The sequence below is a fragment of the Mycolicibacterium mageritense genome (assembly GCF_010727475.1).
In the GTDB taxonomy this organism is placed as follows: Bacteria; Actinomycetota; Actinomycetes; order Mycobacteriales; family Mycobacteriaceae; genus Mycobacterium; species Mycobacterium mageritense.
Map to the genome: position 1 here is coordinate 7,609,247 of NZ_AP022567.1, position 230,686 is coordinate 7,839,932.

Below are 230,686 nucleotides of genomic sequence, written 5' to 3' on the forward strand. Positions count from 1 at the left end.
CACCAACAGGTTTCCTCGCTATCACCGAGCGGTGTGGACACATGCAACATTACCTATGACTTCCGCTTCGTGCGGGCCAGTTCGAGAAAAAACTTCCATCTGGAACTGTTATGTCTGGATGCTCCGCCCGCTTGACGCTGCGTCCAGGGCGCAAAAGTGCGAGAAACCCACACCCTCATTGCAGAGTCAACACCGGGAGCCGTGCACACCCACCCGCCCCCGCGAGGCGGTGCGGTAGCTTCACGCGAGACCTGACGGCAAACGAGGAGCCGGTTTCTTGTGAACGATCTCAAGCCGTTCATCCCCTCGATCGACTGGGGCGCCGAAGCGCTGCATTCACTGTGGTGGCTCGCGCAGGCATGGACCATCGCCGCGGTGTGCACGCTCGCGGTGCTGACACTGCTGGCCCGTTACACCACGTGGGGCCGGCAGTTCTGGGCCGTGACGGGTGCGTATTTCACCGGCGCGCACAGCGTCAAGGTCTGGGCGGTGCTGGGCGCGATGCTGCTTTCGGTGATCATCGGTGTGCGCCTTTCGGTGCTGTTCAGCTATCAGAGCAACGATCTGTACTCGGCGGCCCAGATCGCGGTGCAGGGCTTCGCGACCGGCAACGACACAGTGAAAGAATCTGGGATACACGGCTTTTGGGTGTCGCTGCTGACCTTCTGCCTGCTCGCGGCCATCTTGGTGACGCGAGTGCTGGTCGACCTGTTCATGACGCAGCGCTTCATGCTGGCCTGGCGGACGTGGCTCACCGATCGGCTCACGGGCGACTGGCTCGACGGCCGCGCCTACTACCGGAACCGGTTCATCGACCAGACCATCGACAACCCGGATCAGCGCATCCAGTCCGACATCGACGTGTTCACCGCGCTGTCCGGGCCGCAGCCGAACACGCCACACCAAACCAGCAACGGCACACTGCCTTTCGGTGCGATCTCGGCGATCGTGTCGGTGATCTCGTTCACGTCGATCCTGTGGAACCTCTCGGGGGAGTTGAGCGTGTTCGGCATCGACATCCCGCGTGCCCTTTTCTGGTCGGTGTTCGTCTACGTCGCGTTCGCGACCGTGATCGCGTTCGCGCTCGGCCGCCCGCTCATCCGGTTGTCGTTCAACAACGAGAAATTCAACGCCGCGTTCCGGTATGCCTTGGTACGGCTGCGCGACGCCGCCGAGTCGATCGCGCTGTACCGCGGCGAAAAGGCCGAACGCGGTCAGCTGCGGCAACGGTTCGCCTCGGTCGTCGCCAACTACAAGCGCTTCGTCAACCGGACCCTGGTGTTCACCGGGTGGAACCTGTCGATGAACCACATCATCATTCCGTTGCCCTGGCTTCTGCAGGCACCGCGGCTGTTCGCCGGCCAGATCCAACTGGGCGCGGTCACGCAGTCGGTGACGGCGTTCGGCGCGATCCAGGACGCGTTGTCGTTCTTCCGCAACTCCTACGACACGTTCGCCGGTTACCGCGCGTCGATCATGCGCCTGCACGGCCTGGTCACCGCCGACACACAGAGCCGAGCTCTGCCCCAGCTCGCCATCGCCGAAAGCCTGGGCAGCGTGGTCGAACTCGACCGCGTCGAGGTGCGCAACCCGGCAGGCGAACAGTTGATCCGCGACCTGAGTCTGAGTCTCGGCACCGGCGAGGCGATGATCATCACGGGCGAATCGGGAACAGGGAAAACCACATTGCTGCGCAGTATGGCCCAGCTGTGGCCCTACACGTCGGGCACCATGCGCTGCCCGCTGGGCGACAACGAGACGCTGTTCCTGTCCCAGCTGCCCTACGTTCCGCTCGGCGACCTGCGCACCGTGGTGTCGTATCCGCACCAACCCGGCGACCTTCCCGACCGCGTGCTGCGCGATGCGCTGCTCGCCGTGGCGCTGCCCCGCTACGTCGACCGGCTCGACGAAGTCGACGACTGGGCCAAGGTGCTGTCCCCCGGCGAGCAGCAACGCGTCGCGTTCGCCCGCGTGCTGTTGACGAAACCCAAGGCGGTGTTTCTCGACGAAGCCACGTCGGCATTGGACGAACCATTGGAGTTCATGATCTACGCGCTGGTCCGGCGCGAACTTCCCGACACGGTGTTCATCAGCGTCACCCACCGCAGCACGGTCAACCGCCACCACGAGCAACGGCTCGAACTGCTCGGTGACGGGCGGTGGCGACTCGGCCGAATCGACGACACAGAGCCGGTTTCCGTGTAGCCGGGCCATATGTCCGACAAGATGGCTGCCATGGACCACATCACCTTCATCCCCACCGTCGAGCAGCTGCACTACACGTTCGGCGGCGCCGAGCCTGTCATGCGCATCCGGCCGGGAACCGTTTTGACGTTGTGGGCCGAGGACGCCTACGGCGGCCGCATCACGAGCGTCGACTCCGTCGCGACCGTCGCGCTGGACACCGAAGATCTCAATCCGCAGACCGGACCGTTCTGGATCGAGGGCGCCGAGCCGGGCGACACCCTGGCAATCCACTTCGTCGACCTGACCCCTGCGCGCAGCTGGGGCGCGTCGACCACCATTCCGTTCTTCGGCGGGCTCACCAGCACGCCGGCCAGCCCCACGCTGCAGAATCCGCTCACGGAGCGCACGTGGATCTACGAATACGACTCGGCCGCACGCACAGTCGGATTCTCCGCGCGCGGCAGCAACTTCGAGGTGGCGCTGCCCGCCAATCCGATGCTCGGCACCGTCGGTGTTGCTCCGGCCCGGCGCGAGGTGCGCAGCTCGCTGGTGCCCGAGGCATTCGGCGGCAACATGGACACGCCCGAGATGGTGGCGGGCGCCACCTGTTATCTGCGGGTCAACGTGGAAGGCGCGCTCTTCTCGCTGGGCGACGGCCATTACCGGCAGGGTGAGGGCGAGTCGTGCGGCACCGCGGTGGAAGGCGCGATGAATGTCACCGCGATCGTCGAACTCATCAAGGGCGGTGGCCCGGCCTGGCCGCGGCTGGAGAACGACACGCACCTGATGACCATCGGCTCGGGGCGCCCGCTGGAGGAGGCGTGGCGCGCGGGTCAGGTCGAGATGATCACGTGGCTCGGCGAGCTGTACGGCCTGGACCGCCTCGACGCCTACCAACTGCTCACCCAGATCTCCCTGGCACCGCTCGCCAACGTCGTCGACACCAACTACAGCTCGGTCACCAAGATCGACAAACGGCTGCTGCCCGCGGCCCCCGCGTACGGCGGCGTCCACGACGAGTTGCGCAGCGCCGCGCGCGCCCTCGGCTCGATCTCCTACTGACCGGAAAGGCACATCATGGATCTCGGATTGACGGGCAAACGCTTCGCGGTCACCGGCGGCACACGCGGGATCGGCCGGGCCGTGGTCGAAGGCCTGCTGGCCGAGGGCGCGGCGGTGGCCTACTGCGCCCGCACCCCTGACGCGGTCGCCGAAACCCAGACCGAGCTGGCCGCAGGCGGCGCGACCGTCGTCGGCAGCGCGGTCGACGTGAGCGACGCGGCCGCCGTGGCCGGGTGGGTGTCGCGGACCGCTGAAGAGTTCGGCGGTCTGGACGGTGTCGTCGCGAACGTCAGCGCGCTGGCCATCCCCGAGAGCACCGAGGCGTGGCGGACGAGCTTCGAGGTCGACCTCATGGGCACGGTCAGCCTGGTCGACGCGGCGCTGCCGCATCTGCTGGACAGCGGCGCCGGTTCCATCGTGACGATCTCGAGCGTTTCGGGCCGCGAGATCGACTTCGCGTCGGGGCCGTATGGGACGTTCAAGGCCGCCATCATCCACTACACGCAGGGCCTGGCCTACAACTACGCGGGTAAGGGAGTCCGAGCGAACTCGGTCAGCCCGGGAAACACCTACTTCCCTGGCGGCGTCTGGCCCACGATCGAGGAGAAAAACCCCGAGTTGTTCGCGGCGGCCCTGGCCCTCAACCCCACCGGCCGCATGGCCACACCCCAGGAGGTGGCCAACGCCGTGGTGTTCTTGAGCAGTTCGGCTGCCAGCTTCATCACCGGAACGAATCTCCTGGTCGACGGCGCGCTGACGCGCGGCGTGCAGTTCTGAGTGGGTGGGCGTCACCGAGGCTGGCGCCCCGCACGTCAGTCCCGTCTGGTAAGACGGTGGCACGACGAGCGGCACTGCATGACTGCGGCATCGCGATCCACCGACCGACCACCAAGGGTTCCTGATGGCCGATTCCAACGATGTCCCCGCGACCGCCAAGCGCTCGGGGATTGCTCGGTGGATCCGCCGCTACGCGATCCTGGTGATCATCGGCTGGATCGCGCTGATCGGCGTGCTCAACGCCACCGTGCCGCAGCTCGAGGTCGTGGGCCAGATGCGTTCGGTGTCGATGAGCCCGTCCGATGCGCCGTCGGTCATTGCGATGAAGCGCGTCGGCAAGGTTTTCGACGAGTTCCACTCCGACAGCTCGGCGATGATCGTGCTGGAGGGCGACAAGCCACTCGGCGACGACGCGCACCTGTTCTACAACGACATGGTCGACAAGCTCGAAGCCGACACCAAGCACGTCGAGCACGTCCAGGATTTCTGGGGCGATCCGCTCACCGAGGCCGGGGCGCAGAGCAATGACGGCCAGGCCGCGTATGTACAGGTGTATCTCGCGGGCAACATGGGCGAGGCACTGGCCAACGAATCCGTTGAGTCGGTCCAGAACCTCGTCAAAGGGCTGAGCCCGCCGCCAGGCGTCAAAGTCTTCGTGACCGGCCCGACAGCGCTCGCCGCCGATCAGCAGATCGCGGGCGACCGCAGCGTGCAGATCATCGAGATGGTCACGTTCGCGGTCATCATCACGATGCTGCTGCTGGTGTACCGGTCGATCATCACCGTGATCATCGTGCTCGTCATGGTGGTCATGCAGCTCTCGGCGGCCCGCGGCGTGGTGGCATTCCTGGGTTACCACAACCTCATCGGGCTCTCGACGTTCGCGACGCAGCTGCTGGTCACCCTCGCGATAGCCGCGGCCACCGATTACGCGATCTTCCTCATCGGCCGATACCAGGAGGCCCGCGGCAACGGCGAGGACCGAGAACAGGCGTACTACACGATGTTCGGCGGCACCGCGCATGTGGTGCTGGGTTCCGGCATGACGATCGCCGGTGCGACGTTCTGCCTGCACTTCACGCGACTGCCCTATTTCCAGTCGCTCGGCATCCCGATGGCCGTGGGCATGGTGGTCGCGGTGTTCGCCGCGCTCACGCTCGGGCCGGCCCTGATCACCGTCGCGAGCCGGTTCGGCAAAGTGCTTGAGCCCAAACGCGCCATGCGGATCCGCGGTTGGCGCCGGCTCGGGGCGTTCGTGGTCCGCTGGCCCGGGCCCGTGCTGCTGTCGACCATCCTGCTGTCACTGGTCGGCTTGCTGACCCTGCCGGGCTACCGCACCAACTACAACGACCGCAACTATCTGCCTCCCGACCTGCCCGCCAACGCGGGCTACGCCGCCGCCGAACGGCACTTCTCCCCCGCCCGCATGAATCCCGAGCTGCTGCTCATCGAAACCGACCACGACATCCGTAATTCGGCCGACTTCCTGGTGATCGACAAGATCGCCAAGGCCGTGTTCCGCGTGCCCGGCATCGGCAGCGTTCAGGCCATCACCCGGCCGCAGGGCGAGCCGCTGGAGTTCAGCACCATCCCGGCGCAGATGAGCATGGGCGGGGTCATGCAGACCATGAACCGCAAGTACCTCACCGACCGCGCGGACGACATGCTGCTGCAGGCCGACGACATGCAGACCACCATCGACACGATGGACCGGATGATCGCGCTGATGCAGGAGATGAGCTCGATCACGCACAGCATGGTCGGCAAGATGGACGTGATGGTGGCCGACGTCAAAGAACTGCGGGACCACATCTCCGATTTCGACGACTTCCTGCGTCCGCTGCGCAACTACCTGTACTGGGAGCCGCACTGCTTCGACATCCCGGTGTGCCAGTCGATGCGGTCGGTGTTCGACGGGCTCGACGGTGTCGACACCATGACCGAGAGCATCGAGCAGCTGATGCCCGACATGCACCGGCTCGACGAGCTGATGCCGCAGATGGCGGCATTGATGGGTCCGCAGATCGAAACCATGCGGAGCATGAAGACGATGATGCTGACCATGTACCAGACCCAGAAGGGTCTGCAGGACCAGATGGCGGCGATGCAGGACGGCCAGACGGCCATGGGTGAGGCGTTCAACGATTCGAAGAACGACGACACGTTCTACCTGCCGCCCGAGATCTTCAACAACGCCGACTTCAAACGCGGCATGAAGAGCTTCATCTCGCCGGACGGAAAAGCCGTGCGGTTCATCATTTCCCACGATGGTGACCCGCTGACGCCCGAGGGCATCAAGCTGATCGACGGCATCAAACTGGCCGCCAAGGAGGCCATGAAGAACACCCCGTGGGAGGGCTCCAAGATCTACGTCGGCGGCACCGCGGCGGCCTTCAAGGACATGCAGGAAGGCAACAACTACGACCTGATCATCGCCGGGATCTCGGCGCTGTCACTGATTTTCATCATCATGCTGATCATCACGCGCAGCCTGGTGGCCGCGGCCGTGATCGTCGGGACGGTGCTGGTGTCGCTCGGCACGTCGTTCGGGCTGTCGGTCCTGGTGTGGCAGCACCTGCTCGGCATCGAGTTGCACTTCATGGTGATGGCCATGGCGGTGATCGTGCTGCTCGCGGTGGGCGCGGACTACAACCTGCTGTTGGTCGCTCGACTCAAAGAGGAACTGCCGGCGGGCATCAACACCGGCATCATCCGGGCCATGGGCGGCAGCGGGTCGGTGGTGACCGCGGCCGGTCTGGTGTTCGCGTTCACCATGATGTCGATGGTGGTCAGTGAGATGACCGTGGTCGCCCAGGTGGGTTCGACGATCGGCCTCGGCCTGCTGTTCGACACCCTGGTGATCCGGTCGTTCATGACGCCGTCGATCGCGGCGCTCATGGGCCGGTGGTTCTGGTGGCCACAGCTGGTTCGGACCCGGCCCGCGCGCGGTGTCGTCGCCCGCGCCTTGGAGCGGTCGCGCTCCTAGGCTCGTGAGGTTCTCACCACCGCGTCGATCAGGAGTTCGGCAGCCGCGTCGACGCGCGCCCGGTCCCGTGTGACCAGCACGTCCTGGCACAGCCCGCGCAGCCCCGACACGACCAGCGTCGCGCGCGCCCTCGCGTCGTCAGCGGAAAAGCCCACGGCTCCCAGTGATTCCGCGATCGGGTCGATCATGACCTCGACCGCGTCCCTGGCCGATGCCCCATAGGTCTCGGGATCGGTGACCGCCAGGCTGAGGACTTGCAGCAGTAGCCGCACGTTGCGGCGCTCACCCCCGCGAGTCAGTTCGCGCCACATCGTGTGTGCCGCGTCGGCGAACTGGTCCGGGGTGGTGACACTGCTGAACATCTCACCCAACTCGGGTCGGCTGGCGTCGAGGGCCTGCGCCAGCAATTCGGCGCGGTCGCCGAAGTAATACAGCAGCATGCGCTTGCTGGTGCCGAGCGCCTGCGCCATCGGCGCCAACGACATGTCGCCGATGCCGTGCTGTTCGAGATAGGCCACGACCGCCTTGAGCAACTCTTCTCGTTTGGCGGGATCTGCAGTGCGGGCCACGCCTTGACCGTACCGATCGGTACGCTTATAGTCAAAATTGTATCGATCGGTACGCTTATTGCGATGGAAGGAGAAGGATTCATGACCGGTCTGCGGGTTGCCGTCGTCGGCGCCGGAATCGGCGGGTTGACCGCCGCCATCGCGCTGCGCGCCAACGGCATCGAAGCCACCGTCTACGAACAGGCCCACGAGCTCAAGGCGCTCGGCGCCGGAGTCGCCATCGCGACCAACGGTTCGCGGATCCTGACCCGGCTCGGCCTCGGGGACGCGGTCGCCGCGGTTGCCGGGCCGGTGACCCACTATCAGTTCCGTACTTGGCAGGCTCAGCCGATCGCCGGTGAACCGTCGACCCTGTCGTTCGGCGATCCGGCCAGGACGTGGTTCCTGCACCGCGGTGATTTCCAGAAGGTGCTTGCCGAGGCGCTGCCGGCCGACGCCCTGCAGTTGGGCCGCTCGTGCGTCGACGCCGTCGAGCACCGTGCCGGGGTTCGGGTCCAATTCGCCGACGGCACAACGACCGACACCGACCTCGTGGTCGGCGCCGACGGTATTCACTCCCGTCTGCAGGGCAAGGTGACCAGCCCCGCCGAACCCGTCAGCGAAGGAATCATGGCCTACCGTGGCCTGATCCCGGCCGAGCGGGTGAGCGCGACCATCGACATGCACGCCAGCTCGATGTGGCTGGGCCCGCGACAGAGCTTCCTGGCCTATCCCGTGTCGGCCGGCCGGCTGCTCAACATCGTCGCGTTCGTCCCCACCAACCTGACCGTTGCCGAATCCTGGACCGCGCCGGGCGATGTCGCCGAACTCGCGGCCGCCTATCGCGGCTGGGATCCGACGATTTCAGCGGTCATCGACGCGATGGATTCCACCTTCCGGTGGGGCATCTACGACCGCGAACCCTTGGATCGGTGGTCCACCGATCGAATCACGCTGCTCGGCGACAGCGCCCACGCCGTGACGCCGCACCTCGGTCAAGGCGCCAACCAGGCAATCGAAGACGCGATGACGCTCGCGGTGCTCCTGCGCGATGCGCGGCCCGCCGACCTCCCGGCCCGGCTGCGCCGCTACGAGCAGCTTCGCATGGGCCGCACCGGTCATGTCCGCAGCCAGGCCCGCGCCGCAGGGCGAATCTACCGGTCGACCGGGCTGACCCCGGTCGATCAGGCCGGGCAACTGCAGAGCATCCTCGACAGCGTCGCCATCAACACCCACGACGCCGAGCAGGTGGCCGAGACCGCGATCGCGGCCTGAGCATCAAGCCAATTCGAACACCGGGATCACCCGGTCGGTCCGCGTCTCGTACTCCGCGAAACCGGGGGCGCGCTGCGTGATCACCTCGTAGACCCGGTCGCGCTCGTCGCGTGGAAGTTCACGCGCAGTCACGGATCTGGGTGCGTCGGCACCGATCTCCACGGTGACCTCGGGATGCGCCCGAAGGTTGTAGGCCCAGGCCGGATCCCGGTCGCGACCCGCCGACGAGCCGACCACGTAGATCTTCCCGTCGATGTCGAAATACGCCACGGGATTGACGCGCTGCGCGCCGCTCTTGGCGCCCTTGGACGTGAGCAGCAGCAACGGGAAGCCTTCGAACTGGCCACCGACCTTGCCCCCGTTGGCCCGGAACTCCTCGATGTTGCGTTCGTTGAACTCGCGCTCGGCTCGATCAGTCATGGCTTCATGGTGCCCTTCGTAACCGTCACGGTGCACACTGGATCTTTGTCCGACCTGGACCAGGGGGAAAGTACGTTGGCTACAGATCGCGATTCCGCACGCATGGTGCCCTCCGCACCCGCGGGGTACGAGTACGCGGGTGCTTGGATCCGATTGTTCGGCACGCTGATCGACAGCGTGATCGGGATCGTGCCGATAATGCTCGTGCTCGGGCTGGTCGTCGTCGCCCACGGCGGTGGCGTTGACTATTTCGACTACCTGTCGGATCCAGGCAGATCCGGGTGGGTGACCGGCGTCTTCGTGTACCTGCTCACGAGCGGTGTGATGATTGCGTGGCTCGCACTGTGGCAGGCCAAGGCCGGAGCATCACCCGGCATGATGTTGCTGAGGCTTCGGGTGCGCGCATCCGATGCGCTTGGTCCGCCCTCCATAGCCTCCGCAGCCATCCGCAACCTCATCACGGTCATGGCCGTCATGAATTCGGTCACCGGGCAAGAGTGGGTCGACAACCTGCTGAGCCTCGTCGGGCTGGTCGCCTACGCCGCCATCGGTATCTCCATCGCGAAAAGCCCCACTCACCAAGGCTTTCACGATCGACTCGCCGGCGGCACCTACGTCTTGCGCCGTGTCCACTGACAGACCGAGCGGTTACCCGGAACGACGGGCTACCGGTCGAGGAGCGCCGCTTCCTCGGGTGTCACCAGGCGCTCCTCGTTCTCCGGATAACGCCGGCTCTTGATGGGGCGGCGGATCAGCAGAAGGGCGATCCGCGCGGTTCGCGTGTCGAACGTCCGGCTCATGTTCACGGTTGTCACTCCATTCTTCTGATCGTCCGATGTCGGATACACGACGCCCGAGGGCGCCAAGTTCACGGCAACCCGGGAAGCATCGGGTAGGGGTCTGTGACGGTGGGGGCACTGTTGGTCGCCGGCAGCCCCGTCTGCGCGCCGTGGCCTCCGGTCAGCAATGACAGGAGAGACGCGTAGTCGTTGATGGCATTGATCAAGGCTCCGGGGTCGAACGGCACTGCGGGCGCCGGGTCGTCAGCGGCGAGCGGTGCGCGAGGCGCGCCCGCGGCCAGTCCGGTGCCCAGCGTCAGAACCGCCACCGCGCCTGCGACACCCAGCGCGGTGTACCCGACCATCCGGCCGATGGTGGCGTATGCGGACATGTCGTTGCTCCCCGATCTGACATAGGGCGCCTGAATGCACCCAAATCACTCTGGAAACACTGGACCACTACTGTCACATTTGGAACACGACTCTGTCACAACTCGCTCCCTATGGCGTGGCTGAGTCCATTCCAGCAGGCGGCTGTGAGAGGCTGCCGCGCTTCGGATCTGGGCGTCCCGGCCCGCGATGCAGGAGCCGCCGCTTGTTGCGCAGGGAAACAGCACCCGTTGCTCGCGTCAATTTCGCCCGGAATTTGCTGATCACGTTGGTACGGTGCGGCCAGACGAACGGGGACGCTCATGATGCACCACTCCAAGACCTTCCTCTTTGCCGCGATGGCGATCAGCCTGGCCGCGTCGGGCTGCAGTTCGACCACCGACACGGCGAGCGCGACGACCACCACAGCCGCACCGGCGTCGTCGTCGACCGCACCGGCGAGCCCTGACGCCTTGGTGACACTGCTGCCTGCGCCGGCCGACACCCAGCAGACCAACGGCCCCGACACCATTCCCGACGGCGGCATCCACATGCACTATCAGATCACCGGATCACCGAACGACGTGATGGCCGCGTACAAGTCCGCTCTCGAAGGCAAGGGTTGGGCGGTCACCACCATCGTCACGTCGGGTGGCGGCAGCGGAGGCGGCGGTGCGACATACACCGGCACCCACGGCAGCGCGTACGGCGTGTTCGACGGCGGCGGGTATCAGGACACCACCTACATCGACGTGTGCACGTGGGCCGCGAAGCCGGCCAACCCCAACTGCACGCGCGGGGATCGCTGACGGCGCGCCGCCGGACGGTTTGCGACAGGTCCGCGAATATTATTGCCGCAAACGGGTATTCGCCTGACGACCCGACGCTGCAACCGTCGGGCGGCACGCCGGCCGTCAGCCTGGCAGTGCCGAGATGGCAACGCGCCCAACGTGTCGCGGGCGATCTGCGCACGGTGAGATCGGCCAGGCCCTACTCTTGATGCATGTCCGATCCGCGCCCGCGGTCCAGGGCTACGGTTGCCAAGCTGGCCATGCACTGTGTGCTGGCCGGTTTGCTTGTGGCAGTGTTGCTTTTTCCCGCGGTCGGCGGCGCCGGGATGTTGACGGGGCGGCTGTCCGACACGGTGGCCCAGGACTCCGCGCAAGTCCTGGGCGGCGAGGCGCCGCTCGTCACGACGATGGTCGATGCCTCGGGCACGCCCATCGCGTGGCTGTACGAGCAGCGCCGCTGGGTCGTGCCCAGCGATCGGATCGCCAACACCATGAAGCTCGCGATCGTCTCGATCGAGGACAAACGCTTCACCGAACACAACGGAGTGGACCTACAGGGGACACTCAACGGGCTTTTCGGCTATCTGCGGGGTATCGACAACGTACGCGGGGGGTCGACCCTCGAGCAGCAGTACGTCAAGAACTACAACCTTCTGGTCAAGGCGAAGACCGACGCGGAGCGTCGGGCCGCGGTCGAGGTCTCCCCCGCCCGCAAGCTCCGCGAGATCCGGATAGCCCTGGCCCTGGACAAGGCACTGCCCAAAGAGGAGATCTTGACCCGGTACCTGAACCTGGTGTCGTTCGGCAACGGCGCCTACGGAGTTCAGGACGCCGCGCGCACCTACTTCGGCGTCGATGCCGCAGACCTCACCTGGCCGCAGGCCGCCCTGTTGGCCGGCCTGGTCCGGTCCACCAGCGCACTCGACCCGTACACCAACCCGGACGGCGCGCTTGCCCGACGCAACATCGTCCTCGACACCCTGATCGACTACCTGCCCGACCTGGCCGACGAACTGACCGCCGCCAAGGCCACTCCGCTGGGCGTGCTCCCGGCGGCCGACCCGCTGCCGCAGGGCTGCATCGCCGCCGGTGACCGCGCGTTCTTCTGCGAGTACGTCCTGCAATACCTGGCGCGTGCGGGGCTGACCATCGAAGACGTCGCGCGTAACGGTTACCTGATCCGCACCACACTCGACCCGAAGGTGCAGGACAGCGTCAAGTCCGCGATCGACAAGCGAGCGGACCCTGGCGCCGCCGGGGTCGCAAGCGTGATGAGTGTGATCGCACCGGGCAAGGACGCACACCGGGTGCTGGCAATGGCCGACAGCCGCGTCTACGGACTCGACCTCGATGCCAACCAGACCGTGCGCCCCCAACCCTTCTCCCTCGTCGGCGACGGCGCAGGCTCGATATTCAAGATCTTCACGACCGCCGCCGCGCTCGACATGGGGATGGGGATCAGCACCCGACTCGATGTGCCATCGACATTTCTGGGCAAGGGCCTCGGCAGCAGCGACACACCGGGATGCCCGAAGGAGACCTGGTGTGTGAAGAACGCGAGGCCCTACAGCAGTCCGTTGAGTGTCACCGATGCGTTGGCCCAGTCCCCCAACACCGCGTTCGCCAAACTGATCTCACAGATCGGGGTGTCGAACGCGGTGGACATGGCGGTCCGGCTGGGCCTGAGATCCTATGCCGAACCGGGCAGCGCAGTCGCCTACAGCTCCGAGCCCAACGAGAGCATCGCCGATTACGTCAAGCGGCAGAACATCGGATCCTTCACACTCGGCCCGCTCGAGCTCAACCCGCTCGAGCTGTCGAACGTGGGCGCCACCCTGGCCTCCGGCGGCACGTGGTGCCCACCGAGCCCGATCGACAAGATCTTCGACCGCAACGGCCGTGAGGTGAACGTGGAATCCGCCCCGTGCGAACAGGCCGTGCCCGAAGGCCTCGCCAACACGTTGGCCAATGCGCTCAGCAAGGACCACACGAACGGAACCGCCGCCGGCGCAGCCAGTTCGGTGGGCTGGACGCTGCCGATGTCGGGTAAGACCGGCACCACCGAATCCCACCGGTCATCGGCTTTCCTCGGCTTCACCAACCGATACGCCGCGGCCAACTACATCTTCGACGATTCCCCGAACCCGTCGGGGCTGTGCTCGTACCCGCTGCGCAAGTGCGGTGACGGCGACCTGTTCGGCGGTACCGAGCCAGCCCTGACCTGGTATGCGGCGATGAAACCGCTGGCCGACGCCTTCGGTCCCGTGGCCCTGCCGCCGACCGACCCACGCTATGTCGACGGCGGCCCGGGCGGCCAGGTACCCGTCGTGACCGGCATGAAATTCGACGAAGCGCGTAAACGCCTGCAGGACGCCGGTTTCCGAGTCGCCGACAAGCCGACGCCGGTGAACAGCGAAGCCACCAAGGGCTCGATCGTCGGGACCACCCCGAGCGGAAAGACCATCCCCGGCTCGATCATCACGATCAACACAAGCACCGGCTACGTCCCACCGCCGGTCTACATTCCACCGCCGTCGGCCCCGCCGCCCCCGCCAGGCGAGCTGCAGCCGCCGCCACCGCCCAACGTCATCATGATCCCCGGGCTGCCGCCGATCACCATCGGACCGCCGCCACCGCCTCCGCCACCGCCACCGGGCGAGCCCGGGTTCTGACCGCGGCCGGTCCCGGCTAAGGCCGTGCCGATGGGGGTGCGTCGACGCGTGCCGAGATCTGCTTGGCGATCACGACAGCCGAGTCCGCGGGGTTTGCGCTGCAGGTGTTGACGTCGACCACGACGTTATTGTTCGCGGTCAGTGCCCGGCCGCAGGCCCACCCACCCGCTTGAGCGTTGGACTGCGTGGTGATGGTGCTCAGCACACCGTCCTTGTCGGAAATGGGACCGACGTCCCACAGTGATCCGGACTGCGTGTGGGTGTAGTGCTTGCAGGCCTGCCATTGCCGAACTGAAGCATCGTAGAAGGCCTTGGCCTGTTCGGCGTCGGTGTACAGGACGACCGCCTGGCGTGCGTAGTGGACGAAATTCTCGGTTTCGCTGAGCGTGACGTCGTGTTCGTCGGTGAACCCGCTGCCGGCATAGACGGGTGCCTGCACGGCGCCATCGATGGCGAGGCACTCCTGAGGCTCCATCGTCGCGCTGTCGTCGGGCATTTCGGAGCCGGTGGCAGTCACCACCATTTCCCCGGCGGCCATCGCAGCGTTGATCTCTTCTGGTGACAACAACAATTGCGGCAAGATCTTCGGCGTCAGCGGCACCGGCGCGAACGAGGTGATCATCGGGCCGGTCGGGGTCGGCTGGGCCGCCGGTGGTGCCGATTCGCCGCAACCCGCGGCCAGGGCGCAGGTAGCGGCAACGGCGATCATGGTTGTCGCAAAACGCATTCGTCATTCCCCATTTCTGCGCCGACGGATCCGAATGGCGGTGGTTTGCCCCACCACGACACATCCAGGGAAACAACCAAGTCGTTATCGACGAAGAACATCTGTCCGAAGGTATGAAGACTTGTCGAAACCGTTACCCAACCACCATCAGGCATCCGGTCAGGTCCGGTCCGCCGCGGTGATGTCGTAGTCAAGGACAGGTTTGGAACTGACGGAACGGGCAATTCCTCCTCGCGACAGCTACTCCGTCGCTACCTAGAGGATCGGACTGACCATGATCGTGCTCGGCATCATTCTTCTGTTGATCGGCTACTTCACCGGCCTGTCGATTCTCTACACGATCGGCGGCATCCTCGTGGTGATCGGCGTCATCCTGTGGATTCTCGGCGCCGTCGGCCGCCCCGTCGGCGGACGAAAAGTCTGGTACTAGACGGGCCGCGCGCCCGCGGCCGCGATGAAACTTGCGGTCGCGGGCGGTCAGTATCGGCATGGCTGAAGAAACCATGGCCGCGACCACCGTCGTCAACGCGTCAGCGGAAGCCGTCTTCGACGTGCTGGCCGACCCGTCGAGCCACGCGGCGATCGACGGCACCGGATGGGTGCGGCAAGCCGTCGACACCACGCGCCTGACCAAACCCGGCCAGCTCTTCCGGATGGGGATGTATCACGAGAATCACCCCTGCAAGCTCTACGAGATGACCAACCGGATCGAGCAACTGGACCGACCGCGCGTCATCTCCTGGATGCCCGGAGCGCAACCCCGCTACATTCCCGGACGCCAAGGCGCCGACGACGACGCCGTCGAGTACGGCGGGTGGATCTGGCGCTACGACCTCAAATCGGTTGGCGCCGGCCAGACCGAAGTCACGCTGACCTACGACTGGTCACGTGTTCGGCAGCCTCGGCCGTTCGAGTTCCCGCCGTTTCCGCGCGAGCATCTCGTCAAATCGCTGGAGCATCTGGCGAGTTTGGTGAGGATCTGACCGGTTCCATCGGCGGATTCTGAACTCTGGTCTACAGGCCATCGCGGCGCACGAGGTCGTCGCCTGCCGTCAGGTCGGTGGCAAGTTGCTGCTGAATCTCCGTAGGAACACGCACACCCCGCACGCGCAGTTCTCCGATGAAGCGAGCGGCAAGCGGGTCGGGCGCCGAGGGGGTGATCGCCACGAGTTGGCGGAACCAGCGGGGTGAGAAGGACCGTACGGCTCCGGGAAAACCCTCGCCGACAGCGCTGATCGGCGTGATGGCGACGCCGAGCCCCGTAGCGGCAAGTTGGGGTGCGGATGCTGTCACCGCAGTCCTCATCACCGGATCCGGACGGACGCCGGCCTCGGCGAGCGAATAATCGAGCCAGGAGACCAGACCATTCTCCGGCGCGAAGTGAACGATGGGGACGCCATCGAGTTGATCGAGTCGCACCGCGGACTGTTTGGACAGGAAATGATCCTGCGCCGTTGTCAGGACGATTTCTTCGGTCGCCACCGGCGTGACGGTGAACCGGTCAGGAACGGAAGTCGGGGCGGCTACGAATGTCACATCGACCTCGTCGTCGTCGAGCACTTGCAGTAACACGTCCATCGAGGTCGATTCCCGGAGCGTGAACTTCACGGTGCTGTCGCGTTGGAGCCATCGTTGGATCGCTGGGGCAAGGAATGTGACCGTGAGACTCTGCGCGCAGGCGAGCCGTAACGATCCGCTGGCGCCTTCCCCCACCGCGCGCGCTGAGCGCACCGCCGCCGCTGCGGCATCGAGTGCCCGCCGCGCATCCGAGAGCGCCGCCCGACCGGCGGGCGTCAGTCTCACCCCACGTCCTTCGCGTAGAAACAGCTGCGTGTGTGTCTCACGTTCGAGTGCGGCGAGCTGTTGAGACACCGCGGGCTGCGACGAATGCAGCGCTTCCGCAGCGCGGGTGATCGATCCGTGGTCAGCCACTGCCACCAGGGACTCCAGCGCCCGCAATGACACCATCTCCGCAGGCTACCTGTTCGGAACCTCATTTCGACGGCGTGCCGTCAGGGCTCCGTGCGCCGTGTGATGATGATGTGCGAGAGTGTCGACCCCGAAATCTCCCGTTGGATCCCGCCAGACCGCGTGAACGTGGTTGGCGCGGCGTTGGGTGTTGTCATACTCGATCAAGATTCCCGGGCCCTGGATGCGGTAATAGTGCGGTTCGCCGGCTTTCACGGCGCCGGCCCACGCGACATGCAGTGCGTCCAACTGGTCATCTGCCTGGTATCGAACCCGATACGACTCGGCGATCGGTTCGGCCGCCCGGGTGAAGTACAAGTCGAGCAGGATCCGAAGTGCATCCCGCTGCTTCGCTGTCATGGCTGCCGCCGGCAGGCCTTTCGGCACCCCGGTCAACGCAACTTGGGCGTCGTCCTCGGCCGAGTAACCAGAGCCCGACTGCATCGCTTCGTTGACCTGGTCGAGCTGGCGTGCCACCTGGCTGTCGGTGAACCTTCCCCGGAACACATCCGGCAAAGGAAGTCGCTGGTTGCCCTCAGATACCAGGGATCGGTTTGCCCCAACGAGATCCGAGACTGCCCGTGGATGAATCAGCGCACGTGTCCGCTGGTCGCGATCGAAAGATCGCATCAAACCAAGGGCGACGTCCTGCACGCTGGCCAGCGGTTGCAGAACCCCGCCGATCAACGGCGCAGCGGCCGGATCGGCGCCCAGGAACAGCGGGGTGGTGGACACGACGCATCCGTCGGCGATCAGTTGATTGACCGAGACGTGATGACCGCCGAATCGCCAGCCCCACAGTCGATCACCAGGAGATCCGAACACGCTCACGTAATACATGCCGGGGTCTCGGCCCCGCTCTCGCTCGAAGGTCATCGACCACCCCTCCAAGCGGTCGAGTACGTTCTCCATGCCCATGACCGTGACCAGGGTGACGTACCCGGCCTCTGAGAGTCCGGCCGCAAGAATCTGCATTGCCAGCCTATGCTGCGCCGGGCGTTGGTCGACCAATGGGAGGCCGCCATGGTCGGTCGGGGTGTAGAACCACAGCAGTCGCTCATTCTCCGATTTGCCGGGAGGCGCGAAGGTGGCGCGTGTGCGCTGCTCGCTGGACAAACTGTCAAGCCAGTCCGCAACTTTTTCGGCCAGCTCGACGGCCAGTGGCCGCGTCGCATCGAGCGCACTGACCTCCGCGGCCGTGCGGGGTGGCCGAAAGGTAAACGTATCGAATGTCATTGCTGCTTCAGTGGTTTCAGTCTGACCTGCCGTACAGGTAGTCGATAAGGCCGTCGACCGGCTCGTCGGCCTTCAGCAAGGCATCGAATCCGATCTCCGACGACGCGATCTGCTCTGCGCGCTCAAGGACAGCGTGGATGAGATCACGAGGGATGCAACAAATCCCGGTCTCGTCGGCGGCGATGAGATCGCCGGCCGTGACCCGGATGTCGGACAACCGGATTGTTCCGTTCACCTCGGTGGTGATGCTGCGCCACTTTCCGGTGACTGGAGTGTGGTCGCGCGACCACACAGGGAACCGCAAAGAGCGCGATCTTCCCAGATCCCGGACGCCGCCGTCGACTATCGCGCCCGCCACGCCCTGCCGCTTGGCCACCGACGCCATCAAGCCGCCCATGTTCGATATCCCGGCAAGGCCTTCGATGACCAGGATGTCCCCAGGGCCCGCAGTCCTCAGGGCGAGGATTTCGGCCATGCGCCAATCCTTGTCGGACACCGCCGCAAACGCTGACCGCGACTGGGCCACATTTCGCACCGTCGTGGCGTTTCCGACGATTCGTTCCTTCGGCATAGACGGACCGAGACGTGACGTCGGGATCGCACCGCTGACACCCAACTCGTCAAGCACATCGGATACGGTGCTGGACAGGTCGTCGAGGGCGAGGAAGCGCTGAATCGTCGTTTTGTCGGTCGGCGGCAACGGATCGTGAATAGTCACCCAGTCGAACCTCACATCGACAGATCCCGCGCGCATTCGGTCAGTCACTCAGCTCTCCTCGCCAGAACACGTTGTGATGCAATCGGTTCCGCCGCGAAGAACGCGCGGACCGCCCAACTACTCAACCGTATCCGAGGCGGGGTCGCCGTGCCCTTCGATCTTTGAATGGCAGTCATTCGCCATTCTTTTAAACCATGGTCACCGAAGTAATGGCAGAACTGTCCGATATCGCCATACTTGCCAAATTGAGCCAAATCACTTACTTTTCAACATGACTCGTTGACCACACACGAGATCCGATATCCGCCATTCCCCGCGACGCTATCGAAATGACACACTTCAAAGGAGAAGTACATGGACTACCTGCTTTCAGGAAAGACGGCGATCGTCACCGGCGGGGCGTCGGGCATCGGGCTCGAGACAGCGAATCAATTGCTTGCCGAAGGCGTCAACGTCCTGGCGGTGGACCTTGACGTCGCCCCGCTGACTTCCCGGCAGGGACCACAGCTCCGGTCGTTTCAGTGTGACCTTACAGATTCGGACTCGGCGTCGGCCGTGGCCGCCGCAGCGCTGGAGGCCTTCGGCTCGATCGATGTTCTGATCTCGTGTGCCGGGATCGCGCCAGTGCGGAGCAGCTCACTCGAAGGAACCGACGCCGATTGGCGGCGAACGCTCGATGTCAACTTTCTGAGCATCGTGCGGATGTGCCGCGAAGTGGTCCCCCACATGAAAGCCGCCAGCGGGGGATCGATCATCAGTGTTGCTTCCGATGCAGGCCGAATGCCCGACCCCTTCTTCGCCGAGTACAACGTCTCCAAGGCGGCGATCCTCATGTTCATGAAGGCACTGTCGATTGAATTCGGTGGCGCGGGAATCCGCGCCAACACCGTCAGCCCGGGCCCTGTGCGCACACCGATGTGGGACCGGCCAGGTGGATTCGGTGATTCTGTCGCTGAGTCTTTCGGGATGGAGAAGGAAGCTGCGATCGAACACTTCGCTGTCAATGTTCGCAAGCTTCCTCTTGCCCGCCTCGGTACGGTGGCGGAAGTGGCCGCGGTCATCATCTTCCTCGCGAGCCCGCTCGCATCATTCGTCACGGGTGCCGAATACACGGTGAACGGTGGCAGCATTCCGACCGTTTGATGTAAAAGCTGTTGCGTACCAACTAGATAAAATATCGCCAGGCCCGATCGCCATCTGCGTTACACAATGTCGCCGGCGACAGCATTGGAATTGGATGTACATGTGATGACCAAATCTATCCCTACCGCAACCAATATCGACCATGTCGGTTGGTCGGTCCAAGACCTGGATGCCGCCGTGTCATTCTGCGTCAACGTCCTCGGGGGTCAGGAGATCCTCCGGGCCGGACCTTTCTCCGATCCCTCCGGCGACTGGATGTCTACACATTTCGACGTCGATGCTCGGGCCTCGGCAAATCTTGCGCTCGTCAGACTCGGGGCGACTCAGGTTGTGGAGTTCATCGAATGGAACACCGCGAATCGAGAAGTGGTGTGGCCGTTCAACAGTGACGTCGGGGCGTCACACCTAGCGATTCACGTGCGCGACATCGACCAAGCGATGCGACACCTGCAAGAACACGGATGTAGCGCATGCGGCGACCCGATCCCACTGGAGAATGTGCCTCACGCCGGCCTGACGATCCTGTATGTCCGAACGCCTATCGGGCTGCTGTTGGAGTTGGTGTCCCGTCCCGGCCACGACCTCCCGTACGAGGTCACCACCGATGCTCGACTACTGGCGCCGACGCAGGAGTGGAACAACGGACAAGCTGTGCCTCGAGAGGAAAGGCCATGAGTGTGGAAGCTGTTGCCGGCCCGGACGTCGTCCCGCTTCCTCGAGAGATCATCAAGGACGCTCGAATGATGATCATCGGGTACCGGCCGGCGGATCGAGCCGCGGTGCGGCGGGCCCTCCCGAGCCGGTTGGAACCCCACCCGGAAGGAGTCGTGCTACTAAATCTCTGGGCCGCAGAGGATCCCGGGCGTTCGTCAGGGATGGGGACGTACGGGCGCCTATCGTGCGGCTACATCGCTCCGGAAGTCAGCGGATACGACACCCAGACAAGCGATGGCAATGCGACTGGGCATGGCCGCTTCTTCGCACATCACTGGTTGGAGTCCGACGGCATGCGGTCGTTTGCCTTGGCATCATGTGGGAACCGCGCGGACGTCGGATGGGTCAAGCAAACCGAGCCCCGCCCCGGCGAACTGGTCCAGGAGCTTTACGTGCACGACAAGGTTGTCGTGAGAACGACCTCGTCTGTCGGTACCGACCGGTTGACAACGATCGGCGGACACTTGAACTACTTCACGCGCTTGGAACACCCACACGATCGCGAACAGATTGCACGGGTGGCGGTACCGTTCGTCGCTGACGTAAAGGACGCGCAGGTCAAGTCGATCGAATGGCTCTTCGACCCCGATCACCCCGCGGCGGCGCTCGCGCCCGGCTCAGACCCGGACGTGGCCAGCGTCCTCTATGGTGACGTCACGTGGGCGCCGTTCACGGTGGCCGAAGTACTGTGAGCCGTCGGTGGCATCAGTCCAGCTCCCCGACCGACGCAGCGCACCACCTGGCATTCAACATAACTCGTTGATCACCACGCGGGATCCGGAGTCCACCATTCCTCGGGACACTGTCGCGACGGCGGGTTCCGCCGACTGACCGAAGCAGTTCAGGTTATTGAGAATTCACGTTGGTTACGTACGTCGAGAGGTAGAGAACGATGGCTTATGACCTTCATCCAGAGGCCCGAGCGCTCATCGAGTCACGCCCGTGTGCCCATCTGGTAACCATGCGGCCCAACGGCCGCCCGCATGTGTCCTTCATCTGGATCGACGTGACTGATGACGGACGCATCCAATTCGGAACACCTCCGTGGCGGGTCAAGGGTAAGAACCTGGCACACGATCCGAAATGCATCCTCTCAATCCAGGACAATCAGAAGCTCGAAAGCGGGTTGACCCGACATCTCCTCATCGATGGCATCGCGTCGATCGACAACGATCCCGAACGCGGACAGAAATTCATGGACCAGCTGTTCCACAAGTACACAGGCGCGCCCCGTTTCGGGCTCAACGAAGATGGACATCTCCTCGTCACTGTTGACATCACGCGCGTTTCCGGCGTCGGCCCGTGGCACACCGGTAAGACGACATCCTATGGAACGCCTATCTGAGCTAGCGCGGGTTCTCCGTGAATTGCCGCATGAAGAGCGAGAGTCCCTGTCCTGCAAGGAGTTAATGAAACCCTCGGACGGGAGGAGAGTTTCCGCTGACGGTCGTGGAGCCATGTCGCGTGCCGGGTTGAGCCTGCCGAGCTCGCCGACCTGGTTATCGGCCTAGGTCACCGATACGGGCCGGTACCACGGGTCTCAAGACGAGCCCCTCTGCCGTCATAGCCCATCACGGTTTGCTCGGCACGGGCTCGGTCGCCGCCCACAGCAGAAGTTACGAAGTAGCCGCGCAGAAGCACAATCAGGTACCCCGTTTGGCACTCGCGAACAGCGCCGCCATCTTCATGCTGGAGACTCTGCTGGTCCAGTGATCTAGTCCTCGAACGACGTTGGACAGTGGGATGTCAACTAAACGCAGTTACCGCCAGCGGCGTAGTGGTTCCGGTTTCGCGGATTTCGACGGTGTGGATTTCTGAGACCGGGATGACGGTAGCCGCCGCGAGGTTTGACGCGTGATCACCGGCCGGACTCCAGGTCGCGACGGCCTGCTGTTTACCGTCCCTTGTCGTGACGATCAAGTCATAGCTTGCCACTGCGGTCGCCCAATCTTTGGTGTACTGGCAGTTCCAGTCCAGCCGGGTGCCCCAGTCCTCGGCTGATACGGCCAACGATGCTGTGACCCCGGCTCGCTCGCCAGGTGCCATCGCTTGCAGCGATACTCCGGGCGGGGCATTTCGCGGGATGGCGGTATATCCAACGATCCCTCCGACGACAAGCAACGCCGCGGCCGACGCGACCGCTGTGGCAACGCGGGTGCGCCGGGATCGTGCGCGGCGCTTTTCGGCCGCGACAGCAAGCGACGTAACCGTACTCGATCCGTCATCGGTCGTTGGCGTTTCTGCATCGAAGCCGATCAGTGCCAACGCCTCGTCGCGGGGCAAGATGTCGAGGATGGCAGGGATGTCTGCATAGTCGGTCAGCGCCGCGGCGTGCGCCGGCTTGGCTGCCAAGAATTCCTCGTACTGGGCGGTCTCTTCTGGGCTGAGGGCACCGAGAAGGTAGGCGGCGTCCCAGTCGGCTGGGTTGTCATCCGAAGTCATCGGACTACCCCCTTTTCTTCCAATGCGATCCGTAGCGCACGAAGCGCATAGTGCAACCGAGACTTGACGGTCCCAGTCGGGATCTGTTCGTGCTGTGCGATCTCTGCCGTGGTCTGGCCGAGATAGTGCGCCCGGACAAGCACATTGCGGTGTTCCGGGCTAAGGGAACGCAGCGCCTCAGACACGACCCACTTGTCGATCGCAGGACCGATGGTGTCGGATGCACGCTGTTCGGGGACGGTGTCGGTTTGTAGTTCTCGCTTGAAGCGCGCGCTACGGCGGTCGTCGATCACCAAGTTCTTGGAGACGGTATGCAACCAGGCCCGGGCAGATTCACTGGAATACGTCGTGAGAATCCCGGGCCGCTGCCATAGCCGCAACAGCGACTCCTGCACCACATCCTCGGCGAACTCTCGGTCACCTCGCGTCAACCGCAGAACATACCGCTGCAGTGCAGGCGCATGTTCGTCATGGATCGCACGAAAGAGGTCGGCTTCGCCGGCGACCGGGTGCCGCGGTTCTGGATCAGGGTCTGTCATGTCGGGCCATTTCCTTTCCCAACTCCACGTGCCGGATCCTGCCCCTGCCGACGCAGTCACGCTCCGCATGGAGCGGCAGGTTTACGGACAAAAGGCCCCTGAGCTATCGCCAACATCTCGCGCCAGCGAGTCTAGCGCCCTACGGCCAAAATGCCTCCGAGGACAGCCGATCTAGGTCGGCAACAGCGCCACTGTGAGGGGACTTCGCGGCGTCACGTCGGCGAAACTTCATCTGTCTATCTCGGTGGTCCGTGAAGTGCATTGCGTCGACCCGATAGCGAGAACCGATAGTGAACTGGGCGGTGGCCCCGCGACCGAACGCGGCGGTATATGGCTCTGCTTGTGTCGACGTCCGCGGCGGCCTCGGTCAGCTCGCTTTCGCTTTCGGTTTCGGCGGCATACGGCACGGCAACCCCGACGAACTGATAGCCGCGACCTCGAACCGTACGAATGTAGCGCTGCGATGCGCCATCGTCGCCGAGTGCACGGCGAACGGCCTTGATCCGGCTTGTCAGGGCAGACTCGCTGACGAACCTGCCGCCCCAGACCGCATCGAGGAGTTCATGTTTGGTGACAACGCGCCGGTGGTTACTCACCAGCACGGTCAGAACGTCAAACACCTGAGGCTCCATCTGGATCGCAATTCCATTGCGACGCAATTCGTATCGAGGAAGATCCAGGCTGAACGCATCAAAACGCCACGTTGCAGACCCAGTCGCCAACACCGGCGCTGGGAACGACGAGAGCATGGTCACGAGCTGCCCCTAACTGTCAATCACGCCCCTGTCTGGGAGCTGTCAGCCGGAACGACGGGCGGGTATGAGCGAAGGTTCAGTCCCGTGGAAGAAAAAATTCCCTTTCTACTGGCGGCGTTCCCGTGAGACCGAACCGACCGGGCCTCAGACGCCGCCTCGGCCGGTATCGGATCCTCTACGAATTCGGCGGCTCACCGCATCGCAGTTCTTGCTGCACCGCTGTCTCCGCAGCGGAAAGGAACCGCCAGTGGAGCCTGTGCGGCGCGTGAAACACTCTCAATGGACAAAGTTGCCAGGCAGCGCGTCGTCCGAGACCTATAGTTTGCCGACTCGCGCCGTGGGCCTAGACCGGCGCACGCGCCGGACACATCGCGCACGCTTGCAAACCGTTGGGCGGTGGTAGCGCTGTTTTACGCCGTTAGGGTCTCTTTGCGTCCCAACTTGGCCGAGTTGGCGCCCCATACTCGCAGGGCGTCCACCTTGAGGTATGGGGTGCGGCTACAGGAGTCCGAGCAGGTCACCGACCCTCGTACCTCTTCCTCCCACTCCATGAGGGCCTCGAATGACGCAAACTCCGGCCCTTCGGTGGCATTGAGCTTTCGACGCAACGTCGGGCAGTGGACAAATGGTACGAAATTACCGCTCCGGGAGAACGTAATCTCCATGTAGTGCTTCAGCGTTTGGCAGCGGCTGTCAGTATTGGCCGGCTGAACAAATGCGGTTTCAGCCGGAGTCGCATCCTCGTCGCCAGCGTAATGGCTGACACCGGCCCGATAGAGACGCTGAAAGTCGGAAAACGCGTTCAACCGAGGCGATGAGGTCTCATCGTAGAATTCGGCGACGACAGGTAGGTCGTCCGTCTCCAACAATATGCGTTCCAATTGGCCGCTCGTACGAACAGCCAAAAGATTCTCCCGCTCACTCGCCGGGCGGTAACCATTCTGTATTTGATCGGCAAAGAAAGACACCCGCGAGTCCATCGGCATGAAATGGTGCGTGCACCCGATAGCCTCTGTCATCGCGAACAGATCAGCAAGGTGCGGCAGGTTCAGCTTGGACACCGTAGTGTCGACGTGGACGATGTGATCGCTGAAGCGCTCCAAATTGGTCTTGACCAGGTCAAAGGTGCGCCCACGCCGGATCTTTCGGTAGAGCTCTTCGGTGTGGGCGTCGAGGGACGTAAAGAACCGCACGTTGTCGGAGAAGGTCAAGTCACCGTCCGAACCCCACGTCATGTTGGTGTACGCGCTGAGGCATACCGTCGAGTCCTGGTGCTGAAAAAAGTCCAATACTCCGCCGTGCAGAAATGGCTCCCCACCAATGACCATCAAACGGTCGAAAGAGGCACAATTGGTCTCAACATATTCAACCATTTCGGCGAACCGATCAGACAACGCGGCATCGTCCCACGTCGGCGGTCGGTCAATCATCCAACACGGACAGGAGGTGCATTTTAGATTGCACATATCCCCCATGAATACGTCAAGCTGCATCAACGACGAATGAAAGCTCATAAGTTCCCCCGAACCGATGTGAATCAAGCTATATCCGAAAGCTAGCACCCGACAAGCGCACTGGCAAGGCAAGTCAGCTACTCGCTACGAACCTGCCCGCTACTATCCGCTTACACGCCGCCGATCACCGAAACCTGTGGTTTCGTAGCAACCATGCGATCAGAAACCCTCGACAAACTCGCAGCGGTCGCAGCCGGGCTCACCGTGCTGCTGTGGTCGTCCGCGTTCGTGGTGATCCGCGCTGTCGGCACGGTCTTCTCACCGGGCTCGCTGACCTTCATCCGCCTCGTAGTGGGTTTGCTGTGCCTGCTGGTGCTCGCTGCGTTCTATCGCCAGCCGCTGCCCCGCGGCCGAACACTCGCCTTGGTGGCCGGCTACGGTTTGCTGTGGTTTGCCGGCTACAACATCACTCTTAACTGGGCCGAGCGCCACCTCGACGCGGGCACTGCCGCCCTTCTGGTCAACTTCGCCCCCATACTCGTCGCCATCTTCGCGGGCCTGTTTCTCGGCGAGGGTTTCCCACGGCAACTCGTGGTCGGAATCGCCGTCGCGTTCGGGGGTGTGGCCCTGATCTCGCTGGCAACGGCTGGTGACGGCAATGCGGACGTCATCGGCGTTGCCCTCGGGTTGGTCACCGCCCTGTTTTACGCCGCAAGCGTGCTACTGCAGAAAGTAGCCTTGCGCACTGTCGACCCGCTGACCGCGACCTGGGTCGCCTGCGCCGCTGGAATGCTCGCCACCACGCCCTTCGCACCCGTCACACTCTCCGAACTCACACACGCATCACCAACCGCCATCACAGGAGCCATCTACCTCGGCGTCGCTCCGACCGCCATCGCCTTCACCACCTGGGCGTTCGCCCTCAGCCGGATGAACGCAGGAGCGGCATCAGCCACCACCCTGGCCATCCCGGCAATCGCCATCGTGCTCTCATGGCTCACGCTGCAAGAGACACCGTCGGCACTCGCAATGTGCGGCGGTGCCATAGCACTCGCCGGGGTCGCGCTCACACGGCGAAGCCCCAAACCCGCTGCTGCCTCAGCCGCGCCAACCAATAAAGCCAACCAAATAGATCCGTGCCACGATTGAATCTCCATGACCACACGCCGCACAGCCGACCACGTCGCCATCTGGCACGACGTCCAAGGCACAACAACCCGCCTATTGAGCGACCTCGGCCCTATTGACGGCACCGCCAACCTGACCGTCACCCCACGTCACTGCCCCGGTCGGGGCCAGTGCACGCGCATCGGAGCACCGCTCGGACGCCAACTCCTGCTCAGCCGAGCCCTCATTGCCGACCTGCTCAAGCGGGGAGCCTCGCAGAAAACGATCCAGGACACTGACTACCTCACCATCCACGTTGACCACGTCGCAGGATCCGGCAAGCCGGCAACAGCCACCTACCAACTGATCGCCGCACGATGGAAGAACTGTGACAGCGATAGCGACAACGACTCTGGCCTCATGATCGGCATCTGGCCCGACTGAATGGCTACGGCCGCTGATGCTGGTGCACGTCGTACGCCCACGGCGACGGAGATCGCGTATTGGGCGGCCACGACATCAGCGCTCAAGCGGTTCATTCTCGGTCGAGGTTTGAGAAAGGCTGACACGACGTCATACAGCGTGAAAGTGGGGCTGTTGAGAGTCGGTTGATGGTTGACGGATCTGTTTCGGTTGATCCTTGACACTCTGGTGTTGTGGTTTAGGCCTGTGCGCCGGTGCGGAAGGCCCGTTTGTTTCGTACCTCGCCGGTGCTGGTGCGGGCAGCGGTTTTGACGAGTTGGTCGCCGACCCAGAACCGCAGCAGCCCACCGTCGACGTGCACATCGCAGCGTGCCCCCGCGTAATGCCGGCCCACGCTGACCTGCTGCCAGGACACGCAGACCACCCCGTTGGTGGTCACCGTCCGTGACACCCAGTCCTGGCCACCGCGCTCGTCAGGGGCAGCGGGTGTCCTGACCGCTGGGCTGACACGAGCACCGGCAGTGAATCGTTCGGCCGGGGTGGCCATCTTCAACGACTGATGCGGCCGAACGGTGTTGTACTCGCACACCCATGCATCCAACGCCGCCTGGGCGGTCCTCAGGTTGGCGAAAGGCGCTGCGGTGCGGAGGAACTCGGCTCGCAGGCTGCGGTGAAACCGCTCGATCTTGCCGGTCGTGGTCGGCGTGCGTGGCTGGGTCAGCAGATGCTCGATGCCATGCTCGCGGCAGATCGCATCGAAGAGCACCTCCACCGGAGGATGGTTAAACCGGCCGGTGAACACCTTGCCGTTATCGGTCAAGATCTGCTCAGGAGCGCCGTAGGTCGCCAACGCCTCGCGCAGCCCGTCGCACACCGCGCGGGTGCGCTCCCGGACCATCAACCGAGCACACACGCACATCCGGGAGTGATCGTCGATCCCGGTCAACGCCTTGGCACTGGTCCCATTGGCCAGGGGGAATCCGCCCACCACATCCATCTGCCACAACTCCATCGGGGTAGCGCGTTCCCAACGTTTCCACTTGCGAGCGCGTCGATCCCGCAGCCTCGGATCAATCAACCCGGCCCGCAGCAACGCCCGATACACCGCTGAGGCCGACGGCAGCGGTGCCACCTTGCGTTTGGCCAGTTCGAACACCAACCGCCGCGGCCCCCAGTACGGGCGCGAGCGCCGCAGCTCCAGCACCGTCGCTTCCACCTCGGCCGGCATCTGATGCGGACACCACGCCGGCCGATGCGACCGATCCGCCAACCCATCCAGACCCTCGGCCTCATAGCGGGCCAACCAAGCATGCAGCGTCTGCCGCGACACCCCGACCTTGCTGGCCACCTGCGTTATCGACAAACCATCACTGATCACCGCCAACACGGCCTGATACCTCTGCTCGACCACGCTCAACTCCCTCACGCCGTGTCGAGGATCAACCGAAACAGATGTAAGGCATCAGCCGAAACACTGTCGCCCATCAACCGGAGACAAAACGTCAAGCCTCACCCGACGTCATACAGCGTGAAAGTGGGGCGGGCGGGGCTCGAACCCGCGACCAATGGATTATGAGTCCACGGCTCTAACCGACTGAGCTACCGCCCCGAGGCGCATCTGCGCGGCACCTATGCTCCCACATCCGCGACGCACGGTGGCCAGGGGCATGAGTGATACGACCGCCCCGCCGCTGCCGTGACGGCGACCGTCAGCCGCCGGTGGAATCATGGCGAGCGTGCCGTCACCGTCTTATGCCTTCGCCTCCGACAACGCCGCCCCCGCGCATCCCAAGGTCATCGCCGCGATCGCCGCGGCCAACGACGGCGCCGCTCCCTCTTATGGCGACGACGCGACGACGCAACGTGCGGCGGAGGCCATCAAAGCCGCGTTCGACTCCCCCGACGCCGAGGTGTTGTTCGCGCTCACCGGCACGGGCGCCAACATCATCGCGTTGGCGTCGGCCGTGCGGCCGTGGCAGGAGATCCTCTGCAGCGACGTCTCCCACTCCCTGATCGACGAGGCAGGTGGTCCGGTCCGGCTCTCGGGCGCGCAGCTCGCGGTGCTGCCCAGTGATGACGGGCTGATCGACCCGGCCGAACTCGACCGAGCAGTTGTGCGCCGCGGGCCCGTCCACCATTCGCAACCGCGCATCGTCACCATCACGCAATCCACGGAGAACGGCCGGATCTGGACTCCGCAGGCCATCAAAGACTTCATCGACCACGCCCACGATCTCGACCTGCTGGTGCACGTCGACGGCTCCCGGCTCGGCAACGCGATCGCAGCCCTGGACGTCGCACCCCGGGAGGCGATCGCCGATGCTGACATCGTCACCGTCGGCGGCACCAAGAACGGCATCCTGCTGGGCGACGCGATCCTGGTGCGTCGGCCCGAGCGGTTCGACGGAATTCACTTCGTGCAAAAGCAGATCGGCCATCTGGCCAGCAAGCACCGGTTCATCGGCGCCCAGTTCGAGGCGTTGCTGAACGACGACCTGTGGTTGCACAACGCGGCACACGCCAACGCCATGGCGGCGCGGCTCAGCACCGGGCTTGAGCGCCTTGGCTTGCGGCTGGCCTGCCCCACCGACGCCAACGAGGTGTTCGTCGACCTCGCATCCGACACCTTGCAGAAGCTGTCGGCGCACTATGCGGTGCACCAACCCGATCCGCTGAAGCCGGCCGTGCGATTCGTGTGCTCGTGGGCGACGACGGAGGCGGAAGTCGACGACGCTCTGCAGATCCTCGCGTCGATTTTGCCGCCAGGGTCGTGACTGCTGCGAAAACACAACCCTCACGGCGAAAACGGCGTAACACCTAAGCGATGAGGGTGACGCGGTTGGCACAGGCGGCCCTGCTCGCGCTCGCGGCGTGCGCGACCCCGGCTGAACCGTCGGCGCTCAACCAGATCGACCCCGCCAACTTCCAAACCGCGATCGAGACCGCCGCCGAGAACCTCCAGGCGCCGGGCGCGCTGGTGCTGTTGCAGACCCCGCAGGGCACGTTCACCGCGAAGGTTGGCACCACCGAGCTGGGCACGCAGTCGCCGCCGCAGCCCGACACCCACTTCCGCATCGCGTCGAACACCAAGCCGATGACAGCCGCATTGATCGTGCTGCTGGCCCAGGACGGGAAGCTCACACTGGACGACCCGATCTCGGCCTACGTCCCCGAGGTGCCCCACGGAGACAACATCACGCTCGCGGACCTGCTCCTGATGCGCAGCGGGCTGTACTGCTACACCAGCGCACCGGAACTCTCGGCTCAGCTCGACGCCGACCCGGCGAAGCCCTGGACCCCGCAGCAGGTGCTGGCCATCGCGTTCGCACATCCACCGAATGCACCGCCCGACAGCGAATACGAGTACTGCAACACCAACTATGCGTTGCTCGGCCTCGTCGTCGAGAAGGTCGGCGCCGCGCCTCTGGCCCGCCAATTCGAAGATCGGCTGTTCAGGCCGCTCGGCATGAACAACACGGTGCTGCCGGCGACCGATGACACAGCGATGCCTCAGCCGTATTCGCATGGGTACATGTACGGAAAGACGTTGTACGCCATGGTCGACGAGGATTATCCGCCGGACATGGCGGCCGCGGCGAAGGCCGGCACGTTGCAACCGGTCGACTACACGCACCAGAACGCGTCGTACGCCACGGCCGCCGGTGGCGCCATCTCGACCGCCGACGATCTGGCCACCTGGATCCGAGCACTGGTCACCGGCAAGGTCTTCGACGCCGAACGCCAGCAGCAGTGGCTGCACAGCCTGCGCCCCGAAGTTCCCGACCACCCGGAGGGGCAGCAGTACGGCTATGGCATCAGCTATCAACGGTTCGGCCCGAACGCCGCGATGTACTACCACGGCGGCGAGATGCCCGGCTTCAACTCGTTCATGGGGTTCGACCCGGACAACGATGTGGCACTGGTCATCTGGACCAACCTGACGCTGTCAGCGGACGGCCGGACCACGGCGAACGCACTGCTGCCGACCGTGCTCGACGAGGTTTACAGCGGCCTGCACCTCGGCTGATCTCAGCTGTAGATCGGTTGCCCGTCGTCACCGATCCGGTACTGCTCGGTGCCCTCGCTGACGCGGGCACCGTCGACGCCGAGCGAGACCGCCACCTTGTTGCACGCATTGCGCATGACGTCCAGGGTCAGCTCGATCGCCTCGTCCCGCGAGAAATGTTGCAGCAGATCGTCTCCGGAGACCTGTGACGGGTTCCAGATCAGCGCATCGGTGTAGCGCAGCGCAGCCTTGTGCCGATCGGAGAGCCCGGAATCTTCATAGTGATCGATCTCGTCGTACACCGACTCGGTGGCACCGGCCTCCAACGCCGCGGCTTCCCGCAACGACCTGCACAACCGGCAGTTGTGCTGGCGCGCACCACGCAGTCGCACGAGCTCCGAGGTGACCGGGTCCAATGCCCGCATCTTGCCGACCGAGGGAACGAATACGTCCAGCACATAGTCCGACGGATTCGTGTCGTGGTCCCAGCTGGCGGGTTCGAGCGGCAGGTGCACCCCGATCGAGCACAGGCCGGCGTTCACCCGAGGCACGAAGTCGGCGATGTAGATCAGCGTCGCGACGCCGAACACGTCAGGGCCCAGCAGGTCCGCGAAGGCGGCCCGTTGCGCGGCGCTGATCCCGGTCACGTCGATGCTGAACTGTTCGGCGAACTCGGTGACCATGGGGTCGACGGCGCCGCCCGAGGTTTCGGCCGGCAGCGGCGGCAAGGCAACGGTCGCCGCGCACGCCTCACGGATGTCGGCGTTGACGTCGGCTAGCTTCGGCGGCGACAACGCCACCAGGCGCGTCAACTCACTCAACACACCCGCAGTATCCAACACCGGCGGCCTCGACGCGCCGTATTACCGCGCCCGGCGCGGCCGGACCATCGCATCCAAACCCGATGCGTAGCTCTCTTTCACCACGTCGAGATGCACCCAGCTGTCGACGACACCGACCCCGGGCAGGGCCCGCACGGCGTCGAGGATCTCGACGAGCTGCGCCGCCGAGAACGCCCGGACCGTGGCCAACAGATCGAAGCGGCCGAGCGTGCGGGCCAGGAAGATGACCGATCGCATGCCCGCCAACGCCGTCACCACGTCGTCGCCGGTTCCGGTGAGCCTGATGCCCAAGCCGAGTGCACTCTGCCGGTCCTGTCCCGAATGACGGACCACCGCACCGATGCGCACCACCTGTGACTCGATCAGCCGTACCACGCGTCGCCGCGCACCGGCGGGTGAAAGTCCCACTGCCTGTGCGAGATCCACGTACGACGCGCGGCCATCGCGCTGCAACGCCCGCAGCAGCGCGAGATCCACCTCGTCGACTTCGACGTCGACATCGCCGACCGGGCCGACGACGTCACGCAGCACCTCGATGTAGGTGAGCGTGTCGACGCCCACGACGCCGCTCATCGCACGCAGCTCGGTGATCACTCCGTCGACGTCGCGCATCGACCCGACCCGCACCTCGGCGATGAGCGCGTACACACCGCTGGTCAGCGACAGGAACGCGACGTCGACGCGCTGTGCCAGCGCTGTCGCGATCGGAGCGGCGGATCCGTCGACCATCACACTGACGTGCGCCACCGCCCCACGCCCCAGCACGGCCGGGTGCACGACGCCGCGCACCACGACCTGCCCGCTGGCGATCAGCCGCTGCATGCGAGCCGCGGCAGCGGAACGCGACAGGCCCACCCGGTGTGCGACATCGCGATGGGTCAGCCGGCCGTCACTTTCCAGCAGGCCGACGATTGCCTCATCCACCTCGTCCATTGGGGCACCCACTCGAAAATCGGTCGAAGATTTTTTCCTCACCACGCTAGCGGCAGAAAGATCACATATCCCGCCGATTCTCGCGGCTTATGAGCGAAGTGTTGGAAGATTCCGGCCTATCGATACTCGTTACGCCAGCTTTACGATCGAATCGATTGCAGCGTTTGACCTGGCGGTTTACTGTAACGCGCATCACAATCCACCCTCCACTTCGCGCAAGGATCGTCATGGCAGCCAGCGAAACTCCCACGATCACGCCCAAGGCCACCGAAGTGGAGATGCACGGCGTCGAACCCATCCCCGACGCCGAGCGCACCGCGGGCCCGCTCGACCTGTTCCGTCTGATCTTCGGCGGCGCCAACACGATCGCCACCGTGGTGCTCGGCACCTTCCCCATCATCTTCGGGCTGTCGTTCCGTGACGCGCTGTTCGCGACCCTGGCCGGCCTGGTGCTCGGCTCGTTGATCCTGGCGCCGATGTCGCTGTTCGGTCCACGTAACGGCACCAACAACGCGGTGTCGTCGTCGGCGCATCTCGGAGTGCACGGCCGGGTGGTCGGCTCGTTCCTATCCCTGCTGACCGCCGTCGCGTTCTTCTCGATCTCGGTGTGGACTTCCGGCGACGTCCTGGTGGGCGGCGCCAACAGGGCGATCGGGCTGCCGCAGAACGATCTGGCGGTCGGCGTGGCGTACGGCATCTTTGCGCTGCTGGTGCTCGTCGTGTGCATCTACGGCTTCCGATTCATGTTGCTGGTCAACAAGATCGCCGTCATCGCGGCCACGTTGTTGTTCCTGGCCGGCATCGTGGCCTTCGGCGGCATGTTCGACCCGGGATACAGCGGCACGCTCACCCTCGGCGATCCCCTGTACTGGCCGTCGTTCGTCGGCGCCGCGCTGATCGTGATGTCGAATCCGGTGTCGTTCGGTGCATTCCTCGGAGACTGGGCCCGTTACATCCCCCGCGAGACGCTCGGCTGGAAGACCATGGTGGCCACCATCGCCGCGCAGCTGTCCACGCTGGTGCCGTTCCTGTTCGGTCTTGTCACCGCGACGGTGATCGCCACGCGCGCACCGGAGAACTTCGCCGCGGGCGACTACGTCGGTGGGCTGCTGACCGTTTCACCGGCCTGGTACTTCATCCCGGTGTGCCTGATCGCGCTGATCGGTGGCATGTCGACCGGCACCACCGCGCTGTACGGCACCGGCCTCGACTTCTCCAGCGTGTTCCCCCGCTTCAGCCGCGTCCAGGCGACCATCTTCATCGGCTCGATCGCCATCGTGTTCATCTTCATCGGGCGCTTCGCTTTCAATGTGGTGCAGAGCATCTCGACGTTCGCGGTGCTGATCGTCACGTGCACCGCGCCGTGGATGGTGGTCATGATGGTCGGCTGGTTCACGCGCCGCGGCTGGTACGACTCCGACGCGCTGCAGGTGTTCAACCGCAGGCAGCGCGGCGGGCGGTACTGGTTCACCCATGGCTGGAACTGGCGCGGTCTGGGCGCCTGGCTGGTGTCGGCCGCACTGTCGATCTGCTTCGTCAATCTGCCCGACCAGTTCGTGGGACCGCTGGGCAACCTCGCCGGCGGTATCGACCTGTCCATCCCGGTCGGCCTCGGCCTGGCCGCCGTGCTCTACCCCGCGCTGCTGTGGGCGTTCCCCGAACCGCGTGACGCCTTCGGACCCGACGGCCCGCGGGGGATCCCGGCAGGCGCGCCCGCCGACATCCCGATCGTCTCGGAGGACACCGAAAGCACGTCTCCGACAGCGGAAGCCGTCGCCTGACCTACTGCGCCTGACTCACCGACGACATGTGGAAGTCGGGGATCCGCAGCGTCGGCATCGCCGCGCGGGTCGCCCAATCCCCCCACTCGCGCGGCAACGTCACCTCGCTGATCCCGGCCTCGGTGGCCCTCCGCAGCAGGCCCAGCGGACTCTCGTTGAACCGGAAGTTGTTGACGGCCGCAGTCACCTCGCCGTCCTCGATGAGGTACACGCCGTCGCGGGTCAGCCCGGTCAACAACAGCACGGTCGGATCCACCTCGCGGATGTACCACAGTGTGGTCAGCAGCAGACCGCGCTCGGTACCGGCGATCATGTCCGCCAGCTCGGTCGAACCGCCGGTCATCAGCAGGTTGTCCGCGGGCACCGCGACGGGAGTGCCGTACTCGGCGGCAACGGCCCGCGGGTACGCCAAGGCGTTGACGACGCCGTCGCGGATCCAGTCGACGCGGTTGATGCCCATGCCGTTGTCGAAGATCGACACCCGCTCCGACGAGCTCGGCACCGCGACAAACGGCTGGCAGGCCAGGGTTTCGGCGTGTGGGTCGGAGTAGAGGGTCAGCCCGAGATCCGTGAGCTTCTCCCCCACCCGCGTACCGCCGGGCGCCGACAACGCGGTGCGGCCCTCCTGCGCACCGCGACCGTCCATCGACCAGTTGAGGAAGATCATCATGTCCGCGACCGTGGACGGCGGCATGAGCGTCTCGTACCGCCCGGCCGGCAGTTCGACGGTCCGCTCTGCCCAGCCCAGCCGCAGCGACAGATCGGCCAGCATCGAATCGACCGGCACGTCAACGAAATCCGGTGTGCTCACGCCCGCCCAAGCACTCGCCCCGTTCCGCTTGGCGTTGACCTCCACCGAGCCGGTCGGCTGCGTGTAGCGCCGCCGCAAGCCCGTCGAGGTCGCCACGAACGTCGTCTCGAGCACGTGCCGGGCGTAGCCGTACAGCTGATCACCGCCGCCGAACCCGCGCGCCAATTCGCGTGCGATGCCCGAAAACGCCTGCGCGCCGGTCTGCGGCACGGCCGCGTCCCAGTCGGCAGGCACTCCGTCGGGTGGCAATGCCGGTGCGGCGTCGCGGGCTTCCGGTGCCGACCTGGCCGCCTGCTCGGCGGCGGCCACCAGGTCCGGGATGATCGCCGGATCGACCTCGCTGGAGCGCACCGAACCGACGTGCGCCTTGTCTCCTTTGCGCACAACGGAAATCACCGTGGTAGTGCGGCTGACCGCCTCGCCGTTGGTGGTCATCGAGTTGCCGGCCCAACGCAATGAGGCGTCGGCCCGGTCGGTGACCAGCACCGTCGTCTCCACGCCCGGATCCGCCGCGCCCAGTGCGATGTCGACGACCTGCTGCGCGCCGATCATCGGCCGCCCTCCGTCCTGGTGTTGAGCACGTTGATGCCACGGAACAACGCGCTGGGGCAACCGTGACTGACCGGGGCCACCTGGCCGGGCTGCGCCTTGCCGCAGTTGAACGCGCCGCCCAGCCGCCAGGTCGAGGGGCCGCCGACGGCTTCCATGGCTCCCCAGAAGTCGGTGGTGGTGGACTGGTAGGCGACGTCACGCACCTGACCGTCCAACCGGCCGTCGCGGATCCGGTAGAACCGCTGCCCGGTGAACTGGAAGTTGTAGCGCTGCATGTCGATCGACCAGGACTTGTCGCCGACGATGTACAGGCCGTCGGACACGCGGGAAATCAGATCGTCGGTGCTGAGATCCTCGCGTCCCGGCTGCAATGACACGTTGGCCATCCGCTGGATCGGGACGTGGTGCGGCGAGTCGGCGTACGAGCAGCCGTTGGAACGCGACTCGCCCAGCCGCGGGGCGAACACTCGATCCAATTGATAGCCGACGAAGATTCCGTCGCGCACCAGATCCCAGCTCTGCGCGCGCACTCCTTCGTCGTCGAAACCGACCGTGGCCAAACCGAATTCCACGGTGCGGTCGGCGGTCACGTTCATCACGCCGGATCCGTAGCGCATGGTGCCGAGCTTGTCCGGCGTCGCGAACGACGTTCCGGCGTAGGCCGCTTCGTAGCCGACCGCACGGTCGTATTCGGTCGCGTGGCCGATCGACTCGTGGATGGTCAACCACAAGTTCGACGGATCGATCACCAAGTCGGTGGGGCCGGCAATCACCGAAGGCGCCTTGGTCTTCTCGGCCAGCAGCGTCGGCAACTCGGCGAGCTCGGCCGACCAGTTCCAGATCTCGTCACCGGCGACCGCCTCCCAGCCGCGCGCCGCAGGCGGCGCCAACGTGCGCATGGTTTCGAAGCTGCCCGCCGCGGAGTCGACCGCGACCGCCTCCAGCGTCGGCAACACCCTCACCCGCTGCTGCGTGATCGAGGATCCGAACGTGTCCGCGTAGAACGTCTGTTCCTTGACCGCGTGAACGCCCGCCGACACATGGTCGACGCCGTCGGCCGCCAGCAACCGTCCCGAGTATTCGTCGAGCACGCCGATCTTGTCGGCAGCCGGAACACTGAACGGGTCGATGTCGTAAGCCGACACCCATGTCGCGTCGGCATAGACCGGTTCGGGGGCCAGTTCGATGCGTTCGGCGTTCAACGGCGCCAGCGTCGTAGCCACCTGGACGGCACGCCGCGCGGTCTCTGCCGCCACGCCCGGCGCGAGTTCGGCGTTCGACGCGAATCCCCACGTCCCGTCCACGATCACCCGCACCGCGAGCCCGATCTCGCGGTTGACCACCGACGTCTCCAACTCGCCGTCGCGCAACTGGATGATCTCCGTGGTGATGCGGTGAATTCGCAGGTCGGCGTAGCTCGCTCCGGCCGCGACGGCGGCGGACAACGCCGCTTGAGCCAACTCGAACCGGGGCAGCTCCAGAAAGTCGGTGTCGACACGTCGTTGAGCTGTCACGATTCCCCACACTAAACGGTGCTCTCAGATTGGGCCCATACGCTGACGCCATGGCAGAGCTCAGTCGACGGGCAGTTCTCGGTGGCACGGCGATCGCCGCGGGGGTCGCGGCCGTGGGACTCGGTGGCTGTGAATTGATGCGCACGCCTGCGCACGAGGCCGGCCGCCGACCCAACATTCTGGTCATCCTCGTCGACCAGATGCGGGCGCCGCAGTGGTTCCCCAGCATGCGGCAACTCGGCCCGCTGCTGCCCCGGCTGACCGGTCTGCAGCAGCGCAGTGTCTCCTTCACGTCGCACTACAGCGCGTCGAACATGTGCACGCCGTCGCGCGGTGTGCTGACCACCGGGCTGTACTCGCACCAGACCGGATGCCTGTTCACCGGCGAGGGCCCCACCGAGTCGACGCTGGCAGCGCGGTTCCCGACCTGGGGCACGATGCTGCGCGACGCGGGGTACCGGACATGGTGGTGGGGCAAGTGGCATCTGGGTCATGCCGCCGACAACACTCCCGACGGTCTGGAAGCCCACGGGTTCTCTGGCGGCACGTATCCGTCACCGAACGGCGCACCGAATCAGGGGCTGCAGCAGGATCCGTCGATCGTCGACCAGTTCGGCGAGTGGTTCGATGCGCATGCGGGTGACGGGCCGTGGTGTACGACGGTGTCACTGGTCAATCCGCACGACATCTGCTGGTGGCCCAAAAACCCGCTGCCGGAAGATGTTCCACACTGGTTTGACGCGAAGCCGGCCAACTTCGAGACGGCCGACGATCTGCGGCGCCGCGGCAAGCCGCAGTTGCAGATCGACTACATGAACTTCATGTCGCCGCTGATGACCGGTGCGATGTCGGCAGACCCGGCGCAGTGGGCCCGCTGCCTCGACATGTATCTGTGGTTGCACCAGCAGGTCGACGTCCAGATCGGCCGTGTGCTCGACACCCTGGCGTCGCGCCCGGACGTCGACCGCAATACCGTCGTCGTCTTCACGTCCGATCACGGCGAATACGCCGGATCGCACGGACTGCGCGGCAAAGGCGCCGCCGTATACGAGGAGAGCATCCGGGTGCCGCTCTTCATCCGCGACCCGTCAGGTCACCTGACACCCGTTGCCGGCGACACCCGCGCCCAGCTGACCTCCAGCGCCGACCTGGCACCGCTGCTGATGACCATCGGGCACAGCGGCGCGAGCTGGCGTTCGGATTCCCGCTACTCATATCTGGCGAGCCGTGCCGACATCGCCGGGATCGCCGCCGAGGCGACGACCCCGGGCCGGCCGTGGATCGCGCACGCCACTGACGACATGTCGGTCGAGGAGATGGCGGCGCTACTGAAATCCCCGATCGCACAGAAGATTTTCGGCGCGGCCGGCCCGCCGACGGACATCCCCACCTCGGCGCCCAGCCACATCGTGGCAGTGCGCACCCCCGACGCCAAACTCGGCATGTACACCTACTGGAAGCCCGGCAGCATGGAGATCGACACGTCGCGGCCCATCCATCACGAGTTGTACGACTACGCAACCGCTTCGGGCGCCGCCGAGATCGACAACCAGGCCGGCCGCAGCCCCAAGCAGGCCGCGCTGCAGGAACTGCTCGAGCACGCGGTGCTGCCGGAACTGCGGGCACCGCTGCCGGAGTTCCTCGGCGAGGCGCAGGAGCAAGGCCTGGCGAACATGAAAGAGCTTGCTGCCTTGCGCGGTGGGTGAGACTGCGCAATTCGCTTCCCCGCAGCGCCCGACGTACTAGCTTGACGCCATGCGCGTTTTGGTCACCGGCGGTACCGGGTTCGTGGGCGGTTGGAGCGCGAAAGCAATTGCCGACGCCGGCCACAGCGTTCGGTTCCTGGTGCGCAAACCCGACCGGCTGCACACGAGCGTCGAAAAGCTCGGTGTCGACGTCTCCGACTACGCGGTCGGCGACATCACCGATCGCGACTCGGTCATGCGCGCGCTGGACGGCTGCGATGCCGTCCTGCACAGTGCGGCGCTGGTCGCCACGGATCCGAGCCAGACGGCGAAGATGCTCAGCACGAACATGGCTGGTGCGCAGAATGTCCTCGGCGGCGCCGCAGAACTCGGCCTCGATCCGATCATTCACGTGTCGAGCATCACCGCGCTGTTCAACCCCGACGTGGAGACCCTGACGGCGGACCTGCCGGTGTTCGGCGGGACCGACGGCTACGGCCGCTCCAAGGCCCAGGTCGAGATCTACGCGCGCGGCATGCAGGATGCCGGCGCGCCCGTGAACATCACCTATCCCGGCATGGTCATGGGCCCGCCGGTCGGCAACCAGTTCGGCGAAGCCGGCGAAGGTGTGGCCGCCGCACTGCAACTCGGCGCGATTCCGGGCCGCAGCGCGGCCTGGACGATCGTCGACGGCCGCGACCTGGCCGCCCTGCATGCCGCGTTACTCGAACCCGGTCGTGGGCCCCGGCGGTACATGGCCGGCGGTCATCGCATTCCGGTGGACGAGCTGGCGAAGCTGTTCACCGAGGTGTGCGGCAGGACCGTGCTCGCCGTCCCGGTTCCCGACACCATGCTGCGGGTTGCCGGGCAGGTGATGGACCGGCTCGGCCCGTACCTGCCGTTCGAAACGCCCTTCACCGAAGCGGGCATGCAGTACTACACCCAGATGCCGGGATCCGACGACACGCCCAGCGAACGTGACCTCGGCATCACCTACCGAGATCCGCGAATCACCCTGGCCGACACGGTTGCCGGGCTGCGTCAGCTGGAGCGCTGAAAAACCAACGGCCGGAAGCGGTCCGATGAGGACTCACTTCCGGCCGGGGGCCGGTCTTGTTCAGTTGGCGGGCGCGTCCGCCTGGCCGGCGGTCTGCACCACGGTCGCGGACGGAGCGGTCACACCCAGCTGGCGGGCGACGAAATCAGCTGCCTGCACTGCCATTCCGTTGTCCTTGTAGGAGCTGTGTGCGGCACGGTCAAGACCACCCGGGAAGCAGATCGGGTCGCCCGTCGCGCACAGCTGGATGGTCTTGGCCACGTAGGGCTGGCCGATGGTGATGGGCGGCGCACTGCGGTCGGCCAGGCCCAGCACGAAGCTGTCGGGCGTCCCGAACAGGGCCACGGCGGCGACGTGGGAGGCAACCGACGCGGGCATCGGACCACTGATCCCGGCGGGCAGGACGAAGCCGGCGGGCACCGAGCTGGTGGTGGTGTAGCCGGCCACCGCGGCGCCCTGCGAGTACCCGCCCAGCACGATCTTGGTCGCCGGGCAATTGGCAGCCACCGACTGGATCCGGTTGCTCGCGTCGGCGATGCCGTCGGCTGCCTGACCGAAGTCCAGCGAGGCCGGGTAGTTCACGCCGTACACGTCGACGGTCTTGCCGGGCAGCGCGGCGGTCAGCGCGTCGACGAATGCCTGACCCGTCGCGCCGACGCCGGGCGCCTCATTGGTGCCGCGGGCGAAGACCACCTCGACGTCGGCACACGCATCGTCGGCGGCATTGGCCGATGCGATCGGGCCGGCCAACGAGCCGAAGACGACCGCCGCCAAGGCGAGCACCACGAAGATCGTGGACTGTGCCACCTTGCTGATCGAAGCGCCCGTCCGGGCGTGCTGCCTTGTGCTCATGTCTGTGTCCCCAGTCCCTATAGCGGCGATTACCTGCTACAAGTGGAACGAAGCACGTCCGATTCCGGCGGCGTCAAGTGATGTACGCCACATGAGCAAAGTGCGGTCATCGGGATTGCTGGAGCGGCTTCAGGCGTTGGCTTGTCGGCCTTCGCGTCGACGACTGGCTCACCGGGGCTAATTCTGTTGTCCGCCTGCGGCCCGATGCCTAACGTCGAGACATGCCAGCCGACGTACCGACCATCTTGGCCACCAGCGGAGGCATCGGTGCGGGTCACCGCACCCGGTTTTCCTTCACCCCGCTGACCGACTTCGCGGTAGACCTGTCCGGCGTCGCAGGCAGAGCACCGCGCATGTGTCTGCTGGCCACGGCCATGGGCGACGACAAGGCCATCCTGCACCACCTCACCGAAGCGGCACAGGAACGCGGATTCACGGCATCGCACCTCTCGCTGTTCCCGATGCCCAACATCGAGGACGTCACAGCCCACCTGCTCGACCAGGACGTGGTGTGGGTCTTCGGAGGCAGCGTGGCAGGCCTGCTGGCGATGTGGCGTCTGCACGGTATCGACGCCGCGCTGCGCACGGCGTGGCAGGCAGGTGTGGTCCTGACCGGCATTTCCGCAGGCTCGATCTGCTGGCACGCGGGCGGTACGACCGACTCGTTCGGCCCTGAACTCCGAGCCGTGACCAACGGGTTGGGATTCGTCCCGTACGCCAACGGTGTGCACTTCGACTCCGAAGACCAGCGCCGCCCCCTGTTGCGCTCATTGGTCGGCGAGGGTGCGTTGCCTGCCGCTTACGCGACCGACGATGGAGCGGGGGTGCTGTATCGCGGCACGGGGTTTTCGGAAGCCGTGTGTGAAACAGACTGTGCGGGAGTCTATTTCATCGAAAGACGGGACGGCGCCGGCGTCGAGACCGCACTCGATGTGCGGCGGTTGTAGGGCATGGCGACCATCGGGTTCCGACCGGCCACCAAAGCCGATTTCGAGTTCATCTTCGATTTGCACAAGCAGACGCTCGGTCCGTACGTCGACCTGGTCTGGGGATGGGATGACGAGGTTCAGCGGGCGTATCTCGAACGCACGCTGGACCTCGACTCGACCGAGATCATCGTGGTCGACGGGGCCGACGTCGGACGGCTCAATATCGAGCACCGCGACGGCGAACTGTTTCTCGGGCTCATCGAGATCACGCCTGACCACCAGGGTCGAGGAATCGGCGCACACATTGTTCAGGCACTGCTCGACACGGCATTCGCGGACGCAAAGCCCGTGCGCCTCAACGTGCTCAGGGTGAATTCACGCGCATACCAGCTGTACCGACGGCTGGGCTTCCATGAAGTTCCTCCAGAAGGCGTCGATCCGCACATCCGGATGACCTTGCGGGCACACCCACCGGGCCAGGGCTGAAGATGACTTGTTCACAATAGTTTTCGTGCCTGGCGCCGGCACTCGTCGGCGAGCCGTTGCTCCCGGCCGAACAACAGACCGAAGGTGAAGCCGTTCTCACCGGCAGTCGTCCCGCCGGCCAGAGCCATGCGACGCAACACGGTACGCGCGACAACGGTGTCCTGATGATCGCCAAGGATCGACTGAAATCGCTTGTAATGCTTGACTGTTCGCTTCGTCTGCTTCGAACCGCCGACATCCTGGCACAGCTCGGCGGCGTATCGGGCGCGTTTGGCTGCCTTGCGTGCGCGATGCAGCATCGCGTCGTCACCGGCATCCTCGCCGAGCGCTGCGGTGAGCCGTCGATCGGCTTTTCGCTGAGCCTTCCACGCCCGCTTGACCAGTCTCGTGGTGCTCGTCTCGGGGTCCACGGGTGGAACTGTGCGCCACGTGCGCAGCACCGCCATGATCGCCAGGTAGCGCGGCGAGTCCATCGCGTCGGTGACTTGGGCGCGTGCGGGCAGCTCGACAGCTTGCAGGTCGTTGCGTACGCGGGAACGCACGGGGCCCAGGATCAGATCCTCGGGCACCTCGTCGAGAGCTTTCATGAATCTCCGGTGTTGAACCTGGCAATCGCGGACGTCGCCGAGTATCCCCGCGAACCATCGCAGCTCGTCATCGAGATCACCGGCCGCCGACTGGTCCAGCACTCGCCCGAACACCCGCAATGTGCTCCGCAGCCGTCGGATCGCCACGCGAGTGTCGTGAATCGGATCCTGGCCGCGTCGCAACCCGATGTCACCCACCACGATCTGGTCGATCTGAGTGTTCACATACCGAAGCAACGCCCTTGCCGCCGGCGAGGCAGCCTCCGCTGCCGGAAGCGGCGGCAAGATGTGGGCGAGCTTGGACGGATAGCGCGAAGGGCGAGCGCCGCCAGCCGCCAGCCGCTTGGCGAGGCGTTTGGGAACCGACGGCGTACGAGGCCCCAGTTCGACCTCGATCTCGCGCCACGCCAGCAGACGTTCGTCAGCCCACGCACGCACGCAGTCGTCGTCGATCTCCGCGTAGCGGTCACCGACCCCCGGCATGCGGATCCGGTAGCGATTCCGGACGGTGTGGATCGTCGCGACACCGGACAGTTCTTTGCCCAAAGTGATCCCCTTGAGTAGCGCCTTCACGGAGTCGGGCAGCACCTCGGTCGACGGCCAGTGCAGTTCCGCCCGACCGTCGTCCGCGGGGATCTTCAACTGCCACCCCGTGTCGTCGTCGCCGGTGCGATGCCGCAGCAGTACGCCGTGCGCCTGCAGATCACGCTCCGGGGTGTCGTAGTACTCACTGGACAAGTCGACACTGTCATGCTCCACCTCGGCCCCGGTGACGACATCGTCGAGGCGTGGCATCTCAAACAGCTCGTCGACGTCCCACTTGTCTTCACGTTCGAGAACCTCGCGCATACAAGAAGCAGTTCCCCGACACCTGGCGGCCAAACCAAAACCGCCCATCAGCAGCGCAGAGGCGGGACCGATATCGACAGCGCACCCACCGTGTTGTGCAGCACCCGCCAACCGCTTTAATGGCCGAATGGCCACTTCGCGGGTCCGGACGGCAACCCTGGGGTACGCGCTTGTCGCGCCCAGCCTGTTCGGAGTCGTCACGTTCCTGCTGCTGCCCATGCTGGTGGTGGTCTGGCTCAGCCTGCACCGGTGGGATCTCTTGGGCCCGATCACCTATGTGGGCCTGGACAATTGGACGTCGGTGCTCACCGACTCGTCGTTCGCGACCTCGCTCGTGGTGACGCTGCTGTTCGTGCTGCTGGTGGTGCCGGCGCAGACTGTGCTCGGCTTGATCGCCGCAACCCTGCTGGCGCGTGGGCTGCCCGGCAGCGGCTTCTTCCGCACGGTGTACGTGCTGCCGTGGATCTGTGCGCCGTTGGCCATCGCGGTGCTGTGGCGCTGGATCCTTGCCCCGACCGACGGGGCGGTCAGCACCGTGCTCGGCCGGCGCATCGAATGGCTCACCGACCCGGGACTGGCGCTGCCCGTGGTCTCGGCCGTGGTGATCTGGACCAACGTCGGCTACGTCACGTTGTTCTTCCTCGCCGGCATCCTCAACATCCCCGAAGACGTGCACAACGCGGCGCGGACCGACGGCGCGACGTCCTGGCAGCGGTTCCGCCACATCACGTTGCCGATGCTGCGGCCGACCCTGTTCTTCGTTCTGGTCACCGGAATCGTCAGCGCCGCCCAGGTATTCGACACGGTGTACGCGTTGACGGGCGGCGGGCCGCAGGGCCGTACAGATCTGGTGGCGCACCGCATCTACGCCGAGGCGTTCGGAGCCGCCGCAGTCGGGCGGGCAGCCGTGATGGCGATCGTGCTGTTCGTGATCCTTGTCGGCATCACCGTGGTCCAGCACCTCTACTTCCGCCGCAGGATCAGCTATGACCTCACGTAACGCGCTGATCTACGTGGGCCTGCTCATCGGCGCGGTGATCACGCTGGTGCCGTTCGGCCTGGGACTGCTGACATCGTTCACCTCGGCCACGCAATTCAACACCGATTCGCCGCTGTCGCTGCCGAAGCCGCCGACCCTGGAGAACTACCTCGGGCTGGCCGACGCCGGATTCGGCCGGGCCATTGTGGTGACCGCCCTGATGACCGCGGTGATCCTGCTGGGCCAGCTGGTGTTCTCGGTGCTGGCCGCCTATGCCTTCGCCCGCTTACAGTTTCCCGGCCGTGACGTGCTGTTCTGGGTGTACGTCGCGACGCTGATGGTGCCCGCCACCGTGACGGTGGTGCCGTTGTATCTGATGATGGCCGAGGCCGGCCTGCGGAACACGTTCTGGGCCTTGGTCCTGCCGTTCCTGTTCGGATCTCCGTACGCGATCTTCCTGCTCCGCGAGCATTTCCGGTCCATCCCCGGCGATCTGATCAACGCGGCCCGGCTCGACGGCGCCAACACCCTCGACGTCATCACCCATGTGGTGGTGCCGGCCAGCCGGTCGATCCTGGTGACACTCGCGCTGATCACCGTGGTGAGCCAATGGAACAGCTTCCTGTGGCCTCTGGTGATCACCAGCGGGAGCAAATGGCAGGTGCTGACGGTCGCGACGGCCGGGCTGCAGTCGCAGTACAACGCGCAGTGGACCTTGGTGATGGCTGCGACGACCGTCGCGATCGTGCCGCTGCTCGTGTTGTTCGTCGCGTTGTCACGCAACATCGTCCGCTCGATCGTCGTCACGGGGATCAAGTGATCGTCCAATTCGACACAACTGTCGTGAAATCAGCGCGGCGACGACGTTTTCGTCGAGTTCGCAGGAGGGGGCCGGCATGAGGCGCTCCACGCTGTGGGCCCTGGGTCTGAGCCTCACCATGGTGGTCCTGCTGGCCGCGGCCATGCTGCTGGGGCGTTCCACCGAACCTTCAGGTAAGACCGTGGTGACGGTGCGGCTGTGGGATCCGCAGGTCGCCGCGGCGTATCGCGCATCGTTCGACGCGTTCAGCCAGGAGCATCCCGGCATCGAGGTCCGGGTCAACACGGTGTCGTATGCGAACTACTTCGACACGCTGCGCACCGACGTGGCCGGCGGCAGTGCCGACGACATCTTCTGGCTCTCCAACGCGTACTTCGCGGGCTACGCCGACAGCGGCCGACTGCTCGACATCGGTCAGACCCTCGGCCCCGATGCCGCCAGGGCCTGGGAGCCCGCGGTGGTCGACCAGTTCACCCGCAACGACACCTTGTGGGGCGTACCGCAATTGACCGATGCGGGTATCGCGGTGTACTTCAACGCCGAATTGCTCAGTGCCGCAGGCGTCGACCTGACCGAGCTGCTGACGCTGCGGTGGTCCGACGGTCCCGATGACACGTTGCGCCCGCTGCTCGCACGGCTCACCGTGGATGCCGATGGACGTACCGCGGCGACGCCGGGTTTCGACGCCGGCCGGATCCGGCAGTGGGGCTACAACGCCGCCAACGATCTGCAGGGCATCTATCTCAACTACATCGGGTCAGCGGGCGGCACCTTCAGCGTCGACGACCGGTTCACGTTCGACAACCCGCAGGCCGTGCAGGCGTTCAGCTATCTGGTGAAACTCATCAACGACGACCACGTCGCGCCGCCCGCATCCGACACCAACGACAACGGCGACTTTTCCCGCAACGCGTTCCTGCAGGGCCGCATGGCGCTGTTCCAGTCCGGTACCTACAACCTCGCGGCCATCGCCAATCAGGTTCCGTTCCACTGGGGTGTGGTGATGCTGCCAGAAGGCCCGCGCGGCCGCGTCAGCGTCACCAACGGCATTGCCGCCGCGGCCAATTCCGCGACCAAGCACCCCGATGCGGTCCGCGAGGTGCTGGCCTGGATGGGCAGCAAGACCGGCAACGAGTTCCTGGGCCGCAGCGGCGTCGCGATCCCGGCCGTACTCGCCGCCCAACCGGTTTACCACGACTACTGGTCGGCACGCGGAGTCGATCTCAGCCCGTTCTTCCGCGTGCTCGACGGCCCACGCATGACGGCCCCCGGCGGCGCCGGCTTCCCCGCGGGATTCCAGGCCATCAAGCCATATTTCGACGAGATGTTCCTGGGCCGGGCGGATGTCGCCACCACGCTGGCGGATGCGCAGTGGGCCGCCAACAGCGCGGCGCAGCGTTAAGCACCGCCGGGAAGGAGGGGCAACGCAGTGCAGGCATTGACGGTGCGGGCTGAAGGTTCGGTCGATCTCCACGTCGGGCTCACCGGTGAAGGACCGGACGTTGTCGTGCTGTCCGGTGGACCCGGCTGCGTGAACTACCTGGAGAGCGATGCGCTGGCGCCCCGCGGTGCGCGCGCGTGGTTTCCCGAACCACGGGGAGTCGGCCGCTCCGGTGGTGGCCCACATGACCTCGCCCAGGCCGTCGCCGATCTCGAAACCATCCGAAACGCAATGGGTGTCGAATCCTGGATCGTCGTCGGCCACTCGTTCGGATCGGATCTCGCCATTCGCTACGCTCTCGACCACCCAGAACGGGTCCGTGCGGTGGTCGGGGTCGCCGGGCACGGACTACACAAAGATCGCACCTGGTCGGCGATCTACACCGCGGCCCGGCACACCGAGGACGAGTTCCAGATCCACTGGGAACCGGCCGTACACGAGTCGCTCAACGCGTCCTTTGTCGACTGGATCCACGAGCCGGAGCTGTTCCGGCGGCTGGCCGACACCGACGTACCCATGACATTTCTGGCACCGGAACAAGACATTCGCCCCGACTGGCCACTTCGCCAGCTCGCGGCACTGGTCCCCCGGGGTCAGTTCCGTGAACTGGCCGGCGTCGCACACAACTTCTGGAGCACACACCCGGCCGAGTGGTGTCAGGTCATCTCATCGCTGTGCCGCGACGCGATGTGAGCCATCTCCTCGGCCCAGGCCATATGTCCTTCGAAGCCAAGCGAATCCGCCGATCTACCGTAGCGATCGACCAACTCTTGGTACGCCACATCGCCGCGGGCCCCGGCCACCGCCGCCCGCCAGCGTTGCACGAGGATGTCGAACACCACGAATCCAGGCTCTGCGGGCAGCGTCTCCAGCCGATCGATCACGTTCACCGCCTCGTCGAGATCGCGGTTCGATCCGCGCGCCACCAACTGCTCGACCAGCGCCGAAGCCGCCACGGCGCGCCCCAACCATTGCCCGGACCCGAACTGGATTTCGACGATGTCGCGCAATGCCTCGATGGCGCTGTCCCGGTCCCCGGTTCGCACCCGCTCCATCGCCAAGGCGACATCGATGGGCACCAGGGCCGGCATGGTGAACCGCTCGCCGATGATCGCGTCGCGCGCCAACTCCAGCAGTTCCACGGCGTGCTCCTGGTCGGCGCCCGCTGTCAGCAGCGCCAGGCCGCGCACGCATCGTGCGGCGACCAGCGCATAGTCGTCCCCGAGTTGTTCGGCCAACGCCAACGTTTCGGCCGTCTCCTGCAGCATCATCGCGTCGACCGGCAACGCCCCGATGGGGCCGCCGATGGTGCCGCAGTACATCAGCAGCACGGCCCGCGCAGCCGGATTGATCTCGCGCAGCAGCTCCAGCGTCGCGTCGACGTCACGCTGCCATCCGGCTTGCCCCAGACAGGCTCGTGCCGTGGCCTGCAGCGTCATCGCGATCAGCAAGGGCGATTCCGTCAGGATGCTGCCTTTGCGCGGATCGCCCTCCGTCAGATCGATCACCCGCTGGGCCAGCTTCACCACATCGGCCATCTCGCCGAGCGCGTACTTGGCGCTCAACGTGGTGTGCAGCAGCGCGACAGTCAGATCCGGATCGTTGATGGCGTCGAGCAGGTCGACGAGTTCGGACGACAGATCCGCGGCCTCGCGGTAGCGGCCGTGGACGGCGAGCGCGCCCACCTGCCCGGCCATACCGATCGCCAGTGACCGCATGTCGCCGGCTTCGACCGCCAACCTGCGCAACTCTTCGAATCCGGTTTCTGCCATGGACCCACCGGATCGAAAACTGGTGCCGGAGATCAGCGCGCGAGGTGCGACCCGCATCGTCGGACGCCGAGGGTCGTCGACCGGCAATCTGTCGGCGACGCCGCATGCTCGCCGCCAGCTGATCCGCGCAGCACGAACGTCCCGGAACCGCGCCCAGTTCCCGGCTCGCATATGCCAGTCGTACGCGTCGGCCAGTTCACCGCCCGCCTCCAGGTGTTCGGCGATCAGGGCGGCATTCTCGTCGCTCGGTTCGATCGCGCCCGCGACGCGCCGATGATGTTCTGCGCGGGTCGATCTCAACTGCGAGCGGTACACCACCGACCGGATCATCGGATGCCGGAACGCGTATTCGGCGCGCGGCGTGAACGCGACCTGATCGACGAGTTCGGCCCTGACGAGCCGGGGCAGGTGATCCGTATCGGCGATCTGGCCCAACAGGTTTCCGTCGAAGCGGTCGCCGATCACCGCTGCCGCGTTGAGCGTGTGCTTGGCTGCCGTGTCGAGCCGGTCGACGCGGGCCGAGATGGCCGCCTGCAGCGTCGCGGGCACGGCGACCTCTTCGGTGTCGCCGGGACAGATATAGCAGCCCCGGCCTCCGGCGAGAACCCCGCGGTCGGCGAGGTCGCGCACGATCTCCAACGCGAAGAAGGGGTTTCCTGCCGCGCGCTCGGCGATCTGGCCCGCCAGGGGTGTCACCGTCCTGTCCCGGCCGAGCAGGTCTGTGATCAACGTGACGGTCTGCTCGTCGTCGAGCGGGGCCAGCGCGATGGTCTGCGAGCCGGGACGGCCGGCCAGCGCACCTTCGTACTCGGGCCGGTAGGTGACGAGAACCAGGGCGGACGACGTGAGGGCCGGCAGCAGCCCATCGAGCACCGCCTCGCTGATCGGGTCGATCCAGTGGGCATCCTCGACGACGTACACGCGCGGTCCTGATCGTGCGGTCGCGACCCCGTCGAACAGCGTGGACAGCCGACGGCGCCGGGCGTCCGGACCGATATCCGGGGCTCGTGACGCCGGATCTCGGATGCTCAGCGCGTCGTCGAGAAGCGCCAGGTCGACCGCCTCGGCATCGGGAAACTGGTGGCGCAGGATCTGGCGTGCCGCAACATCATCGGTCAACCCGTCGACCCCGAACACCGTGCGCATCAATCGCCCGAGCGCGTAAAACGGCACTTCAGCGGCATGCGACTCGCAGGACGTGGAGAACACCGGAACCCCACGGTTCACCGCGACCGCCACCGCCTCGGCGACCAGCCGGCTCTTGCCGATTCCTGGCGGCCCGACCACGCCGACGACGCCGCCGCAGCCACCCGCTGCACGGTCCAACATCCCGGTCAGCGCTGCCAGTTCCCAGTCCCGCCCGACGAGCTTGGCCTCGCCGCGACGGATGCGGGCCTGCTGATGCGCGGCGATACCGATCAGCCTGCGGGTCAACACCGGCTCCTCGGCGCCCTTGATGCATGCCGGCTGAGGCGCGTCCAGTACGACGGTGTGTTCGACGAGTCGCGCGGTCGATTCGCTGAGCATGACGCCGCCTGCCGGGGCTACCGATTCCATGCGCTGCGCCAGCCCGACCTGTTCGCCGACCGCCGTGTAACCCAGCAGCCCCGAGCCGATGCCGCCGGCGATCACCTCACCGGAGTTGAGCCCGATGCGCAGCTGCAACGTCAGGCCGTCGTGGCGGCCGACCTCCACGGCCAGCTTCTGTGTCTCCTGCTGAATCTCCAATGCAGCCAGGCAGGCGCGGAAAGCGTGGTCTTCCAACGCAACCGGAGCGCCGAACAGGGCCATCACACCGTCGCCCGTGAATTTGTCGACCGTACCGCCGTATCGCTGCACCACCGCAGTGCAGTGCTCGACGAGATCGGCCATGATCTCGCGCAGCCGCTCGGCGCCCACCGCGGCGGCGATGCCCATGGACCTGACCACATCCGCGAACAGCACGGTGACCTGCTTGTACTCGGCGGCCGCAGATACCGACACGATCGGAGCGCCGCAGGCATCGCAGAATCGGGCGTCGTCGCGCGCCACCCGACCACACTGCCGGCACGTGATCGCTGTGGTCATCCGATCCCTCTGCCACCGGTCCCCCTCGGCCAGGATAGGACGATGCCACGACTGGGCACGCGTGTTTGGCTTTACATTGAGCACATGCAGAAGCACGCCGGTCGTCGCGTCACCGTGGCAGTTCTCGCCACGGCCCTGTTGAGCGTGGCTCCGGCCTGCGCAGGCGGGCACTCCCCCAGTTCGACGGCGCCGCAAGCCACACAAGCCGATTCAGGGTTCGCCCCGGCGGCACCCGCGCCGAAAGAAGCTCCGGTGCCGACCGAGGCCAACCGCGATGTCGTCAAGACCGCGTCGCTTTCGATCACCGCGCGCGAGCCGGTGGCCGCGGCCGACAAAGCCGCAACGATCACCACCGATGCCGGCGGCCGGATCGACAGCAGATCCGAGGACGCCGGGTCGTCGTCAGGCCGGGCCCATGTCGCGATGGTGCTGCGGGTGCCGGTCGCCAAGCTCGACAAGACCATCGACGGCCTCAAGGGGCTGGGGACCGCCGAGACGGTCGAGGTCCGATCCGAAGACGTGACCGCCACCCGCGTGGACCTCGATGCCCGCATCACGGCGCTGCAGACGTCGGTCGACCGGCTCCTGGGCATCATGCGCGACGCCAAAGACCCCGAGGCACTGATCAAAGCCGAGGAGGCCCTTTCGCAGCGGCAGGCGGACCTCGACAGCTTGCGGGCCCAGCGCAAGCAGCTGGGCGAGCAGATCGACTACAGCACGGTCAATCTGGACATCACGGCCGAGCAGGTGGGTGGCCCGTCCCCGCAGCGCTATCACGGGTTCTTCGGTCAGGTCGAACGCGGCTGGGACGCGCTCGTGGCGTTCGCCTCGGGGGCAGTGATGTTGTTCGGCCTGTTCCTGCCGTGGCTCGCGGTGCTGCTGGTGTTCATCGGGGTGCTGCTCGGTATCGCGCGACTGCTCAAACCGCGCGTTCGCGAATCAGCGCCGCGGGAGACTGGTCCCGAGGATGGTGAGCTCTAACGCGAGCGCCGTCCCGCACACCACGACCAGGATCGCAGAGGCCACCCAGTCCCGCTTCTCAGGGCGTGACGGCGCGGCGGAGATCTGGCCGGCACCGCCGCGGGCCGTGATGGCATCACCCATCTCGTCAGCACGGCGCAGGGCCGCGGTGATCGCGGCGGCGAGCAGATCGATCATGTCGGCCACCCTCTGCCGCCGCCGCGCCCGGAATGTCTCGGCGCGCTCTTTCGGGCGCAGGCGCCGCGCCGCGTACAAAGTCCGGAACTCGTCGATCAGCATCGGAAATGCGCGCAGCGCCAACGCGATGGTCACGGCCCAGTCGTCGACCGGGATCCGCAGCATCCGCAGCGGACGGCCCAAGGTGGCGACGGCCGGCGCGATATCGGACACATTGGTGGTCCACGACACCATGGCGCCGAGGCCCAGCAGGACGATCGACAGCGCCGTGACGCGCAGGAAGTTGAACAGCCCGCCCAGGCCGATCTGCATCGAGCCGACGTCGATCACGGGCGTGCCGCCGGCGAAGGTCGCCGTCAACGCGCCCAGCGCCAACAGAATCCAGAGCCACACCGGGATCGACGGCAGCGTCCCACGCGGTATGTGGGCGAGCCGGGCCACCACGAGCACCAACACCGCGACGAACGCGATGGGCACCCAACCGGGATAGAACGTCAGCAGCACCCCGATCCCGGCGACCGCGAGAAGCTTGGTGCCTGCCCACAATTCGTGGATCACGCTGGTGCCCGGCACGGGACGCAACAGCACCACGGGTTTGCGTTGGGTTCTGGTCGGCGCCGTCACAGCGCACCTCCTGCGGCCGTCGGGGCGAGCGCGAGCTCGCCCGCATGCAGATGCAGGGTGCGCGGACACAGCTCCTCCAGGCCGGAGAAGTCGTGGGAGATGACGACGACCGTGAGGCCCGTATTCCGTCGCAGGTCTTCCAACAGCCGGACCAGCCCGCGCTGACTAGCCGCGTCGAGACCGGCAAGCGGCTCGTCGAGGATGAGTGCCCGCGGTTTCCGCGCGAGCAGCCCGGCCAGCACCACGCGGCGCATCTGCCCGCCCGACAGTTGGTCGATGCGGCGTTTCCCCAGCGCCGGATCCAGCCCGACGGTGCTGAGCGCGGAAGCCACCCGATCGGTGTCGTCGGCCGAGAACCCGCCCGCGGAGGCCAGCTCGCGTTCGACGCTGCTGCGCATCAGCTGTAGCCGCGCGGCCTGGAACGAAAGCGCCACTGCGCCCACCTGCTCCGACACAGGGGCACCGTCGAGCAGGCATTCGCCGTAGGTGGGCACCGCGAGCCCCGCCATGATCCACGCGAGCGTCGACTTGCCGGAACCGTTGAGGCCGTGGATCAGAATGCCGTCGCCCTCGTTGACGGTGACCGAGATGTCGCGCAAAGCCGTTTTCGCCCAAGGGGTTCCGCTGGCGTACTCGTGGCCGACGTTGCGAAGTTCGAGCACCGGTCGACCACTGGGATTTCCAGCGTGGTGACCTGCGGCGTGCACGGCGGCAGTGGGCACCATGTCCGTGTTGTCCGCGGCCCCGCCGTTGCCACTGAGGTCGATGGTGCGGTCGGCGGACGCGGCCTCGGTGTTGTAGTGCGTGATGTGGACCAGCGACATCCGGTGGTGTTGGGTGAGGCCGGACAACACGTTCATCAAGGTATCGCGGCCGTGCTGATCGACCATGCTGGTGACCTCGTCGGCGATCAGCAGTGACGGTTCATGCGCCAGTGCACCGGCCACCGCCAACCGCTGCAGCTCGCCGCCGGACAGGCCCCCGGTGTCACGGTCGCCGAACCCGCCGAGGCCGACCTCGGCCAGCAGCCGGTCGACATCCACGGTGGCGCCGGGCGGCAGCCCCCACACCACATCGTCGGCCACCCGGGTACCCAGCACCTGGCTCTCGGGGTGCTGCATGATCACCGCGGTGCCGCCGATGCGGCCCAGCCCGACACTTCCGGCCCGCGTCACGGTGCCGGAAGACGGCTCCCTGCCCGCGAGAATCAGCATCAAGGTGGTCTTGCCCGAGCCGTTGGCACCCGTCACCGCGACGTGCTCACCGGGTTGCAGTTCCATGGACAACGGCCCGAGCGCGTCGTGGTCGATGCCCGGGTAGCGGAACCGGACGTCGACCAGGCGTGCGGGCACGGGGGCGATGGGTTCGGTTTCAGCCGCGGCGTCGAGCTTGTGCACGTCGGGGATTCCGGCCAGCCGAGTCAGCACCCGGGACAATGCCCACCACCCGATCAGGCTCACGAACGTGATGCTCCAGATGCCCAACACCAGGAACAGCAGGGGCCACCAGTCGAGCAGTGTCGCGAAGCCGTTCTTGAACGGCTCGGCGAACCCGTCGAGAACCGGGATGCGGGCCATCACCGCGGCAAGGCCGTCGATATTGGCGGTCATCGAATCGAAGATCAGGTTGCGCAGCCGCGACAGCACGGTCAGGGCGAGCACGGTCATCGAGCCGAAGATCGCACCGGCGATCACCGCCCACACGAGAACCGTGGGAGTGCCCCTCCCGCGGCGTTTGACGATGCCCGTGAGACCGCCGATGTAGGCGCAGTCGAGCACCGTCATCATCCCGCCCATGCCGGCGATCAGGAACGCGATGGTGGCACCGGCCACGGTCGCCGCGAGCAGGACGCGCAACCGGTAGCGGTAGGCGAGCAATCCCATCGGCACAGTGCCCAACAGCGACAGCCCCGCGGCGAACGGCACCACCACGGCGATGATCGCGGTCGCCGCGCTCAGGGCCGCCATCACCGACGCCTGCGCGAGCTCTCCCGGGGTCAGCGAGCCCGCACGTCTCGGTGGGCTGGCTGATCCGGTCGCAGTCATTTCTCGATTCTGCCAGCCGGTATCGCCGCTGCTGGTGGGCCGTGGTGTGACAGCCCCCACCCCACCGCGGGTCGACTGCATAGGGAAACTATGTAAGTATGGACGTATGCCGACTCCAACCGCCGAGCATGCCCCGGCGACACCGAAAGCCGAACTCGGCGCAGATCTGCTCGCGGTCGTCGCGCGGCTGAACCGGCTGGCAAACCAACGTACCCAATTGCCCCTGCCCTGGGCGCAGGCCCGGCTGCTGTCGACCATCGAGGACCAGGGTGAGGCCCGGATTTCCGACCTCGCCTACCTCGACCACTGCTCGCAACCCACCATGACCACCCAGGTGCGTCGTCTCGAAGACGCAGGCATGGTGTCGCGGACCGCGGACCCGGGCGACGCGCGCGCGGTCCTGATCCGCATCACCGACAAGGGCCGACAAACCCTGAACCAGGCGCGGATTGACCGCGCCGCCGCGATCAATCCGCGGCTGGAGCGGCTCGCACCCGAGGACCGCCAGACACTGGCGGCCGCCGTGGACGTCATCCGGCGGATTCTCGAGGACCGCGACGAACCCGCGTTGCCGACCGAAATCCAGAGATAGGAGTTCTGCCTTTATGTGGCGCCAACCCAAAGCAGTTTGGGCCGTAGCCTTTGCGTCCGTCGTGGCGTTCATGGGGATCGGGCTTGTGGATCCCATCCTCAAACCGATCGCCGACAACCTCAACGCCTCGCCGTCACAGGTGTCGCTGCTGTTCACCAGCTACATGGCGGTGATGGGCGTGGCGATGCTGATCACCGGCGTGGTGTCGAGCCGGATCGGACCCAAGCGCACCCTGCTGCTCGGTCTCGTGGTGATCATCGCCGGCGCAGGTCTGGCCGGGATGAGCGACACCGTCATGGAGATCGTCGGATGGCGCGCACTGTGGGGGCTGGGCAACGCCCTGTTCATCGCGACCGCACTGGCCACCATCGTCAACTCCGCCAAGGGCTCTGTCGCGCAGGCGATCATCCTGTACGAAGCCGCGTTGGGCCTTGGCATCGCCGTCGGGCCCCTGGTCGGCGGCGTGCTCGGTTCGATCTCGTGGCGCGGACCGTTCTTCGGGGTTTCGGCGCTGATGGCCTTCGCTCTGGTGATCACGGCGTTCCTGCTCCCCGCGACACCGCGCGCCGAACGCGCCACCACGCTGGCCGACCCGTTCCGCGCCCTGCGCCACCGCGGTCTGCTCGGTGTCGCGATCACCGCGCTGCTCTACAACTTCGGCTTCTTCACGCTGCTGGCCTTCACGCCCTTCCCGCTCGACATGACCGCCCATCAGATCGGCCTGATCTTCTTCGGCTGGGGCGTGGCGCTCGCCTTCACCTCCGTGGTGGTCGCGCCGCGGCTGCAGCATCGGTTCGGCACCGTGCGAGTGCTCATCCTCAACCTGCTGGCGTTCACCGCGGTGCTGGTCGTCATGGCGGTGTGGACAGATGCCAAGGCGGTGCTGGCGTCCGGCGTCGTGGTAGCCGGACTCTTCATCGGCATCAACAACACGCTGATCACCGAGACCGTGATGAAGGCAGCGCCCGTCGAACGCGGCGTCGCCTCGGCGGCATACAGCTTCCTGCGCTTCAGCGGGGCCGCCGTCGCACCATGGTTGGCCGGCGTGCTCGGCGAGCAGGTCAACGTGCACCTGCCGTACTGGGTCGGCGCGGGCGCGGTGCTCCTCGGCGCGGGCGTCCTGTTGCTGACGCGCCCGCATCTGCTGGGCATCGACGTCGAAGAGGACGAACTCGACGAGCTCACCGACGAGGCCACCGCCGTCACCATCGGCAGCGACAGCTAGGTTTGCTCCACCGACCCCGAGTTCGACGTAAATGTCGTAATTCTGCGCATCCAGCGACATTTACGTCGGATTCGGCGCGCAACGCCTACATCGCGAACAGCACGAACTGCGTGGTCTGCGTCGGCGAGAAGTTGTCGTCACTCACCAGGATCACGCTCTGGCGCCCGTCGACGAGCCTGGGCCCCAAGGTGATTCCCTCGATGTTGTCGAGCGGGCTGAGCCCGGGCGTGGTGGTCAGATCCGCCAGTAAGGTCTTCGACAGCTCCGACGATCCCGCGATTACACCGGCCCGGTAGATGCGAACGGCCGTGTGGGTGCCGTAGCCCCGCTCGATCACCAGGAACGTCGCGTCGTCGAGGGCCACCAGATCCGAGAGGCCGTTGTCGCCACCCGGTCCAGCACTGACCGGGTCCAGCGGGTAGCGGTATTCGGCATCGGCGACACCCGTGTCGACGTCGTAGCGCGTGATGCGGGTCGATGCACCGTGCTGCTCGTCGGGCGAAGCACCGTCCTCAAAGATCGGGCCTTCCATCGCCGCCCACAGGTGGCGACCATCTGGGGTGAGGGAAAGGCCTTCCAGGGCACTGTTCTGGCGTGCGCCGTGCTCGCTGTCCGACATCCGCAGCTGCGGCGGCAGATCGAACTCCCCCAGATACCCGCCGTCCAGTCCGGCGATCCGCACCCAGGGATCCAGCCGGGTGCCGTCGTCACGGCGCTCCCCCTCACTGGTCCAGTACAGCCGTTGCCTGCGTGCGTCGAACGCGATGCCTTCGGGGTCGGGCGGCACAACCGGTGGTTGCGCTGCGGTGTCCAACGGCGCGAACGGTCGCCCGTCCCGATCCAGCCATGGCCGCGTGCTGACGAACTGGACGTCGTCGATGCCGTTGTCCGACAGGGCGATCCGCGCGGTGTAGAACCGAGCGGGATTCTTCGCCGATCGGTCGTCGCTGACGAGGTAATACAGCCCGGTGGCCGCGTCGTAACTGATCCCCGACAGCCCGCCGATCACCGTGCCGTCGAACATCGCTGCGTGCGGCACCTGGCGCTGTCCGAGGTATGCGAAATCCGGTGCCGCCTGTGCAGATCCACATGCCGACAGGGTCAGGGCACCGGCGAGCAGTATTCGACGCAGCATCAAGTGGTGACGGTACCGATCAGGGTGCCGACCGCATAGGTCGCGGCGATCGCGATCGCGCCGAACAGCAACTGGCGCCCGGCGGCAATGGCCACCGGTTTGCGCGTGAAGCGGGCCGCCAGCCCGCCCGCGATCAGCAGTCCGACGCCGCCACAGGCCAGGCCGGCCCACAACGACTCGAAACCGAGCAGGTACGGGATCAGCGGAATGATCGCGCCGATCGCGAACATCACGAACGACGACACCGCGGCGATGCGCGCCGACGGCTTCTCGCCTGGATTGACGCCGAGCTCCTGCACGAGATGAAAGTTCACCGCGCGGTGCTCGTCCTGATGGATCTCCTCGGTGGCCTTGGCGGCCGTCGCCTCCGACATGCCCATCTTCATCAACATCGCCACCAGCTCGGCCTGCTCGGCCTCCGGCTGCTTGCTGAACGAGCGCCGTTCCACGAGCACCTCGGAGTCGATCTGCTCGTTGGCCGTCGTCACCGACGTGTACTCCCCCAACGCCATGGAGAACGCGCCGGCCAGCAATCCGGCGACACCGCTGAGTACCACGGTCTGCGCACTCGCGCTGGCGGCCACACCCGCGATCAGTGCGGTGTTGCTGACGAGCCCGTCCATGGCGCCGAACGTCGCGGCGCGCAGCCACCCGCCGGTCACGTCAGCGTGTTTGTGGTCGATCACATGGGGCAGGCCGGTGGGCGACAGCGGCTCGGGCCGATCGGTCATGTGCTCGATTCAACGCCCGTCCGATTCGACCGTTCTACTCAGGTTCACCTGCGTAGGGCCGGCCACAGGTTACGGTCGGGTATGACCACCACTGCCGAGCATCTTCGCAACACGCTGGACGGTCGTTGGCGCGACGCCAAGAACGCCATGCGGGCCGAACTGTCCAACGAGATCTTCCGGCCGCACTACACCCCGAACACCGTCATCGCGCGCGCCAAAGTGGCTGAGCAACTCAAGATCATGGCCGCGGCGGGCGCGGCCGAGGACGGATTCCGCAAAGAGCACGGCGGCAACGGCGACGTCGGGGCAGCCGTCACCCGCATCGAGATGCTCGCGATGAGCGACCTGTCGCTCATGGTGAAGGCCGGTGTGCAGTGGGGCCTGTTCGGCGGCGCGATCGAGAACCTCGGGACCGAACGCCACCACAAGGCCTACGTGCGCCGGCTGATCGACCTCGACCTGCTGGGCTGTTTCGCGATGACCGAGACCGGTCACGGCAGCGACGTGCAGTCCCTGGAGACCACCGCGACCTACGATCCCGAGGCGCAAGAGTTCGTGATCCACTCCCCGACCCCGACCGCCCGCAAGGACTACATCGGTGGAGCTGCCGAAACCGCCAGGGTCGCAGCGGTTTTCGCCCAGCTGATCACCCCGGACGGCGAAGGCCACGGCGTGCACTGCTTCGTGGTGCCGATCCGTGACGACATGGGCAACGACATGCCCGGCGTGACGACGTCGGACTGCCACTACAAGGGCGGACTGCCCGGCGTCGACAACGGCCGCATCGTGTTCGACAACGTGCGGGTTCCGCGGGAGAACCTGCTCAACCGCTATGCCGACGTGGCGCCGGACGGCACCTACAGTTCACCGATCGAGAACCCGGGCCGACGCTTCTTCACGATGCTGGGCACGTTGATCCGCGGCCGCGTCACAGTCGGTGGCAGCGCCGCGGCCGCCGCGCGGGTGGCCCTCGACATCGCCACGCGATATGCGTTGGAACGCAGGCAGTTCGAGGTGCCCAAGAGCCACGACGAGGTGCTGATCATGGACTACCTGGTGCATCAGCGCCGGCTGCTGCCGTTGATCGCAAAGTCCTACGCCCTGCAGTTCGCGCAGAACGAGCTGGTGGCCAAATGCCACGAATTGCAGACGTCGGACAATCCCGACGCCGAAGAGCAACGCGAGTTGGAGGCGCGTGCCGCGGGGCTCAAGGCCGCCAACACCTGGCACGCCAGCCGTGCCATCCAGGAGGCCCGCGAAGCCTGCGGAGGCGCGGGCTACCTCGCGGAGAACCGGTTGATCGCGTTGCGCGCCGACACCGACGTGTTCACCACGTTCGAGGGTGACAACCACGTGCTGACCCAGCTCGTGGCCAAGGAACTGCTCACGGCCTACGCCGACGACGTCAAGAGCATGAGCCCCGTGGACTGGGTGCGCTTCGCGGCCAACTTCGCCGGGGAACGCGTGCTGAAACGCACTGCCGCCGAGACGATCATGCAGACCATCCTCGACTCCCGCCAGGACAACGAGGAGGAGGGCAGCCTGTTCAACCGCGGTACCCAGGTCAAGATGTTCGAGGACCGCGAGGAGTACATGCTGGCCTCGGTGGCCCGGCGGCTGCAGGGCAAGGCCAAGGAGATGTCAGCGTTCGACGCGTTCAACGCGGTTCAGGATCACGTGCTGCATGCCGCAAGGGCCCACATCGACCGGATCATCCTGGAAGCGTTCGTCGCGGGCATCGACGCCTGCGAGGACGACACGGCCCGCGGACTTCTCGAAGACGTCTGCGACCTGTATGCGCTGTCGGTGATCGAGGAGGACAAGGCCTGGTTCATCGAGCATCGGTTCCTGTCCACCGAACGCGCGAAGGCGGTCACCCGGGGCATCAACGAGCGCTGCCGCTCGTTGCGGCCGCACGCCGAGACACTCGTCGACGGATTCGGCATTCCCGAGCAGTTGCGTTACGCCGCGATGCTCGACCCCGCCGAACTGGTCAACGGTTAGGGGCGGGGATGGGGTCGACGGCAACGAGCTTGCCGTCGTCCCCGACCCGGAACCGCACCGTCGCGATACCCGTGGGGCAGCACGGCGGATCCTGGCCCTGCTGCCACTGATAGTTGACGACGACGGTGTCGTCGGCGTTGGTCACCACGTTGATGTAGGGCCGCGGCTCCGGGGTGGCGGGGCCCAGCGGGGTCTGCCGATCGAAGAACAGCAACTGTCCCTCGCTGTTCGGTTGCGGATTGGTCTGGGCGACCTGAACCCAGTACAACCGGCAATTGCTCGTGTGCCCGTCCTTGACCTGCTTCCACTCACCTTGCTTCGGAGCGGGCAGCTTGGCGATCTGCTGCGCCACCGTATCGGCGCTGGGCCCGTCGCTCGGCGCGCACGTGTCCGCCTTCGGCGGTGGTGCGGACGGAGGGCTCCAGCCGCAGCCCGCTGCAACGAGCCCGACGAATGCGACAGAGGCGATCAGCCGAGGGTGCACGCTCTCGAGCCTAGCGAATTCCGCCGCGAACCCGGGCGCCACGCGCGGATCCCGTCACCGCGCGTCGCGCATCGATCAATCGTTATTTCGAGAATCGCAATTCGTATTTCTCATCGGGGCTCGCAACGCCCGAAACGGTGAGTTCACCCCGCGCGTCCGCATAATTTCCGGTGCCGCCGGTAATTGCCATGGTAAAGGGCGCCAGGGTGTGCGGACTCAGACTGCGGGCGAAGACCTGCCCCTCGTCGAGGTGAATGGTCAATTCACAGTAGGTCATCGGATTGTCGGGCGTGACGTTGGTGAAGAAGCAGGCCCCGCCGTCATAGCCGACCTGTTTGCCGTTCACCGAGAGAATGTCCGAAAAGACGTCCATATCACCCACATCCATGCCCGGCTTGCCAAAGTCGTGCTTGGCCACCTGATCGTTTTTGACCTCGAGGGTCAACGTCTCGGGTTCGGGCCTGGCCTCGGTGTCCGGCGCCTTGGCGACGAGCCACGCACCGATCCCGGCCACCGCAAGTACCGCGACTGTCGATCCGGCGATAACCGTTGTCTTCGATAGGGCTGCCACGCGTTCCTCCCGGAAATACGAATAAAAGTCGTGCCCTTTCTGGCACACGAATAACAATGCGTCAGACCGCACGGGAGTGTCCAACATCGAAATATGCTGACTGTTATCATTTTCGGTTATGGAACTGCGGCAGCTGGAATACTTTGTGGCAGTCGCAGAAGAGGGAAGCTTCACCAAGGCAGCGGCCCGCATGCACATCGCGCAATCCGGGGTGAGCGCCCAGATCCTGCAATTGGAACGCGAACTCGGCCAGCGCCTGTTCGACCGGACCCGGCGTTCGGTTCAGCTCACCGACGTGGGAACCGCCGTGCTGTCCCACGCGCGGGCGGCCCTGGCCGCCGCGGCGGGGGCGCGACAGGTCGCCGACGAATACCGGGACGTGCTGCGTGGTCATGTCAGTGTCGGGCTGGCGGCGTCGTCATCGTTTGCCTTCGACCTCACCGACATGCTGGCGAAGTTTCACCGCGACCATCCGCTGGTCGAGATCTCGCTGCTGGAGGCGGCCACCGACATACTGATCGCGGGACTGCTCGACGGCAGTCACGACGCAGCGGTCATCGCGCCACCGCTCGACCCACCACCCGAACTCGGCCTGGAGCTGGTCGCCGACGAAGCCTTGGTGGCAGCGGTGCGTCCGGACGACCCACTGGCGGCCAACGATGCGGTCACCCTCGACGATCTCGCCGGCCGGCCGCTCATCACGTTCTCGCCGATGATCGGAACCCGCAGCACCATCGACGCGGCGTTCGCCGCCGCGGGGGTGGAAGCCCGCATCGGCATCGAGGCCAGCGATCCCAGCGTGCTGGCCGAGCTGGCCGCGGGCGGCCTCGGCGTCGCGCTGGTGCCCGAACCGTATGCACGCGCCCGGGAGTCGACGTTGCGCACCTTGCCGATCGTCGGCGTCGAACTTCGCGGATCCCTTGCGCTGGCGTGGAATAGCGCCCGGCGGCCGAGCCCGAGCGCACGGCGGCTCGTGGAGTATGCACGCGAGTCGCTGCGGTCCAAATACAGCCGCTCCGACTGACCCGCGGGCGATACAGTGACTGCGCTGCCACCGATCGAAGGAGATGCTGATGGCGTGGTTCCTGGCCATGGAAGGCCCGGCCAACAAGGCGGTTCTCTACCAACTGCAAGAGACGGTTGATGTGGACAAGATCGCCGAAGAGATGGTCAGCTCGGCCACCCTGGACCGTGCCGTCGCCGTACCGGCGGTGCTGCAGAACAACAACCATCAGCAGGTGACGGTTTACGTCCGGCCCGCAGCGTGGGGAATGTGGACGTTCTATCAGCTCACCGAGGAGGAGCGGAAAGCACTGGCCTCGGCCACCAATCCACTCGTGGAGGCGCTGGCCCAAGCAGCCCGCCAGAAACAGGCGAAGAAGTAAGAAGAGGTAACCGGCACGGCCGTCAGGCTTCGCTCCTGGCCGCCGTCTTCGGTGGCCACCAGCGCGGTCGGGTCTGCCGAGCAGTGCGGGTCGGCTGACTACGACCCGCTTCTGCTCCCCCGGCTGGACTCGAACCAGCAACCCTTCGGTTAACAGCCGAATGCTCTGCCAATTGAGCTACAGGGGACTGCCTTGGCGCGGATCTCCTCCGCGGCCGAGCGTTGACTCTAGCGTACGGACCGCCGTGCCCGCCAATGCACTCCCGGACGGGCGAGTCGGACCGTCGGTGAGGCAGGATGGAGCCACACATTCGTTGGCTGGGAGGAACGCTTTGATCCGCTATGCCGCCGTGATCGCCGTCGGCTACGTGCTGGGCGCGAAGGCAGGTCGACGACGCTACGAACAGATCGCCAGCACCTACCGTGCGGTGACCGCCAACCCCGCGACCAAGGCGGTGCTCGACGCCGGTCGCCGCAAGATCGCCAAGCGGGTGTCACCGGACCCGCACTTCACGACGTTGACACCCATAGACGCAGAAACGTCGGTGTACTCCACGCAGGAGCGCACCGACGCTTCGAAGAAACGCGACTGGGGCGTCGGCTAGCCGATGCCCTGATTGATGGTCGTGCCCGGCAGCAGCGGCCCGGTGTACACACCGCCGCCCGACGGCCCGTAGCCGAACGCCGGGGTTCCGATGTTGGTAGGCGCGCCGTTGGAGTACGACAGGCACTTGCCGTCCTCCTTGTTGCCGAACCACGCCAGGCAGGCCGGGCCGGCGTTGACCTCGGTACCAGCCTGCGGAGCCGTGGCCGCGAAGATGGCCGGGGCCGCTGCGGCCGTCACCGCAAAAGCGCCAATCGCGGCGAATCGCCGCATCCGGGTGCTGATCAATGTCACCGGCTTGCCTCTTTCATATCTGTCCGTGGGTCCGACCGCGGCTCCACCATATCGTGATGTGAGCTGCTACGCAGTGAGGTCGTCGCCGCTGGCCTGCTCCAGCAGACTGCGGCGATACGACTCCATGGCCACCAGGTCGCCGAACAACGCGTGATATTCGTCGCTGTTTTCCACCGGCGACATGCGCTGCAGCTTGGATTTGACCTCGGCGATCTGCCGGCCGACCCACACCTCCTGCAGGCGGGCCAGCACGCTGGCGATGTAGCGCGGCAGGTGCTCGTCGTTCTCGACGTTGATGGCCTCGACCCCGAGCTCGTTGACCAGGCTGGCCGCCGCGGGTGAGGACGTCTGGGCGCGGACGGCCTCGATCCACTCCGCGCCGGAGATCCCCGCGGCAGTGCCCCCCGCCGCTTCCATCGCGGCGCGCACCGCTGCGTAGCCGGGGTGGGTGAAGCTGTCCACGGTCAGCGTGTCGAACACCGGCCCCGCGAACGCCGGGTACTGCAGACCGGCTTTGAGCGCCTCACGCTGCGGCCACAGCGTGGGATCGGCCGGGTTGGGGCGTTGCACCGGAGGGGCCTTGGGGCGCGCCTGCGGCTCGGCGGGCGCGCGTCGCCCGTCACGGCGACCGCCGCCCTTGGTGGCTTCCTCACGGACCCGGTTGATCACCTGCCCGACGTCATCCCAGCCCACCCAGCCGGCGAGCTGCCGGGCGTATTCGTCGCGCAGTGTCGGATCCTTGATCCGGGCCAGCATCGGCACGCACCGGCGCAGCGCGGACACTCGCCCCTCGGCGTTGTCCAGGTCGTGTTCGGCCAGGGCGCTGCGAATCACGAACTCGAACAACGGGGTTCGCCGCGCCACCAGGTCACGCAGTGCACTGTCGCCGGAACGCAGCCGCAGATCACAAGGATCCATACCGTCGGCCGCCACCGCCACGAAGGACTGCCCCGCGAGGTTCTGCTCGCCCTCGAAGGCCTTGACCGCGGCAGCCCGGCCCGCGGCGTCGCCGTCGAACACGTAGATCAGTTCACCGCGAAAGAAGTTGTCGTCCATCATGAGTCGGCGCAGCATCGACAGGTGCTGCTCACCGAATGCGGTGCCGCACGACGCCACCGCGGTGGTCACGCCGGCCAGGTGCATGGCCATGACGTCGGTGTACCCCTCCACCACGACGGCCTGATGCCCCTTGGCGATGTCACGTTTGGCCCGGTCCAGGCCGAACAGCACCTGCGACTTCTTGTACAGCACGGTTTCGGGTGTGTTGACGTATTTGGCCTGGTTCTGGTCGTCGTCGAACAGGCGGCGGGCGCCGAAGCCGATGGTCTCCCCCGACGACACCCGGATGGGCCACAGCAGCCGGCGGTGGAACCGGTCCATCGGGCCGCGTTTGCCTTCGCGGCTCAACCCGGCCGCTTCCAACTCCTTGAACTCAAAACCCTTGCGCAGCAGGTGCTTTGTCAGCTTGTCCCAGCCCGACGGCGCGAATCCGCAGCCGAACTGGGCGGCCGCGGCCGCGTCGAAGTTGCGCTCGGTGAGGTATTTGCGCGCTTCCGCGGCCTCGTCGGACTTCAGCTCCTCGGCGTAGAACTCCTGGGCCGCGGCGTTGGCGGCCAGCAACCGGCTGCGGCTGCCGCGGTCGCGCTGCACGTTCGTGGTCGACGCGCCGGTGTAGGTGACGGTGTAGCCGATCCGGTCCGCGAGCAGCTCGACGGCCTCGACGAAGTTGACGTGCTCGATCTTCTGGACGAAGGCGTAGACGTCGCCGCCCTCACCACAGCCGAAGCAGTGGAAGTGGCCATGGTTGGGCCGCACGTGGAACGACGGCGACTTCTCGTCGTGGAACGGGCACAGGCCCTTGAGCGAGTCCGCCCCGGCCCGGCGCAACTGGACATAGTCGCCGACCACGTCCTCGATGCGGATCTTTTCACGGATGGCCGCGATATCGCGATCAGGAATCCGGCCGGCCACCGGCTTAGTCTATGCGGGCGCGAAAGACGCGTTGAACGGGTTTGCCTGAGGGGGCGTCGGTGAGCTTTGGCGGATATGGCGGTTCTTCAGCGGACCCGTTCGGCGGGCAACCGTCCGGCGGTGGATGGTCCGGTCCGCCTACCTATCAGGCACCACCTCCTTCGCCTCCGTCACAGCAGACCAATCCGCTGGCGACGCTGTCGATCGTCTTCGCGTTCCTGTTCGCACCCGCGGGCGTCGTCCTGGGCCACGTGGCGTTGTCCCAGATCAAGCGTCTGCATCAAAAGGGGCGGGATCGGGCGATCATCGGGCTGGTGCTCTCGTATTTCATGATCGTCGTCGTCGTAGCCGCACTGGTGGTGGGGGCTGCTCTGCCCACAGACGAGCCGACGTCGGCCGTCGCCGACGCCACGACGAGCGCCGCTCCTGTCAACGGAGCCACGACAACCGAGGCGGCAGTACCGGTAACCGGCGCCAACTTGACCGACGTATTGCTCAATGGCGGCGAACTAGCAGCATTGCTGGGTCAGAGGTTCAAGCCATCCGCCGATCATCGACTAGTGGGAGCGCTCGACGCCATGCCCAATGCATTCCCCGACGAAGCCACCGCGTCACCCCACGAGTGCATCGGCGCCACCCATGTCACCCAGCGCAGCACCTACGAAAGCAGCAGCGTCCAAAATTTCGCATTCGAGGACTGGTGGACTTCGGATATCGGACCGGTGCTCGCGGTGACAGAAGCCGTCGTGGTCCTCTCGTCCCGAGCCGAGGCAGAAGCTGCGTTCGACAAGTTCGCCCAGCAATGGCAAGCGTGCGAGGGTCGCACCGTGACACTTCTGGCCGCGCCTACGTCAGCGAGCGGCGGCCACTACGTCGTTACCGCCAACGCTGTGCAGGTCGCTGATCACGTCCTCTCAGCCGTACTGGCCAGCGACCACAGCGACGGCGGATCGGCCAGGGCAAGCGCACGCACGCTCGGGGTCAAAGGAAACTGCGTCGTCGAAGTCGAAGTGTCTATGTCCGGCGTCGCACCGGGGAAGGATCCGATGTCAGGTCGCGACACCTCGGGAATCGATGTAGCCAGGGCTATCCTCGCCCGCATCGCCTGACCAGGGAATGTTGGTGACCGCAGCTCGCAGGTCACGGGCGGTTTCGCGTACGCGATATGGTCACGCGCATGAGTCTCGGGGCCCGACAAGATTCATTCGTCGCTCGCCCCGGCGGGCGGCGCGTGGCCTACACCGCCTACGGCCCCGACTCCGGGGCTCCGGCGCTGTTCATGGCCGGTGCGGGTTGCGGGCGACGAATGTCGTTCGGCCACAAACATCTCGACGACTACGGCATTCGGCTGATCTCCGTCGACCGCCCCGGTCTGGGCCTGTCCGACCCGGATCCGAACAAGACCTTCGACAGTGTCGCCGCGGACTTCGCCGCGGTGATCGACACAATCGTCGGCCAACCGGTTCCCGTGGTCGCCAACTCGCAGGGCGCGCCGTTCGGCCTCGCACTGGCTGCCACCGGCCGGGCATCCAGCGTCGTGCTGGTGTCCCCGATCGACGACCTCAGTTATCCCGCGGTGGCCACACAATTGCCGGCAGCACACCGCGAATTCGTCCACGCGATCGCTGCGGACCCGGACGGTGCGATGCAGGATCTGTCGGCATACACCGCCACCGCACTCTTCGACATGATCATGGCGGACTACCCACCGTCTGACCGCATCGTCTACGACGATCCAGAGTTCCGGGCGATGTTGCGTGCCGCGCTCGCCGACGGTTTCCTGCAGGGATCGGCTGGATACGCCCGCGACACCGTGCTGGCCACAACTCCCTGGCCGACCTACCTCATGACGCCCGGGGCGGACGTGCACGTGTTGTTCGGCGCCGACGACCGCGTGCACTCACCCGATCTCGGCGCCACCTTGACCGGGCGGATCGCCGGGGCGACGCGCACCACTGTCGAGGGCGTGGGTGGCGCGTTGCTGTGGGCGCGCGCAGACATGGTGTTGAGCAGGCTCCGCTAGCGCTCGAATGTTGGCTTGTGTTCGAGTTTTCGCTGGAAATTCGCACGCAAGCCAACGCTCCGGCGCGGGGCTATCCCAACGGGCGCGGCGACCGGGCCTCGTGAACCCGCTCCAGCCTGCTCTCGGTGTAGGAAGCGATCTGGTCGATCACCACCCGCAGGCGCGCGCCGTCGTCGGCGGCCGCGGCGAAGTCGGGCGCGAACTGCGGGTCCAGGCTGCTGGGCGCCTGTGCCCACAACGTCAGCGCGACCTCGTGCACGCGGGTGCGCTGATCGGCCTGGACCTGCAGATGCTGGTGGTCGGACATGATGAACTGCAGCGCCAGCATCTTGAGCACCGCGACCTCGGCGCGCACCAGGTTGGGCACGGCCAGATCGGTGTCGAACCGCCGCAGCGGACGGTTCCCGGCGACGGCTCGCGTCTCGGTGATCGCCGCGTTGGCGAAGCGGCCGACGAGCTCACTGGTCAGCTGTTTGAGCGCGACCGACGCAGCGACGGTGCCGTCGTACTTTCCGACCGCGGCGACCACGGGCACCTGGGACAGCCGCTGCGCGGCCTCCAGCAGCTCGTCGTGGGTCACCGTCGGGAAGACGCCCACCCCGAGCCGGGCCAGCGAATTGGCCGCATCGGCGTCGGCGAGCACCCGCAGATCGATCCGCCCGGAGATCACGCCGTCCTCGACATCGTGGACCGAGTATGCGACGTCGTCGGCCCAGTCCATCACCTGCGCTTCCAGACACAGCCGCTCACTGGGCGCACCGAGGCGCACCCAGTCCGCGGCCGGGGCGTCGTCGTCGTAAAAACCGAATTTCTTGCGGCCGTCGGATCGCTGCCACGGGTATTTGGTGACGGCGTCCAGCGCGGCCCTGGTCAGGTTCAGGCCAGCCGAATGCCCCTCGGCATCAATGACTTTGGGTTCGAGTCGGGTGAGGATGCGGAAGTTCTGCGCATTGCCCTCGAAACCCCCGAACGCAGCAGCGATCTCGTTGAGCGCGCGCTCCCCGTTGTGCCCGTAGGGCGGATGGCCGATGTCGTGAGCCAGCCCGGCCAGGTCGACGAGGTCGGAATCGCACCCGAGCCCGATCGCCATGCCGCGACCGATCTGCGCGACTTCCAGCGAATGCGTCAGCCGGGTGCGGGGCGTATCCCCCTCGCGGGGCCCGACCACCTGCGTCTTGTCCGCCAGCCTGCGGAACGCCGCGCTGTGCAGAACCCTGGCCCGATCCCGCGCGAAGTCGGTGCGGTGCACGTTCTCGGTGCCGGGCAGGGCGGCAACCTTCGGCGACTCGACCACCAGGCGTTGCCGGTCGAAGTCGTCGTAGAGGTCGTGCTGCTCCGCGTTCACCGAGGCACAGTCTGCCAGGACACGCCGCTCCGACCGTGCAGCACATTAGATTGACCGTCATGCGCATCGCCCGTCTGCTGCCCATGCTGCTCGCGATTCTGATGGCCGCACTGCTCGTTGCCCCCAGCGCCGCGGCCGAACCGCCGCTGCGGCTGGCGACCCAACTGACCGACAACGCCGGCGTGCTGTCAGCGCCCCAGCGCGCAAATGTCCAGCGTGCCCTCGATCAGCTCTACGAGAGCAAGCGCATCCAGCTGTGGGTGGTGTTCGTCGACGACTTCTCGGGCCAGAACTACGAGGATTGGGCACAGAACACGATTCGTGTCAGCGATCTCGGCGACGACGACGCCCTGCTCGCGGTGGCGACCCAGGATCGCGCATTGTCGTTCCAGGTGCCCGACACCGTGCCCGGCGGCAACTCCCGCGCCGGCGACATCCGGCGCGACAGCATCGAACCGGCACTGCACCGCGACGACTGGGCCGGCGCGGCGATCGCGGCCGCCAACGGGCTCAAAGCCGATCCTCCTGCGAGCCCGGGCATGTCGTGGCCCGCGCTGGTGATATCCCTCGGCGTGTTGCTCGTGCTGGCCGGGCTGTTCTGGTGGTGGATGCGGCGGCGGCGCGCGAAGCGTCGCAAGGCCGAATTCGAGGCCGCCAAACGAGTGGATCCCACTGATCCCAATGCCCTGGCCGGCGTGCCACTCGATGCGCTCGACGAGTTGTCGCGCTCGATCGTGGTCGACGTCGACAATGCGGTGCGCACCAGCGCGGCCGAACTCGAACTGGCCGTCGAGGAATTCGGCCCGAAGCAGACCGAGCCGTTCAGCCGCGCGGTGACCAACGCGAAAACCACGCTGGCGCAGGCGTTCAACGTGCGGCAGATCCTCGACGACGCGGCGCCGGAGACCCCGCTGCAGCGGCGCGATCTGCTGACCCGCGTGGTGGTTTCGGCGGCCAAGGCCGACCGGGAACTGGAAACCCAGAGCACGGCGTTCGAGCAACTGCGTGATCTGTTGATCAACGCGCCGACGCGGCTGGACACCATGACGCAGCAGATGGTCGACCTCACGGCGCGCATCGAACCGTCGCAGCGGACCCTCGACGACCTGCACAAGCAGTTCGACGCCACCGCACTGGGCTCGGTGGCGGGCAACGTCGACGCGGCCAAGGAGCGGCTGGCGTTCGCCGACCGCAACATCACCACAGCGCGCAACCTGGTCGCGCGGCCCGCAGGAGACCAGACCGGGCTCGTGGATGCCGTGCGGGCCGCAGAATCGGCACTGGGTCAAGCGCGCACGCTGCTCGACGCGGTGGACAGCGCGGCGACCGACATCAATCGAGCCGTCGCGGGCCTGCCCGCCGCGATCACCGACATACAAGCCGGCATCGATCAAGCGAATTCGCTTATGGGACAGCCGGATACGCCACAGGACGAGGCACTGACCACGGCGCGAGACGCCGCGGCCGAGGCTGTCGCCGAGGCGCGCGCCAAGGGAAACGCCGACCCGCTCGGCACCTTCACCCGGTTGACCAAGGCAGACGCGGATCTGGACCAACTGCTGGCCACCGTCCACGAACAGCGGGAGGCCGCCGAACGCCTGGCCCGCAGCCTCGACCAGGCCATCGTGACCGCGCAGTCACGGATCAAGGCGGTGTCGGACTTCATCGACACCCGGCGGGGCAGCATCGGCCCGGAGGCGCGCACCCGGCTGGCCGAGGCCGCGCGCCAGCTCGAAGCCGCCGAGGCCAAGAGGTCCAGCAACCCCACCGAGGCCGTCGCGCACGCCAACGGCGCGTCGACGCTGGCCGCGCAGGCTCAGGGGCTGGCCAACGACGATGTCCGGGCCGCGCAACGGTCGTACACGTCGCAGAGCTCCGGCGGATCGGACATGGGCGCAGTGCTCGGCGGAATCATCATCGGCAACATCCTCAACGGAGGCTTCAGCGGAGGATTCGGCGGCGGCTACGGCGGCGGGTTCGGTGGTGGCCGCAGCATGGGCCGGCCGACGTCCTACGGCGGCGCGTCACGTTCGTCGGGCCGCAGCTACAGCGGTGGCGGCGGCCGGTTCTGACGCCGCACTGGGCCGGGCCTGCGCCAACTCGGCGAGGTGCTTGAGTGAGTTGTCCAGGTGCTGCGGATCGAACGGCGGAAACTGAATGTTGTCGCGAATGGCCTGCGGCACCGCCGACCAGTCGTACGTCAGGGTGATCTCCGTGCGGTCGGCGCCGAGCGGCTTGAGGTCGTAGCGCCAGATCCAGCCGCCGAAGTCGAGGTTCGCGTCGTCGTCGCCTTGGCCCGGGAGCCACGCGATGGCGTGCGGCGGCTCGAAGACCTCGACCCGGTTGGCCATTTCGTAGTGCATACCCCCGTAGTTGTCGTGGTACATCGCCATCCGGAAGACCTGACCGGCTTCGGTCAGCGGCGTTCCGTCGAGCGACTCCCGCACCCAACCGGTGCCGTCGATCGCCTGATGGGTGGTCGGGTCGGCCAGCACCGCGAACACGGTTTCGGCCGACACGTCGATGGTGCGTGCTGTGCTCAAGGATTCGTCCGTCATGCATGTACCGACCGAAGGCGTCTCTGAAACTCATCGGAGACGCGACTCAACTCCTGGGCTGATCGACCAGCGCTACCTCGGGCGTCGGTACCGTCGTGCCGTCCTTGCGGCGGAAGCCGATGCCGACCGGGTCACCGGTGTCCGCCTCGACGAATCGGTAGTCACTGCTGTAGCTGCGGGCCAGGTGGACGTGACCCCACTGTCCGATCGCCGCAAGGACGGGAATCAGATCGTGCCCGGCATCGGTCAGCACGTAGCGGCTGCGGGTGCGGTCGCCGGGCTCCTGATAATCGACGATCTCGAGGATTCCGGCCGCCACGAGTTCGGACAGCCGGGCGCTGAGCACGTCGGACGCCACGCCGAGGCGTTCGCGGAACTCCGAGAATCGCGACCTTCCCAGCAGTGCTTCGCGAATGATCAGCACAGTCCAGCGCTGCCCGAGCACCGACATGGTGCGGGCGATCGGGCAGGCATCGTCGGACCACGAGGCAGTGCGCATGCTCACATTCTATCTGAGTTGGGAATCCAAACTCAGCCTGCTAGCTTGACGTGAGTGACGTTCGCGCGGCCAACCGGCCGCGTCCCGCCACGGATAGTCGAACCAGTTCGAAGGAGAATCGAATGTCACAGCAGATCGAGGGCGCAACGGCGGTGGTGACCGGCGGCCAGCGAGGCCTGGGCAAGGCGATCGTGGACGAACTCCTCGCCCGCGGTGCCGCCAAGGTCTATGCGACGAGCCGGCGCCCCGAGCCCAGTACCGACCCGCGGGTGGTCGTCGTCGAAGCCGAAGTCACCGACGGCGATTCGGTCGCCAGGCTGGCCGAACTCGCGAGCGACGCCACGATCGTGGTCAACAACGCAGGAGTCACGGGCGGCAAGGCGCTGCTGACCGACGACCTCGACGAAATCCGCTCGGTGATCGAAACCAACCTCTTCGGCCCGCTGCGGGTGACGCGCGCGTTCGCCCCGCAATTGGCCGGGGGCACCCTCGTCAACATCGCATCGGTGCTGTCGTGGCTGCCGGGCTTCGGCGCCTACGGCATCTCGAAAGCCGCCCTGTGGTCGGCGAACAACTCGCTGCGCCAGGAGCTCGCAGCCCAAGGCACCGACGTGGTCGGCGCGTACCTCGGCTACACCGACACGTCGATGGTGGCAGATCTCGACGTCCCCAAGAACGATCCCGCCGACGTCGCCCGTCAGATCGTCGACGGGATCGAATCCGGTGCCGCCGAAGTGCTGGCCGACGAGCTCACCCGGCAGGTGCGCGCCGGCGTGTTCGCCTGAGCGCGAGGAAAGTACAGATGTCGACCTATCGGGCTTATCAGGTCACCGGTCAACGCGATTTCGCCCTCGTCGAGCGTGAACTCACACCACCCGCACCCGGTCACGTCCGGGTGCGGGTGCTCAGCTGCGGCGTCTGCCACAGCGATGTCTTGGCAGTCGAAGGGCTCCGCCCCGCCCCGGAACAGCCGGTCGTACCCGGTCACGAGATCGTGGGCATCGTCGACGCGGTCGGCGACGGCGTGACCAGCTGGACCCCGGGCGACCGCGTCGGTCTGGGGTTCCTCGGCGGCCAGTGCAACGAGTGCGAGTCCTGCCGTCGAGGCGATTTCGTCAATTGCACCGACCAGCCGCAGCCGGGAACCACCGAGGACGGCGGCTATGCGGAGATCGTGTACGCCCGCGCGACCGGCCTGGTCCGCATTCCCGACCAACTGGACGCCAACACCGCCGCGCCCCTGCTGTGTGCGGGCATCACCACGTTCAACGCGCTGCGCGCGACGGCGGCAGCACCGGGAGCCTTGGTCGCGATCCAGGGCATCGGCGGCCTGGGACACCTCGGCGTGCAGTACGCCAAGAAACTCGGCTACCGCGTGGCGGCCATCGCGCGCGGACCGGAAAAAGCAGAGCTGGCAACCACTCTCGGCGCAGACCACTACATCGACAGTTCAGCCGAGGATCCGGGCGCGGCGTTGACCGCGCTGGGTGGCGCGGCAGCCGTCATCGCCACCGCGGCGAGCGGCGCCTCGATGAGCCCGCTGATCTCCGGTCTACGTCCACACGGGCAACTCGTCGTCGTCGGGGCGGCGCCGGATCCGATCGAGGTCAACACCGCCGACCTGATCTTCGGCGGGCGCAGCATCATCGGCAGCCTCACGGGGTCGGCCATCGAGAACGAGGACAACCTGGCGTTCAGCGCAGCAACCGGCGTCACCCCGATGGTCGAGGTGATGCCGTTCGACGAGGCACCAAAAGCCTACGACCGCATGATGTCCGGGCAGGCACGTTTCCGGGTCGTCCTCGACGTGGCAGGGTCACGGCGGTGACGCGCCGCAGTTCGGTCGTCGAGCACCTGAACCGACGGCTTCAGATCGCGCTGCCCGACGACTACGACCGGGCCCGGAGCCGCTACGAGACACTGGTTCCCGTGGTCGACCTTGCCGCCTACGGCGCCGCATCGGACTGGGACGAGGTGATCACTTTGGCGAAACACCTAGCCCCGCACGGTTTCATGCGTTACTTCAGCACCGACGTCACGACTGCGATGACGCACTCCGGTTCGGCATGGCGTGCCTGCGAGTACCTGATGGGCAATCACACCATTGCCGAACGCATGTACCGTCACGACCCGGCGGTCATGCTGCACGCCCCGTTGCGCACCCTGCTCTACGCCGGGCCGCACGGGACCGTGCTGGCAGTCGACCAGCCCAGCCTGCTGTTCGACAGCTACCACAACCCGGAGATCGCAGCTGTCGGCCGCGAACTCGACGGGTTGCTGGCGACGCTGATCGAACTGCTCGACGGCGACGTCCCGGCTCAGCTGCGTTAGTGGCGTTCAGGGTTTCCGCACCGCACCGAGGAGATACTGGTCGAGCGGTGCTAGCGGGTCGTTGGCCGCAGGCACCGTCGGCATCGGGGTGAAACCGGCCCTGGCGAACTCGCTGCGCCACTCGTCACGGGTCAGCAGGATCCGGTCGGTGCCTGCGCGCACGTCGGTCAGGCCGACCTGCAGCTGACCGGCCCGTGGTGACATCAGGAAGTACACCGACGTCATCAAACAGCAGTGGGCCGTGCAGAGCTCGATCAGGAACACCGCGCCGCCGGGCCTGAGGATGCCGTGGATATCGCCGAGCGCACGTCCGATGTCTCGGGCGTTGTGCACGACGTTGGCCGCCACCACGATGTCGCACGGCGGCTGCTGCCCCAGATCGGTGTTGAGGTCGACGATTCCGAACGTCATCCAGGGCCGGTCGGCGAAGCGCTGTTGCGCGGCATTGAGGAAGAAGCTCGAGACATCGGTGAAGTGATACTCGACCGGCAGACCCGTGAGACCGCTGACGATCTCGTTGGTCATGCCGCCAACACCCGCACCGAGCTCCAGGATACGGACGGGAGACCGCTCGCCCATCAGCCGGCGCACGTGGCCTGAAACGGCCTCACGCACCCGCTGATTGAGGTGGCGGCTGATGACGTTGTCGCGGTAAAACGCGTCCGCGGTCGCGGTCGAGCCGTCCGGGAACAGCAGCTCCTGCACGCTGAGCCGGTCGGCGACAAGGTCGCTCAGCCGCTCGTTGGCCGCGGTGAGGAATTCCCCGAACAGACGCGGATAGCCGAGGTCCGTGCACACCGACACCAGATCGGGGCGAGTGGGCGCCGAGGGTGGCCGTAACCGGCGGTACCCGTCGGCTTCCCGGCCGACGTGACCGCGGGTGACCAATTCGTGCAACCACTGCCGCAGAATCCAGCGGTGGCGCTGGGCAATCTTGAGCCGATCGGCGATCTCCGCCGTGCCGTGCACATCACCGTCCCCCAGTACCGGATCGAGCATGCGCCATACCGCAGCCAGCCCGAACAGATCCAGATCGGCCCGTGCCGAGGGGATTCCGTCCAGGTCGAGCTCGGCCTGGGTGGCTGTCACCGCACGCGCAGGTTCAGCCGGTACGACCGTCGCCGGATCGACTCCAGCCGCCACCCAGCCCATCACGTCGTCAAGCGTCGCCCCACCGAGGAGCTCGGAAACTGCTACTTCACAGCGGAATTCGGTCTTGATGCGGCGCCGCAGCTGCAGCGCGTTCAGCGAGTCCAGGCCGACCGCCACGAGCGGCTCGGTGCTGTCCAACGCCTGCGGATCATCGATCCCGATCACCTCGGCGAACATCTGCAGGAGCCGCTCCCGCGTGCCCGACACGTCGTGGGCCGCTGCCTGTTCTGCCGGCTCCGCCAGGACCGACAGGGTAGGTCCGTAGCCGAGCAGGCCGAATGCGGACCGGGCCCGATCGACATCGAACGCCGCGACGGCGGCGGTGGCCGGCAGCCGGCTCAGCCCGAGTTCGATGGCAGCGTCCGAAGACATTGCGCGGTAGCCGATCTCGGCCAGGTTGGCGAGCTCGGCGTGATCACGCCCCTCGAACACCGCCCACTGCCCCCACTGCACCGATACGCAGTCTCGTCCCTCGGCGCGCAGAAGTTGAGCGGACGCGTCCAACAGCCGGTTCGCCGCGGCATACACGATCTTTCCCCGGCCGCCCAGCACCGACGCCATGGACGAGCACAGCAGTATCCGTGCCTCGCCGGACAACGGAAGGGCTTCCAGGACGCGGGAAAACCCGACCGCCTTGCCGCGCAATCCCCGTGTGATCTGCTCGACGGACAAGCCGGCCAGGTCGGTGTCGCCCGTGCCATCGGCGTCCATCACCGCGTGCACCAGCAGATCGACCGGATTGTCACGAAGATCGCAGGCCAGCCGGGCTACCGCGTCGGCATCGGTCACATCGCAGGCGATCACCTGCACATCAACGGATTTGGGCAGCCGCCGGAGGCGTTCACCGATCACGGCCGAGTTTCCGGAGCGGCTGACCAACGTGATGCGACCTGCGCCGGCCCGGGCTGTGTACTCGGCGAACTCCATTCCCACCGCGCCGGTGCCACCGGTGATGAGGACGTGCCGTTCTGTCAGCGGGATGTCTGCCGGAGTGGGCGCGAGTTCGGCGATCCGCTTGGCGTAGAGGCTGCCGTCACGCATCGCGAGTTCGGGCTCGTCCGCGGTGTGCAACGCGGCGACGATCGCCGACGCATCCGCGCTTGTCGGGAGGTCCAGGTGCCGGAACGCGATGTCGGGATACTCACCGCCGATGCACCGGAACCCGGCCGCGAGCGCGGCGCCCACAGGATCCGGTGGTCCGTCGTCGGCCCGGACATGTTCACCGCCGACGGTGACCAACCAGTAGTCCTTGAGCCCAGCGTGCGGCGGGAACCACCAAGACCGGCCGGCGAAGAACTCGCAGACCTGCGCGACTGCGGCATCGGCGCTCAGCCGCTCGTACGCCGGCTGCAGCACGACGAGAGAATCGACGCCTTCGGCATCCGCCGGGTCGGTGATCAGCCGTGCCGAAAGCTCCTGCTGCTCGGCATGAGCCTGCAGCGCTGCGGCCAGGTCCGCGCACGCACCCGTGTGATCGACGATGCCGAGGCTGCGAGGCGCGACCATCGACCGCCGGCCCAACACCTGCCATTGTTCGACGAGCACCTGTGCCCGTACGTCCGGCACGCGTTGGGCTCGCGGCGCCGGAGCGGCCTGCGGCGCCGCGAAGCCGTCGTGGGGCAACCACAGTGGCAGCTCGTTCATCTGGGTGTTGGGAAAGTCAAGCAGCGGAAGCGGCATGGCCGCATTCGATTCCGTGCGCAATGCGTCCCAGCGGTAGTCGATGTCGCCGACCGCGAGCGTGGCGAGGTTGCGGGTGAACTCCGTCAGATCCTGCGCGTCGCGCTCAGATGTGCCGACCACAGCGGCTTGCGCCAGCAGCGCACCGAGATTCTCCTCGATCGCGAGTTGCAGTGTCGGGTGCTCGGCAAGTTCGACGAAGACATCGGCTCCGCGCGTGACGGCCGCGGCGATCGCCCGGTCGAACCGGACGGTGTTGCGCAGATTCCAGAACCAGTAGTCGGCGACCGCGACATCGGACGTCACCCGGTCCCCCAGCGTCGCACCGATGAGTTCGATACTGCTGTCGAGGAATTCGCGGTGGTGCAGGCGCCCGCGGACGGCTCCGACGACTTCGTCGTGTAGCCGGCTGACGGCGTTGGTGTGTGCCGGGTAACTCACCGGGATCACGCGCGTGAACATACCGCGCCCGGTGAGGGTGTCAACGGCAGCCTGAACGGTGTCGCGCTCGCCCGAGATACCCACCATGTGGGGAGAATTCACCACCGACACCTGTGCCCAGCCGGCCTGGCGGGCCAGCACCGCTTCACACTCGTCGCGGTCGGTGGCCGCGACAGCCATCGCATAGGCATCCGAGGCGATCGTCTCGGCCGCGCGGGCACGGGTGCCGAGAACAAGCGCTGCGTCCTCAAGGGTCATCTTCCCCGCCAGGTACGCCGCCGCGATCTCACCCTGGCTGTGCCCCACCGCGACATCGGCGTCGACGCCGAACGAACGCCACATCGCGCCGAGCGAGATCATCTGCATGAACAGCGCGGACTGCACCACAGTGGTGTCGCCGGTCTCGGTCGTGCCGAGCAGATAGTCCAATGCCGATTCATCGAACAGCTCTCGGAATACCCGGTCACAGCGCTCTGCTTCGGCTCGATAGGCCGGAACACGGTGGTAGAACAGGGCGCCCATGCCGGGGCGCTGGCTGCCTTGCCCGGGCAACACGTAGGCGACGCGGCGGGCCGCCGCGGGGCCGTCCGAACGCACCACCGCGGGGTGGGTGCGGCCGTCGACAATCGCCCGAAGGGCGTCGAGGAGATCGTGGTGGCCCGTGACCATCGACAAGGCACGGTAGCGCCGCGGCAGCCGGGTTCGAAACAGCATGTCGGCCACGCGTTGCGGCGGCGCGGCGGGATGGTCGTGCAGATACGACGTCAACGCGGCCGCCTCGGCGCGGAGCAGACCAGACGTGTCGGCCGACAGCAGAACCGGAATGCTCCCGTCAGGGAGTCGGTGCTCAGAAATCGTCCCGCTCCTCTCGTACCGGCATGCCGATGACGGTGTGTGCGTTGACCCCGCCTGCGCCGTACGACGACACGGCCCCGTACCTGTTGCCGTTCCTGGGTTCCCACGGCTGCAACCCCGTGGCCAGCCTCAGGCTGGATCGCTCCCAATCCACCTGCGTCGTGGGGTTTTCGGTGAACAGCGACGCGGGGATCTGGCCGTGCCAGCCTGCGAGCAGCACCTTGATCACGCCGAGCATTCCTGCCGCGGCCTGGGCATGGCCGATGTTCGATTTCGACGATCCGACGTAGGCTTTCGATCCGGCAGCACCGTAAGTGCTTGCCAGCGCCGTGAGTTCGGCCCGATCACCGGCGCGGGTCGCGGTCCCGTGCCCTTCGATCATGCCGACGTCTGCGGCATCGATGCCCGCAGCCTCGACCACCCGGCGGATCAGTGCGGCCTGGGCGTCTGCGCGCGGTGTCAGGATCGCCTTCCCTTTGCCGTTGTGGTTGTAGTGGCTGGCGAGGATGCGGCCGAAGACCCGGTGCCCCTGGCGCCGGGCCCGCGACTCACGCTCGACCACGACGAGCCCCGCGCCCTCGCCCCACAGCGTGCCGGTGGCGTCGTCGGCATACGCGCGGCAATGCCCGTCGGCGGCAAGGGCATTGTGTTTGGCGAAGTCGTAGATGATGGCGGGTGAGCCCATGACGCACACTCCGCCGGCCAGCGCCCAATCACACTCGTCGTTGCGGACCGATGCCGCTGCCAGGTGCAGCGCGGTCAGCGACGACGCGCACGCGGTGTTGATCGTCACCGACGGACCGGCCAGGCCGAGGGCATGCGATACCCGACCGGCGATACTGTCGGTGACCAGACCGACTGTGCGATACCCGCTGTACTCGTCGGCCCGCGACGCGAACGGCCCGTACTCCGTCGGGTACGCGCCCACGAAGCAACCGGCTTCCTCCCCGTCGAGCGCGGCGGCGTTGATGCCGGTGTTCTCCACCGCCTTCCACGCCATCTTCATCGCAAGGCGGATCTGCGGGCTGGTGACACTGGCTTCGACCTGGCCGATGTTGAAGAACGCCGGGTCGAACGCGCCGGGGTCGTCGAGAAAGCCACCGGCGTCACAGATGTCGGCCCAGCCCTCGATTCGCGACAGCGACATCATGTCGTCGAGCGGCCAGCCTCGGTCGCGGGGCAACGGGCCGATCAGTTCCCGGGATTGACTCAACGCGGACCAGTAATCCGCCGGGGTGTCGACACCGCCCGGCGCGGCGACCGACATGCCCGACACGACGATGTGGTCGGTGTCTTCTGGTGCGGCCACGGCCCTCATCGTCGAACCTCGTTCTCCGACAAGAGTTCCCGGATCGCCTCGATCTCGTCGGTGAGGAAGAAGTGCCCGCCGTCGAACATCGTGACCTCGACGTCGTCGCTGTGTTCGCGCCAGCCGTGCAGGTCGGCCATCGTGACGATCGGATCCTGGGCACCACCGAGGACACGGATAGCAGCGGACACCCGGGTTGCCGGAGCACACCGATATGACTCCGCGGCACGATGATCGGCTCGCAGGACCGGGAAAGACATCTTGACGATCTCCGGATCGGCAACGACGTCGGCGTTGGTGCCGCCGAGGAACTTCACGTGCTCCAACAGGCCGTCGTCGTCGGTCGGGGCCGGGGGCTTGTCGGCCAACCGATGTGGCGCGACGGCGGCGACCACGGTCAACTGGCGGACCTTGACTCCGGTAGACTCGGCAATCCGGGCGAACTCGAACGAGATGTGCGCACCCATGCTGTGGCCGAAGGTCATCACGGGCACACCGCAGTTGTATTCGGACACTTCGAATTCCGCGAAGGCGCCGGCTGCGATGTCGGGCAGTGTCGTCAGCGGCGGTTCACTCGCACGATCCTGTCTGCCCGGATACTGGAACGCGATGACGTCGAAGTGCGTGCTCAGTGCTTTCGACAACTGGCGATACCACGACGCTCCCGCGCCGGCATGCGGAAAGATCAGCAGCGGTTGCCGTGCGACCGTGTCGGAGTTGTGGAACTTCCTTATCCATCCTTGTTTTTGCCGCACGATAGTCCCCCACTCTCGTATGGATGTGTGCGCGCACGCCCAACCCGATGCGCTGTCAGCTCAGGGTCACAAAATGGCGCGTATGATGAATTATGTTGCGATACAGCTAATTTGGCTGACGTGACGTCAAGGTGGAGAGCATCCGGTGCGACCGTCACCGGCCGGGAACCCCGGCACCACTGGCGCGAAGTGTCGAGGCGTTGGTCTTGTTCGAACTTTCGCCACGTTGAATCAGGCTAGCCTAACCTTCGCTTTCGTGTAGCCCTTCCCTCAAATGTCGTACACACCGAATGCAAATGAAACGGTCCCCGACCGTGTCGGGGACCGTTTCGTCAGCTGTGCGGAGGACCGAGGTCAGCAGCCCTTGAGCCGGACCGCCAGATAGTCGGAGACCTTGTCGATCGCGACGCGCTCCTGCGTCATGGCGTCGCGCTCACGGATCGTGGCAGCGCCGTCCTCCAACGAATCGAAGTCGACCGTCACGCAGAACGGCGTACCGATCTCGTCCTGGCGACGGTAGCGGCGGCCGATCGCCCCGGCGTCGTCGAACTCGACGTTCCAGCTCTTGCGCAACTCGGCCGCCAGGTCGCGGGCCTTCGGCGACAGGTCGGCATGCCGCGACAGCGGCAACACCGCGGCCTTGACCGGGGCCAGCCTCGGATCGAGTTTGAGCACGGTGCGCTTGTCCACCCCGCCCTTGGCGTTGGGCGCCTCGTCCTCCGTGTAGGAATCGACCAGGAACGCCATCAGCGAGCGGGTCAGCCCGGCCGCCGGCTCGATGACGTACGGCACGTAACGGGTGTCACTGGCCTGGTCGTAGAAGGACAGGTCGACGCCGGAATGCTTTGCGTGCGTGGACAAGTCGAAGTCGGTGCGGTTGGCGATGCCTTCAAGCTCACCCCACGGGTTGCCGGCGAAGCCGAACTTGTACTCGATATCGGTGGTACCGGCGCTGTAGTGCGACAGCTTCTCCAGCGGGTGTTCGAAGAGCCGGAGGTTATCCGGGTCGATGCCCAGGTCGATGTACCACTGCAGCCGCGTGTCGATCCAGTACTTGTGCCACTCGGGCGCGGTCGAGGGCTCGACGAAGAACTCCATCTCCATCTGCTCGAACTCGCGCGTACGGAAGATGAAGTTGCCCGGCGTGATCTCGTTGCGGAAGCTCTTGCCGATCTGACCGATGCCGAACGGCGGCTTCTTGCGCGCGGTGGTCACCACGTTGGCGAAGTTGACGAAGATGCCCTGCGCGGTCTCGGGCCGCAGGTAGTGCAGACCTTCCTCGCTCTCGATCGGGCCGAGGTAGGTCTTGAGCATCATGTTGAAGTCACGCGGCTCGGTCCACTGGCCCTTGGTGCCGCAGTCGGGGCAGACGATCTCGTCCATCGGCACCGCATCGGGGTCATCGAGACCCTTCTTCGCCGCGTACGCCTCCTGCATGTGGTCCTGCCGGTGACGCTTGTGGCAGTTCAGGCACTCCACGAGCGGGTCGTTGAACACGTCGACGTGACCGGAGGCCACCCACACCTGCCGCGGCAGGATGATGGCGCTGTCCAGGCCGACCACATCGTCACGGCCGGTGACCACCGAACGCCACCACTGGCGCTTGATGTTCTCCTTGAGCTCGACACCGAGTGGCCCGTAATCCCACGCCGACTTCGTGCCGCCGTAGATTTCGCCGGACTGATAGACCAGACCACGGCGTTTGGCCAGGTTCGCAACGGTGTCGATGATGGATGCCACGGTGCAACAGAGTAGCGACCGAGGACCGGGCACTGATAATCCGGCGCATGGGCCACAACAGTTGACATGCAATATTGCGCATGTATTCTGACGGCATAATGAAAACGATTTCCAGTTTAGCCGACGAGCAGCACGACGACGCACACCAGCACGCGAGCGCTCCGGCTCCGGAACTGCCGCCGCGCGAGATTCTGGACACCGCCGGCGAACTGCTGCGCGCGCTGGCAGCGCCCCTGCGGATCGCGATCGTGCTGCAACTCCAACAGTCCGGTCGATGCGTGCACGAGCTCGTCGACGCGCTCGGCGTGCCCCAGCCGCTGGTCAGCCAGCACCTGCGCATTCTCAAGCAGGCCGGCGTGGTGTCCAGTGAACGGGCCGGACGCGAGGTGCTCTACCAACTCGTCGACCACCACCTGGTCCACATCGTCGTCGACGCCGTCGCCCATGCCAGCGAGGACAGGCGGTGACGGGCGCGGTCCGGTCCACCCGCCAGCGCGCGGCCATCGCCGACCTGCTGGGCGAGATCGAAGAGTTCCGCTCCGCGCAGGAACTGCACGACGAGCTGCGCCGCCGAGGCCAGGGCATCGGCCTGACCACGGTGTACCGCACCCTGCAGGCCATGGCGAACTCTGGCGTGGTGGACACGCTGCGGACCGACACCGGCGAATCGGTGTACCGACGCTGCTCCGAGCACCATCACCACCATCTGGTGTGCCGGTCCTGCGGCTCGACCGTCGAGGTGGACGGGGGTGCTGCGGAGGTGTGGGCCGATCAGGTCGCGGCCGAGCACGGCTTCTCTGACGTCAGCCACACCATCGAGATCTTCGGGGTGTGCGGCGAATGCGAGGGGTCAGCCGGCTAGATCCCGCGCCAACGCCAGCACGGTGTGCCCGGTCAGCGGCGCCAGCTCGATGTCACCGGGCGCGTGCGCGTCGATCCACGTCATCTCCTCGATCTCGGCGGCCGGGTGTGGTTCCCCGTCGAGGTCGACCAGGTAGAGCTGCGCATCGACGACGTGGCCGGGCTCGTTGGCCGCGACGGCACGGTGATGCCCGAGCGGGCGCACCGTCGACACGTCGAAACCGGTGCCGAGTTCCTCGGCCACCTCACGGGCCAGCGCCTGCAGCGGCTCCTCGCCCGGCTCGATCTTGCCGCCCGGCTGCATGAACGACGTCGTGCCGCGTTTGCGGACCACCAGCACATGGTTGCGCTCGTCGAGCACGACAGCCGCCACGATGCGGAGCACCTGCGCGGTCACGACATCAGATCCCGACGCACGTCGGCACCCGTGGCCAGCACCATGAGGATCAGTGTGCGCAGCGCATCGTCGGTGAGCCCGGCAGCCGGGAAGTTGTACCGCAGCATCACGTCGGCAACCTTCTTCGCCGGCCGCTTGCGTGCCGCGTTCTTGGGCGTGGCACCGTTGGTCGGCGTCTCGACCAGTTTCTCCACCAGCACGACCGTGCCCAGCATGGTCTTACTGGCATGGGCCGAAACCCGCTCACGGATCTTGCTGTTGAGCGGCAGATCCCACGCCAGCGGCTGCGTCAGCGACACCATCTCCAGACCTTCGGCGATGGCGACCACCCGCACGGAGGCCACCGAGCCGTCGACCGTGACCGTCAGTGCGCCGTCGTCCTCCTCGACGACCGACATCACCTCACCGAGCGCCGCGGACAACCGCTGCAGCAGATTGGTCATCAGGCCCGTCCGAAGCGACGGTTGCGGTTCACGTATTCCTCGCACGCCGCCCACAGGTCACGCCGGTCGTAATCCGGCCAGAGCTTGTCCTGGAACACGAACTCGGCGTACGCGGCCTGCCACAACAGGAAGTTGCTCGCCCGCTGCTCACCGGACGTCCGGATGAACAGATCCACGTCCGGGATGTCGGGCCGGTGCAGATGCTTGGCGAACGAGGCCTCGCTGATACGGCTGGGATTGAGCTTGCCTTCGGCCGCTTCTTCGGCGAGGGCGCGCGCGGCCTCCACGATCTCGGTGCGGCCACCGTAGTTCACGCAGTAGTTGACCGTGATGACGTCGTTGCCGACGGTCATCTGCTCGGCGATGTCGAATTCCTTGATGACGCTGCGCCACATCCGGGGCCGTGACCCGACCCAGCGCATGTTGACGCCCATGGCGTCGAGGTTCTCGCGGCGGCGCCGCACCACCTCACGGTTGAAGCCCATGAGGAACCGGACCTCTTCGGTGCTGCGCTTCCAGTTCTCGGTGGAGAACGCGTACACGCTCAGGTGCTTGATGCCGAGTTCGATGGCGCCGCAGGTGATGTCGATGAGCACGGCCTCGCCCATCTTGTGCCCCTCGGTGCGGCCTAGCCCCCGTTGGGTGGCCCAGCGGCCGTTGCCGTCCATCACCACCGCGACGTGGTTGGGCACCTGGTCGGCCGGGATCTCCGGCGGCACGGCCTTCGACGTGTGCTGCGGCGGCCGGGAGAATCTGCCGTTGGTGTTCGGCGGCAGCTCGGGAAAGACGACCGGCCAGGTCGACTTGTCCGGGAACGTCGGATAGTCGTCAGGCGCCGGGGGCAGCTGCGGGTAAGTGGTCTGCTTGTCCCGTTTTAATGCCATGTGCCATATCCTGCCTGACCAGCGCAGCCCGCTGATCGGCGACCGTCCGATCGATCCGGTACGCCCGCTCCACCAGAGGCAACGTGCGCAACTGACGTTCCAGGTGCCATTGCAGATGGGCGGCGATGAGCCCGCTGGCCTGACTGCGGTGCCCCGCCGCCGTCGACTCGGCGTACTCCCAGTCGCCGTCGTGCAATGCCGTCATGAGGTCGAGCACCACCTGCGGCGGGGTGCTGGAGCCGCTGGGCCTGCAGTGCACACAGACGCTGCCGCCCGCCGCGACGTGAAAGGCCCGGTGCGGGCCGGGCGCGGCGCACTTGGCGCACTCGGTCAGTGCGGGCGCCCACCCGGCGACCCCCATGGCCCGCAACAAATAGGAGTCGAGCACGAGTTCCCGGGCCCGACGGCCGTCTGCCACTGCGCGCAGCGCGGCCACCGTGAGCTTGTGCAGCGCGGGCATGGGCGCCCGCTCCTCGCCCGCCAGCCGCTCGGCGGTCTCCAACATCGCGCACGCACTGGTGTAGCGCCCGTAGTCGCTGACGATGTCGGCCGCAAACGCGTCGATGGCCTGCACCTGCGTGACGATGTCGAGATTGCGGCCCGGGTGCAGCTGGACGTCGATGTGGGCAAAAGGCTCCAGCCGGGCGCCGAACTTACTGCGGGTACGCCGCACTCCCTTGGCCACCGCGCGCACCAAACCGTGGTCGCGGGTGAGCAAGGTGACGATCCGGTCGGCCTCGCCGAGCTTGTGCTGGCGCAGCACCACCGCCCGGTCCCGGTACAGCCGCATCTGAACAGTCTCGCACCGCACCGTGACAGATGCCGGTAGCGCACCGCCGATATCCTCGGAAGTGATGGGCAAATCTACGGCGTTCCACTCGGCATTTCCCACTTTCCCCACCCTGACCAATCAGCTGTACCAACTTGCCAGTGGCACCGTCACCTCCGAGGAACTGGTTCGCCGGTCCTTGGACGCCATCGCCGCCAGCCAGTCGACCCTCAACGCGTTTCGCGTGGTGCTCACCGAGCAGGCGCTGGCCGACGCCGTCCGGGCCGACCGGGCCCGGGCCGCCGGCAAGCAACTTCCCCTGCTGGGGATCCCCATCGCCGTCAAGGACGACGTCGACGTCGCGGGCGTGCCCACCCGATTCGGGACCGACGCCGGCGTTCCGCCTGCCACCGCCGATGCCGAAGTGGTGCGCCGACTGCGCGCAGCGGGCGCGATCATCGTCGGCAAGACCAATACGTGCGAGCTCGGGCAGTGGCCGTTCACCGGCGGGCCGCAGTTCGGTCACACCCGCAATCCGTGGTCACGCAAGCACAGCCCCGGCGGCTCTTCGGGCGGCAGCGCGGCCGCTGTCGCCGCGGGCCTGGTGGCCGCGACCATCGGTTCCGACGGCGCGGGCAGCGTCCGGATCCCGGCAGCATGGACCCACCTGGTCGGCATCAAACCGCAGCGCGGCCGCATCTCGACCTGGCCGCTGCCGGAGGCGTTCAACGGGATCACGGTCAACGGCGTCCTGGCCCGGACCGTCATGGATGCGGCCCTGGTGCTCGACGCGGCCTCCGGCAACGTCGAAGGAGACCTCCACAAACCGCCGCCGATCCAAGCTGCCGAGTGCGTCGGGCGGGCACCCGGCGCCCTGCGCGTGGCCATGTCGACGAAGTTTCCGTTCACGGGCTTCCGGGTGAAACTGCATCCGGAGATCAAGACCGCCCTACAGACCGTTGCCACGCAGCTCGGCGAGCTCGGCCACACCGTGGTGGCCAAGGATCCCAATTACAGCCTGCGGATGTCGTGGAACTTCTTGTCGCGGTCCACCGCGGGCCTTTTGGACTGGGCGGAGCGGCTGGGCGAGCCCGGCTATGACGGACATGTCGGTGTCGACTACGACGAACGCACCGTGACCAACATGCGCATCGGCCGGTTGCTGTCCGAGAACGTGCTGCGCAAAGCCCGCGTCCAGGAAGCCGAAATCCAGCGGCGGATCGGATGGATCTTCAACCTCGTCGACGTGATCATCGCGCCGACCACAGCCCAACCGCCCCCGCTCACACACGAATTCGACCGTCGCGGTTGGTACGCCACCGAGCGCAGCGCGATTCGGTACTGCCCCGTCACGTGGCCGTGGAATCTGCTGGGCTGGCCGTCGATCAGCGTGCCCGCGGGGTTCACGTCCGACGGCCTGCCCATCGGTGTCCAGCTGATGGGCCCGGCCAACAGTGAGCCGCTGTTGATCTCGCTGGCCGCCGAATTGGAGGCCGTCACCGGCTGGGCCGCGCATCAACCCGAAGCCTGGTGGGGCACCGGCCATGCGGCGCTTCCCCTCGAGCTGACCAACGGCGAGTGCACCGACGACGTAGCACGAGCGGCCGCGGCAGTTAATACCCGACAGGGCACCTGAAAGGGCCGGGAATCACCAAACCTCCGGGCACATCATCCCCAGCAAACGGGATCGGGTAGTCAGGTACTCTATCCGGCCCGCCCGCGGCTTCTTAGCGTTGAGGCACAGGCGGTGCGGGCTGTCGGGCCGCCTTCAAATTCACCTGGAGGCTCGCATGGCAACCAAGAATCCTGCACGGCTCGCATCGGCCGCAGCCGTCCTGGCGACGGCCATCGTCATACCGACGCCAGCTCAGGCCGACCCGCTCCCGTACGGTCCTGACACCTGCATCCAGGGCTATGTGTGGCGCGAAGCGAGGACGGGCGACACCGTGTGCGTCACCCCGGACATCCGCGCGACGGTCAAGCAGCAGAACGCGAACCCCGGCGCGAACAAGGATCCCAACGGCGCATACGGACCACAGAGCTGCGCACAGGGTTTCGTCTGGCGTGAGGCGTTCGACGGCGACACGATCTGCGTCACACCGGATTTCCGTCAGCAGATGTTCGACGACAACGCCGCGGCGGCGTCCCGTAAGGCAGCCAATGCTCCCAAGCCGACGCCCCAAGCAAGCCAGTCGACGATCGTGCTGGAGGTAACCGGGGCCGGGGAGGTGTACTCGATCTGGTCGATTCCGTTCAACCAGGTGGCGGGCGACCACACCAAGATCCCGTTCAGCAAGAGCTATCCGCTCCCCGCAGACGAGGATTACGTTTCGCTCACCTGGACCAGCCGCGACGACCAGCAGAAGGGCTGCCGGATCACCGTGGACGGCAAGGTCGTGGTCGAGAAACCGGTGGGCACCGCGGACACCTGCGTGTTCACCCGGTGAGGATCAGAAACCCAGACGTCCCAGCTGCTTTGGGTCACGCTGCCAGTTCTTGGCGATCTTGACCCGCAGGTCGAGATAAACCTTTGTGCCGAGCAGCTTTTCGATCTGGGTGCGGGCGGCGGTGCCCACCTCGCGCAACCGGGCACCGCCCTTGCCTATCACGATGCCCTTCTGACTGTCGCGCTCGACGTAGAGAATCGCATGGACGTCGATGAGGTCGTCCCGGCCCTCGCGCGGCTCGACCTCTTCGATCACCACGGCCAGGGAGTGCGGTAGTTCATCACGCACGCCTTCGAGCGCGGCCTCGCGGATGAGTTCGGCCATCAGCACTTCTTCGGGCTCGTCGGTGAGTTCGCCGTCGGGGTAATAAGCCGGGCCCGGAGGAAGTTTGGCGACCAGCACGTCGGTGAGCACGTCGAGCTGCTCCCCCGCCGTGGCCGACACGGGCACGATGTCGGTGTCCGGGCCCACCAACTCACTGACCGCGAGCAGCTGTGCGGCGACCCGGTCTTTGGGCACCTTGTCGATCTTCGTCACGATCGCGATCAGGGTGGTCTTCGGTGCGACCGCGCGGATCTGTTGGTAGATCCACCGGTCGCCCGGGCCGATGCCCTCGTCGGCCGGAATGCACAACCCGATGACGTCGACCTCGGAATACGTGTCCTTGACCAGATCGTTGAGCCGTTGCCCCAGCAAGGTTCTCGGCCGGTGCAGGCCTGGCGTGTCGACCAGGATGATCTGGAAGTCCTCGCGGTGCACGATTCCGCGGATCGTGTGCCGGGTGGTCTGCGGACGGTTCGACGTGATGGCCACCTTGGAGCCCACCAGCGCGTTGGTCAGTGTCGACTTTCCGGTGTTGGGCCGGCCGACGAAACACACGAAGCCCGACCGGAATTCGGTCATACCGGGTTCCCCGCCCGGTCGGTCACGATCACGGCCGCGTCGGCAGACAGTTCCCGCACGGCCGCCACACCCGCGTCGTCGGCCGAGCCGCCGACGAGGACCGCGGCCTCGAGCCCGGTCGCACCACTGGACACCGCCGCGGCGACGGCGGCCTGCAACGCCGTCAACTGCAATGCTTGCAGGGACACCGGGGCGCCCGCATACGTGCGGCCGTCCTGATCCCGCACGGCGGCGCCGGAGCCGGCTTCGGCCCGGCCCATCGCGCCCCTGGCCAGCACCACCAGCTTGTTGTCCTCGGCATCGAGCTCAGTCGTCACTATCTGGGGTCTCCTGTTTCTCGGGTTCGGTCGGGCTGACGAGCACCGTGCCGATGCGCACCCTGCCACGGTGGTCGGGGCCACCCTCGGCGCGCAACTGCAGCCCGTCCCACGTCACCTGGGCGCCCGGCAGCGGTACGCGGCCGAGTTCATGAGCCACCAACCCACCGACGGTGTCGACGTCGAGATCCTCGTCGAGTTCCAGGCCGTACAGCTCGCCGAGATCTTCGATCGGAAGTCGCGCCGACACGCGAAACCGCCGCTCGCCCAGATCCTGCACGGGGACCACCTCGCCGGCGTCGTATTCGTCGACGATCTCGCCGACGATCTCCTCGAGCACGTCCTCGATGGTCACCAGACCGGCGATGGCCCCGTATTCGTCGACCAGCAGGGCCATGTGGTTGCGGTCTCGTTGCATCTCGTTGAGCAGCTCGTCGAGCGGTTTGGAGTCGGGTACGAACACCGCCGGTCGCATCACCTGCGCAACCGTGGTGTCGCGGCCGCCGTTCACCGAGTAGTACGTCTGCTGCACAAGATCTTTGAGATAGACGACACCCACGATGTCGTCGACGTTCTCCCCGACCACCGGTATGCGTGAATGCCCGCTGCGGACCGCCAACGACGTGGCCTGGCCCGCGGTCTTGTCGCTTTCGATCCAGACCATCTCGGTGCGGGGCACCATGACCTCGCGAGCCGGGGTGTCGCCGAGTTCGAACACCGACTGGATCATGCGGCGTTCCTCGTCGGCGACGACGCCGCGCTGCTGCGCCAGGTCGACGACCTCACGCAGCTCGATCTCAGAAGCGAACGGGCCGTTGCGGAATCCGCGGCCGGGGGTGAGTGCGTTACCGATCAACACCAGCAGCCGGCTGATCGGGGTGAGCAGCACCGAAATCGCCTGTAGCGGAAGCGCAGAGAACAACGCGATGGTGTAGGCGTTCTGCCTGCCGACGGTCCGCGGGCCGACCCCGATGGCCACGAAACTGGTCACCACCATGATCACCGCGGCGGTCACCAGTCCCCAGCTGACCCCGAGCCGTCCATCGAGGTAGGCCACCAACAACACGGTCGCGCTCACCTCGCACGTGATACGCAGGAGCACGACCAGGTTGATGTAGCGGGGCCGCTCCGCGACGACCCGCGCCAGCCGAGCGGCACCGGGACGTTCGTCGCGGACCATCTCGTCGATGCGCGCGATCGAGACCGTCGACAGTGCGGCATCGATGGCCGCGAACAACCCACCGAATGCGACCAGCACGATCGCGCCGATGAGCGGAGCGAGTCCGGTCACGGTTGGTCGAAGTATCGGGACTTGTCCAGCAGGCGCCGGTCCTGTTCGCTCTGCCGGTCGGCGTGATAGGCCTGCACCTGGTCGGCGACCCATTCCTCCAGCAGCTGGCGCTGCAGGGCGAACATCTCTTTCTCCTCGTCAGGTTCGGCGTGGTCGTAGCCCAGCAGGTGCAGCACCCCGTGCACCGTCAACAGCGCGAGCTCCTGCCCGAGCGAGTGGCCTGCCTTGGCGGCCTGCTGCTCGGCGAACTCCGGACACAGCACGATGTCGCCCAGCATCGCCGGCCCCGGCTCGGGTGAATCGGGCCTGCCGCCGGGCTCCAACTCGTCCATCGGGAAACTCATGACGTCGGTGGGGCCGGGCAGATCCATCCACCGCATGTGCAGATCGGCCATGGCCGCGCTGTCGACCAACACCATCGAAAGTTCGGCTGCCGGATGCACATCCATCTTTTCGATGACAAACCGGGCCACGCTGATCAGTTCGGTCTCCGAGACGTCGATACCCGACTCGTTGGACACCTCGATGCTCATGCGGTTCCCTCGCAGGCTCGGATCCCGCATGCCGTCTGTTGATTCGCTCCGCAAGCGTCGCTCATCGCCTGGGCCTCCCGGTCGACGAACGGCGCTGGGCCCGGTTGAGCAATGCCGGCTCCTCGTGTCGGGCGTAGGCGTCGACGATCTCGGACACCAGGCGGTGCCGCACCACGTCGGCGCTGGTGAGTTCGGAGAAATGGATGTCGTCGATGCCGTCGAGAATCTGCATGGCCGCGCGAAGGCCCGACGTCGCGCCACCCGGCAGGTCCACCTGCGTGACATCGCCCGTGACAACGACTTTCGAGCCGAACCCGAGCCGCGTGAGGAACATCTTCATCTGCTCGGCAGTGGTGTTCTGCGCCTCGTCGAGGATGATGAAGGCGTCATTGAGGGTGTTGTGCGTGAGCAGGAAATCCTCGGTGACATAGAGCGAGTCCTCGGCGGCGACGCTGATGCACACGGCTTCCTCGGTACCCGCAGGTTCGATTCGGTCGATGAACCGCATCGGCCGACCGCCACCCGTCTCGTCGTACTTCGCCACTTTGCGCGCCAACCGGAAGGGAGCAACTCCTGAGGGAAGGCGAATGTCGAGGATGTGCGCATTGCGCCCCTCGGCCTTGCGCGTACGCAGGTGGACGACACCGCCGAGCGATTCGACGAGAAAGATCACGTTGTCGCGCAGTTGATCGGACGCGGTCGTGTACTGGACCCGACAGGTTCGTCCCTGCTGCGTGACCGGCCCTCCACCGGTGTCGAGGAGGCCCTGCAGTACACCGAGCCGCACATCTGCCGTGTTGTAGAGATAGTCCGCGGGGATGAACTTGGATGCGGACAGTCCGAGTGCGTACGGGTCCATGGGCACGGGCCGCGATTCGAAGGCCACCGGCCCGTTCAGCATCGGCAGTTCGTACCGATGCTGGTGTGCACTGCGGAGATTGCCGATCATCTCCTTGGTCTCCAGAATCCGAGCCGGTTTGTTCCGGCGCCGGTCGGAAGCCGTGTACACCGCCCACAGGTGGTCACCGGACGCGAGCGTCGATGCGCCATCCTGGGTGTAGACGCGGTAGATCTCCTTGAAGCCTTGCGGGTACACGCCGGTCACCTCGGTGGGTGATCCGTCAGAGCCGATCACCAAATCGCCGACCTTGAGTTCGCCGATCGGGCGGAACCCACCGGGGGTCAGCACATTGGTGAACAGTGGTTGCGCTCGGCCACGCATGAAAGCCAGGGGCGCTACCTCGATCACCCCGGCGCTCAACAGGTTTGGGATGGCCTCGGGATCCATCATGTCGTGCAGCGCGTCGTAGAGCGGACGCAGGTACGGGTCGATCTTCTCGATCAGCGTGCCGGGCAGAAAGCCAAGCCGCTCACCGGCTTCCACCGCGGGCCGGGTCAGGATGATGCGGTTGACCTGTTTGGTCTGCAGCGCGTTGACGGCCTTGGCCATGGCCAGATACGTCTTGCCGGTGCCTGCCGGACCGATGCCGAACACGATGGTGTGCGCGTCGATCGCGTCGACGTAGCGCTTCTGGTTGAGCGTCTTGGGCCGGATGGTCTTGCCGCGGCGGCTCAGGATGTCGAGCGTGAGCACCTCGGCGGGCGACTCGTCGCCGCTGCCGTTGAGGATCGCGACACTGTGCCGGATCGCGTCAGGGGTGAGCGTCTGGCCGCTGGAGGCCACGGCCACCAACTCGGCGACGGCACGTTCGGCCAGTGCCACGTCGGCAGGCTCACCGGAAAAAGTGATTTCGTTGCCGCGCACATGGATGTCGGCGGCCAGGAGGCGTTCGAGGGCCCGCAGATTCCCATCAGCCGAGCCGAGCAGGCCCACGATGATGTCGGGCGGAACTGTGATGCTGCTGCGGACCGTTCCGGAGGGGGCCGACGAGTCAGCTGTCGTCTCGCGGGGCGTCACGTGGGGTTTCTTGCCTGCTTTCCGTGTTCTGGTTATGTGGTTCAGTTCAGTTTACCGCTGGTCAGCGACACGTCCCAATGGTTAAGCCCGCCATCACGGCAAAGGGCACCCCACGCCGGGGTGCCCTTTGCCGGTGCGATCGGATGATCAGTGGCTCTGGTGAACCGTGGTGTCCACGTGCGGGACGCTCACCTGCGGCCCGATCTGGTCGAGCCAGGTGTGGTGGTCGACGCCGGCCTGTGCCGGTGCCGCCAGGCCGACGACTGCAGCTGCGAAACCGCTGGCGATCATCGACGCAATTCCGAACTTCTTCATGGCGCTGCCCTCTTCTCCTATGTGCCCGGTGTGGTGTTTCGCGCCGGTCTACCGGGTTAAACACACAGGTCAGAGGGTTAATTCCGATGGCAGTGATTGATCGCCGGATGGCAGAAAGTTGCCGCCCTCGCGCGGATCAGCCCCGGGACGCGACGTCGAATTCGTCCTCGGCGGCCATCGGATCCGGGTCTTCCAACGGCGGCACCGCCTCGCCGTCGAGCACCTTGCGCATGCGCTCCTTGTCGAGCTGACCTTCCCAGTTGGCCACCACAAGGGTCGCCACGCAGTTGCCCAGCAGGTTCACCGAAACCCGCATCGAGTCCATGATGCGGTCGGCACCCAGCAACAGGGCCACCGCGGCCACCGGAATGGCGCCGTGGCCGATGGCGGCGACGGTCGCCGACAACGCGAGAAACGACGACCCCGGCACGCCCGCCATCCCTTTCGAGGTGAGCATGAGCACCAGAACGGCGGTGATCTGCTCCCCGAGGCTCAAGTCGACGCCGAGCGCCTGTGCCAGGAACAGCACGCAGATCGACAGGTAGAGCGTGGCGCCGTCCAGGTTGAACGAGTAACCGGTCGGCACCACCAGACCGGTTGTGGTGCGCGAGCATCCGGCATTTGTGAGCTTGGCCATGATCCGGGGCAGCACCACCTCGGTCGAGGCCGTGCCGAGCGCGAGGAACATCTCGTCCTTGATGTAGACGAGAAACTTCCAGAGATTCACCCCGGCGAACAGCCGCGCGATCGCGGCGAGGATCACGATGAACAACAGCGCCGCGGCGTAACAGGCCGCGATGAGCTTGCCGTAGCTGCCGAGTGAGCCGATGCCGTACTGACCGATGATGTAGGCCATCGCACCGAACGCGCCGATCGGAGCGAGCCGCATGATCCAGCCGATGATCGTGAAGAAGATGTGGCTCAGGTGATCGATGAACTCCATCACCACCGGTGGGCCGTGTTCCCCGAACTTCGCCAGCGCCAGGCCGAACAGCACCGCGAAGAACAGCACCTGCAGCAGGGCGTTCTCGGCGAACGCCGATATCACCGAGCTCGGGATGATGCCCAGCAGGAACTCGACCGTGTGCGGCAACTCACCGTCGTTGGTCTTCTTCGCAACCGCCTCGGCACCGGACGCCAGCGTCTGCGGGTCGATGCTGAAGCCGGCACCGGGCTTGACGAGGTTGCCGACCAGAAGCCCGAACAGCAACGCGAATGTCGTGACGGCCTCGAAATAGATCAGGGCTTTGACCCCGATCCGCCCGACCGACTTGAGATCCCCGACGTGGGCGATGCCGAGCACCACGGTGCAGAAGATGATGGGCGCGATCAGCATCTTGATCAGCTTGATGAAGCCGTCGGCCAGCGGTTTGAGGCTGCCGCCGACGTCGGGCCAGAGCCAGCCGACCGCGATGCCCGCCACGATCGCGACCAGCAGCTGGACGAACAGCGACGTGTACCAGGGGGGTTTGTTGGCCAGCCGGACCAGTTCGCTGTCGGGCGGATCGATGGCCGTTGTTGCGCTCATGCGCGGCAACGTAACTAGCGCTGTGTCACCGCACGGTGAGCGCGCTGTTTCGTCGAGGAAACGGCCGAAAATATATCCGCGGCCTCACCGGGCCCAGCGCGTCGTCAGCACACCGAGTGCGCCCAGCGCGACCGCGGCCGCAGTCGAGGTCCGCAGCACCGTGGGCCCGAGCCGCACGGCCCGCGCGCCGGCACCGGTCAAGGCGGCGACCTCCTCGTCGGCGATGCCGCCTTCGGGCCCGACGATCAGGATCACCGAATCCGTCTGCCCCACAGGCAGTTCCGCCATCGGTACGGTGGCCGATTCATGCAGCGCCAGCACGACTGCCCCACCCGCAACCGCGTCGGCGACACGACGCACCAGCTCCGCGGTCGTGACCACGCCGTCGACCACGGGAACGTAGGGCCGACGGGACTGCCGTGCGGCCGATCGGGCCACCGCGGCCCACCGCCGCAGGCCCTTGTCGACCTTCGGGCCGTCCCAGCGCGCCACGCACCGGGCGGCCTGCCAGGCGACGAACGCGTCGGCGCCGGCCTCGGTCGCGAGCTCGACCGCCAGCTCGGAACGGTCCGACTTCGGCAGCGCCTGCACCACGGTGACCGACGGCGTAGGGGCGGCGACGGCAATCCTCTCGCGCACGCGCGCCGACAACCGGCCTTTTGCGGTGTCCTCGACGACGCAGTGCGCGAGCGCGCCGGCACCGTCGCTCAGATCGATCTCCTCGCCGACCCGGATGCGCCGGACGTTGGCCGCGTGGAAGCCTTCGTCGCCGTCGACCACCACAGCCGCACCGGCGCCGGGCAGCGCGTCGACGTAGAAAAGCGCCGCGCTCACGAGCTCAGCGGCCGGTGAACGTCTCGCGCAACCGGCTGAACAGGCCCCCGCCCGTGGCGGCCGACGCCTGCGTCGACCGCACCTCGGCGGTGTCGCGGGCGCGGTTCTCCTTGAGCTTGCGCAGCAGTTCGATGTCGGTGTGGTCCAGTCGCGCCGGCACCACGACATCGATGTGAGCATGCAGATCGCCGCGGACGCCGGACCGCAGGTGCGGCATCCCGTGCCCGCGCAGCGTTGTCACGGCGCCGGGCTGGGTACCCGCGGGGACGGTGATGTCGACGACGCCGTCGAGGATGTCCTCGACGGGCACGGTGACACCGAGTGCGGCGTCGACCATCGGGACCGAAACCGTGCAGTGCAGGTCGTCGCCGTCACGCACGAACGTCGCGTGCTGCTTCTCGTGTACCTCGACGTACAGATCGCCGGCGGGGCCGCCACCCGGGCCGACCTCGCCCTGCGCGGCCAGCCGCACGCGCATGCCGTCGCCGACACCGGCCGGGATCTTGACGCTGATCTCGCGCCGCGACCGCACCCGTCCGTCGCCGCCGCACCGGCTGCACGGGTCGGGGATGACCTCGCCGACGCCGCCGCACACGGGACAGGGGCGGGCCGTCATGACCTGGCCGAGCAGGGACCGTTGCACGGTCTGGATCTCCCCGCGGCCGCCGCACGTGTCGCAGGTCACCGGAGTGGAGTTGCCGTTGGTCCCCTTGCCGTGGCATAGGTCGCAGAGCACGGCCGTGTCGACCGTCACCTGCTTGGTCACACCGGTAGCGCATTCCTCCAGGTCGAGCCGCATCCGCAGCAGCGAATCCGCACCTGGCCGCACGCGGCCGATCGGACCGCGGGACGTGGTGCCGCCGCCGAAGAACGCCTCGAAGACGTCTCCGAGCCCGCCGAACCCACCGAACCCGTTCGGCGAACCGCCGACCGACTCCATCGGATCGCCGCCCATGTCGACGATGCGCCGCTTCTCCGGATCGCTGAGCACCTCGTAGGCGACCTGGATCTCGGTGAACCGGGCCTGAGCCTCTTCGTCGGGGTTGACGTCGGGATGCAGCTCACGCGCCAATCGCCGATAGGCGCGTTTGATCTCCGAATCACTCGCACCCTTGCTCACTCCGAGCAGGCCGTAATAATCGCGTGCCACGCCAGACCTTTCACATGCTGCCGCTCAGCGGCTGCCTAAGACTTCACCTATGTAGAGAGCAACCGCAGCGACATTAGCGATAGTTCCCGGATAGTCCATCCGGGTGGGGCCCACCACACCCATGCCGCCGTACACCTTGCCCGAGCTGCCGTACGCGGTGCTCACCACGGACGTGCCCACCATCTGCTCGGCCTCGGTCTCGTGACCGATGCGCACCGTGACTTTGCCGGCCTCCTGCTGGGCCGCCAGCAGCCGCAGCACCACCACCTGCTCCTCCAGGGCTTCGAGCACCGATCGCAGCGAGCCGCCGAAGTCGGCCGTGTTGCGGGTCAGGTTCGCGGTCCCGCCCAGCAGCAGGCGTTCCTCGGTGTGCTCCACCAAAGTCTCCACCAGGACCGTGGCGGCTCGGCCGACGGCATTGCTCAGTGCGTTCGACATCCCGCTGCCGCCGTTGAGATGCGTGGCCAGATCCGAAACCGCCACCGAAGCCGTTGCCAGCGGCTTGCCTTCGAGTGCCTGGCCGAGCAGCTCACGCAGTTTGCCCAGCTCGTGCTCGTCGATCGCGTCGCCGAGTTCGACGATGCGTTGATCCACCCGGCCCGAGTCGGTGATCACCACGAGCAGCAATCGCGCCGGTGTGAGCGCCACCACCTCGAGATGGCGCACGGTCGACGTGGACAGGGTCGGGTACTGCACGATGGCCACCTGCCGCGTCAGCTGAGCCAGCAGCCGCACCGCGCGGCGGAGCACGTCGTCGAGGTCGACACCGGTCTCCAGGAAGTTGAGGATCGCGCTGCGCTCCGACGCCGACAGCGGTTTGACGTTGTCGATGCGGTCGACGAACTCGCGATAGCCCTTCTCCGTGGGCACCCGGCCCGAACTGGTGTGGGGCTGGGTGATGTAGCCCTCGGCCTCCAACACGGCCATGTCGTTGCGGACCGTGGCGCTGGAAACGCCGAGATTGTGCCGCTCGACCAGCGTCTTGGAGCCGATGGGCTCTTTGGTGGAGACGAAGTCGGCGACGATGGCACGCAGCACCTCGAAGCGACGGTCGTCGGCACTACCCACGTGTTCACCTGCCCTTCAGAACCACGAAGCGTCCATTTTGCCTGCTCCATTTTACTTATCGAGCAGGACGTTTACCGACCGCGTATTTCGCGGGTCCGCGGCCCGGGCCTCCGGTGCCATCGGGCGCTGCGCGTGCCGTCCCGAAAGCTACTGCTGGCAATCTGCGCTTTCGGTACTAGCCTTTGCAACTATGCCGATGGCAAAACCTCTTACAGGTCACCCGGAGGCGGGCCACCGATGATCTTCAAAGGCGTCATCGAGGGCAAGCCCTATCCGGAACACGGACTCACCTACCGGGACTGGTCGCGTATCCCACCCCGGCAGCTGCGGCTCGACGAGCTGGTCACCACGACCACGGTGCTCGCCCTGGACCGGCTGCTCTCGGAGGATTCGACGTTCTACGGCGACCTGTTCCCGCACGCCGTGAAATGGCGGGGCGACATCTATCTGGAGGACGGGCTGCACCGTGCGGTCCGGGCGGCGCTGCGAAACCGCACGATCCTGCATGCCCGGCTGTTCGACATGGACGCACTGTCGCCCCAGCAGGCGTGATCGTCGGCGTTACCCCGCCATCGCGTCGCGAAGGCTCTTGGGACGCAGGTCCGTCCAGTGCTCCTCGACATAGGCCACGCACTCGGCACGGGTGGCCGCTCCGAACACCACTCGCCAATCGGCGGGCACGTCGGCGAACGCGGGCCACAGGCTGTGCTGATCCTCGGCGTTCACGAGCACGAAGAACGTGCCGTTTTCGTCATCGAACGGATTGGTGCTCATCGGTACTCCTGATCGAACGGTCGGTGGTCACGGTCGGGCCGATTCCGAGGTCGGCGCCCAGTACGCGGTCGGACAGCAGTCCGAGGCAGCTCAGGTTGGGAAAGCCCGGGCCCTGGTTCAACCCGGCGAGCCCGGGCAGGAACAGCTTGGGCGTCACGCCGGTGACCGCGAGGTCATAGCCGATCGACTCCTGCAGGGTGTCCCCCGTCAACGGCGACCCGAGCCCGAGTTCCAGCATGTCCAACGCATCCTGGGCCAGCAGCGGCACGAACCACAGCGCGTCGGCGCCCGATCCGTCGATCACCAGGTCGAAACCGTGCACGGTCTCCAGCCGTTCGCTGCCCCGCTCGGTTTGCAGCGTCAGCCGGATCTTCTCGTCACGCGCGACCGCATGCGCGACCCGACCGCGCAGGTGACGGATGCGGTCGTCGGCGAGCAGGGCCTCCTGGACGCGGGCCGAGAACACCCCGCGGTCGGTGCGGTTCATGGCGTCGCGCCGCTCCGAGAGCGTCAAACCCGACCAGTGCGTGGGATCGGAGTAGAGCACGTTCTCGAAGAAGCCCTCACCGCGAGTGAACAAGGTGACCTGCGGCGAGATCACCGTGATGGTCGAAACCCGGTGGCGGAAAAGCTCATTGAGCATCGTGGCGGCCGTTTCGCCGCCACCGACCACGGCCACCCGTTCGGCCGAGATCAGCTCCTTGGCGGCTGCCCGGTGCCAGAACTGCGCGATGGACAGCACGCGCGGGTTGCCCGGCAGGATCGCCCGTTCCGCCTGGCCCGGTCCCGTAACCATGACGGCGTCGGCGGTGACGGTGGACTCGTCGGTGCGCAGCACCCACGAATCCTGGTCGTCGTCGACACCGATCTCGGTGACCTCGCCGGACACCACGGTCATTCCGATGTTCTCGGCGACCCAGTTCAGGTACTGACTCCACCGGCGATGGGTCGGCGCCGGCCGGCCGCGGTCGATCCACTCGGCGAAGTGGCCGATGTCGATCAGGTACGACTGCCAGCTGTGCCGCACCATGCGTTCGTCGAGTTCGGCATTGCGGCGCGGCACCAGTGACGAACGGTACGGGAAGCCGACGTCCTTCTCAGGGCTCGTACCGAGCCGGTGCTGCCCGTCGGTCCAGCCGCCGACGGCCTGCCAGTTGGCGGCGACGCCCGCGCGTTCGACGACGACGACGTCAGGCGCGGGTACGCCCATCGCACGCAGTTCGGCAGCCTTGGCCGCCACCGCGATGCCTTTGGGGCCGGCACCGATGACCGCCAGGGTTGGGGTACTCACTTCGTCACCTCTCGCAACGCGTCCAGCCACATCGCCTGCAATGTGGCGATGTCGTCGGCGGACAGAATGTCGGGCAGCGTTCGCCACTGCGCACCCAGCACGGCCGACCCGTCACGGTCGATCACCGCGGCCATGATCGTGAGTTCGTGGCGCACAGCCACGTCGGGTTCGGGCACCGGCGAGACACTCGCCAGCAGCGCCCGGTCCTGCAGCAGCGCATGGTCGGCCGAATCGAGTTCGATGCGGCCCAGGTAGTTCAGCAGGATCTGCGGGTCGCGGTGGGCACCAAGCCGTTCGGCGGTGTCGTCCCGCAGATGGCGCAGCAGGCCGTAGTCGATCGGGTCACCCGGGATGGCAGCGAGCTGGTCCGCGACGCCGCGCGCGTCGGCGGCGGACACCCGTAGCGGGTAGATCATGCTGAGCAGACCCACCGTGTCACCGGTGTCGACCTCGAAGGAATCGTCGAGCCCCGCCGACAGTACGCCGTCCGAGCGCCCGTAGGTCTCCAGCGCGAGCAACGGAGCCGGGGTCGGTTGGCCACGGTGGGCACGCCACTTCGTGAGCGCACGCGCCGTGGCCGCCGCCAGCACCTCGGTCACCGGCACCGGCCCGTTGAGCAGCCGGGCGGTGAGATCCGGCTCGGCAAAGCACATCTCGACCACGACGTCGCGCATCCGGTCGGTCGCCGGATCGACGCGCCGGGCCCCGAGATCCGGGTCGCCACCGTCGAACTGGCGATGCCAGAAGTCGCACGTGTCGAGCCCGTGCGCGCGCTCCGCCAGGAGCCGTGACCATTGCCGCAGTGACGTGTGTTCCCGGACCGGCGTGGGTTCGCGACCGGAGGCCAGGGCGTGCCAGGCGGTCTCGAGTTCACCGACCATGATCCGCCAGGAGGCGGGATCTAACGCAAGCACGTGCGCCGTCAGGATCAGTACGCCCGCGCCGGCGTCGGGGTGATGCAGCCACACGGCGTCGAGCATCGAACCCTGTTGCGGATCCATACGTTCCACCGAGCGGCGGGCCTGCTCGGACACCGCCGCCGTCAGATCGCCCGATGCCGTCACCTCGCTGAGAACATCGCCGGCCGGATGTGCGACGAGTGTCAGCGTGGCGCGGTCCAGCCGGGACCGCAGTACCTCGTGCCCGTCGACCACGTTGCGCAACAACGCTTGCAGCTGCTCACGCGTGATGCCGTCGGGCAGCCGGAACGCCTCGGTCTGCGCCAGCCGACGCGGCTCACCGTACTGGTAGAGCCAGCGGCCGTTGGGCAGCAACGGGATCGGACCCGTGTCCTGCTCGACATCGCGGTCCCGAACCTCGTCGTTGTCGATTGCCGCGGCGAGTTCGCGCACCGTCGAACAGTCCAGCATGAGCCGGGCCCGCAGGACCAGACCGCGACGTCGCACCGCCTGCACCACCGAGAGCGCGACGATGCTGTCCAGGCCGAGGTCGAGGAAGTCGGCGGTGACGTCCACGTCGCCTGCGTCGAGCACGTCGGCCAGCACCTCGGCGACGACCTTCTCGGTCTCGGTCGCGGGCGCCTCGAACCGATCGGACTGCCGCTCGGCGTCGACGGCCGCCAGCGCCGCATCGTCGACCTTGCCGTTGGTGGTCAGCGGGATCTCGCCGACCGCGAGAATATGGTGTGGCACCAGGTATCTCGGCAGCGTCGCAGTCAACATGCGGCGCAGGTCGTCCACCGGGGTCTCCGACACCACGTACGCCGTCAACCGCGGTCCGCTGCGATGCCTGCGCACGGCCACGTGCGCGTGCCGGACCCCGGGATGGCGGTGCAGCGCGGCGGCGACTTCACCCGGTTCCACGCGGAAGCCGCGGATCTTGACCTGATCGTCGGTGCGGCCGAGAAACTGGATCGAGCCGTCGGGAAGACGCCGGACCACGTCGCCCGTGCGGTACATCCGGGCGCCCGGTGTGAACGGATCGGCGACGAACCGGCTCGCCGTCTCCCCCGGCCTGCCCAGGTAGCCGCGCGTGAGTTGCCCACCGGCCAGGTACAACTCGCCGGCGACACCGTCGGGAACCGGGCGCAGCCAGCCGTCGAGCACGTACGCCACGGTCGTGTCGGTGGGTTTGCCGATGCACGGCTGGGCATGGTCGGCGATCGCCGCGACGACTGCCTCGACAGTCGTCTCGGTCGGGCCGTAACAGTTGTGCGCCGACATCCAGGTGCGTTCGCACTCGGCCTGGATCGCCTGCCAGGCCGCGGTGTCGATGGCTTCGCCACCGAGGGCCAGCACCGCCAGCGGCACCGTGGAAAGCAGCCCGGCCGCACGCAGCTGGGTGAACATCGAGGGCGTGGTGTCGATCATGTCGATCGCGAAGCGCCCGATGGTCTCGACCACGGCCTCAGCGTCGCGCTGCACGTCGTCGCCGACGATGTGCACGGTGTGTCCGTCGAGCAGCGCCACGAGCGGTTGCCACGCCGCGTCGAACGTGAACGACCACGCGTGCGCGACCCGTAGTGGGCGGCCGAGGCGTTCGGCCGCGGGTTGCAGCACGTGGCGCGAGTGGTCCGCGGCGTAGGCCAGCAGGGCCTGATGAGTTCCGATGACGCCCTTGGGTTTTCCGGTGGTGCCGGACGTGAACACGATGTAGGCGCCCTGACCCGGGCTCACGTCCGCAGGCCGGAAATCCAGCGGGGGTTCGCCGCCGACGCCGGCCATCAGCGCATCGTCGACGATGAGGCGTGCGCCCGTCTGGCCGACGATCTCGGCGACCCGCTCGTCGGGCATCGCCGGGTCGAGCGGCACGATCAGCCCACCGGCCTTGAGTACCGCGAGCATCGCTACGACGTAGTCGGGACCACGGCGCAGCAGGATCGGCACCGGCGTCTCGGCACCGACACCGCGCCGGTTGAGTTCGGCGGCCAGCCGGTCGGCGGCCTCGTCGAGCTCGCGGTAGCTGAGTTCTCCTCCGTCCCAACTCAATGCGACGGAACCGAGACGCTGCGCAGCGGCCGCGGTGAACGCGGTGTGGAAGCCACCCCGGTGGTCGGTCGCCTCGCGCGGACCCGCGTGGCGCAGGTCGTCGTCGAGCGTCACGGCGACGTCGCGCAACGGGCGGTCCCACGCGGCCAGCAGCCGCTGGACCACGGTGAGAACACGTTGTCCGAGGGCGTGCGGGTCGAGCGCTCCCAATGCGCCGTCGAGGATTTCGACGAGAACCGTGAGCCGGCCGTGCGTGGGGTGAGCCGCGATGGTGACCGGGAAATGCGACAGACTCTCCAGCGCCGACGGGCGCAACACCGCCGCGCCGAGCGCGAACTCGTCGCTGCCGACCAGACCGCCGGGCGGGAAGTTCTCGTACACCAGCAGGCTGTCGTAGAGCTCGCCGATCCCGCCGATGGACCGGAGTTCGGTATGGCTGAGGTAGCTGTGGTCGCGCAATTCGGCGGCCTCGCGCTGCAGCGCCAGGCACTGCCGGCCGACCGATTGCGACGGGTCGACCCGCACCCGCAACGGCACGGTGTTGATGAACAGGCCCACCATCGATTCGACCCCGGACAGCTCGTCGGGGCGTCCGGACACCGTGATGCCGTACACCACGTCGGTCCGATCGGTGAACGCGGCAAGGATTGTCGCCCAGGCCATCTGGAAGAGCGTGTTGACCGTGACGCCACGGGCCCGGGCACCGTCGAGGATCTCGGCGGTCTGCTGCTCGTCGAGCATGACCTCGGTCCGCTGCGGCAACCCCGGCTGGGCTTCCCGGCCGGTGAGCGCGGGCGACAGCAGCGTCGGGCCGTCCAGCCCGTCGAGGTGGGTCCGCCAGCGCCTGCGGCTGGCGTCCTGGTCGCGTCCAGCCAGCCAACCAATGTAGTCCCGGTACGGGCGCGGCGGCGCGGGCAGCGCAGTCGCGTCGCCCCCGGACCCGTACAGCCCGAGGAGCTCACCGACGAACACCGGCAACGACCAGCCGTCGATCGTGATGTGGTGGGCGACCACGACGAGCCGCCACTGCAGCTCGGGCTTCTCGACGAGCAGGAACCGGATCAGCGGGCCGCGACCGAGATCGAAAGGCCTGCTTCGTTCTTCGGCCTCGATGGCGTCGGCGTCGGCCGCAGACGCCCTGACATGTCGCCACGGTAGGTCGACCGCCGACGGGACGACGGCGACAGGCCGGCTGAGGTTGCCCTGGAAGAAGCTCGCGCGCAGGTTGGGATGGCGCACCAGCATCGCCTCGGCACTGTCGCGCAACAACGCGGCGTCGAGTGGTCCGTCGATGTCCGCGGCCATCGCGATGATGTACGGATCGGCCGCGGCGTCGGCGTCCTCGTCGGCGCGGGCCAAACCGGCCAACGAGTACAGGCCCTGCTGCAGCGGGCTCAGCGCCAGGACGTCTTCGACGCCGGGCGGCGCTCCGGTGGAGGTCACGTCGACGTCCCCCCGTCCTGGCCCCACGCAGCGGTCAGCGATGCGAGCTCGTCGGATGAGAGCCCGGAGGCCGCCATGGGCGCGTGGTGCGTGTCGGAGGGTTCCGCAGCCGCGCCGTCGGCGGCGTCGACAGCCTGTGCGAGGTCGGCGAGCGCGGGGTGTTCGAACACCATCCGCGCGGTCAACGCCAGCCCGGCGTCGCGGGCCCGCGCGGCGAGCTGCACCGCGAGGATGCTGTCGCCGCCGAGGGTGAAGAACTCGTCGAATCGGCCGACCTCGGTGAGGTCGAGCAATTCGACGAGCAGGCCGGCCAACGCCTGTTCGGTCGGCGTCTCCGGCGGCGCAACCGATCCCGTCGATGCGGTCACGCTGACCCGCGGACGGAACAACCGGTGCGGCGCCAGGTCGTCGACCACGGTGATGACAGCAGGCGTGACGTCGGCGGGCAGATCATCGGGCAGCGCGTCCCACACCGCGGCGATGAAGGCCTGCGGGTCTTCGACCGGATGGTCGGCGACGACGTACCCGGCGAGCAGCGGCGCACCCCGCGTCTCCCAACTCCTGGTCGCCGCGGCCGCGACGCCGTCGACCGCCTCCAGTGCGGCCTGCAGCCGCGGCTCCCCGAAGGCGATCGGCTCGAGGTGGCCGTCCGCGGTCCAGCGGGCACGGTCGCCCGTGCGGTAGATCCGTCCGTCACCGAAGGGGTTGGGCACGAACCGTTTCGCGGCCGCTCCCGACGCGGCGCCGGCCGCGGTGTCGACGGCGCCACCGGCGTAGTACACGTCACCGATCACCCCGACGCCCACCGGCTCGGCCGACTCGTCGAGCACGTAGACGTGGGTGGCACCCTCGGTCTGCGGCAGCCCGGCGGGCGGCACGGCCTTGCGGCTCCAATCCTCCAGCAGCCGGGTGCGTTCCGCCGGGTCGATCACCGCGATGTCGCGCAGCGTCTGGTCGGCGTCGGTCGCGAACGCCTCGACGACGCGGTGCAGCCATCCCACCAGCCGCTGCGCGGTCTGCGCTTCGTAGAGCTCGGTCCGATAGATGACGGTGCCCTTGTAGCCGGCACCTCCCGCTTGCGCGAAGAAGTTGAGCGACAGGTCGGCATGCGCCACGTCGAACGTGGGTTCCAGTGCGGTGAACCGGGTCTCGCCGTCAGCGCCCGTGTCGATGACCTGGTCCTGCGGCAGATCTTCGCGCACGTGCACCACGACACCGAACAGCGGGTTGCGTGACAGGGTGCGCACCGGGCTCACCGCGTCGACGACCCGATCGAACGGGAGATCCTGATGCTGATAAGCGGCGAGGGCCATTTCCCTGGCTCGGCGCAGCACCTCGCGCAGCGTCGGATTGCCGGACAGGTCGTTGCGCAACACCACGATGTTGATGAAGAAACCGATCAGCGCGTCGAGTTCCGGGGCGGTGCGTCCGGCGACCGGGGTGCCGAGCGGGATGTCGGTGCCCTGGCCGGCCTTGTGCAACGCGATCGCGACGGCGGCCTGCAGCAACATGAACTCGGTGACGCCGAGTTCGCGGGTGAGCTCGACGAGCTTCTCCCGAGTGGCCGTGTCGATGGTGAAATCGAACGCCGCCCCCTCGCCGGTGGGTACCGGCGGGCGCGGGAAGTCGGGCTGCAGCCCGTTGTCCTCGGGCAATCCGGCCAGCTGCCGGGTCCAGTACTCGCGTTGCTCGTCGATCATGTTGTCGGCGGCCAGCAGCCCAGCCTGCCACGCCGCAAAATCGGCGTACTGCACGGGCAGCGGCGCCTGCTCGACCGGCTTGCCGGCCCGGCGGGCGTAGTACGCCGTGAGGAGATCGGTGAACAACACAGCACCCGACCAGTGATCAGCGGCGATGTGGTGCACCACGAGCGACAGCACATGGTGATCTGGCGTCGACAGCATGGCGGCCCGGATCGGCCAATCTGCCTCCAGATCGAAGCAGTACTTGCGCTCGGCTTCGAGTTCCGTCTGCAGCCACTCCGCGCCGTCTCCGTGTGCACGGCGCACCGGCACCGCAGCGCGCGGGTGGACGATCTGGTATGGCGCACCGTCGATCTCGCGATACGTGGTGCGCAGAATCTCGTGCCGGTCGACCACGTCGCTCACTGCGGCGGCCAGCGCGTCGACGTCGCACGGGCCGGTCAGGCGCGCGGCGAACGGCACGTTGTTGACCGGGTTCGGGCCGTCGATGCGGAACTGGAACCACTGCCGCAGCTGAGCGGCCGACATCTGCAGCGGGCCGTCGTGCGGCACGGCCACGATCGGCGGCCTACCGGTGGTCGCGCCCGATGCCACCACCGCATCGACGTGGGCGGCGAGCCCCGCCACCGTGGCATGTTCGAAGATGTCCTGCACACCGACGTCCACACCGCAGCGCGCCCGCACCGCCGCCACCAGTTTGGTGGCCAGCAGCGAGTGACCGCCGAGATCGAAGAACGAGTCGTCGGCCCCCACCTGATCGCGGTCGAGCAACTCGGCGAACAACGTCGCGATGTCGCGTTCAGTATCGGTCGACGGTTCACGGAATTCGTTGGCGGACTTGATCTCCGGTTCCGGCAGCGCCCTGCGGTCGATCTTGCCGTGCGTGGTGATGGGGATCTCGTCGAGCTCGACGTAGGCCGCGGGGATCATGTATTCCGGCAACGCCGCGGTCACCCGGGCCCGGATGCGGTCGATCTCCACCCGTTCCGCACCGGCCGCCGGGGTGATGTACGCGACGAGGCTCTTGCCAAGGGTCGGCAGATCGCTGACGACCACGACGGCCTGGCCCACCGACGGATCCACCGAGATGGCCGAGGACACCTCGCCGAGTTCGATACGGAAACCGCGGATCTTGACCTGTTCGTCGGCGCGTCCGACGAACTCGATGTCGCCGTCCGCGTTGCGGCGGGCGAGATCCCCGGAGCGGTACATCCGGCCGCCGGGGTTGAACGGGTCGGCGACGAACCGCTCGGCGGTCAGCCCGGGACGCCGGTGGTAGCCGTGCGCGACATGGGTTCCGCCGATGTAGATCTCACCGATGACGCCGACGGGCACCGGCTGCAGCGCATCGTCGAGCAGGTGGATCGTGGTGTTGATCTTGGGAGTTCCGATGGGCACGATGCGCGCGCCCTGCTTGCCCTCGACCTTGTACCGCGTGCAGTTGAGCACGGTCTCGGTCGGTCCGTAGAAGTTGTGCAGCAGCGAGTCGAACGTGGCATGGAACTTGTCGGCGATCTCGCCGGGCAGGGCCTCACCACCGATCGGAACTCGTTGCAGCGTGCGCCATTCGTTGACACCGGGCAGGGACAGGAACAGGCCCAGCAGCGACGGGACGAAGTGCATCGAGGTGATGCCCTCGTTGCGCAGCAGCTCGGTCAGGTACGCGATGTCGGTCAGCCCGCCCGGCTTCGGGATCACCAGCCGCGCGCCGGCGGCCAGCATGCCGAAGATCTCGCCGATCGACACGTCGAAGCTCTGTGAGGCCACCTGCAGCAGGCGATCGTCGTTGGAGACCTGGTAGTCGCGGCCGAACCACACGAAGTACTCCGCGATGGGCCGGTGCGGTACCGGCACCCCCTTGGGCAGACCGGTCGACCCCGACGTGTAGATGAGGTACGCGGTGTTGTCCGGATACAGCGGCCGCACCCGGTCGGCGTCGGTCGGATCGGTGACCGGGTACTTCTCCAGCCCGGTGACCGGTTCGCGCAGAATGGTTTTCGGATCGGAGTCGGACAGGATGTAGGTGAGCCGGTCTTCCGGGTACGTCGGATCGACCGGCAGGTACACCGCACCCGCCTTTACGATGCCGAGCGCGGTGATGACCAGTTCGGGTGACTTCTCCAGCAGCACCGCGACCCGGTCCTCGGTGCCGATCCCCTGCTCGATCAACCAGTGCGCCAACCGGTTCGCCGATTCGTTGATCTCGCGGTAGCTGTAGTGCCGACCTTCGTAGACCACGGCAGTCGCATCGGGGGTGCGGGCCGCTTGTTCGGTCACGAGTGCGGTCAGAGTCGTGGCCGGGGTGTCGAACTCCTCACCGGCGACCACCGAGCGCAGCCACGCGGCGTCTTCGGGGGTGAACAGGTCGAGTCGCGACAGCGGCCGGTCCGGTTCGGCCAGGGCGTGCTCGAGCAGCACCGCATAGTGGCGCAGCATCTGGGCGGCCAGGTCGGCGTCCATGACCTCGGTGAGATGCTCGGCTTCGACCGTCGCACCAGAACCATCCCACTCGACCATGAATCCCAGTGGCAGTTGGGTGTGCTGGCCCCGCAGCTCGGCACGCTCACAAGTCACGCCAGCCGGGCTGAAGCCGCCGCCGTCGGGTTCCCGGAAGCCGAAGCTCAACCTCGTCATCCGCTCCGCACCGTGACGGCGGTCCGGGTTGAGCTCGCGCACCACGCGGTCCAGGTTGACGCGCTGGTGGGCAAACGCGCCAAGTGCGGTGTCCCGCGTCGCCGTGACCAGGTTGCGGAACCCCGTCGAGCCGTTCGGCCGCAACCGCATGGCGACGGTGTTGCCGTAGTAGCCGATGGTCTCGTCGGTGTCGCGGTTCAGCACGGGTGTCGCGACCAGGAAGTCGTCGGTGTGCGTGTAGCGGTTGATGAGCGCGGCGAATGCGGCGAGCAGCACCATGTACGGCGTCGCTCCGGTGTCGCGGGCCAGCGCCGCGGCCTTCTCGACCGTGTCGGCAGGCAGCCGCAGGGTGCTGCGTTGTGACCGGAAGGTCGTGGGCACCACGGATCCGCTGGGACCGGGAAGTTCGAGCGGCTCGGGCGGATTCGCCATGACCGCGCGCCAATACTCGAGATCCTCGTCGGTGGTGTCCGCGGCGACGGCCGTGGCGCGCGGGGTCTCAGGCAGCGTTTCGCCCGAATAGGCGCGTGTCAGGTCGGTGAAGAAGACGCGCCACGACCCGTCGTCCCACGCGATGTGGTGCGCGACGAGCAACATGACGTGTTCCGCGGGCCCCGTCCTGATCAGCGTGATGCGCAGCGGCGAGTCACTGCTCAGGTCAAAGGCGGTGCCGAACTCCCGTTGGGCCAGCACCTCGAGGCGCAGCTTGCGTGCGCGTTCAGACTTGTCGGACAGGTCATGCGTGGCCCAGCCCGGTGCCAGGTCGTCGTGCAGAGTCGCACGAGGTTCACCGTTTTCGTCGGCCTGATATGTGGTCCGCAGGATCGGGTGCCGTCGAGCCACCGCGTCGAGCGCGGCATGCAGGCGTTCTGCGTCGATGTCTCCGGTGAGCCGGTAGGACAGGCTGACGTTGAGCAGCACTCCGCTGGGATCGAAGCCCTGCACGAACCACATGCGGCGTTGGCCGTCCGACAGCACGGTGGGGTCGACCGCCGGGGCAGCCGCGTCGGACTCGCCTGCAGCGGCGGCGAGTCCGCGCTCGGCGAGCTTGCGCCGCATCAACTCCAACCGAGCGTCGGCGGTGCGGGTTGCGGCCAGATCTGCGGTGTCAGTCACGCGAAAATGCTTCCTTCTCAGGTCTTTCCAGGTGCTCAATCACCTCGGTAGCGGTGGCACCGCCGAGAATCGTGGCCAGGGGAACAGAACGCCCGGTGGCCTTCTTGAGCTTCTTACGCAGGTCGAGTGCCAGCAGCGAGTCGACACCGAGGTCGAGCAGTGACGCATCGAGGTCGAGTCCCGATGTATCCGCCAGCTTCAGCACCGACCCTAACGCGACCCGCACCGCGCCGGTGGCGTCCATCCCGGCCGTGTCGATGTGGGCGTTGAGGTCTTGGTCACTGCGGGCACTCCTGTTCGCAGGTCGATCGTGGATCCCCAGGAACGTACGCAACCGCTCGGTATCGGCGGTGAACACCAGTGGGTCACCGGGATAGTCGCGCAGGCTCGCCTCGACGGCTCGGTCGGGCGCCATCGCCCGCAACCCGGACCGCTCAACCCTGGCGACCTCGTCGGCGTCGATGATCCCGGCGCCCTGCCACAAACCCCAGCGCACGGCCGCGCAGGTGTGGCCCTGTGCACGCAGTTGCCCGGCCATCGCGTCGAGCAGGCGGTTGGCGGCCGCGTACGCGGCATGGCCATAGCCGCCCCACAGCCCGGACACCGAGGAGCACAACACGATCCGGGCGTCACTGCGCAGCGGCCAAGCCGCGGCGAGGTTGGCGATCCCGAACACCTTGGCTGCAAAGGTCTCCCGCGCTGCCGCCCCGGTCAGCTCCCGACCGGGCGTGATCGTCGCGGCAGCCGCGGCATGGATCACCAGTGAGGCGCCACCGCCCGCGAATTGCGTGGCGACAGCGGAAACCTGCGCATCGTCGGTGAGATCGCAGCGCGGTGCCACGATCTCGGCGTCGTGGGACTTGCGGAGTTCGTCGAGCCGGGCGGCGTCGAGACCGCCGCGGCTCAACAGCACGATCCGCTTGGCTCCGCGCTCGGCGAGTTCGCGTGCGTAGTGCAGCCCGACCGCACCCGCGCCGCCGGTGATGACGACCTCGTCGAGGATGCCCGTCTCCGGGGTCCACGTCGGCGCGTTCGACGATTCGTCGGCCATCGACCGCCGCAGCAGGACGGGGCCGGAATCCCTGATGCGCAGGGCGATCTCGTCGGCATCACCGAGCATCGCCGCGACCGCCGACGTCGCCCCGGCAGCGTCGAGGTCGGCGGGCACGTCGAGGTGCCGGAAGTTGTGGTCCGGAAATTCGAAGCCGATGCTGCGGTGCATCGCCGCGAGCGCGGCAGCTGCGGGACGGAAAGTGCCGGAAGCGTGTTCTCCGTCGGCCGTGACGAGCCAGACGTCGCGGGTCTGTGGCGACACGACGTCGACGTAGCCGAGCAGTCCGTCGTCGATACGTCGACTGAGTTCTTCGGCGGCGGCAACGGGGTCGGTTTCCGCGAGCTCGGGCGCCACCACGATCAGCGCGTCGGCGGAATCGAACTCGGCCGCCTCCACGGCGGGATGGCTGTCGAGGGCCGCGCGGAGGATCCCGGTGAGCTCGCCGGCACCGAGGTCGAGCACGGTCACCCGGCGCGTACCGCCGGGCGAGGACGCCACCGGCAGTTCCTGCCAATCCTCCACTGCGACGGTCAGGCCCGCGACCGGCGCAAGAGGGTCGGGGTGTGCCCAGTGGTGCTCGGCCCGCATGGACGCGAACGGGAAGTCCTGCAACGGCTGTCGCCGTTGCCCCGCCAGATCGAGCCAGCGGTAGCCGGGATCGGCCAGCGCGACCGAGGTCATGTTGGCCGCCAGCTGCTCGGTGAGCGGTTGGTCGCGTCGGCCCGAGCCCACGGTGAGCACCGGTCCGCCGGTCAGCTCGGCGGCATCGTCGAGCAGATCGCCCATCGCGAACAACAGCGCCGGGTGCGCCGAGAGTTCGACGAAGATACGGCCACCGCGCCGCGCAGCAGTCGCAACCGCCTTGTCGAAGCGCACGGTGCTGCGCAGGTTGGCGTACCAGTAATCGCCGAAATCGGTGCCGGGTTCGACGACGTCGTGGGTTGCCGAACCGATGAACTGCACGGGCGTTTCGGTGAACCGACCCGCTGGGAGCAAGGATTCGAGTTCGGTCCGGACCGTGTCCAGGGCAGTGGTGTGCGCCGGGAACCACATCTCGATTTCCTTCGCGAAACCACCCCGCTCGGTCACCGTGCGCACCGCCGCGGCCACGGCGTCGCTGTCCCCCGAAACTGCCACCGACGAACGGGAATTCACGACCGACAGCTCCAGCCAGCCCGGTGTTTCGGCGACCACCGCCGCAGCCTCGTCAGCAGTGACACCGAGCACCGCGACCCGATAGGGTCCGGTCAGCCGGTCCAGCACGGTCGCGCGTGCGATCACGATGGCGACCGCCTCGGGCAGCGTGATACTGCCCGCGACGTAGGCCGCGCCGATCTCGCCGAGGCTGTGCCCCACCGTGATGTCGGGCAGCACCCCGCACGACCGCCACACCTGGGCCAGGGCGGCCCCGTGGACGAACTGCGCGCCCTGGATCTGGAGCTGAGAGAAGTCGTTGGTCGCTGCACCGTTGTCGGCCAGCAGGTAGTCGAGGGGTGACGCGGCTCCCGCGGCCGCGAACTGCGCGGCGCACTTGTCCGCCTCGGCGCGGTATTCCGGCACGCGGTGGTATGCCTCGACACCCATGGACGGCCACTGGCTGCCCTGCCCCGGGAACACGAAGGCGATGCGCGACCGCGATCCGTGCTGGGGACCGACCGACGCCCGGGTAACCAGGTGGTGGTCCTGGCCGTTCACGAGCGACGTGAGGGCTTCGGCGAGTTCGTCACGGTCGGCGGCGCGGATCACCGCACGGTGGCGGCGCATGCGCCGGGTGCTCAGAATCGTATGCGCGACCTCGGGCACCTCGACCCTCGGACGGCGGTCGAGGTAACCCAGGATCGCCGCGGCGTCCAGGCTGATCAGATCCTCGGCGTGCGCACTGAGCAGTACCGGGGTCCGCCCATCGGGTAGCCGGACGTTCGTCGTCACGCGGCCTCCCCGGAGTCCGGGATCGCCACGATCGCATGCGCGTTGGTGCCGCTCATCCCGAAGGCGGACACCGCCGCGACGCGTTCGTCGTTCACCGCGTGCCACTGGGTCAACTTGGTCGCCAATCGCAGACCCTGGGATTCCCAGTCGATTTCGCGGCTGGCCTCGTCCACGTGCAACGTGGCCGGGATCGCCGCGTGCTGCGCCGCGATGATCACCTTGGCCAGACCCAATCCGCCCGCGGCGGCCTGCGCGTGCCCGACGTTGGATTTCACCGAACCCAGCCACGCCCCCGCACCCGGCGCCGTGGCGCCGTAGGTCTGCATGAGGGCTCGCAGTTCGGTGCGGTCCCCGAGTCGCGTTCCCGTACCGTGCCCCTCGATCAATCCGATGTCCTCCGCACGCACGCCGGCCTGGTCGATGGCCTTGGCGAACAGCCGCTGCTGCGCTGCGCCGCTCGGCGCGGTCAACCCCGTGGTGCGGCCGTCCTGGTTGATCGCGGTGGCGCGAACCTCGGCGAGGATGCGCCTGCCGTCGGCCAGCGCACGCGATCTGCGCTGCAGCACGAACATCGCGGCGCCTTCTGCCCATACCGTGCCGCTCGCATGCGCGCTGTAGGGTCGGCAGTGTCCGTCGTCGGACAGCGCGTGCTGCTTGGAGAACTCGACGAAGTACCCGGGCGTGCCCATCACGCACACCCCGCCGGTCAGCGCCATGTCGCAGTCCCCGGCCCGGAGTGCGCCGACGGCAGTGTGGAACGCGGTCAGCGCCGACGAACACGACGTGTCGACCGTGAGGGCGGGCCCCGCCAGGTCGAGCGTGTAGGCGATGCGCCCCGAGATCACCCCGAGCGACGTGCCGGTGATGAGATGCCCACTGTGGTGGGAGAATTCGGTCAGTTCGGGACCGTACTCCAGGTACGAGGCGCCGACGTAGCAGCCGACGTCATGCCCGGCGATGTCGTCGGGGTTGATCCCGGCGTTCTCGAGCGATCGCCAGGCCAATCGCAGTGCCACCCGCTGCTGAGGGTCCATGGCTGCCGCTTCGCGCGGCGAGATCCCGAAGAACGCGGGGTCGAATGTCGCTGCACCGGTGAGGAACCCACCCAGGTCGTGGATACGTTTGAAGCCGTCCCGGCGCGAGCCTTCCAAAAGGTCGCGAATCGCCCAGCCCCGGTCGGCCGGAAAGCGTCCGAGGGCTTCCCGCTGCTCGGACAACAGCGCCCAATAGGCGTCTGCGGTGTCGATTCCGCCGGGTGCCTCCAACGCCATCCCCACGATCACCACGGGATCCGTGGTCTCGGATCGGGATGTGTGCCCACTAGAGCTCATTGACCAGTTCCGCGACGTCGTGGGTGTATTCGTTGACGTAGAAGTGGCCCCCGTCGAACATCGAGCAGGTGAACGCGCCGCCGGTGTGAACCTCCCACCGCCGCAGCATGTCCTCGCTGATGCGATGGTCGCGTTCGCCACCGAGGGCGTAGATGTCGGCCGCGATCGTGACGTCGGCGTCGCACGCGTAGCGGTTGAACGCCGCGTAATCGGCGCGCACCGCCATGAGCAACAGTTCGACGAAGTCCTCGTCCGCGAGCAACTCGGGATCCGTGCCGCCGAGGTCGACCATCTCGGCCAGGATCTCGGCGTCGGCCATCGGCAGTGCGGGCGACGCCGCCACAGCTGACGGGGCTTCGCTCGCCGATACCCAGAGGGCGTCCACCGCGACACCGCCCCGTTCGGCGATCCGTGCGAACTCGAACGCCACGACCGCGCCCATGCAGTGGCCGAACAACCGCAGCGGGCCGAGTGCCGACCAATCACCCGCCTCGAACAGGTCACGCGCCAGATCGCCGACGGTGGCCGGTGCGGGATGCGTCAGCCGGTCACCGCGCTGCGGGTACTGCATGACATACGCATCGGAACCCGCCTCCGCCAACGCGCTGCCCAGCGACCGGTAGGCCAGTGCGGCGCCGCCTGCATGCGGGAAAACCAATGTGGGCCTGGCATTTTCACCCCCTGGGTATCGCTTGACCCAGGACTTGAAGGTGAGTTGGACGTCCGCGCCGGTCACGGTGTCGTGGCGGGGTCGAGTGCGGAAAGCACATCGGAGTCGTCCATGTCGGCGACCTCGAGGTAGAGCTCGGCCACCTGCTCGACTCGGTCACTGCCCGACTCGCGGGCCATCAACCGTGCGGCCAGCGCCTCGACGGTTCTGGTGGCGAAGATGTCCGGCACCATCACCGTCGGGGTGTCCAACCAATCCCGCACGCGGGCAACGGCCGTGGTGGCCAGCACCGAGTCTCCGCCCAATTCGAAGAAATCCTCGTCGACGCCGAGTCCGGCGGTGCCGAGCAGTTCGGCCATGATGCGCACCAGCGCCCGTTCCAACGCGGTCGACGGTTGCCGCGCCTGCGCGCGTTCCCCACTGCCGACCGCCTCGGTGAGCATCTTGGCCACCGCGCGCCGGTCGGTCTTACCGCCCGTCGTGAACGGAATCTGGTCGACGAGCTCGAAATGCCTCGGAATCATGTGTGGCGGTACGAATTCTGCGAGCCCGGCGCGCAGGTCGGCCGCCGTTACCGCCGAGTCGTCGAGGCCGACGACGGCGGCCAGCATGTCGCCGCTCGGGGCGGGCACGATGGCCACGACCGCGGCATGTACGCCGGGCAGCCGCTGTAGAGCGGACTCGATGTCGCCGAGTTCGATGCGATAACCGCTGATCTTCACCCGGTGGTCGGCGCGACCGACGAACTCGAGCGTGCCGTCCGGCCAGTAGCGCGCCAGGTCACCGCTGCGGTACCAGGTGCGTCCGCAGTAGGAGACGAACCGGTCGGCGGTCAGGTCGGGCCTGCCACGGTAGCCGCGCGCGATACCGCGGCCCGCGAACCACAGTTCCCCGGGCACCCAGTCCGGGCAGTCTGCGCCAGCGGCGTTGACCACGCGGCACGCGTTGTTGGCAAAAGGCTTACCGTAGGGCACCGCGGCCCAGCTGTCCGGCAGCTCACCGGCTTCGAAAAGCGTTGCGTGCACCGCGGTTTCGGTGGCGCCGCCCAGGCCGGTAAGGCGTACGCAGGGAGCCAGCGCCTGCAGCTTGCGCACCATGGTGGTGCGCACCCAGTCCCCGCCGGTGGGAACCGCGCGTACCGACGGCAGACCCGTGCCGGCTGAACCCGCGACCTCGACGAGCATTTCGAGCCAGCCGGGCAGGAAGTTCAGCACCGTGATGCCGTGGGTGTTGATCTGCTCGACCCAGTGATCCGGGTTCCGCCGGTCGGCCTCGTCGACCACCACGATCGTCGCGCCTGCGGCCAGGGTGCCGAACACGTCGAGGACCGACAGGTCGCACTCCAGATGCGACAATGCGAGCACGCTGTCGCCGGGCCCGACGCCGAAGTAGCCGTTGAGTGCCTCGATGGTGTTCATCGCGGCGTCGTGGGTGACCTCGACACCCTTGGGTTCACCGGTCGAGCCCGACGTGAACAGGATGTACGCCAGTTCGGTGAGATCGGTTGCGGCGGGCTCGATCTCCTCGGCGCGTGCGCCGACGCGGATCGCCTCGTCGACGGTGAGGGCGGGCAACCAGGTCGGCGGGCCGTCACCGCAGAACAACGCCATCCGGACGTCGCCGTTCTTCAACATCCGCTCGGCACGCTCGGCGGGCTGGTCGACTCCCACGGGGACATACACCGCGCCCGCGGCCAGGATCGCGAGCAGCGCGGTGATCTGGTCCGGGCCCTTGGGGCCCATCACCGCGACGCTTTCGCCGGGCCGGATGCCTGCGACCCGCAGCGCAGCGGCGACGTTGAGCACCTGCTCGCGCAGCTCGGCGTAGGTCAGCCGGCCCTTCGACCCGATCACCGCGAGCGCGTCGGGACGCGCGGCGGCCTGGGCGAAGAACCCTTGGTGCAGCGAATATCCACTGGGGGTGGCGGTTTCGGCGTTCGCCGCGTCGCGCACCGCACGTTGTGCATCGGTCAGCAAGGGCCGCGACGGCGCTTCCCACGCGGTGTCGTCGGTGGCCAGACGACGCAGCTCGGCGATGTGGCGTTCGAACATCGCGTCGATCACGCCCGGCCGGAATGCGTCCTCGCGCACGTCCCAGTTGACCAGGACGCCACCGTCGAATTCGGTGACCTGCGCGTCGAGCAGCACCTGCGGCCCTTGCGAGTTGATCCACACCGGCATGCCGAACGTCTCGGTCACGTCGGTTGCGAACAGTTCGCCCAACCCCAGCGCGCTGGTGTAGACGACGGGGGCGAGCACCTGGGTACCGCGGTGCCTGCCGAGATCGCGCAGCACCGAAAGGCCGGGATAGTTGGCGTGACCGGCGGCCGCGTGGAAGGTCTCCTGCACAGCCCTGGCGCGGTCGGAAGCGCACACCGTGCCCTCCAGGTCGATGCCAAGGAGCAGCGATGACGTGAAGTCGCCGACGAGCTTGTCGACATCGGGATGCCGCTGTTCGCGGCCGAACAGCGGCACGTTGAGCAGGAACCGCGACTCGGCCGACCAACCGGCCAGCGCGTCGGCGAACGACGCGGCCAGCGCCATGGCGGGGGTGATGCCGCGCTTACGGGCCGCGGCGAACAGTGCGTCGCGGGTCTGCGGGTCGAGCCAATGATGGCGCCGCGTGGTGTGGTGCGGATCGGCCTGCTCGGCAGGCGGTACCAACGGAAGCCGAGGCGGGTCGGGCAGTTCGGGAATCCGCTCAGCCCACCACTTCTGATCGACTTCGTGGCCCGCGTCCGGTGTGGCCAACCGGTACTCGCGGTACGTGTAGCCCAGTGGCGGCAGCTCTGCACCGTGGTACAGCGCGGCCAGATCCGCCATCAGGGTGCGGTAGCTCATGGCGTCGGCGGCCTGCATGTCCAGGTCGACGTGCAGCCGGGTGGCACCGCCGGGCAGCAGCGACAGCGTCAGCTCGAAGACCTCGCCGTGCAGCTGCTGGTGCGATTTCGAACGTTGGATCGCCGAGAGTCGCTCGATGACCTGGTCGGGCGCGGCCTCGCGCAGATCCTCGATGGTGACCGGGTATTGCCGGCCGCTGGCGGCGATCCGCTGCGTGCCGTCGGGCAGGAATTCGACCCGCAGCATCGGGTGGCGGTCGGCCAGTGCGGTGGCGGCGCGCCGCAGCCGGTCGGGGTCGACGCCGTCGCCGTCGAACTCGACGTAGAGGTGACCGGCGACGCCGCCCAGCTGCTGATCGCCTTCCCGGCCGACCCACATGGCGTGCTGCATGGGGGCCAACGGGAACGGCTCACTCGCGGAAGCGTCGGCGCCGGCTGTCGAATCCTGCTGCTGCGCCTGAGTATTCGCGCCTCCCGTGCGCGATTGCACGAGCTCGGTCCACGCCGACACCGTGGGGGTGGCGGCCAGTGACGCGAAGTCGACGTCGATGCCTTGCCTGCGCCAGCGGCCGGCCAGGGACATCATCCGGATGGAGTCCAAGCCCTGTCCGATCAAGTCGGCATCGGGGTCGACGTCATCGCTGCCGATCCCGAGAAGGTCGGCGACCGCCTCCCTGATGGTCTGCGAACTCGCAACAGCGATGTCGCTCACAATGGCCCTCCGAACGATTAGCACAGGCTGCCCTAACTTCGCTGAACCTACCCTATATTCGGGTAACCGAACACGCCTACCCGAGGGGTCTCTTCGTGACGCCGACCACTGGCCAACCGGCCGTAACCGCAGCTCAGTCGACCTTGCAGCAAGGATTCACGCCGTTTCCCACCGAGCGGGCGCACTCCTACCGACAAGCGGGCTACTGGAGCGACCGTCGATTGGACTCGGTACTCCGCGATGCCGCCGCCACTTGGCCGGACCGCACGGCGGTGAGCGATCCCGCGGGGGCACACACGTTCGCCGAGCTGGACGCGCTGGCCGACCGGGCCGCGGCGGGCATCGCCGCGCTCGGCGTGGCTCCCGGTGACCGGGTGCTGCTGCAGCTGCCCAATTCAGCCGAGTTCGCCGTTGCCCTGTTCGGGCTGTTGCGCGCCGGAGCGGTCCCGGTGATGTGCCTGCCCGGGCACCGGCTGGCCGAGCTCACCCATTTCGCGGAGGTCAGCAAGGCGGTAGCGCTCGTGATCGCCGATTCCGCGGGCGGCTTCGACTACCGCGACATGGCGCGCCAACTCGTCGAGGCGCACCCCACGGTCCGCCACGTGCTGGTCGACGGTGAGCCGGCGGAGTTCCGGTCCTGGACGGCGGTGTCCCGCGAATCGTCGGACCCGGCCCCCGAGATCGATCCCGACCCGGCCTCACCGGCGCTGCTGCTGGTGTCCGGCGGCACGACGGGGGCGCCCAAGCTCATCCCCCGCACGCACAACGACTATCTGTACAACTGCACCGCGAGCGCCGCGGTGTGCGAGCTGACCGGCGAGGACGTGTACCTGGTCGCGCTGCCCGCGGCGCACAATTTCCCGTTGTCCTGCCCGGGCCTGCTCGGCGCACTGAGCGTCGGCGCCACGACGGTGTTCACCGCCGACCCGAGCCCCGAGTCCGCGTTCGCGGCCATCGACCGCCACGGTGTCACCGTCACCGCGCTGGTGCCTGCCCTGGCCAAGTTGTGGGCCCAGGCCTGCGATTGGGAACCGTTGGCGCCCAAGACGTTACGCCTGCTCCAGGTGGGCGGGGCCAAGCTGGGCGCCGCCGATGCGCGGCTGGTGCGCGCTGCCCTCACCCCGGGACTGCAGCAGGTGTTCGGCATGGCCGAGGGCCTGCTCAACTACACCAGGATCGGCGACGCGACCGAAGTGCTCGACGCCACCCAGGGCCGGCCGCTGTCGCCCGCCGACGAGGTACGCGTCGTCGACGAGGACGGAAATGACGTGGCGCCCGGCCAGGAGGGTGAGCTGCTGGTGCGCGGGCCGTACACGATCAACGGCTATTTCAACGCGGCGGCCGCCAACGAACGATCTTTCACGCCCGACGGGTTCTATCGCAGCGGCGACCGCGTGCGCCGATTCGCCGACGGCCCGCTCGCGGGCTACCTGGAGGTGACGGGCCGGGTCAAAGACGTCATCCTGCGCGGTGGCGAGAACGTGTCAGCGCTCGACCTGGAGGAGCACCTGCTCACCCATCCGGCGATCTGGTCGGCCGCCGCGGTGCCGCTACCCGACGAGTACCTGGGTGAGAAGATCTGCGCTGCTGTGGTTTTCGCGGGAAGCCCGGTGTCATTGGCCGAGCTCCACACCCACCTCGAGCAGCGCGGCGTGGCATCACATTCCCGGCCGGACGTCCTGGTGCCGATGACGACGCTGCCGACCACCGCGGTCGGCAAGATCGACAAGAAAGCGATCCTCGCGCAGTTGACGCGGTAGGCGGGGCGGTCGCGGCGGCGCGGAACCGGTCAGCCGGCTTCGTCGTTTCCCGCCCAGACCCCGCGGGCGTGCCGAATATGTTGAGCCACCAACGCCTCGGCACGCTCACCTTCCCCCGCCGCAACGGCGTCGAGGATCGCGGCGTGCTCACGAGTCGAGTGCCGGAACGCCTCGGTGCCCGCGACCTTGTCCAACCCGTACAGCCGACTCTGATCGCGCAGTTGGCTCACGACCGTCAGCAGGCGAGGATTGTCAAGGCTGCCCAGCAGCTTCAGGTGCAGGTCACGGTCGGCGTCGAGGAACTCGGTCCAGTTGCCCCGCTCGGCCGCGTCGTCGGCCCGTCGGGCAAGTTCCCGCAAGTCCGTCAGATCCGATATCAGTCGCCCGTCGGCTATCGCGCGGACCGCACTCGGTTCGATCATCAGGCGCAAGTCGATGATGTCGTCCAGTTCCTTGTCCGAGATCACTCGGATACGAAAGCCCCTGTTCCGCAACATTTCCACCATGCCGTCGCGCGCCAGCGCCAGTAACGCCTCGCGCACCGGTGTAATCGAGACCCTCAGCTCCTCGGCGACCTGGCCGACGGCATACACGGTGTCCGGCGCCATCTCGCCGGATACTATCCGCGCGCGCAGCACACGCAGAGCGTCCTCGCGCAGGCTGTGCCGCGTCAGGCCGGCCTCGGCCGTCGTGGTCGGCGATGTCGACATCCCCACCATTCCGCACCCCCTCTACGCCCGGATGGGCATCTCAGGTCGGAGTGTAACCAAAACAGTCGAACCTCAGATGTAAGGTGTGATACCTTACCCACGGAGGTGAGTCATGGATCACAGGGAAGTGGTCGTGGTCGGGGGTGGCATCGTGGGCAGTTTTACCGCCTACGAACTCGCCAAAGCCGGCCACCACGTGGTCGTGATGGACCCACGGCCGGGCTCCGGCGCCTCGGCGGGAAACGCGGGGATGCTCGTTCCGAGTTACTGCCTGCCGATGTCCAATCCGGGCACGTTATGGGCCGGTTTGCGCTCGATGGCCGGACCCGATCCGGCGGTAGCCTTTGCCCGCCCGGTGTCCTTGGCCACCATGGGCTGGCTCGCGCGGTTCGCGATTGCGTCACGGCCTGGGCGGGCCATCAAGGTGACCCCTGCGCTGATCGACATGGCGGTCCGAAGCATCGACGACTATCAGCGGCTGGTCGACACCGAACAGGTCGACATCGGGCTACGCCGCACCGGCTGGCTCCACGTCGCCTGGACCGAATCTGCCTTGCGCGCACATCTACGGAGCGTGTCGGCATTGCGCAACCTCGGCGCGCGCGCGGACATACTGACCAATACCGAGACCCGCGCGGTCGAGCCGCGAATCTCGGCCAACGTCCACGGTGGCGTGTACTTCCCGGGCGACGCATCGCTCGATCCCGCTGCGGCCGTCGCAGCCGTACTGGCTTGCGCCGAAAGGCATGGCGCGCGGGTGCTGCACGCCCGCGCGGTGGGCCTCGACCGGGTCGGCGACACGGTGGACGCCGTGGTCACCACGTCGGGGCGCATTCGCGCGGAGGCCGTCGTCCTCGCCGTCGGCGCAGCAACCAGTGAAGTGGCCCAGCGGTTCGGGATCAATTGTCCCAGAATCGAACCCGGATACGGCTGGAGCCTCACACTGCCGACACCGGCGACGATGTCCCGGGTAGCCCTGATGTCTGTCGACGACCACGTCGTGGTGAATGCGTCGCAGGCCGCCGTGCGCATCACCGGCGGTATGCGGTTCGGCGGCAACGCCGCACTCGCTCCCCCACCGTCGGCCTTCGCCGCGCTTCGCGCGGCGGCCGACCGCATGTTGCCCGACCTCGCACACATCGCAGCATCAGCCGAATGCCGTTGGGATGCACGGCCGATGACCGCGTCTGGCCTGCCCGTCATGCACCGCGCCATGGCCAACCTGACGATCGTCTCAGGGCACGGCACCTTGGGCATGACGCTGGCCCCGGCCACCGCACGATCGGTGGCCCGGCAACTGACGACCATGTCGACAAGGAGAGCTTCGTGACCGGCGATTCCCGATCTATACAGCCGCTCAGCGGTTTTCGCGTCATCGACTTCGGCCAGTACATCGCGGGCCCGGCGACAGCGATGATCTTGTGCGACCTCGGCGCTGACGTGATCCGGGTGGATCCGCCGGGTGGGCCACGGTGGGACTCCCCGGCGACGTCGACGTTGAACCGCGGAAAACGGTCGATCGTCTTGAATCTCAAGGATCCCGGAGACCAGGCCGTGGCCCGGCGACTGGTCGACTCCGCCGACGTGGTGGTGGAGAACTTTCGTCCGGGTGTGATGGACCACTTGGGCCTGGGCGCCGATCTGGTCCGTGCCGCCGACCCCCGACTGGTCTACCTGTCCATGCCAGGGTTTTCGAGCCTCGATCCCCGGCGGGCCCTTCCCGGTTGGGAAGGCATCGTGTTGTCGGCGACCGGCGGCTACACCGACATGGGTCTCAACCGGGTGCTGATGGGCATCAATCCGTCGTACACACCGCTGCCACTCGCGTCCGCTTACGCGGCGGCGCTGGGCGCGCTCGCGGTGTCCGTGGCGCTGTACGACCGCGAGAGCTCAGGTGTGGGTGACCACATCGAGGTGCCACTGACAGATGCGGTGCTCGAAGGGCTCGCCTACAACTCGCTACGCGTCGACGGTCTGCAGGACCGCTACCTGTCGCAGCGTGAGCTCGAGATCGAGCGTCGGCGCCGCTGCGGTGAACCGATGGATCTCGGCTATGAGCAACTGCAAGAGCTCCTCGATCCGTTCTACCGCAGCTTCCGGTGTGCGGACGGCCGCATGTTCTACCACTGCTGCCCGGCGCATCGCACCCATGCGACAACCGCGCTGAAGCAGCTCGGCCTGTGGAACGACGTCAAAGACGAGATACCCCTGCACGACCCGTACACCGATCAGGACCAGTGGCCTGCGGGCCAGGACTGCACGCTGCTGGCCTATCCACTGTCCGCGGCATGGTCTCGCAAGTTGGCCGAACCCATGAAGGCGGTGTTCGCGAGCAGGACGAGCGATGAGTGGGAGGCGCTGTACGACAACGCACGCATTCCCGGTGCGGCACACCGCAGCAGCTCCGAGTGGATGCACAGCGAACATGCCCGCGCGGCCGCCCTGATGGTCGAGGTCGACGATCCACGGTACGGCCGGTTGCTCCGGCCCGGCCCGGTGGTGTGGACCGAGGCGAGCGCACCGATACTGAGCCAGGCCCCAGTTCCCGACGCCGACCGGGCCGCGATCGTCGAATCGCTCGACGCGCGGAAATCACACATCCCGCCCGAGCGGCGCGGCCCGTCCATCCCGGCGTTGCGTGGCGTGCGGATCCTCGACCTGACCAATGTGATCGCCGGTCCCACAATCGGTTCGACGTTGGCCCGGTTCGGTGCGACGGTCACCAAGATCGATCCGACCGTCCCGACGTTCGACCCGTACCACAACATCGTGGTGGGCCTCAATGCCAACCGCGGCAAGCGCAGTGCGCTGGTGGATCTCAAAACCCCGGCCGGGCGCCAGATCCTCGACCGGCTGATCGAGAACAGCGACGTGGTCACGTTCAACGGGGTGACCCGGCAGATGCGCGAGCTCGGGCTCGAGCCGGTACGGATCCGCGCGATCAACCCAGCCATCGCCATCGTCCGCATCGACGCTTACGGCGGCCAGCGGCAAGGCCCCCGCAGTGAAGTTCCCGGCTATGACGACAACGTGCAGGCCTGTGCCGGCATCATGACCCGCTTCGGCGGCGCGGAGACCCCCGAAGAACACGCACATCTGGGCACGATCGACGCACTCGCCGGATTCCTGGGTGGTGCCGCGGCAGTCATCGCGTTGCTCCAACAACAACGCCACGGCACCAGTGACGTCGCGCGCGTGTCGTTGGCTGCGGCCGGACAGTTCCTTCAGGTGCCCTTCATGTACGACCACCCGAACCGCGCACCGTTCGACGAGCCGAGCGGCCGGGCAGCCAAGGGCGAGCGTGCTTCATACCGCTGCTACCCCGCCAGTGACGGTTGGCTGTTTCTCGCGGGCCGCTCGGACGACCTCGAACACCTACGCACCATAAGCGAATTCGCCGATCTGCCAACGGAGGCCGACGACGCCGAGCTCGTCGAGCAACTGTCTGCGGTGTTCGAATGCAAACCCGTCGATCACTGGTGTCAGGTGCTCGACGGCACCGCGTTTGCCGTCCACCGCGTCGAGGACATCGCGGACCTGAAGCAGCGCAACACCGTCGCAGAGTCGGCGGGCAACATTCCGCTTGGCCGTTCATCGATGCTGTTCATCCGCCACGACGAGCACCCGATCGGGCGTTGGGTCGACCTGGCTGCGCCCAACTCGATGCGCTTCGACCGTCTGCCGATCGAAATCCCCACACCTGCACCACGCTTCGGCGAACACACGATCGAGATCCTGACCTGTCTCGGCTACGACCGAGCTCAGATCGACGAGCTGATCGAGACCGGCGTCGTCGCGGACCGGTGGACACCTACCGGCTCCTATCTACCCGTCTAGGCACCACGAAGAAAGGCAAGCCATGCGCAATCCCTACGAACCGGTCGCGGTCACCGCTGCGGTGACCGGCGGTGACGTGCTGCCGAGCCAGAGCCCCGCGGTCCCGTGTGGGCCTGGGGCCATCGCAGCGGCCGCGATCGCCGCGGCCGAAGCCGGCGCAACGTCGGTCCATCTGCACGCACGCGAACTCGACGGAAAGCCGACCGCTTCCGCCGACATGTTCGTCGACATCGTCAGTGCCATCCGTGCGTCGTCCGATGTGGTCATCAATGTCACCACGGGTGGCTCCGTCGACATGACGGCCGCCGAACGCTTGCAGGGCGTGGTCGCCACCCGTCCGGACATCGCCACGTTGAACCTGGGCACCATGAACTTCGAAGGGTTTCCGACCAAGGAGCGCTGGCCGGATGTCAAGCACCAGTGGGAGCGCGATGTGCTCGCCAACTCGGGACGCGTGGTGTTCATCAACACGTTGGCGATGATGCGTGATTTCGCGAGTACGTTCCGCGATCTGGGCGTCTGCCCCGAGCTTGAGGTCTACGACATGGGCCATCTCAACATGGCGCGGTTCCTGCTCGACGAGGGCACCTTGCAGGGCCCGCTGCGGATCCAGTTCGTGCTCGGCACGTTGGGCGGAGCGGGAGGCAGCATTCAGGATCTGTTCGCACTCGAGCAGGCCGCGCACCGAATCCTCGGCGCCGACCTCTCGGCCATCAGTGTGGCGGCCGTCGGCTACCCGGGCCAGCTGCGCATGGCCGCGGTCGCCGCGGCGGGAGGCTTCGACATTCGCGTCGGGATCGAGGACAACCTACGGATCCGGCGCCGCAGGCAGGCGGTGGATTCCGCCGAGTTGGTCGCCGCGGCAGTGGCCATCGCCGAACAGCTGGAACGCCCGATAGCGACGCCAACCGAGCTGCGCGCGCAGCTGGGCCCGTGGTACTCGACCCGGTCGAATCGATGACCACAGCGGCGAATCCGCTCGTCGTGGCGTGCCTGCAGAGCGAGGGGGTGCCCGGTGACGTCGACGCCAACATCTCGGCACTCGACGACCACGCCGCCCAGGCCAGCACCTCGGGTGCTCATCTCCTCATCACCGACGAGATGTTTGTCAGCGGATACGACTGTGGCGCAATCGAACACGTCGTAGACGATTCGACCGTCACCGAGCGGCTGCGGGAGATTGCCCGCAGGCACCGAATCGCTCTGCTGGTCGGCATGCCGGAACGACTGCCCTCCGGCGGGATCGGCAACTGCGCGGTGTTCCTCGGCGATGACGGCGAAAGGCTGGCCCGTCACACGAAATCCCACCTCTACGGGAGCATCGACAAGGACCGTTTCGAGGCAGGCGACCGGCCGTTCACCCTGGTCGACTACCGGGGCGTCCGCGTGGCGATCATGATCTGCTTCGATGTCGAGTTCCCGGAGAACCCGCGGGCCGCGGCCCTGGCCGGCGCCGACCTCATCGCGGTACCGACTGCCAACATGAAACCGTACGACGGCATCAACGAGCACCTGCTGTGGACCAGGGCGTGGGAGAACCAGACTCATGTGGCGTACGTAAATCATTGCGGCACCGAGGGGTCCACCCACTACGTCGGGCGCAGCATCGTCGTGGCCCCGGACGGCGAGGTGCTGGCCACCGCCGGAGCCGTCGAGGCGTTGTTGATCACGACAATCGACCCGTCGCGCGTCGCCGCCGCCCGGCGCGGCTTCTCCTACCTCGCCGAGCGGCGGCCGGCGCTCTACACCGACCTCCACGACCACACCCAACGATAGGGATTGAACTGTCATGCACTTCAAGACTTCACCGACCGACGTCCGCACCGTCACCTGCATCGGTGCCGGGGTCATCGGCGGCGGCTGGGTCGCACACTTCCTGGCCCGCGGATACGACGTGCGGGCTTGGGATCCCGCGGCTGATGCCGACAGCCGGCTGCGCCGCCTGGTGGACACGGCGTGGCCCGCGCTGACCGAACTCGGTCTCGCGCCCGGGGCCAGCCCCGACCGACTCACCACGCTGGCGACCCTCGAGGATGCCGTCGCCGAAGCCGACTTCGTCCAGGAAAGCGCGCCCGAGCACCTCGACCTCAAAGCGGACCTGTTCGCCCGCATCGATGCGGCGTGCCGGCCCGACGTCGTCGTGGGCTCCTCGACCTCGGGATTCAGCATGACCGACATGCAGTCCCGCACAGTGCATCCCGAGCGGTTCGTGGTCGGTCATCCGTTCAACCCGCCCTATCTGGTACCGCTCGTCGAGGTCGTCGGCGGCACGCGGACCGCGCCCACAACGGTCGAATGGGCCCGCGCGTTCTACACCGAGACCGGCAAGTCTGTCATCACGCTCACCAAAGAGGTACCCGGCTTCATCGCCAATCGCCTGCAGGAAGCCCTGTGGCGCGAGGCCCTGCACATGATCGCCGCGGGAGAGGCGACCGTGGAACAGATCGACCGGGCCATCACCGACGGCCCCGGCCTGCGCTGGCCCTTCATCGGACCGTGTGTGACCTTCCACCTGGCCGGCGGAGAGGGCGGGATGGCCCACGCCCTCGAGCACTTCGGAATCGATGCGCCATGGTCGAGGCTTGCCAGCCCGCCGCTGACCGACGAGCTCAAGGCACGACTGATCGACGGCAGCCGCGACCTCGGCAACGGACTGTCCCCTTCCGAGCTCGTGGCGCAACGAGACTCGGCGATGCTGACGGTCATTCGCGCCTTGCGGGAAAACCGGCAAGCCAAGGACGCCGGTTGATGACCACTGCGGAAACCGGCGCAGCCGGCGCACTGAGGCCGTCGCATCACCGCGTGATCGATGAGTGGATCGATTACAACGGGCATCTCAACGAGGGCTACTTCGGTGTGTTGTTCGGCCGGGCCGTCGACGATGTGCTGGAACAGATCGGCGCGGGTGCCGACTATCGCCGGACCAGCAATTGTGCGGTGTTCAGCGCGGAGGCACACATCCGCTATCTCGCCGAAGTTCCGCCCCGCAGCCAGGTCGAGATCCGAAACTGCATAATCACGGCCGGCGCCAAGCTGATCGTCACCTGGCATGAGCTCTATGTGGACGGAAAGCTCTGCTCCACAGAGGAAGTACTGGGGTTGCACGTGGACCGGACGGTCGGACGCGTCGCACCCTTCCCGGACGACATTCGCACGCGCGCCGAGGGCTTCCGAGTGGACCCACCCACGGATTCGGGTCGCTCGATCCAAGTCCGGGACGGTGGCGCATGACCGGACTCCAACTGCTCGGGCCGAGAGTCGTCGCCGAGGTCTTCGACCTGGAACTCGCCTACGCCAGCCAGGTCGAGGCGTTCACGAAGCTGGCCGAAGGCCGCGCGTGGCAACCGGACAAGATCGGCGGCGGCCATGCGGACGACCAGAGCACGGTGTTCTGCTATGCGGCGAGGCTGGATCGCGAATCCGGGCCGATCTCCAAATTTGGCAGCGTGAACCCGGCGAACCTCGGGACGGGCCTGCCGACGATCCATGCCGCGGTGGTGCTGCTGCACCCGGACACGGGCGTTCCCGTCGCCGTCCTGGATGGCACGGCGATCACCGCACGCCGGACCGCCGCCGCCTCCGCGGTGGCGGTGTCGGCCCTGGGCAGGACCGGCGAGCATATCGCCGTGCTGGGCGCCGGACAGCAGGGCGTCGCCCACATCCGCGCGTTGCACGCCGCGCTTCCACACGGCAAGTTCCACGTGTGGTGCCCGGATGTCTCGCAGCGCAACGGAGTCGCGGACGCCCTCGCCGACGAAGGCCTGCCGGTCGCTGTGGCAGCCTCGGCGCGCGCGGCCATCAGTGGCGCCGACATCGTGATCGCCGCGACGTCGGCCACATCCCCGTTGTTCGACGCGAACGACCTGCCCGCATCGGCGCTCGTCGTGAGCGTGGGCTGTTTCGAAGAACACCGGTGTGAAATCGGACCGGACACCCTGCTGCGCAGCCGCACCGTAGTCGTCGATCACGCGCCGACCGCGCTGGCCCACTGCGGGCCCGTCGTCGAAACCGCCCGGCAGGGCCGCGATCTCGGTGTGGTCGAACTCGGCGCGATCCTGACCGGACAGGTACGGGTGCCGACATCCGGCCTGACCAGCTATCTGTCCGTGGGGCTCGGCGTGCAGGACGCCGCAGCCGCATGGGCGATCTACCGACGGGCCGAAGACCTCGGTCTCGGCATCACCGTGGATTGGTGAAACATGACTGAACCAACATCGTTGAGCGTGGCCGAAATTCTGGCCGCGTTCCGGGACCGCTCCCTGTCACCGGTCGAACTGCTGGCCGATGTCTTGGCCCGCATCGACAAGCTCAACCACGAACACAAGGCTGTTGCGCACCTGTTCGACCGCGAGGCACTGGAGCTGGCGCGTGAAGCCGAGCATCGGTACCTCACCGACCCCGACGGAGCGCGACCGCTCGAAGGGATACCGGTACTGGTCAAGGAAGACGAACCGGTACGCGGGCAACCATGGACCCAAGGATCGACGATCTATCGTGAGGTGACCGCCACGCACACGTCGTCGTTCGTGCAGCGCATCGTCGACGCCGGGGCCATCGTGCACGGCAGGTCCACCGCGCCCGAGTTCTCGTCGGCGGCGTTCACCCAATCCTTGCTGTGGGGCGTGACGCCCAATCCATGGAATCCGGCCTACTCCCCCGGCGGGTCGTCCGGTGGTTCGGCGGTGGCACTGGCCACCGGCATGACCATCCTGGCCACCGGGTCGGATCTCGCGGGATCGATCCGCACGCCGTCCTCTTTCTGCGGGACAGTCGGTTTCAAGCCACCGCACGGCCGCGTTCCGGTGGACCCGCCGTTCAACCTGGATCGCTACTGCCATTGCGGACCCATGGCGCGCACGGTGGCCGATTGCCTGGCTCTGCAGCAGGTGATCGCGGGGCCCGATCCGTCGGACCTGACGTCGGTCATCCCGTCATCCGTGCTGCCGGACGGCGCGAGAACGGACCCGCGCTCGTGGCGCGTGGCGGTCGCCCCCGGCGAACAGTGGCCGGTCGACCCCGAGATCGCCACGAACACGAGGGCGATCGGAGCGGCACTCGAAGCGCTCGGAACCGAGATCGACTACATAGAGCTCCCGTTCACGCGCGCCGATGTCATCCGCGCGGCGGCGATCCACTACGACAGCGTATTCGGCAAGTCGATCACCGCGGAGGCGGCCGAGCACCCCGAACAGATCACCTCGTATGCAAAGGATTTCGCCCGCTGGGCGGCGGAAATACGCGGCGACGCCAGCTTCCTCGACGGCCTGGCCGCCGAGGCGACGCTGCAGGGCCGGGTCGCGCCGCTGTTCGAGCGCTACGACGCGATCATCCTTCCGACGGTGGCCACGCGAGGGTTTCGCGCCGGTGACGATTACGTCGGCCACGGCATCGAAGTCGGCGGCACGACGCTCGACTTCTACCTCGAGGCGATCCCTGCCATCGCGTTCAACATCCTGAGCACATGCCCGGCACTGGCGGTGCCGTCCGGTTTCGCCGACAACGACGTGCCCACCGGAGTGCAGATCGTCACCCGTCCGTACGACGACCGCACGGCATTCGAGATCGGCCTGCAGCTCGACCATGTTCGGCTCCACAGCGGAAAGGCGCGCCCGTGACCAGTAAGACCAAACCCGGCGGAGACACCGTCGAGGACCGTTTCGACCGCACGATGACGTGGCGGGGTGCGCTGTCGATGGCGCTCGCCCTCCCGGCCAGCGCGCTGGCCGTCATCGGGTACTGGACGGGCGCGCTGGGCGGTTGGGCCGCCGTGGCGTTGCTCGCGATCTCGTCCACGATCACCATCCTGCAGAACTTCTCGTACGCCGAGATGGCCTCGATGTTCCCCGACAAGGCAGGCGGGGTGGCCCTCTACGCCTTCGAAGCGTGGAAGAACGTCTCGCGTCCGATCGGTGCGCTGGCCGCCGCCGGGTACTGGGTCGGCTGGTCGTTCGGACTTGCCGCCAACGCGCTCGTGATCGGAGAACTGGTTCAGGCCCAGTGGTTCTCGAGTCTCGGCGGCACCGTGGCGGTAGGTCCACTCGAGCTTGGTCTCGGTCACGTGATTGCGGTCGTCGCGTTGGTCTTGGTGTGGGCGCTCAACCTGTTCGGCATCCAGCCCGCCGTCCGGGTGAGTTACGCCGTCAACGCCCTGGTGATATTCGTCATGGCGGCGGTAGCGGCCGCCAGCATCCTGACCGGCAAATTGGACCTGGGCAACCTCACGTGGTCACTGGGCTCCGGTGCGGCCTCACCCGTCATCGTCGCGTGCGTCTGGCTGTTCCTGATGGGCTGGACCGTGTACGGCACCGAGATCGCCGCGACGTTCACACCCGAATACCGCGACCCCCGTTCCGATGTCCCGAAGGCCTTGACCGCCGCAGCGTTGTGTTCGTTGTTCATCTTCGTCGCGATGCCGGTTGTCGCGGCAGGAACCGTCGGGGAGGCCGAGATCGCGGCAAATCCGCTGGGATTCAACGTCACACTGTTCGAAGATCTCTTCGGCTGGGCCGGCAGCCTGGCGATCGTCGTGTTGTGTTTGGCGATGTTCAACCTGATGTCGGTCGCCACCGCCGACAGCGGTCGTGCCCTGTTCGGTATGGCCGACAACGGCCTGACGATCCGGCAACTGGGTGTGCTCAACGCGGCGCACATGCCGGCCCGCGCGATGACCGTGGGGCTGGTGCTCAACATCGTGCTCGTGCTGTTCATCGGCAATCTGGTGGGCGTGATCTTCGCGTCGAACCTCGGCTACATCCTCGCCGTGGTCATCGCGTTGTCGGGCTACCTCTTGTTGCGGCGGTCAGGGATCGCACCGGACCGGTCCTATCGGCTGCCCGGCTGGTGGAACGTCGTCACCGCGGTACTCGCCCTGCTCAACCTGACGTTCTTCGCCGTCGCGGTCACCCATCCGGCGCTCACCGGCTACGGCGGCTGGAAAGAAGAACTGATCGGGTTCGGCGTGCTGGCCCTCGCGGTCGCCATGTACGGGTACCGCAGGCACATCCAAGACCGAGCCGCCGCGGACTGACCGATCCCCGCCAAGGAGTGGCCCTCGACGCCGAGGGCCACTCCGTTGTGACGAACTCAGCTGCGCGGCACCAGGTGCGGCGCGAGCGTCGTGAGCTTCTCGCAGGTCTCCTCGAACTCACGGTCCGGCGTGGAGTCGGCGATGATGCCCGCACCGGCGCGCAGCCAGGTCTTGCCGTCGGACTCGTAGGCCGCGCGCAGCGTCAGCGCGGCGTCCATGCCGCCGTCGGCGGAGAACGTCACCACCGCGCCCGAATACAGACCGCGGGGCGCCTCGTCGAGTCGCAGGATGGCGTCGACGCTCTCGGCTTTCGGGATGCCCGACGCGGTGACGGCCGGGAACAACGCCTCCAGGGCGTCCATGCGGTCCATCGACCGGTGCAGCTGCCCGCTGACCGTCGAACCGAGGTGCTGGACGCTGCCCCGCTCGCGCACCGTCATGAAATCGATCACCGCGGCGCTGCCGGGCTCGGCCACCTCGGTGATCTCCTGCACGGACGTGCGCACCGAAATAGCGTGTTCTACAATCTCTTTCGGATTGGACTCGAGATCGTCGCGCGCCGCGCGATCGTTGTCGGCGCCCCGGCCGAACGCGCGGGTACCCGCCAACGGCTCGGTGAGCACGGTGCCGTCGGCGTGCACGGCGGCCACCAGCTCCGGGCTGTAGCCCAGCGCCCGGATACCGCCAAGGTGCAGCAGGAACGAGCGCGCCGGGGTGTTGTTGTGCCGGCCCACGCGGTAGGTGGCCGGGAAGTCCACGGCGAACGGCACGTCGAACCGCCGAGACAGGATGACCTTCTGGTACTCCCCGCGGACAATCTCGGCGATCGCGGTTGCCACGCGGCCGCGATAGTCCGAACCGTCCTCGCGGACGTTGACCGCGGTGGCCGGCGGGTTGGCCTCGACGCCGTCGGCCAGCACCGCCCGCAGCGCCTCGGCATGCCGATCGTCGGCGCCGATCAGCCGGACGGAATCTGCGGAAACCACGAAACGTGCACGGGGCCAGAAGATTCGGGCCAGCGGGGTGCCAGGTGCCAGCCGCTGCTGCAGGCCGAACCGGTAGGTGCCGAACTCGAAGGCCACCCAGCCGAACAACTGGTCGGCCTCGAGCAGCAGACGGTCGACGGCCTCACCCAATGCCACGCCCGGCCTGCCGGTCCAGGGCTGACGCTGCACGACACCGTCCCGAACGACCCGCAACTCATCGGAGTCGAGCTCGATGACGGCATGGATCCCCACGGCGAGCGTCCACTCGCCGTCGCGTTCGTAGACGACGTAGTCCTCTCCGGCACGTTCGGGGAGCACCCGGGCCAACTCGGACACCAGGTCGATCGGATTCACCCCGGTCGGCAGCTCAAGCGTGATGGACTCGGCGTTCTCGGAACTGGCCTCGATACTGACGTTCGACACGAGAAGTAAATGTAGCCTAACCTAGCTAAACGGGGCGGACTACGCTGACACGTCGAGTGTGATCCGCGTCAAGCCAGCAGCGAACGCACCACACCGTCGGCCAACAACCGGCCGCGGTCCGTCAGCGTCACCCGCTCCCCCGCATTGCTGAGCAAACCGTCGGCAACCAGACTCGCGACGCGCGCCAACTCGTCGCCGGTCAGGTCGCGACGAGCCATGCCGTGCCGCAACCGCAGCCGCAGCATGACGTCCTCGGTGTGGCGCGTGTCGGCGTCGAGTTCCTCGAAATCGGCCACCGGCAGCCTGCCCTCGGCGAGGGTTTGCGCATAGGTGTTGGGGTGCTTGACATTCCACCATCGGGTGCGCCCGAGAAATCCGTGCGCGCCGGGGCCTGCGCCCCACCATTCGCCGCCGTCCCAGTAGCCGAGGTTGTGCCGGCACTCGCCACCGGGGCGGCTCCAGTTCGACACCTCGTACCAGTCGAACCCGGCCTGCCGCAGGTGCGCATCCAGCAATTCGTACCGGTGGGCCAGCACGTCGTCGTCGGGAGCGGCGACCTCACCGCGGCGGATCCGCCGGGCCAGTGCGGTCCCGTCCTCGACGATCAGCGAATAGGCGGAAACGTGGTCGACGCCGGCATGCACGGCGGCCTCGATCGAGCGCAGCAGGTCGTCGTCGGACTCACCCGGCGTGCCGTAGATGAGGTCGAGGTTGACATGGTCGAACCCGGCCGCCGCCGCCTCTGTGGCGGCGGCCAGGGCACGCCCCGGCGAATGCGTACGGTCCAGCACCGCCAGCACGTGCGGCACCACGGACTGCATCCCGAGCGACACCCGCGTGAAACCGGCATCGCGCAACGCTGCGAAAAGCTGGGGCGAGGTGGACTCCGGATTGGCCTCGGTGGTCACCTCGGCGTCGACAGCGAGCGCGAAATTGTCCCGGACCGCGTCGAGCACGGCGGTCAGCCCGGCACTGCCGAGCATCGACGGGGTGCCGCCCCCGACGAACACGGTCTGCACCTCGACGGTCCCCACCCGTTCTGCGGCCAGCTGCAGCTCGACCCGCAACGCGGCCAGCCAGCCCTCCGGGCTGGCGCCCCCCAACTCGGCGGCCGTATAGGTGTTGAAGTCGCAGTATCCGCACCGCGTGGCGCAGAACGGGACATGGATGTAGATGCCGAACGGCCGGCCCGGTTGGGCCGCCAGATCGGGCTGGCCAACGGGCGCGGTCCGGGTGGGCATGTCTCGATTTTCCCAGACTGTCCAGCGGCGACTTTTGCTCACCCTGAGCGCAAATCTGGCCCGGTTAGGGCTGGTGGCGACAATCGTGGCACAATGGCGGGCGTGACTACCGTCCGTAACAGCACCACCCGCGTTGCGCTGGTGGCTCGGCGGCATGTCGATTTCAAGCGCGTATGTAGCTGTTGCTGTCTGCTTTGATCCTGCGTTGATTTCGGAATCTGCCCGCCCAATACATTCAGCTGGCCGCCGGATCTGCGCCGCCGGACAGCCCAACCGGTGATCAGCGCGATTCAGCTGCCGGCTCCACCCGAGGAGCCACCCATGACCGAAGTCCAGGCTGAGGCCAAACCCCGCCCCGCGAAGAAGCCCCGCGACGAAGGGCAGTGGGCGCTGGGCAGTCGCGACCCCTTGAACCACAACGAGCAGTTCAAGCAGGAAGACGACGCACTCAACGTCCGGGCCCGCATCATCGACGTCTACTCCAAACAGGGCTTCGACTCGATCGCCAAGGACGACCTGCGCGGCCGGTTCCGCTGGATGGGCCTCTACACCCAGCGCACCGAGGGCTATGACGGCACCTGGACCGGCGACGACAACGCCGACCTGCTGGAAGCCAAGTACTTCATGATGCGCGTGCGCACCGACGGAAAGGCCCTGTCGGCGCAGGCTGTGCGCACCCTCGGCCAGATCTCGGTCGATTTCGCGCGGGACAGCGCCGATATCACCGACCGCGAGAACCTGCAGTACCACTGGCTGCAGATCGAAGACATCCCGGAGATCTGGCGCCGCCTGGACGAGGTCGGCCTGCAGACCATGGAAGCCTGTGGCGACTGCCCCCGTGGCATGCTCGGCTCGCCCCTGGCCGGCGATTCGCTGGTCGAGGTGCTCGATCCGACACCCGCGCTGCGCGAGATCGAGCAGCGCTACATCGGCAGCCCGGAGTTCTCCAACCTGCCCCGCAAGTTCAAGACGGCCGTCTCGGGCCTGCAGGATGTCGCCCACGAGATCAACGACGTGTCGTTCATCGGCGTCAACCATCCCGAGCACGGGCCCGGCCTCGATCTGTGGGTCGGCGGCGGGCTGTCGACCAACCCCATGCTGGCCCAGCGCGTCGGTGTGTGGGTGCCGCTGGAAGAGGTTGCCGACGTGTGGGCGGGCGTCGTCGGGATCTTCCGGGATTACGGCTACCGCAGGCTGCGGTCGAAGGCACGGCTGAAGTTCCTGGTCAAGGACTGGGGCACCGAAAAATTCAGGGAAGTTCTCGAACAGGAGTATCTGAAGCGTCCCCTCATCGACGGGCCCGCGCCCGAGCAGGTGCCGCACACCGTCGATCACGTCGGCGTGCAGAAGATTCGCAACGGCCTCAACGCCGTCGGCGTCTCGGCGATCGCCGGACGGGTTTCGGGCACCATCCTGACCAAGGTCGCCGACCTGATGGAAGCCGCCGGTTCGGACCGCGCGCGCCTGACCGCGTACCAGAAGCTGATCATCCTCGACGTGCCCGACGACAAGCTCGAAGCGTTGCGGGCCGGCCTGGACGAGCTAGGGCTGCAGTCGCAGCCTTCGCACTGGCGCCAGAACCTGATGGCCTGCACCGGCATCGAGTACTGCAAGTTGAGCTTCGCCGACACCCGCGGGCGGGCCCAGCACCTGGTGCCCGAGCTGGAGGCCCGGCTCGGTGATCTCAACTCCCAACTCGACGTACCGATCACCGTCAACATCAACGGATGCCCCAACTCGTGCGCGCGCATCCAGGTCGCCGACATCGGTTTCAAGGGCCAGATGGTCGACGACGGCAACGGTCCCGAGGAGGGCTTCCAGGTCCACCTCGGCGGCAGCCTCGGCCTCGACAGCGGTTTCGGACGCAAGCTGCGCCAGCACAAGGTGCTGGCCACCGAGCTCGGCGACTACATCGAGCGGGTGGTCCGCAACTTCGTGAAACAACGCGAGGCCGGCGAGCGTTTCGCCCAGTGGGCCGTGCGGGCCGACGAAGCTGACTTGAGGTGACGATCTTGACAGAGAACGAATTACGGGAACTCGCGGAACGCGGTGCGGCCGAATTGGCCGACGCCACTGCCGAGGAGCTGCTGCGCTGGACCGACAAGCATTTCGGCGGCAATTACGTCGTGGCCTCCAACATGCAGGACGCCGTGCTGGTCGAGATGGCCGCGAAGGTTCGCCCCGGGGTGGACGTGCTCTTCCTCGACACCGGATACCACTTCGCCGAGACCATCGGTACGCGTGACGCCGTCGAGGCGGTATACGACGTGCGCGTGGTCAACGTGACGCCGGAACGCACTGTGGCACAACAAGACGAGCTGCTGGGCAAGGATCTGTTCGCCCGCAATGCAGGCGAGTGCTGCCGGCTGCGCAAGGTCGAGCCGCTGAGCAAGGCGCTCGCGGGCTACAGCGCCTGGGTCACCGGTATCCGCCGGGTGGAGGCGCCGACGCGTGCCAACGCCCCGCTGATCAGCTTCGACAACGCCTTCGGCCTGGTCAAGATCAATCCGATCGCTGCGTGGAGCGACGAGGAGATGCAGGCCTACATCGACGCCAACGACATCCTGGTCAATCCCCTTGTGTATGAAGGCTATCCGTCCATCGGTTGCGCTCCGTGCACCAGTAAGCCAGCCCTTGGCGCTGACCCGCGCAGCGGCCGGTGGGCCGGGCAGGCCAAGACGGAATGCGGGTTGCACGCCTCGTGAACTCGCTCGTGCTGACCGCACACGGCAGTGCAGATCCGCGCTCGGCGGCCAACGCGCACGCCATCGCGGGCCATCTGCGGCGCCTGCTGCCCGACACCGACGTGCGGGTGGCGTTCTGCGAGCAGAACACGCCGAACCTGGTCGACGCGCTCGCTGACGTGGCGCCCGGATCGGTCGTGACGCCCCTGCTGCTGGCCAGCGCCTATCACGCGCGTACCGACATCCCGGCGATCATCACCGAAGCCGGTGCCGACGTCCGCCAGGCCGACGTGCTCGGCGAGGATCCGAGGCTGCTGCAGGTGGTGCGGGAGCGGTTGACCGCGATCGGAGTGTCCCGGTTCGACGCCGACCTCGGGGTCATCCTGGCCAGTGTCGGGTCGTCGCATCCGGTGGCCAATGCCCGTACCGCCGCGCTCGCGCACACACTGGCCGAGGGCACCCGCTGGGTCGGTGTTGAGGCCGGGTTCGCGACCGGGCAGACACCGTCGGTGGCCGAGGCCGCGGCGCGGTTGCGGGCTTCCGGCGCCCGCCGTCTGGTCATCGCGCCCTGGTTCCTGGCGCACGGCAAGATCACCGATCGCGTGGCCGAATTCGCCCGCACCTCAGGCATTCCGATGGCCGAGCCGCTCGGCCCGCACCGCCTCGTGGCGGCGACCGTGCTGGACCGCTACGAGGAAGCTCTGGCCGCGCGCACCGCCGGCTTCGCTGCCTGATCCCTTTTCCTGCGCGAGCAGACATGTAGGTACCCGGGAATGCGCATTCCCGGGTACCGGCGCGTCTGCTCGGCGTATACCGCAGCTTGACATGCATACCCCTAGGGGTATAGTCGTGTCATCGGTATATACCCCCCTAGGTATATCCCACAGCTTGCAAAGGAGCCAGCGCCATGAAGTTCATCCAGTACTACCTGGACTGTCTGTCCCACGCGTCGTACCTGATCGGCGACGAGACCACCGGCCGGGCCGTTGTCGTCGACCCGCAGCGCGACGTCTCGGAGTACCTGTCCGACGCCGAAGACCTCGGCATGCGGATCGAGCTCGTCATCGAAACCCACTTCCACGCCGACTTCGTCTCAGGACACCTCGAGTTGGCCGAGGCGACGGGCGCATCGATCGTGTACTCGTCGGTGGCCCAGCCGGAATTCGACTTCGTGGCAGTCGATGACGCGCAACGGTATTCACTGGGCGAGGTCACGCTGGAGTTCCGCCAAACCCCGGGCCACACCCCGGAGTCGATGAGCATCGTGGTCTACGAGCGTGCCGACGACACGGTGCCATACGGTGTGCTGACCGGCGACACGCTGTTCATCGGCGACGTGGGCAGGCCAGACCTGTTGGCCTCCATCGGTTTCACGCGAGACGAACTGGCCGACAAGCTGTACCACTCGTTGCACGACAGGCTCATGACCCTGCCCGACGCCACGCGCGTCTACCCCGCGCACGGCGCAGGTTCGGCGTGCGGCAAGAACCTGTCCACCGAGCTGTGGTCCACCATGGGTGAGCAGAAGCGCACCAACTATGCGTTGCGCGCTCCCGACAAGCAGTCGTTCATCGACCTCGTCTCCGCCGGACAGCCGCCTGCGCCAAGCTATTTCGTGTACGACGCGATCCTCAACCGCAAAGATCGCGCGCTGCTCGACGAAGATGCCATGCCACCCGCCATGGATTACCAGCAAGCCCGCACAGCGGTTGCGGCCGGCGCGGTGTTGATCGACGGCCGCAGCCCGGAAGAGTTCGCGATGGGTCACCTGCGCGGCGCGGTCAACATCGGCCTGGCCGGACGCTACGCCGAGTTCGCCGGTTCAGTCGTCAAACCCGACAGCGACATCGTGCTGATCACCGAACCGGGCCAGGAACTCGAAGGCAAGAACCGGTTGGCCCGCATCGGATTCGACCGTGTCATCGGGTACCTCCGCGATGCCGAGCAGACGATGTTCGAGCATCGTGATCAGGTGCAGGTGGCGTCGCGGCTCACCGCCGACGCCTTCGCGCTGCGCGCAGCCGAGATTGCCGACCTGCAGCTCGTCGACGTCCGCAATCCCGGTGAGACAGAAGCGGGCATGATCCCGGGAGCGGTCAACGTCCCCGTGGGCCAGCTTCCCGAGCGGGTCGCCGAACTCGACCCCACACGCCCCACTGTCGTCTACTGCGCGGGCGGTTACCGGTCCTCGGTGGCCGCGAGTGTGTTGCGCCAACGGGGTTTCACCGACGTCAGCGACATCCTCGGCGGCTACGCCGCCTGGGCCACGGCCACGCAAACCGCCTGAGAGACAGGGACTCCACCACATGCACAAGCACCAGATCCTCATCATAGGCGGCGGCACAGCCGGCATTACGGTCGCGGCACGACTGCTGCGCACGGGGCACTCCGACGTCGCCGTCATCGAACCGGCCGACATGCACTACTACCAACCGTTGTGGACGCTCGTTGGCGGTGGGCAGGCGACCGCCACCCAGACCGAACGACCTGAGGCGTCGGTGATGCCGAAGGGCGCGACCTGGATCAAGAACGCCGTGTCGGCACTCGACCCGGACAACGATTCCGTCACCTGTGCCGACGGTGCGGTCTACTCGTATGACGCGCTCGTGGTCTGTCCGGGCATCCAGCTCGACTGGGACCGTACCGATGGACTCGCGGATACCCTGGGCCGCGACGGTGTCTCGTCGAACTACCGATTCGATCTCGCTCCACGCACCTGGGAGTTCATCCGCGAGACCCGCTCGGGAACAGCGGTTTTCACCATGCCATCGGGGCCCATCAAATGTGCAGGCGCACCACAGAAGATCGCGTACCTCGCATGCGATCACTGGCGCAGGCGGGGTGTGCTCGACGATATCGACGTGCACCTCGTGGTCCCGACACCGCGGATCTTCGGGATCCCCGCCATCGCGGCAAGCCTGGAAGCGGTGATCGCCGACTACGGCATCCACCTGCACACCGGTTCCGAGGTGCGCTCGATCGACGCCGCGAGCCGAAAGGTCGTCGTCGCCAGCACCTCCGCAGACGGTGCCGACACGACCCTGCCGTACGACATGCTCCACGTCGTGCCGCACCAGTCGGCCCCTGACTGGATCAAGACCAGTCCCCTGTCGACCGGTGACACAAACGGCTACGTCGACATCGACAAGCACACCATGCAGCACGTCCGGTATCCGAACGTCTTCGGACTCGGCGACGCCGGATCGTCACCGAACTCGAAAACCGGTGCGGCCATTCGTAAACAAGCGCCGGTGGTGGTGGACAACGTCACGGCGTACCTGGACGGCCGCGCACCGTCTGCATCGTATGACGGCTACGCGTCGTGCCCGATCGTCACGTCGTCACACGACATGCTGCTGGCCGAGTTCGACTACTCGATGCAGCTGCGTCCGTCGCTGCCGGTTCTCGACGCCGCCAAACCACACCGCGCCTACTGGTATCTCAAGAAATACGGATTGCCGGCCCTGTACTGGAATCTCATGCTGAAAGGCCTGGCATGACCACCTCACCAACCGTCGACTGTGCCGAGCTCCACGAGCAGATGGCCGCTGAGCGTGGACCGCGCCTGGTCGATGTCAGAACCCCGGGCGAGTTCGAAACCGCCCACATCCCAGGCGCGTACAACGTGCCACTCGATCTGCTGCGCGAGCACCGCGACGAGATCGCGCGCCACCTCGACGACGGCGTCGTGCTGGTCTGCCGTTCCGGTCAGCGCGCCGCGACCGCCGGGGCAACCCTGCACGACGTGGGTCTGACGAACATCCGAATCCTGGCAGGTGGCATGACCGCGTGGCAGGACAAGGGGTTCGACGTACGCCGCGGGGTTCCGCGCTGGGATCTCGAGCGCCAGGTCAGGCTGGTGGCGGGGACCGTCGTTGCAGCGAGCGTGTTCGGCAGCGTCGCACGTCCGCAGCTGAAATGGGTTGCGGCAGCGATCGGCGCGGGACTGACCACGGCTGCGCTCACCGACACGTGCGCCATGGGCATGCTGCTGGCGCGGCTGCCGTACAACCGTGGGCCGGTGTGCGATCCGGAAGCCCTCGTGGCGCGGCTCGCCGACCGCCGCAAAGGCGCGTGAGGGCATGCTCGCGCTGACGCTCGCGCTCGCCGTTGTCGTCGGCGTGTCACTGGGGCTACTCGGTGGCGGCGGGTCGATCCTGACCGTGCCACTGCTGGCGTACGTCGCCGGACTGGACGCCAAGCAGGCGATCGCGACATCGTTGATCGTCGTCGGCGTCACCAGTGTGGTGGGCGCCTTCTCACACGCCAGAGCGGGCCATGTCCGGTGGCGCACCGGTCTGTTGTTCGGCGCGACAGGCATGGCCGGGGCCTACGCAGGCGGAGTGGTCGGGTATTTCCTGCCGGGATCGGTGCTGCTGACCGGCTTTGCCCTGATGATGATCGCCACTGCGGTGGGCATGCTCAAAGGCCGCGCGGCCGCCGCAGCCACGCCGAACGTTTCGGTCGTCAAGACGCTATCAGTGGGATTGGCGGTGGGCGTGGTGACCGGGACAGTCGGTGCCGGAGGCGGATTCGTCGTCGTGCCGGCCCTGGCGCTGCTGGGCGGACTGCCGATGCCGGTGGCCGTGGGCACCTCGCTGATCGTGATCGCGATGAACTCGTTCGCGGGCCTGGCCGGGCACCTGACCACCGTGCCGATCGACTGGACTCTCGCCACGACGGTTACCGCGGCCGCCGTCACGGGCAGCCTGATCGGCGCGCGGCTCACCGCACGCGTCGATCCCGACGCGCTGCGCCGGGCCTTCGGCTGGCTAGTGCTCGCGATGGCGTCGGTCGTGCTGGCGGCCGAGGTGCATCCGGTCGCCGGACTTGCCGTGGGTGCCACAACAGCTGCGATGGCGTTGTACCGCTTCGTGTGCAGTCGCTACACGTGGTGCCCGCTGAACCGGCTGTTCGGTCCACCGGCTCCGGCGACATGACTCGGCGCGATACCCCGCGGGGTACCATTGGTTCTCACGACGACTACGACTTCGAAAGGGGCACACCATGGTCGGTGACCAGGAAGCCATCGCCGCTGTGCTCAACCGGCTGCGCCGGGCCCAGGGCCAGCTCGCCGGCGTGATATCGATGATCGAGCAGGGCCGCGACTGCAAGGACGTCGTGACGCAGCTCGCCGCGGTGTCTCGCGCGTTGGACCGCGCCGGATTCAAGATCGTGGCAACGGGTTTGCGCGAATGTGTGACCGAGGGCCCCGACGGTGCCGAGCGGATGGACGTGGCCGAACTGGAGAAGCTGTTCCTGGCCCTGGCCTGAACGCCCGGTCTAGCTGGTCAGCACCTCGTCGGCGGCCACCACCTGAACATCTCCGGCGATCTGCGGCACCCGGGTCGCGCGCACATACACGGTGTCACCTTCCTTGAGCCCTAACGCCTCGGCGTCGCCGCGAGTGATCTGTGCGGTGAACGGTGCACCGTTGGTGGCACTGGTCAGTTCGACGCGAACCTCGAAGCCCAGCATCACGATCCGGTCGATCGTGGCCCGCAGCACACCGGTCGCCTCGGCCGTGCCGTCGCCCGCCGCGATCGCCATCTCGGGGCTGCGGCCCACCCGAATATCGTGCGGGCGCACCAGGATTCCGTTGAGTTCGGAAACCGCGCCGAGGAACGACATCACGAACGCGTTGGCCGGTTCGTCGTACACCTCGGTGGGAGAACCGACCTGCTCGATGCGGCCCTTGTTGAGCACAGCGATCCGGTCGGCGACGTCGAGCGCCTCGGCCTGATCGTGTGTCACCAGCACCGTGGTGACGTGCACCTCGTCGTGCAGCCGGCGCAGCCAGGTCCGCAGGTCGTCGCGCACCTTGGCGTCCAGCGCCCCGAACGGCTCGTCGAGCAGTAATACCTGCGGGTCGACAGCCAGCGCCCGCGCCAACGCCATACGTTGCCGTTGTCCACCGGAAAGCTGGTTGGGATAACGGGTTTGGAAGCCGGCCAGCCCCACCACCTCGAGCAGGTTGTCGACCTTCTCCTTGATCTCGGCCTTCGGACGCTTGCGGATCTTGAGGCCGAACGCGACGTTGTCGCGCACCGTCAGATGCTTGAACGCCGCATAGTGCTGGAACACGAACCCGATTCCGCGCCGCTGTGGCGGCACCCCGGTGACATCGCGCCCGTTGATGGTGATGGTCCCGGTGTCGGGCTGGTCCAGTCCGGCGATGGCGCGCAACAGCGTAGACTTGCCCGACCCGCTCGGCCCGAGCAGCGCCGTCAACGAACCCGACGGCACCTCGAAGTCGATGTTGTCCAGCGCGGCGAACTCGCCGTAGTGCTTGTTTGCGCCTCTGACCACGATCGCTTCGGTCATAGCAGTCTCCTTATTACTGGTCGGCCTTGGTGCGGCGCCGGTCGAGGATCACCTGGACCACCAGGACGATCACCGCAACGGCCATCAGCAGCGTCGAGATGGCGTATGCGCCGTATACCGAGTCGGCGGTGCCGCGGTTGTACCGGTCGGCCACCAACAGGGTCAAAGTCTGTGAGGTGCCCGGCAGGTTCGACGACACCATGATCACGGCGCCGAACTCACCGAGCGTGCGGGCGATGGTCAGCACGATGCCGTAGGTCAGGCCCCAGCGGATCGACGGCAAGGTGACCCGCCAGAAGGTCTGCCACCATGACGAACCCAGCGTCGCGGCGGCCTCCTCCTGATCGGTGCCGATCTCGTGCAGCACCGGTTCCACCTCGCGGATGACGAAGGGAACGGTCACGAAGATGCTGGCCAGCACGATGCCGGGCAGACCGAAGATGATCTTGAAGCCCAGGTTGTTCTCGACGAATCCGAACAACCCGGCCGATCCCCACAACAGGATCAGCGCGACACCCACCACCACCGGGGACACCGCGAAGGGCAGGTCGATCACGGCCTGCAACATGCTCTTACCACGGAACTTGTTGCGTGCCAGTACCAATGCCGTCGGAATACCGAACAACACGTTGAGCGGCACGACGATCGCCACCACCAGCAGCGACAGTTGCAACGCCGATATCGCGGCGGGCGTGCCGATCGAGGCGAAGAACGCAGGCAGGCCTGGGGCGAACGTGCGCCACAGGATCAACCCGACCGGCACGATCACCAACACGGCGACATAGATAAGCGCCAGATACCGCGCCAGGTTGCGGATCCACGGTGACAGGATCATGCCGCGAGCTCCTCACGCTTGGCCGCCCGCGATCCGACCGCCCGCAGCACGAACAGCACCAGGAACGAAATGACCAGCAGCACGATCGAAATGGCCGCCGCACCGGTGCGGTCGTCGTTCTCGATCAGGGTTCGGATCCACTGCGACGACACCTCGGTCTCACCGGGCACCGCACCGCCGATCAGCACGACCGATCCGAACTCGCCGATGGCCCGCGAAAACGCCAGCCCCGCACCGGACAACAGCGACGGCAACAGCGCGGGCAGGATCACCGTGGTGAAGATGACCCGGTTGTTGGCCCCGAGCGACGCGGCAGCTTCCTCCACCTCACGGTCGAGTTCGAGCAGCACCGGCTGAACCGAGCGCACCACGAACGGCAGCGTGACGAACAGCAGCGCCACTCCCACACCCCATTTGGTGTGCTGCAGGTGCAGGCCGACCGGGCTCGCCGGGCCGTACAGTGCCAGCATCACCAGGCTCGCCACGATGGTCGGCAACGCGAACGGCAGATCGATCACCGAGTCGACGATGCGCTTTCCCGGGAAGTCGTCGCGGGTCAGCACCCAGGCCACCAGCAGGCCGAACACCAGGTTCACCACGGTGACCCCGGCCGAGATGGTCAGGGTCACCCGGAACGATTCGACCGCGGCGTTCGAGGTGACCGCCAACCAGAAGGCGTGCCAACCACCGCCTGCGGCCTGCCACAGGATCGCCGCCAACGGCAGCAGCACGATCACACTCAGCCAGATCGAGGCGGCCCCGACCCGCAGCGAGGTCGTGCCGTAGCGTCCGCGCACCGCTGCGGGGGCGGAGTCCCCCGCAGCGGCCACGGAGTCAGGATCGGTGTCCGCGGGAGCGGTCATCCCGTCGCCTGCTTGTAGATCTTGGTGATCGAACCATTCTCCTTGTCGAACAGCGCCGGGTCGACCTGACTCCAACCGCCCAGGTCAGCGATCGTCCACAGCTTCTCCGGCGTCGGGAAATCCGCCTTGAAATCGGCGGCGACCGCAGGATCGACCGGCCGGAACCCGGCCTCGGCCCACACCTTCTGCCCTTCGGGCGTGTAGAGGAAATTCTTCAGGGCGTTGGCCGCGTCGGCATGGGCGCTGGTGCTGACCACCGCCACGGGGTTCTCGATCTTGAACGTCTGCGGCGGGTTGATGTGCTCGACGGGCTTGCCCTGCCGTTCGACGTTGATGGCCTCGTTCTCGTAGCTGATCAGCACGTCGCCGGTGCCCTGCAGGAACACGTCGGTGGCCTCCCGGCCCGAACCCGGACGGGTCTTGACATGTTCGGTGACCAGCTTGTTGACGAAGTCAAGGCCCGCCTGCGAATCCTTGCCGCCGTTGCTCTTGGCGGCGTATGGCGCCAGCAGGTTCCACTTCGCCGAGCCCGAGCTCAACGGGCTCGGCGTGACCACCTCGAGGCCGGGCTGCAGCAGATCGTCCCAGTCCTTGATGCCCTTGGGGTTGCCCTTGCGGACCACGAGGGAGACCACGGAACCGAACGGGATGCCCTTGGTGTTGCCTGCGTTCCAGTCCTCGGCGACCTTGCCCGCCTTCACGAGGCGCGTCACGTCCGGCTCGACCGAGAAGTTGACGATGTCGGCCGGTTTGCCGTCGACCACGGCCCTGGACTGGTCGCCCGAGGCTCCGTAGGACGTCGTGACCGCGACGCCCTTGCCCTCCTGGGTCGCGGTGAAGGCCGGGATGATCTTGCTCCAGCCGGGCTCGGGCACCGCGTACGCAACGAGGGTCAATGTCGTCTCGGCACCCCCGGTGGCTCCGTCGCCACCCGCGACGTCGCTCGCGCCGCCACCACACCCGACGACCAGCACCCCGGCGGTGGCCAACACTCCGGCGGTGCGCCAGAACTTGCTGATCTTGTACATGTAGAGCCTTTCGTTGCAGAGAACCGACGATGAGGTTCCGTCACAGCGGAAAGGCGATGGATCAGTATCCGGGCACAAAACAGCCGCTACCGACACCAAACCGCGGACGGGTTGGGATCAGCGACAACAGTGCACATCAGCAACAGCGCAAGAACCCACGGCAATGAGAGCCAGGACATGGCTCTCGTTGCTGCCGGACGCTGCATGCATGGCGCGAAGAATAACAGAGTTCAGCGACAACGCCCGCTCAGCGGGAATCAGCGGGTCAGCAGCGGTCGCGAAAATGCAGTCGCGCGACCGATGGCCGCGACAGTTCACTGGACGCCATGACGCCGTTCGACCTCCGGCCGCTGTTTCCGTTGGAACGGGAATTGCTGCTCGACCTGCTGGCTTCGCTCGACACCGCCGAGTGGACCAAACCGACCGTCTGCCCCGGCTGGGCCGTGCGCGATATCACGGCTCACATTCTCAACGACTACGTGCGACGCCTCTCGGGGCTCCGCGACGGTCATCCGGGCGCGGTGTTCGCCAACGATGAAACCTTGCCGCGCTATCTGGCGCGGACCAACGACGAGTTCGTCCGTGCGATGCGACAGTGCAGCCCCAATACGATGATCGACTTGCTCACTCATCTCGGTCCCCAGCTGGATGACGCCTGGGCGGCCGTGGACCCGGCCGGTCCGGCACACCTCGACGTCTCATGGGCGGGCGCGGGGCCCAGCCCGGCGTGGCTCGACATCGCCCGCGAGTACACCGAGCACTGGGTGCATCAACAGCAAATCCGTGATGCCGTGTCGCGGCCCGGCGCCGACGATGTGACGCTCCTGCACCCGGTGATCGTCACGTTCATGCACGCGGTACCGCATGCTTTGCGTAATCAAAGCCGCCCGCCCGGTACGGCGGTCAGGTTCGAGGTCACCGGCCCGGCGGGAGGCACCTGGGATGTGGTGTCTGACGGTGCGGGGTGGGATCTGACGGCACCGTCTGCCACCGCCCCGGTTGCGACCGTGCGGCTCGACCAGAACACGCTATGGCGGCTGGCCAGCCGCGGCATCACCGTTGAGCAGGGAAGTCGGCGAGCCGAACTGGACGGAGACCGGGGGCTCGCGGAATGCGCGGCATCGTTGCTTGCGGTGGTGGGCTGACAAGCCGCCCGCTCAGCGGGAATCAGCGGGTCAGCAGCCACATCACGATGACCAGCACGACCAGGAGAATCAGGATCAAGGTCACCCGGGACCGGGGCATACCCGTCACAGGTCTTCCCCGTCGTCGACCCGCTCGTCAGCACCGACCCGGCGCAACCGGTGAAGGCCGTCGATTCCCCAGCCGAGCACACCGTCGAGCAGCACCGCGATACCGTACGCCAGGATCAGCACAACGGGCATCACCACCGCGGTCTGGGCGACGAACCCCAGGCCGGTCAGCCACAGCTCGACGCCGTCCCACCAATTGAGGATTGCGGCCATGCCCGCCAGCGTATGCGATGCGCCAAATCATCCCGTTCCACCAGTAACGTTCGACACGCGCGCCACAGGTAGACGGACCACACATCAGCAGTCGATGATGTGCGGATGGTTCTGCAACACCCAGAGACCTCGGACGGCGCATCGGCAGCCGTCGACGGGGACTTCACCCAGGACGCAGAGGGCCCGTCGACCATGACCGCGCCCGTGCCCTACACGCCATCGAGCCTGTTGCGAAACCCGTTCCCGCCGATCGCCGACTACGCATTCCTGTCGGACTGCGAGAACACCTGCCTGATCTCGTCGGCCGGGTCGGTCGAGTGGATGTGCGTGCCGCGGCCGGACTCCCCGAGCGTGTTCGGCGCGATCCTGGACCGCAGCGCGGGCCACTTCCGGCTCGGCCCGTACGGCGTGACGGTGCCGTCGGCACGGCGATACCTGCCGGGCAGCCTCATCCTGGAGACCACCTGGCAGACCCACACCGGGTGGGTCATCGTCCGCGACGCCCTGGTGATGGGCCCGTGGCACGACGTGGAGACGCGGTCGCGCACCCACCGCCGCACCCCGATGGACTGGGACGCCGAGCACATCCTGCTGCGCACCGTGAAATGCGTCAGCGGAACCGTCGAGATGGTGATGAACTGTGAACCGGCATTCGACTATCACCGCAACAGCGCCACCTGGGAGTACTCGGGCCCGGCCTACGGTGAGGCCATCGCGCGGGCCGGCCGTAATCCGGACTCGCATCCCACGCTGCGGCTCACCACCAATCTGCGCATCGGCCTGGAGGGCCGCGAAGCCAGGGCCCGTACCCGGCTCAAAGAGGGTGACAACGTCTTCGTGGCACTGAGTTGGTCGAAGCATCCCGCGCCGCAGACCTACGAGGAAGCCGCGGACAAGATGTGGAAGACCAGCGAGTCGTGGCGGCAGTGGATCAACATCGGCGATTTCCCGGACCACCCGTGGCGGTCGTATCTGCAGCGCAGCGCGTTGACGCTGAAAGGTCTGGTGTACTCCCCCACCGGAGCCCTGTTGGCCGCGCCCACCACGTCGCTGCCGGAAACGCCTCAGGGAGAACGCAACTGGGATTACCGCTACTCGTGGATCCGGGACTCGACGTTCGCGTTGTGGGGCCTGTACACCCTCGGTCTGGACCGCGAGGCCGACGACTTCTTCTCGTTCATCGCCGACGTGTCGGGCGCCAACAACGGTGAGCGCCACCCGTTGCAGGTGATGTACGGCGTAGGCGGGGAACGCAGCCTGGTCGAGGAGGAGCTGCATCACCTCGCGGGCTACGACAACGCCCGCCCGGTCCGGATCGGCAACGGCGCGTACAACCAGAGCCAGCACGACATCTGGGGCACGATGCTGGATTCGGTGTACCTGCACGCGAAGTCCCGCGAACAGATCCCGGAAGCGCTGTGGCCTGTGCTGAAGAACCAGGTCGAAGAGGCGATCCGGCATTGGCGCGAACCGGACCGCGGCATCTGGGAGGTGCGCGGCGAACCGCAGCACTTCACGTCGAGCAAGATCATGTGCTGGGTCGCCCTGGACCGGGGCGCCAAGCTCGCCGAGCTGCAGGGTGAGAAGAGCTACGCCCAGCAGTGGCGTGCGATGGCCGAGGAGATCAAGGCCGACGTGCTGGCCCACGGGGTCGACAAGCGCGGCGTCCTGACCCAGACCTACGGCAGTGATGCGCTGGACGCGTCTCTGCTGCTGGCGGTGTTGACGCGGTTCCTGCCGCCCGACGATCCGCGGATCCGGGCCACGGTGCTGGCGATCGCCGACGAGCTCACCGAAGAGGGCCTCGTGCTGCGCTACCGGGTCGAGGAGACCGACGACGGGCTGTCCGGCGAAGAGGGCACGTTCACGATCTGTTCGTTCTGGCTCGTCTCGGCGCTCGTGGAGATCGGCGAGGTGAGCCGGGCCAAGCACCTCTGTGAGCGCTTGCTGTCGTTCGCCAGCCCGCTGCACCTGTACGCCGAGGAGATCGAGCCGCGTACCGGCAGGCACCTGGGCAACTTCCCGCAGGCGTTCACGCACCTGGCGTTGATCAACGCCGTCGTACACGTCATCCGGGCCGAGGAGGAAGCCGACAGCTCGGGCGTGTTCGTGCCCGCCAACGCGCCGATGTAGGCCCGGCCCTCAGGCGTAACGCGCGGCGCTGTCGTCCGCCCAGGCGATGTCGAACTCGACGACGCGCGGCGCCGGGACGGCCAGCACCACCGGGGTGAGCCGGCTGTTGGATTCGTCGTGTGCGACGCCGGTGACGGCCCGTCCGCCGAATCCCTCGGGGTCGGCCGGGATGCTGACCGTCAGCACCACTTCCGACACGCCGCGTCGTGGTCGCAGGTAGAACTCCGTTCCAGGAGCGAGTGGTCCGTCGAGTTCGGTACCGGCATGGTCCACGATGTCGGCGTCGGACACCGTAGCCGCCGCGCGGTCGGTGGCCCGCAACCGCAACGGCCCCACCAGTCCTGCTGCGGCGGTGGCACCTTCGGCCACAAGCGCCGGTTCGACCGTGCGCAGGCGGGCTATTTCCGCGCCGGCCACCAGGTAGTTGTACAGATGCACGACACGGTCGGGGTTGGGGTACACGCCGGAACCGTTGAGCCGGAACCGAACATCGTTCACCCAGACCCGCGTGTGGCGGTCGTTGACGACGGAAAGCCGGTAGTAGCGGTACCCGCGCGCGTTACGCCCGGATCGGGTGGATGACACCGTCGAGCCGACGCCAAGGGTCCGCGAATGGGTGCCCGCTCCGACGTTGAGCCCCGACGCCGCGACGTCCTCCCACCGCACTCCGTCCGACGACTTCTGCAGCGTCAGCGACACCACCCCGTCGGACTCCAATTCGACCGTGTAGCCCCCTAATTGGGGTTCGCCCTCGAACTCGAAGGTGACCCCGTCGCGATGCGGCCACGCGGCGACCGGAACGTTGCGGGGCCGGTTGTCCAGTGCCAGCCCGTTGGTGAAGAACCAGATCGCGGCCTGCGTCGCCGCAATCGCCTCGTGCTCGGCCACATTCGCCACACCGAGCGGGTACCCCGCGGCGCGTACGCGACGGCTGAGTTCGGCGGTGCCGAGTGTGGGAAACGAGTTGCGGACAATCCAGTCCACCTCGGCCTCGTAGGCCCGAGCCCGGAGATTGGGCACAGCCGAGAAGGTCGCGGTGCGGTAGCGCGACGGCCGGGTCGGTGCGAGCCCGGTGAAGTCCAGCGAATACGCCTCGACGTTGGGGTTCAGCCGGATGAGATCGGTGCGTGCCGACGATCCGTCGGTGAACACCACGGTGTCGACGGTGTGTGAGTACGTGCCGCCGCGGTAGCGCGTCATCGCCGGGGAACCGGTGCGCTGAGGACGCACGCGGGTCTGGACGGAGACCGCGTCGACGATCGGGAAAGACAGAACAGACATCGAGGGTTGACTTTCTTCACGGCTGGAATGCGTGCGTCAACACACCGCGGAGAAGCGGGCGGACAACGCAAGGAGGGGCCTGGCGAGAAAATCAACAACAACAACGCACGTCGAAGCAGCGCGCGATACCAAAGCGCAGCGACTCGACGTGTTGCATGGGCACCACCATACGGCACGGACGCGGTTATGCCCAGTTCACAGCGGGGTGAAAGGTTTGAATCGGTTTGCGCGCTAACCCTGTACCGACCGGCGATTGGCCGTATCGTGGCCGCCGCACCGCACATCTCACCCGTCCGTCGGAGGTAGCACCATGACGTCTGCCCAGAACGAATCGCAGGCCCTCGGCGACCTTGCCGCCCGGCAGCTAGCCAACGCCACGAAAACCGTTCCTCAGCTCTCCACCATCACCCCGCGGTTTTTGCTGCACCTGTTGTCCTGGGTTCCCGTCGAGGCGGGCATCTACCGGGTGAACCGCGTGATCAACCCGGATCGGGTGGCCATCCACTCCGAGGAGGGCACCGGCACCGAAGAGCCGCTGCCCGAAACCTACGTCGACTACGAGACCAGCCCGCGCGAGTACACGCTGCGCGCCATCTCGACGCTGCTCGACGTGCACACCCGGGTGTCCGACCTGTACTCCAGCCCGCACGACCAGGTGGCCCAGCAGCTGCGGCTGACCATCGAGACGATCAAGGAACGCCAGGAGTACGAGCTGGTCAACAACCCGGAGTACGGCCTGCTCTCGCAGGTGACCCCGGAGCAGACGATCCAGACGCTTGCCGGTGCCCCGACTCCCGACGATCTCGACGCGCTGATCACCAAGGTGTGGAAGACACCCGCGTTCTTCCTGACCAACCCGCTGGGCGTGGCCGCGTTCGGCCGCGAGGCCACCTACCGGGGCGTGCCGCCGCCAGTGGTCAGCCTGTTCGGTGCGCAGTTCATCACGTGGCGCGGCATCCCGATCGTGCCGTCGGACAAGGTTCCGGTGACCGACGGCAAGACCAAGTTCATCCTGGTGCGCACCGGCGAGGAGCGCCAGGGTGTGGTCGGTCTGTTCCAGCCGGGGCTCGTCGGTGAGCAGGCGCCGGGCCTGTCGGTGAGGTTCACCGGCATCAACCGGTCGGCCATCGCGTCGTACCTGGTGACGCTCTACTCGTCGCTGGCGGTGCTCACCGACGATGCGCTCGCCGTGCTCGACGACGTCGCAGTGGACCAGTTCCATGAGTACAAGTGAGTACAGATCGATAGATGGCGAGGGCGACCTGCCCATCAGCGCGGCCGAACTGGCCGCGCTGGCAACGCAGCTGTTCGCCACCAGCATCCGGCCGGGCCCGGACAGCCCGCCGTCGGCCACCCCGGTCGCGCCGCGGGCCAGCGTGCCGGACGTCACGACGGCGACCTCGGCAGGTGCCGCCGCAGCCGGTGCCGGGCATCCGGGTGTCCCGGCCGAGTTCGCCCCGGTGCCGGATGTCTACGTCCCGGCGCCGACGTCACCCGAGCCGGAACTCCCACCCGGTGTGGTTCCGCCTGCGCCGCGCGGTAACGCAGCGAGCCCCATCGCGCCGATCGGGGGTTTGGCGGCGTTCGCGGTGCCGACGACCGGGATCGTGCCGACCGTGCCTGGTGTGCTGGCCGGTTCTGCGCCGGTGGCTCCCCCGGCACCACGCGGGTCTGCCCCGGTCTGGCCGGGAACGGTGCCGGACGTGCCGGACCTCGGATGGGCAGGCACGCCGGCACCGTCCGATGATGCCGCGGGCTACTACTTCCTGAAACCTGCACCTGCTGAGCCGGTTCCGGTCGTTCCCGACGATCACGCGATCTTCGACGTCAACGCGATCCGCGCCGACTTCCCGATCCTGCGGGAGACTGTCAACGGCAAGCCGCTGATCTGGTTCGACAACGCGGCCACCACACAGAAGCCGCAGTCGGTGATCGACCGGCTCGCGTACTTCTACGCCCACGAGAACTCCAACATCCACCGCGCCGCACACGAACTGGCGGCGCGGGCCACGGACGCCTACGAGGATGCCCGGGAAGCGGTGCGCCGGTTCATCGGCGCGGCCAAGAGCGAGGAGATCATCTTCGTCCGGGGGACCACCGAGGCCATCAACCTGGTGGCCTACGCGTGGGGTGGCAAGCACCTGGGCCCGGGTGACGAGATCGTCATCACGCATCTCGAGCATCACGCGAACATCGTTCCGTGGCAGCTGATCTCGCAACAGACCGGTGCGGTCCTCAAGGTCGCGCCGGTCGACGACGCGGGTAACCTGCTGCTGAGCGAGTTCGAGGATCTGCTCGGTCCCCGGACGAAACTCGTTGCCGCCACCCAGGTCTCGAATGCACTGGGCACGGTGACGCCGGTCAAGACGATCGTCGAGCTGGGGCACCGGTACGGCGCACGGGTGCTGATCGACGGCGCCCAGTCCATTCCCCACATCCCGATCGACGTCGCGGAGACCGGTGCGGACTTCTTCGTGTTCTCCGGACACAAGATCTACGGGCCCACCGGCATCGGTGCGCTGTACGGGCGCGAGGATGCGCTGGCCGAGACCCCACCGTGGCAGGGCGGCGGCAACATGATCGCCGACGTGACGTTGGAGCGCTCGCTGTATCAGGGTCCGCCCAACAAGTTCGAGGCCGGAACGGGCAACATCGCCGATGCGGTGGGGCTCGGCGAGGCCCTGCGTTACGTGGAACGCGTCGGGATAGAACGCATCGCGGCGTACGAGCACGCGCTGCTCGAATACGCCACCCCGCGGCTGGCCGCCATTCCAGGTGTGCGGCTGGTGGGCACCGCGCAGGAGAAGGCCAGCGTGTTGTCGTTCGTGCTGGCCGGCCACGAGCCGCTCGAGGTCGGTAAGGCGCTCAACGCAGAAGGCATCGCGGTGCGCGCCGGACATCACTGCGCACAACCGATCCTGCGGCGGCTCGGCCTGGAGGCGACGGTGCGCCCGTCGTTCGCGTTCTACAACACGTTCGACGAGATCGACGTGTTCCTCGACGCGGTCCGCCGCATCGCCGAGGGCTCGCCCTGACACTGCCGGCTCGGCAGCATCGTCAGTACGTGCGTGGCGCGCCGCTCGGCGCGATGCCGTGATGCAGCTCGGCGACGTCGGGGTGTGCGCGCGTGCGCGACTTCCACGCGTTCTCGCCGTAGGTGTTGAAAATCGGGTTCGCCGGGTCGGTCTCGACACCGCGCGACAGCGCCGCCAGCTCTGGCGGCAGGGAGATGACCGGCACGAGCGCGTCGAGCGCCGGATTGAGGAAGTACGGGATCGAGACGCGGTCACGCCCCGGCGGCGGCGCCAGCACCCGGTGCCGCGTCGCGCGCAGGTAGCCACCCGTGGCGACCTCGAGCAACTCCCCGATGTTGACGATCAACGCGCCGTCGAGCGGCGGCACGTCGACCCACCGCCCCGGTTCCGCCTCCACCTGAAGGCCTTCCGATCCCGGCTCCACCAAGAGCAGCGTCAGTACGCCGGAGTCCTTGTGGGCGCCGACACCCTGTGACGTGTCACCGGTGCCCGGGTAGCGCACGACCTTGATGAGTGTGGCGGGCAGGTCGGCGAACGCGGCGTCGAACGTGTCCTCCGCCGCCCCGAGCGACACCGCCCACTGCCGTAGCAGCCGCAGGCCCACGGCCGAGAGCGTGCGATCCCAATCCTCGAACGCCGCACGGAATCCCGCGGGCTGCGCGGGCCACAGGTTCGGACCCTGCAGTCGCCAGTAGCCCCCGGCGTCTGGCAGCACCTGCCGTTCGGGCCCGATGTCGATCTGCTCGCGCCAGTCGACCTCGCCGTTGGTGAGCTCGCCCCCGATACGCGAGTAGCCGCGGAACTGCGGGCTCCGCAACTGGCTGATCTCGTTCTTGGCGGCGACCGGCAGCGCGAAGAACTCTCGCGCCAAACGCAGTACCCGGTCGGCCTTCTCGGACTCGACGCCGTGCCCGGTCAGATAGAAGAACCCGATGTCGTGGGCGGCCTCGCGCAGGCGCGCCCGGAACCGCTCGGAAGCCGCATCCGCATCACGGAGATCGAGAACCGGAAGCATGCGTCCGAGGCTACCGACGCGTCGTCGCGGCAAACAACCGTCGAATCAGCGTGCGCCGATCTCTGGGCATCCGCGGTGTCCGAGCACATCATCGAGGCATGGCACACCTGGCACCACTGACCGACGACAGATCACGCAAGACGATCGACACAGCCATCGGCGTGCTGGTCGGCTTGCGTGGCTGCACCCCGGAGCAGGCGTTCACCGAACTCGTGCGGGTTGTACACCAGACCGGCATCGGAATCGGGAGTATTTCCTCAGGGCTGGTGGCGATGGCCAGCGGGTCGTCGTCGGCCGACGACGCCGAGGTGTTCACGGCGTGGGGCGGCCTCATCGCCGAATCGCGTTGAGTCCACGCGGCGCCGACATCAGGGTGCTCGACACCGAAGCGGATCTGACCAAGGCGCTCAACCTGTTCCGTACCGCGATGGTGGGCTTTCCCCAGCTGTCCGGACTGGCGAAAGGACGGATCCGGCAGATCTTGGAACCGGGCCGCACGTTCGGCGCATTCGTCGACGGCCATCTGGTGGGCACCACCGATTCCGCGACCAGTTCGCTCACCGTGCCCGGGGGCAAGCTCGTGGGGCACGCCGCGGTGACCCACGTCGGAGTGCTGCCCTCGCACACCCGACGCGGGATCGCCACCGACCTGATGCGTCGTCAGCTCCGTGACATTCGTGACCGGGGCGAAGCGGTCGCAACCCTGCGGGCCTCGGAGGCCACCATCTACGGGCGGTTCGGCTACGCGCCCGCGAGCTTCACCACGACGGTGGATCTGTCGACCAAGCGGACGCGGCTGCGGCCGGACGTCGGTCACGGCGGGCCTGTCCGGTTGATCGACCTGGACGAATCGTGGCGGCTGCTGCCGCAGATCTACGCGGCCAACCGGCCCGACCGACCGGGCACCATCGACCGCCCCGCGGTGTGGTGGCATTCTCAGCAGCTGCGCGCCGAGGGCACGAGCGGGCCCGGCTACGTGGTGGTCCACGGTGAGCCGGGACATGAAACAGGTTTCGCGAGATACCATCCCGTCGACACCGAGGCCTGGTTCGTCAGTGCGCACCGCACCGTGGTGGTGGACGACTTCTTCGCTCCCACCGCCGACGCCTACCTCGGGCTGTTGCGCTTCTTCCTCGATCTTGACCTGATCGACCGGGTGGTGTTCCAGATGCTGCCGACCGACGATCCCCTGCCGTGGCTGCTCTCCGACCGGCGGGCGGCAACCGCAGGCGGTGCCCGCGACGAAACGTGGTTGCGGATCGTCGACGCCGCAGCCGCTTTGGCGGCGAGGGACTACAACGACGGCGGCTCGGTCACCCTTCGGGTGCACGACGCCCTGCTGCCGGAGAACTCGGCGACCTACTCGATCTCACCATCGGGCGCGGAATCGACACGTGGCGATGCGCAGTTGGAGGCCGGGATCGACGCCGTGGCAGCAGCCCTGCTCGGCGCGACGTCATGGCGCACCCTGGCGTTCAACGGCTCGGTGCGGGTCAACGAACCCGCCGCGCTAGTCACCGCCGACCGTCTGTTCTCGGTACCACTGCAACCACACAGCGGCATCTTCTTCTGACGGTCGATAACTTCGGGGTGATCGAAACCGTTGGCCGACAGTGAATCCTGGCCGAGGATAGGGACATGAATTCGGTGCGGTCACGGCGTCACACCCGCGATGACGCTGTTTGACGTCACCGATCTCGCCGTCACCATCCACACCGGGAACCGCGCTCGCGGACGGCGAGCGGTGCGGGCGGTCGAGTCGATCAGTTTCTCGGTGGAGTCCGGTCAGACCGCCGCGATCGTGGGTGAATCCGGTTCCGGTAAGAGCGTGTCCCTGCTGGCGGCCACCCGGCTGCTCGGCGCCCGGGCCGAGACGACGGGCTCCGTCCGCTTCGCCGGCCAGGATCTGCTGTCGGTGAGCGAACCCGAACTGCGCCGAATCCTGGGCAAGGACATCGGTTTCGTGTTCCAGGATCCTCAGAGCAATCTGCACCCGTTCAAGTCGGTCGGGCACCAGATCGACGAAGTGCTGCGCATCCACACCCGCGCCGGGCGCCGTGCACGCCGCGAACGGGTCGAGGAGTTGCTCGCAGAGGTCGGCATCCCGGCCGGCGGCTACGACAGTTTCCCGGCGGAGTTCTCGGGCGGCATGCGGCAACGCGCGATGATCGCGATGGCGATCGCACTGAACCCCGCGCTCATCATCGCCGACGAACCGACCACCGCGCTCGACGTCAGCGTGCAAGCCGGAGTTCTCAAACTGCTCAAGCGACTACAGCGCGAGCACGGCACCGCGATCCTGTTCGTCAGCCACGACCTCGGAGTCGTTCACGAGGTCGCCGACACCGTCACCGTGGTCAAAGACGGCCGGGTGGTGGAAAGTGGCTCCCGGGACCGGATCTACGGCCGACCACAGGAGCAGTACACGCGAGACCTGTTGGCGGCGTCGCTGTTGCACACGGTGGACGCCGGGCGCGGCCTCGATGCAGCCGAACCGGCGGACACCACTGAATCTCTGCTGACCGTGCGACGGCTGCGCAAGAGCTATCCCGCCCGTACCCGCCGCGAGCGTACAACCGTGGTCGAAGGCCTCGACTTCACCATCAGCCCCGGCGAGATCGTCGGCCTGGTCGGTGAATCGGGGTCGGGAAAATCGACGGTCGGGCGGATCGTCGCCGGGCTGCAGTATGCCGACGCCGGCGAGATCACGCTGGCCGGTAACCATTTCCCCACCGCGGTCGACGACGGCGTGCCGCCGCTGCCTGCCACCGCGCGCCGTGACGTCCAACTGGTGTTCCAGGATCCCTACTCGAGCCTCAACCCCCGCCGTACCGTCGCGGCATCCCTGGCAGAACCCCTGCGCGCACAGCACGTCGACAGCGCCGTGATCGTGGCCCGCGTGGCAAGCGCGGCCGACGACGCCCGGTTGCCCCACTCACTGCTCGACCGCTACCCCGCCGAACTGTCCGGCGGACAACGGCAACGGGCCGCGTTCGCCCGGGCGCTCGTGCTGCAACCCCGGCTGATCGTCGCCGACGAAGCCCTGTCCTCGCTGGACGTCACGACGCAGAGCGAGATCATCTCGCTCGTCCAGCAGTTGGTGCGCGACCACCGCACGGCCTTCCTGTTCATCACCCACGACCTCGGCGTGGTGTCGTCCATCGCGCACCGGGTGATCGTGCTGGGACCGGACGGGGTGGAGGAGATCGGTGCCACCGCGGACGTCTTCTCTGCGCCCCGGTCGGCATACACCCGCCGGCTCCTCGATGCCATCCCCCGCCTGAAGGCCTCATGACCGATCTCCTGCTGAAACCCACTGTTGCCGTTGATCCCTCGACGCCCCTACGCCACGGCCGGGTGCGGTCGTTGCTGCGCGATCCGGGTCTCGTGGCCGGCTCGGCGCTGGTGGCCGTGGTGCTGCTGGCCGCGGTGAGCGCACCCGCTGTCGCCGCCGTCGTCGGTCATGGCCCGAACGAGCAGTTCCCCGACGAGACCCTCGATGCGGCCGGGCTACCGATCACCGGCGGCAACGGATTCCTGCTCGGCGCCGACGGCAGCGGTCGCGACGTTCTCGTCCGCACGCTCTATGGCGCGCGGGTGTCGCTGGCCATCGGCATACCCGCCACCACGATCGCGATGCTCGTCGGCCTGGTGATCGGACTGGCCGGCGGGTACTTCGGCGGGCGACTCGACGCCGCGCTCTCCGAACTGACCAACGTCGCGCTGGCCTTCCCGTTCCTGGTGACGGCCCTGAGCGTGGTCACCCTCAACCGGGGTACCGCGGGCACCACTGTGGTCGACCCGATCATCGTCGTGATCGGCATCATCGCACTGTTCTCCTGGACCTATTTCGCGCGGCTGGTACGCAATTCGGTGATCGAGATCAAGTCCAAACCGTTCGTGTTGGCTTCGATCGGTGCGGGCAGTTCGCCTTCGCGGGTGATCCTGCGCGAGATCCTGCCCAATATCGCCCCGACCGTGGTCATCTACTGGGCTGTGCAGTTGCCGATCAACATCATCGCGGAGGCGTCGCTGTCCTACCTCGGTGTCGGCATCAGGCCGCCGACTCCGAGCTGGGGCACCATGATCGCCAACGCGCAGGACTCCGCGCTGTATCAGACGCAACCGCTCATGCTCGTCGCCCCCGCGGGCGCGCTGTTCGTCACGGTGCTGGGCTTCAACGTGTTGAGCACAGCGCTGCGCAATCGGTTCGACCCGAGCGCGGCTCGGTGAGGCGCACCCTGCTCTGGCGTTCCGCACGCATGGTGGTCACGGTGTTCGCCGTCGTGCTCGTGACCTTCGGACTCACCAAGGTCGCCTATCAGAATCCGGCTCGGATGCTGGCGCCCGAGAACGCGTCCCAGCAGACCGTGGATGCCATCGCGAACAGCCTGCGCCTCAACGATCCATGGTATGTGCAGCTGTGGCACTACGTCGTACGCGGTCCGGAGATCAAGGGCACTCCCACGGGCCTTCTCAATTGGCCGCCGAGCCTTGGCTATTCGTACCGGGAACAGCGCCCGGTCACCGATCTGATCCTGGAGAAGATCCCGGCCACCCTCAGCCTGGCCGTCGGCGCCCTGGTGCTGTGGATCAGTCTGTCGATCCTGCTCGGGGTTTACGCGGCCCGTAAACCGGGCGGCGTCTTCGACGCGGTCACGTCGGCGATTTCGTATGTGTTCCTGTCGGTCCCGACGTTCGTCACGGGCGTGATCCTGCTGTTTGTGCTTTACTACCAGCTTTCCCTGGCAGGCGTGAAGTGGTTTCCCAGCGGCGGATACGTCGCGCTGACCACGTCACCGTCCGAGTGGGCCAGGCACCTGTTGTTGCCCTGGCTGACACTGGTATTGGCCGAGGTGGGCTTGTTCCAACGTGTGGTACGGGCGTCGGTCCTCGAGGTGTCGAACAAAGATTTCATCCGCACGGCCCGCGCGAAGGGCGTCGCGCCGCACGGGGTCTATTTCAACCATGCCCTTTCGGCCGCGCTCAACCCGATCCTGACGCTGGGCGCGATCGAGTTCGCCACGATCCTGGGTGGCGCGATCATCACCGAACAGATCTTCGGCATCGACGGCGTCGGCAGGCTTGCCGTCAACGCCGCCAACAACGGCGACGCTCCCGTCGTGATCGGCTGCACGCTGCTGGGCGCCGTGATCTTTGTGCTCTCCACGTTCGCCGTCGACGTCGTCGCCACTGCCCGCAGCGGTAAATGACCTGCAGGCCAAACGAATTCCGCGCACACCCGAGAAAGGTACGAACAATGAACTTGAGAGGCCGTCGCGTCATCGCGGTCGCGTTGAGCACCACACTGCTGGTCGCGGCCTGCGGCCGCGGCGACGATCGATCCGCTGCGGTCGACCCTGCGGAGCTGTCCGGTGGGACACTCCACGTCGCCTCGGTCGGTGACGTCGACGCGCTCGACCCGCTGATCGCCTACTCCGCGGAGTCGTGGCAGGTCATCCGGGCGACCACGCGGCAGCTGGTCACGTATGCCGGCAACAAGGACGGGATCGGCAAGGACACCGAGGTGGTGCCCGATCTCGCGGAGAGCTGGGACATCAGCCCGGACCGCAAGACCTACACGTTCCATCTCCGCGACAACATCAACTTCTCCGGGGCCAGCACGCGACCGATCACCGCGCAGGACTTCGTCTATGCGGTCAAGCGGTTCCCCGACCCCAACGCACAGGTCAGCGCGATCACCTACTACAACGCGCTGTTCGAAGGCTTCAAGGAGTACTCCGACGAGTTCGCCAAGGTGCCCACCGGGGATCTCGCCGCGGTCAAGAACTTCATCGACAGCCACGACATCAGCGGGCTGAAAGCCGTGGACGACAAGACTTTACAGCTGACGCTGACCCAGCCGGCCAGTGACATCCTGGACATCCTGACCCTCAATTTCGTCACCCCGCTGCCCGAGGAAGTCGTGTCGAAGTACTTCGCCGACAGCCTGGAATTCCGCAAGAACTATGTGTCCAGCGGCCCGTACTACATCGAGTCCCTCGATCCGGGCAAGCAGTTGACGCTCGCGAAGGTGCCCGAGTACAACGCCGCGGGCGATCCGCGAAAGGCATACGCCGACAAGATCGTCTTCGACACCACGGTCAGCTCGGCCGACGCCGTGTCGCAGCAACTGCAGACCGGCACCGCCGACATCGGGCTGTACGTGCGGGCCTTCCCCGCCAACGTCATCGCGCAGTACAAGAAGACCGACCCTGAACATCTGCATGCGTCGGCGAGCGGGTCGGCGATCTTCATCAGCCAGAACAACCCGGCGGACCCGAAAACACCTGCGCAGCAGGCATTCAAGGATCTACGGGTCCGGCAGGCGTTCAACTACTCGCTCAACCGGGCGGACGTGGTCCGTGGTCTCGGCGGCCCGGACTCGGCCATTCCCAGCAATGAGATCTTGACCTCCACGATCGTCGGTTACACGGGGAAGAACCCGTACCCGACACCGGAGGACAAGGGCGATCCCGACAAGGCAAAGGCATTGCTCGCGGAGGCGGGCAAGCCGGGTCTCACGGTCAACGTGGCATATCGCAACAATCCGGAATTCGAGAAGATCGCGACGTCGGTGCAGACGTCGGCGGCGCGGGCGGGGATCAACGTCAAGCTCACCCCCATCGCGGCCGACAGCTGGGGCGCATTCGACGCGTTCCTCGGTGACAAGACGAAACTCGACCAGTGGGATCTGGCGATCACGAACTGGACGCCGGACTGGCAGGGCAACAGCGCCAGGATGACGCTGGGCGGTTGGCTGGACTCCGACTTCGCCCCGGGCGGCACCTGGAACGGCGTCACTTATCACAATCCCAGGCTCAACGAAGCCGTCAACCGCGCGTTCGCAGCCCAGGATCCGACTGCCGACTGGCAGGAGGCCAACACGATCGCGACGGAAGACCTGGCCTGGTTCCCGCTCATCGAGCGGGTGAAGACCGTGCCGACGTCCGACCGGGTCACCAACTGGACCTGGCAGTCGCTCGGGAACAACGCCGACATCACCAACATCGCGGTCAACGGATAGCGCGGTCGGGCGGGGCCTGCCGTCAGCGCGCGGCAACCGCGAGCAACCAGGCCTCGCCGTCGCCTTCGCCCGCGGCGATCACGTCGAGCCTGGCGAATGCGGCAGGCAGTTCACCCGGCGCGCACCGGTACGGTCCGGGTGCCGCGCCGACCTCGCTGAGCGCGCAGATCGCGAACAGACCGCCCGGCGCGAGCCGGTCGACGATCGCATCGTCCAACCGGCGGTCGCGGAAACGGTGGCACAGGATCACGTCGGCCGGCGGTCCCTGCGGCAGGCCGTCGTCCAGATCGTGCACGTCGAAGCGGCACCGGTCCGCGACGCCTGTGCGCTCGGCAAGCCGGTGAGCCTGATCGACCGCGACGGCGGACACATCCACACCCCACACCTGTAGACCGCGGCACGCGAGCCATACCGACGCGGCGCCCTGACCACAGGCCAGGTCGAGCGCCGTTCCCGAATGCGGGAACGCCGATTCGAGTCCCGCGAACACACGCGGCAACGCACCGGCGCCGGCGGCGGGCCGGTCTGCATACTCGGCGTCCCAGCGGGCCCGGTCTCGCACGCTCATCCAGCCACTCTAGGAAAGATGCACCGAACGGGAATACGGGCACGCCGCGAGAGGTTTGCCCCCACATGCGAGCCATCGTCTTCGACCCGCAAGCGCCGGCAAAACTGCGATTCGACGAGGTGGCCGAGCCACCCGTGGCGGATTCTCAGGTTCTGATCGACGTCCACGCAATCGCACTCAATTTCGGCGAATTGCACTTCATCGACCACATGCGCCGTCCCGGGGAGGTGCCCGGCTGGGACAGCGCGGGTGTCGTGGTGCAGGCCGCGGCCGACGGATCCGGGCCGCCCGAAGGCGCCCGGGTCGTGGGGTTCAGCGGTGAGGCGGGCTGGGCCGAGCGGCGGGCCGTCGCGACGGACAACCTGGCCGAACTGCCCGAGTTCGTCGAGTTCGACGAGGCTGCCGCGCTTCCGGTCGCGGGTGTCACCGCGCTGCAGGCGCTGCGTGCTCTCGGCCCCGTCGTCGGGCGCCGCGTGTTGATCACCGGCGCCTCGGGCGGTGTCGGACGCTACGCGGTACAGCTCGCGGCAAGGGCCGGGGCACATGTCGTCGCCGCCGTCGGCAGCCCGGCCCGCGGCGAGGGCCTCGAACAGCTCGGCGCCGCCGAAGTCGTCGTCGGGGTCGACGGTGTCGAGCCCGTGTTCGGGGTGCTCGACAACGTCGGCGGGAAGCTCTTGGCGCAGGCGTTCAGCCTGGTGTCCGACGGCGGCTCGGTGCAGTCGATCGGCATGGCCTCCAACGAACCGACCACCATCAACTTCGAGCACGAACGTCGGCTGGGTAACCGGAAACGGTTGGAGCCGTTCACGGTTCGCGCCCCGTTCCAGGCCGACCTGGACTACCTGCTCACGCTGCTGGCCGACGGCGAGCTCGACCCGCAGATCGGGCTCCGGGACTCGTGGGACAACATCGCGGCCGCAGCAGAGGCCTTGCTGAACCGCAAGGTCGCGGGCAAGGCCGTGCTGCGCGTCGGGCAGTAGCCGGGACCGTCAGTTCCCCTGACCGCCCCGGCCCAGCGACGCCAGGTCCGCCACCGGATCCTTGCCGTTGATGAACCAGTCGCCCAGGATGCGTGCCTTGTAGACCACCGGATTGTGCGACGCGAGCGTGCGGGCGTTGCGCCAATGCCGGTCCAGCCCAAGCTTTTCCGATACGCCTGACGCACCGAGCGCGTCGAACACCCGCGTGGTGGCCCGCAGCGCGGCGCCGATGATCACGAGTTGTGCCTGTGCGACGGCGACCTCGGCGTCGACGAGCAGTTGCCGCGCGTGCTCGTCACCGCCCGAGAGCCGCCCTGCCACGATCCGGTCCAGCGTGCGCGCGCTACTGGCCAGGGCGGCCTCCGCGCCGAACGCGTCGGCGGACAGCTCTCCGATCACCTGCAGCAGCTGAGGATCGTCGGACGGCACCGCGGCCAGACCCTGCGGATAGTTGCGGACGCGTTCCTTCAACGCGGCCGACCCGTCACGCTGCACCGCCCGGGTGATGCCGGTGAGCACGGCGAGCATCGCGGTCTGGTAGAAGTGCGCCTGATAGGTGAAGCGTTCCGCGGCGGGAAAGACGTTGCCGCGCTCGGCCTTGGCGCGGTCATACCGGGCCGAGCCACTCGCGGTGGTGCGTTGGCCGAAACCGCGCCAGTCGTCGACCAGGGTCACGCCCGGATCGTCGGCGCGTACCAGCGCGGTCCAGAGCTGCCCATCGTCGCCACGTCCCAGCACGTCGAGCCAGTCCGCGTACAGACTGCCGGTCGCATAGTATTTGGCACCGCTGACCACCCAGTGCCCGTCTTCGGCGGTCACCGTCGTGGTGAGGTTGGCCAGGGTGACGTTGTTGGCCTCGGTCCAACCCCCACCGACGAATTCACCTGCCAGGAACCGCTTGATCCAGGTGGTGTTGTCCTCCGAAACCGGTGCGTTGAGCCGGTCTTCGACAAAGGCGAGGTGGTTGCGCCAGATGTGGGCGACGTTGGCGTCGGCCTCCCCCAGTTCGGCCAGCAGCAGGAAGGTCTGTTCCAGCGAGGCACCGAACCCACCCTGTTCGGCCGGGATCCGGAGGGTGCCGAAACCCGCCTCGTTGAGCCACCGCACCTGCTCGTGCGGGAAGACCCGGTCGGCCTCCCGCTGGACGCTGCCCTCGGCGATCCGCTCGAAGACCGGCCGGAACACCGACCGGAGTTCGGCGTCGTACCCCGAGGGCCGTTTGAGATAACTTGCTTGCGTGGTCATTCCGAACTCCGATCGGCGTCGATGCGATACGCGTACTCGTCCTGAACCGCGACGTACCCGAGCCGGCGGTACAGGACATGGGCATTGCTGGCATTGTTGATGTCGGTACCCAGCGATGCCACGGTCAGGCCCCGGCGCAGCGCGGCCAGCCAGATCTTTCTCAGCAGCAGCTCGCCGGTGCCACGTTCGCGCCGATCCCGCCGCACCCCGATGTAATCGGTGTGGGCGCTGCGCTGTTCGGCCGCACCGACACCGACCGTGTAGGTCGAGCCCAGCACGTAACCGACCACAGCACCGTCGTCGTCGACCGCGGCGAGACTGAAATCGGGGGTGAACGCCCGGCTGGCGAGGTGGTGCTCCCAGCGCTGTGGGGTTTTCGCCATGTTCCCGAAATGCTCGCTGAACGTGTCGAACTGCAACCGCCGGACCGATTCCGACAGGCCGGCCGCAAGGATCTCGGGCCACGACAACACTGTGAGGCCGTCGATCCTGGCCGCGGCCAGGTCGACGGGGTCTTCGTCGAGCAACGACTTGCGCGTGCTGATGAACTGTCGTTCCTGCCGGGCCCCGTGCCGCCGTAACGCGGTGATCGCAACCGGCTGATCGGCCCCGATGTAGGTCCGCAGGTACGATCCGGGGATCGCGACGCGCTGAAAGCGTTCGACTGTGTCCGCGACGATCCGGGCCACCGCGTCGCCGGGCGCTTCCGGATGAAAGACGAAGTCGGCCAGCACTTCCGGTTCTGCGCCGTCAGGCCGGTGCAAAGCCGCGTAGCCGAGGACCGCTCCCGATTCGCCGAGCAGGACAACAGCCGACCCTGGATACGTACCGTCGAGCTGCTCTGCCACGTCGCGGGAGTCGGCGGCGAATTTGCGGCCGCCGAGGCCCGCGGTGGTCGCCAGGAAGTCGGCGATCAGCGGATGGTGCCGCGCTGTCAGCGGAGCGGTCGACGGGTGCTCGACGCGTGGTTGCGCGAGCGTCATGGGGTGACGCCCTCGTCGATCAACCGCTGCTGTTCTTCCTCGGACAGCGTCTGGATGGTGCCGATCCGGTTGGCCACCTCTGGCTTGGTGCGTTTGAGGTACCAGTACCAGGTCAGCCCGGCCAGTAGGATGCCTGCGAACACGAAAGGCAGGATGTTGAACGGGAATTCGGGCACGGGATAGAAGTTGCTGACGATCACGTAGCCCAAGCCGATGGTCGCGGCGACGGCCACCCCGAGGCGCAGTGGTGTCAGCGCGTTGATCTTGCGCAGCCAGATCGGGGTGGCGATGACCACCAGCAGGTAGCTCACCAGGAAACCCCAGTTGGCCACGTAGCCACCGTAGACGTCGAACACCAGCCGGCCCGCCGAACTGAACGTCGCGACGGTCGAGAAGACCAGGGCCAGGATGCCGACGAAAACGACTCCGGCCCACGGTGTCTTGTGGGTGGCGTGCACCTTGGCGAACACCTGTGGCAGAGCGCCCTCATGTGCGAAGGTGAACAGTGACCGCGCGGCGGCCGTGGTCACGGCGGTGACGAACACGATGAATGCGACGGCAACTGCACCGCTGACCACCTGGTTCACCCAGGACACCCCGACGGATTCGGCCAGCTGCGGCAGAACCGCCTTGTCACCGTCGATCTCACCGAAGTGCAGGATCTGCGGGTAGGTCGCGAAGATGTACAGCACACCGAGCAGGATGACGACGCGCAGCAGTGATCGGGCGATGTTGCGGTGCGCGTTCTTGGCTTCGGCACCCAACGACGCGACGCTCTCGAAACCGGCGTAGGAGCCGACGGCGGTCACCGCTGCGATGAAGGTCGCGCTGGAGCCCAGGTGCTGCGGGTTCCACTGCTCCCAGTCGATGCGGAACCCGTAGCCGATGTAGGAGGCCACGATGATCACCAGGATCGAGGCGATCGCGAGCAGTTCGAAGGCCAGCTCATACTTGGCCGCCAGCGACACACCCCGGTACGGCAGGTACACCGCGACGCCGACCACCACGAGCACCAGCAACAGGCGGAACCAGACCGCTTGCGAGCCAAGACCGATGGACTCCAGGAACGAATCCAGGTAGAGCACGCCGCCGAGAGTTCCGGTGGTCGCGAAACCGATGTAGCCGAACAGCAGGCTGAACCCGGCGGCATACGCGAAGCCTGGTCCCAGACCGTTGCCGGTGTAGGTGCCGAGCGATCCGGACGACACCGTGCGCTTGGCCTGGAAGCTGATGGTGATGGCCACCAACGCGACGATGAGCAGGCCGATCACCGCGGCCCACGCCGCGCCCTTGCCTGCCGCGACGAACAACGAGAACGGAACGACGGCGAGTGCGACGCTGGGCGCCGCGGCGGCGAGCCCTTGCGCGAAGACGCCCCAGGCCCCGAGGGCCTCTTTTTCCAGACCGGTGGATTCCGCGGCCGTGAGGGTGCGTCCCCCGGCCGCGGTCTCCTGGTCGTCAGTGGTGGTCACGATGGCCTGTCCTTTCTCCGGACATCGCCTGGTCGAAGTGGACTGGGACGCAGGCGGTTGGCAAGTTGATGAGGTATGCCACGATGCCGCAATCGGATTCGTCGCGGCAGGCATGGAATCGCCAGGATTCTATTGAGCGGGAACGGAATTGCGACGGAAAGCGGCTGCGGGGTGGCCGTCACGCAACAGTGGCGAGTGACCGCCGAAGATCCGCTGCCGCAACGTGGTGGGCTCACCGGCTTCCCGGGCGCGGCCGCGCCTGCGCAGTTCGGGTATCAGGTAGGTCGCCACGTCCGCGAAACTGCCGGGGGTGATGTGGTAGGCGATGTTGAAGCCGTCGACCCCGGTGCGGCGGGCGTAGGACTCCAGTTCGTCGGCGACGGTCGCGGCCGAGCCCACGAACAGCTCACCGCCGAATCCGCCCAGTTTGCCGACATAGTCGCGCAGCGTCAGCCGTCGGCGCGCATCGGTGTCGGTCACGGCGGCCAGAATCGAGCGGCTGGCGTCGGTGTCGAACTGTTCGATCGGCCGGTCGACACCGTAGCTCGACCAGTCGACTCCGCTCAGCGCGGACAGCAGCACCAGACCGCCTTCCAGGTCGTGATATTCGCCGAGTTCGTCGGCCTTGGCCTGCGCGGCCGAATCCGTACTGTCGGTGACGATCTCGACCGAGGTGATGAACTTGATCGATTGCGGGTCGCGGCCGTGCCCGACCGCGCGGCGCCGCACGTCGTCGATGTTGGCCCGTAGCACCTCGGGCCGAGGATCGCTGACGAATACCAGCTCGGCGTTGCGGGCCGCGAATTCACGCCCGGCCGTGGATGTTCCGGCCTGGAACAGCACCGGCGTGCGCTGCGGTGACGGCTCGACGAGATGCGCGCCGGGGACCGTGAAATAACGGCCTTGGTGTCCGATTCCGTGCACCTTGGCCGGATCGGTGTAGATGCCGCGGTCGCGGTCCCGCAGCACCGCGTCCGGCTCCCACGAGCCCTCCCACAGTTTGTAGGTGACCTCCAGGAACTCCTGCGCCATCGCGTATCGCTCGTCGTGCGGGATCTGGCGATCCCGGCCGATGATGTTGCGTGCGGCGCTGTCGAGTAGCGACGTGACGATGTTCCAGCCGATCCGGCCACCCGTGAGATGGTCGAGCGTACTGAACTTGCGCGCCAGCAGGTACGGGCTTTCGTAGGTGGTCGAGACCGTGATGCCGAATCCGAGGTGCTCGGTGGCGGCCGCCATCGCCGAGACCGCGAGCAGCGGATCTGTCACCGGGGTCTGCACGGCACGCGCCAGCGCGGCGTCGGCATCCCCGCCGAACACGTCGAGTTGGCCGACCGCGTCAGCGATGAACAGGGCGTCGAATCCGCCAGCGTCCAGAAGCTTCGCCAGCTCGACCCAGTACCCTAGGTCGGTGTAGTTGGCGGTCTGATCAGCCGGATGCCGCCACAACCCGAAATTGCCGTGCGACACCGTCGACATCGTGAACGCCGCCAGCACAAAGGGTTCGGTCATCGGACCGGAACCTGCAAGCCGAGATGCGAACGCAGCGTGGTGCCGGCGTATTCGTGCCGGAACAACCCGCGCTTGCGCAGCACCGGCACAACCTGTTCGACAAAGAGTTCGGTCTGCCCGGGCAACCCGGAATCCCGCAGCACGAAACCATCGGCTGCCGCGGTGGTGAACCACTCTTCGATCTCGTCGGCGATGCGCTCAGGGGTGCCGACAACCGCTGCTCCCCAACCGTTCACGGTGCGATACAGGAACTCGCGAACGGTCGGATTCCCCTCGCTCGCCAGGGCACGGTATCCGGCCAGCGCGGTTTGGTGGGTCTCGGTGTTAGCCGGGAACGCCGACGCGGGAACGGGTCCGTCGAGGTCGGCACCGGTGACGTCGACGTCGACCTCCAGCAGCCAGCCGGCCTGGTACTGCGGGCTGAAGTACTGGTACTCCTCGCGCTCGGCGCGGCGTGCCTCCTCGTCGGTGGAGCCGACGAGGTACCGCAAGGACGGTGTGATCAGCGGTGCAGTGGAGCGCCCGAGCCGGCGGGCCTCGGCGTGGATCTGCCGGTAGAACTCTTGTGCACGGCGCCGGTTGCCGTGGCTCGTGAAGATGACCTCGGCGTGGCGGGCGGCGAATGTCCGTCCGGTGTCGGACGATCCGGCCTGGAACAGCACCGGCCGGCCCTGCGCCGAGCGGGCCGCACCGATGGGCCCGGCGACGTCGAAGTATTTTCCATGGTGGTTGGCCACCCGGATCTTGCTGGTGTCGTTGAAGATTCCCGTTGCGCGGTCCTCGACGACGGTATCCTCGCCCCAGCCGTCCCACAGCTTGCGGACCACGTCGAGCGCTTCCTCGGCGATCTGGTACCGCTCGTCATGGTCGACGACGCCGTTGGCGCTGAAGTTGTCCGCGGCGGCTCTGGCGAAACTGGTGACGAGGTTCCACCCGGCGCGGCCGCCGCTGAGATGGTCGAGGGACAGCAGTTGCCGGGCAAGGTGATACGGGTGGGCCAGCGTCGCCGATCCGGTCACCACCAGCCCGACTCGCTCGGTCACCGCCGACAGTGCGGCCGTCGCGGTGAGCGGCTCGAAGTCCTCGGTGATCTTGTACGCCCAGGTGGCGGGTGGTCCGTAGTTCAGCCCGTCGGCGAAGAACAACGCGTCGAACGTGCCCGCCTCGGCGAGCTTGGCGTGTTCGATGAGCCTGCGGCGCACCCCGGCAGTGCTGTTGTCGACGTCGGGATGGCGCCACGGCCCTGCTGATCTGGTGTTGCCGAAGGCCAGCAGATGAAGATCTCTTGGCACTCCGGCGACATTACGACGGGCAACCGCGCCCGCCGAGGGTTGCGCTCAGCGCGAATCTTGGCGCGGGTGTCGGCCTCCCGCGCTACGCGTTGTCGACCTTGTCCCCGATCGCGCTCGTGATCGACGTGGCCTGGTCGACGACGTCATCCCCACATGCCCACGCTTCGGCTATCACGTTGGCCGCGACGGCCATGGAGTGGTGACAGCCGCCGCTGGAAGCGACTTCGGGCGTCGACATCTGCGTGATCGACGTGTCCTCGGCCGTCACGTCGCTGACCTCCCACGTCAGCGGTTGGTCGCTGGAGTCGTAGGTCACGAGTGACCCGGCGCAGTCCTGCCATTTCTCCTTCGACTCCTGCAGGAACTTCTTGGCCTCCGCTGCCGACGGGTACAGCGCGACGACCTGTTCGAGCCAGTGTGCGTTGTTGTCGCCGGGTTCCCGGACGATCTGGTCACGCACCGCGGTGTACCCCGAGTCCCCGTACGCCACCTCCTGGGCACCGTAGGCCGCACCGGCGCAGTCCGGATCGGACACGGCGTCGGAGTTGTCGTTGAGGGTGTCCTCGTCGAGAGTCACGCCCAGGCCGGACGCACCCATGATGCCGTCGAGTTCGTCGGGAGACAGCAACAATTCGTCGATGTCGGACTTCTCGAGGATCTTGCCCGGCGGGACGTTCGGGTCGCGGACCGCCATCCCCGCCACGGACTTCTCACAGCCGGCCAACAGTGCTGACACCGCGACCAGAACACCGGCCGCACAAAGCCGGGCACCGACGGATCTGACAGTCATACTGCCATTGTCGCTGATGTTCGGCCGGAAGATTGCCAGCTGATCAACTCAGATCGCTGACTTTGTCCATCATGAGCCGCGCGACGTCGATGGCGCTGGACTCGGGATCGGCCGTCCCGCTGCCGGTTGCGTTGCGGTAGAACGCGACCTCGACCTCGACGAGGCAGTTCGCCCGTACCCCGATGGCCCGCGCGGTCGGGCTGGTCTCCTGGTCGAGGGTGTGCCCGAATTCGACCGTGGCGGCCAGAACCGAGCCGTCGACGCGCACGTCGGTGACCTTGTCGGTGAAGTAGCCGCCGCGCACCGACGTCGACACGATCGTGACGGTCTGGCCCTCGCATTCCTTCCATTGCTTGGTGAAATCCTCGAACAGCTTGTTGGCTGCGGCCGTCGAGTCGAGTGCCACGACGCCACCCTCGGCGGCCAGCACGTCGGCCATGCTCTCGTCGGATTCCCAGCGCTGGTTGACCACGGCGGTCACGTCGGCGTCCTGATAGGTGCTGCGCTGCATCGAGGTCGCGGCCCCCACACATTCGTGCGGGGTGGCGTCCGCCTCGGTGGCCAGGCCGTCAGCCATGTCGTCCACGTCGCCCGTCAGCATCGTGCCGTCGGCACGAAAAGCCTCGCCCATCACGTCCTCGAGGTCGCTCTCGGTGGGCAGAACCTTGACGATGGCGTCGGCCGAAAGCGGCCGCGGCGCCAGGCCGTCGGCGGGTTCGACGGTTCCGGCGACCACCTTCGTGCAGCCGGTCAGCAACATCAAACCCGCGAGCAGCAAACCCGCACCCCGCACCGTTTGCATCCGTTCACCCCTGCCGAATCCGACCTGCCCTGACCCTACTACGCGTACGCGCCAGCAAAGCGCACGTCAGCGCGCGATGACGGCACCGATGAAGGCCTTGCAGGTCTCCCGCATCGAGTCGAGCGGCATGCTCGGCGATTGCAGGATCACCTGCACCGCCAGCCCGTCGAGCATGCCGATCAGCATGTTCGCCAGGGTGACGGGATCACCGGCGCGGGCGAGCCCTTCGGTCTGGGCCGCCCGGATCACCCCTGCGACTACGTCGCGCCACTGCCCGTAGAGCCGATCGTTGATCTCCTGCAGCACCTCGTCGCGACCGCCTTCCGCCCACAACGCGAGCCACACCTTCCAGGCCTGGCGTGACCGGTCGTCGGCGGGCAGGTAGGACTCCACCACGTCGTGCAAGATGGCCAGACTGTCCTTGTCCGCGCTGAGCAGTTCCTGCCTGCGCGCGAGTGAATCGCTCAGGTTGAACTCGAACGCCGCGGTGATGACGTCCCGTTTGGTCTCGAAGTAGTAGTGCACGGTGCCGGAACTGACCCCGGCCTGTTTGGCCACGTCGGAGAGCCGCAGCGCCGGAATGCCGATCTGCGCGATGACGGCGCATGCCGCAGACAAGATCTGCGGCCGGCGCTCGGCTTCGACGCTGGGACGTGGCATCGGCCCTCCGGGTCGGCTGAGCATTGCTGGGTACCCGATCGTACAAGTGAAATAACTGTACGTTCAATCAACAATGCTCGGCCGCCTCAGCCGAGGTTGCGGGAGATCACCAGTTTCATGATGTCGGAGGTGCCTTCTTCGATCTCTTCGAGCTTGACGTCGCGCATCCACTGCTCCACCGGGTATTCACGCGAATATCCCCAGCCGCCAAGCGTTTGCACGGCCGCATGCGTGACGAACATCGCCGTCTCGGACGCGGTGAGCTTGGCCATGGCCGCGAGTCCCCGTGCGGGCGCGCCGCTGTCGATCACCCGGGCCGCGTGCAGGACCAGCAGCCGGGCCGATTCGATGCGGGTTGCCATGTCGGCGAGCCGGAACGCCACCGCCTGGTGCTCGATGATGGGCACACCGAACTGCTTTCGCGTCTTGGCGTAGTCGAGCGCGTATTCATAGGCCGCCCGGGCCGCGCCGACCGCGGCCGCGCCGAGCACCACGCGCGAGATGTCGAACGTGCCCATCAGGCCGTAGAAGCCCTGCCCCTCAGCGCCGAGACGGTCCTCCTCGGGGACGAACACGCCGTCGAGGAAGATCTCGCGGCACACGATGGCCCGCTGCCCCATCTTCTTCATCGGCTCGCCGAACGACATTCCCGGCGCATCGCGGTGCACCAGGAACGCGGTCACGCCACCAGAGCGCAGGCTGGGGTCGGTCTTGGCGAATATGACATAGAACTCGGCAGCACCGGCGTTGGAGATCCATGCCTTCTGTCCGTTGATGCGGTAGCCGCCGTCGACGCGGGTCGCGGTGGTGCTGATCGACGCGGCGTCCGAACCGGATTCCGGCTCGGTGGTGGCCAGCGACGTCATCGGGGATTTCGGACCGGTCAGCGGGGTCAGCCAACGCTTCTTCTGATCCTCGGTGCCCAGCACCATGATCGGATCGGAGAAGAATCCGTTCGAGCACACCAGGTTTCCGATGCCCGGATCGCCCCAGCACAGCTCCTCCTGCACCAGGCACTGGGTGAAGACGTCGGTGAACCCGCCACCGCCGAACTCCTCGGGAATCATGAAGTCCGTGATCCCGACCTCTGCAGCCTTCTGGAAGATGTCGACCGGGGTCACGGTGTCGGCCTCGTCGACCTCACGGCCCCGGGGCCGGATCTCTTTGGCCGCGAAGTCACGGCACAGCTCGACGATCTGGCGCTGTTCGTCGCTCAGCGGCCAGGCCGGGATGTTCGTGGTCTGCATCTGACTGTTCTCCTATCGGGATGAATATTTATGTCTGGCCGCAGTTTTCGTGCGCGGCTACACCGAGGACGAGCGCGTCGACCGCGAGCGCCCCTGACGGGGTGGCCCGCACCGGGTTGAGCTCGATCTCGCCGATGTCCCTGCGGTCCGCGATCAGCTCCGACACCGTGACGATGAGGTCTGCCACCGCGTCGACATCGACCGCGGGGCGGCCGCGCCACCCGGTCAGCAGCGGTGCCATGCGCAACTCGCCGAGCATCTGCCGGGCGATGTCGTGGGAGACCGGCGCGCGTTCGATCCGAACGTCCTGGTGCATCTCGGTCTCCGTGCCACCGGCCCCTACGACGACGAACGCCCCCAGCTGCGGATCCCTGCGAGCCCCGACCAGAACCTCGACCGCACCGGGCCGCGTGTCCTGTTCCTCGACCACGTAATCGCCGTCTCCGAGCCGGGCCTGCATGTCGCGGAAGGCGTCCCGTAACTCGTCCGGGCCGACGAGACCGGTTCGGACACCGCCGACTTCGCTCTTGTGCTCCAGCCAGCCGGCCTTGAGCACGAGCGGGGCACGCAAGCCACTGACGCCGGCCAGGTCTGCGTCGGTGCGGATCACCGCGCCCGTCGGGAACCCGATGCCGAGCGGCTCGAGCAGCTGCCGCGCCGCCCAGTAGCCATGCCCCAGCGGCCTGTCCGAGACGCCGGTCGAACCTCCGACGACCGCACGTGGGCTCAGCGCGGCCGTGCGGGCCACCGCGCGCATGGCCGCCTCGACGGTGCCGAATGCGGGCACGCCGCACCGCCAAAGCGCTTCGGCCGTAGCGGTTTCCGGTCCCATGGTGTGCACGATGACCGGGACGCCGGAGGCTGAGACGACGGCACCGAGGCGCTCGGCCACTGCGGCCTCGCCTGCGGCCGACGAGGGGATGTCACGCCCGTAGCAGCCGAAATACCCCGTCATGACGACCGCGTCGATCTCGCCCGCGGCGACGACCCGTTCGACGATCGCGGCGTAGTTGCCCATGTCCTGTTCTCCGGCGCCGGCCAGGTCGATCGGGTTGGCACAGGCCGCTCCTGCGGGCAACCGGTCGGCGAGATCGGCGGTCACCGGCTCGGAGAACGGCACGACAGCCAGTCGCATCCCCGACGCGACGTCGGCGGCGATCGCGCTCTGCCCGCCGCTGTCGCCCACGATCGCGATGCGCCGGCCCCGCGCAGGCGGCGCGGTGAGGAGCGTGCGCGCGATGTCGACGACCTCGCTGGGCGTGCCGGCCCGTACCACGCCTGCTGCTCGACAGGCCGCGTCGACCATGTCGGTCGGGGCGGTGAGGGATCCGGTGTGGGAGCGGGCCATCCGGGTGCTCGCGCTGCTCGACCCCACGGTCAGCAAAACGGTCGGTTTACCCGATGCGCGCAGCTGTTCGATGGTCTCGAAGAGGGTTTCTCCGTCGGTGAAGCTCTCCAGATAGAGCGCGACCACGCGGGTCGCGTCGTGCTCGGCCAGGTCGGCGAGCAACTCGGCCGCCGAGACGTCGGACTGGTTGCCGATGGACACGAACCGGGAAATGCCAAGGCCCTGCCTGCGGCCGAGGTCTGCGAGTTCCGAGCCGAGCTGACCGCTCTGGGAGATGATCGCCAACGGTCCTGGGGTCAGCCGGCCCCACAGCAGTTGCAGATGGCTGCTGGCGTCGTAGATCCCGAGGCTGTTGGTCCCGATGAGCCGTGCGCCGTGCGCGGTGATCCGGGCGGCCAGCGCGCTGTCGTCGGTCACTCCCCCGGTGATCCCGAGGAATCCGCGGACGCCGCGTTGCAGCCCCTGATCGACGACGGTGTCGACATGCGCGGCGGGGACACACAACGCCACCAGTTCAGGCGCCTCGGGAAGGTCCAGAAGGCTTGGGACACAGGGCTGCCCGAGAACTTCCCCAGCCCGGCTGTTGACGAAGTGCACGGTCCGACGTGCCGAGCCCACCAGAGCACCGGATGCCAGCCAGTAGCCCCATTTCGCGGGGTCGTTCGACGCACCGACCACCGCGACGGACCTGGGGTCGCTGAACACGCTGAGATCGGTTGCGCCGCGCGTCGCGGTGGGTGTCACTTCGCTGTTCCTGTCTGTGCTGACGTCGACGCCGGTCATGGTGCCGAGCCCGCGATGATCTCGGCGGCGGCCCGCTGGCCCGACGCGATCGCGCCGTCGATGTAGCCGTTCCACACGCTCGAGGTCTCCGAGCCGGCCCAGTGCACGCGTCCGCACGGCGTGCGCCAGCCGGCCGCACCGTGTTCGACCCAGACGCCGGGCGCCGGGTTGGCCGCGTATCCGCCATGCGCCCAGGGATCCTCGGGCCAGCTCTTCTCGGTGTACTGCACGGGATTTGCCGCCTCGTCACCGAAGATCTCCCGCAGGGTCGCCAGCACGTCGGCGCGCCGCTCGGCAGCCGTGCGCGCAGACCAGCGCTGCTGCCGCTCGGCGTAGACGAACGACACCAGCACGCCGGCGCGCGCGTCTTCGGGCGAGTTGTCGAATACCACTCCGACGCTGTGGTTCCCGTACACGGTGGCCTGCCCGGACAGTCCGCTGGCGCGCCAGAACGGGGTTTCGTAGACCGTGTGGATCTTGGTGACGTCGCCCATGGGGCTGCGTTCCATCCACCGGTTGCGGGACGGCGGCAGCGCCGGGGTGAAGCGAAGGCGCACTGCGGCGCCGGGGGACGTCGCCACCACGACGTGCGACGCGTGCACTACGGCCTCGTCGGTGTGGATGCGAACCCCGTCCGATGCATGTTCGATGTGGCGCACCGCGGAGTTGAGCCGCACGCGGTTCCCGAGGTGCTCGGCCATCGCGAGCGCCACCGACTGGGCGCCGCCGGTGAAGCGCCGTTCCTGAGCACAGCCCTGGGTCTCCATCAACTGGTCGAAACCGCCCGCCGACGCGACGTAGAAGAGCAGGTGGAACAGCGAGATGTCCCGCGGTTCGACGGTCCACACACCCTGCACCGCGAGCGCCAGGCGGCGCCGCGCATCCTCGTCGGGCACGGTGCGGTCGAAGTAGGACGCGACGGTTTCGCCGTCCCACTCCGCGAGTTGCTCGGTGGCCGTGGGGTCGTCGAGGTTGATCGCGGCCGCGAGCTTGTCGATGGCCTCGGTCGCCTCGATGTACTGCTCGACGCCGGGCCCGCCCACCGGCCCGGCACCGCGGAACGGCCGGCAGATGCCGTCGGCCCAGAGTTCCAGATGGTCGCCCGAGTCGTAGGTCGGGAACGTGGCACACCCGAAGCGTTCGGCCATGCTCAGCAGTCGGTGCTGCGTGGGCCCGACCCACTGACCGCCGTGGTCGACGACCACGCCGCCGTCGAGCGTGCCGGTGTGCACCCGGCCCCCGACCCTCTCCGAGCCCTCCAGGACCAGCACCTCGACACCCGCGTCTGCTAGCGACAATGCAGTGCTGAGGCCCGCGTATCCGGCGCCGATCACGACAGTGTGCACCGAGTCGCCGGATGGCTGCGAGGTCGTCGTCATGCGTAGATTCTTAACTTAATTGGCCCGCCAGTCAAGAATAAATGTGATTCCGCCGCGCGGGTTGACATCTTGTGACCGCGACCACAGACTCACTTAAACTGGCCCGCCAATCAGAAATGGAGTCCGGTGGACGAGACCACATTCGAACGAGAACTCGAGGAACGCCTGAGCATGCTGGAATCCCCCACCGATGCCTCGATGGCGGTACCCGACCTGCCGCTGACCGACATCCTGATCGCGGTGGCGGCCCTGGCCGTGGCCACCGTGGCGCTGCTGTGGTGGGCGTACTGATGACCGACGTGCGCGAACCCGGCGCTGACGCCGCGAGCGCCGATGGCAGCCCCGACGCGACGCTCACCGACCTTCCGCTGCGCCCGGCCGAACGAATCTGGGGTTTGTGGCAGCACTCCGCGGTCAACGTGGGGCTCGCGGTCGCCACGTGGGCCTTTCTGCAGGGCGCGGCCGTCGCCTACTACGTGGGTGTCACGCAGGCCATCGCGTCGATCGTGATCGGCTACGGCATCAGCGTCCTGCTGGTGGCCCTCGCCCCGTGCATGCCGTCGGTCAAATACGGCATCGAACAGTTCGTCGGGCTGCGCAGCATCTTCGGCGAGAACGGCGCGCGGGTGGTGATGGTCGCGGTGTCCACGGTGCTCGCCGCCGCGTGGTCGGCCGTGCTTGCCATCATGTTCGGCCACGGGCTGGTGACCGTCGTGAATCAGGTTGCCGGCACCCAGCTTTCGGAATCCGGTGTGGCCGCAAGCCTGCTCGGCCTGGTGGCGATCGTGGTGTCCTGGCTCGTGCTGGCCCGCGGTCCGGTGTCGGTCGAGGCGGTGTGCCGCATCATCGCGCCCATGCTGGTGGTCATCATCGTCGGCGTCATCGTGATCATCTTCTCGGGTCACACCTGGTCGGACCTCACCGCGTTGGTGCCGCTCGGCGGGGCCGGCGACGACCCGCACCTGAGCTTCATGCTGGCGGTCGAGCTGAACCTGGCGGGCGGTTTCGCGTGGTGGCCGAACCTCGGCAACCTGGCCCGGCTGACCCGGAGCTCGCGGGCGGCGTTCTGGCCCAACTGGATCGGGGTGTTCGGCGCGTCGGTGGTCGCCGCCGTGGTGGGAGTCCTGGCCGCGCTTTCGCTGCAGGTCGAGGATCCCACGCAGTGGATGATCCCGTTGGCGGGCGCCGGTCTGGGCGTGGTGGCGCTGGTGATCATCTGCCTGGCCAATGTCACCGCGATCCTGTCGCAGGGGTATGCGTCGATGGTGGCCCTCAAGGGCGGCGGCGGAGCGTTCTTCCGGAGGGCGGCGTGGCCGCTGATGCTCGCGGTGATCCTCGCGCCGGCGGCCGTGCTGGTGTTCTTCCCGGCCGCCGTCTACGACAACTACGGCCGGTTCGTCTCGTGGGGTGCGATCGTGTTGGCACCGCTGTGCGCGGTACAGATCGTCGACTACTTCATCCTGCGTCGCCGCAGGCTCAACGTCCGAGACCTGTTCCGCCCCATCGGCGAATCCGCCTACAGCTACTGGAAGGGAGTCAACCTGGCGGCGTTCGCCGCGGTCGCCGCAGGCGCGGTCACCTACGCGCTGCTGCTCAACCCGGTGACCTACGAACCCACCGGCGTGTTCCGGTACACCACGGCGTCGCTTCCGGCGTTCGTCGTTGCCGGGCTGACCCACTACGTGCTGACCCGGCTCGTGGTGCAACGCGCGGGAGCCGGTGGCTACCCGCGGTAGCCGCCGGATGCGACGGGCGCGGCGGGACTACTTCTTCGGCTTGTCCCCCGCCGCGTCCGTCGACAACGCCGCGACGAATGCTTCCTGCGGAACATCCACGCGACCGATGGTCTTCATGCGCTTCTTGCCCTCTTTCTGCTTCTCCAGCAGCTTGCGCTTACGGGTGATGTCACCGCCGTAGCACTTCGAGAGCACGTCCTTGCGGATGGCCCGGATGTTCTCGCGGGCAATGATCTTCGAGCCGATCGCAGCCTGCACCGGCACCTCGAACTGCTGGCGCGGGATCAGCTCCTTGAGCTTGGTGGTCATCTTGTTGCCATAAGCCGAAGCGCCGTCCTTGTGGACGATCGCCGAGAACGCGTCCACGGCCTCGCCCTGCAGCAGGATGTCGACCTTGACCAGATCGGCCTGCTGTTCGCCGGCCTCCTCGTAGTCGAGGCTGGCGTAGCCGCGGGTACGCGACTTCAGCGAGTCGAAGAAGTCGAAGATGATCTCGCCCAGCGGCATCGTGTAGCGCAGCTCGACACGTTCGGGCGACAGATAGTCCATGCCGCCGAGCTCGCCGCGCCGCGACTGGCACAGCTCCATGATGGTGCCGATGAACTCGCTCGGCGCGATCACGGTGGTCTTGACGACGGGTTCGTAGACCTCGCGGACCTTGCCTTCTGGCCAGTCCGACGGGTTGGTCACGACGATCTCCGAGCCATCGTCCTTGATGACGCGGTACACGACGTTGGGTGAGGTCGAGATCAGATCGAGGTTGAACTCGCGTTCCAGGCGTTCGCGGGTGATCTCCATGTGCAGCAGCCCGAGGAAGCCGCAGCGGAACCCGAAGCCCAGCGCCACCGACGTCTCAGGTTCATACGTCAGCGCGGCGTCGTTGAGTTGCAGCTTGTCCAGCGCGTCGCGCAGGTCCGGATAGTCCGAGCCGTCCACCGGGTAGAGGCCCGAGTAGACCATGGGCTTGGGTTCGCGGTACCCGGTCAGCGCCTCCGTCGCACCCTTGCGGGCCGTCGTCACGGTGTCGCCGACCTTGGACTGCCGAACGTCCTTCACGCCGGTGATGAGGTAGCCCACCTCCCCGACGCCCAGGCCTTCGCTGGCCTTGGGCTCGGGTGAGACGATGCCGACCTCGAGCAGCTCGTGCGTGGCTCCGGTGGACATCATCGCGATGCGTTCGCGCGGCGTGATCTTCCCGTCGACCACGCGCACGTAGGTCACCACGCCGCGGTAGATGTCGTACACCGAGTCGAAGATCATGGCCCGCGCGGGAGCGTCGGCGTCACCCGTCGGCGCGGGCACCTGCCGCACCACCTCGTCGAGCAGCTCGGCCACGCCCTCACCGGTCTTACCCGAAACCCTCAGCACGTCGGACGGCTCGCACCCGATGATGTGCGCGAGCTCGCCGGCGTAGCGCTCCGGATCCGCGGCAGGCAGGTCGATCTTGTTGAGCACCGGGATGATCGTCAGGTCGCGATCGAGCGCGAGGTACAGGTTGGCCAGCGTCTGCGCCTCGATGCCCTGCGCCGCGTCGACCAGCAGTACCGCACCCTCGCAGGCCTCCAAGGCGCGCGACACCTCGTAGGTGAAGTCGACGTGGCCGGGCGTGTCGATGAGGTGCAGCACGTGATCTTCGCCGTTCACCGTCCATGGCAGCCGCACGTTCTGGGCCTTGATGGTGATGCCGCGTTCCCGCTCGATGTCCATCCGGTCCAGGTACTGGGCGCGCATCGACCGGTCGTCGACGACGCCGGTGAGCTGCAGCATCCGGTCGGCCAGCGTCGACTTGCCGTGGTCGATGTGGGCGATGATGCAGAAGTTCCGAATCTGCGCCGGCGCAGTGAACGTCTTGTCGGCGAAACTGCTGATGGGAATCTCCTGGTGAACGTGGGTGTCGCGCACGTGCTGTGCGCCTCCAGGGTATCGAGCACCTGCCCTCCCGACACAATCGCGCCGTCGGTCTGGTCTCCCGGTCGCACGACTCCCGCCCGCAGGTTGCTGACTTATGCTCGACACCATGGCGTCGCAATGGAAAGCCTTCCAGCGGTTCGCGGAGAAACTTGTGTTCAACGAGGCGCCGAAGTTCATCCGCCAACTGCAGAGTCCGGAAAGCGTGCCACGCACGGTGCAGCAGGGCATCAAGCTCGGGCTGGAGGTGCTCGCGGGCGGGCCCGCCGAGTCGACTCCGGAGATCACCGCAGGTCGCCCCGTGTCCAAGCACAGCGTTCCGACCGCACACCGCGCCCGCAAACTGGTGTATGCGCCGGACCTCGACGGGCGGGCGGACCCGGGCGAGATCGTGTGGACCTGGGTGGTCTACGAGGACGATCCGACCAAGGGCAAGGACCGGCCCGTGCTCGTGATCGGGCGTGATCAGCGCACCCTGCTCGGTCTGATGCTGTCCAGCCAGGACTATCACCGCAACGACCCGGATTGGGTCGGCATCGGTGTCGGTAGCTGGGACTACGACGGCCGGGCCAGCTGGGTCAGGCTCGACCGCGTGCTCGACGTGCCCGAAGAGGGGATCCGCCGGGAAGGCGCCATCCTTGACCGCGAGCGCTTCGAAGTGGTCGCGGCCCGGCTGCGCGCCGAGTATTCGTGGAGCTGACCGCGACCGACGCGATTCTTTTGCGCGCATGCGGGAACCCATGGGCAATGACCGCATTACCGCCCGATCCGGACCCGGCCCAAACACCTGACCTGGAACCCGGCGGTGGTGTTGCCCCCGGCGCGACGCCGCCGGATTCGGGACAGACCTCGGGGCTCGGTGAGCCGGAACCGCGACCGCGGCGAAAAATCACCCCCACATCTGCCATCGCCGTGGTCGGGCTCGTGTTGTTCCTCGCACTGTTCATCGCGGCCGGTGTCCTGCTCATCCTCAACATGACGGGCGCGCTCGGGTAGCGCCGCCGGACACCGATCAGCGCGGCGGCCGCCACATCGGGGTCATCGTGGGGCCCCCGTCGGGCAACCGGATCTCACCCGTCACCTCGAACCCGAATCTCAGGTAGTACGGGACGTTGTCGGGATTGCTCGATTCCAGATAGGCCGGGGCGTGTTCGGCGTCGACGCGATCGAGCCGCGACCGCATCAACGCGTGTCCGAAACCCCCGCCGCGCACCGTGGGATCGCTACCGATCACCGCGAGATACCAGTGCGGCTCCTCGGGGTGATGTTGCTTCATCAGTTCGGCGACCTGCTGGCCGCGCGCAACGCGACGTCCGAAGGCCCGCACGAATCCCGGCATCATCAACAGCTCCTCAAGTCGGGTCTGCTTCCACCGCCCCGGCGGATCCCACAGCGCGGCCGCCCCGATCCGGCCGCCGCGGTCTGCCACCTCGCTGCCTCCGCCGCCCAGAAAATGGTGGCGGGTCATGGTCGCGAACATGCGGGCAAGCCCGCGCCTGCGGCGGTCATCGGCAGGCAGCATCCACCTCATCACAGGATCGTCGAAAAAGGCTCGGCCCAGCACGGCGGCGAGCGGTGCGACGTCAGGTCTGCGTGCGGGTCGAGCGTTGACGGTGGCCACCCGCCCACCATCGCACACCTGCGCCCGACGGTACGAGCATCGGTGAGTCTTGTTGGCCGATAGGCATTGTGGCGCCGGGTAGTTTCGATCAGAACGATCTCTACCCTGTCATGGCCGCGCTCGACTACGTAGATTCAATCGCCGCCGGTCCATGCGCGCGCCTCACCGTGGCTGCGCGCGACATATCCGTTCCAACCCGGAGAGCACCCGTGATCGAGATCGAGAACCTCACCAAACGCTTCGGCGACCGCACGGTCCTCGACGACATCTCCCTGTCTGTCGCAAGCGGTGAGATTCTCGCCGTCGTCGGCCCCAGCGGCGCAGGCAAGAGCACGCTGTCGCGCTGCGTCAGCTTCCTCGAACGCCCGAGCAGCGGCACCGTCCGCGTCGATGGCAAGGACTTCACGCGCCTGGACGGCGACGCGTTGATCGCCGCACGCCGCAACATCGGCGTGATCTTCCAGAGCGCCCCGCTGCTGCGCCGCCGCACCGTCGCCCAGAACGTCGCGTTACCACTGGAATACCTTCGCGCGACCGATGATTCGATCGACAAACGGGTCACCGAACTGCTCGACCGCGTCGACTTGTCGGATCGCAGCGGGTACTTTCCCGCACAGCTTTCCGGTGGTCAGAAACAACGGGTCGGGATTGCCCGCGCGCTCGCGCTGCGGCCGTCGGTGCTGTTGTCCGACGAGGCCACCGCGGGCCTCGATCCCACCACGACGAAGTCGATCTTGGCCCTGCTCAGTCACCTTCGTGACGAGTTCGGCCTCTCCGTCATCCTCATCACGCACGAGATGGAGGTGGTGCGGGAGATCGCCGACTCGGTGGCCCGCATCGACGCGGGCCGCATCGTCGAAAGCGGTCCGGTCACCGACATCATCCTCGATCCGGATTCGTCCCTGGCCCGCGAACTGCTGCCCGACCGGCCCAGTGTGCCGCTGGACGCTCCGGGTGACATCTGGGAGGTGTCCTACGCCTCGCGGCAGGTGCCGCTCGACTGGCTTCACCGCCGTCGGATCCGTCCCGGGCATCTCGGGCACCCAGATCAACGTGCTGTCGGCCAGCGTCGAGGCCATCCGCGGCGTCGCGGTCGGCCGCGCGGTGCTGGCGATCTCACCTTCGGCCCCCGCAGGTTTCACGAGTTACCTGCGGGACCGCGGCCTACACGTGCGAGCCGGTGCCCACGCCGCCGCCAAGGACGCTGCGTGATCACCTATGCCGCCCAGGAAGACTTCAGCACGCCGTGGCGTCACGTGCCCGATCTGCTGCTGCCGGCCTACGGCGAGACGTGGCTCATGGTCGGCATCACCATGGTGCTGGTGGTCCTGATCGGCACGCCACTCGGGCTGATCCTGCACAACACCTCAGAGCTGGGCCTGCAGCCGAATCCACGGGTGTTCGCGGTGCTCAACACGATCGTGAACATCGGCCGGTCGCTGCCCTTCCTGATCCTGATGGCGGCCATCATTCCGGTGACCCGGTTCATCGTCGGCACCACGATCGGCATCCCGGCGGCCATCGTGCCGATGACGACCGCGGGTGTGCCGTTTTTCGCACGGCTCGTGCAGAACGCCGTGCGCGAGGTCCGATCCGACGTCACCGACATGGGCCAGGCCTCGGGCGGTACCACGCTGCAGGTGATCCGGACCATCCAACTGGCCGAGGCGTTGCCCGCACTGGCCGGCGCGCTGACAGTGAACACGATCGCGATGATCGAATACTCGGCGATCGCCGGATCGATCGGCGCCGGAGGCGTCGGAAACCTGGCAATCACATACGGCTACAACAGATTCGACGACAACATCATGATCGCCACGGCGGTCTCGTTGATCATCACCATCCAGATCGTGCAGTTCGCCGGAGACCGCGTCGTCAAGGCACTCACGCGCTGAAACCAACCGAAGGAACATCGTGACCGAGCAGATTACGTCGCCCACCGACCCGGGCACCGACATCGAGATCAAATCCAGGAAGCGGTGGCCGTGGGCGCTCGCCGCGGCGGGGGTCGTGGCCGTTATCGTCGGCGGACTCGTCTTTGCGAACTACACCAACCAGGACAAGCCCTTCGGGCCCGACCTCGAGGTTGCGACGTGGAGCACCGACATCGCGGCGGAGAACCTGCTGTCCTACATCGCCGAGAACGTCGCACCCGAGCACGGCATCACGATCAAGCCGGTCAAGATCGACAATCTCATCGAGATCAACCGCGCCGTCGACGCGGGCAACGTGGCAGGCAACTTCTTCGAACACCAGCCCTTCCTCAATGACGCCATCGCGGCCAACGGATTTCAACTCACGCTGGCCGCACCGACCTTCACCTGGGATCAGGCGACGTACTCGAACTCGTACCGCAGCTGGGATCAGCTGCCGAGCGGGGCCAAGATCGCGCTGCGCGACGACCCTGCCGGTCAGGCGATCGCGCTGCTCGACCTGGCCCAGGCCGGGCAGATCACGCTCAAGCCGGGTAAGGACACCGTCGCGGGTCTCCCGCAGCTCAGCGACGTCGCGTCGAATCCCAAGAACTACCAGTTCGTTCAGGTGCCGATCGGTCAACTGGCCCGCAGCCTGGCCGACGTGGACGCCGTCGTGGTGCACATCTCCGATGTCTACGCCGCCGGATTGACCGAAGACCAGATCCTTGCCCGCCACCCCGCGCCGAAAGGCAGTGAGGGCGGACTGGTGGTCAGCAACAAGCACCTCGACGACCCGAACGTCCAGAAGCTCATCGAGACTTTCAAGGATCCCAAGATCGCCGACTTCCTGCAGAACACCGACAACAAGCTGATCCGCGACACCCTGGGGCCGATTTCATGACAAAGCGCCCGCTGTACTTCTCGGCGTTCGTGATGAACACCGCATCCCATGTGCTGCACGGGCTTTGGCGCGCACCAGAGGCCGACAACCACAAGTTCAACTCGCTGCGGCACTGGACTTCGCTGGCCACGGCGGTCGACAAGGCCGGATATGACCTGCTGTTCTTCGCCGACGTCTTCGGCTTGCGCGCACCGTGGAACGGCAACTGGCGCAAATCCGTCGAGTCGGGCATCCAGATCCCGGTCAATGATCCGTCGGTGCTCGCGTCGGCGCTGGCGGCCGCGACCGATCACCTGGGCATCGTCTTCACCAGCTCGATCGTCCAGGACCATCCGTTCAACTTCGCCAGGCGCATGTCCTCGCTGGACCACTACACCGGTGGCCGGCTCGGCTGGAACATCGTGACGAGCTTCAACGAGAACATGTTCCGCAGTTTCGGGCATGAGGGCACGCTCGCCCACGACGAACGCTATGAGTGGGCCTACGAATACGTCGACGTCACGTACAAGCTGTGGGAGGGCTCGTGGGACGAGGACGCCCTGGTGCAGGACAAGGAACGCAGTGTGCACTCCGACCCGGCAAAGATCCACAAGATCAATCACGCCGGCAAGCGCTACCGGGTCGAGGGCCCGCACTTCTCGTCGCCATCACCGCAGCGCACACCGGTACTCTTCCAGGCCGGCTCGTCACCGGCCGGTCAGCTGTTCTCGGCCCGCAACGCCGAGGGCGTCTACATCAGCAGCCCGAACCCCGCCGCCGCACATGGGCTGACCACCGAAACCCGCGCGCTGGCAGCGGAAAACGGCCGAGATCCGCAGGACATCACGTTCGCGCAAGGCCTGTCGTTCGTGATCGGTGACACGCATGCCGAGGCCGTCCGGCGCAACGACGAACTCAAGCGTTACCTCGACCTGGAGGGGATCGCGTTGCACGCGCTCGGCGACGCCGGGATCGACGCGGGCGGTCTGCCGCTGGACACCCCGATCAGCCAACTCGGCGAGTTCACCGGCATCAAGAGCTTCATCCGTTGGGCGGCCGAAGCTTCCGGTAACGCCGAACCGACCATCCGCGACATGGCCTGGGTGTTGGAGGGCGCCAACCGCATCGTCGGCACGGCCGACGAGATCGCGGACCGCCTCGAAGAGTGGCGCGAGGCCGGCGTCGACGGCATCAACGTCTACCACGCGACGGTTCCCGGATCGTTCCAGGAGGTCGCCGACCGCCTGTTCCCGACGCTCCGAGAGCGCGGGCTCATCAGCACCGACAAGTCGGGCACACTGCGGCACAAACTGCTCGGACGCGGCGACCGGCTGCCGGCCAGTCATCCGGCCGCGGCCTATCGCGGTGCGTTCACCGACAACGACCTGCTCAACGGCGCCGGCGAGCGCCTCAGCGCCCCTGCGTGATGTAGGCCTGCAACTGTCGCTGTTCGGCCTCGAGTTCCTCCATCCGGGTTTTCACCACGTCGCCGATGCTGACGATGCCCGCGAGCCTGCCCTCGTCGAGCACAGGAACGTGGCGCACCCGGTTTTGCGTCATCAGGACGCTGAGGTGGTCGACGGTGTCACGCGGGGTGCAGGTGGCGAGCACCGTCGTCATGATCTCCGACACCGGCTGGGCCAGCAGGCTGCTGCCGCGCTCGTGCAGTTTGCGCACCACGTCGCGTTCGGACACGATGCCGGCCAGTCCTTCGGAACCGACCACCACCATGGCGCCGATGTTCATCTCGTGCAGCCCGGCCAGCAGTTCTGCCACCGTGGTCTCCGGGGAGATCGTCACCACCGCCGCGCCCTTGTTTTTCAGCACGTCCGCGATCCGCATCGCCCGCCTCCGATCGTGATTCACCTCACACCAGGCTAGGTCGGAGACGGTCTGGGCGAAAGGGTATTCGCCACGGCGCCCGACCGGGTATACCTGGGCCATGATCGAGGTCACCCTGCTGGGGACCGGCAGCCCCATCCCGGATCCGGACCGGGCCGGCCCGTCGACCCTGGTCCGGGCCGGTGGCCAGACGTTCCTCGTCGACTGCGGCCGCGGTGTGCAACAGCGCCTGGCTGCAACGGGATCGGGTGCCAACGCGCTCAGCGCGCTGTTGCTGACGCACCTGCACAGCGACCACATCGCCGACCTGGGCGACGTGATCATCACGCGCTGGGTGACCACGTTCGTCCCCGACCCCGCGCCGCTGCAGATCATCGGTCCACCGGGGACGGCCGACGTGGTGAACGCGACGCTACGGGCCTTCGGGCACGACATCGGTTACCGGATCGCTCATCACGCGGACCTCACGGCTCCCCCGCCCGTTGAGGTACACGAATGCACCGAGGGCACCGTGTGGGACCGCGACGGCGTGCGCATCCTGGTGGCGCCCACCGATCACCGCCCGGTGACGCCGACCATCGGATTCCGCGTCGAGCATGCGGGCGCTTCGGTGGTGCTGGCGGGCGACACCGTGCCGTGCGAGAGCCTCGACCGGCTGGCCACCGGGGCGGGAGCATTGGTACACACCGTGATTCGCAAAGACCTCGTGAATCAGCTTCCGATGCAGCGCATCCGCGACATCTGCGACTATCACTCCTCGGTTGAGGAGGCGGCTGCGACGGCAGCCCGTGCGGGGGTCGGCATCCTGATCCTCACCCACTACGTGCCGGGCATCGCCGCGGGCACCGAGGACGAGTGGCGTGCGTTGGCCGCGTCGGCGTTCGACCGGCAGATCGAATTGGGCGACGACCTGCACCGGGTCGAAGTTCACCCGGGCGTGTGTGCCCGGTCGCGCAGCTGATCGGCCGCGCCGGCCGCCACGTCGAGATCGGCCCCGGCCCAGGGCCGTCCGCGCGTGATGAGCACGGCGTGCTCGATGCCGAGTCGGGCGAGCTCCAGACACCGCTCGACCAGCCGCGCGACCGACTCGCCGGGTTCGAGCGCCGTGGTCACCGTGCGCTGGACCGCGTCGGGGCGCCGCCCGACCTCGGCGCAATGCCGGTCGAGCACCGCGAGTTGTCCTCGGATCGCACGGCCGCCGTCCGGAACGTCGAACTGGTTGCAGGCGTCGCCGTACTGTGCGACGAGACGCAGCGTGCGACGCTCACCCGTGCCGCCGATCAACACCGGAGGATGCGGCACCGTCACGGGCCGCGGATTGCCGGTGGGTCGCTGAGCGGTGAGATACTCACCGCGGAAGGCGGTTTGGTCGCCTCGCCACATCTTTTCCGCCAACTGAAGCAGTTCGGTCATCCTCGCGAAACGTTCCGCCGTGTCGGGCAGGAACAGTCCCATCGCGGTCGCCTCGGCCGCGTTGTAACCCGCACCGAGGCCCAGCCAGGCGCGGCCGCTCGACAGCACGTCGAGCGTCGTGACCGCCTTGACCAGCAGGGCAGGCGCGCGGAACGTCGCCGCGGTCACCATGGTGCCCAGCCGGATGCGGCGCGTCGCCGCGGCGAGGTAGCCGAGCACGGTGTAGGCCTCGAGCATGGGCTCGTCGCTCTGACACGATGGATCGGCCTGCACGAGATGATCGGCCACCCACAGCGTGTCGACGGCCGTGCCGTCGAGAGCAGCGGCCAGCGACAGCAACCGCTCGGGAATCGGCTGGGGCCACGAGTAGTTCGTGACGCTCACGCTGAGTTTCATGTGCGGCTCCGGCGCTTCGGCAGCAGTACGCCTACCACGATGAGCCAGATGAACCCCGTGAACCGTGCGATGGGTAGCACCACTGATGTCTCGGGCCAGATCAGCACCAGCGTCGCGAGTTCCGCCAGCACGGCGATCGCGAGGCCGATCCACGCCACCGCCCGAGGCAGCAGTCCGAGGATCAGGCTCGGCACCGCAACACCGGCCAGCAGCAACCCGAGTGCCACGATGTGCCCGACGCCACCGGTGAGAAACACCAGGTAGTACAGCGCGCGGATGAGCCCGTCGTCGACCACCACCTCGGGTCTGGACATGGTCCAGCAGACCAGCCCCGCCAGCGCGAGCGCCCCTGCCGCCAACGTGCCGCCGGCCAGCGCGATCGTCGCGCCGGGCGCGGTCACACCGAGCTGGCGCAGGCGGGTACTCACCGTCGCGACGTAGACCGCGAGCGGCACCGACGCCGCGAACGTGCCCACGGCACTGGCCTGCACCGCGCCGTGGTGGTCGTGGACGTATCGCAGGACGTCGGCGGCAGCGCCGTACGGCAGCGGCATCACGCCGCCGAGCGCTATGCCCACGGCGACCCCGGCCAGCAACAACCCGAGCGAAACCGCCGCGACCGGGGCCGGCGGTGGTCCGCCCTGCCGCCGCGCGGTCCTGATTCGATCGACTGTTGAATCGTTCATAGTTTGAACGATATGCCCGCGGACCGCCCACGGCAAGCACGTGAATATTTTCAGTTGTGAACCATTTGTCAGTGATACGGTTTCGGTGTGGAGACGGGCGACACCGCGGCATTCCTGCTGGCGCAACTGGGCCACCGAGCGGCAACGCTGTTCGCCGAGCAGATGGCGTCGGTGGATCTCACCCCGCCGCATGCTGGCATCCTGCGGGCCATCGGCACGCAGCCCGGCCTCAGCCAGCAGTCCCTGAGCAGCCAGCTGGGCCTGCTACCGAGCCGAGTGGTGAGCTATGTCGACGACCTGGAGAACCGCGGCTACGTCGAGCGCCGCCGCAACCCCGACGACCGCAGGCTGCACGCGCTGTTCCTCAGCGCCGCGGGCAAGAAGATGCTGCGCCGCATCGGGGAGCTGGCCCACCGGCACGACGAGCGGATGACCGCGGGCCTCGACGCGGCACAACGCGAGAATCTACGTACGTTGTTGCAGACGCTGGCCGAGCAGCACGAGCTGACGCCCCACGTGCACCCCGGTTTCCGCAACCTCGGCCGCGCGGGTGGCGGTCCGGTCAAGCCAGCCGGGTGATCTCGACCACCACGTCCAGGTCGGTCGAGCCTTCGCCGGAATAGATGCCCTTGAGCGGCGAGACATCCGAGTAGTCCCGGCCGACACCGACACTGACGTACTGCTCGTTGATCTCGGCGTCGTTGGTCGGGTCGTAGTGCCACCAGCCGCCGGTCCACGCCTGGATCCAGGCGTGGCTCTGTCCGTCGATCGTGTCGCCCACCGCCGCCTTGGCCTTGGGGTGCAGGTATCCCGAAACGTACCGGGCCGGGATGCCCATGGACCGCAACATGATCAGCGACAGGTGTGCGAAATCCTGGCAGACCCCTTTGCCTTCACGCAGCGCGTCCAGACCCGACGAGTGCACGCCGGTCGTACCTGGCACGTAGTCGAGTTCGCCGCGCACCCACTCCGACACCGCGATCACCGCGTCGTGCGGTTCGTGGTCCTTGGCGATGCGCTCCCCCACGCGGGCGATCCGCTTGCTCCGCGGCGTGTAGTGGGTCGGGCCGAGCACCTCGTCGAACCGGTCGAACACCGGCTCGGACCGCAGATCCTCCCAGCTGACCTGCTCCTCGGGCCGCTCGCCGACCTCGGTCTCGACCACCGACGACGACGTGACCTCCAGTTCGGTGTGCGGCGCGTGCAGATCGAACGCCGTGACCGCGGTCCCCCAGTAGTCGACATAGCGATAGGACCGGGTGGCCGGCACGGTCTCGACCCGGTTGAGGATGACGTTCTGCCGGGAATCCGAACGTGGCGTCAGCCGCGCCTCGTTGAACGACGCCGTCACCGGTGACTTGTAGGCGTACCCGGTCGAGTGCACCACCCGCATGCGCCACATCTAGATCTCACCCTCCTCGATGACGAGCGATTCGCGGCGGCCGGCGTCGGTCCACGCCACCCACGGAGCCGAATGGAAATACTGCAGCGCCAATGCTTCTCCGACATCACGGCAGGTCTTTTGCAGACCGGCCAGGCGCACCTCGAGGGATTCCAGCACCGCGCCCGGTTGCAGGAACTCGAGTTCGCTGCGCGCGCGGCCCAGCAGCCGCTGGGCCTCGTCTGTCGCGCCGAGGCGATTGTGTGGCCGGTTGAGCAACTCGTCGAGATTGTGTTCGGCCAACCGCAGCGAGTGGAAGATGGAGCGCGGAAACAGCCTGTCCAGCAACATGAATTCGACCACGCGACCGGCGTCGAGCACACCGCGGTAGGTGCGCAGGTAGGTGTCGTGCGCGCCTGCCGAGCGCAGCAGGGTCACCCACGCCGGCGACGATGCGCTGTCCCCGACGCGTGACAACAGCAACCGCACGGTCATGTCGACGCGTTCGATCGCGCGCCCCAGCACCATGAAGCGGTAGCCGTCGTCGCGGCTCAGCGTCGAATCCGCCAGGCCGGCGAACATCGCCGCGCGCCCCTCGACATAGGACAGGAACTCGTGCGGGCCGAGGCGTTTGGCCGCGCGCTCGCGCTCGGCCAGCGCGTTGTAGGTCGTGTTGAGGCACTCCCAGATCTCTGTCGACGTGACTTCGCGTGCACCGCGGGCATTTTCACGAGCCGCCGAGATCGAGTCGACGATCGAGTTGCCGCTGCTGTCCCGGCTGAACGCCACGATGTCGGTCAGCGACCACACGTCGAGGCGTTGTTTGGGCGGCTCGATACCGAGCACCCGCAACAGCGTTCGCGACGCCTTGTCCGGGTCGACGCTGGCGTCCTCCAACAGCTGGTGCACCGTGACGTCGAGGATCCGTGCCGTGTCGTCGGCACGCTCCACATAGCGTCCGATCCAATACAACGATTCGGCGTTGCGCGCCAACATCTACGCCACCCCCCTGTCACTGCTGTTGTTGTGACGACGAACCATCGGCGCCGGCGTCGCCTTTGGGGCCCTTGGCCGACTTGGGCAGCGACCGAACGACTTCGGCCGCTGCCAGCTCGCGATCGGCCACCGACGTCCGCGACGCGAGCACCCAGGTGTCCTTCGAGCCGCCACCCTGGCTGGAGTTGACCACCAGCGAGCCTTCGGGCAGCGCGACCCTGGTCAACCCGCCGGGTAGCACCCACACGTCGTTGCCGTCGTTGACCGCGAACGGTCTGAGGTCGACGTGGCGCGGCGCCAGTTTGCTGTCGATCTGGGTCGGCACGGTCGACAACTGCACGACGGGCTGCGCGATCCAGCCCCGCGGATCGCTGCGGATCTTCTTGATGATGGTCGCGAGTTCCTTCTCCGAGGCGTCGGGTCCGAACACGATGCCGTATCCGCCGGAGCCCTCGACCGGTTTGATGACCAGCTCTTCGATCCGGTCGAGCACTTCCTCGCGTTCGTCGTCGAGCCAGCACCGGTACGAGTCGACGTTGGCCAGCACGGGTTTCTCACCCAGGTAGTACTCGATGATCGTCGGGACATAGGTGTAGACGAGCTTGTCGTCGCCGACCCCGTTGCCGACCGCACTGGAGATCACCACGTTGCCTGCCCGCGCGGCGTTGAGCAGCCCCGCGACGCCGAGCACCGAGTCGGGCCGGAATTGCATCGGATCCAGGAAGGCGTCGTCGATACGCCGGTAGATTACGTCGACCTGACGTTCGCCCTCGGTGGTCCGCATGTAGACGGTGTTGTCGCGACAGAACAGGTCGCGGCCTTCGACGAGCTCCACGCCCATCTGCCGGGCCAGTAGCGAGTGTTCGAAATATGCCGAGTTGTAGACGCCGGGCGTCAGCACGACCACGGTCGGGTCCGCGACGTTGGTGGGAGCCGCGTTGCGCAGCGCACGCAGCAGATGCGACGCGTAGTCGCCGACGGCGCGCACGCGATGGGTGGCGAACAGGTTCGGGAAGACCCTGGCCATCGTGCGCCGGTTCTCCATGACGTACGACACCCCCGACGGCGACCGCAGGTTGTCCTCCAGCACCCGGAAGTCGCCCTTGTCGTCGCGGACCAGATCGATGCCCGCGACGTGGATGCGCACGCCGTTGGGCGGGACGATGCCCGCGGCCTCGCGGTGGAAGTGCTCACACGACGTGACCAGCCGGCGCGGGATGACGCCGTCACGCAGGATCTCCTGCTCGCCGTAGATGTCGTGGAGGTACATCTCGAGCGCTTTGACACGTTGGGTGATGCCCCGCTCCAACCGCGACCATTCGGCGGCCGAGATCACCCGGGGCACCAGATCGAGCGGAAACGGACGTTCCTGGCCGGACAGCGAGAAGGTGATGCCCTGGTCGATGAACGCGCGGCCCAGGGCGTCGGACCGGGCCTGAAGTTCCGACGCGTCCGACGGAGCAAGCTCGGCGAAGATGCCCTTGTAGGGGCCCCGGACGTTGCCGGCGGCGTCGAACATCTCGTCGAAGGCCTCTGAGTACCGGCCGAGGTTGTTGTAGCCGTCGAAGACGCCGCGGTGTTTGACGCGCGTCTGCCCGCCGTTGCGCGCGGGCCGGGACGTCTTGTCAGGCAGTGTCACATCTGCTCCTCGCGTCCGCGGTGTTCGAAGGCTCACCCCCACATGCTGCACCACGTGTGCAGTTTTCGCCGGTTCAATGACATGACCCGTTTCAGCAGGCCAACGCGCCGTTGAAGTGGTAGAACAGTGCGACAGGACTGGGGTCCGGCGACCGCCACTTTGGGAGATCGGGTGCCACACTGGTACCCTGAACAGTCGCTGCCCGCTGTACGTGCGGGCGCGCACAGACTTCAGTAAACCCCAGCTAGAAAATTAAGAAGGAACTGCTACGTGGCCAACATCAAGTCGCAGGAAAAGCGCATCCGCACCAACGAGCGTCGTCGGCTGCGCAACCAGTCGGTGAAGTCGTCGCTGCGCACGGCCATCCGCGGCTTCCGCGAGGCCGTCGAGGCGGGCGAGAAGGACAAGGCCACCGAGTTGCTGGTGTCGACCAGCCGCCAGCTCGACAAGGCCGCCAGCAAGGGGGTCATCCACGCCAACCAGGCCGCGAACAAAAAGTCCGCGTTGGCACTGGCGCTCAACAAGCTCTGATCTGGACGCTTTACCCCGCGGCGAGTTGCGCCACCCGGCGCACCGCCGCCTCAAGGGCGTAGTCGGCATCTGCCGCTGCGCCCTTTACGTCTGCATTGAGGGCGGCCACCACCCGCATCGCCTCGGCGACCGACTCGCGCGACCACCTGCGGGCCTGCTTCTGCGCCTTCTGCACCCGCCACGGCGGCATGCCCAACTCCCCGGCCAACCGGTACGGATCGCCTGACAACGGCCCGACCCGCGCGATGCTGTGCACCGCCTCGGCCAGCGCGTCGGCCAGCACCACCTGCGGCTCGCCACTGAGCATGGCCCACCGCAGCGCCTCGGCGGCACCCGCCACGTCACCCACCACGGCCTTGTCCGCGATGTCGAAACCCTTCACCTCGGCCTTGCCGCTGTAGTAGCGCCGCACCGCGGCGACGTCGACCTCTCCGCCCGTGTCGGCCACCAGCTGCGAGCACACGGCCGCGAGTTCCCGGAGGTTGGAGCCGACCGCATCGAGCACCGCGTTGACGGTGTCGTCGGACACTTTGGCCCGCAAGCTGCGGAATTCACGGCGCACGAAATCCGCGCGCTCGCCCGCCTTCGTGATGCGTGCGCACGGATGCACCTGTGCGCCAAGCTTTTTGAGCTGATCAGCCAACGCTTTGGCGCGCCCGCCGCCGGCGTGGATGACGACGAGCACCGTGCCGGGCGGCAGATCGGCCGCGGCAGAGGCGATCAAGGCCACCGCGTCCTTACCCGCTTCGGCCGCCGATTCGAGCACCACGAGGCGTTGTTCGGCGAACAGCGAGGGACTCAGCAGCTCGGCGAGTTCACTGGTGCTGACCTCGCCCGCTCGCAGCCGGTCCACCGGCACGTCGGAGGTGCCCGCCTGCGCCCGCACATCGCGCAGCACCGCCCCGACCGCGCGTTCGACCAGCAGTTCCTCATCGCCCAGCACCAGGTGCAGCCCATCGGTCACGCCCATGATCGTGTCACGCCACCCCGACAGCGCCGACAACCTGGCCCGCGAGCGCCCACGCGAGCAGGCACAACGCCAGCGCGGTCAGCGCATGACGCGTCCACGGCCGCCGCCACAGCACCACGACGGCCACCCCGCAGATGGCAACCGACACCACCCCGGGCAGCCCCGACGGTGTCGGCACGGAGGCACCGGGCACCGCAGAAGCCCACCGGGCCACCGACAACAGCCACCACAACTCCGGCCCGGTGAACCGGATCAGGAACTGCGCTCCGGCGGGCCACAGCGCCGACAGCGCCGCCGCGGCGGTGCCAAGCACCGTGATGGGCGGGATGACCGCGGCGACCGCCAGATTGGCGGCCACCGCCACGACGCTGAACCGGCCCGAGATGCCGGCCACCAGCGGCGCCGTCACGAGTTGCGCGACGACCGCGACGCTGACCGCCGCCGCAAGCGGCTTCGGCCAGCCGCGGGATTCCAGCCGGCGCGTCCATACCGGCGCGAGCACCACGATGCCTGCGGTCGCAGCGACCGACAGCGCGAAGCCGGCGTCCACGGCGAGTTCGGGCGCCAACACCATGAGCACGATGACGCCGGCGGCCAGCGCGGGGATCGCCTGACGGCGCCGATGTGTCAGCACCGCCAGCAGGGTCACGGCACCCATCACCGCAGCGCGCAGCACACTGGCCGACGGCTGCACCACCACGACGAAGCCGATCAATCCGAGCGCCGCCAACCCGACCGCGGCCCTGGGCCCGATCAGCGCAGCCGTCATGAGCACCGCACCGCACACGATGGTGACGTTGGCGCCCGAAACAGCCGTCAGATGCGTCAGGCCCGCCGTGCGGAACTGCGCGGTGGTCTGCCCCGTGACCGTCGAAGTGTCGCCGAGTACCAGCGCAGGCAGCATCGCCGCCTGGTCGGGCGGCAGAGCGCGTCGTGCCGCATCGGCGAAACCCGCCCGAACACGTTGCGCGGCCTGCTGTATCGACGACGGATCACCGAGCTCGGGCCGCCCCGTCGCCGACAGCACGGCCACCGTGAGGTCACGGCGGCTGGGCCGGCCGACAGTGGCGCGGAACACCGCAGGCCGTCCGACGGTCAGCGCGCCATAGCCTGCGCTCGACGCGAACACCAGAACCCGCCCCGAGCTGGCCACTCCGTCGAGCTCGTGCAGGGCGGCGCGAAACATCAGCCGACCGCCGTTGACCACACGCGGGCTCTCCGTCGGGCTGACACGCACCTCGGCATTTAGGCCGAACCGCGCGGTGATCGGGTGGTGCCGCACCTGGTAGGTCCGCACCCCGACGGCAACGGTGAAACCGACGCCCACCACCGCGACAGCGATGACCGCGGCGCCCACGCGTGACGCCCCGGCCCGGTGCCGCCAGCGGGCCAGCGCACCGGACGCCAACACCGAAGCGGCAACTGCCACAACGGCTCCCAGCGGCGGCCACAGAATTCCGGTGGCCGTCACGGCCCACGCGGTCAGCGCGGCCGGCGCCAGGCGCAGATCGAGACGCTCGGTGTCCTGCGGCGGCACGGTCACACTCGGACCAACTCCCTGAGCTTCTCCAGCCGGGCCGGACCGATGCCGTCCACATCGCCGAGTTGATCGACGCTCGTGAACCGACCGTTCGCATCGCGCCACGCCACGATGGCCGCCGCGGTCACCGGCCCGACGCCGGGCAGCTCGTCGAGTTGTTCGACGGTGGCGGCGTTGAGATCCACCACGGCTGGTGTGCCGCCGGGCGTCGGCGCAGACGTCCCGGGCGCCCCTGACGACGGGGCCGTTCCGCTGACCGAGCTTCCCATGGTTGGCGGCGCTCCGGGCGGTGCGGCGATGCCCACCACGATCTGTTCACCGTCTGCCACGCGCCGGGCCATGTTCAGCCCGACGAGGTCGGCGCCGCCGAGCGCACCACCCGCGCCCGCGAGGGCGTCGGCGATGCGCGCCCCTGGCTGCAACGTCACCAGGCCGGGCTTGTGCACCAGGCCGACCACACTGACCACCACAGCCTCCGAACCGGCCTCCGGCGTCGGGCCGGCTGACGAAACCATCTGCACCGGCGGAAGATTCGCCGACGTCACCGGCGGCGGCCGATCGCGGATCAACGCGAAAGCGGCCACCAGAACGGCCAGCACCCCCACCACGGCAAGCGCCGTCACGCCGGCCCGGCCAGGGTCGGCCCGCACTGCCGCGAACCACCCGGAGGGTCCGTCGGTCACGTTGTCGGGCAGCCATTTCGACAGGGCGGCTTCCGGCGGATCGTCGGACTCGTCCTCGGCTTCGTCGTCAGTACCGAGTCGGCGGCGGACGCGTTGCGCCGGCAGTTCGGTTCGCATGCCCTGACGCTAGAAGCCGGCGCAGACGAATCGGCGCCGGCGACGCCCCCGCCGTCATCATCTGTGGATGAACGACATGTTGGGGATAACGTCGCCGGCGCCGATTCCCGCGCGCCCGCCGGACCGTCAGTCGGTCTTCTGCACCGGAGCCGCCGGCCGGGGGGCCATCCGCCGTTTGGCAACCAGGTAGATGACCGCCGCGACGATGCCGGAGACGAAGTAGCTCAGGTCCGCCCCGGCGAGGCTCGCCCCGACGGGGCCGGTGTAGAAGTCGTTGGCCATGAACGGCACCGATACGACCACACCGACGATCAACGCGCCGAGCCCCGCGAGGTTGTACCGCCCGAACGCGCCGTCGGGTGTGTAGAAGTTGTCGAACGGCAACGTGTTTCGCCCGGCCCGTTGCACAACGTAGTAGTCGACCAGCAGGACGGCGACCCATGGCGTGATGTAGTACGACAGTACGTGCAGGAACAGCAGGAAGTTCGCCTGGAACTGGTCGCCGCCGAACACCAGCGCGATCGCCAGTCCGATGACACCCGCGATGGTCACCGTGACCCACTGCGGCAGTTTGATGTCGCACGTCAACGTGTTCATCGCACCGCTGTAGAGGTTCACGGAGTTGTGCGGAATGGCGGACAGGCCCAGGGTGAGCAGTACGACGTACCGCAGCCAGTCGGGCAGCGCGATGCCGAACGCGTCGATCACGTCGCCGTCGGGCATGAGCGTGATGAGGCCGGCACCGAGGCACATCATCCACGTCGTCGAGGCGAACAGCCCGGCCGTGGCCGCCGCGAAGATCGATGAGGGCTTGCTGTTTTCAGGCAGGTAGCGCGAGTAGTCCGACGCGTACGGCGCCCAGCTCGCGGTGTACCCGAAAACGGCCGTGAACAGCACGGACCACGCCAGCCAATAGTCGACACCGGTCGCCGTGGCAGCCGTTCCCGGTCCGCCGCCGTGGAAGATCAGGACCACCGAGACGACGGTCAGCACGACGATGCTCACGTTCGTGATGATCTTGCCCATCGCGTGCAGGATCTTGTAGCCGAAGACACCGATGAGGATGCTCACTGCCGCGACCACCACGACCGTGGGTGCGTACGGGGCGTTGAAGAGGTCGGCCAGCGACTTGGCCCCCAGCACCGTGCCGACGCTGTAGTAGCCGATACACATCAACAGGGTGAGGAACGCAGGCAGGTAGTTCCCGACGTAGCCGAACGGCGCGCGCCCCATGGGCAACTGCGGCATGCCGAGTCGCGGGCCCATGACCGCGCACAACCCGGTCACGATCGACCCCAGGATGTTGGCGAGCACGATCGCGGTGACGCTACCGGTGAACCCCAGGCCGAGGGGACCGCCGCTGGCCCCGAGGTAGATACCCGCCAAGTAGATGACCGGGGCAAACCGGACCGTGAATTGGTTTCGTGGATTGCCGTAGCGCTGGCTCGTCGGAACATGTGCGATTCCACGGCGTTCGAGCACCAACGCGCTGCCCGATTCTTCCGAGGAGGGAGGTTGCCCGACGTTCGTGGGCGTCTGCGCACGGGTGCTGTCCTTCATGCGAGTTCCTCGTTTCCTGGACAGGACGGTTATGAGGTGCTTCACGCTAGGTTCGCATGCCACGGATGCACACATACCTAACAGCCAATCCTGACGGGGTCGCTTTGGCAGAAGATGCCAACCAGTATGGGCACGTCGATGCACCGCATCGCACGGCGGGAGCATAGCCCGCACCGATTCACGAAAAGTGCAGCAGCAGGCGGCAACTCGCGATCGCCCTGGAGTCCCGCTGACGGTGGACACGAAAGACACTGCGGCACAAATGATCCGAACACGTCCACCCGCCATCACAACCTCCACGTGGCGAAGGCCATCCCCCGCACCTCGGCCGGATCCGCTCCGATCGCGGCGCAGGCAACGTCGTAACAACCCCTTGACCCGGGGCGAGCAGGCGCCCTACGATCGATTATCGATAATTGATTGCGAAAGGGCGGTTCCCACATGGTCAACGTCAGAAACGTCCGAGGCGGGACAGGCCTGGACCCCATCAGCGCCGAGGTCGACGAGATTCTCGACTCGATCTTCGCCAATGCCAAACGCACCAGCGAGCAGTTCTTCGATTCGTTCGCGCTGAACCCCCAGCCCATCATCCTCGCCGAGTGGCTGGCCACCCGTGCTTGGCGCGAGATCGACTACGTGTTCTTGCTGAACGAGGAGATCCGCCGATACGGTTTGGGTTTCGAGCGCAAGCACATCACCCTGCTGGCGAAGCAGGCATTCCAGGAGGCCGAGCACTACGAGGCCGTCAGCCACGCCGTCGAGTCGCTGGGCGGCACAGCGCCGACGAGTGTCCCGCCGGATTCCCGGGTGTGGAGCGAATTCCTCTGGGATTGTCTCGACCGCCACCCGCTCGCGGCGGTGGCCGCGTGGAACGCGTCGGAAACCTCGGCCACCGGAAGTCTCGAGCCGACCTTTCTCGCCGGGGAACGCTACGGTTTCGACGAGGTCGTGCGGGTGCACCGAAAGATCGAGATCGACGAGAAGTTCCATGTGGGCCTGGGGCGCCAGATACTGTCGCGTTACGCGGAAACCGACGACGACCGCAACGAGATCCTGCGCGCGATGCGCGGCATGCGTGACATCGCGGCGAACATGTTCTCGCCGGAAGCGGCAACTCGACTGCTGACCTCCTAGAGGCCGCCGATGAGCATCGCGAGTGAACGCGATTGTGGTTTCCCCGTGCAGGTTTCAGCGTTGCGCCGGGAGGCCGAAGGAGTGCTGGGCATCGACCTGTGCGCGGTGGACGGGTCGTCGTTGCCACCGTGGACGCCGGGCGCGCACCTGGAGATCGAGCTCGCCGACGGAATCGTTCGCCACTACTCGCTGTGCGGCGGCCCGCAGCACGGAGAGCCGTGGCGGATCGCCGTGTTGCGCGAGCCCGCAAGCCGGGGCGGTTCGAAGCTGATCCACGAAAGTGTCTCCCCCGGTGACATTTTCACGGTCAGGGGGCCGCGCAACAACTTCGCGCTCGTGGATGCCCAGCGGTATCTGTTCGTCGCCGGGGGTATCGGCATAACCCCAATACTCCCGATGGTCCACGATGTCGCCGCACGCGCGAAGCCATGGACGCTCGTGTACGGCGGGCGAACGCTCACCTCGATGGCGTTCATCGGCGAGTTGAGCGAGATATCCGGCGGTGAGCTGCACATCATGCCCGAGGATGAATACGGCCTGCTGGATCTCGACCACTTCCTGGGCGCTCCGCGCACCGACACAGCCGTCTACTGCTGTGGGCCGGGGCCGCTGATCGATGCGGTCGAGCGCGCGTGCGACAGCTGGCCGGCTGGTGCGCTGCGGCTGGAGCGCTTCACGCCCAGGGCGGTGTCGAACAGCGTCACCGACGGCGAATTCGCCGTGGAACTGGCCCGATCGGGCACGCGCCTGCCCGTACCGGCCGACAAGACCCTTCTGGAAGTGCTCGAAGACGCCGGCTACGACATCGACAACTCGTGCCGCGCCGGGATCTGCGGGACGTGTGAGCTCCGGGTCACCCATGGCGTCCCGGAACACAACGACGACGTCCTGAGCGACGACGAACGTGAATCCAACCAGGTCATCTTGCCGTGTGTTTCTCGATCCAAGAGCCCGCTGCTGATCGTCGATCTGTAAACGGGCGGCCGATAGGCTCCGTCCGTGAGGTGACGAGTCCGTATCTTCAGACCATGCGTGCGCACCAGAACCCGGATCTTCACCAGACCCTGAGCCACCGGATCCGCGACACGCTCGTACGCCAGATCGTGGCCGGCGAGTTGGAACCCGGCGAGCGGCTGGTGGAGACCCGGGTCGCCGCGACGTTCGGCACCAGCCAAGCTCCGGTCCGGGAAGCGCTGCGGGAGCTGGAAACCTTCGGGCTCGTCGAGATCAAGCCGCGACGCGGCACGTTCGTGCGGTCGTTCATCCGCGAGACCCTGCGCGAGAGTTATGTCTTGCGGGCCGCGCTCGAAGAGACCGCAACCCGGCTGGTGCTGATGATCGGCAACGTACCGTTCGACGAACTCAGAGATGACGTCGAGCGGATGCAAAAGGCGGCCCGCGAGAACGACACCGAAGCGGTCGGAATGGAAAGCGTGATGTTCCACCGGCACATCATCGAGGCGGCCGGGAACGACCTCATCAAGCGCACCTGGGAGAACCTCCATATCGAGGCCCGGACGTCGGTGACGATCATGGCCCGCACACCGGATCTGCGCGCGATCGCCGATGATCATCAAGCACTCCTGGATTCCCTGAGCTCAGGAGACGTCGATGCCGCCTGCGCGCTGGCCAGGCAACATCAGTGGAACTACTCCGAACTCCCGGATGACACGTCGACGGACTGACCAGGGCTGCGCGGCCCGTCAGGCCAGGGCGGCCTGCTGCGCCGGACGTGTACCGAGGTGCGTGACCTGAATGCCGGCGTGAGTCTTGTTGCGGATGTTGATCCCGATCAGGACCGGAGTCAGGCCTTCCAGCAGACGGCTCATCTCCAGCGAACCCGCATCGACCACTCGCAGGCCGTCGATCCGTTCCAGCGCTGCGGCCACCAGTTCTTTCCCCCGGCGGTCGCCGCAGATGAGCGTGTCCTGGTCGAGGGGACGCGAAAGATCCCGCAGCGCCGCGGCACTGATGGTGTGCAGGCCCGCCACGAGCCCGATTCGATCGTCGATCGCCGAACGCGCCTGCTGGGCCGCGGAGCCGTGCCACGGTTCGACCAAGTGCGTGGGGCGCCCGCCGACGGCGGTCGCGAGCGGAACGGTGGTGTCCAGCAACACCTGACCGGCCCGCCAATGCTCGGCGACACTGCGGAGCGTCGCGACGTGGCTGGCAAACGGGACGGCGGCGATCACGAGCCGGTCTGCCTGCGTGACGGCTTCGCTGTTGAGGCATCCGACGAAGGTGCCGTGCTCGACGAGTTCGTCCGCCTGCGCCGCGGCACGGCGTGCGCGCTCGACATCCCGCGAACCCAGACACACCCGATATCCGGCCGCACCCAGCCGCACCGCGAGGCCGAACCCGAGGTTGCCCGTGCCGCCCAGGATCGACACCGTCTCGTTCACATCGCCCTCGGCAACAAGGGACTTCACGCTTCGTGTCACGGTGCTCCTCTTCGTCGGATCCGCCCGTCAGCCGACTGGCCCGGGTAGAGCAACCATATGAAGAGCAGCCAGAACAACCCATGGCTGTTTGTGCCAAAGAACATCGCGGTTGTTGTCGATCAACGCTAAGCTACCCGCCTATGAACACGCCCGACATGGCGGCTGCACATTCGAGCGAAACCCTCACTCTCCGCGAGCTACTCGATGACGAAGTGTTGTCCGGTGCCGAATTGATCGCGGGCAGTTCAGGTCTGGACCGGGCCATCAGTGCCGTCAACGTGATGACGGTTCCCGACATCGGCCGATGGGTCCGCCAGGACGAGTTCCTCCTGGCGACCGGGTATCCGTTGCCCCGCGACGACGAAGACCAGGCCAAGCTCCTCGTGGATCTGCACCAGCTCGGGCTGGCCGGTATCGGAATCAAACTCGATCGTTACATGCCCGAACTCGGCCAGCCGGTGATCGACGCCGCCGATCGACTCGGCCTGCCGCTGGTGGTCATCCCGGAGCGCATCCGTTTCGACGACATCCTCAGCAGGGCATTCGCGATCATCGTCAACCGGCAGGCGTCGGCGCTGGCAAAGGCTCAGGAGATACACCACTCCTTCCTGGCGATCACGCTGTCGGGCGGCGGCCTCAGCGAACTGGCCGGCAGCCTGTCCGGTCTGCTCGGCGACGCCAGTGTGGCGATCACCGATCCACAAGGGACCGTGCTGGCGCAGGCCGGCGACGAGGCTCCCCTGGTGGATCTGCATTTCATGAAGGCAGAGTCGGCCGACCTGCTGCGGTTGGGTTTGACCGGCCTGCACACCGACAAGCGCACCGGCAAGCGCTGGGCGTCTCGCGAGATCCGCGCGGGGCGCCTGCACCACGGATTCGTCGTCGCGGTCGAAGCCGAAAGACCGTTCGGCGAGTTCAGCCTGGTGGCCGTCGGCCAGGCCGCAATCGTTGCGGCGCTGGAGGTTACGCGCGACCTCGCGGTGGGCGCGGTCGAACGGCGATTCTCGTCCAACGCCCTGTTCGAGCTGATCTCGGGCAGCGAATCCGAGTCGGGCGAATACGCATCGCTGGGTTCAGGTTTCGGCTGGGATCTCGAACGAGACATCGCGGTCCTGGTCGGCCGCAGAGAAGGCACGCCCGACGAAGCCCATTCGACCAGGCGCCGGTCCCGGCTGGCCGACGACCGCGCGATCGAGTTCTGGGCGTCGGCCGTACGCAGTCAGGACCGCTTGGCAGCCGCGGCCGGGCTCGGTTCCGAGTTGGTGGCAGTCATCGGTGCCGACCAGGACGTGCTCGCCGTGGCCCACGCCGTGCAGGACGAAGTCGCGCATTTCACCAACGGCCAGTACGCAATCGGCGTCAGCCGCAGCTATCCGGGCCCGGCCGGTGTCTCGATCGCCTACCAGGAGGCCCGGACCGCGCTGCGCCTCGGGTCGCGGGTCTCGGGGCTCGGCGCGGTGACGGCATACGGCGAGCTGGGCCTGTTCCGGTTGCTGGCGCAGGTCAGCGACGAAGACCTGCGCGCGTTCGCCGACGAGAAACTCGGCCCCGTCCTCCGCATGAGCGAACCCGAACGATCCGAGATGTTCCAGACGCTGGAGACACTCATCGAGCACAACATGAACATGGCTGAGGCGGCACGACATCTGCACTACCACTACAACACCCTGCGCTACCGTCTGGCGAAACTCGAACGCCTCCTCGGCCCGTTCAGCACCAGCACCCCGGTGGCCATCCAGATCGGTGTGGCGTTGCAGATCAACGAGATGCAGAAGATTCTCGCGACTCGGCCGACATGACGGCGGGCACGTGTGGACTTTCGTGGATGGGCCCCGCGGTGTCCGTGAGGTGCCGTCCGCTGCCTCCCCACCGGCGCGCGACGATCTCCGCCGCGATCGAGATCGCCGTCTCTTCCGGGGTCCGCGCGCCCAGGTCGAGGCCGATGGGACTGCACAGTCTGGCCAGCTCGGCCTCTGACAATCCCTTCTCCCGCAAGCGCTTCGAACGGTCGTCATGCGTGCGACGCGAACCCATGGCGCCGACATAGGCGAGGTGCGGGATCCGCAACGCCACCTCGAGCAGCGGCACGTCGAACTTCGGATCGTGTGTCAAGACCGCGACGACCGTACGCGCATCGATCCGGCCCGCGGCGTTCTCACCGGCGAGGTAGCGGTGCGGCCAGTCCACCACCACGGCGTCGGCGTCGGGAAATCGACTGCGCGTGGCGAACACCGGACGCGCGTCACATACCGTGACGTGATAACCCAGGAAGGTGCCTGCGCGTGCAAGGGCCGCGGCGAAGTCGATCGCGCCGAACACCAGCATCCGCGGCTTGGGCGCGAACACGCTGACGAAGACCCGCATTCCGGCACCGCGGCGTTCTCCGTCGGGACCGTACGTCAGCGTCGCACTGTGGCCCGCGGCCAGCAGGCCCAGAGCATCGTCGCGAACCGCCTCGTCGGCCCGGGCCGAGCCGACAGTGCTGTCCACCCGCGCCGTTTCGTCCGGGCGAATCACGAGCCGCCGCCCGACCCAGGAGCGATTGGGATGTGCGACGACCGTGGCGACCGCGACCGGGCGCCCGGCCTCGACGTCGTCGGCGATCCCGCCCAGTTCCGGGAAGCTCTGGCGATCCACCTTCTCGACGTAGACGTCGAGGATCCCGCCGCACGTGAGTCCCACCGCGAACGCGTCGTCGTCAGACACCCCGTAGCGCTGCAGGATCGGCCGGCCCGATGCGGCCACGGCCTGTGCCAGGTCGTACACCGCACCTTCGACACACCCGCCCGACACCGAGCCGTAGGCACACCCGTCGGAACCGACCATCATCGCCGCGCCCGGCGGGCGCGGCGCGGACCGGAACGTCGCGACCACGGTGCCGAGACCGACGCTCTCGCCGGCGCGCCAGCGTTTGGTCAGCTCCCCCAACAACTCCCGCACGGCTGTGTCAGTTCGGGCGCACGCGGGTGCTCAGCCGCTCCAGGAAATCGGCGAGGCGTTCCCGCGTCACCGCCCAGATCAATGGCAGCACCTTGATTTCGCCGCCCCCGCGCGTCGCGGTGGGCTCCGACCGCGGTGCGGCCACCGACGTCAGCGTGGCCGTCGCGGCCTGGCGTGCGCCGTCGGCGGCAGGCGCGGGCCGGCCCCGCCCTTCGATGCGGCTGCCCAACTCGCCGGCGAAGTCGACGAACATCTGGTTGGACACGTCCCGAATGCCACGGCCCAGCGAGGCGATTCGGCCTGTGAGGTCGATGTCGGAGACCACGTCGATACGGCTGCCCGCATCGGCGGGCTCGACCTGCAATGCGACGTGCGCCACGACCGAACCGGAACCGCGCTTGTCGCGCCCGCTCGCGTCGAGCACGATCCGCCGCGCTGCCGCGTCCCGCTCGACCACCGACGCACGTCCCGCGTAGTTCATCTTCAGCGGCCCGATCGCCACGCGCAGCACGCCCTCGTAGCGGTCGTCACCCAACTCGTCGACGAGTTCAGCGCCGGGCATGCATTCCACCACCGCCGGGGTGTCCTGAAGGAACGCCCACACGTCGTCGGGGGCGGCACCGACCTCGGTCCGATGCTGTAATTTCATGCGCTGTCTCCCCTTTCGAGTTCACGCTGGTCGAGCAGGGCCAGCACCCGCTCGGCGGTGATGGGTAGCTGGGTGGGCCTGACACCGATCGCGGCCTCGACTGCGCTGGCGATGGTGGCCGCGGGCGGGCCGATCGGTGGTTCACCGATGCCGCGGGCGTTGAGCGGTCCACGGCCCTCACCACTTTCGACGATGGCGACGCGGATGTCGGGCAGGTCCATCGCCGTCGGGATGAGGTAGTCGGCGAACAGCGACGACAGCGGATGGCCGGCGTCGGTGACGCAGTCCTCGGTGAGCGCGTAGCCGATGCCCTGCGCGGCACCGCCGATGATCTGGCCGTGCACCCGGGTGGGATTGATCGCTCGGCCCACGTCGTGGCACGCCGCGTACTTGAGCAACCGCACGTCACCGGTCTCCAGATCGACCTCGACCTCGGCGGCATGCGTGCCGAACGTGTAGTCGGGATAGGTGTGTCCCTGGCCCTTCTGCGGGTCGAAGCCACCGGACCGGGCCCGCCAGGTGTTCAGCACCGCGGTGTCGACGCGGGCTTCGTTGGCCGCGCGCACCAGTTCGGGCAGGCTCAGCCCGGTGGTTCCGTCCTCGGTGCGGACCATGCCGTCGACCCACACCAGCGCGTCTTCGGGAACTCCGAGTTCCTTTGCGGCGACGGGGGTGAGCTGGTCGCGCAGCTTGCGCGCGGCTCGCAGGATCGCGTTGCCCGACATGTACAGCTGACGCGTGGCATAGGTGCCACCGGCAGGCGGGGTCAGCGCGGTGTCCCCGATGTAGACACTGATGTCCGAAAGCGCGACACCGAGGATTTCCGAGGCGATCTGACACAGGCTCGCGGCCTGGCCGGCCCCGAGGTCCGTGACCCCGCTGCGGATCAGCAACGTGCCGTCGGCCTGCAGCGTCACCCACGCCGCGGCGTGGTCACGGAACCAGATGGACCGGCCGTATGGCTGCATGCCGCACGCGAAGCCCCGCCCGACAACCCGGTTGGGCCCGCTCGGTTGGCTTGGCTCGCCGAGCATTTCGAGCGCGGCATCCCGCGTCTCGCGCACGGCGACGGCAGTCGTGATCGGTTCCCCGCCGGCCAGCAGGTCACCTTTCTCGATGTAGTTGCGGTCGCGCACCTCCTCGCGGCTCAACCCGAGTTCGGCCGCGAGCGCATCCATCTGGGATTCATAACCGAGGGTCACCTGCATGGCTCCGAACCCGCGGAAGGCACTCGTGGGCACGTTGTTGGTGAACACGGCCCGCGACCGGATGCGGACCGCCGGAACCTTGTACGGGCCTGGCGACAGGGCCGCGCCGGCGAACAGCACCCGGGCACTCAGGCACGGATAGGCGCCCGCGTCGCCGACGATGTCGGCGTCGACCGCGAGGATCTTTCCGTCCTTGGTGGCCGCGGTGCGGTAGTGCATGGTGAACGGGTGGCGTTTGGTGCTCGCCAGGATCGATTCCTGTCGCGACCAGATCATCCGCACGGGCCTGCGGGTCCGCCAGACCAGCAGCGCGATGTAGGGCTCGACGGTCATGTCCTCTTTGCCGCCGAAGCCGCCACCCATGTAGGACGCGATCACGCGCACCTGGCTCTGCGGTAGCCCGAGGATCGTCGCGATCTCGACCGCATGCTCGATGACCTGTGTCGAGATCCGCAGTGTGACAACGTCGTTCTCGATCCACCCCACACCCGCCTCGGTTTCGAGGTAGGCGTGCTCGACATGCTGGCTGCGGTAGGTGTGGTCGACGACGACATCGGCGGCGGCGAACGCGGCATCGACGTCGCCACGGTCGAGGTGCCAGTTGACCAGGACATTGCCTTCGTCGTGCACGAGCGGCGCACCGTCGGCCAAGGCGTCCTCGGGGCGGTAGACGCCGGGCAGCGGTTCGTATTCGACCTCGACGAGGTCGACCGCCTCGGCCGCGGTCTCCGGATCTGTCGCGGCGACCACCGCGACCGGCTCGCCGACGTACCGCACGCGGTCGCGGGCCAGCACAGGCTGTTCGACGGTCAGTTCGCCGAGCCCGCCGCTGGCGTGCTCGACGATCGCGTTGTGCGGGACGTCCGCGGCGGTCAGCACGGCCACCACACCTTCGAGCCGCTCGGCGGCCGACGTGTCGATCCGGACGATGCGTGCGGGTGCGACGTCGGACCGGACGACCTTGCCGTGGATCATGCCCGGCAGGTTCCAGTCCGCGGCGTACAGCAGGGTGCCACGCACCTTGTTGACGAAGTCGTGGTGGGCGGGCGACTGCCCGACCACCCGGAAGTCGCGTTCGCGCGGCTCGGGGCCCGAGTCCGCGTCCGGATCGAATTCTGCCGGGGCGCTGGGTGGTTCGGTCGTATCGGGAGTGGTTCCCGGTTCGACGGTGGTCACTGGGCACCTCCCCTCTCTACTGCCGGTGTGTGCAGATAGTCTTCGACCGCATCGACGATGGCCTGATAACCCGTGCAGCGGCACAGGTTCCCGACCAACTCATGGCGGATCTCTTCGCGCGATGCGTCCGGATTGCGTTCGGCGAGCGTGGCCGCGGTCAACAGCATTCCCGGTGTGCAGAAGCCGCACTGGGACGCGCCGCGCTCCAGGAAGCACTTCTGCAGGGGATGCGGCTCATCCTGCGGATCCGACCAGCCGCGCAGGGTCACGATGTCGTGGCCCTCCGCCTGAACCGCGTACACGCAGCATGCGCTCACGGGGTCGCCGTCCATCAGGACCGTGCAGGTGCCGCAGACACCTTCGGCGCAGCCGTACCGCACGTCAGGCATACCGAGGTCGTCGTGCAGGACGTCGAGCAGCGTGCGGTCGTTGCGCACCCACACCTCGTGATCGCGGTCGTTCACGCGGAGCACCACCTGGGTTCGGATCATGCTGTGCGGCCCTCCTCTGCGAGTACCTGTTCCAAGAGCCTGCGGGTGTGCACCGCGACGAGCCGGCGCCGGTAGTCGGCCGTGGCATGCAGATCCGTGTCCGGGTCGAGCGATGCCGCGATCGCGTCGGCACTCTCGCGGGCCCGGTCCGGGTTGCCGGGGTCCGACAGCGCCGGTGCGAGGTATTCCGGGTCGACCAGCAACGGCCGGACCGCGACGCCGCCGAGCACCACGCGAACGTCGGTGGCGGCGCGTGCCATGACCGTGACGCTGACGGTCGCGAAATCGGAGTACCGGCGGACGACTTCGTGAAATCCCCAGCGACCGTCGGCGCCGACCGGAATGCGCCCGCCGACGATCACCTCGTTCGGTTCCATCGCGGTGGTCAGGTAGGTGATGAAGAACTCGTCGGCGGGGACGGTGCGGGTGCCGCTCGGCCCCTGCACGATGATCTCGCCGCCCATGGCCATCGTGACGGCGGCGATCTCCCCGGTCGGGTCCGCGTGGGCAAGTGTGCCACCGAAGGTGCCGCGGTTGCGGACGCGCACGTTGCCCACGAATCGCACGGCGTGCGACAACAGCGGCGCGTGCGTGCGCACCACATCGGACGTGGTCAGCACCCGATGACGGGTGTTGGCGTCGATGACGATGTGATTACCGTCGAGCCGGGGCGCGGCGGCCGGGATGGGATTGACGTCGATGAGTGCACCGGGCGCCGCCAGGCGCAGGTTGAGCATGGGGATCAGGCTTTGCCCACCTGCGAGGATCTTGGCCTCGTCGTCCCACAGTTCGAGTAGTTCGATTGCGTCGGACCATGATTCGGCGCGCTGATATTCGAAGCAGCTGGCCGCGGTGCGCCCGGCCTGCGTTGTCTCCTGCACCGTCATGCCTGTGTCTCCTCACCGTCGACGAGGTGGCGCAGCAACGCCAGTTCGGCGTCGTCCACGGGCGGCAGCTCGTCGAGCTGATCGTGCACCAGCAGCTCGAATCCCGTTGCGGCCCTGACCTGGTCGAGCGTGACACCGGCCTGCAGCGCGCGCACGCGCATCCGGCGGGAATCGGGCGCGAAGTCGAGCAGCGCAAGGTCGGTGACCACCCACCGGGGCCCACCGTAGAGCAGTCCGCTGTCCCGCCGCGAGGTCGTGCCGGTCAAGAAACCGGGGCTGGTGATGAAGTCGACGCGCTCGACGAAGCGGCGCGGCTCGTGCGGCGTGACCACCACGACCTCATTGCACATCGAGGCGATGTCGTTGGCCCCGCCCGGACCGGGCAGCCGGACAGCCGGTTTCGCCGGATCGCCGACGACGCTCGTGTTGACGTTGCCGTACTGATCGACCTGCGCGACACCGATGAAGCCGTAGTCGAAGAAACCACGCTGGGCCATCAGGAAGATGTCGGTCGCGGTGGTCAGCATCTGGGCACCGATCGCGGCGCGGACCTCGTTGGTGGACGCGGGCAGTTCACCGGCCTGCAGTTCGATGCCGATCATGCCGCCCTCGAGCAGCACCGTCAGGTTGGGGGCCTGGCGCCGCTTGGCGATCGCCGCCGCAACCAGCGGCTGGCCGATCCCGGCGAAGAGCACCTTGCCGTCTTCGAGCAACCGGCTGGCCGCGATGGTCATGATCTCGTCGGGCCTTGCGTCGGGATGTTGGACGGGACGCGCCCGGGTCAGGGATTCGGTCATCTCGGCAGCATCTCCTCGGCGGTGCGTCGTGCGGCCGCGAGTCGATCGGGATCGATCGAGGCCAGATACGCGTCGTGGTCGGCGTGGGCGGTCAGTGCCGCGACGTAGGACCGGGCACCTTCGATGCCGCCCTTCTTCACAGCTTGCATATACGCGGTGAATTCGTCGAGGTCGGCCTCGTAGTGCCCGTAGCACTCGTGCGGGTAGGCACCCATGGGCTGATGCACGACCGCGTCGACGGCAAATCCCGGAATCGCGGTGCGGGCCGGGTCGGACCGGAATTCGTCGGTGGTGACGATCTCCTCCGCTGAGATGATGACCCGGCGTGCGGCCAGGGCCAGATCGGCGTCCATCAGTTGATAGCCGTCGATCTGGGCGTTGCCCGCGGCGTCGGCGCGCTGGACGTGGATCAGCGCCACGTCGGGGTTCAGGCTCGGGACCGCATTGAGGAGCTGCCCGGTGTAGGGGCACGTGACCTTCGCCAGGCCCAGCTGGATGTCGATGTCGGAGCCCAGCATGCTGAGCGTGGGCAGGTAGGGCACGCCCATGGCTCCGGCCTTGTAGCGCAACCCGATACCGAGATGACTCCACTCCTCGAAGACGGGGTTGCCGTGCTCGACCAGATGCCGCACGACCGGCGCGAGGCCCCAACCGTGGCCGATCCCGACCCAGCTGGTCATGATGCGTTCGGCGGTGCCGGTGGCCAGCATGAGTTCGGCTTCGAAACACGACAGCGGCCGCGTCATGGTCAGCCCGGTGCGGCCCTGCCGCAGCAACTCGATGAGCAGCGCCATGGGGGTGCGCGCGTGATTGGTGCCCCCCACGCCGATCACCGCGCCCTCGGGAACCAGCCGGCGTACGGCCTCGGCTGCCGTGGTGATCTTGTCATCGCTTGTGCGCGTGCGCCCTTCGAGTTCGAGACGCGCTTCGGTGACGCCCGGGGTCATCAGCCGGCCACTCATGCGGCACCCACCAGGCTGCCCAGCAACGGACGCACTTCTGCGGCGAACCGCTCCACCTGCTCCGGGTCGTACGCGTGCGGTACGAGGCAGATCTCCTGGACACCCGCGTCGAGGTGGGCCGCGATCTGTTCGGCACAGTCCTCGGGCGTGCCGCAGATCGCGCTGTCGGGTGTCGCGTTGCTCCACTCCGGGGTGTCGAAGTAGGAAGCCAGCCACGGACCGGTGAGGGCCTGCGCCTGTTCCTTCGAGGAGCCGATGCAGATCGGCAGCTGGTTGAGCGAATGCAGCTGGGCCGGGTCGCGGCCCGCCTCCTCGGCGAACCGCGTGATCTTGGCCCACGATTCGGTGAACGCCTCCGGCGTGTAGAAGTACGTGAGCCAACCGTCGCCGAGCGTGGCAACGCGCTTCAGCACGCGGTCGACGTATCCGCCGATCAGCACCTGCGGCCTCGGCCGGGGCAGCGGCAACATCTTGACCCGGCGGAACGCCAGGTCGTCCCACGTCTGGGTCACCTCGTCCTGTGTCCAGAGGTTCATGCAGATCTCGAGGTTGCGCTCGAAGATCTTCCCGCGGGTCTTGAAAGGTGTTCCCGTGGCGTCGAATTCGCGTTCGTACCAGCCGGCTGCGACACCGAGGCGCAAGCGTCCGTTGGAGATCTCCTGGATGGTGGCCGCGGTCTTGGCCAACAACGCCGGATCACGAATCGGCAGGACCAGCACACCGGTGCCGAGTGTGATGGTGCTGGTGTGGCTGGCCAGCACCGCGAGTGTGGTGAGGGCCTCGAGTTGCGGGAACGGCTGGCGGCTGCCGAGGAACAGGTGATCCCACGCCCAGAGCGAGGTGAACCCGAGCTGTTCGGCGCGCCTGGCCGTGGTGAGCAACTCGTCGATCCGGGGTGTCTTCTGAGCCGAGGTGAAGTTCTCCACGGCCAACCCGAAGGTCGCGGGCATCGCGCCGTCCTCTCTGTTGCGGATGAGGGCTGTGTGGCGTCACGCTATGCCAATCCACAGCGCCGCTCCATGGCATCGCTAGCCAACCCGGCTGTTCATGTTTGTCACCGATTGCCATTCAACTGTGCGCGGTAGGGCGCGAAGCGAATCCGCGTACCTGGCACGGCCTGTGCGGCCGCGTCGACGGCCGTCCGCGGTACGACGCCGATCACCGGGTACCCGCCGGTCACCGGTCGATCGGCCAGGAACAACGTGGGCCGGCCCTTGGTCGGAACCTGCAGCGCACCGAGCACCACGCCCTCACTTGCCAGTTCGCCGCCGCGCCGGCGCGGCAGTTCCGGCCCGTCGAGCCGGATACCGACGCGATCGGCGTCGGGCGTGACGACGAACTCGTCCTCGGCCAGTCGCGTCAGGGCGACGTCGGAGAACCAGTCGTCGCGCGGGCCGAGCATGAGCGGCAAGGTCAGCGACCACGTGCGCATCGCCGGGCCCGGAGCCAGGTCGGTTGCCGGCCAGTCCGCTTTGGCGTTGCCCACGTCCAGAACGTCACCCGCCCGCAGTGGCGGCGTACCGAGCTTGGCCATGGTGTCCCACGACATCGAGCCGAGCACGGACCGCCCCACGAACCCGCCTCGTACCGCGAGGTACGTGCGAAGCCCTTCGGTGGGGGCGCCCAGCGTCACGCGATCTCCCGCCCGTGCGGTGAACGCGGCATTGACAGCGTGCTGCCGGCCACCGCACGTCACCGCCACCGGGGCTCCCGTCACCGCGAGAAGCGCAGGCGCCTGGACGGTGAACGCCACGCGCCCCAGGGTGATTTCGATACCGGGCGCACCCGGCTGATTGCCGACGAGGCGGTTCGCCAGATCGTACGAGGCCCGGTCGGCGGCGCCGGATTGCCCTACCCCGAGGTGGGCCAGCCCGCGGCGACCGCGATCCTGCAGGAGCGCCATCACGCCGACGGATTCGACGGTGAGCCGGTTCATCGGCCCACGTCGCGGAACTGAACGGTCGCCCCGGGCCGCAGGGTAGCCGGCGACGCTGCCGCGCAGTCCCACAGCACCGCATCGGTGTGACCCAGGAGCTGCCAGCCGCCCGGAGAGACCCGGGGATAGACCGACGAGAACGCGCCGGCTATCGCCACGGCGCCGGCAGGCACGCGGATGCGCGCCTCGTCGCGGCGCGGCACCCGCAGCCGTGGATCCCCGCCGACCAGGTACGAGAATCCGGGGGCGAAACCGCAGAACGCGACGCGCCACGGCGTGCCGGTGTGTGCGGCGACCACCTCGGCGACGCTCAGTCCGGTCAGACCTGCCACCTCGGCGAGATCCTCACCGTCGTAACGTACGTCGATCACGTGGTGCTCGGTGTCCGTGGCCTGTTCGAGGCCCGGCCGCAGCGTTTCGAGCGCCGCCCGCAGCGCGCCTGCGCTGGTCTGTGCGGGGTCCAGGGTCACCAGCAGGGTGGTCAGCCCGGGCACCACCTCGACCACGCCTGGCAGCCCCGCGCGGTGGACCGCCGCGGCCCAGCGGTGAACCGCGCCGTTGTCCTCGAGGTCGAGCAGCCAGGCTTCCTCGCCGCACGGCCGAAGTTCGGGCACGAACGCCGGGTCGAGGGTCACCGAATGGGGAACAATTCGACGCCTGCGGCCTCGAGCGCGGCACGCGTCTTGCGTGCGATGTCGACAGCGCCCGGGGTGTCGCAGTGCACGAGCAAGGCTTCGGCAGTGACGTCGACCTCGCTGCCGTCGTTCGCGGTCAGATGGCCTTCGGTGACCATCTGCACGGCCCGCGCCGCGGCCGCGTCGGCATCGGTCAGCAGCGCGTTGGGCTCGCTGCGGGACTGCAGGAGACCCTCGGGCGTGTAGGCGCGGTCGACGAACGCCTCGGCGACCATGCGCAGGCCCGCCTCCTTGCCGAGTCGCCAAACCTCGGTGTCGACGGCGGCCAGAAGTGGCAGATCCCTGTTGAATTCGAGCGTGGCGTCGACGAGGGCCTGCGCGTGCTCGGTGTTCTTCGTGGCGACGTTCCACAGTGCGCCGTGCGCCCGGACGAAGTCGACCTTGCCGCCCGCCAGCCGCGCGAAGACCTCGAGTGCGCCCATCTGGTACAGCAGGTCGTCGCGCAGCTCGTCACCCGGCATGGCGATGTAGCGGCGGCCGAAACCGTGCAGATCCCGGTAACTCACCTGCGCGCCGATCGCGACGTTGTTCTTGACCGAGATCGCGCACGTGCGCCGCATGATGCCGGGGTCGCCGCCGTGGAAGCCGCACGCGATGTTGGCGCTCGTGACGATCTCGAGCAAGGCGTCGTCGTCGCCCAGGCTCCAACGGCCCAGTCCCTCACCGATATCGGTCGTCAGTGCTACTCGTGGCGCCATGGATCCTCCTGCACGCGTCAACTCGATCGTCTCGCGTCCGAGTATCCCCGGCGGAGCGGGCCGGGAACAGCGTCGGTCACTGAAGCTCATCCGTCAGTGGAACTGCCGATTCGCGGAATCGTCCGTGCAGCGACCGCCGGACGGCCCGCACCGAGGGATCGCCGGCCCGGGCCTGACGGGTCAAGGCGACCAAGGTCCGCGACCACCCCGTCTCGACCCGGATCAGCGTTGCGGTCTCCCGGTGCGGCGGCAGCACGAGTCGCGGCAGGATGCTCGCGGCCGCGCCCTGGTGGACCAACAGCAGCAGCAGGTCGAGGTCATAGGACTCGTATTGAACGGTCGGCGTGAAGCCGAGCCCGAGGCAGTGCTGGACGGACCAGGCGCGCGACGCGGCGCCGACGGGTTCCAAGGCCCACGGCAGCGAGCTGCCGGCCTTCACGACGTCGCGCCCTCGAAGCAGATCCGACGCCGCCACGATCTCCAGCGCGTCCTCGGCGAGCACCTCCCGGTGTACGTGGCGCGGCAACGAGGGCGCGGCGGCAGGGTACTCCTCGCTGACCACCAGGTCGAATTCACCGCTGAGCAGCGCTGGAACCGCGACTTCCGGCTCCGACTCGACGAGTTCGACCCGTAGTCCCTGATGGAGCTTCTGGCATCCCAACAAGGCCGGGACGAGCGCCCGGGCCGCGCTGCCGAACGCGGCGACCCGGCACGTGCCTGTCGGTGGATCCTCGCCGGAGCGCAACTCGGCATGGGCCAGTTCGAGCGCTGCCAGGATGTCGGCGGCCCGGTCGGCCAACCGCTGTCCGGCCTCGGTGAGCCGCACCCCGCGCCCGACCCGTTCCAGCAGCGCCGCGCCCGCCTCGCGTTCGAGCAACGCCAGCTGCTGGGAGATCCCGGACGGACTCATGTGCAGTGCTTCGGCCACCGCCGCGATGGTGCCGCGCTGGCTCAGCTCCACCAGAAAGCGCAGGCGTCGCACATCCAACATTCCCCGATCCTAGAAACACTTCAGTAATCCTGCCGGGTTGACGGCAGGAATCAGTGATTTTCTTCAAGCTGCGGCGGTACCTACCGTGTGGGACAGGAGGTATGCCGTGCTGACGACCGAATCGTTCTTGCTCAACCCAAGCTGGGCCGCGGGCCGGCCCGCGGAACCACGGGAGACCGGCGACATCCGGGACTTCCACTCGAACCTGCCGGACTACGCGGTCACGCCCTTGGTCTCGCTGCCGACGGTCGCCGAGGGTCTCGGGCTGGCAGCCGTACTGGTCAAGGACGAGTCCCTCCGCCTCGGACTGCCCGCGTTCAAGATGCTCGGTGCATCGTGGGCCGTGCATCGCGCGCTGCAGTCGAGTGATCGCGAGCGGCCCCGGCTCGTCACGGCCACCGACGGCAACCACGGCCGCGCCGTTGCGCGCATGGCCAAACTGACCGGACTTCCTGCGACCATCGTTGTGCCGCAAGGAGTTTCCGAGCGTGCGATCGAAGCCATCCGAACCGAGGGCGCCGAGGTGCGCGTCCTGGACCTGCCCTACGACGATGCGGTCAGGGCGGCCGCCGCGCTGGCCGACGCGGACGCCGACGCGCTGCTGGTGCAGGACACCTCGTGGCCCGGTTACGAAGACGTCCCCCAGTGGATCGTCGACGGTTACGCGACCTTGTTCGACGAGGCCGCCGATCAGGCCGCCGAGCTCGGTACCGGCGTCGACCTCATCGTGGTACCCGCCGGGGTCGGCTCGCTCGCCCACGCCGCGGTGACGTTCGGGCGCTCGCACCCCGACTGCCGCGTCGTGTCCGTCGAGCCCGACGTGGCCGACTGTGTGCGTGCCAGTCTGGCCGCGGGCACGCTCACGACCGTTCCGACGGGCCAGACCAGCATGGCCGGACTCAACTGCGGCACACCGTCTTATCTCGCCTGGCCCGATCTTGAGAAGGGCTTGGCAGGCGCGGTCGTGGTGGACGAGGACGCGGCCACACAGGCTGTCGCCGAACTCGGCCGGCTCGGCGTGGACGCCGGGCCGTGCGGCGCCGCGAGCCTCGCCGCGTTGCGGATCCTGGCTGCCGAACCGGCACGGTCATGCCTCGGCCTCGGCGCCGACTCCTCGGTCCTGCTGCTCAGCACCGAGGGTTCGCAAGCGTCCGGTTGACCCGGGCCGGCCTAGGCTGGGCCCTGATGGTGCGCCACGTGTTCTTCGACTTCTTCGGCACGCTCGTCGACTATGACCCGTCCACGCACCCGGCCTACAACGCGCCGTTGGCTTTTGCGCGCCGCGCGGGCTCGGCCATCTCCCCCGAAGCCGTGAACGAACACTGGCAGAACACGTGGGACGCGCTCGAGTCCGAAGCCGGCCGCACCGGTCGCGAGTATTCGATGCACCAAGTCGCACAACGATATTGGGCCGCCATCGGATCGCCTCCGGTATCCGGCGACGCCATCGACACCTTGATCGAGGAATACCTGGACGCGTGGACCGGCAACGTGCGGCCCGCCGCAGCCGCCCTTGACTGTGTGACCGACCTGGCTGTCGATCACCGGCTGACGATCGTCAGCAACACCCACGCACCCGCTCTGGTGCCACGGCTCGTACACCGGTTCGGCCTGAACAGCGCGGTCGACATGATCATCACGTCGGTCGAGGTCGGCTGGCGCAAACCGCACCCGAAGATCTTCGAGGCCGCCTTGCACGCGCGCGGTACGACGGCCGCGGACGTCGTGTTCGTCGGCGACAACTGGGCGGCCGACGTGGAAGGGCCGCGGCGGCTCGGCATGTCGTCGATCTACGTCGGCGGGCCCGAACCGGCGCGAGCCTCGACTGCGCTCACGGAACTGCCGCGGATCATTCGGTCGCTGCCGGCCCCACCTTGAGCGCAGGGTCGAGCGCGATGTCGCGGGCGTCGTCGGGCACCTTCGACCGAGGGCCGGCCGCGGGCGTCGCCCGCTCCAGGAATCGCAGCAGTTCGACCGGGAACGGCAGCACCACGGTGGAGTTCTTCTCCGCGGCGACCTCGACGACGGTCTCCAGCAGGCGCAGCTGCAGCGCCGCGGGTTCGCCGGCCATCACGTCGGCGGCCTGGGCGAGTTTCTCGGAGGCCTGCAGCTCACCGTCCGCGGTGATCACGCGGGCCCGCCGCTCGCGCTCGGCCTCGGCCTGCCGGGCGATCGAGCGCTTCATCGAGTCCGGCAGCACCACATCCTTGATCTCTACGCGGTCGATGTGGATGCCCCAGCCCAGCGCGGGGCTGTCGATGAGCAGTTCCAGCCCCTGGTTGAGCCGCTCGCGGTTGGACAGCAGGTCGTCGAGATTGCTCTTGCCGATGATCGACCGCAGCGAGGTCTGGGCGACCTGGCCGATGGCCGACATGTAGTCCTGCACGTCGACGACGGCCCGCACCGGATCCTCGACCTTGAAGTAGATGACGGCGTCGACCCGCACGGTCACGTTGTCGCGGGTGATGCCGTCCTGAGCCGGGATCGGCATCGTGATGATCTGCATGTTGACCTTCTGCAGCCGGTCGGCGACCGGGATCAGCATGGTCAGGCCCGGTGAGCGGACACCTTCGAGCACTCTGCCGAACCGGAACACCACACCCCGTTCGTATTGCCTGATCACGCGGATGTTGGCGAGCCCGAGCCACAGCAGACCCACGGCCGCGGCCCCGGCGGCGGCCAGGGAGTAAAGGATGCCCATGATCTGTCCTCGATTCGCGGCGTCAGCCGGACGAGGCATCCGGCCTCATATTCCGATTGTGCGTCGCGCATCGGTCCGCCGCCAGCACCCGATCCCCCGAGCAGTGAACACTGTGATTCATAGTGTCTACTGCAGAAACCGCCGCATCGAGGAGACGATTCATGACCGCAGCACCGCAGCCGATCCGCGTCATCCAGTGGACCACCGGCAACATCGGCAAGCGTTCCCTGCACGCGATCATCGGCAGGCCCGACCTGGAGCTGGTCGGCGTGTACGCGCACGGCGCCGACAAGATCGGTGTCGACGCGGCCGAACTCGCGGGCTGGCCGGAGCCCACCGGTGTCACCGCGACCAACTCCATCGACGAACTGCTGGCGTCGCGGCCCGACGCGTGCTGCTACAACCCGCTGTGGCCGAACGTCGACGAGCTGGTCCGGCTACTGGAGTCCGGCGTCAACGTGTGCTCAAGCGCAGCGTGGATCACCGGCGGCAAGCAGACACCCGAAGACCTCGACCGTATTCGGAAGGCTTGTGAGAAGGGCAATTCCACGATTTTCGGCAGTGGGGCGCACCCGGGGATGACCAACATGGTCGGCATGGTGCTTTCCGGGTCGTGCGAGCGGGTCGACGAGATCCGCATCACCGAGTCGGTTGACTGCTCGACCTACGAGTCGGCGGGCACCCAGGCGGCCATGGGCTTCGGCAAGGATCCCGAAACCCCCGGGCTGGCCGAGAGCGTGCGCGTGGAGAGCGAGGTGTTCGCCGAATCCGCGGCGATGATGGCCGACGCCATCGGCGCAAAACTGGATCGGATGAGTTTCGACGTGCAGTTCACCGCGGCGACCGACGACTCCGATCTGGGCTTCATGCAGATCCCGAAGGGCACCGTGGGCAGCGTCTACGGGTATCACCGCGGCTGGGTCGGCGACCGCAACGTCGTCAGCGTCGGCTTCAACTGGACCATGGGCGACCACGTCACGCCGCCCAAACCCCTTGAGCACGGCCACGTGATCCAGGTTTTCGGCCTGCCCAACATGCGCACCGTGCTGCACTGCCTGCCGCCCAAGGACTGGACCGAGCCGGGCTTCATGGGCCTCGGCATGATCTACACCGCGCTGCCGGTGACCAATGCGGTGCCCGCGGTGGTCGCCGCGCCACCGGGCATCGTGACGCTCAAGGATCTGCCGCCCGTGACCGGGCGCTTCGCCGGGTAACCGGACCCTCACTGGCCTTCGGAGTCGTCCACCGAGATCGCGACCCCGACCGCGCCGCTTCCCACATGCACGGCGAGCACGGGCCCCATGTCGGTGACCGACAAAGACTGCAGCTGCGGGAGCCGCGTGGTGAGGGCGGCACCGAGCTCGTCGGCGGCGTCGTGGTTGTCGACGTGATGGACCACCACGCCGGCCCGCCGGTCCCCGATCACCTGGGCCACCTGATCGACCAGTGCCGCATGGGCTTTCGAGCTGGTTCGGATCCGCTGCGACAGCACGAGCCTGCCGTCCTGATCGAGGCACAACAGCGGTTTGAGGGACAGCGCGGTGCCGAGCCACGACGCCGCGGTGCCGATCCGGCCGCTGCGCCGCAGGTTGTCCAACCGCTGCACGACGATGAACGCGTGCCCGCGCGGCACTGCGGTGCGGGCCGCGGACTCGACCGCGTCGAGGTCGTCCCCCGCCGCGGCGGACCGGGCCGCGGCCAGTGCGACGAACCCGACGCCCATGGCTGCCGAGCGTGAGTTCACCACCCGCACCGCCGGGCCGAACTCCCGCGCGGCCAGCACCGCCGAGCTGTAGGTGCTCGACAGCGCCGCCGAAATATGCACGGCGACGACACCATCACCGTTACTGTCGGCCAACGCCTGGCGATAAGCGTCGGCGAGTTCGGTCGGCGTGGCGCCCGCAGTCGTGACCCGCGGCCGGTCCTGGATGTCATTGGGCACCGGGTCGACACCGTCGCGCAAATCGGTCCCATCCTCGAGCACGTGCAGCGGAACCTGCCGGATCCGCCACTCGTCGCGCGCCTCGGGCTGCAGCCGGGCCGACGAGTCGGTGACCACCACGACCGGCATGTCAGTCCGGATTCTGTTGCCGGACACCGGCTGTCGCGAGCGCCTTGATCATCAGCTCGGCAACTGCCCGGTGGCCTTCGAAATTCCAGTGGATGCCGTCGGGGTTGCCGCGGCCCCCGAACACCTCGTCTGCGACCGCGGCCTTGAGATCCACCAACGGCACGTCATGTTCGTTTGCCCAGTCCGTGATCGCCCGAACCGTCGGTTCGCGGCCGTGGTGGGCCTTCCCGTAGGTCTCGGCGATGTGCACCGACGGCAGGGACGCCACGACCGGGATACCGGGCCGGTTGAAATCGATGGCGTTGCGGGTCATTTCGAGATATTCGACAGTCACGCGGGGCGGTAGCGCCGAGCGCGCGATCGGCGACAGCCGGGGTTGGACCCAGCCGTATCCATCCCGCACCCAGCGGCGCAGCCACGCCGGGCGCACGTACCGGATCAGCTCGCGCAGCGCGGTCGGCAGCGGCGACGGCAGCGAGTCCATGCCGCTGGTCGCGAAGATCACGGCACCGGCCCGCGGCAGGGCCGCCCACGCGCGCGGATCCTGCGTCGCGGCCCACCACACGTCGCGGCACGTCCAACCGATGCGGCCGATGAGCTCAAGATCCCAGCCCAGGTGGTCCGCGACGACGTTGGGCCAGATCCGTGGATCGTCTGACGGCAAACCGCCGGTGGGGCCGAAGTACGACAGCGAATCGCAGAACACGAGCAGCGTGCGCCGCTCGCGATCAGAGGACATCGTTGGCCACCTGCGCCGAGGCGTTCCACACGTCGAGCCGCCACTTGATGGCGTCGACGTCGGCGTCGTCGGCGGAATGCCCGGACAGCTGAACCCAACTCGCGTTGCCCATGCCTCCCAGGACCGGCCAATTGTCGACGGGGAGGCCGAGCAGGGCCGCGGTCAGGGCCGCGATCAAGCCGCCGTGGGCCACCAGCACGACCGGGCGTTCCGGCCCGTCGATGCCCCACTCGGGTTGCGCGGCAATGATTTCGCCCACCAGGGGCAGGCTGCGCGCGGCGACGTCCACCCGGCTCTCGCCGCCGTGCGGGGCCCACCGGGCGTCGTCGCGCCAGGCCAGCCGGGCACCCGGCGCGGCGGCGTCCACCTCGACGTGGGTCAGGCCCTGCCAGTCACCCAGGTGTGTCTCGCGCAGCCGCTGGTCGACCGTCACCGGCAGCCCCGCTCGGTCACCGAGTGTCACCGCGGTGTCGAGTGCGCGCTTGAGATCGGACGAGACGATGAGCAGAGGCTGGCGCTTGGCCAGCACCTCGGCGGCCGCCGCGGCCTGATCCCGACCCAGATCGGAGAGGTCGGTGTCGAGTTGGCCCTGCATCCGGCTGCCCGCGTTGTATTCCGTCTGGCCGTGGCGCAACAGCACCAGCCGGCGGATCCTCATTCCGGGGCCCCCTCGGAGTCACCGTCGACGTCGAGGTCGACCGGCACCGTCGGGCAGTCCCGCCACAGGCGGTCGAGCGCGTAGAAGTTGCGTTCCTCCTGGTGCTGGATGTGCACGACGATGTCGACGTAGTCGAGCAACGTCCAGCGGCCTTCACGGGTGCCCTCCCGGCGCGCGGGTTTGTAACCGGCCCGCCGCATCTTCTCCTCGACCTCGTCGACGATGGCGTTGACCTGCCGCTCGTTGGACGCCGATGCGATCACGAAGCAGTCGGTGATCACCAGCTGCCCGGACACGTCGATCACCACGACGTCGTCGGCCAGCTTGGCGGCCGCGGCGCGCGCCGCGACTGCCGCCATCTCGATGGCCTCGGCAGTTGCGCTCATCGGGCCGCCTCCTTGTATTCCGCGGTGTACAGCCTGCGCTTGGCCACGTACTGCACCACGCCGTCGGGAACCAGGTACCAGATCGGCCGCGACTCCTCGGCGCGTTTGCGGCAGTCGCTCGACGAGATCGCCAGCGCGGGCACCTCGACGAGGTTCAGCGTGTCGGCGGGTAGTTCCCGAATAGCCCCCGAGATGTGCTCACCGTCGAGCTCGTAGCCGGGCCGGCTCACGCCGACAAACCTCGCCATCGAAAACAGATCCTCCCAGTTCTGCCAGGACAGGATCGACGCCAGCGCATCAGCGCCGGTGATGAAGTACAGATCGGTGTCCGGGTTGAGTTCACACAGGTCGCGCAAGGTGTCCTTGGTGTAGGTCGGCCCGCCGCGGTCGATGTCGACCCGGCTGACCGAGAAGCGCGGGTTGGCAGCCGTGGCGATGACCGTCATGAGGTACCGGTCCTCGGCCGCGGTCACCCGGCGTGAGTGCTTCTGCCAGGGCTGTCCCGTCGGGACGAACACCACCTCATCCAGATCGAACAGATCGGCGACCTCGCTGGCCGCGACCAGGTGCCCGTTGTGGATGGGGTCGAACGTCCCACCCATCACGCCCAGCCTGCGCCGTGTTGCCACGAAGAGCCAGCTTACGGCAGCGTTGGCGGGCGTCAGCAGCGACGGGAACGGAGCCGGTGCGCCTCAGACCGGCAGCAGCCCGTCGATCACCGATGCCAGCTGCTTGGCCGAGCGGCATTCGTGCATCGTGATGACGTCGCGGTATCTGGGCACCGCCGAGTCGCCGCTGCCCCACAGGTGCTTGGGTTCGGGGTTGAGCCAGTGCGCATGACGGCTGGCGTTGACCATGTGCGCCAGCAATTCCGTCTCGGGATTGCGGTAGTTGTTCCGGCCGTCGCCGAGCACCAGCAGCGAGCTGCGCGGCGACAGCACGCTCGGATACTTCTCCAGGAAAGACACGAACGCGTGGCCGTAGTCGGAATGGCCGTCGCGCGTGTAGACGCCCGCCTCTCGGGTGATGCGCTGCACCGCGACCGCGAGGTCGGACTGGGGGCCGAAAAGTTCGGTGACCTCGTCGGTGGTGTCGATGAAGGCGAAGACGCGGACCCTGCTGAACTGCTGGCGCAGCGCCGCCACCAGCATCAGCGTGAAGTGGCTGAACCCGGCCACCGAACCGGAGACATCGCACAGCACCACGAGCTCGGGCCGCGCCGGATGCGGTTTCTTGAGCACCACGTCGATGGGCACCCCGCCGGTCGACATCGACTTGCGCAGCGTTTTGCGCAGATCGATCTCCCCGGCCCGCGACCGGCGGCGGCGGGCCGCGAGCCGGGTCGCCAGCGTGCGGGCCAGCGGCTGCACGGTCTTACGCATCTGTCGCAACTGCTCACCGGAGGCGCGCAGGAACTCGACGTTCTCCGCGAGCTGCGGAACGCCGTACATCTGCACGTGCTCACGGCCGAGCTGTTCTGCGGTACGCCGTTTGGTCTCCGCCTCGACCATCTTGCGCAGTTGGGAGATCCGCTGGGCGGCAAGCGCTTTGGCGATCTCCTCCTGCGTGGGTGTTGGCTCGTCGCCATACGGCGCCAACAGCCCGGCCAGCAGCCGGCCTTCGAGATCGTCCAGGCTCATGGCCTTGAGGGCCTGGTACGACGAGTACGACGGACCGCGGCTGGAGTTGTAGCGACCGTAGGCCTCGACGATCTGGGCGATCATCGCGGCGAGCCGGTCGTCGAGATTCGCCAGATCCTCGTTGTCGGCCAGCATCTGCACCAGGGCGTCGCGCATGGCCTCGATGTCCTCGGGCGGCAGCCCCTGGCTCTCCGGCGGGTGTTCGGGGTCGTCGTCCAGCACGGTGCGCGCGCCCAGCGCGGCCGGGAAGAACAGGTCGAACATCGCGTCGTAGGTGTCGCGGTGGTCGGCGCGGCGCAGCACCGCACACGCGATGCCCTCGCGCAATGCCTCCCGGTCCCCCAGGCCGAGCACCGTCAGAACCCGGCCGGCGTCGACGGTCTCCGACGGCCCCACTGAAATCCCTTGCCCGCGCAGGGCTTCGACGAACTCCACCAGATGCCCCGGCAGGCCGTTGGGGGCCAGCGGCTGAGGCGGGCGGGTGCGTCGCGCGACCATCAGTTGAGCCTGAGCTCACCGGCCGCCTTGACCTGATCGGATTGGTGTTTGAGCACCACGCCGAGCGTCGCGGCGATCATCTCGTCGTCGATGGTGTCCAGGCCGAGCGCCAGCACCGTGCGGCCCCAGTCGATGGTCTCGGCCACCGACGGCAGCTTCTTGAGCTGCATGCCGCGCAGCACGCCGATGATCCGCACGAGCTCGGACGCGATGTGCTCGGGCAGCTCGGGCACGCGCGACAGCAGGATGCGCCGCTCCAGGTCCGGGTCGGGGAAGTCGATGTGCAGGAACAGGCAGCGCCGCTTGAGCGCCTCGGAGAGCTCCCGGGTGGCGTTCGAGGTCAGCAGCACGAACGGCGGCCGCTCGGCGGTGATGGTGCCGAGTTCCGGCACGGTGACCGCGAAATCGGACAGCACCTCCAGCAGCAAGCCCTCGATCTCGATGTCGGCCTTGTCGGTTTCGTCGACCAGCAGCACCGTCGGATCGGTCCGCTTGATCGCGGTCAGCAGCGGACGGGTCAGCAGGAACTCCTCGCTGAACACGTCCATCTTGGTCTGGTCCCAGTCGCCGCCGCCGTTCTGGTTGCCGGTCTGGATGCGCAGGATCTGTTTGGCGTGGTTCCACTCGTACAGCGCGCGGGCCTCGTCGACCCCCTCGTAGCACTGCAGCCGCACGAGCCCCGAACCCGTCGACTGGGCCACGGCCCGGGCCAGCTCGGTCTTGCCGACGCCGGCAGGGCCCTCCACCAGCAGCGGCTTGCCGAGTCGGTCGGCGAGGAAAACCGCGGTGGCAGTGGCGGTATCGGGCAGATAGCCGGTCTCGGCCAGTCGTCGCGCGACATCGTCGATGTCGGCGAACAACGGCGCCGGGCGTGCGGGCACGCTCACGTGTTTCTCCCTTTGTCGTCTAAACCGGGCGGGTTTGGCCGTCGCCCCACACGATCCACTTGGTGGAGGTCAGCTCGGGCAGCCCCATGGGCCCGCGGGCATGCAGCTTCTGCGTCGAGATGCCGATTTCCGCTCCGAAACCGAACTGTTCCCCGTCGGTGAACGCCGTCGACGCGTTGACCATCACCGCGGCGGCGTCGACGCGTTCGGTGAAGCGTTGTGCGGCAGCGAGATCCGTCGTGACGATGGCCTCGGTGTGGCCCGTGCCGTACTCGTTGACGTGGTCGATGGCACCGTCCACGCCGTCCACGACCGCCACCGCGATGTCCATGGACAGGAACTCGGCACGCAGCTCGTCCTCGGACGGATCGGCGTGCACCGTGACGCCGGCGTCCTGCAGGGCCTTGGTCAGCCGAGGCAGCGCCGTATCGGCCACCGCGCGGTCCACCAGCAGGGTCTCCGCGGCGTTGCACACACTTGGTCGCCGGGTCTTGGAGTTCAGCAGGATGCTTTCGGCCAGGTCCAGGTCGGCCGACTCATGAACGTACACATGACAATTGCCAACGCCGGTCTCGATGGTCGGCACCTGCGCGTCGCGCACCACGGCCTCGATCAGGCCGGCTCCCCCGCGCGGGATCACCACGTCGACCAGGCCGCGCGCCTGGATCAGATGCGTGACGCTGGACCGGTCGTGGCTCGGCAGCAGCTGCACCGCGTCCCGCGTCAGGCCCTCGTTGCTCAGCGCCGCCTGCAGCGCCGCCACCAGGGCCGCGTTCGAGTGGGCCGCCGACGAACTCCCCCGCAGCAGCGCGGCATTCCCCGACTTCAAGGTCAGCCCGAACGCGTCGACCGTCACGTTCGGGCGCCCCTCGTAGACCATGCCGACCACGCCGAGCGGCACCCGTTGCTGCCGCAGCTGCAAGCCGTTGGGCAGCGTGCGGCCCCGCAGCACCTCGCCGACCGGATCCGGCAGGCCCGCGACCTGACGCAGGCCCGCGGCGATGCCGTCGATCCGCTGCGGGTTGAGCGCAAGCCGATCGAGCATCGCGTCGGGCGTCCCCGCTTCGCGGGCCACCCGCAGATCCTCCGCGTTGGCAGCGAGGATGTCGTGGGTGCGGGCGAGTACTGCGTCGGCAGCGGCATGCAGCGCCCGGTTCTTCGTCGTGGTGTTCAGGGTGGCCAGCGTGCGGGCCGCGACGCGGGCGCGGCGCGCGGCATCGTGGACCTGCTCACGGAGGTCTTGCGCGGGGGCGCTGACGGGCGGTGTCTGCACGCTCATCGTCCCAGGGTATCGGAGGTGTTCACGCGGTTCGACACGTGTCAGGCCCGGCTCGACTACGGTTGCCGGGTATGGCGGCTTCGCGGGTGTGCGTGGTGGGGAGCATCAACGCCGACCAGACGTTCGTCGTCAACACGCTGCCCCGCCCCGGTCAGACCGTGCTGGCCTCGTCGCTCACGTCGGCGCCCGGCGGCAAGGGCGGTAACCAGGCCGTCGCGGCCGCGCGGGCCGGCGCCTCGGTGGCCCTGGTGGCCGCTGTCGGCGACGATCCGGCCGCCGAGCTGCTGTGCGGGCACCTGCGCAGCAACGGCGTCAGCGCAGATGCCGTCGCGCGCATTCCGGGGCCGAGCGGCTCGGCCGTCGTCATCGTCGACGTCGTCGGTGAGAACAGCATCGTCGTGGCCCCCGGCGCCAATGCCCACCTCGAGGTGGGCTCGGCGGCGGCGCGCACCGCCATCGTGTCCAGTGACGTCGTCCTGATGCAGCTCGAGATCCCGCCTGCGACCGCGATCGCGGCGGCCCGGCTCGCGCGGGCGGCAGGCGCGGCCGTCATGCTCAACGCGTCCCCGCCCGGCACCAAGGCCCACCAGCTGCTCGCGCTGTCCGAATTGGTCGACGTGGTGGTGGTCAACGAGACCGAGGCCGCCGAATGGCACTGGCCGGTCAAGCATCTGGTGATCACGCGCGGCGCGCGCGGCGCCAGCTACGTCGGCGCCGACGAGCGGTTCGACGTGCCCGCGCCGCCGGTCGCCGCCGTCGACACCGCAGGCGCGGGCGACGTGTTCGCGGGCGTGCTGGCCGCGGGCTGGACGGCCGGCCACGAGACCGCATTGCGGCGTGCGTGCGTCGCGGGCGCGTTGGCGACTTTGGTGCGCGGTGCGGGCGATTGCGCGCCGACGGCGGCCGACATCGACGCCATGGCGACGCGGTGATCCGACCAACTGAACCCGATACCGTTGCCGTTATAGTCGGCTCTCATGACCCCGCGACCGCCCGAGGGCGACTGGCTCGGCACGCCGTATCTGCACTTCGAGCGCCAGGGGCCGTTCGGCGTCGTGACCCTGGATCGGCCCGAGGCCCGCAATGCGATGACGCCGGCGATGTACTTCGGTATTCGCTACGCCGTAACGCACGTCGAGGCCGATCCGGGCCTGGCCGGCCTGCTGATCACCGGGACCGGTGACGTTTTCGCGCCCGGTGGCGATCTCGGCGGCGGCGACGGCGTCGACGACTGGATGAGCTTCGGCGCGGCGCTGTCGATGGACGTCACGCCGTTCGAGACGCTGCGGCAGTCGGTCAAGCCCGTGGTGAGCGCGGTCAACGGGCTGTGCCAGGGCGGCGGCCTGCAGATCGCGATCTGCAGCGACATGGCGGTGGTGAGCGATCGGGCCACGTTCCGGGTTCCCGAGCTCTACCGCGGCATCGCCGACACCTACTACAGCCAGATGCTCGCGCGGCTCATCGGGCCGGTCCGTACCCGTGACCTGATGTTCACGGGCCGCACGCTGTCCGCGGCAGAGGCGGTCGACTGGGGCATGGTCGCGCGCATCGTGCCGCACGACGAACTGCTCGACGCGGCGCGCGAAGTGCTCGCGCAGTGCTGCCGGACCGCGCCCCGAGCCCGCGGCGTGGTCAAGTCCAGCCTGGACAACTACCTCGGGCTCTACGACCGCATCGGCATGAAAGCCAGCTACAGCGGCGAGGAAGCCATGGAGGGCTTCCGGGCCTTCAAGGAACGACGCTCCCCCGCGTGGGTGCATCCCGACCTGCGGGCGCAGGGCCGGCTCTAGCGCTCAGCCCTCGGGGATCTCCCGCTCGATCTCGTCGAGCCAGATGCGGGCCGACATGTCCGACGGCGCCCGCCAGTCCCCGCGCGGCGACAGCGACCCACCGTGGGACACCTTCGGGCCGTTGGGCAGGGCCGACCGCTTGAATTGCGAGAACGAGTAGAACCGCTGCGCGAACACCTGCAGCCAGTGCCGGATCTCCTTGAGCGAGTAAGCCGGTCGCTTGTCCTCGGGGAATCCGGCAGGCCAGTCGCCCAGCGCGGGATCGTGCCACGCATGCCACGCCAGGAATGCGACCTTCGACGGGCGGAATCCGTAGCGCAGCACCTGGAACAGTGAGAAGTCCTGCAGCACATACGGGCCGACCTTGGCCTCGCTGCTCTGGATCTCCTCGTCCTCGCCGGTGGGAACCAGCTCGGGGGTGATCTCGGTGTCCAGCACGGACTGCAGGATCTCGTTCACCTCGGGGCCGAACTGGTCCGACGAGATCACCCACCGGATCAGATGCTGGATCAGGGTTTTCGGCACCCCGCCGTTGACGTTGTAGTGCGACATCTGGTCGCCGACACCGTACGTCGACCAGCCCAGCGCGAGCTCGGACAGGTCACCGGTGCCCAGCACGATCCCGCCCCGCTGATTGGCCAGCCGGAACAGGTAATCGGTGCGCAGGCCCGCCTGCACATTCTCGAACGTGACGTCGTAGACCTTCTCGCCGCGGCCGAACGGGTGGTCCATCTCGGCGAGCATCAACTGCGCCGTCTGCTTGATGTCGATCTCTTCGAACGTGACGCCCAATGCGCGGCTCAGCCGGATCGCGTTGTTCTTGGTCCGGTCGCCGGTGGCGAAGCCGGGCAGGGTGAACGCGAGAATGTCGCTGCGCGGCCGGTTCTCGCGGTCCATGGCGCGCGCCGCGACGATCAGCGCGTGCGTCGAGTCGAGGCCGCCGGACACGCCGATCACGACCTTCGGGAAGTTCAGCGCCCGCAGCCGCTGCTCCAGGCCCGACACCTGGATGTTGTAGGCCTCGTAGCAATCCTGTTGCAGCCGGGACGGATCGGCCGGCACGAACGGAAAACGCTCGATCTCGCGCAGCAACCCGACATCGCCGTCCGGCGGGTCGAGCTGGAACTCGACGCGCCGGAACGCGTCGGTCGCGGCCCGGAAGTGCCTGGCGTTGTCGTCGAACGTGCCCATCCGCAACCGCTCCGAGCGCAGCAACTCCAGGTCGACGTCGGCCACCGAGCGTCGCTCCCCGCGCGGGAACCGCTCGCTCTCGGCGAGCAGCTGGCCGTTCTCCCAGATCATCGTCTGGCCGTCCCACGCCAGGTCGGTGGTCGACTCGCCTTCCCCGGCTGCGGCATACACATAGGCCGCCAGGCAGCGCGACGAGGCCGACCGGGCGAGCAGACACCGGTCCTCGGCGCGACCCACCGTGATGGGGCTGCCCGACAGGTTGGCCAGCACGGTCGCGCCGGCCAGCGCGGCCTGCGCGCTCGGCGGCACGGGCACGAACATGTCCTCGCAGATCTCGACGTGCAGCACGAAGCCGGGCAGGTCCGACGCCGTGAACAAGAGGTCAGGACCGAACGGCACGTCGGCGCCTGCGACGCGGATACTTCCCGTCATGTCGTCGCCCGGGGCCATCTGCCTGCGCTCGTAGAACTCGCGGTAGGTCGGCAGATACGACTTCGGCACCACCCCGAGGATCGCGCCGCGGTGGATCACCACCGCGGTGTTGTAGACGCGGTGGCGGTGCCGCAGCGGCGCCCCGACCACCAGGACGGGCAGCAGCACGGCCGACGCCGCGACGATCTCGA

At 67.3% G+C, this 230,686-nt stretch carries 208 protein-coding genes, 2 tRNA genes and 2 pseudogenes (2 of these 212 cut by a window edge); 94 read left to right on the forward strand and 118 right to left on the reverse strand.

Annotated elements, in window-relative coordinates; genetic code table 11:
• Positions 1–3: the start of an FmdB family zinc ribbon protein gene (locus G6N67_RS38960; protein WP_229477547.1), read on the reverse strand. 279 nt of this gene lie to the left of the window's left edge; only the first 3 of its 282 coding nucleotides appear in the window; its start codon is at positions 1–3; its stop codon lies off the left edge, out of view.
• Between the two features lie 276 nt (positions 4–279).
• Between G6N67_RS38960 and G6N67_RS36850 the strand changes: the two genes are divergently transcribed.
• The 4 genes from G6N67_RS36850 (at position 280) to G6N67_RS36865 (ending at position 7,012) form a co-directional block, all read left to right on the forward strand.
• Positions 280–2,205, forward strand: coding sequence for an ABC transporter ATP-binding protein/permease (locus G6N67_RS36850; RefSeq protein WP_036442990.1), 1,926 nt, complete (start codon positions 280–282; stop codon positions 2,203–2,205).
• A 30-nt stretch (positions 2,206–2,235) separates the two neighbouring features.
• Positions 2,236–3,249 (forward strand): acetamidase/formamidase family protein, encoded by a 1,014-nt coding sequence (locus G6N67_RS36855; RefSeq protein ID WP_036443450.1) that lies wholly within the window; start codon positions 2,236–2,238, stop codon positions 3,247–3,249.
• Between the two features lie 15 nt (positions 3,250–3,264).
• On the forward strand, positions 3,265–4,026 hold the full coding sequence (locus G6N67_RS36860) for an SDR family NAD(P)-dependent oxidoreductase (RefSeq protein ID WP_036442987.1): 762 nt from the start codon (positions 3,265–3,267) through the stop codon (positions 4,024–4,026).
• Positions 4,027–4,150: 124 nt separating this feature from the next.
• Complete coding sequence (locus G6N67_RS36865) at positions 4,151–7,012, forward strand: MMPL/RND family transporter (protein ID WP_036442984.1); 2,862 nt, start codon at positions 4,151–4,153, stop codon at positions 7,010–7,012.
• Here the strand turns inward: G6N67_RS36865 and G6N67_RS36870 are convergent.
• A complete protein-coding gene (locus G6N67_RS36870; protein ID WP_036442981.1) occupies positions 7,009–7,581 on the reverse strand; it encodes a TetR/AcrR family transcriptional regulator in 573 nt (190 codons plus the stop codon). The genes G6N67_RS36865 and G6N67_RS36870 overlap by 4 nt on opposite strands.
• Before the next feature lie 90 nt (positions 7,582–7,671).
• Here G6N67_RS36870 and G6N67_RS36875 point away from each other — a divergent pair, with 90 nt between their 5' ends.
• Positions 7,672–8,835 carry an FAD-dependent monooxygenase gene (locus G6N67_RS36875; protein ID WP_036443449.1) on the forward strand — a complete coding sequence of 388 codons (1,164 nt, stop codon included), beginning with the start codon at positions 7,672–7,674 and terminating at the stop codon, positions 8,833–8,835.
• A 3-nt stretch (positions 8,836–8,838) separates the two neighbouring features.
• On the opposite strand, the gene G6N67_RS36880 is transcribed toward G6N67_RS36875, so the two are convergent.
• Positions 8,839–9,255, reverse strand: coding sequence for a nitroreductase/quinone reductase family protein (locus tag G6N67_RS36880; RefSeq protein WP_036443446.1), 417 nt, complete (start codon positions 9,253–9,255; stop codon positions 8,839–8,841).
• A gap of 75 nt (positions 9,256–9,330) precedes the next feature.
• Between G6N67_RS36880 and G6N67_RS36885 the strand changes: the two genes are divergently transcribed.
• Positions 9,331–9,891 carry an RDD family protein gene (locus G6N67_RS36885; RefSeq protein ID WP_163642453.1) on the forward strand — a complete coding sequence of 187 codons (561 nt, stop codon included), beginning with the start codon at positions 9,331–9,333 and terminating at the stop codon, positions 9,889–9,891.
• Positions 9,892–9,920: 29 nt separating this feature from the next.
• On the opposite strand, the gene G6N67_RS36890 is transcribed toward G6N67_RS36885, so the two are convergent.
• Complete coding sequence (locus G6N67_RS36890) at positions 9,921–10,061, reverse strand: hypothetical protein (RefSeq protein WP_163642053.1); 141 nt, start codon at positions 10,059–10,061, stop codon at positions 9,921–9,923.
• Positions 10,062–10,123: 62 nt separating this feature from the next.
• Entirely contained in the window at positions 10,124–10,426 is a 303-nt protein-coding gene (locus tag G6N67_RS36895) for a hypothetical protein (RefSeq protein ID WP_036442975.1), read from the reverse strand.
• Between the two features lie 300 nt (positions 10,427–10,726).
• Between G6N67_RS36895 and G6N67_RS36900 the strand changes: the two genes are divergently transcribed.
• A complete protein-coding gene (locus G6N67_RS36900; protein ID WP_036442972.1) occupies positions 10,727–11,212 on the forward strand; it encodes a hypothetical protein in 486 nt (161 codons plus the stop codon).
• A gap of 194 nt (positions 11,213–11,406) precedes the next feature.
• A complete protein-coding gene (ponA2, locus tag G6N67_RS36905; protein ID WP_073906088.1) occupies positions 11,407–13,866 on the forward strand; it encodes a transglycosylase/D,D-transpeptidase PonA2 in 2,460 nt (819 codons plus the stop codon).
• A gap of 16 nt (positions 13,867–13,882) precedes the next feature.
• Here the strand turns inward: ponA2 and G6N67_RS36910 are convergent, their stop codons facing one another.
• Entirely contained in the window at positions 13,883–14,593 is a 711-nt protein-coding gene (locus G6N67_RS36910) for a sensor domain-containing protein (protein WP_036442968.1), read from the reverse strand.
• Between the two features lie 274 nt (positions 14,594–14,867).
• On the opposite strand from G6N67_RS36910, the gene G6N67_RS38900 reads away from it, so the two are divergent.
• Positions 14,868–15,023, forward strand: a complete 156-nt coding sequence (locus tag G6N67_RS38900) for a hypothetical protein (protein WP_095533362.1) — start codon at positions 14,868–14,870, stop codon at positions 15,021–15,023.
• Between the two features lie 58 nt (positions 15,024–15,081).
• Entirely contained in the window at positions 15,082–15,576 is a 495-nt protein-coding gene (locus tag G6N67_RS36915) for an SRPBCC family protein (protein WP_036442965.1), read from the forward strand.
• 31 nt (positions 15,577–15,607) lie between these two features.
• Here the strand turns inward: G6N67_RS36915 and G6N67_RS36920 are convergent, their stop codons facing one another.
• From G6N67_RS36920 to G6N67_RS36930, 3 genes are read right to left on the reverse strand one after another with little or no spacing between them, the layout of a single operon-like run.
• Entirely contained in the window at positions 15,608–16,561 is a 954-nt protein-coding gene (locus G6N67_RS36920) for a LysR family transcriptional regulator (RefSeq protein WP_036442962.1), read from the reverse strand.
• Positions 16,562–16,570: 9 nt separating this feature from the next.
• Positions 16,571–17,797 (reverse strand): DUF3500 domain-containing protein, encoded by a 1,227-nt coding sequence (locus G6N67_RS36925; protein ID WP_051579325.1) that lies wholly within the window; start codon positions 17,795–17,797, stop codon positions 16,571–16,573.
• Positions 17,798–17,813: 16 nt separating this feature from the next.
• The gene (locus G6N67_RS36930; RefSeq protein WP_163642455.1) at positions 17,814–18,515 is read right to left on the reverse strand and encodes an RraA family protein; all 702 of its coding nucleotides are present in this window, start codon (positions 18,513–18,515) and stop codon (positions 17,814–17,816) included.
• Positions 18,516–18,869: 354 nt separating this feature from the next.
• Here G6N67_RS36930 and G6N67_RS36935 point away from each other — a divergent pair, with 354 nt between their 5' ends.
• The 4 genes from G6N67_RS36935 to G6N67_RS36950 all read left to right on the forward strand — a co-directional run bounded on the left by G6N67_RS36935 (position 18,870) and on the right by G6N67_RS36950 (position 21,717).
• On the forward strand, positions 18,870–19,658 hold the full coding sequence (locus G6N67_RS36935) for an SDR family NAD(P)-dependent oxidoreductase (RefSeq protein WP_036442959.1): 789 nt from the start codon (positions 18,870–18,872) through the stop codon (positions 19,656–19,658).
• Positions 19,659–19,724: 66 nt separating this feature from the next.
• Positions 19,725–20,333 (forward strand): VOC family protein, encoded by a 609-nt coding sequence (locus tag G6N67_RS36940; RefSeq protein ID WP_063835201.1) that lies wholly within the window; start codon positions 19,725–19,727, stop codon positions 20,331–20,333.
• Positions 20,330–21,064, forward strand: a complete 735-nt coding sequence (locus tag G6N67_RS36945; RefSeq protein WP_131524886.1) for a hypothetical protein — start codon at positions 20,330–20,332, stop codon at positions 21,062–21,064. Before G6N67_RS36940 ends, G6N67_RS36945 begins: the two co-directional genes overlap by 4 nt.
• Before the next feature lie 200 nt (positions 21,065–21,264).
• Positions 21,265–21,717 (forward strand): pyridoxamine 5'-phosphate oxidase family protein, encoded by a 453-nt coding sequence (locus G6N67_RS36950; protein ID WP_081812877.1) that lies wholly within the window; start codon positions 21,265–21,267, stop codon positions 21,715–21,717.
• A 401-nt stretch (positions 21,718–22,118) separates the two neighbouring features.
• Here G6N67_RS36950 and G6N67_RS36955 read toward each other — a convergent pair whose 3' ends face one another.
• The 4 genes and pseudogenes from G6N67_RS36955 to G6N67_RS36970 all read right to left on the reverse strand — a co-directional run bounded on the left by G6N67_RS36955 (position 22,119) and on the right by G6N67_RS36970 (position 25,622).
• Positions 22,119–22,814 carry a hypothetical protein gene (locus G6N67_RS36955; protein WP_036442953.1) on the reverse strand — a complete coding sequence of 232 codons (696 nt, stop codon included), beginning with the start codon at positions 22,812–22,814 and terminating at the stop codon, positions 22,119–22,121.
• Entirely contained in the window at positions 22,811–23,353 is a 543-nt protein-coding gene (locus G6N67_RS36960; protein ID WP_051579321.1) for a sigma-70 family RNA polymerase sigma factor, read from the reverse strand. The genes G6N67_RS36955 and G6N67_RS36960 overlap by 4 nt, the downstream gene beginning before the upstream one ends.
• 401 nt (positions 23,354–23,754) lie before the next feature.
• Positions 23,755–24,102: pseudogene (locus G6N67_RS36965) on the reverse strand (winged helix-turn-helix domain-containing protein); the annotation flags it as partial.
• A 416-nt stretch (positions 24,103–24,518) separates the two neighbouring features.
• A complete protein-coding gene (locus G6N67_RS36970) occupies positions 24,519–25,622 on the reverse strand; it encodes a radical SAM protein (RefSeq protein ID WP_036442947.1) in 1,104 nt (367 codons plus the stop codon).
• A gap of 153 nt (positions 25,623–25,775) precedes the next feature.
• Between G6N67_RS36970 and G6N67_RS36975 the strand changes: the two genes are divergently transcribed.
• Both G6N67_RS36975 and G6N67_RS36980 read left to right on the forward strand, forming a co-directional pair.
• Positions 25,776–26,711, forward strand: coding sequence for a DMT family transporter (locus G6N67_RS36975; protein ID WP_036442945.1), 936 nt, complete (start codon positions 25,776–25,778; stop codon positions 26,709–26,711).
• Positions 26,712–26,717: 6 nt separating this feature from the next.
• Entirely contained in the window at positions 26,718–27,113 is a 396-nt protein-coding gene (locus G6N67_RS36980; RefSeq protein ID WP_036442943.1) for a hypothetical protein, read from the forward strand.
• A 217-nt stretch (positions 27,114–27,330) separates the two neighbouring features.
• Here the strand turns inward: G6N67_RS36980 and G6N67_RS36985 are convergent, their stop codons facing one another.
• A complete protein-coding gene (locus G6N67_RS36985; RefSeq protein ID WP_051579320.1) occupies positions 27,331–28,518 on the reverse strand; it encodes an IS481 family transposase in 1,188 nt (395 codons plus the stop codon).
• A gap of 109 nt (positions 28,519–28,627) precedes the next feature.
• Positions 28,628–28,701: transfer RNA gene (locus G6N67_RS36990), tRNA-Ile, on the reverse strand.
• Positions 28,702–28,819: 118 nt separating this feature from the next.
• On the opposite strand from G6N67_RS36990, the gene G6N67_RS36995 reads away from it, so the two are divergent.
• Complete coding sequence (locus G6N67_RS36995) at positions 28,820–29,866, forward strand: threonine aldolase family protein (protein WP_036442939.1); 1,047 nt, start codon at positions 28,820–28,822, stop codon at positions 29,864–29,866.
• Between the two features lie 50 nt (positions 29,867–29,916).
• Positions 29,917–31,119: a serine hydrolase domain-containing protein gene (locus G6N67_RS37000; RefSeq protein WP_036442937.1), complete on the forward strand. Its 1,203-nt coding sequence runs from the start codon at positions 29,917–29,919 to the stop codon at positions 31,117–31,119.
• Between the two features lie 2 nt (positions 31,120–31,121).
• On the opposite strand, the gene G6N67_RS37005 is transcribed toward G6N67_RS37000, so the two are convergent.
• Complete coding sequence (locus tag G6N67_RS37005; protein WP_036442935.1) at positions 31,122–31,940, reverse strand: carboxymuconolactone decarboxylase family protein; 819 nt, start codon at positions 31,938–31,940, stop codon at positions 31,122–31,124.
• A gap of 21 nt (positions 31,941–31,961) precedes the next feature.
• Positions 31,962–32,873, reverse strand: coding sequence for an Lrp/AsnC family transcriptional regulator (locus G6N67_RS37010; protein WP_036442933.1), 912 nt, complete (start codon positions 32,871–32,873; stop codon positions 31,962–31,964).
• 227 nt (positions 32,874–33,100) lie between these two features.
• Here G6N67_RS37010 and G6N67_RS37015 point away from each other — a divergent pair, with 227 nt between their 5' ends.
• Positions 33,101–34,654, forward strand: coding sequence for a purine-cytosine permease family protein (locus G6N67_RS37015; protein WP_036442931.1), 1,554 nt, complete (start codon positions 33,101–33,103; stop codon positions 34,652–34,654).
• A 1-nt stretch (position 34,655) separates the two neighbouring features.
• On the opposite strand, the gene G6N67_RS37020 is transcribed toward G6N67_RS37015, so the two are convergent.
• Together G6N67_RS37020 and G6N67_RS37025 are read right to left on the reverse strand one after the other, a co-directional pair.
• A complete protein-coding gene (locus G6N67_RS37020) occupies positions 34,656–36,017 on the reverse strand; it encodes a metallopeptidase TldD-related protein (protein ID WP_036442929.1) in 1,362 nt (453 codons plus the stop codon).
• Entirely contained in the window at positions 36,014–37,531 is a 1,518-nt protein-coding gene (locus G6N67_RS37025) for a TldD/PmbA family protein (RefSeq protein ID WP_036443423.1), read from the reverse strand. Before G6N67_RS37025 ends, G6N67_RS37020 begins: the two co-directional genes overlap by 4 nt.
• Before the next feature lie 50 nt (positions 37,532–37,581).
• Between G6N67_RS37025 and G6N67_RS37030 the strand changes: the two genes are divergently transcribed.
• Together G6N67_RS37030 and G6N67_RS37035 are read left to right on the forward strand one after the other, a co-directional pair.
• Positions 37,582–39,237 (forward strand): sulfatase-like hydrolase/transferase, encoded by a 1,656-nt coding sequence (locus G6N67_RS37030; protein WP_036442927.1) that lies wholly within the window; start codon positions 37,582–37,584, stop codon positions 39,235–39,237.
• Between the two features lie 49 nt (positions 39,238–39,286).
• Entirely contained in the window at positions 39,287–40,273 is a 987-nt protein-coding gene (locus G6N67_RS37035; protein ID WP_036442926.1) for an NAD-dependent epimerase/dehydratase family protein, read from the forward strand.
• Between the two features lie 60 nt (positions 40,274–40,333).
• On the opposite strand, the gene G6N67_RS37040 is transcribed toward G6N67_RS37035, so the two are convergent.
• A complete protein-coding gene (locus tag G6N67_RS37040) occupies positions 40,334–41,125 on the reverse strand; it encodes a cutinase family protein (RefSeq protein ID WP_036442924.1) in 792 nt (263 codons plus the stop codon).
• A gap of 221 nt (positions 41,126–41,346) precedes the next feature.
• Between G6N67_RS37040 and G6N67_RS37045 the strand changes: the two genes are divergently transcribed.
• On the forward strand, positions 41,347–42,072 hold the full coding sequence (locus G6N67_RS37045) for a Type 1 glutamine amidotransferase-like domain-containing protein (RefSeq protein WP_036442922.1): 726 nt from the start codon (positions 41,347–41,349) through the stop codon (positions 42,070–42,072).
• A gap of 3 nt (positions 42,073–42,075) precedes the next feature.
• The gene (locus tag G6N67_RS37050; protein ID WP_036442920.1) at positions 42,076–42,540 is read left to right on the forward strand and encodes a GNAT family N-acetyltransferase; all 465 of its coding nucleotides are present in this window, start codon (positions 42,076–42,078) and stop codon (positions 42,538–42,540) included.
• A gap of 11 nt (positions 42,541–42,551) precedes the next feature.
• On the opposite strand, the gene G6N67_RS37055 is transcribed toward G6N67_RS37050, so the two are convergent.
• A complete protein-coding gene (locus G6N67_RS37055) occupies positions 42,552–43,976 on the reverse strand; it encodes a CYTH and CHAD domain-containing protein (RefSeq protein ID WP_036442919.1) in 1,425 nt (474 codons plus the stop codon).
• Positions 43,977–44,103: 127 nt separating this feature from the next.
• Here G6N67_RS37055 and G6N67_RS37060 point away from each other — a divergent pair, with 127 nt between their 5' ends.
• From G6N67_RS37060 to G6N67_RS37075, 4 genes are all read left to right on the forward strand, one after another.
• Entirely contained in the window at positions 44,104–44,976 is an 873-nt protein-coding gene (locus G6N67_RS37060; RefSeq protein ID WP_036442917.1) for a carbohydrate ABC transporter permease, read from the forward strand.
• Positions 44,963–45,775: a carbohydrate ABC transporter permease gene (locus tag G6N67_RS37065; RefSeq protein WP_036442916.1), complete on the forward strand. Its 813-nt coding sequence runs from the start codon at positions 44,963–44,965 to the stop codon at positions 45,773–45,775. Before G6N67_RS37060 ends, G6N67_RS37065 begins: the two co-directional genes overlap by 14 nt.
• 76 nt (positions 45,776–45,851) lie before the next feature.
• Entirely contained in the window at positions 45,852–47,177 is a 1,326-nt protein-coding gene (locus tag G6N67_RS37070; RefSeq protein WP_036442914.1) for an ABC transporter substrate-binding protein, read from the forward strand.
• A gap of 27 nt (positions 47,178–47,204) precedes the next feature.
• Positions 47,205–47,909: an alpha/beta fold hydrolase gene (locus G6N67_RS37075; protein ID WP_230021644.1), complete on the forward strand. Its 705-nt coding sequence runs from the start codon at positions 47,205–47,207 to the stop codon at positions 47,907–47,909.
• Here the strand turns inward: G6N67_RS37075 and G6N67_RS37080 are convergent.
• Positions 47,873–51,055 carry an ATP-binding protein gene (locus tag G6N67_RS37080; RefSeq protein WP_051579319.1) on the reverse strand — a complete coding sequence of 1,061 codons (3,183 nt, stop codon included), beginning with the start codon at positions 51,053–51,055 and terminating at the stop codon, positions 47,873–47,875. The genes G6N67_RS37075 and G6N67_RS37080 overlap by 37 nt on opposite strands.
• Before the next feature lie 84 nt (positions 51,056–51,139).
• On the opposite strand from G6N67_RS37080, the gene G6N67_RS37085 reads away from it, so the two are divergent.
• Positions 51,140–52,036 (forward strand): DUF4349 domain-containing protein, encoded by an 897-nt coding sequence (locus G6N67_RS37085; protein WP_036442910.1) that lies wholly within the window; start codon positions 51,140–51,142, stop codon positions 52,034–52,036.
• Here the strand turns inward: G6N67_RS37085 and G6N67_RS37090 are convergent.
• Both G6N67_RS37090 and G6N67_RS37095 read right to left on the reverse strand, forming a co-directional pair.
• Complete coding sequence (locus tag G6N67_RS37090; RefSeq protein ID WP_036442908.1) at positions 51,995–52,837, reverse strand: CbiQ family ECF transporter T component; 843 nt, start codon at positions 52,835–52,837, stop codon at positions 51,995–51,997. The genes G6N67_RS37085 and G6N67_RS37090 overlap by 42 nt on opposite strands.
• On the reverse strand, positions 52,834–54,882 hold the full coding sequence (locus G6N67_RS37095; RefSeq protein ID WP_036442906.1) for an ABC transporter ATP-binding protein: 2,049 nt from the start codon (positions 54,880–54,882) through the stop codon (positions 52,834–52,836). Before G6N67_RS37095 ends, G6N67_RS37090 begins: the two co-directional genes overlap by 4 nt.
• Positions 54,883–54,988: 106 nt before the next feature.
• On the opposite strand from G6N67_RS37095, the gene G6N67_RS37100 reads away from it, so the two are divergent.
• Positions 54,989–55,474: a MarR family winged helix-turn-helix transcriptional regulator gene (locus G6N67_RS37100; RefSeq protein ID WP_036442904.1), complete on the forward strand. Its 486-nt coding sequence runs from the start codon at positions 54,989–54,991 to the stop codon at positions 55,472–55,474.
• A 13-nt stretch (positions 55,475–55,487) separates the two neighbouring features.
• Positions 55,488–56,699 carry an MFS transporter gene (locus G6N67_RS37105; RefSeq protein ID WP_036442902.1) on the forward strand — a complete coding sequence of 404 codons (1,212 nt, stop codon included), beginning with the start codon at positions 55,488–55,490 and terminating at the stop codon, positions 56,697–56,699.
• Between the two features lie 85 nt (positions 56,700–56,784).
• On the opposite strand, the gene G6N67_RS37110 is transcribed toward G6N67_RS37105, so the two are convergent.
• Complete coding sequence (locus tag G6N67_RS37110) at positions 56,785–57,834, reverse strand: esterase-like activity of phytase family protein (protein ID WP_036442900.1); 1,050 nt, start codon at positions 57,832–57,834, stop codon at positions 56,785–56,787.
• Complete coding sequence (locus G6N67_RS37115) at positions 57,834–58,565, reverse strand: VIT1/CCC1 transporter family protein (RefSeq protein WP_036442898.1); 732 nt, start codon at positions 58,563–58,565, stop codon at positions 57,834–57,836. Before G6N67_RS37115 ends, G6N67_RS37110 begins: the two co-directional genes overlap by 1 nt.
• 81 nt (positions 58,566–58,646) lie before the next feature.
• On the opposite strand from G6N67_RS37115, the gene G6N67_RS37120 reads away from it, so the two are divergent.
• Positions 58,647–60,569, forward strand: coding sequence for an acyl-CoA dehydrogenase family protein (locus G6N67_RS37120; protein WP_036442896.1), 1,923 nt, complete (start codon positions 58,647–58,649; stop codon positions 60,567–60,569).
• On the opposite strand, the gene G6N67_RS37125 is transcribed toward G6N67_RS37120, so the two are convergent.
• Together G6N67_RS37125 and G6N67_RS37130 are read right to left on the reverse strand one after the other, a co-directional pair.
• The gene (locus G6N67_RS37125) at positions 60,559–61,053 is read right to left on the reverse strand and encodes an LppP/LprE family lipoprotein (RefSeq protein ID WP_036443418.1); all 495 of its coding nucleotides are present in this window, start codon (positions 61,051–61,053) and stop codon (positions 60,559–60,561) included. The two genes, G6N67_RS37120 and G6N67_RS37125, sit on opposite strands and share 11 nt — an antisense overlap.
• A gap of 82 nt (positions 61,054–61,135) precedes the next feature.
• The gene (locus G6N67_RS37130) at positions 61,136–61,711 is read right to left on the reverse strand and encodes an allene oxide cyclase barrel-like domain-containing protein (protein WP_131524882.1); all 576 of its coding nucleotides are present in this window, start codon (positions 61,709–61,711) and stop codon (positions 61,136–61,138) included.
• A gap of 31 nt (positions 61,712–61,742) precedes the next feature.
• Between G6N67_RS37130 and G6N67_RS37135 the strand changes: the two genes are divergently transcribed.
• Both G6N67_RS37135 and G6N67_RS37140 read left to right on the forward strand, forming a co-directional pair.
• Entirely contained in the window at positions 61,743–62,648 is a 906-nt protein-coding gene (locus G6N67_RS37135; RefSeq protein WP_036442892.1) for a LysR family transcriptional regulator, read from the forward strand.
• Positions 62,649–62,697: 49 nt separating this feature from the next.
• Positions 62,698–63,009 carry a hypothetical protein gene (locus tag G6N67_RS37140; protein ID WP_036443415.1) on the forward strand — a complete coding sequence of 104 codons (312 nt, stop codon included), beginning with the start codon at positions 62,698–62,700 and terminating at the stop codon, positions 63,007–63,009.
• Between the two features lie 114 nt (positions 63,010–63,123).
• Here the strand turns inward: G6N67_RS37140 and G6N67_RS37145 are convergent.
• Positions 63,124–63,196, reverse strand: a tRNA-Asn gene (locus tag G6N67_RS37145).
• Positions 63,197–63,340: 144 nt separating this feature from the next.
• On the opposite strand from G6N67_RS37145, the gene G6N67_RS37150 reads away from it, so the two are divergent.
• Positions 63,341–63,613: a hypothetical protein gene (locus tag G6N67_RS37150; RefSeq protein WP_036442890.1), complete on the forward strand. Its 273-nt coding sequence runs from the start codon at positions 63,341–63,343 to the stop codon at positions 63,611–63,613.
• On the opposite strand, the gene G6N67_RS37155 is transcribed toward G6N67_RS37150, so the two are convergent.
• Both G6N67_RS37155 and dnaG read right to left on the reverse strand, forming a co-directional pair.
• Positions 63,610–63,885, reverse strand: a complete 276-nt coding sequence (locus tag G6N67_RS37155) for a DUF7155 family protein (RefSeq protein WP_036442887.1) — start codon at positions 63,883–63,885, stop codon at positions 63,610–63,612. The genes G6N67_RS37150 and G6N67_RS37155 overlap by 4 nt on opposite strands.
• Before the next feature lie 87 nt (positions 63,886–63,972).
• Positions 63,973–65,877 carry a DNA primase gene (dnaG, locus tag G6N67_RS37160; RefSeq protein WP_036442885.1) on the reverse strand — a complete coding sequence of 635 codons (1,905 nt, stop codon included), beginning with the start codon at positions 65,875–65,877 and terminating at the stop codon, positions 63,973–63,975.
• Positions 65,878–65,936: 59 nt separating this feature from the next.
• Here dnaG and G6N67_RS37165 point away from each other — a divergent pair, with 59 nt between their 5' ends.
• Both G6N67_RS37165 and G6N67_RS37170 read left to right on the forward strand, forming a co-directional pair.
• Complete coding sequence (locus G6N67_RS37165; protein ID WP_036442882.1) at positions 65,937–66,986, forward strand: sensor domain-containing protein; 1,050 nt, start codon at positions 65,937–65,939, stop codon at positions 66,984–66,986.
• Between the two features lie 68 nt (positions 66,987–67,054).
• Entirely contained in the window at positions 67,055–67,900 is an 846-nt protein-coding gene (locus G6N67_RS37170; RefSeq protein WP_036443412.1) for an alpha/beta fold hydrolase, read from the forward strand.
• A gap of 70 nt (positions 67,901–67,970) precedes the next feature.
• Here the strand turns inward: G6N67_RS37170 and G6N67_RS37175 are convergent, their stop codons facing one another.
• Positions 67,971–69,245, reverse strand: a complete 1,275-nt coding sequence (locus tag G6N67_RS37175; RefSeq protein WP_036442881.1) for a deoxyguanosinetriphosphate triphosphohydrolase — start codon at positions 69,243–69,245, stop codon at positions 67,971–67,973.
• 59 nt (positions 69,246–69,304) lie between these two features.
• On the opposite strand from G6N67_RS37175, the gene G6N67_RS37180 reads away from it, so the two are divergent.
• Positions 69,305–71,317, forward strand: coding sequence for a TPM domain-containing protein (locus G6N67_RS37180; protein ID WP_036442879.1), 2,013 nt, complete (start codon positions 69,305–69,307; stop codon positions 71,315–71,317).
• On the opposite strand, the gene G6N67_RS37185 is transcribed toward G6N67_RS37180, so the two are convergent.
• Together G6N67_RS37185 and G6N67_RS37190 are read right to left on the reverse strand one after the other, a co-directional pair.
• Positions 71,270–71,803, reverse strand: a complete 534-nt coding sequence (locus G6N67_RS37185; protein ID WP_036442876.1) for an SRPBCC family protein — start codon at positions 71,801–71,803, stop codon at positions 71,270–71,272. The two genes, G6N67_RS37180 and G6N67_RS37185, sit on opposite strands and share 48 nt — an antisense overlap.
• Positions 71,804–71,849: 46 nt before the next feature.
• Positions 71,850–72,302 carry a winged helix-turn-helix transcriptional regulator gene (locus tag G6N67_RS37190; protein WP_036442874.1) on the reverse strand — a complete coding sequence of 151 codons (453 nt, stop codon included), beginning with the start codon at positions 72,300–72,302 and terminating at the stop codon, positions 71,850–71,852.
• 122 nt (positions 72,303–72,424) lie between these two features.
• Between G6N67_RS37190 and G6N67_RS37195 the strand changes: the two genes are divergently transcribed.
• Genes G6N67_RS37195 through G6N67_RS37205 form a run of 3 tightly spaced genes read left to right on the forward strand, consistent with a single transcriptional unit; the run spans position 72,425 to position 74,633 of the window.
• Complete coding sequence (locus G6N67_RS37195; RefSeq protein WP_036442873.1) at positions 72,425–73,087, forward strand: SDR family oxidoreductase; 663 nt, start codon at positions 72,425–72,427, stop codon at positions 73,085–73,087.
• Between the two features lie 17 nt (positions 73,088–73,104).
• Positions 73,105–74,130 carry an alcohol dehydrogenase catalytic domain-containing protein gene (locus G6N67_RS37200; RefSeq protein WP_036442870.1) on the forward strand — a complete coding sequence of 342 codons (1,026 nt, stop codon included), beginning with the start codon at positions 73,105–73,107 and terminating at the stop codon, positions 74,128–74,130.
• The gene (locus tag G6N67_RS37205) at positions 74,127–74,633 is read left to right on the forward strand and encodes a DUF302 domain-containing protein (protein WP_110798733.1); all 507 of its coding nucleotides are present in this window, start codon (positions 74,127–74,129) and stop codon (positions 74,631–74,633) included. Before G6N67_RS37200 ends, G6N67_RS37205 begins: the two co-directional genes overlap by 4 nt.
• Before the next feature lie 6 nt (positions 74,634–74,639).
• On the opposite strand, the gene nbtC is transcribed toward G6N67_RS37205, so the two are convergent.
• From nbtC to G6N67_RS37225, 4 genes are all read right to left on the reverse strand, one after another.
• Positions 74,640–78,761, reverse strand: a complete 4,122-nt coding sequence (gene nbtC, locus G6N67_RS37210) for a nocobactin polyketide synthase NbtC (protein ID WP_051579318.1) — start codon at positions 78,759–78,761, stop codon at positions 74,640–74,642.
• Positions 78,754–80,070, reverse strand: a complete 1,317-nt coding sequence (locus G6N67_RS37215) for a beta-ketoacyl [acyl carrier protein] synthase domain-containing protein (protein ID WP_407663302.1) — start codon at positions 80,068–80,070, stop codon at positions 78,754–78,756. Before G6N67_RS37215 ends, nbtC begins: the two co-directional genes overlap by 8 nt.
• A 5-nt stretch (positions 80,071–80,075) precedes the next feature.
• Positions 80,076–80,825: a thioesterase II family protein gene (locus tag G6N67_RS37220; protein WP_036442863.1), complete on the reverse strand. Its 750-nt coding sequence runs from the start codon at positions 80,823–80,825 to the stop codon at positions 80,076–80,078.
• 354 nt (positions 80,826–81,179) lie between these two features.
• A complete protein-coding gene (locus G6N67_RS37225; protein ID WP_036442861.1) occupies positions 81,180–82,565 on the reverse strand; it encodes a glycine--tRNA ligase in 1,386 nt (461 codons plus the stop codon).
• Positions 82,566–82,663: 98 nt separating this feature from the next.
• Between G6N67_RS37225 and G6N67_RS37230 the strand changes: the two genes are divergently transcribed.
• Both G6N67_RS37230 and G6N67_RS37235 read left to right on the forward strand, forming a co-directional pair.
• Entirely contained in the window at positions 82,664–83,032 is a 369-nt protein-coding gene (locus G6N67_RS37230) for an ArsR/SmtB family transcription factor (RefSeq protein WP_036442859.1), read from the forward strand.
• Complete coding sequence (locus G6N67_RS37235) at positions 83,029–83,427, forward strand: Fur family transcriptional regulator (RefSeq protein ID WP_036442856.1); 399 nt, start codon at positions 83,029–83,031, stop codon at positions 83,425–83,427. The genes G6N67_RS37230 and G6N67_RS37235 overlap by 4 nt, the downstream gene beginning before the upstream one ends.
• Here the strand turns inward: G6N67_RS37235 and G6N67_RS37240 are convergent.
• The 4 genes from G6N67_RS37240 to recO are packed head-to-tail and all read right to left on the reverse strand — an operon-like array spanning position 83,416 to position 85,940.
• Positions 83,416–83,823 carry an NUDIX hydrolase gene (locus G6N67_RS37240; protein ID WP_036442854.1) on the reverse strand — a complete coding sequence of 136 codons (408 nt, stop codon included), beginning with the start codon at positions 83,821–83,823 and terminating at the stop codon, positions 83,416–83,418. The two genes, G6N67_RS37235 and G6N67_RS37240, sit on opposite strands and share 12 nt — an antisense overlap.
• Complete coding sequence (locus G6N67_RS37245) at positions 83,820–84,266, reverse strand: hypothetical protein (protein ID WP_036442853.1); 447 nt, start codon at positions 84,264–84,266, stop codon at positions 83,820–83,822. Before G6N67_RS37245 ends, G6N67_RS37240 begins: the two co-directional genes overlap by 4 nt.
• Positions 84,266–85,150 (reverse strand): decaprenyl diphosphate synthase, encoded by an 885-nt coding sequence (locus G6N67_RS37250; RefSeq protein WP_036442851.1) that lies wholly within the window; start codon positions 85,148–85,150, stop codon positions 84,266–84,268. The genes G6N67_RS37245 and G6N67_RS37250 overlap by 1 nt, the downstream gene beginning before the upstream one ends.
• Positions 85,095–85,940 carry a DNA repair protein RecO gene (recO, locus tag G6N67_RS37255; protein WP_036443410.1) on the reverse strand — a complete coding sequence of 282 codons (846 nt, stop codon included), beginning with the start codon at positions 85,938–85,940 and terminating at the stop codon, positions 85,095–85,097. The genes G6N67_RS37250 and recO overlap by 56 nt, the downstream gene beginning before the upstream one ends.
• 64 nt (positions 85,941–86,004) lie before the next feature.
• Here recO and G6N67_RS37260 point away from each other — a divergent pair, with 64 nt between their 5' ends.
• Positions 86,005–87,555, forward strand: a complete 1,551-nt coding sequence (locus tag G6N67_RS37260) for an amidase (protein ID WP_036442849.1) — start codon at positions 86,005–86,007, stop codon at positions 87,553–87,555.
• A gap of 154 nt (positions 87,556–87,709) precedes the next feature.
• Positions 87,710–88,366, forward strand: a complete 657-nt coding sequence (locus G6N67_RS37265) for a hypothetical protein (RefSeq protein ID WP_051579317.1) — start codon at positions 87,710–87,712, stop codon at positions 88,364–88,366.
• A 3-nt stretch (positions 88,367–88,369) separates the two neighbouring features.
• On the opposite strand, the gene era is transcribed toward G6N67_RS37265, so the two are convergent.
• The 10 genes from era to hrcA form a co-directional block, all read right to left on the reverse strand.
• Positions 88,370–89,269 carry a GTPase Era gene (gene era, locus G6N67_RS37270; protein WP_036442847.1) on the reverse strand — a complete coding sequence of 300 codons (900 nt, stop codon included), beginning with the start codon at positions 89,267–89,269 and terminating at the stop codon, positions 88,370–88,372.
• Positions 89,266–89,529: a cytidine deaminase-like protein gene (locus G6N67_RS37275; protein WP_051579346.1), complete on the reverse strand. Its 264-nt coding sequence runs from the start codon at positions 89,527–89,529 to the stop codon at positions 89,266–89,268. Before G6N67_RS37275 ends, era begins: the two co-directional genes overlap by 4 nt.
• Positions 89,530–89,575: 46 nt before the next feature.
• Positions 89,576–90,877, reverse strand: a complete 1,302-nt coding sequence (locus G6N67_RS37280) for a hemolysin family protein (RefSeq protein WP_036442843.1) — start codon at positions 90,875–90,877, stop codon at positions 89,576–89,578.
• Positions 90,874–91,410: an rRNA maturation RNase YbeY gene (gene ybeY / locus G6N67_RS37285; RefSeq protein WP_036443404.1), complete on the reverse strand. Its 537-nt coding sequence runs from the start codon at positions 91,408–91,410 to the stop codon at positions 90,874–90,876. Before ybeY ends, G6N67_RS37280 begins: the two co-directional genes overlap by 4 nt.
• Positions 91,411–91,471: 61 nt before the next feature.
• On the reverse strand, positions 91,472–93,328 hold the full coding sequence (locus G6N67_RS37290) for a PhoH family protein (protein ID WP_036442841.1): 1,857 nt from the start codon (positions 93,326–93,328) through the stop codon (positions 91,472–91,474).
• Between the two features lie 147 nt (positions 93,329–93,475).
• Entirely contained in the window at positions 93,476–93,643 is a 168-nt protein-coding gene (locus G6N67_RS38905) for a hypothetical protein (RefSeq protein WP_110798731.1), read from the reverse strand.
• A 136-nt stretch (positions 93,644–93,779) separates the two neighbouring features.
• The gene (dctA, locus tag G6N67_RS37295) at positions 93,780–95,171 is read right to left on the reverse strand and encodes a C4-dicarboxylate transporter DctA (RefSeq protein WP_051579316.1); all 1,392 of its coding nucleotides are present in this window, start codon (positions 95,169–95,171) and stop codon (positions 93,780–93,782) included.
• 84 nt (positions 95,172–95,255) lie between these two features.
• Positions 95,256–96,005 (reverse strand): 16S rRNA (uracil(1498)-N(3))-methyltransferase, encoded by a 750-nt coding sequence (locus G6N67_RS37300; RefSeq protein ID WP_036442839.1) that lies wholly within the window; start codon positions 96,003–96,005, stop codon positions 95,256–95,258.
• 4 nt (positions 96,006–96,009) lie between these two features.
• Positions 96,010–97,155: a molecular chaperone DnaJ gene (gene dnaJ, locus G6N67_RS37305; protein WP_036442837.1), complete on the reverse strand. Its 1,146-nt coding sequence runs from the start codon at positions 97,153–97,155 to the stop codon at positions 96,010–96,012.
• Positions 97,156–97,179: 24 nt separating this feature from the next.
• The gene (gene hrcA / locus G6N67_RS37310; protein WP_036442835.1) at positions 97,180–98,223 is read right to left on the reverse strand and encodes a heat-inducible transcriptional repressor HrcA; all 1,044 of its coding nucleotides are present in this window, start codon (positions 98,221–98,223) and stop codon (positions 97,180–97,182) included.
• 237 nt (positions 98,224–98,460) lie between these two features.
• Here hrcA and G6N67_RS37315 point away from each other — a divergent pair, with 237 nt between their 5' ends.
• On the forward strand, positions 98,461–98,775 hold the full coding sequence (locus G6N67_RS37315) for a type II toxin-antitoxin system VapB family antitoxin (protein WP_036442833.1): 315 nt from the start codon (positions 98,461–98,463) through the stop codon (positions 98,773–98,775).
• A gap of 9 nt (positions 98,776–98,784) precedes the next feature.
• Here the strand turns inward: G6N67_RS37315 and G6N67_RS37320 are convergent, their stop codons facing one another.
• Genes G6N67_RS37320 through G6N67_RS37355 form a run of 8 tightly spaced genes read right to left on the reverse strand, consistent with a single transcriptional unit; the run spans position 98,785 to position 118,670 of the window.
• A complete protein-coding gene (locus G6N67_RS37320) occupies positions 98,785–98,997 on the reverse strand; it encodes an MbtH family protein (protein WP_036442831.1) in 213 nt (70 codons plus the stop codon).
• Positions 98,975–100,288, reverse strand: coding sequence for an NADPH-dependent L-lysine N(6)-monooxygenase MbtG (mbtG, locus tag G6N67_RS37325; protein WP_036442829.1), 1,314 nt, complete (start codon positions 100,286–100,288; stop codon positions 98,975–98,977). Before mbtG ends, G6N67_RS37320 begins: the two co-directional genes overlap by 23 nt.
• Positions 100,285–104,679 (reverse strand): non-ribosomal peptide synthetase, encoded by a 4,395-nt coding sequence (locus G6N67_RS37330; RefSeq protein ID WP_036442827.1) that lies wholly within the window; start codon positions 104,677–104,679, stop codon positions 100,285–100,287. The genes mbtG and G6N67_RS37330 overlap by 4 nt, the downstream gene beginning before the upstream one ends.
• Positions 104,676–110,132, reverse strand: a complete 5,457-nt coding sequence (locus G6N67_RS37335) for a non-ribosomal peptide synthetase (protein WP_036442825.1) — start codon at positions 110,130–110,132, stop codon at positions 104,676–104,678. The genes G6N67_RS37330 and G6N67_RS37335 overlap by 4 nt, the downstream gene beginning before the upstream one ends.
• On the reverse strand, positions 110,125–113,115 hold the full coding sequence (mbtD, locus tag G6N67_RS37340; RefSeq protein WP_036442823.1) for a mycobactin polyketide synthase MbtD: 2,991 nt from the start codon (positions 113,113–113,115) through the stop codon (positions 110,125–110,127). Before mbtD ends, G6N67_RS37335 begins: the two co-directional genes overlap by 8 nt.
• Entirely contained in the window at positions 113,112–114,446 is a 1,335-nt protein-coding gene (locus tag G6N67_RS37345; protein WP_051579315.1) for a beta-ketoacyl [acyl carrier protein] synthase domain-containing protein, read from the reverse strand. Before G6N67_RS37345 ends, mbtD begins: the two co-directional genes overlap by 4 nt.
• Positions 114,436–115,182, reverse strand: coding sequence for a thioesterase II family protein (locus tag G6N67_RS37350; protein WP_036442819.1), 747 nt, complete (start codon positions 115,180–115,182; stop codon positions 114,436–114,438). The genes G6N67_RS37345 and G6N67_RS37350 overlap by 11 nt, the downstream gene beginning before the upstream one ends.
• Positions 115,179–118,670: a non-ribosomal peptide synthetase gene (locus G6N67_RS37355; RefSeq protein WP_278044641.1), complete on the reverse strand. Its 3,492-nt coding sequence runs from the start codon at positions 118,668–118,670 to the stop codon at positions 115,179–115,181. Before G6N67_RS37355 ends, G6N67_RS37350 begins: the two co-directional genes overlap by 4 nt.
• A 92-nt stretch (positions 118,671–118,762) precedes the next feature.
• On the opposite strand from G6N67_RS37355, the gene G6N67_RS37360 reads away from it, so the two are divergent.
• A complete protein-coding gene (locus G6N67_RS37360; protein ID WP_163642457.1) occupies positions 118,763–120,427 on the forward strand; it encodes a (2,3-dihydroxybenzoyl)adenylate synthase in 1,665 nt (554 codons plus the stop codon).
• A 29-nt stretch (positions 120,428–120,456) separates the two neighbouring features.
• Here the strand turns inward: G6N67_RS37360 and G6N67_RS37365 are convergent, their stop codons facing one another.
• The gene (locus tag G6N67_RS37365) at positions 120,457–121,137 is read right to left on the reverse strand and encodes a GntR family transcriptional regulator (RefSeq protein ID WP_051579314.1); all 681 of its coding nucleotides are present in this window, start codon (positions 121,135–121,137) and stop codon (positions 120,457–120,459) included.
• Positions 121,138–121,249: 112 nt separating this feature from the next.
• Here G6N67_RS37365 and G6N67_RS37370 point away from each other — a divergent pair, with 112 nt between their 5' ends.
• The 9 genes from G6N67_RS37370 to G6N67_RS37410 are packed head-to-tail and all read left to right on the forward strand — an operon-like array spanning position 121,250 to position 132,001.
• The gene (locus G6N67_RS37370) at positions 121,250–122,467 is read left to right on the forward strand and encodes an NAD(P)/FAD-dependent oxidoreductase (RefSeq protein ID WP_036442811.1); all 1,218 of its coding nucleotides are present in this window, start codon (positions 121,250–121,252) and stop codon (positions 122,465–122,467) included.
• Positions 122,464–124,974: a CoA transferase gene (locus G6N67_RS37375; protein ID WP_036442809.1), complete on the forward strand. Its 2,511-nt coding sequence runs from the start codon at positions 122,464–122,466 to the stop codon at positions 124,972–124,974. Before G6N67_RS37370 ends, G6N67_RS37375 begins: the two co-directional genes overlap by 4 nt.
• 22 nt (positions 124,975–124,996) lie before the next feature.
• Complete coding sequence (locus tag G6N67_RS37380; protein ID WP_036442807.1) at positions 124,997–125,935, forward strand: beta-keto acid cleavage family enzyme; 939 nt, start codon at positions 124,997–124,999, stop codon at positions 125,933–125,935.
• The gene (locus G6N67_RS37385) at positions 125,932–126,750 is read left to right on the forward strand and encodes a carbon-nitrogen hydrolase family protein (RefSeq protein ID WP_036443396.1); all 819 of its coding nucleotides are present in this window, start codon (positions 125,932–125,934) and stop codon (positions 126,748–126,750) included. The genes G6N67_RS37380 and G6N67_RS37385 overlap by 4 nt, the downstream gene beginning before the upstream one ends.
• Before the next feature lie 13 nt (positions 126,751–126,763).
• Positions 126,764–127,723 carry a 3-hydroxyacyl-CoA dehydrogenase NAD-binding domain-containing protein gene (locus G6N67_RS37390; protein WP_036442805.1) on the forward strand — a complete coding sequence of 320 codons (960 nt, stop codon included), beginning with the start codon at positions 126,764–126,766 and terminating at the stop codon, positions 127,721–127,723.
• The gene (locus tag G6N67_RS37395) at positions 127,723–128,205 is read left to right on the forward strand and encodes a thioesterase family protein (protein ID WP_051579313.1); all 483 of its coding nucleotides are present in this window, start codon (positions 127,723–127,725) and stop codon (positions 128,203–128,205) included. Before G6N67_RS37390 ends, G6N67_RS37395 begins: the two co-directional genes overlap by 1 nt.
• A complete protein-coding gene (locus G6N67_RS37400; RefSeq protein WP_036442803.1) occupies positions 128,202–129,170 on the forward strand; it encodes an ornithine cyclodeaminase family protein in 969 nt (322 codons plus the stop codon). Before G6N67_RS37395 ends, G6N67_RS37400 begins: the two co-directional genes overlap by 4 nt.
• A 3-nt stretch (positions 129,171–129,173) precedes the next feature.
• Positions 129,174–130,589 (forward strand): amidase, encoded by a 1,416-nt coding sequence (locus G6N67_RS37405; protein WP_036442801.1) that lies wholly within the window; start codon positions 129,174–129,176, stop codon positions 130,587–130,589.
• Positions 130,586–132,001, forward strand: a complete 1,416-nt coding sequence (locus G6N67_RS37410) for an APC family permease (protein WP_036442799.1) — start codon at positions 130,586–130,588, stop codon at positions 131,999–132,001. Before G6N67_RS37405 ends, G6N67_RS37410 begins: the two co-directional genes overlap by 4 nt.
• A gap of 56 nt (positions 132,002–132,057) precedes the next feature.
• On the opposite strand, the gene G6N67_RS37415 is transcribed toward G6N67_RS37410, so the two are convergent.
• Both G6N67_RS37415 and hemW read right to left on the reverse strand, forming a co-directional pair.
• Positions 132,058–133,410, reverse strand: coding sequence for a salicylate synthase (locus G6N67_RS37415; protein WP_036442796.1), 1,353 nt, complete (start codon positions 133,408–133,410; stop codon positions 132,058–132,060).
• Positions 133,411–133,478: 68 nt separating this feature from the next.
• A complete protein-coding gene (gene hemW, locus G6N67_RS37420; RefSeq protein WP_036442794.1) occupies positions 133,479–134,651 on the reverse strand; it encodes a radical SAM family heme chaperone HemW in 1,173 nt (390 codons plus the stop codon).
• A gap of 321 nt (positions 134,652–134,972) precedes the next feature.
• Here hemW and G6N67_RS37425 point away from each other — a divergent pair, with 321 nt between their 5' ends.
• The 8 genes from G6N67_RS37425 (at position 134,973) to G6N67_RS37460 (ending at position 142,609) form a co-directional block, all read left to right on the forward strand.
• A complete protein-coding gene (locus G6N67_RS37425; protein ID WP_036443390.1) occupies positions 134,973–136,658 on the forward strand; it encodes a nitrite/sulfite reductase in 1,686 nt (561 codons plus the stop codon).
• Positions 136,655–137,356: a phosphoadenylyl-sulfate reductase gene (locus G6N67_RS37430; protein ID WP_036442792.1), complete on the forward strand. Its 702-nt coding sequence runs from the start codon at positions 136,655–136,657 to the stop codon at positions 137,354–137,356. The genes G6N67_RS37425 and G6N67_RS37430 overlap by 4 nt, the downstream gene beginning before the upstream one ends.
• On the forward strand, positions 137,335–138,069 hold the full coding sequence (locus tag G6N67_RS37435) for a sirohydrochlorin chelatase (protein WP_036442790.1): 735 nt from the start codon (positions 137,335–137,337) through the stop codon (positions 138,067–138,069). Before G6N67_RS37430 ends, G6N67_RS37435 begins: the two co-directional genes overlap by 22 nt.
• Before the next feature lie 173 nt (positions 138,070–138,242).
• Positions 138,243–139,622 carry an MBL fold metallo-hydrolase gene (locus G6N67_RS37440; protein WP_036442788.1) on the forward strand — a complete coding sequence of 460 codons (1,380 nt, stop codon included), beginning with the start codon at positions 138,243–138,245 and terminating at the stop codon, positions 139,620–139,622.
• A gap of 19 nt (positions 139,623–139,641) precedes the next feature.
• Positions 139,642–140,835 (forward strand): NAD(P)/FAD-dependent oxidoreductase, encoded by a 1,194-nt coding sequence (locus G6N67_RS37445; protein ID WP_036442785.1) that lies wholly within the window; start codon positions 139,642–139,644, stop codon positions 140,833–140,835.
• Entirely contained in the window at positions 140,832–141,413 is a 582-nt protein-coding gene (locus G6N67_RS37450; RefSeq protein WP_036442783.1) for a rhodanese-like domain-containing protein, read from the forward strand. The genes G6N67_RS37445 and G6N67_RS37450 overlap by 4 nt, the downstream gene beginning before the upstream one ends.
• A 4-nt stretch (positions 141,414–141,417) precedes the next feature.
• Complete coding sequence (locus G6N67_RS37455) at positions 141,418–142,275, forward strand: sulfite exporter TauE/SafE family protein (protein ID WP_036442782.1); 858 nt, start codon at positions 141,418–141,420, stop codon at positions 142,273–142,275.
• A gap of 67 nt (positions 142,276–142,342) precedes the next feature.
• Positions 142,343–142,609 (forward strand): metal-sensitive transcriptional regulator, encoded by a 267-nt coding sequence (locus G6N67_RS37460; protein WP_036442780.1) that lies wholly within the window; start codon positions 142,343–142,345, stop codon positions 142,607–142,609.
• A 9-nt stretch (positions 142,610–142,618) separates the two neighbouring features.
• Here G6N67_RS37460 and G6N67_RS37465 read toward each other — a convergent pair whose 3' ends face one another.
• From G6N67_RS37465 to G6N67_RS39785, 5 genes are all read right to left on the reverse strand, one after another.
• Positions 142,619–143,659, reverse strand: coding sequence for a sulfate/molybdate ABC transporter ATP-binding protein (locus G6N67_RS37465; RefSeq protein WP_036442778.1), 1,041 nt, complete (start codon positions 143,657–143,659; stop codon positions 142,619–142,621).
• Between the two features lie 13 nt (positions 143,660–143,672).
• Complete coding sequence (cysW, locus tag G6N67_RS37470) at positions 143,673–144,494, reverse strand: sulfate ABC transporter permease subunit CysW (protein WP_036442775.1); 822 nt, start codon at positions 144,492–144,494, stop codon at positions 143,673–143,675.
• Complete coding sequence (cysT, locus tag G6N67_RS37475) at positions 144,491–145,357, reverse strand: sulfate ABC transporter permease subunit CysT (protein ID WP_036442773.1); 867 nt, start codon at positions 145,355–145,357, stop codon at positions 144,491–144,493. The genes cysW and cysT overlap by 4 nt, the downstream gene beginning before the upstream one ends.
• Positions 145,354–146,385, reverse strand: coding sequence for a sulfate ABC transporter substrate-binding protein (locus tag G6N67_RS37480; protein ID WP_036442771.1), 1,032 nt, complete (start codon positions 146,383–146,385; stop codon positions 145,354–145,356). The genes cysT and G6N67_RS37480 overlap by 4 nt, the downstream gene beginning before the upstream one ends.
• A gap of 117 nt (positions 146,386–146,502) precedes the next feature.
• Complete coding sequence (locus tag G6N67_RS39785) at positions 146,503–146,595, reverse strand: Ms4533A family Cys-rich leader peptide (RefSeq protein WP_368859020.1); 93 nt, start codon at positions 146,593–146,595, stop codon at positions 146,503–146,505.
• A 116-nt stretch (positions 146,596–146,711) separates the two neighbouring features.
• On the opposite strand from G6N67_RS39785, the gene G6N67_RS37485 reads away from it, so the two are divergent.
• Positions 146,712–147,530, forward strand: coding sequence for a maleylpyruvate isomerase N-terminal domain-containing protein (locus G6N67_RS37485; protein ID WP_036442769.1), 819 nt, complete (start codon positions 146,712–146,714; stop codon positions 147,528–147,530).
• A 105-nt stretch (positions 147,531–147,635) separates the two neighbouring features.
• Here the strand turns inward: G6N67_RS37485 and G6N67_RS37490 are convergent, their stop codons facing one another.
• On the reverse strand, positions 147,636–147,851 hold the full coding sequence (locus tag G6N67_RS37490) for a hypothetical protein (protein ID WP_036442767.1): 216 nt from the start codon (positions 147,849–147,851) through the stop codon (positions 147,636–147,638).
• Positions 147,852–147,956: 105 nt separating this feature from the next.
• Between G6N67_RS37490 and G6N67_RS37495 the strand changes: the two genes are divergently transcribed.
• Entirely contained in the window at positions 147,957–149,984 is a 2,028-nt protein-coding gene (locus tag G6N67_RS37495; protein ID WP_036442765.1) for a glycoside hydrolase family 15 protein, read from the forward strand.
• A gap of 9 nt (positions 149,985–149,993) precedes the next feature.
• On the opposite strand, the gene G6N67_RS37500 is transcribed toward G6N67_RS37495, so the two are convergent.
• Complete coding sequence (locus tag G6N67_RS37500) at positions 149,994–151,265, reverse strand: thioester domain-containing protein (RefSeq protein WP_036442763.1); 1,272 nt, start codon at positions 151,263–151,265, stop codon at positions 149,994–149,996.
• A 310-nt stretch (positions 151,266–151,575) separates the two neighbouring features.
• Between G6N67_RS37500 and G6N67_RS37505 the strand changes: the two genes are divergently transcribed.
• A complete protein-coding gene (locus tag G6N67_RS37505; protein ID WP_036442761.1) occupies positions 151,576–152,499 on the forward strand; it encodes a family 2A encapsulin nanocompartment shell protein in 924 nt (307 codons plus the stop codon).
• Complete coding sequence (locus G6N67_RS37510; protein WP_036442759.1) at positions 152,486–154,300, forward strand: family 2A encapsulin nanocompartment cargo protein cysteine desulfurase; 1,815 nt, start codon at positions 152,486–152,488, stop codon at positions 154,298–154,300. The genes G6N67_RS37505 and G6N67_RS37510 overlap by 14 nt, the downstream gene beginning before the upstream one ends.
• Before the next feature lie 22 nt (positions 154,301–154,322).
• On the opposite strand, the gene G6N67_RS37515 is transcribed toward G6N67_RS37510, so the two are convergent.
• The gene (locus G6N67_RS37515) at positions 154,323–155,315 is read right to left on the reverse strand and encodes an isopenicillin N synthase family dioxygenase (RefSeq protein WP_036442757.1); all 993 of its coding nucleotides are present in this window, start codon (positions 155,313–155,315) and stop codon (positions 154,323–154,325) included.
• 98 nt (positions 155,316–155,413) lie between these two features.
• Here G6N67_RS37515 and G6N67_RS37520 point away from each other — a divergent pair, with 98 nt between their 5' ends.
• The 6 genes from G6N67_RS37520 to G6N67_RS37545 all read left to right on the forward strand — a co-directional run bounded on the left by G6N67_RS37520 (position 155,414) and on the right by G6N67_RS37545 (position 162,342).
• Positions 155,414–155,665 carry an ANTAR domain-containing protein gene (locus G6N67_RS37520; RefSeq protein WP_036442755.1) on the forward strand — a complete coding sequence of 84 codons (252 nt, stop codon included), beginning with the start codon at positions 155,414–155,416 and terminating at the stop codon, positions 155,663–155,665.
• The gene (locus G6N67_RS37525; protein ID WP_229481016.1) at positions 155,635–156,888 is read left to right on the forward strand and encodes a GNAT family N-acetyltransferase; all 1,254 of its coding nucleotides are present in this window, start codon (positions 155,635–155,637) and stop codon (positions 156,886–156,888) included. The genes G6N67_RS37520 and G6N67_RS37525 overlap by 31 nt, the downstream gene beginning before the upstream one ends.
• A gap of 99 nt (positions 156,889–156,987) precedes the next feature.
• A complete protein-coding gene (locus G6N67_RS37530) occupies positions 156,988–158,610 on the forward strand; it encodes a dipeptide ABC transporter ATP-binding protein (protein WP_036442752.1) in 1,623 nt (540 codons plus the stop codon).
• Positions 158,607–159,548, forward strand: coding sequence for an ABC transporter permease (locus tag G6N67_RS37535; protein WP_036442750.1), 942 nt, complete (start codon positions 158,607–158,609; stop codon positions 159,546–159,548). The genes G6N67_RS37530 and G6N67_RS37535 overlap by 4 nt, the downstream gene beginning before the upstream one ends.
• A complete protein-coding gene (locus G6N67_RS37540) occupies positions 159,545–160,528 on the forward strand; it encodes an ABC transporter permease (protein WP_036442748.1) in 984 nt (327 codons plus the stop codon). The genes G6N67_RS37535 and G6N67_RS37540 overlap by 4 nt, the downstream gene beginning before the upstream one ends.
• Before the next feature lie 47 nt (positions 160,529–160,575).
• Complete coding sequence (locus G6N67_RS37545) at positions 160,576–162,342, forward strand: ABC transporter substrate-binding protein (RefSeq protein WP_036442746.1); 1,767 nt, start codon at positions 160,576–160,578, stop codon at positions 162,340–162,342.
• A 22-nt stretch (positions 162,343–162,364) separates the two neighbouring features.
• Here G6N67_RS37545 and G6N67_RS37550 read toward each other — a convergent pair whose 3' ends face one another.
• Positions 162,365–162,910 (reverse strand): class I SAM-dependent methyltransferase, encoded by a 546-nt coding sequence (locus G6N67_RS37550; RefSeq protein WP_036442744.1) that lies wholly within the window; start codon positions 162,908–162,910, stop codon positions 162,365–162,367.
• Positions 162,911–162,975: 65 nt separating this feature from the next.
• Here G6N67_RS37550 and G6N67_RS37555 point away from each other — a divergent pair, with 65 nt between their 5' ends.
• Complete coding sequence (locus tag G6N67_RS37555; protein WP_036442741.1) at positions 162,976–163,890, forward strand: zinc-binding dehydrogenase; 915 nt, start codon at positions 162,976–162,978, stop codon at positions 163,888–163,890.
• Positions 163,891–163,899: 9 nt separating this feature from the next.
• Here G6N67_RS37555 and G6N67_RS37560 read toward each other — a convergent pair whose 3' ends face one another.
• The 11 genes from G6N67_RS37560 to G6N67_RS37610 form a co-directional block, all read right to left on the reverse strand.
• On the reverse strand, positions 163,900–165,135 hold the full coding sequence (locus G6N67_RS37560; protein WP_036442739.1) for an acyl-CoA dehydrogenase family protein: 1,236 nt from the start codon (positions 165,133–165,135) through the stop codon (positions 163,900–163,902).
• Positions 165,132–166,118 (reverse strand): GNAT family N-acetyltransferase, encoded by a 987-nt coding sequence (locus G6N67_RS37565; RefSeq protein ID WP_036442737.1) that lies wholly within the window; start codon positions 166,116–166,118, stop codon positions 165,132–165,134. The genes G6N67_RS37560 and G6N67_RS37565 overlap by 4 nt, the downstream gene beginning before the upstream one ends.
• Positions 166,115–167,590 carry an APC family permease gene (locus tag G6N67_RS37570; RefSeq protein ID WP_036442735.1) on the reverse strand — a complete coding sequence of 492 codons (1,476 nt, stop codon included), beginning with the start codon at positions 167,588–167,590 and terminating at the stop codon, positions 166,115–166,117. Before G6N67_RS37570 ends, G6N67_RS37565 begins: the two co-directional genes overlap by 4 nt.
• A 129-nt stretch (positions 167,591–167,719) precedes the next feature.
• Positions 167,720–169,102 carry an LLM class flavin-dependent oxidoreductase gene (locus tag G6N67_RS37575; protein WP_036442733.1) on the reverse strand — a complete coding sequence of 461 codons (1,383 nt, stop codon included), beginning with the start codon at positions 169,100–169,102 and terminating at the stop codon, positions 167,720–167,722.
• Positions 169,099–170,394 (reverse strand): NtaA/DmoA family FMN-dependent monooxygenase, encoded by a 1,296-nt coding sequence (locus G6N67_RS37580; protein WP_036442731.1) that lies wholly within the window; start codon positions 170,392–170,394, stop codon positions 169,099–169,101. The genes G6N67_RS37575 and G6N67_RS37580 overlap by 4 nt, the downstream gene beginning before the upstream one ends.
• An 82-nt stretch (positions 170,395–170,476) precedes the next feature.
• Entirely contained in the window at positions 170,477–171,184 is a 708-nt protein-coding gene (locus G6N67_RS37585) for a sensor domain-containing protein (protein WP_036442729.1), read from the reverse strand.
• A gap of 43 nt (positions 171,185–171,227) precedes the next feature.
• Complete coding sequence (locus tag G6N67_RS37590) at positions 171,228–171,986, reverse strand: sensor domain-containing protein (RefSeq protein WP_036442727.1); 759 nt, start codon at positions 171,984–171,986, stop codon at positions 171,228–171,230.
• Between the two features lie 66 nt (positions 171,987–172,052).
• On the reverse strand, positions 172,053–172,646 hold the full coding sequence (locus G6N67_RS37595; RefSeq protein ID WP_036442725.1) for a TetR/AcrR family transcriptional regulator: 594 nt from the start codon (positions 172,644–172,646) through the stop codon (positions 172,053–172,055).
• Between the two features lie 86 nt (positions 172,647–172,732).
• The gene (locus G6N67_RS37600; RefSeq protein WP_036442723.1) at positions 172,733–173,893 is read right to left on the reverse strand and encodes an acyl-CoA dehydrogenase family protein; all 1,161 of its coding nucleotides are present in this window, start codon (positions 173,891–173,893) and stop codon (positions 172,733–172,735) included.
• A gap of 28 nt (positions 173,894–173,921) precedes the next feature.
• Entirely contained in the window at positions 173,922–175,985 is a 2,064-nt protein-coding gene (locus G6N67_RS37605) for an acetate--CoA ligase family protein (protein ID WP_235684094.1), read from the reverse strand.
• A gap of 35 nt (positions 175,986–176,020) precedes the next feature.
• On the reverse strand, positions 176,021–177,403 hold the full coding sequence (locus tag G6N67_RS37610) for a flavin monoamine oxidase family protein (RefSeq protein WP_036442722.1): 1,383 nt from the start codon (positions 177,401–177,403) through the stop codon (positions 176,021–176,023).
• A gap of 126 nt (positions 177,404–177,529) precedes the next feature.
• Here G6N67_RS37610 and G6N67_RS37615 point away from each other — a divergent pair, with 126 nt between their 5' ends.
• A complete protein-coding gene (locus tag G6N67_RS37615) occupies positions 177,530–177,694 on the forward strand; it encodes a hypothetical protein (protein ID WP_036442720.1) in 165 nt (54 codons plus the stop codon).
• Complete coding sequence (locus tag G6N67_RS37620) at positions 177,694–179,139, forward strand: cytosine permease (protein WP_036442718.1); 1,446 nt, start codon at positions 177,694–177,696, stop codon at positions 179,137–179,139. The genes G6N67_RS37615 and G6N67_RS37620 overlap by 1 nt, the downstream gene beginning before the upstream one ends.
• Before the next feature lie 27 nt (positions 179,140–179,166).
• Here G6N67_RS37620 and lepA read toward each other — a convergent pair whose 3' ends face one another.
• Positions 179,167–181,041, reverse strand: coding sequence for a translation elongation factor 4 (lepA, locus tag G6N67_RS37625; protein WP_036442715.1), 1,875 nt, complete (start codon positions 181,039–181,041; stop codon positions 179,167–179,169).
• A 103-nt stretch (positions 181,042–181,144) separates the two neighbouring features.
• Here lepA and G6N67_RS37630 point away from each other — a divergent pair, with 103 nt between their 5' ends.
• Positions 181,145–181,747, forward strand: coding sequence for a type II toxin-antitoxin system PemK/MazF family toxin (locus G6N67_RS37630; RefSeq protein ID WP_036442713.1), 603 nt, complete (start codon positions 181,145–181,147; stop codon positions 181,745–181,747).
• 47 nt (positions 181,748–181,794) lie between these two features.
• Complete coding sequence (locus tag G6N67_RS37635) at positions 181,795–182,043, forward strand: DUF6480 family protein (RefSeq protein WP_036443384.1); 249 nt, start codon at positions 181,795–181,797, stop codon at positions 182,041–182,043.
• A 16-nt stretch (positions 182,044–182,059) separates the two neighbouring features.
• On the opposite strand, the gene G6N67_RS37640 is transcribed toward G6N67_RS37635, so the two are convergent.
• The gene (locus tag G6N67_RS37640) at positions 182,060–182,668 is read right to left on the reverse strand and encodes a GNAT family N-acetyltransferase (RefSeq protein ID WP_081812871.1); all 609 of its coding nucleotides are present in this window, start codon (positions 182,666–182,668) and stop codon (positions 182,060–182,062) included.
• 209 nt (positions 182,669–182,877) lie between these two features.
• Here G6N67_RS37640 and G6N67_RS37645 point away from each other — a divergent pair.
• The 4 genes and pseudogenes from G6N67_RS37645 to G6N67_RS37660 all read left to right on the forward strand — a co-directional run bounded on the left by G6N67_RS37645 (position 182,878) and on the right by G6N67_RS37660 (position 186,891).
• Positions 182,878–183,880: pseudogene (locus tag G6N67_RS37645) on the forward strand (methionine ABC transporter ATP-binding protein).
• A complete protein-coding gene (locus G6N67_RS37650) occupies positions 183,877–184,563 on the forward strand; it encodes a methionine ABC transporter permease (RefSeq protein ID WP_036442709.1) in 687 nt (228 codons plus the stop codon). The pseudogene G6N67_RS37645 and the gene G6N67_RS37650 overlap by 4 nt, the downstream one beginning before the upstream one ends.
• A gap of 19 nt (positions 184,564–184,582) precedes the next feature.
• Positions 184,583–185,485, forward strand: a complete 903-nt coding sequence (locus G6N67_RS37655; protein ID WP_036442707.1) for a MetQ/NlpA family ABC transporter substrate-binding protein — start codon at positions 184,583–184,585, stop codon at positions 185,483–185,485.
• Entirely contained in the window at positions 185,482–186,891 is a 1,410-nt protein-coding gene (locus G6N67_RS37660) for an NtaA/DmoA family FMN-dependent monooxygenase (RefSeq protein ID WP_036442705.1), read from the forward strand. Before G6N67_RS37655 ends, G6N67_RS37660 begins: the two co-directional genes overlap by 4 nt.
• Here G6N67_RS37660 and G6N67_RS37665 read toward each other — a convergent pair.
• Positions 186,875–187,306, reverse strand: a complete 432-nt coding sequence (locus G6N67_RS37665; protein WP_036442703.1) for a CBS domain-containing protein — start codon at positions 187,304–187,306, stop codon at positions 186,875–186,877. The genes G6N67_RS37660 and G6N67_RS37665 overlap by 17 nt on opposite strands.
• Before the next feature lie 100 nt (positions 187,307–187,406).
• Between G6N67_RS37665 and G6N67_RS37670 the strand changes: the two genes are divergently transcribed.
• The gene (locus G6N67_RS37670; RefSeq protein ID WP_036442702.1) at positions 187,407–188,267 is read left to right on the forward strand and encodes a ribonuclease Z; all 861 of its coding nucleotides are present in this window, start codon (positions 187,407–187,409) and stop codon (positions 188,265–188,267) included.
• Here G6N67_RS37670 and G6N67_RS37675 read toward each other — a convergent pair.
• A complete protein-coding gene (locus tag G6N67_RS37675; protein ID WP_036442699.1) occupies positions 188,234–189,115 on the reverse strand; it encodes a TIGR03560 family F420-dependent LLM class oxidoreductase in 882 nt (293 codons plus the stop codon). The genes G6N67_RS37670 and G6N67_RS37675 overlap by 34 nt on opposite strands.
• Positions 189,112–189,801 carry a hypothetical protein gene (locus G6N67_RS37680; protein ID WP_179976787.1) on the reverse strand — a complete coding sequence of 230 codons (690 nt, stop codon included), beginning with the start codon at positions 189,799–189,801 and terminating at the stop codon, positions 189,112–189,114. The genes G6N67_RS37675 and G6N67_RS37680 overlap by 4 nt, the downstream gene beginning before the upstream one ends.
• A gap of 87 nt (positions 189,802–189,888) precedes the next feature.
• On the opposite strand from G6N67_RS37680, the gene G6N67_RS37685 reads away from it, so the two are divergent.
• Positions 189,889–190,380, forward strand: coding sequence for a MarR family winged helix-turn-helix transcriptional regulator (locus G6N67_RS37685; protein ID WP_036442697.1), 492 nt, complete (start codon positions 189,889–189,891; stop codon positions 190,378–190,380).
• On the opposite strand, the gene G6N67_RS37690 is transcribed toward G6N67_RS37685, so the two are convergent.
• Genes G6N67_RS37690 through G6N67_RS37700 form a run of 3 tightly spaced genes read right to left on the reverse strand, consistent with a single transcriptional unit; the run spans position 190,364 to position 193,697 of the window.
• Positions 190,364–191,203 carry a transglutaminase family protein gene (locus G6N67_RS37690; protein ID WP_036442694.1) on the reverse strand — a complete coding sequence of 280 codons (840 nt, stop codon included), beginning with the start codon at positions 191,201–191,203 and terminating at the stop codon, positions 190,364–190,366. The genes G6N67_RS37685 and G6N67_RS37690 overlap by 17 nt on opposite strands.
• On the reverse strand, positions 191,204–192,178 hold the full coding sequence (locus tag G6N67_RS37695) for an alpha-E domain-containing protein (RefSeq protein WP_036442692.1): 975 nt from the start codon (positions 192,176–192,178) through the stop codon (positions 191,204–191,206).
• Positions 192,179–192,194: 16 nt separating this feature from the next.
• Positions 192,195–193,697 (reverse strand): circularly permuted type 2 ATP-grasp protein, encoded by a 1,503-nt coding sequence (locus G6N67_RS37700; protein WP_163642561.1) that lies wholly within the window; start codon positions 193,695–193,697, stop codon positions 192,195–192,197.
• A 390-nt stretch (positions 193,698–194,087) separates the two neighbouring features.
• Here G6N67_RS37700 and rpsT point away from each other — a divergent pair, with 390 nt between their 5' ends.
• A complete protein-coding gene (rpsT, locus tag G6N67_RS37705; protein WP_036442690.1) occupies positions 194,088–194,348 on the forward strand; it encodes a 30S ribosomal protein S20 in 261 nt (86 codons plus the stop codon).
• 10 nt (positions 194,349–194,358) lie between these two features.
• Here rpsT and holA read toward each other — a convergent pair whose 3' ends face one another.
• The 4 genes from holA to G6N67_RS37725 form a co-directional block, all read right to left on the reverse strand.
• Positions 194,359–195,318, reverse strand: a complete 960-nt coding sequence (gene holA, locus G6N67_RS37710) for a DNA polymerase III subunit delta (RefSeq protein WP_036443375.1) — start codon at positions 195,316–195,318, stop codon at positions 194,359–194,361.
• A gap of 7 nt (positions 195,319–195,325) precedes the next feature.
• Positions 195,326–196,855, reverse strand: a complete 1,530-nt coding sequence (locus tag G6N67_RS37715) for a ComEC/Rec2 family competence protein (protein ID WP_036443372.1) — start codon at positions 196,853–196,855, stop codon at positions 195,326–195,328.
• A 2-nt stretch (positions 196,856–196,857) separates the two neighbouring features.
• Positions 196,858–197,658 (reverse strand): ComEA family DNA-binding protein, encoded by an 801-nt coding sequence (locus tag G6N67_RS37720; protein WP_036442688.1) that lies wholly within the window; start codon positions 197,656–197,658, stop codon positions 196,858–196,860.
• A gap of 126 nt (positions 197,659–197,784) precedes the next feature.
• Positions 197,785–199,218: a purine-cytosine permease family protein gene (locus tag G6N67_RS37725; protein WP_036442685.1), complete on the reverse strand. Its 1,434-nt coding sequence runs from the start codon at positions 199,216–199,218 to the stop codon at positions 197,785–197,787.
• Between the two features lie 441 nt (positions 199,219–199,659).
• Between G6N67_RS37725 and G6N67_RS37730 the strand changes: the two genes are divergently transcribed.
• Genes G6N67_RS37730 through G6N67_RS37740 form a run of 3 tightly spaced genes read left to right on the forward strand, consistent with a single transcriptional unit; the run spans position 199,660 to position 202,037 of the window.
• The gene (locus G6N67_RS37730; RefSeq protein ID WP_036442683.1) at positions 199,660–200,352 is read left to right on the forward strand and encodes a hypothetical protein; all 693 of its coding nucleotides are present in this window, start codon (positions 199,660–199,662) and stop codon (positions 200,350–200,352) included.
• 9 nt (positions 200,353–200,361) lie between these two features.
• Positions 200,362–201,327: a PDR/VanB family oxidoreductase gene (locus tag G6N67_RS37735; protein WP_081812869.1), complete on the forward strand. Its 966-nt coding sequence runs from the start codon at positions 200,362–200,364 to the stop codon at positions 201,325–201,327.
• A 53-nt stretch (positions 201,328–201,380) separates the two neighbouring features.
• Positions 201,381–202,037, forward strand: a complete 657-nt coding sequence (locus G6N67_RS37740) for a GntR family transcriptional regulator (protein WP_036442681.1) — start codon at positions 201,381–201,383, stop codon at positions 202,035–202,037.
• A gap of 18 nt (positions 202,038–202,055) precedes the next feature.
• Here the strand turns inward: G6N67_RS37740 and npdG are convergent, their stop codons facing one another.
• Entirely contained in the window at positions 202,056–202,793 is a 738-nt protein-coding gene (gene npdG, locus G6N67_RS37745; protein ID WP_081812868.1) for an NADPH-dependent F420 reductase, read from the reverse strand.
• Between the two features lie 140 nt (positions 202,794–202,933).
• On the opposite strand from npdG, the gene G6N67_RS37750 reads away from it, so the two are divergent.
• Positions 202,934–204,592, forward strand: coding sequence for a PucR family transcriptional regulator (locus G6N67_RS37750; RefSeq protein WP_051579310.1), 1,659 nt, complete (start codon positions 202,934–202,936; stop codon positions 204,590–204,592).
• Here G6N67_RS37750 and G6N67_RS37755 read toward each other — a convergent pair.
• From G6N67_RS37755 to G6N67_RS37810, 12 genes are all read right to left on the reverse strand, one after another.
• Positions 204,552–205,733 carry an XdhC family protein gene (locus G6N67_RS37755; RefSeq protein WP_036442680.1) on the reverse strand — a complete coding sequence of 394 codons (1,182 nt, stop codon included), beginning with the start codon at positions 205,731–205,733 and terminating at the stop codon, positions 204,552–204,554. The genes G6N67_RS37750 and G6N67_RS37755 overlap by 41 nt on opposite strands.
• A 7-nt stretch (positions 205,734–205,740) precedes the next feature.
• Positions 205,741–206,382, reverse strand: a complete 642-nt coding sequence (locus G6N67_RS37760) for an SRPBCC family protein (RefSeq protein ID WP_051579309.1) — start codon at positions 206,380–206,382, stop codon at positions 205,741–205,743.
• Complete coding sequence (locus G6N67_RS37765; RefSeq protein WP_081812866.1) at positions 206,379–208,766, reverse strand: xanthine dehydrogenase family protein molybdopterin-binding subunit; 2,388 nt, start codon at positions 208,764–208,766, stop codon at positions 206,379–206,381. The genes G6N67_RS37760 and G6N67_RS37765 overlap by 4 nt, the downstream gene beginning before the upstream one ends.
• Positions 208,763–209,257 (reverse strand): (2Fe-2S)-binding protein, encoded by a 495-nt coding sequence (locus tag G6N67_RS37770; protein WP_036442678.1) that lies wholly within the window; start codon positions 209,255–209,257, stop codon positions 208,763–208,765. Before G6N67_RS37770 ends, G6N67_RS37765 begins: the two co-directional genes overlap by 4 nt.
• Positions 209,254–210,144, reverse strand: a complete 891-nt coding sequence (locus G6N67_RS37775; protein WP_051579308.1) for an FAD binding domain-containing protein — start codon at positions 210,142–210,144, stop codon at positions 209,254–209,256. Before G6N67_RS37775 ends, G6N67_RS37770 begins: the two co-directional genes overlap by 4 nt.
• A complete protein-coding gene (locus tag G6N67_RS37780; RefSeq protein ID WP_051579307.1) occupies positions 210,141–210,941 on the reverse strand; it encodes a CoA-transferase subunit beta in 801 nt (266 codons plus the stop codon). Before G6N67_RS37780 ends, G6N67_RS37775 begins: the two co-directional genes overlap by 4 nt.
• A complete protein-coding gene (locus G6N67_RS37785) occupies positions 210,938–211,903 on the reverse strand; it encodes a CoA transferase subunit A (RefSeq protein WP_197747946.1) in 966 nt (321 codons plus the stop codon). Before G6N67_RS37785 ends, G6N67_RS37780 begins: the two co-directional genes overlap by 4 nt.
• Positions 211,900–212,853 carry an LLM class flavin-dependent oxidoreductase gene (locus G6N67_RS37790; RefSeq protein WP_036442676.1) on the reverse strand — a complete coding sequence of 318 codons (954 nt, stop codon included), beginning with the start codon at positions 212,851–212,853 and terminating at the stop codon, positions 211,900–211,902. The genes G6N67_RS37785 and G6N67_RS37790 overlap by 4 nt, the downstream gene beginning before the upstream one ends.
• 104 nt (positions 212,854–212,957) lie before the next feature.
• A complete protein-coding gene (locus G6N67_RS37795) occupies positions 212,958–213,839 on the reverse strand; it encodes a 5-oxoprolinase subunit C family protein (protein ID WP_036442674.1) in 882 nt (293 codons plus the stop codon).
• Entirely contained in the window at positions 213,836–214,474 is a 639-nt protein-coding gene (locus G6N67_RS37800; protein WP_051579306.1) for a 5-oxoprolinase subunit B family protein, read from the reverse strand. The genes G6N67_RS37795 and G6N67_RS37800 overlap by 4 nt, the downstream gene beginning before the upstream one ends.
• Positions 214,471–215,232 carry a LamB/YcsF family protein gene (locus tag G6N67_RS37805; protein ID WP_036442672.1) on the reverse strand — a complete coding sequence of 254 codons (762 nt, stop codon included), beginning with the start codon at positions 215,230–215,232 and terminating at the stop codon, positions 214,471–214,473. Before G6N67_RS37805 ends, G6N67_RS37800 begins: the two co-directional genes overlap by 4 nt.
• 76 nt (positions 215,233–215,308) lie before the next feature.
• Positions 215,309–216,223, reverse strand: a complete 915-nt coding sequence (locus G6N67_RS37810) for a LysR family transcriptional regulator (protein WP_036442670.1) — start codon at positions 216,221–216,223, stop codon at positions 215,309–215,311.
• A gap of 106 nt (positions 216,224–216,329) precedes the next feature.
• Between G6N67_RS37810 and G6N67_RS37815 the strand changes: the two genes are divergently transcribed.
• Both G6N67_RS37815 and G6N67_RS37820 read left to right on the forward strand, forming a co-directional pair.
• Positions 216,330–217,382: a diaminopropionate ammonia-lyase gene (locus G6N67_RS37815; RefSeq protein WP_235684096.1), complete on the forward strand. Its 1,053-nt coding sequence runs from the start codon at positions 216,330–216,332 to the stop codon at positions 217,380–217,382.
• A 26-nt stretch (positions 217,383–217,408) separates the two neighbouring features.
• Complete coding sequence (locus G6N67_RS37820) at positions 217,409–218,101, forward strand: HAD family hydrolase (protein WP_036442668.1); 693 nt, start codon at positions 217,409–217,411, stop codon at positions 218,099–218,101.
• Here the strand turns inward: G6N67_RS37820 and G6N67_RS37825 are convergent.
• On the reverse strand, positions 218,073–218,924 hold the full coding sequence (locus G6N67_RS37825; RefSeq protein ID WP_036442666.1) for an SPFH domain-containing protein: 852 nt from the start codon (positions 218,922–218,924) through the stop codon (positions 218,073–218,075). The genes G6N67_RS37820 and G6N67_RS37825 overlap by 29 nt on opposite strands.
• Before the next feature lie 161 nt (positions 218,925–219,085).
• Here G6N67_RS37825 and G6N67_RS37830 point away from each other — a divergent pair, with 161 nt between their 5' ends.
• A complete protein-coding gene (locus G6N67_RS37830) occupies positions 219,086–220,138 on the forward strand; it encodes an NAD(P)H-dependent amine dehydrogenase family protein (RefSeq protein ID WP_036442664.1) in 1,053 nt (350 codons plus the stop codon).
• A gap of 8 nt (positions 220,139–220,146) precedes the next feature.
• Here G6N67_RS37830 and G6N67_RS37835 read toward each other — a convergent pair whose 3' ends face one another.
• The 8 genes from G6N67_RS37835 to G6N67_RS37870 all read right to left on the reverse strand — a co-directional run bounded on the left by G6N67_RS37835 (position 220,147) and on the right by G6N67_RS37870 (position 227,082).
• A complete protein-coding gene (locus G6N67_RS37835) occupies positions 220,147–220,995 on the reverse strand; it encodes a DegV family protein (protein WP_036442662.1) in 849 nt (282 codons plus the stop codon).
• Position 220,996: 1 nt separating this feature from the next.
• The gene (gene octT / locus G6N67_RS37840; RefSeq protein ID WP_036442660.1) at positions 220,997–221,734 is read right to left on the reverse strand and encodes a diglucosylglycerate octanoyltransferase; all 738 of its coding nucleotides are present in this window, start codon (positions 221,732–221,734) and stop codon (positions 220,997–220,999) included.
• Positions 221,724–222,392 (reverse strand): glucosyl-3-phosphoglycerate phosphatase, encoded by a 669-nt coding sequence (gene gpgP, locus G6N67_RS37845; RefSeq protein ID WP_036442658.1) that lies wholly within the window; start codon positions 222,390–222,392, stop codon positions 221,724–221,726. The genes octT and gpgP overlap by 11 nt, the downstream gene beginning before the upstream one ends.
• Positions 222,389–222,778 carry a ribosome silencing factor gene (gene rsfS, locus G6N67_RS37850; RefSeq protein WP_036442656.1) on the reverse strand — a complete coding sequence of 130 codons (390 nt, stop codon included), beginning with the start codon at positions 222,776–222,778 and terminating at the stop codon, positions 222,389–222,391. Before rsfS ends, gpgP begins: the two co-directional genes overlap by 4 nt.
• Positions 222,775–223,407: a nicotinate-nucleotide adenylyltransferase gene (gene nadD, locus G6N67_RS37855; protein ID WP_073909014.1), complete on the reverse strand. Its 633-nt coding sequence runs from the start codon at positions 223,405–223,407 to the stop codon at positions 222,775–222,777. The genes rsfS and nadD overlap by 4 nt, the downstream gene beginning before the upstream one ends.
• A gap of 63 nt (positions 223,408–223,470) precedes the next feature.
• The gene (locus tag G6N67_RS37860; protein WP_036442652.1) at positions 223,471–224,916 is read right to left on the reverse strand and encodes a vWA domain-containing protein; all 1,446 of its coding nucleotides are present in this window, start codon (positions 224,914–224,916) and stop codon (positions 223,471–223,473) included.
• Positions 224,916–225,803, reverse strand: coding sequence for an AAA family ATPase (locus tag G6N67_RS37865; protein ID WP_036442651.1), 888 nt, complete (start codon positions 225,801–225,803; stop codon positions 224,916–224,918). The genes G6N67_RS37860 and G6N67_RS37865 overlap by 1 nt, the downstream gene beginning before the upstream one ends.
• 19 nt (positions 225,804–225,822) lie before the next feature.
• Complete coding sequence (locus tag G6N67_RS37870) at positions 225,823–227,082, reverse strand: glutamate-5-semialdehyde dehydrogenase (RefSeq protein ID WP_036442649.1); 1,260 nt, start codon at positions 227,080–227,082, stop codon at positions 225,823–225,825.
• Between the two features lie 71 nt (positions 227,083–227,153).
• Between G6N67_RS37870 and G6N67_RS37875 the strand changes: the two genes are divergently transcribed.
• Both G6N67_RS37875 and G6N67_RS37880 read left to right on the forward strand, forming a co-directional pair.
• On the forward strand, positions 227,154–228,014 hold the full coding sequence (locus tag G6N67_RS37875) for a ribokinase (RefSeq protein WP_036442647.1): 861 nt from the start codon (positions 227,154–227,156) through the stop codon (positions 228,012–228,014).
• Positions 228,015–228,059: 45 nt separating this feature from the next.
• Positions 228,060–228,872 carry an enoyl-CoA hydratase/isomerase family protein gene (locus G6N67_RS37880; protein ID WP_036442645.1) on the forward strand — a complete coding sequence of 271 codons (813 nt, stop codon included), beginning with the start codon at positions 228,060–228,062 and terminating at the stop codon, positions 228,870–228,872.
• Between the two features lie 3 nt (positions 228,873–228,875).
• On the opposite strand, the gene G6N67_RS37885 is transcribed toward G6N67_RS37880, so the two are convergent.
• Positions 228,876–230,686, reverse strand: partial view of an NAD(+) synthase gene (locus G6N67_RS37885; protein ID WP_036443341.1) — the 3' portion only. Its footprint extends 232 nt past the window's final position; 1,811 of the gene's 2,043 nt are visible here — the last part of the coding sequence; the start codon falls outside the window, past its right edge; its stop codon occupies positions 228,876–228,878.

What these genes read in the sequence shown, in the direction of transcription:
- G6N67_RS36855 (WP_036443450.1), top strand. Translation starts at nt 2,236, where the DNA reads ATGGACCACATCACCTTCATCCCCACCGTCGAGCAGCTGCACTACACG.
- G6N67_RS36860 (WP_036442987.1), top strand. Translation starts at nt 3,265, where the DNA reads ATGGATCTCGGATTGACGGGCAAACGCTTCGCGGTCACCGGCGGCACA.
- G6N67_RS36865 (WP_036442984.1), top strand. Translation starts at nt 4,151, where the DNA reads ATGGCCGATTCCAACGATGTCCCCGCGACCGCCAAGCGCTCGGGGATT.
- G6N67_RS36880 (WP_036443446.1), bottom strand. Translation starts at nt 9,255, where the DNA reads ATGACTGATCGAGCCGAGCGCGAGTTCAACGAACGCAACATCGAGGAG.
- G6N67_RS36895 (WP_036442975.1), bottom strand. Translation starts at nt 10,426, where the DNA reads ATGTCCGCATACGCCACCATCGGCCGGATGGTCGGGTACACCGCGCTG.
- G6N67_RS36900 (WP_036442972.1), top strand. Translation starts at nt 10,727, where the DNA reads ATGATGCACCACTCCAAGACCTTCCTCTTTGCCGCGATGGCGATCAGC.
- ponA2 (WP_073906088.1), top strand. Translation starts at nt 11,407, where the DNA reads ATGTCCGATCCGCGCCCGCGGTCCAGGGCTACGGTTGCCAAGCTGGCC.
- G6N67_RS36910 (WP_036442968.1), bottom strand. Translation starts at nt 14,593, where the DNA reads ATGCGTTTTGCGACAACCATGATCGCCGTTGCCGCTACCTGCGCCCTG.
- G6N67_RS38900 (WP_095533362.1), top strand. Translation starts at nt 14,868, where the DNA reads ATGATCGTGCTCGGCATCATTCTTCTGTTGATCGGCTACTTCACCGGC.
- G6N67_RS36915 (WP_036442965.1), top strand. Translation starts at nt 15,082, where the DNA reads ATGGCTGAAGAAACCATGGCCGCGACCACCGTCGTCAACGCGTCAGCG.
- G6N67_RS36920 (WP_036442962.1), bottom strand. Translation starts at nt 16,561, where the DNA reads ATGGTGTCATTGCGGGCGCTGGAGTCCCTGGTGGCAGTGGCTGACCAC.
- G6N67_RS36925 (WP_051579325.1), bottom strand. Translation starts at nt 17,797, where the DNA reads ATGACATTCGATACGTTTACCTTTCGGCCACCCCGCACGGCCGCGGAG.
- G6N67_RS36935 (WP_036442959.1), top strand. Translation starts at nt 18,870, where the DNA reads ATGGACTACCTGCTTTCAGGAAAGACGGCGATCGTCACCGGCGGGGCG.
- G6N67_RS36940 (WP_063835201.1), top strand. Translation starts at nt 19,725, where the DNA reads ATGTCGCCGGCGACAGCATTGGAATTGGATGTACATGTGATGACCAAA.
- G6N67_RS36945 (WP_131524886.1), top strand. Translation starts at nt 20,330, where the DNA reads ATGAGTGTGGAAGCTGTTGCCGGCCCGGACGTCGTCCCGCTTCCTCGA.
- G6N67_RS36950 (WP_081812877.1), top strand. Translation starts at nt 21,265, where the DNA reads ATGGCTTATGACCTTCATCCAGAGGCCCGAGCGCTCATCGAGTCACGC.
- G6N67_RS36955 (WP_036442953.1), bottom strand. Translation starts at nt 22,814, where the DNA reads ATGACTTCGGATGACAACCCAGCCGACTGGGACGCCGCCTACCTTCTC.
- G6N67_RS36960 (WP_051579321.1), bottom strand. Translation starts at nt 23,353, where the DNA reads ATGACAGACCCTGATCCAGAACCGCGGCACCCGGTCGCCGGCGAAGCC.
- G6N67_RS36970 (WP_036442947.1), bottom strand. Translation starts at nt 25,622, where the DNA reads ATGAGCTTTCATTCGTCGTTGATGCAGCTTGACGTATTCATGGGGGAT.
- G6N67_RS36975 (WP_036442945.1), top strand. Translation starts at nt 25,776, where the DNA reads ATGCGATCAGAAACCCTCGACAAACTCGCAGCGGTCGCAGCCGGGCTC.
- G6N67_RS36980 (WP_036442943.1), top strand. Translation starts at nt 26,718, where the DNA reads ATGACCACACGCCGCACAGCCGACCACGTCGCCATCTGGCACGACGTC.
- G6N67_RS36995 (WP_036442939.1), top strand. Translation starts at nt 28,820, where the DNA reads ATGGCGAGCGTGCCGTCACCGTCTTATGCCTTCGCCTCCGACAACGCC.
- G6N67_RS37000 (WP_036442937.1), top strand. Translation starts at nt 29,917, where the DNA reads ATGAGGGTGACGCGGTTGGCACAGGCGGCCCTGCTCGCGCTCGCGGCG.
- G6N67_RS37010 (WP_036442933.1), bottom strand. Translation starts at nt 32,873, where the DNA reads ATGGACGAGGTGGATGAGGCAATCGTCGGCCTGCTGGAAAGTGACGGC.
- G6N67_RS37015 (WP_036442931.1), top strand. Translation starts at nt 33,101, where the DNA reads ATGGCAGCCAGCGAAACTCCCACGATCACGCCCAAGGCCACCGAAGTG.
- G6N67_RS37020 (WP_036442929.1), bottom strand. Translation starts at nt 36,017, where the DNA reads ATGATCGGCGCGCAGCAGGTCGTCGACATCGCACTGGGCGCGGCGGAT.
- G6N67_RS37030 (WP_036442927.1), top strand. Translation starts at nt 37,582, where the DNA reads ATGGCAGAGCTCAGTCGACGGGCAGTTCTCGGTGGCACGGCGATCGCC.
- G6N67_RS37035 (WP_036442926.1), top strand. Translation starts at nt 39,287, where the DNA reads ATGCGCGTTTTGGTCACCGGCGGTACCGGGTTCGTGGGCGGTTGGAGC.
- G6N67_RS37040 (WP_036442924.1), bottom strand. Translation starts at nt 41,125, where the DNA reads ATGAGCACAAGGCAGCACGCCCGGACGGGCGCTTCGATCAGCAAGGTG.
- G6N67_RS37045 (WP_036442922.1), top strand. Translation starts at nt 41,347, where the DNA reads ATGCCAGCCGACGTACCGACCATCTTGGCCACCAGCGGAGGCATCGGT.
- G6N67_RS37050 (WP_036442920.1), top strand. Translation starts at nt 42,076, where the DNA reads ATGGCGACCATCGGGTTCCGACCGGCCACCAAAGCCGATTTCGAGTTC.
- G6N67_RS37055 (WP_036442919.1), bottom strand. Translation starts at nt 43,976, where the DNA reads ATGCGCGAGGTTCTCGAACGTGAAGACAAGTGGGACGTCGACGAGCTG.
- G6N67_RS37060 (WP_036442917.1), top strand. Translation starts at nt 44,104, where the DNA reads ATGGCCACTTCGCGGGTCCGGACGGCAACCCTGGGGTACGCGCTTGTC.
- G6N67_RS37065 (WP_036442916.1), top strand. Translation starts at nt 44,963, where the DNA reads ATGACCTCACGTAACGCGCTGATCTACGTGGGCCTGCTCATCGGCGCG.
- G6N67_RS37070 (WP_036442914.1), top strand. Translation starts at nt 45,852, where the DNA reads ATGAGGCGCTCCACGCTGTGGGCCCTGGGTCTGAGCCTCACCATGGTG.
- G6N67_RS37080 (WP_051579319.1), bottom strand. Translation starts at nt 51,055, where the DNA reads ATGACCACAGCGATCACGTGCCGGCAGTGTGGTCGGGTGGCGCGCGAC.
- G6N67_RS37085 (WP_036442910.1), top strand. Translation starts at nt 51,140, where the DNA reads ATGCAGAAGCACGCCGGTCGTCGCGTCACCGTGGCAGTTCTCGCCACG.
- G6N67_RS37095 (WP_036442906.1), bottom strand. Translation starts at nt 54,882, where the DNA reads ATGACTGCGACCGGATCAGCCAGCCCACCGAGACGTGCGGGCTCGCTG.
- G6N67_RS37100 (WP_036442904.1), top strand. Translation starts at nt 54,989, where the DNA reads ATGCCGACTCCAACCGCCGAGCATGCCCCGGCGACACCGAAAGCCGAA.
- G6N67_RS37105 (WP_036442902.1), top strand. Translation starts at nt 55,488, where the DNA reads ATGTGGCGCCAACCCAAAGCAGTTTGGGCCGTAGCCTTTGCGTCCGTC.
- G6N67_RS37110 (WP_036442900.1), bottom strand. Translation starts at nt 57,834, where the DNA reads ATGCTGCGTCGAATACTGCTCGCCGGTGCCCTGACCCTGTCGGCATGT.
- G6N67_RS37115 (WP_036442898.1), bottom strand. Translation starts at nt 58,565, where the DNA reads ATGACCGATCGGCCCGAGCCGCTGTCGCCCACCGGCCTGCCCCATGTG.
- G6N67_RS37120 (WP_036442896.1), top strand. Translation starts at nt 58,647, where the DNA reads ATGACCACCACTGCCGAGCATCTTCGCAACACGCTGGACGGTCGTTGG.
- G6N67_RS37130 (WP_131524882.1), bottom strand. Translation starts at nt 61,711, where the DNA reads ATGTTGGACACTCCCGTGCGGTCTGACGCATTGTTATTCGTGTGCCAG.
- G6N67_RS37135 (WP_036442892.1), top strand. Translation starts at nt 61,743, where the DNA reads ATGGAACTGCGGCAGCTGGAATACTTTGTGGCAGTCGCAGAAGAGGGA.
- G6N67_RS37140 (WP_036443415.1), top strand. Translation starts at nt 62,698, where the DNA reads ATGGCGTGGTTCCTGGCCATGGAAGGCCCGGCCAACAAGGCGGTTCTC.
- G6N67_RS37155 (WP_036442887.1), bottom strand. Translation starts at nt 63,885, where the DNA reads ATGCGGCGATTCGCCGCGATTGGCGCTTTTGCGGTGACGGCCGCAGCG.
- G6N67_RS37170 (WP_036443412.1), top strand. Translation starts at nt 67,055, where the DNA reads ATGAGTCTCGGGGCCCGACAAGATTCATTCGTCGCTCGCCCCGGCGGG.
- G6N67_RS37180 (WP_036442879.1), top strand. Translation starts at nt 69,305, where the DNA reads ATGCGCATCGCCCGTCTGCTGCCCATGCTGCTCGCGATTCTGATGGCC.
- G6N67_RS37185 (WP_036442876.1), bottom strand. Translation starts at nt 71,803, where the DNA reads ATGACGGACGAATCCTTGAGCACAGCACGCACCATCGACGTGTCGGCC.
- G6N67_RS37190 (WP_036442874.1), bottom strand. Translation starts at nt 72,302, where the DNA reads ATGCGCACTGCCTCGTGGTCCGACGATGCCTGCCCGATCGCCCGCACC.
- G6N67_RS37195 (WP_036442873.1), top strand. Translation starts at nt 72,425, where the DNA reads ATGTCACAGCAGATCGAGGGCGCAACGGCGGTGGTGACCGGCGGCCAG.
- G6N67_RS37200 (WP_036442870.1), top strand. Translation starts at nt 73,105, where the DNA reads ATGTCGACCTATCGGGCTTATCAGGTCACCGGTCAACGCGATTTCGCC.
- G6N67_RS37230 (WP_036442859.1), top strand. Translation starts at nt 82,664, where the DNA reads ATGAAAACGATTTCCAGTTTAGCCGACGAGCAGCACGACGACGCACAC.
- G6N67_RS37245 (WP_036442853.1), bottom strand. Translation starts at nt 84,266, where the DNA reads ATGACCAATCTGCTGCAGCGGTTGTCCGCGGCGCTCGGTGAGGTGATG.
- G6N67_RS37250 (WP_036442851.1), bottom strand. Translation starts at nt 85,150, where the DNA reads ATGGCATTAAAACGGGACAAGCAGACCACTTACCCGCAGCTGCCCCCG.
- recO (WP_036443410.1), bottom strand. Translation starts at nt 85,940, where the DNA reads ATGCGGCTGTACCGGGACCGGGCGGTGGTGCTGCGCCAGCACAAGCTC.
- G6N67_RS37260 (WP_036442849.1), top strand. Translation starts at nt 86,005, where the DNA reads ATGGGCAAATCTACGGCGTTCCACTCGGCATTTCCCACTTTCCCCACC.
- G6N67_RS37265 (WP_051579317.1), top strand. Translation starts at nt 87,710, where the DNA reads ATGGCAACCAAGAATCCTGCACGGCTCGCATCGGCCGCAGCCGTCCTG.
- era (WP_036442847.1), bottom strand. Translation starts at nt 89,269, where the DNA reads ATGACCGAATTCCGGTCGGGCTTCGTGTGTTTCGTCGGCCGGCCCAAC.
- G6N67_RS37275 (WP_051579346.1), bottom strand. Translation starts at nt 89,529, where the DNA reads ATGGGCCGGGCCGAAGCCGGCTCCGGCGCCGCCGTGCGGGATCAGGAC.
- ybeY (WP_036443404.1), bottom strand. Translation starts at nt 91,410, where the DNA reads ATGAGCATCGAGGTGTCCAACGAGTCGGGTATCGACGTCTCGGAGACC.
- G6N67_RS38905 (WP_110798731.1), bottom strand. Translation starts at nt 93,643, where the DNA reads ATGAAGAAGTTCGGAATTGCGTCGATGATCGCCAGCGGTTTCGCAGCT.
- dctA (WP_051579316.1), bottom strand. Translation starts at nt 95,171, where the DNA reads ATGAGCGCAACAACGGCCATCGATCCGCCCGACAGCGAACTGGTCCGG.
- G6N67_RS37315 (WP_036442833.1), top strand. Translation starts at nt 98,461, where the DNA reads ATGATCTTCAAAGGCGTCATCGAGGGCAAGCCCTATCCGGAACACGGA.
- G6N67_RS37320 (WP_036442831.1), bottom strand. Translation starts at nt 98,997, where the DNA reads ATGAGCACCAATCCGTTCGATGACGAAAACGGCACGTTCTTCGTGCTC.
- G6N67_RS37345 (WP_051579315.1), bottom strand. Translation starts at nt 114,446, where the DNA reads ATGAGCTCTAGTGGGCACACATCCCGATCCGAGACCACGGATCCCGTG.
- G6N67_RS37365 (WP_051579314.1), bottom strand. Translation starts at nt 121,137, where the DNA reads ATGTCGACATCGCCGACCACGACGGCCGAGGCCGGCCTGACGCGGCAC.
- G6N67_RS37370 (WP_036442811.1), top strand. Translation starts at nt 121,250, where the DNA reads ATGGATCACAGGGAAGTGGTCGTGGTCGGGGGTGGCATCGTGGGCAGT.
- G6N67_RS37380 (WP_036442807.1), top strand. Translation starts at nt 124,997, where the DNA reads ATGCGCAATCCCTACGAACCGGTCGCGGTCACCGCTGCGGTGACCGGC.
- G6N67_RS37385 (WP_036443396.1), top strand. Translation starts at nt 125,932, where the DNA reads ATGACCACAGCGGCGAATCCGCTCGTCGTGGCGTGCCTGCAGAGCGAG.
- G6N67_RS37390 (WP_036442805.1), top strand. Translation starts at nt 126,764, where the DNA reads ATGCACTTCAAGACTTCACCGACCGACGTCCGCACCGTCACCTGCATC.
- G6N67_RS37395 (WP_051579313.1), top strand. Translation starts at nt 127,723, where the DNA reads ATGACCACTGCGGAAACCGGCGCAGCCGGCGCACTGAGGCCGTCGCAT.
- G6N67_RS37400 (WP_036442803.1), top strand. Translation starts at nt 128,202, where the DNA reads ATGACCGGACTCCAACTGCTCGGGCCGAGAGTCGTCGCCGAGGTCTTC.
- G6N67_RS37405 (WP_036442801.1), top strand. Translation starts at nt 129,174, where the DNA reads ATGACTGAACCAACATCGTTGAGCGTGGCCGAAATTCTGGCCGCGTTC.
- hemW (WP_036442794.1), bottom strand. Translation starts at nt 134,651, where the DNA reads ATGCCCACCCGGACCGCGCCCGTTGGCCAGCCCGATCTGGCGGCCCAA.
- G6N67_RS37425 (WP_036443390.1), top strand. Translation starts at nt 134,973, where the DNA reads ATGACCGAAGTCCAGGCTGAGGCCAAACCCCGCCCCGCGAAGAAGCCC.
- G6N67_RS37435 (WP_036442790.1), top strand. Translation starts at nt 137,335, where the DNA reads ATGCGGGTTGCACGCCTCGTGAACTCGCTCGTGCTGACCGCACACGGC.
- G6N67_RS37440 (WP_036442788.1), top strand. Translation starts at nt 138,243, where the DNA reads ATGAAGTTCATCCAGTACTACCTGGACTGTCTGTCCCACGCGTCGTAC.
- G6N67_RS37445 (WP_036442785.1), top strand. Translation starts at nt 139,642, where the DNA reads ATGCACAAGCACCAGATCCTCATCATAGGCGGCGGCACAGCCGGCATT.
- G6N67_RS37450 (WP_036442783.1), top strand. Translation starts at nt 140,832, where the DNA reads ATGACCACCTCACCAACCGTCGACTGTGCCGAGCTCCACGAGCAGATG.
- G6N67_RS37455 (WP_036442782.1), top strand. Translation starts at nt 141,418, where the DNA reads ATGCTCGCGCTGACGCTCGCGCTCGCCGTTGTCGTCGGCGTGTCACTG.
- G6N67_RS37460 (WP_036442780.1), top strand. Translation starts at nt 142,343, where the DNA reads ATGGTCGGTGACCAGGAAGCCATCGCCGCTGTGCTCAACCGGCTGCGC.
- G6N67_RS37465 (WP_036442778.1), bottom strand. Translation starts at nt 143,659, where the DNA reads ATGACCGAAGCGATCGTGGTCAGAGGCGCAAACAAGCACTACGGCGAG.
- cysW (WP_036442775.1), bottom strand. Translation starts at nt 144,494, where the DNA reads ATGATCCTGTCACCGTGGATCCGCAACCTGGCGCGGTATCTGGCGCTT.
- cysT (WP_036442773.1), bottom strand. Translation starts at nt 145,357, where the DNA reads ATGACCGCTCCCGCGGACACCGATCCTGACTCCGTGGCCGCTGCGGGG.
- G6N67_RS37480 (WP_036442771.1), bottom strand. Translation starts at nt 146,385, where the DNA reads ATGTACAAGATCAGCAAGTTCTGGCGCACCGCCGGAGTGTTGGCCACC.
- G6N67_RS39785 (WP_368859020.1), bottom strand. Translation starts at nt 146,595, where the DNA reads ATGCATGCAGCGTCCGGCAGCAACGAGAGCCATGTCCTGGCTCTCATT.
- G6N67_RS37485 (WP_036442769.1), top strand. Translation starts at nt 146,712, where the DNA reads ATGACGCCGTTCGACCTCCGGCCGCTGTTTCCGTTGGAACGGGAATTG.
- G6N67_RS37490 (WP_036442767.1), bottom strand. Translation starts at nt 147,851, where the DNA reads ATGGCCGCAATCCTCAATTGGTGGGACGGCGTCGAGCTGTGGCTGACC.
- G6N67_RS37495 (WP_036442765.1), top strand. Translation starts at nt 147,957, where the DNA reads ATGGTTCTGCAACACCCAGAGACCTCGGACGGCGCATCGGCAGCCGTC.
- G6N67_RS37500 (WP_036442763.1), bottom strand. Translation starts at nt 151,265, where the DNA reads ATGTCTGTTCTGTCTTTCCCGATCGTCGACGCGGTCTCCGTCCAGACC.
- G6N67_RS37505 (WP_036442761.1), top strand. Translation starts at nt 151,576, where the DNA reads ATGACGTCTGCCCAGAACGAATCGCAGGCCCTCGGCGACCTTGCCGCC.
- G6N67_RS37510 (WP_036442759.1), top strand. Translation starts at nt 152,486, where the DNA reads ATGAGTACAAGTGAGTACAGATCGATAGATGGCGAGGGCGACCTGCCC.
- G6N67_RS37515 (WP_036442757.1), bottom strand. Translation starts at nt 155,315, where the DNA reads ATGCTTCCGGTTCTCGATCTCCGTGATGCGGATGCGGCTTCCGAGCGG.
- G6N67_RS37520 (WP_036442755.1), top strand. Translation starts at nt 155,414, where the DNA reads ATGGCACACCTGGCACCACTGACCGACGACAGATCACGCAAGACGATC.
- G6N67_RS37530 (WP_036442752.1), top strand. Translation starts at nt 156,988, where the DNA reads ATGACGCTGTTTGACGTCACCGATCTCGCCGTCACCATCCACACCGGG.
- G6N67_RS37535 (WP_036442750.1), top strand. Translation starts at nt 158,607, where the DNA reads ATGACCGATCTCCTGCTGAAACCCACTGTTGCCGTTGATCCCTCGACG.
- G6N67_RS37545 (WP_036442746.1), top strand. Translation starts at nt 160,576, where the DNA reads ATGAACTTGAGAGGCCGTCGCGTCATCGCGGTCGCGTTGAGCACCACA.
- G6N67_RS37550 (WP_036442744.1), bottom strand. Translation starts at nt 162,910, where the DNA reads ATGAGCGTGCGAGACCGGGCCCGCTGGGACGCCGAGTATGCAGACCGG.
- G6N67_RS37555 (WP_036442741.1), top strand. Translation starts at nt 162,976, where the DNA reads ATGCGAGCCATCGTCTTCGACCCGCAAGCGCCGGCAAAACTGCGATTC.
- G6N67_RS37560 (WP_036442739.1), bottom strand. Translation starts at nt 165,135, where the DNA reads ATGACCACGCAAGCAAGTTATCTCAAACGGCCCTCGGGGTACGACGCC.
- G6N67_RS37565 (WP_036442737.1), bottom strand. Translation starts at nt 166,118, where the DNA reads ATGACGCTCGCGCAACCACGCGTCGAGCACCCGTCGACCGCTCCGCTG.
- G6N67_RS37575 (WP_036442733.1), bottom strand. Translation starts at nt 169,102, where the DNA reads ATGACCGAACCCTTTGTGCTGGCGGCGTTCACGATGTCGACGGTGTCG.
- G6N67_RS37585 (WP_036442729.1), bottom strand. Translation starts at nt 171,184, where the DNA reads ATGACTGTCAGATCCGTCGGTGCCCGGCTTTGTGCGGCCGGTGTTCTG.
- G6N67_RS37590 (WP_036442727.1), bottom strand. Translation starts at nt 171,986, where the DNA reads ATGCAAACGGTGCGGGGTGCGGGTTTGCTGCTCGCGGGTTTGATGTTG.
- G6N67_RS37595 (WP_036442725.1), bottom strand. Translation starts at nt 172,646, where the DNA reads ATGCCACGTCCCAGCGTCGAAGCCGAGCGCCGGCCGCAGATCTTGTCT.
- G6N67_RS37600 (WP_036442723.1), bottom strand. Translation starts at nt 173,893, where the DNA reads ATGCAGACCACGAACATCCCGGCCTGGCCGCTGAGCGACGAACAGCGC.
- G6N67_RS37610 (WP_036442722.1), bottom strand. Translation starts at nt 177,403, where the DNA reads ATGACGACGACCTCGCAGCCATCCGGCGACTCGGTGCACACTGTCGTG.
- G6N67_RS37620 (WP_036442718.1), top strand. Translation starts at nt 177,694, where the DNA reads ATGACCGACGTGCGCGAACCCGGCGCTGACGCCGCGAGCGCCGATGGC.
- G6N67_RS37630 (WP_036442713.1), top strand. Translation starts at nt 181,145, where the DNA reads ATGCTCGACACCATGGCGTCGCAATGGAAAGCCTTCCAGCGGTTCGCG.
- G6N67_RS37635 (WP_036443384.1), top strand. Translation starts at nt 181,795, where the DNA reads ATGACCGCATTACCGCCCGATCCGGACCCGGCCCAAACACCTGACCTG.
- G6N67_RS37660 (WP_036442705.1), top strand. Translation starts at nt 185,482, where the DNA reads ATGACAAAGCGCCCGCTGTACTTCTCGGCGTTCGTGATGAACACCGCA.
- G6N67_RS37665 (WP_036442703.1), bottom strand. Translation starts at nt 187,306, where the DNA reads ATGCGGATCGCGGACGTGCTGAAAAACAAGGGCGCGGCGGTGGTGACG.
- G6N67_RS37670 (WP_036442702.1), top strand. Translation starts at nt 187,407, where the DNA reads ATGATCGAGGTCACCCTGCTGGGGACCGGCAGCCCCATCCCGGATCCG.
- G6N67_RS37675 (WP_036442699.1), bottom strand. Translation starts at nt 189,115, where the DNA reads ATGAAACTCAGCGTGAGCGTCACGAACTACTCGTGGCCCCAGCCGATT.
- G6N67_RS37680 (WP_179976787.1), bottom strand. Translation starts at nt 189,801, where the DNA reads ATGAACGATTCAACAGTCGATCGAATCAGGACCGCGCGGCGGCAGGGC.
- G6N67_RS37690 (WP_036442694.1), bottom strand. Translation starts at nt 191,203, where the DNA reads ATGTGGCGCATGCGGGTGGTGCACTCGACCGGGTACGCCTACAAGTCA.
- G6N67_RS37695 (WP_036442692.1), bottom strand. Translation starts at nt 192,178, where the DNA reads ATGTTGGCGCGCAACGCCGAATCGTTGTATTGGATCGGACGCTATGTG.
- G6N67_RS37700 (WP_163642561.1), bottom strand. Translation starts at nt 193,697, where the DNA reads ATGTTCGACGCCGCCGGCAACGTCCGGGGCCCCTACAAGGGCATCTTC.
- holA (WP_036443375.1), bottom strand. Translation starts at nt 195,318, where the DNA reads ATGGGCGTGACCGATGGGCTGCACCTGGTGCTGGGCGATGAGGAACTG.
- G6N67_RS37720 (WP_036442688.1), bottom strand. Translation starts at nt 197,658, where the DNA reads ATGCGAACCGAACTGCCGGCGCAACGCGTCCGCCGCCGACTCGGTACT.
- G6N67_RS37725 (WP_036442685.1), bottom strand. Translation starts at nt 199,218, where the DNA reads ATGAAGGACAGCACCCGTGCGCAGACGCCCACGAACGTCGGGCAACCT.
- G6N67_RS37730 (WP_036442683.1), top strand. Translation starts at nt 199,660, where the DNA reads ATGGTCAACGTCAGAAACGTCCGAGGCGGGACAGGCCTGGACCCCATC.
- G6N67_RS37735 (WP_081812869.1), top strand. Translation starts at nt 200,362, where the DNA reads ATGAGCATCGCGAGTGAACGCGATTGTGGTTTCCCCGTGCAGGTTTCA.
- G6N67_RS37740 (WP_036442681.1), top strand. Translation starts at nt 201,381, where the DNA reads ATGCGTGCGCACCAGAACCCGGATCTTCACCAGACCCTGAGCCACCGG.
- G6N67_RS37750 (WP_051579310.1), top strand. Translation starts at nt 202,934, where the DNA reads ATGAACACGCCCGACATGGCGGCTGCACATTCGAGCGAAACCCTCACT.
- G6N67_RS37760 (WP_051579309.1), bottom strand. Translation starts at nt 206,382, where the DNA reads ATGAAATTACAGCATCGGACCGAGGTCGGTGCCGCCCCCGACGACGTG.
- G6N67_RS37770 (WP_036442678.1), bottom strand. Translation starts at nt 209,257, where the DNA reads ATGATCCGAACCCAGGTGGTGCTCCGCGTGAACGACCGCGATCACGAG.
- G6N67_RS37775 (WP_051579308.1), bottom strand. Translation starts at nt 210,144, where the DNA reads ATGACGGTGCAGGAGACAACGCAGGCCGGGCGCACCGCGGCCAGCTGC.
- G6N67_RS37780 (WP_051579307.1), bottom strand. Translation starts at nt 210,941, where the DNA reads ATGACCGAATCCCTGACCCGGGCGCGTCCCGTCCAACATCCCGACGCA.
- G6N67_RS37785 (WP_197747946.1), bottom strand. Translation starts at nt 211,903, where the DNA reads ATGAGTGGCCGGCTGATGACCCCGGGCGTCACCGAAGCGCGTCTCGAA.
- G6N67_RS37790 (WP_036442676.1), bottom strand. Translation starts at nt 212,853, where the DNA reads ATGCCCGCGACCTTCGGGTTGGCCGTGGAGAACTTCACCTCGGCTCAG.
- G6N67_RS37795 (WP_036442674.1), bottom strand. Translation starts at nt 213,839, where the DNA reads ATGAACCGGCTCACCGTCGAATCCGTCGGCGTGATGGCGCTCCTGCAG.
- G6N67_RS37805 (WP_036442672.1), bottom strand. Translation starts at nt 215,232, where the DNA reads ATGGCGCCACGAGTAGCACTGACGACCGATATCGGTGAGGGACTGGGC.
- G6N67_RS37810 (WP_036442670.1), bottom strand. Translation starts at nt 216,223, where the DNA reads ATGTTGGATGTGCGACGCCTGCGCTTTCTGGTGGAGCTGAGCCAGCGC.
- G6N67_RS37820 (WP_036442668.1), top strand. Translation starts at nt 217,409, where the DNA reads ATGGTGCGCCACGTGTTCTTCGACTTCTTCGGCACGCTCGTCGACTAT.
- G6N67_RS37825 (WP_036442666.1), bottom strand. Translation starts at nt 218,924, where the DNA reads ATGGGCATCCTTTACTCCCTGGCCGCCGCCGGGGCCGCGGCCGTGGGT.
- G6N67_RS37830 (WP_036442664.1), top strand. Translation starts at nt 219,086, where the DNA reads ATGACCGCAGCACCGCAGCCGATCCGCGTCATCCAGTGGACCACCGGC.
- G6N67_RS37835 (WP_036442662.1), bottom strand. Translation starts at nt 220,995, where the DNA reads ATGCCGGTCGTGGTGGTCACCGACTCGTCGGCCCGGCTGCAGCCCGAG.
- octT (WP_036442660.1), bottom strand. Translation starts at nt 221,734, where the DNA reads ATGTCCTCTGATCGCGAGCGGCGCACGCTGCTCGTGTTCTGCGATTCG.
- gpgP (WP_036442658.1), bottom strand. Translation starts at nt 222,392, where the DNA reads ATGAGGATCCGCCGGCTGGTGCTGTTGCGCCACGGCCAGACGGAATAC.
- rsfS (WP_036442656.1), bottom strand. Translation starts at nt 222,778, where the DNA reads ATGAGCGCAACTGCCGAGGCCATCGAGATGGCGGCAGTCGCGGCGCGC.
- G6N67_RS37860 (WP_036442652.1), bottom strand. Translation starts at nt 224,916, where the DNA reads ATGGTCGCGCGACGCACCCGCCCGCCTCAGCCGCTGGCCCCCAACGGC.
- G6N67_RS37870 (WP_036442649.1), bottom strand. Translation starts at nt 227,082, where the DNA reads ATGAGCGTGCAGACACCGCCCGTCAGCGCCCCCGCGCAAGACCTCCGT.
- G6N67_RS37875 (WP_036442647.1), top strand. Translation starts at nt 227,154, where the DNA reads ATGGCGGCTTCGCGGGTGTGCGTGGTGGGGAGCATCAACGCCGACCAG.
- G6N67_RS37880 (WP_036442645.1), top strand. Translation starts at nt 228,060, where the DNA reads ATGACCCCGCGACCGCCCGAGGGCGACTGGCTCGGCACGCCGTATCTG.